204 protein-coding genes, 5 pseudogenes and 1 riboswitch (1 of these 210 cut by a window edge) are annotated in these 230,686 nt (G+C 74.4%); of the genes and pseudogenes, 106 read left to right on the top strand and 103 right to left on the bottom strand.

The genetic code is table 11. The annotated features are described in order from the left end of the window. Positions 1–2,611, top strand: the 3' portion of a protein-coding gene (locus tag IPL61_37885; protein ID MBK9036963.1) for an AAA family ATPase. Its footprint begins 1,127 nt before the window's first position; 2,611 of the gene's 3,738 nt are visible here — the last part of the coding sequence; the start codon falls outside the window, past its left edge; it ends in the stop codon at positions 2,609–2,611. A 203-nt stretch (positions 2,612–2,814) separates the two neighbouring features. Here the strand turns inward: IPL61_37885 and IPL61_37880 are convergent, their stop codons facing one another. The 3 genes from IPL61_37880 to IPL61_37870 form a co-directional block, all read right to left on the bottom strand. Continuing rightward, positions 2,815–3,402 (bottom strand): hypothetical protein, encoded by a 588-nt coding sequence (locus IPL61_37880; protein ID MBK9036962.1) that lies wholly within the window; start codon positions 3,400–3,402, stop codon positions 2,815–2,817. Positions 3,403–3,556: 154 nt separating this feature from the next. Beyond that, on the bottom strand, positions 3,557–5,839 hold the full coding sequence (locus IPL61_37875; GenBank protein MBK9036961.1) for a S46 family peptidase: 2,283 nt from the start codon (positions 5,837–5,839) through the stop codon (positions 3,557–3,559). A 106-nt stretch (positions 5,840–5,945) separates the two neighbouring features. Continuing rightward, positions 5,946–7,076, bottom strand: a complete 1,131-nt coding sequence (locus IPL61_37870) for a hypothetical protein (GenBank protein MBK9036960.1) — start codon at positions 7,074–7,076, stop codon at positions 5,946–5,948. Between IPL61_37870 and IPL61_37865 the strand changes: the two genes are divergently transcribed. The 4 genes and pseudogenes from IPL61_37865 (at position 7,071) to IPL61_37850 (ending at position 16,417) form a co-directional block, all read left to right on the top strand. Continuing rightward, positions 7,071–8,453 carry a phenylacetate--CoA ligase family protein gene (locus tag IPL61_37865; GenBank protein MBK9036959.1) on the top strand — a complete coding sequence of 461 codons (1,383 nt, stop codon included), beginning with the start codon at positions 7,071–7,073 and terminating at the stop codon, positions 8,451–8,453. The genes IPL61_37870 and IPL61_37865 overlap by 6 nt on opposite strands. Before the next feature lie 65 nt (positions 8,454–8,518). After that, positions 8,519–10,066 (top strand): annotated as a pseudogene (locus IPL61_37860) (DUF11 domain-containing protein). Positions 10,067–10,355: 289 nt separating this feature from the next. Beyond that, entirely contained in the window at positions 10,356–11,243 is an 888-nt protein-coding gene (locus IPL61_37855; protein MBK9036958.1) for a tandem-95 repeat protein, read from the top strand. Next, the gene (locus IPL61_37850) at positions 11,240–16,417 is read left to right on the top strand and encodes a tandem-95 repeat protein (GenBank protein ID MBK9036957.1); all 5,178 of its coding nucleotides are present in this window, start codon (positions 11,240–11,242) and stop codon (positions 16,415–16,417) included. Before IPL61_37855 ends, IPL61_37850 begins: the two co-directional genes overlap by 4 nt. A gap of 183 nt (positions 16,418–16,600) precedes the next feature. Here IPL61_37850 and IPL61_37845 read toward each other — a convergent pair whose 3' ends face one another. The 6 genes and pseudogenes from IPL61_37845 to IPL61_37820 all read right to left on the bottom strand — a co-directional run bounded on the left by IPL61_37845 (position 16,601) and on the right by IPL61_37820 (position 25,542). Then, positions 16,601–17,965: a hypothetical protein gene (locus IPL61_37845; GenBank protein ID MBK9036956.1), complete on the bottom strand. Its 1,365-nt coding sequence runs from the start codon at positions 17,963–17,965 to the stop codon at positions 16,601–16,603. Then, positions 17,962–18,582 (bottom strand): class I SAM-dependent methyltransferase, encoded by a 621-nt coding sequence (locus IPL61_37840; GenBank protein ID MBK9036955.1) that lies wholly within the window; start codon positions 18,580–18,582, stop codon positions 17,962–17,964. Before IPL61_37840 ends, IPL61_37845 begins: the two co-directional genes overlap by 4 nt. A 32-nt stretch (positions 18,583–18,614) precedes the next feature. Next, positions 18,615–21,029, bottom strand: coding sequence for an MMPL family transporter (locus tag IPL61_37835; GenBank protein ID MBK9036954.1), 2,415 nt, complete (start codon positions 21,027–21,029; stop codon positions 18,615–18,617). 158 nt (positions 21,030–21,187) lie between these two features. Beyond that, complete coding sequence (locus IPL61_37830; protein MBK9036953.1) at positions 21,188–23,299, bottom strand: hypothetical protein; 2,112 nt, start codon at positions 23,297–23,299, stop codon at positions 21,188–21,190. A 445-nt stretch (positions 23,300–23,744) separates the two neighbouring features. Next, entirely contained in the window at positions 23,745–24,002 is a 258-nt protein-coding gene (locus IPL61_37825) for a hypothetical protein (protein MBK9036952.1), read from the bottom strand. Positions 24,003–24,227: 225 nt separating this feature from the next. Beyond that, positions 24,228–25,542 (bottom strand): annotated as a pseudogene (locus IPL61_37820) (NAD(P)/FAD-dependent oxidoreductase). Positions 25,543–25,682: 140 nt separating this feature from the next. Between IPL61_37820 and IPL61_37815 the strand changes: the two are divergent. After that, positions 25,683–26,714 (top strand): hypothetical protein, encoded by a 1,032-nt coding sequence (locus tag IPL61_37815; protein MBK9036951.1) that lies wholly within the window; start codon positions 25,683–25,685, stop codon positions 26,712–26,714. 148 nt (positions 26,715–26,862) lie between these two features. Next, positions 26,863–27,666 carry a hypothetical protein gene (locus IPL61_37810; GenBank protein ID MBK9036950.1) on the top strand — a complete coding sequence of 268 codons (804 nt, stop codon included), beginning with the start codon at positions 26,863–26,865 and terminating at the stop codon, positions 27,664–27,666. A gap of 16 nt (positions 27,667–27,682) precedes the next feature. On the opposite strand, the gene IPL61_37805 is transcribed toward IPL61_37810, so the two are convergent. After that, a complete protein-coding gene (locus IPL61_37805) occupies positions 27,683–29,191 on the bottom strand; it encodes an alkaline phosphatase D family protein (GenBank protein MBK9036949.1) in 1,509 nt (502 codons plus the stop codon). A gap of 273 nt (positions 29,192–29,464) precedes the next feature. Here IPL61_37805 and IPL61_37800 point away from each other — a divergent pair, with 273 nt between their 5' ends. Continuing rightward, positions 29,465–30,088, top strand: coding sequence for a TetR family transcriptional regulator (locus IPL61_37800; GenBank protein ID MBK9036948.1), 624 nt, complete (start codon positions 29,465–29,467; stop codon positions 30,086–30,088). 38 nt (positions 30,089–30,126) lie between these two features. Next, on the top strand, positions 30,127–31,557 hold the full coding sequence (locus tag IPL61_37795; GenBank protein MBK9036947.1) for a 2OG-Fe(II) oxygenase: 1,431 nt from the start codon (positions 30,127–30,129) through the stop codon (positions 31,555–31,557). Here IPL61_37795 and IPL61_37790 read toward each other — a convergent pair. Further along, on the bottom strand, positions 31,547–33,412 hold the full coding sequence (locus IPL61_37790) for a flotillin family protein (protein ID MBK9036946.1): 1,866 nt from the start codon (positions 33,410–33,412) through the stop codon (positions 31,547–31,549). The genes IPL61_37795 and IPL61_37790 overlap by 11 nt on opposite strands. A 147-nt stretch (positions 33,413–33,559) precedes the next feature. On the opposite strand from IPL61_37790, the gene IPL61_37785 reads away from it, so the two are divergent. Then, positions 33,560–34,945, top strand: coding sequence for a sigma-54-dependent Fis family transcriptional regulator (locus tag IPL61_37785; protein ID MBK9036945.1), 1,386 nt, complete (start codon positions 33,560–33,562; stop codon positions 34,943–34,945). Here IPL61_37785 and IPL61_37780 read toward each other — a convergent pair. Further along, entirely contained in the window at positions 34,890–35,558 is a 669-nt protein-coding gene (locus IPL61_37780; protein ID MBK9036944.1) for a sigma-70 family RNA polymerase sigma factor, read from the bottom strand. The genes IPL61_37785 and IPL61_37780 overlap by 56 nt on opposite strands. Positions 35,559–36,455: 897 nt before the next feature. On the opposite strand from IPL61_37780, the gene IPL61_37775 reads away from it, so the two are divergent. Beyond that, complete coding sequence (locus IPL61_37775) at positions 36,456–36,872, top strand: TonB family protein (protein MBK9036943.1); 417 nt, start codon at positions 36,456–36,458, stop codon at positions 36,870–36,872. A 16-nt stretch (positions 36,873–36,888) separates the two neighbouring features. Here the strand turns inward: IPL61_37775 and IPL61_37770 are convergent, their stop codons facing one another. The 8 genes from IPL61_37770 to IPL61_37735 form a co-directional block, all read right to left on the bottom strand. After that, positions 36,889–38,697, bottom strand: coding sequence for a cyclic nucleotide-binding domain-containing protein (locus IPL61_37770; GenBank protein ID MBK9036942.1), 1,809 nt, complete (start codon positions 38,695–38,697; stop codon positions 36,889–36,891). Continuing rightward, a complete protein-coding gene (locus IPL61_37765; protein ID MBK9036941.1) occupies positions 38,667–38,987 on the bottom strand; it encodes a hypothetical protein in 321 nt (106 codons plus the stop codon). Before IPL61_37765 ends, IPL61_37770 begins: the two co-directional genes overlap by 31 nt. A 349-nt stretch (positions 38,988–39,336) precedes the next feature. Continuing rightward, positions 39,337–39,768 carry a 23S rRNA (pseudouridine(1915)-N(3))-methyltransferase RlmH gene (locus tag IPL61_37760; GenBank protein ID MBK9036940.1) on the bottom strand — a complete coding sequence of 144 codons (432 nt, stop codon included), beginning with the start codon at positions 39,766–39,768 and terminating at the stop codon, positions 39,337–39,339. Positions 39,769–39,775: 7 nt separating this feature from the next. After that, on the bottom strand, positions 39,776–40,261 hold the full coding sequence (gene rsfS / locus IPL61_37755; GenBank protein ID MBK9036939.1) for a ribosome silencing factor: 486 nt from the start codon (positions 40,259–40,261) through the stop codon (positions 39,776–39,778). Between the two features lie 41 nt (positions 40,262–40,302). Beyond that, entirely contained in the window at positions 40,303–41,556 is a 1,254-nt protein-coding gene (locus IPL61_37750) for a glutamate-5-semialdehyde dehydrogenase (GenBank protein MBK9036938.1), read from the bottom strand. A gap of 84 nt (positions 41,557–41,640) precedes the next feature. Next, on the bottom strand, positions 41,641–42,759 hold the full coding sequence (proB, locus tag IPL61_37745) for a glutamate 5-kinase (protein ID MBK9036937.1): 1,119 nt from the start codon (positions 42,757–42,759) through the stop codon (positions 41,641–41,643). Beyond that, positions 42,756–43,535, bottom strand: coding sequence for a hypothetical protein (locus IPL61_37740; GenBank protein ID MBK9036936.1), 780 nt, complete (start codon positions 43,533–43,535; stop codon positions 42,756–42,758). The genes proB and IPL61_37740 overlap by 4 nt, the downstream gene beginning before the upstream one ends. Then, entirely contained in the window at positions 43,532–44,506 is a 975-nt protein-coding gene (locus IPL61_37735; protein ID MBK9036935.1) for a hypothetical protein, read from the bottom strand. Before IPL61_37735 ends, IPL61_37740 begins: the two co-directional genes overlap by 4 nt. Before the next feature lie 69 nt (positions 44,507–44,575). Here IPL61_37735 and IPL61_37730 point away from each other — a divergent pair, with 69 nt between their 5' ends. Then, positions 44,576–45,520, top strand: coding sequence for a prepilin peptidase (locus IPL61_37730; GenBank protein ID MBK9036934.1), 945 nt, complete (start codon positions 44,576–44,578; stop codon positions 45,518–45,520). On the opposite strand, the gene IPL61_37725 is transcribed toward IPL61_37730, so the two are convergent. The 3 genes from IPL61_37725 to IPL61_37715 form a co-directional block, all read right to left on the bottom strand. Then, positions 45,507–46,475 carry a phosphoesterase gene (locus IPL61_37725; protein MBK9036933.1) on the bottom strand — a complete coding sequence of 323 codons (969 nt, stop codon included), beginning with the start codon at positions 46,473–46,475 and terminating at the stop codon, positions 45,507–45,509. The two genes, IPL61_37730 and IPL61_37725, sit on opposite strands and share 14 nt — an antisense overlap. Next, entirely contained in the window at positions 46,472–48,631 is a 2,160-nt protein-coding gene (locus IPL61_37720; GenBank protein MBK9036932.1) for a hypothetical protein, read from the bottom strand. Before IPL61_37720 ends, IPL61_37725 begins: the two co-directional genes overlap by 4 nt. Positions 48,632–48,771: 140 nt before the next feature. After that, positions 48,772–49,236, bottom strand: a complete 465-nt coding sequence (locus tag IPL61_37715; GenBank protein MBK9036931.1) for a hypothetical protein — start codon at positions 49,234–49,236, stop codon at positions 48,772–48,774. A gap of 196 nt (positions 49,237–49,432) precedes the next feature. On the opposite strand from IPL61_37715, the gene IPL61_37710 reads away from it, so the two are divergent. From IPL61_37710 to IPL61_37680, 7 genes and pseudogenes are all read left to right on the top strand, one after another. Beyond that, positions 49,433–49,867, top strand: a complete 435-nt coding sequence (locus IPL61_37710; GenBank protein MBK9036930.1) for a CopD family protein — start codon at positions 49,433–49,435, stop codon at positions 49,865–49,867. A gap of 36 nt (positions 49,868–49,903) precedes the next feature. Then, a pseudogene (gene dinB / locus IPL61_37705) lies at positions 49,904–51,183 on the top strand (DNA polymerase IV). A gap of 25 nt (positions 51,184–51,208) precedes the next feature. Then, complete coding sequence (locus IPL61_37700; protein ID MBK9036929.1) at positions 51,209–52,837, top strand: caspase family protein; 1,629 nt, start codon at positions 51,209–51,211, stop codon at positions 52,835–52,837. A 19-nt stretch (positions 52,838–52,856) separates the two neighbouring features. Continuing rightward, positions 52,857–53,954: a hypothetical protein gene (locus IPL61_37695; GenBank protein ID MBK9036928.1), complete on the top strand. Its 1,098-nt coding sequence runs from the start codon at positions 52,857–52,859 to the stop codon at positions 53,952–53,954. Further along, positions 53,938–54,423 carry a sigma-70 family RNA polymerase sigma factor gene (locus IPL61_37690; protein MBK9036927.1) on the top strand — a complete coding sequence of 162 codons (486 nt, stop codon included), beginning with the start codon at positions 53,938–53,940 and terminating at the stop codon, positions 54,421–54,423. The genes IPL61_37695 and IPL61_37690 overlap by 17 nt, the downstream gene beginning before the upstream one ends. Continuing rightward, on the top strand, positions 54,420–55,100 hold the full coding sequence (locus IPL61_37685; protein ID MBK9036926.1) for a zf-HC2 domain-containing protein: 681 nt from the start codon (positions 54,420–54,422) through the stop codon (positions 55,098–55,100). The genes IPL61_37690 and IPL61_37685 overlap by 4 nt, the downstream gene beginning before the upstream one ends. Positions 55,101–55,208: 108 nt before the next feature. Further along, positions 55,209–55,964: a hypothetical protein gene (locus IPL61_37680; protein ID MBK9036925.1), complete on the top strand. Its 756-nt coding sequence runs from the start codon at positions 55,209–55,211 to the stop codon at positions 55,962–55,964. A 47-nt stretch (positions 55,965–56,011) separates the two neighbouring features. Here IPL61_37680 and IPL61_37675 read toward each other — a convergent pair whose 3' ends face one another. After that, positions 56,012–56,554 (bottom strand): hypothetical protein, encoded by a 543-nt coding sequence (locus IPL61_37675; GenBank protein MBK9036924.1) that lies wholly within the window; start codon positions 56,552–56,554, stop codon positions 56,012–56,014. Continuing rightward, positions 56,551–56,859, bottom strand: coding sequence for a hypothetical protein (locus IPL61_37670; protein ID MBK9036923.1), 309 nt, complete (start codon positions 56,857–56,859; stop codon positions 56,551–56,553). Before IPL61_37670 ends, IPL61_37675 begins: the two co-directional genes overlap by 4 nt. A 6-nt stretch (positions 56,860–56,865) precedes the next feature. Between IPL61_37670 and IPL61_37665 the strand changes: the two genes are divergently transcribed. Continuing rightward, positions 56,866–57,801, top strand: a complete 936-nt coding sequence (locus IPL61_37665; protein ID MBK9036922.1) for a site-specific DNA-methyltransferase — start codon at positions 56,866–56,868, stop codon at positions 57,799–57,801. 118 nt (positions 57,802–57,919) lie between these two features. Here IPL61_37665 and IPL61_37660 read toward each other — a convergent pair whose 3' ends face one another. From IPL61_37660 to IPL61_37645, 4 genes are all read right to left on the bottom strand, one after another. Further along, positions 57,920–58,858: a cation diffusion facilitator family transporter gene (locus tag IPL61_37660; GenBank protein ID MBK9036921.1), complete on the bottom strand. Its 939-nt coding sequence runs from the start codon at positions 58,856–58,858 to the stop codon at positions 57,920–57,922. 15 nt (positions 58,859–58,873) lie between these two features. Next, entirely contained in the window at positions 58,874–60,481 is a 1,608-nt protein-coding gene (locus IPL61_37655) for a TRAP transporter large permease (protein ID MBK9036920.1), read from the bottom strand. Next, positions 60,478–61,200 (bottom strand): TRAP transporter small permease, encoded by a 723-nt coding sequence (locus IPL61_37650; GenBank protein MBK9036919.1) that lies wholly within the window; start codon positions 61,198–61,200, stop codon positions 60,478–60,480. Before IPL61_37650 ends, IPL61_37655 begins: the two co-directional genes overlap by 4 nt. 85 nt (positions 61,201–61,285) lie before the next feature. After that, a complete protein-coding gene (locus tag IPL61_37645; GenBank protein ID MBK9036918.1) occupies positions 61,286–62,317 on the bottom strand; it encodes a TRAP transporter substrate-binding protein in 1,032 nt (343 codons plus the stop codon). 238 nt (positions 62,318–62,555) lie between these two features. Between IPL61_37645 and IPL61_37640 the strand changes: the two genes are divergently transcribed. Both IPL61_37640 and IPL61_37635 read left to right on the top strand, forming a co-directional pair. Further along, positions 62,556–63,776, top strand: a complete 1,221-nt coding sequence (locus tag IPL61_37640; GenBank protein MBK9036917.1) for a serine/threonine-protein phosphatase — start codon at positions 62,556–62,558, stop codon at positions 63,774–63,776. Beyond that, positions 63,773–64,300, top strand: coding sequence for a GNAT family N-acetyltransferase (locus tag IPL61_37635; protein MBK9036916.1), 528 nt, complete (start codon positions 63,773–63,775; stop codon positions 64,298–64,300). The genes IPL61_37640 and IPL61_37635 overlap by 4 nt, the downstream gene beginning before the upstream one ends. Positions 64,301–64,586: 286 nt before the next feature. Here IPL61_37635 and IPL61_37630 read toward each other — a convergent pair whose 3' ends face one another. Further along, positions 64,587–65,330, bottom strand: coding sequence for a hypothetical protein (locus IPL61_37630; protein MBK9036915.1), 744 nt, complete (start codon positions 65,328–65,330; stop codon positions 64,587–64,589). Positions 65,331–65,417: 87 nt separating this feature from the next. On the opposite strand from IPL61_37630, the gene IPL61_37625 reads away from it, so the two are divergent. Continuing rightward, the gene (locus tag IPL61_37625; protein ID MBK9036914.1) at positions 65,418–66,140 is read left to right on the top strand and encodes a hypothetical protein; all 723 of its coding nucleotides are present in this window, start codon (positions 65,418–65,420) and stop codon (positions 66,138–66,140) included. Here IPL61_37625 and IPL61_37620 read toward each other — a convergent pair. The 3 genes from IPL61_37620 to IPL61_37610 form a co-directional block, all read right to left on the bottom strand. Beyond that, positions 66,056–67,090 carry a VWA domain-containing protein gene (locus IPL61_37620; protein MBK9036913.1) on the bottom strand — a complete coding sequence of 345 codons (1,035 nt, stop codon included), beginning with the start codon at positions 67,088–67,090 and terminating at the stop codon, positions 66,056–66,058. The genes IPL61_37625 and IPL61_37620 overlap by 85 nt on opposite strands. Before the next feature lie 344 nt (positions 67,091–67,434). Continuing rightward, the gene (locus IPL61_37615) at positions 67,435–68,721 is read right to left on the bottom strand and encodes an iron-containing alcohol dehydrogenase (protein ID MBK9036912.1); all 1,287 of its coding nucleotides are present in this window, start codon (positions 68,719–68,721) and stop codon (positions 67,435–67,437) included. After that, positions 68,708–69,373 carry a hypothetical protein gene (locus IPL61_37610; protein ID MBK9036911.1) on the bottom strand — a complete coding sequence of 222 codons (666 nt, stop codon included), beginning with the start codon at positions 69,371–69,373 and terminating at the stop codon, positions 68,708–68,710. The genes IPL61_37615 and IPL61_37610 overlap by 14 nt, the downstream gene beginning before the upstream one ends. A 288-nt stretch (positions 69,374–69,661) precedes the next feature. Here IPL61_37610 and IPL61_37605 point away from each other — a divergent pair, with 288 nt between their 5' ends. Beyond that, a complete protein-coding gene (locus IPL61_37605) occupies positions 69,662–69,874 on the top strand; it encodes a hypothetical protein (GenBank protein ID MBK9036910.1) in 213 nt (70 codons plus the stop codon). 216 nt (positions 69,875–70,090) lie between these two features. Here the strand turns inward: IPL61_37605 and IPL61_37600 are convergent, their stop codons facing one another. Continuing rightward, positions 70,091–70,252: a hypothetical protein gene (locus tag IPL61_37600; protein MBK9036909.1), complete on the bottom strand. Its 162-nt coding sequence runs from the start codon at positions 70,250–70,252 to the stop codon at positions 70,091–70,093. 14 nt (positions 70,253–70,266) lie between these two features. On the opposite strand from IPL61_37600, the gene IPL61_37595 reads away from it, so the two are divergent. Both IPL61_37595 and IPL61_37590 read left to right on the top strand, forming a co-directional pair. Further along, entirely contained in the window at positions 70,267–70,728 is a 462-nt protein-coding gene (locus IPL61_37595) for a hypothetical protein (protein ID MBK9036908.1), read from the top strand. Beyond that, a complete protein-coding gene (locus IPL61_37590) occupies positions 70,725–70,937 on the top strand; it encodes a hypothetical protein (protein MBK9036907.1) in 213 nt (70 codons plus the stop codon). The genes IPL61_37595 and IPL61_37590 overlap by 4 nt, the downstream gene beginning before the upstream one ends. Here the strand turns inward: IPL61_37590 and IPL61_37585 are convergent. Next, positions 70,934–71,320, bottom strand: coding sequence for a hypothetical protein (locus tag IPL61_37585; protein ID MBK9036906.1), 387 nt, complete (start codon positions 71,318–71,320; stop codon positions 70,934–70,936). The genes IPL61_37590 and IPL61_37585 overlap by 4 nt on opposite strands. A 128-nt stretch (positions 71,321–71,448) precedes the next feature. Here IPL61_37585 and IPL61_37580 point away from each other — a divergent pair, with 128 nt between their 5' ends. After that, the gene (locus IPL61_37580; GenBank protein ID MBK9036905.1) at positions 71,449–72,021 is read left to right on the top strand and encodes a Uma2 family endonuclease; all 573 of its coding nucleotides are present in this window, start codon (positions 71,449–71,451) and stop codon (positions 72,019–72,021) included. Here IPL61_37580 and IPL61_37575 read toward each other — a convergent pair. Beyond that, positions 71,984–74,410: a 2OG-Fe(II) oxygenase gene (locus tag IPL61_37575; GenBank protein MBK9036904.1), complete on the bottom strand. Its 2,427-nt coding sequence runs from the start codon at positions 74,408–74,410 to the stop codon at positions 71,984–71,986. The genes IPL61_37580 and IPL61_37575 overlap by 38 nt on opposite strands. Before the next feature lie 102 nt (positions 74,411–74,512). Between IPL61_37575 and IPL61_37570 the strand changes: the two genes are divergently transcribed. The 8 genes from IPL61_37570 (at position 74,513) to IPL61_37535 (ending at position 81,692) form a co-directional block, all read left to right on the top strand. Beyond that, entirely contained in the window at positions 74,513–74,731 is a 219-nt protein-coding gene (locus tag IPL61_37570; GenBank protein ID MBK9036903.1) for a hypothetical protein, read from the top strand. 352 nt (positions 74,732–75,083) lie between these two features. Further along, on the top strand, positions 75,084–76,124 hold the full coding sequence (locus IPL61_37565) for a hypothetical protein (protein MBK9036902.1): 1,041 nt from the start codon (positions 75,084–75,086) through the stop codon (positions 76,122–76,124). 64 nt (positions 76,125–76,188) lie between these two features. Further along, positions 76,189–76,917 (top strand): hypothetical protein, encoded by a 729-nt coding sequence (locus IPL61_37560; GenBank protein MBK9036901.1) that lies wholly within the window; start codon positions 76,189–76,191, stop codon positions 76,915–76,917. Between the two features lie 87 nt (positions 76,918–77,004). Then, positions 77,005–77,424 carry a hypothetical protein gene (locus tag IPL61_37555; protein ID MBK9036900.1) on the top strand — a complete coding sequence of 140 codons (420 nt, stop codon included), beginning with the start codon at positions 77,005–77,007 and terminating at the stop codon, positions 77,422–77,424. Positions 77,425–77,883: 459 nt separating this feature from the next. Continuing rightward, positions 77,884–79,746 carry a hypothetical protein gene (locus tag IPL61_37550; protein MBK9036899.1) on the top strand — a complete coding sequence of 621 codons (1,863 nt, stop codon included), beginning with the start codon at positions 77,884–77,886 and terminating at the stop codon, positions 79,744–79,746. A gap of 29 nt (positions 79,747–79,775) precedes the next feature. After that, positions 79,776–80,057 (top strand): hypothetical protein, encoded by a 282-nt coding sequence (locus tag IPL61_37545; protein ID MBK9036898.1) that lies wholly within the window; start codon positions 79,776–79,778, stop codon positions 80,055–80,057. Positions 80,058–80,566: 509 nt separating this feature from the next. Then, entirely contained in the window at positions 80,567–80,992 is a 426-nt protein-coding gene (locus IPL61_37540; protein ID MBK9036897.1) for a hypothetical protein, read from the top strand. Positions 80,993–81,182: 190 nt separating this feature from the next. Continuing rightward, positions 81,183–81,692: an acyl-CoA thioesterase gene (locus IPL61_37535; GenBank protein ID MBK9036896.1), complete on the top strand. Its 510-nt coding sequence runs from the start codon at positions 81,183–81,185 to the stop codon at positions 81,690–81,692. A 39-nt stretch (positions 81,693–81,731) separates the two neighbouring features. Here IPL61_37535 and IPL61_37530 read toward each other — a convergent pair whose 3' ends face one another. From IPL61_37530 to IPL61_37500, 7 genes are all read right to left on the bottom strand, one after another. Continuing rightward, complete coding sequence (locus IPL61_37530) at positions 81,732–82,250, bottom strand: ACT domain-containing protein (GenBank protein MBK9036895.1); 519 nt, start codon at positions 82,248–82,250, stop codon at positions 81,732–81,734. 80 nt (positions 82,251–82,330) lie between these two features. Then, complete coding sequence (locus IPL61_37525; GenBank protein MBK9036894.1) at positions 82,331–84,241, bottom strand: serine/threonine protein kinase; 1,911 nt, start codon at positions 84,239–84,241, stop codon at positions 82,331–82,333. 43 nt (positions 84,242–84,284) lie between these two features. After that, a complete protein-coding gene (locus IPL61_37520) occupies positions 84,285–85,247 on the bottom strand; it encodes a hypothetical protein (GenBank protein MBK9036893.1) in 963 nt (320 codons plus the stop codon). A 314-nt stretch (positions 85,248–85,561) separates the two neighbouring features. After that, positions 85,562–85,933, bottom strand: a complete 372-nt coding sequence (locus tag IPL61_37515; protein MBK9036892.1) for a hypothetical protein — start codon at positions 85,931–85,933, stop codon at positions 85,562–85,564. A gap of 53 nt (positions 85,934–85,986) precedes the next feature. Then, positions 85,987–86,298 (bottom strand): TerB family tellurite resistance protein, encoded by a 312-nt coding sequence (locus IPL61_37510; GenBank protein MBK9036891.1) that lies wholly within the window; start codon positions 86,296–86,298, stop codon positions 85,987–85,989. Between the two features lie 44 nt (positions 86,299–86,342). Then, complete coding sequence (locus tag IPL61_37505; GenBank protein ID MBK9036890.1) at positions 86,343–88,139, bottom strand: M4 family metallopeptidase; 1,797 nt, start codon at positions 88,137–88,139, stop codon at positions 86,343–86,345. 706 nt (positions 88,140–88,845) lie between these two features. Beyond that, positions 88,846–89,658 carry a hypothetical protein gene (locus tag IPL61_37500; GenBank protein ID MBK9036889.1) on the bottom strand — a complete coding sequence of 271 codons (813 nt, stop codon included), beginning with the start codon at positions 89,656–89,658 and terminating at the stop codon, positions 88,846–88,848. A 230-nt stretch (positions 89,659–89,888) separates the two neighbouring features. On the opposite strand from IPL61_37500, the gene IPL61_37495 reads away from it, so the two are divergent. Then, positions 89,889–90,740, top strand: a complete 852-nt coding sequence (locus IPL61_37495; GenBank protein MBK9036888.1) for a hypothetical protein — start codon at positions 89,889–89,891, stop codon at positions 90,738–90,740. A 308-nt stretch (positions 90,741–91,048) separates the two neighbouring features. Here IPL61_37495 and IPL61_37490 read toward each other — a convergent pair whose 3' ends face one another. After that, entirely contained in the window at positions 91,049–92,473 is a 1,425-nt protein-coding gene (locus tag IPL61_37490; protein ID MBK9036887.1) for an anion permease, read from the bottom strand. Between IPL61_37490 and IPL61_37485 the strand changes: the two genes are divergently transcribed. After that, positions 92,450–93,358, top strand: coding sequence for a helix-turn-helix transcriptional regulator (locus tag IPL61_37485; protein MBK9036886.1), 909 nt, complete (start codon positions 92,450–92,452; stop codon positions 93,356–93,358). The two genes, IPL61_37490 and IPL61_37485, sit on opposite strands and share 24 nt — an antisense overlap. 102 nt (positions 93,359–93,460) lie before the next feature. Here IPL61_37485 and IPL61_37480 read toward each other — a convergent pair whose 3' ends face one another. The 4 genes from IPL61_37480 to IPL61_37465 all read right to left on the bottom strand — a co-directional run bounded on the left by IPL61_37480 (position 93,461) and on the right by IPL61_37465 (position 98,550). Further along, positions 93,461–94,813 (bottom strand): Ig domain-containing protein, encoded by a 1,353-nt coding sequence (locus tag IPL61_37480; protein MBK9036885.1) that lies wholly within the window; start codon positions 94,811–94,813, stop codon positions 93,461–93,463. 8 nt (positions 94,814–94,821) lie between these two features. After that, entirely contained in the window at positions 94,822–95,658 is an 837-nt protein-coding gene (locus IPL61_37475) for a hypothetical protein (protein MBK9036884.1), read from the bottom strand. A gap of 308 nt (positions 95,659–95,966) precedes the next feature. Continuing rightward, a complete protein-coding gene (locus IPL61_37470) occupies positions 95,967–96,416 on the bottom strand; it encodes a hypothetical protein (protein MBK9036883.1) in 450 nt (149 codons plus the stop codon). Between the two features lie 241 nt (positions 96,417–96,657). Then, the gene (locus tag IPL61_37465; GenBank protein ID MBK9036882.1) at positions 96,658–98,550 is read right to left on the bottom strand and encodes a potassium transporter Kup; all 1,893 of its coding nucleotides are present in this window, start codon (positions 98,548–98,550) and stop codon (positions 96,658–96,660) included. 211 nt (positions 98,551–98,761) lie between these two features. On the opposite strand from IPL61_37465, the gene IPL61_37460 reads away from it, so the two are divergent. The 6 genes from IPL61_37460 (at position 98,762) to IPL61_37435 (ending at position 105,550) form a co-directional block, all read left to right on the top strand. Then, positions 98,762–99,970: an ABC transporter substrate-binding protein gene (locus tag IPL61_37460; GenBank protein ID MBK9036881.1), complete on the top strand. Its 1,209-nt coding sequence runs from the start codon at positions 98,762–98,764 to the stop codon at positions 99,968–99,970. 128 nt (positions 99,971–100,098) lie between these two features. Further along, positions 100,099–101,019 carry a branched-chain amino acid ABC transporter permease gene (locus tag IPL61_37455; GenBank protein MBK9036880.1) on the top strand — a complete coding sequence of 307 codons (921 nt, stop codon included), beginning with the start codon at positions 100,099–100,101 and terminating at the stop codon, positions 101,017–101,019. Further along, positions 101,016–102,200 (top strand): branched-chain amino acid ABC transporter permease, encoded by a 1,185-nt coding sequence (locus IPL61_37450; protein MBK9036879.1) that lies wholly within the window; start codon positions 101,016–101,018, stop codon positions 102,198–102,200. The genes IPL61_37455 and IPL61_37450 overlap by 4 nt, the downstream gene beginning before the upstream one ends. Positions 102,201–102,229: 29 nt before the next feature. After that, a complete protein-coding gene (locus IPL61_37445) occupies positions 102,230–103,018 on the top strand; it encodes an ABC transporter ATP-binding protein (protein MBK9036878.1) in 789 nt (262 codons plus the stop codon). A gap of 5 nt (positions 103,019–103,023) precedes the next feature. Beyond that, the gene (locus IPL61_37440; protein ID MBK9036877.1) at positions 103,024–103,731 is read left to right on the top strand and encodes an ABC transporter ATP-binding protein; all 708 of its coding nucleotides are present in this window, start codon (positions 103,024–103,026) and stop codon (positions 103,729–103,731) included. 148 nt (positions 103,732–103,879) lie between these two features. After that, positions 103,880–105,550: a hypothetical protein gene (locus IPL61_37435; protein ID MBK9036876.1), complete on the top strand. Its 1,671-nt coding sequence runs from the start codon at positions 103,880–103,882 to the stop codon at positions 105,548–105,550. Here IPL61_37435 and IPL61_37430 read toward each other — a convergent pair. The 3 genes from IPL61_37430 to IPL61_37420 all read right to left on the bottom strand — a co-directional run bounded on the left by IPL61_37430 (position 105,525) and on the right by IPL61_37420 (position 107,547). Then, on the bottom strand, positions 105,525–106,058 hold the full coding sequence (locus tag IPL61_37430) for a sigma-70 family RNA polymerase sigma factor (GenBank protein ID MBK9036875.1): 534 nt from the start codon (positions 106,056–106,058) through the stop codon (positions 105,525–105,527). The two genes, IPL61_37435 and IPL61_37430, sit on opposite strands and share 26 nt — an antisense overlap. Before the next feature lie 92 nt (positions 106,059–106,150). After that, positions 106,151–106,960 carry an anti-sigma factor gene (locus IPL61_37425; GenBank protein MBK9036874.1) on the bottom strand — a complete coding sequence of 270 codons (810 nt, stop codon included), beginning with the start codon at positions 106,958–106,960 and terminating at the stop codon, positions 106,151–106,153. Next, a complete protein-coding gene (locus IPL61_37420) occupies positions 106,957–107,547 on the bottom strand; it encodes a sigma-70 family RNA polymerase sigma factor (GenBank protein MBK9036873.1) in 591 nt (196 codons plus the stop codon). Before IPL61_37420 ends, IPL61_37425 begins: the two co-directional genes overlap by 4 nt. Positions 107,548–107,831: 284 nt before the next feature. Between IPL61_37420 and IPL61_37415 the strand changes: the two genes are divergently transcribed. Further along, positions 107,832–108,809 carry a fasciclin domain-containing protein gene (locus IPL61_37415; GenBank protein ID MBK9036872.1) on the top strand — a complete coding sequence of 326 codons (978 nt, stop codon included), beginning with the start codon at positions 107,832–107,834 and terminating at the stop codon, positions 108,807–108,809. Positions 108,810–108,821: 12 nt separating this feature from the next. Here IPL61_37415 and IPL61_37410 read toward each other — a convergent pair whose 3' ends face one another. Further along, positions 108,822–109,283 (bottom strand): aminoacyl-tRNA deacylase, encoded by a 462-nt coding sequence (locus IPL61_37410; GenBank protein ID MBK9036871.1) that lies wholly within the window; start codon positions 109,281–109,283, stop codon positions 108,822–108,824. A 110-nt stretch (positions 109,284–109,393) separates the two neighbouring features. Between IPL61_37410 and dmeF the strand changes: the two genes are divergently transcribed. From dmeF to IPL61_37385, 5 genes are all read left to right on the top strand, one after another. After that, entirely contained in the window at positions 109,394–110,470 is a 1,077-nt protein-coding gene (gene dmeF / locus IPL61_37405; protein MBK9036870.1) for a CDF family Co(II)/Ni(II) efflux transporter DmeF, read from the top strand. 200 nt (positions 110,471–110,670) lie between these two features. Next, a complete protein-coding gene (locus tag IPL61_37400; protein MBK9036869.1) occupies positions 110,671–112,023 on the top strand; it encodes a hypothetical protein in 1,353 nt (450 codons plus the stop codon). A gap of 53 nt (positions 112,024–112,076) precedes the next feature. Next, entirely contained in the window at positions 112,077–113,072 is a 996-nt protein-coding gene (locus IPL61_37395) for a magnesium transporter CorA family protein (protein ID MBK9036868.1), read from the top strand. Between the two features lie 28 nt (positions 113,073–113,100). Continuing rightward, complete coding sequence (locus IPL61_37390) at positions 113,101–113,565, top strand: hypothetical protein (protein MBK9036867.1); 465 nt, start codon at positions 113,101–113,103, stop codon at positions 113,563–113,565. Continuing rightward, positions 113,562–114,287, top strand: coding sequence for an HAD family hydrolase (locus IPL61_37385; GenBank protein ID MBK9036866.1), 726 nt, complete (start codon positions 113,562–113,564; stop codon positions 114,285–114,287). The genes IPL61_37390 and IPL61_37385 overlap by 4 nt, the downstream gene beginning before the upstream one ends. On the opposite strand, the gene IPL61_37380 is transcribed toward IPL61_37385, so the two are convergent. Beyond that, the gene (locus IPL61_37380) at positions 114,262–115,824 is read right to left on the bottom strand and encodes a HEAT repeat domain-containing protein (protein ID MBK9036865.1); all 1,563 of its coding nucleotides are present in this window, start codon (positions 115,822–115,824) and stop codon (positions 114,262–114,264) included. The genes IPL61_37385 and IPL61_37380 overlap by 26 nt on opposite strands. 63 nt (positions 115,825–115,887) lie before the next feature. On the opposite strand from IPL61_37380, the gene IPL61_37375 reads away from it, so the two are divergent. From IPL61_37375 to IPL61_37345, 7 genes are all read left to right on the top strand, one after another. After that, the gene (locus tag IPL61_37375) at positions 115,888–116,421 is read left to right on the top strand and encodes a CAP domain-containing protein (protein MBK9036864.1); all 534 of its coding nucleotides are present in this window, start codon (positions 115,888–115,890) and stop codon (positions 116,419–116,421) included. Between the two features lie 11 nt (positions 116,422–116,432). Then, a complete protein-coding gene (locus IPL61_37370) occupies positions 116,433–117,134 on the top strand; it encodes an esterase (protein ID MBK9036863.1) in 702 nt (233 codons plus the stop codon). A gap of 253 nt (positions 117,135–117,387) precedes the next feature. Then, positions 117,388–119,625, top strand: coding sequence for a protein kinase (locus IPL61_37365; protein MBK9036862.1), 2,238 nt, complete (start codon positions 117,388–117,390; stop codon positions 119,623–119,625). 26 nt (positions 119,626–119,651) lie between these two features. After that, positions 119,652–121,883 (top strand): protein kinase, encoded by a 2,232-nt coding sequence (locus IPL61_37360; GenBank protein ID MBK9036861.1) that lies wholly within the window; start codon positions 119,652–119,654, stop codon positions 121,881–121,883. Between the two features lie 165 nt (positions 121,884–122,048). Further along, positions 122,049–124,304 carry a TonB-dependent receptor plug domain-containing protein gene (locus IPL61_37355; protein MBK9036860.1) on the top strand — a complete coding sequence of 752 codons (2,256 nt, stop codon included), beginning with the start codon at positions 122,049–122,051 and terminating at the stop codon, positions 124,302–124,304. Beyond that, positions 124,301–125,116 carry a hypothetical protein gene (locus IPL61_37350; protein MBK9036859.1) on the top strand — a complete coding sequence of 272 codons (816 nt, stop codon included), beginning with the start codon at positions 124,301–124,303 and terminating at the stop codon, positions 125,114–125,116. The genes IPL61_37355 and IPL61_37350 overlap by 4 nt, the downstream gene beginning before the upstream one ends. 22 nt (positions 125,117–125,138) lie before the next feature. Next, a complete protein-coding gene (locus tag IPL61_37345) occupies positions 125,139–125,543 on the top strand; it encodes a hypothetical protein (protein ID MBK9036858.1) in 405 nt (134 codons plus the stop codon). A 132-nt stretch (positions 125,544–125,675) separates the two neighbouring features. On the opposite strand, the gene IPL61_37340 is transcribed toward IPL61_37345, so the two are convergent. Beyond that, positions 125,676–126,395 (bottom strand): hypothetical protein, encoded by a 720-nt coding sequence (locus IPL61_37340; GenBank protein MBK9036857.1) that lies wholly within the window; start codon positions 126,393–126,395, stop codon positions 125,676–125,678. A 180-nt stretch (positions 126,396–126,575) separates the two neighbouring features. Here IPL61_37340 and IPL61_37335 point away from each other — a divergent pair, with 180 nt between their 5' ends. The 7 genes from IPL61_37335 to IPL61_37305 are packed head-to-tail and all read left to right on the top strand — an operon-like array spanning position 126,576 to position 136,599. After that, the gene (locus IPL61_37335) at positions 126,576–127,559 is read left to right on the top strand and encodes an AAA family ATPase (GenBank protein MBK9036856.1); all 984 of its coding nucleotides are present in this window, start codon (positions 126,576–126,578) and stop codon (positions 127,557–127,559) included. Positions 127,560–127,568: 9 nt separating this feature from the next. Beyond that, positions 127,569–128,549, top strand: coding sequence for a DUF58 domain-containing protein (locus tag IPL61_37330; GenBank protein MBK9036855.1), 981 nt, complete (start codon positions 127,569–127,571; stop codon positions 128,547–128,549). Beyond that, positions 128,546–129,562, top strand: a complete 1,017-nt coding sequence (locus IPL61_37325) for a hypothetical protein (protein MBK9036854.1) — start codon at positions 128,546–128,548, stop codon at positions 129,560–129,562. The genes IPL61_37330 and IPL61_37325 overlap by 4 nt, the downstream gene beginning before the upstream one ends. Next, positions 129,559–130,587 carry a VWA domain-containing protein gene (locus tag IPL61_37320; protein ID MBK9036853.1) on the top strand — a complete coding sequence of 343 codons (1,029 nt, stop codon included), beginning with the start codon at positions 129,559–129,561 and terminating at the stop codon, positions 130,585–130,587. The genes IPL61_37325 and IPL61_37320 overlap by 4 nt, the downstream gene beginning before the upstream one ends. Then, positions 130,584–131,609, top strand: a complete 1,026-nt coding sequence (locus IPL61_37315; protein ID MBK9036852.1) for a VWA domain-containing protein — start codon at positions 130,584–130,586, stop codon at positions 131,607–131,609. The genes IPL61_37320 and IPL61_37315 overlap by 4 nt, the downstream gene beginning before the upstream one ends. Further along, positions 131,606–133,876, top strand: coding sequence for a hypothetical protein (locus tag IPL61_37310; protein MBK9036851.1), 2,271 nt, complete (start codon positions 131,606–131,608; stop codon positions 133,874–133,876). Before IPL61_37315 ends, IPL61_37310 begins: the two co-directional genes overlap by 4 nt. Continuing rightward, complete coding sequence (locus IPL61_37305; GenBank protein MBK9036850.1) at positions 133,876–136,599, top strand: BatD family protein; 2,724 nt, start codon at positions 133,876–133,878, stop codon at positions 136,597–136,599. Before IPL61_37310 ends, IPL61_37305 begins: the two co-directional genes overlap by 1 nt. Positions 136,600–136,668: 69 nt before the next feature. On the opposite strand, the gene IPL61_37300 is transcribed toward IPL61_37305, so the two are convergent. From IPL61_37300 to IPL61_37290, 3 genes are all read right to left on the bottom strand, one after another. After that, entirely contained in the window at positions 136,669–137,043 is a 375-nt protein-coding gene (locus tag IPL61_37300) for a c-type cytochrome (GenBank protein MBK9036849.1), read from the bottom strand. Positions 137,044–137,159: 116 nt separating this feature from the next. Next, positions 137,160–138,251, bottom strand: coding sequence for a hypothetical protein (locus tag IPL61_37295; protein ID MBK9036848.1), 1,092 nt, complete (start codon positions 138,249–138,251; stop codon positions 137,160–137,162). Further along, positions 138,251–138,616, bottom strand: coding sequence for a hypothetical protein (locus IPL61_37290; protein ID MBK9036847.1), 366 nt, complete (start codon positions 138,614–138,616; stop codon positions 138,251–138,253). The genes IPL61_37295 and IPL61_37290 overlap by 1 nt, the downstream gene beginning before the upstream one ends. A gap of 166 nt (positions 138,617–138,782) precedes the next feature. After that, a riboswitch (cobalamin riboswitch) is annotated at positions 138,783–138,949 on the top strand. A 93-nt stretch (positions 138,950–139,042) separates the two neighbouring features. Between IPL61_37290 and IPL61_37285 the strand changes: the two genes are divergently transcribed. Beyond that, complete coding sequence (locus IPL61_37285) at positions 139,043–140,134, top strand: hypothetical protein (protein MBK9036846.1); 1,092 nt, start codon at positions 139,043–139,045, stop codon at positions 140,132–140,134. A gap of 194 nt (positions 140,135–140,328) precedes the next feature. Here the strand turns inward: IPL61_37285 and IPL61_37280 are convergent, their stop codons facing one another. Together IPL61_37280 and IPL61_37275 are read right to left on the bottom strand one after the other, a co-directional pair. Then, entirely contained in the window at positions 140,329–142,320 is a 1,992-nt protein-coding gene (locus IPL61_37280; GenBank protein ID MBK9036845.1) for a hypothetical protein, read from the bottom strand. After that, a complete protein-coding gene (locus IPL61_37275) occupies positions 142,317–142,898 on the bottom strand; it encodes a lamin tail domain-containing protein (protein MBK9036844.1) in 582 nt (193 codons plus the stop codon). Before IPL61_37275 ends, IPL61_37280 begins: the two co-directional genes overlap by 4 nt. Positions 142,899–143,076: 178 nt before the next feature. Between IPL61_37275 and IPL61_37270 the strand changes: the two genes are divergently transcribed. The 3 genes from IPL61_37270 to IPL61_37260 all read left to right on the top strand — a co-directional run bounded on the left by IPL61_37270 (position 143,077) and on the right by IPL61_37260 (position 146,503). Continuing rightward, positions 143,077–144,111: an aldo/keto reductase gene (locus IPL61_37270; GenBank protein MBK9036843.1), complete on the top strand. Its 1,035-nt coding sequence runs from the start codon at positions 143,077–143,079 to the stop codon at positions 144,109–144,111. Between the two features lie 144 nt (positions 144,112–144,255). After that, positions 144,256–144,933 (top strand): recombinase A, encoded by a 678-nt coding sequence (locus tag IPL61_37265; protein ID MBK9036842.1) that lies wholly within the window; start codon positions 144,256–144,258, stop codon positions 144,931–144,933. A 4-nt stretch (positions 144,934–144,937) separates the two neighbouring features. Continuing rightward, positions 144,938–146,503, top strand: coding sequence for a DNA polymerase Y family protein (locus IPL61_37260; GenBank protein ID MBK9036841.1), 1,566 nt, complete (start codon positions 144,938–144,940; stop codon positions 146,501–146,503). Between the two features lie 202 nt (positions 146,504–146,705). Here the strand turns inward: IPL61_37260 and IPL61_37255 are convergent, their stop codons facing one another. The 5 genes from IPL61_37255 to IPL61_37235 form a co-directional block, all read right to left on the bottom strand. Next, complete coding sequence (locus IPL61_37255; protein MBK9036840.1) at positions 146,706–147,935, bottom strand: right-handed parallel beta-helix repeat-containing protein; 1,230 nt, start codon at positions 147,933–147,935, stop codon at positions 146,706–146,708. Positions 147,936–148,048: 113 nt separating this feature from the next. After that, positions 148,049–148,351 (bottom strand): hypothetical protein, encoded by a 303-nt coding sequence (locus IPL61_37250; GenBank protein MBK9036839.1) that lies wholly within the window; start codon positions 148,349–148,351, stop codon positions 148,049–148,051. Between the two features lie 44 nt (positions 148,352–148,395). Then, a complete protein-coding gene (locus IPL61_37245; protein ID MBK9036838.1) occupies positions 148,396–148,851 on the bottom strand; it encodes a hypothetical protein in 456 nt (151 codons plus the stop codon). Positions 148,852–148,973: 122 nt separating this feature from the next. Then, a complete protein-coding gene (locus tag IPL61_37240) occupies positions 148,974–149,564 on the bottom strand; it encodes a DUF1579 family protein (protein ID MBK9036837.1) in 591 nt (196 codons plus the stop codon). Between the two features lie 284 nt (positions 149,565–149,848). Continuing rightward, positions 149,849–150,586: a hypothetical protein gene (locus IPL61_37235; GenBank protein ID MBK9036836.1), complete on the bottom strand. Its 738-nt coding sequence runs from the start codon at positions 150,584–150,586 to the stop codon at positions 149,849–149,851. A 201-nt stretch (positions 150,587–150,787) separates the two neighbouring features. Here IPL61_37235 and IPL61_37230 point away from each other — a divergent pair, with 201 nt between their 5' ends. The 4 genes from IPL61_37230 to IPL61_37215 all read left to right on the top strand — a co-directional run bounded on the left by IPL61_37230 (position 150,788) and on the right by IPL61_37215 (position 155,069). Further along, on the top strand, positions 150,788–151,762 hold the full coding sequence (locus tag IPL61_37230) for a DUF2785 domain-containing protein (protein MBK9036835.1): 975 nt from the start codon (positions 150,788–150,790) through the stop codon (positions 151,760–151,762). Between the two features lie 43 nt (positions 151,763–151,805). Continuing rightward, on the top strand, positions 151,806–152,468 hold the full coding sequence (locus tag IPL61_37225) for a GNAT family N-acetyltransferase (protein MBK9036834.1): 663 nt from the start codon (positions 151,806–151,808) through the stop codon (positions 152,466–152,468). A 790-nt stretch (positions 152,469–153,258) separates the two neighbouring features. Beyond that, positions 153,259–153,522 carry a hypothetical protein gene (locus tag IPL61_37220; protein ID MBK9036833.1) on the top strand — a complete coding sequence of 88 codons (264 nt, stop codon included), beginning with the start codon at positions 153,259–153,261 and terminating at the stop codon, positions 153,520–153,522. A gap of 263 nt (positions 153,523–153,785) precedes the next feature. Next, the gene (locus tag IPL61_37215) at positions 153,786–155,069 is read left to right on the top strand and encodes a hypothetical protein (protein MBK9036832.1); all 1,284 of its coding nucleotides are present in this window, start codon (positions 153,786–153,788) and stop codon (positions 155,067–155,069) included. 14 nt (positions 155,070–155,083) lie between these two features. Here the strand turns inward: IPL61_37215 and IPL61_37210 are convergent, their stop codons facing one another. From IPL61_37210 to IPL61_37200, 3 genes are read right to left on the bottom strand one after another with little or no spacing between them, the layout of a single operon-like run. Then, positions 155,084–155,587, bottom strand: coding sequence for a hypothetical protein (locus IPL61_37210; GenBank protein ID MBK9036831.1), 504 nt, complete (start codon positions 155,585–155,587; stop codon positions 155,084–155,086). Continuing rightward, the gene (locus IPL61_37205) at positions 155,584–156,093 is read right to left on the bottom strand and encodes a hypothetical protein (protein ID MBK9036830.1); all 510 of its coding nucleotides are present in this window, start codon (positions 156,091–156,093) and stop codon (positions 155,584–155,586) included. Before IPL61_37205 ends, IPL61_37210 begins: the two co-directional genes overlap by 4 nt. Then, entirely contained in the window at positions 156,090–156,791 is a 702-nt protein-coding gene (locus tag IPL61_37200; protein ID MBK9036829.1) for a hypothetical protein, read from the bottom strand. Before IPL61_37200 ends, IPL61_37205 begins: the two co-directional genes overlap by 4 nt. A gap of 281 nt (positions 156,792–157,072) precedes the next feature. Between IPL61_37200 and IPL61_37195 the strand changes: the two genes are divergently transcribed. Next, the gene (locus IPL61_37195; protein ID MBK9036828.1) at positions 157,073–159,052 is read left to right on the top strand and encodes a HAMP domain-containing protein; all 1,980 of its coding nucleotides are present in this window, start codon (positions 157,073–157,075) and stop codon (positions 159,050–159,052) included. An 83-nt stretch (positions 159,053–159,135) separates the two neighbouring features. Here the strand turns inward: IPL61_37195 and IPL61_37190 are convergent. Then, positions 159,136–161,486, bottom strand: a pseudogene (locus IPL61_37190) (ribonuclease H-like domain-containing protein). A 179-nt stretch (positions 161,487–161,665) separates the two neighbouring features. Here IPL61_37190 and IPL61_37185 point away from each other — a divergent pair. Beyond that, on the top strand, positions 161,666–163,180 hold the full coding sequence (locus IPL61_37185) for a hypothetical protein (protein ID MBK9036827.1): 1,515 nt from the start codon (positions 161,666–161,668) through the stop codon (positions 163,178–163,180). A gap of 17 nt (positions 163,181–163,197) precedes the next feature. Here the strand turns inward: IPL61_37185 and IPL61_37180 are convergent, their stop codons facing one another. Beyond that, the gene (locus IPL61_37180; GenBank protein ID MBK9036826.1) at positions 163,198–164,202 is read right to left on the bottom strand and encodes a hypothetical protein; all 1,005 of its coding nucleotides are present in this window, start codon (positions 164,200–164,202) and stop codon (positions 163,198–163,200) included. A 361-nt stretch (positions 164,203–164,563) separates the two neighbouring features. On the opposite strand from IPL61_37180, the gene IPL61_37175 reads away from it, so the two are divergent. Next, the gene (locus IPL61_37175; GenBank protein MBK9036825.1) at positions 164,564–165,547 is read left to right on the top strand and encodes a hypothetical protein; all 984 of its coding nucleotides are present in this window, start codon (positions 164,564–164,566) and stop codon (positions 165,545–165,547) included. Between the two features lie 204 nt (positions 165,548–165,751). On the opposite strand, the gene IPL61_37170 is transcribed toward IPL61_37175, so the two are convergent. After that, positions 165,752–166,027, bottom strand: a complete 276-nt coding sequence (locus tag IPL61_37170) for a hypothetical protein (GenBank protein MBK9036824.1) — start codon at positions 166,025–166,027, stop codon at positions 165,752–165,754. A 404-nt stretch (positions 166,028–166,431) separates the two neighbouring features. On the opposite strand from IPL61_37170, the gene IPL61_37165 reads away from it, so the two are divergent. From IPL61_37165 to IPL61_37130, 8 genes are all read left to right on the top strand, one after another. Continuing rightward, entirely contained in the window at positions 166,432–166,884 is a 453-nt protein-coding gene (locus IPL61_37165) for a PEGA domain-containing protein (protein ID MBK9036823.1), read from the top strand. Further along, on the top strand, positions 166,805–167,290 hold the full coding sequence (locus IPL61_37160; GenBank protein ID MBK9036822.1) for a membrane protein insertion efficiency factor YidD: 486 nt from the start codon (positions 166,805–166,807) through the stop codon (positions 167,288–167,290). The genes IPL61_37165 and IPL61_37160 overlap by 80 nt, the downstream gene beginning before the upstream one ends. A 13-nt stretch (positions 167,291–167,303) precedes the next feature. Then, positions 167,304–168,218, top strand: a complete 915-nt coding sequence (locus IPL61_37155) for a hypothetical protein (GenBank protein ID MBK9036821.1) — start codon at positions 167,304–167,306, stop codon at positions 168,216–168,218. A 108-nt stretch (positions 168,219–168,326) separates the two neighbouring features. After that, the gene (locus tag IPL61_37150; GenBank protein MBK9036820.1) at positions 168,327–171,653 is read left to right on the top strand and encodes an error-prone DNA polymerase; all 3,327 of its coding nucleotides are present in this window, start codon (positions 168,327–168,329) and stop codon (positions 171,651–171,653) included. A gap of 197 nt (positions 171,654–171,850) precedes the next feature. Continuing rightward, positions 171,851–173,371: a DUF2254 domain-containing protein gene (locus IPL61_37145; protein MBK9036819.1), complete on the top strand. Its 1,521-nt coding sequence runs from the start codon at positions 171,851–171,853 to the stop codon at positions 173,369–173,371. A gap of 8 nt (positions 173,372–173,379) precedes the next feature. Then, a complete protein-coding gene (locus IPL61_37140) occupies positions 173,380–174,648 on the top strand; it encodes an adenylate/guanylate cyclase domain-containing protein (GenBank protein ID MBK9036818.1) in 1,269 nt (422 codons plus the stop codon). 26 nt (positions 174,649–174,674) lie between these two features. Next, positions 174,675–175,253, top strand: a complete 579-nt coding sequence (locus IPL61_37135) for a TetR/AcrR family transcriptional regulator (protein ID MBK9036817.1) — start codon at positions 174,675–174,677, stop codon at positions 175,251–175,253. A 26-nt stretch (positions 175,254–175,279) separates the two neighbouring features. Next, the gene (locus tag IPL61_37130) at positions 175,280–176,185 is read left to right on the top strand and encodes an alpha/beta fold hydrolase (GenBank protein MBK9036816.1); all 906 of its coding nucleotides are present in this window, start codon (positions 175,280–175,282) and stop codon (positions 176,183–176,185) included. Here the strand turns inward: IPL61_37130 and IPL61_37125 are convergent. Further along, the gene (locus IPL61_37125) at positions 176,160–176,609 is read right to left on the bottom strand and encodes a hypothetical protein (GenBank protein MBK9036815.1); all 450 of its coding nucleotides are present in this window, start codon (positions 176,607–176,609) and stop codon (positions 176,160–176,162) included. The genes IPL61_37130 and IPL61_37125 overlap by 26 nt on opposite strands. Positions 176,610–176,687: 78 nt before the next feature. Here IPL61_37125 and IPL61_37120 point away from each other — a divergent pair, with 78 nt between their 5' ends. Then, a complete protein-coding gene (locus IPL61_37120; GenBank protein ID MBK9036814.1) occupies positions 176,688–177,035 on the top strand; it encodes an AgmX/PglI C-terminal domain-containing protein in 348 nt (115 codons plus the stop codon). A 36-nt stretch (positions 177,036–177,071) separates the two neighbouring features. On the opposite strand, the gene IPL61_37115 is transcribed toward IPL61_37120, so the two are convergent. Next, positions 177,072–177,809: a redoxin domain-containing protein gene (locus IPL61_37115; protein MBK9036813.1), complete on the bottom strand. Its 738-nt coding sequence runs from the start codon at positions 177,807–177,809 to the stop codon at positions 177,072–177,074. Positions 177,810–178,066: 257 nt separating this feature from the next. On the opposite strand from IPL61_37115, the gene IPL61_37110 reads away from it, so the two are divergent. Beyond that, complete coding sequence (locus tag IPL61_37110; GenBank protein MBK9036812.1) at positions 178,067–178,366, top strand: heavy-metal-associated domain-containing protein; 300 nt, start codon at positions 178,067–178,069, stop codon at positions 178,364–178,366. Further along, on the top strand, positions 178,366–178,707 hold the full coding sequence (locus IPL61_37105; GenBank protein ID MBK9036811.1) for a hypothetical protein: 342 nt from the start codon (positions 178,366–178,368) through the stop codon (positions 178,705–178,707). The genes IPL61_37110 and IPL61_37105 overlap by 1 nt, the downstream gene beginning before the upstream one ends. Here IPL61_37105 and IPL61_37100 read toward each other — a convergent pair. From IPL61_37100 to IPL61_37090, 3 genes are all read right to left on the bottom strand, one after another. Next, positions 178,670–179,356, bottom strand: coding sequence for a hypothetical protein (locus IPL61_37100; GenBank protein ID MBK9036810.1), 687 nt, complete (start codon positions 179,354–179,356; stop codon positions 178,670–178,672). The genes IPL61_37105 and IPL61_37100 overlap by 38 nt on opposite strands. An 18-nt stretch (positions 179,357–179,374) precedes the next feature. Beyond that, positions 179,375–179,584, bottom strand: a complete 210-nt coding sequence (locus IPL61_37095) for a DUF2892 domain-containing protein (GenBank protein MBK9036809.1) — start codon at positions 179,582–179,584, stop codon at positions 179,375–179,377. Between the two features lie 615 nt (positions 179,585–180,199). Beyond that, the gene (locus tag IPL61_37090) at positions 180,200–181,279 is read right to left on the bottom strand and encodes a hypothetical protein (protein MBK9036808.1); all 1,080 of its coding nucleotides are present in this window, start codon (positions 181,277–181,279) and stop codon (positions 180,200–180,202) included. Between the two features lie 383 nt (positions 181,280–181,662). On the opposite strand from IPL61_37090, the gene IPL61_37085 reads away from it, so the two are divergent. Together IPL61_37085 and IPL61_37080 are read left to right on the top strand one after the other, a co-directional pair. Further along, positions 181,663–181,878, top strand: a complete 216-nt coding sequence (locus tag IPL61_37085; protein ID MBK9036807.1) for a hypothetical protein — start codon at positions 181,663–181,665, stop codon at positions 181,876–181,878. Further along, a complete protein-coding gene (locus IPL61_37080; protein MBK9036806.1) occupies positions 181,863–182,069 on the top strand; it encodes a hypothetical protein in 207 nt (68 codons plus the stop codon). Before IPL61_37085 ends, IPL61_37080 begins: the two co-directional genes overlap by 16 nt. Here the strand turns inward: IPL61_37080 and IPL61_37075 are convergent. The 4 genes from IPL61_37075 to IPL61_37060 all read right to left on the bottom strand — a co-directional run bounded on the left by IPL61_37075 (position 182,055) and on the right by IPL61_37060 (position 184,121). Continuing rightward, complete coding sequence (locus tag IPL61_37075) at positions 182,055–182,264, bottom strand: hypothetical protein (GenBank protein ID MBK9036805.1); 210 nt, start codon at positions 182,262–182,264, stop codon at positions 182,055–182,057. The two genes, IPL61_37080 and IPL61_37075, sit on opposite strands and share 15 nt — an antisense overlap. Before the next feature lie 80 nt (positions 182,265–182,344). After that, positions 182,345–183,454: a hypothetical protein gene (locus IPL61_37070; protein ID MBK9036804.1), complete on the bottom strand. Its 1,110-nt coding sequence runs from the start codon at positions 183,452–183,454 to the stop codon at positions 182,345–182,347. A 166-nt stretch (positions 183,455–183,620) separates the two neighbouring features. After that, positions 183,621–183,893, bottom strand: coding sequence for a hypothetical protein (locus IPL61_37065; GenBank protein MBK9036803.1), 273 nt, complete (start codon positions 183,891–183,893; stop codon positions 183,621–183,623). 18 nt (positions 183,894–183,911) lie between these two features. Beyond that, positions 183,912–184,121: a DUF2892 domain-containing protein gene (locus IPL61_37060; GenBank protein MBK9036802.1), complete on the bottom strand. Its 210-nt coding sequence runs from the start codon at positions 184,119–184,121 to the stop codon at positions 183,912–183,914. 359 nt (positions 184,122–184,480) lie between these two features. Here IPL61_37060 and IPL61_37055 point away from each other — a divergent pair, with 359 nt between their 5' ends. The 3 genes from IPL61_37055 (at position 184,481) to IPL61_37045 (ending at position 186,019) form a co-directional block, all read left to right on the top strand. Further along, positions 184,481–184,756, top strand: a complete 276-nt coding sequence (locus IPL61_37055; GenBank protein MBK9036801.1) for a hypothetical protein — start codon at positions 184,481–184,483, stop codon at positions 184,754–184,756. Then, on the top strand, positions 184,753–185,715 hold the full coding sequence (locus IPL61_37050; protein ID MBK9036800.1) for a hypothetical protein: 963 nt from the start codon (positions 184,753–184,755) through the stop codon (positions 185,713–185,715). Before IPL61_37055 ends, IPL61_37050 begins: the two co-directional genes overlap by 4 nt. 88 nt (positions 185,716–185,803) lie before the next feature. Continuing rightward, entirely contained in the window at positions 185,804–186,019 is a 216-nt protein-coding gene (locus IPL61_37045) for a hypothetical protein (GenBank protein ID MBK9036799.1), read from the top strand. 496 nt (positions 186,020–186,515) lie between these two features. On the opposite strand, the gene IPL61_37040 is transcribed toward IPL61_37045, so the two are convergent. From IPL61_37040 to IPL61_37030, 3 genes and pseudogenes are all read right to left on the bottom strand, one after another. Then, complete coding sequence (locus tag IPL61_37040; GenBank protein ID MBK9036798.1) at positions 186,516–186,767, bottom strand: hypothetical protein; 252 nt, start codon at positions 186,765–186,767, stop codon at positions 186,516–186,518. Between the two features lie 943 nt (positions 186,768–187,710). Beyond that, positions 187,711–188,766, bottom strand: a complete 1,056-nt coding sequence (locus tag IPL61_37035) for an SDR family oxidoreductase (GenBank protein MBK9036797.1) — start codon at positions 188,764–188,766, stop codon at positions 187,711–187,713. Then, positions 188,766–190,540: pseudogene (locus IPL61_37030) on the bottom strand (thiamine pyrophosphate-binding protein). Before IPL61_37030 ends, IPL61_37035 begins: the two are co-directional and overlap by 1 nt. A gap of 106 nt (positions 190,541–190,646) precedes the next feature. Here IPL61_37030 and IPL61_37025 point away from each other — a divergent pair. Next, a complete protein-coding gene (locus IPL61_37025) occupies positions 190,647–191,282 on the top strand; it encodes a TetR/AcrR family transcriptional regulator (protein MBK9036796.1) in 636 nt (211 codons plus the stop codon). Between the two features lie 61 nt (positions 191,283–191,343). Here the strand turns inward: IPL61_37025 and IPL61_37020 are convergent, their stop codons facing one another. The 4 genes from IPL61_37020 to IPL61_37005 all read right to left on the bottom strand — a co-directional run bounded on the left by IPL61_37020 (position 191,344) and on the right by IPL61_37005 (position 195,126). Further along, a complete protein-coding gene (locus IPL61_37020; protein ID MBK9036795.1) occupies positions 191,344–191,538 on the bottom strand; it encodes a hypothetical protein in 195 nt (64 codons plus the stop codon). Between the two features lie 18 nt (positions 191,539–191,556). Then, positions 191,557–192,474: a hypothetical protein gene (locus IPL61_37015; GenBank protein ID MBK9036794.1), complete on the bottom strand. Its 918-nt coding sequence runs from the start codon at positions 192,472–192,474 to the stop codon at positions 191,557–191,559. 277 nt (positions 192,475–192,751) lie between these two features. Beyond that, entirely contained in the window at positions 192,752–193,918 is a 1,167-nt protein-coding gene (nspC, locus tag IPL61_37010; protein ID MBK9036793.1) for a carboxynorspermidine decarboxylase, read from the bottom strand. 14 nt (positions 193,919–193,932) lie between these two features. Then, positions 193,933–195,126, bottom strand: a complete 1,194-nt coding sequence (locus IPL61_37005; GenBank protein MBK9036792.1) for a saccharopine dehydrogenase family protein — start codon at positions 195,124–195,126, stop codon at positions 193,933–193,935. A gap of 110 nt (positions 195,127–195,236) precedes the next feature. Between IPL61_37005 and IPL61_37000 the strand changes: the two genes are divergently transcribed. Then, complete coding sequence (locus IPL61_37000) at positions 195,237–195,611, top strand: hypothetical protein (protein ID MBK9036791.1); 375 nt, start codon at positions 195,237–195,239, stop codon at positions 195,609–195,611. Positions 195,612–195,760: 149 nt separating this feature from the next. After that, entirely contained in the window at positions 195,761–196,480 is a 720-nt protein-coding gene (locus tag IPL61_36995; GenBank protein ID MBK9036790.1) for a YkgJ family cysteine cluster protein, read from the top strand. A 1-nt stretch (position 196,481) separates the two neighbouring features. Here the strand turns inward: IPL61_36995 and IPL61_36990 are convergent, their stop codons facing one another. Beyond that, positions 196,482–197,423, bottom strand: coding sequence for a CHAD domain-containing protein (locus tag IPL61_36990; protein ID MBK9036789.1), 942 nt, complete (start codon positions 197,421–197,423; stop codon positions 196,482–196,484). Between the two features lie 58 nt (positions 197,424–197,481). Here IPL61_36990 and IPL61_36985 point away from each other — a divergent pair, with 58 nt between their 5' ends. Further along, the gene (locus IPL61_36985; GenBank protein MBK9036788.1) at positions 197,482–198,372 is read left to right on the top strand and encodes a polyphosphate kinase 2 family protein; all 891 of its coding nucleotides are present in this window, start codon (positions 197,482–197,484) and stop codon (positions 198,370–198,372) included. A 9-nt stretch (positions 198,373–198,381) separates the two neighbouring features. Here the strand turns inward: IPL61_36985 and IPL61_36980 are convergent, their stop codons facing one another. From IPL61_36980 to IPL61_36940, 9 genes are all read right to left on the bottom strand, one after another. Continuing rightward, complete coding sequence (locus IPL61_36980) at positions 198,382–199,686, bottom strand: cation:proton antiporter (protein ID MBK9036787.1); 1,305 nt, start codon at positions 199,684–199,686, stop codon at positions 198,382–198,384. Then, a complete protein-coding gene (locus IPL61_36975) occupies positions 199,683–201,458 on the bottom strand; it encodes a hypothetical protein (GenBank protein MBK9036786.1) in 1,776 nt (591 codons plus the stop codon). Before IPL61_36975 ends, IPL61_36980 begins: the two co-directional genes overlap by 4 nt. A gap of 24 nt (positions 201,459–201,482) precedes the next feature. Next, entirely contained in the window at positions 201,483–202,055 is a 573-nt protein-coding gene (locus tag IPL61_36970; protein ID MBK9036785.1) for a hypothetical protein, read from the bottom strand. Positions 202,056–202,136: 81 nt separating this feature from the next. Further along, positions 202,137–202,601 (bottom strand): hypothetical protein, encoded by a 465-nt coding sequence (locus IPL61_36965; GenBank protein ID MBK9036784.1) that lies wholly within the window; start codon positions 202,599–202,601, stop codon positions 202,137–202,139. Positions 202,602–202,661: 60 nt separating this feature from the next. Beyond that, positions 202,662–203,129: a hypothetical protein gene (locus IPL61_36960; GenBank protein ID MBK9036783.1), complete on the bottom strand. Its 468-nt coding sequence runs from the start codon at positions 203,127–203,129 to the stop codon at positions 202,662–202,664. Between the two features lie 118 nt (positions 203,130–203,247). Continuing rightward, positions 203,248–203,748 carry a hypothetical protein gene (locus IPL61_36955; GenBank protein ID MBK9036782.1) on the bottom strand — a complete coding sequence of 167 codons (501 nt, stop codon included), beginning with the start codon at positions 203,746–203,748 and terminating at the stop codon, positions 203,248–203,250. 205 nt (positions 203,749–203,953) lie between these two features. Next, positions 203,954–204,529 (bottom strand): hypothetical protein, encoded by a 576-nt coding sequence (locus IPL61_36950; protein MBK9036781.1) that lies wholly within the window; start codon positions 204,527–204,529, stop codon positions 203,954–203,956. Between the two features lie 109 nt (positions 204,530–204,638). Beyond that, on the bottom strand, positions 204,639–205,076 hold the full coding sequence (locus IPL61_36945) for a hypothetical protein (GenBank protein ID MBK9036780.1): 438 nt from the start codon (positions 205,074–205,076) through the stop codon (positions 204,639–204,641). Further along, complete coding sequence (locus IPL61_36940; GenBank protein MBK9036779.1) at positions 205,073–206,938, bottom strand: hypothetical protein; 1,866 nt, start codon at positions 206,936–206,938, stop codon at positions 205,073–205,075. The genes IPL61_36945 and IPL61_36940 overlap by 4 nt, the downstream gene beginning before the upstream one ends. A 73-nt stretch (positions 206,939–207,011) precedes the next feature. Here IPL61_36940 and IPL61_36935 point away from each other — a divergent pair, with 73 nt between their 5' ends. Both IPL61_36935 and IPL61_36930 read left to right on the top strand, forming a co-directional pair. Next, complete coding sequence (locus IPL61_36935) at positions 207,012–208,361, top strand: sigma 54-dependent Fis family transcriptional regulator (GenBank protein MBK9036778.1); 1,350 nt, start codon at positions 207,012–207,014, stop codon at positions 208,359–208,361. 17 nt (positions 208,362–208,378) lie between these two features. Continuing rightward, on the top strand, positions 208,379–210,046 hold the full coding sequence (locus IPL61_36930; GenBank protein ID MBK9036777.1) for a serine/threonine protein kinase: 1,668 nt from the start codon (positions 208,379–208,381) through the stop codon (positions 210,044–210,046). 261 nt (positions 210,047–210,307) lie between these two features. Here the strand turns inward: IPL61_36930 and IPL61_36925 are convergent, their stop codons facing one another. From IPL61_36925 to IPL61_36915, 3 genes are all read right to left on the bottom strand, one after another. Beyond that, positions 210,308–210,646 (bottom strand): hypothetical protein, encoded by a 339-nt coding sequence (locus IPL61_36925; protein ID MBK9036776.1) that lies wholly within the window; start codon positions 210,644–210,646, stop codon positions 210,308–210,310. Between the two features lie 90 nt (positions 210,647–210,736). After that, the gene (locus tag IPL61_36920; GenBank protein ID MBK9036775.1) at positions 210,737–212,719 is read right to left on the bottom strand and encodes a hypothetical protein; all 1,983 of its coding nucleotides are present in this window, start codon (positions 212,717–212,719) and stop codon (positions 210,737–210,739) included. Positions 212,720–212,729: 10 nt separating this feature from the next. Further along, positions 212,730–213,341: a hypothetical protein gene (locus IPL61_36915; protein MBK9036774.1), complete on the bottom strand. Its 612-nt coding sequence runs from the start codon at positions 213,339–213,341 to the stop codon at positions 212,730–212,732. Positions 213,342–213,418: 77 nt separating this feature from the next. On the opposite strand from IPL61_36915, the gene IPL61_36910 reads away from it, so the two are divergent. The 5 genes from IPL61_36910 to IPL61_36890 all read left to right on the top strand — a co-directional run bounded on the left by IPL61_36910 (position 213,419) and on the right by IPL61_36890 (position 216,918). Then, positions 213,419–213,928 (top strand): hypothetical protein, encoded by a 510-nt coding sequence (locus IPL61_36910; protein ID MBK9036773.1) that lies wholly within the window; start codon positions 213,419–213,421, stop codon positions 213,926–213,928. A 38-nt stretch (positions 213,929–213,966) separates the two neighbouring features. Beyond that, entirely contained in the window at positions 213,967–215,268 is a 1,302-nt protein-coding gene (locus IPL61_36905) for a L,D-transpeptidase (GenBank protein MBK9036772.1), read from the top strand. Continuing rightward, positions 215,265–216,221 carry a hypothetical protein gene (locus IPL61_36900; GenBank protein ID MBK9036771.1) on the top strand — a complete coding sequence of 319 codons (957 nt, stop codon included), beginning with the start codon at positions 215,265–215,267 and terminating at the stop codon, positions 216,219–216,221. Before IPL61_36905 ends, IPL61_36900 begins: the two co-directional genes overlap by 4 nt. Positions 216,222–216,365: 144 nt before the next feature. Next, positions 216,366–216,665 (top strand): hypothetical protein, encoded by a 300-nt coding sequence (locus tag IPL61_36895; GenBank protein MBK9036770.1) that lies wholly within the window; start codon positions 216,366–216,368, stop codon positions 216,663–216,665. A 34-nt stretch (positions 216,666–216,699) separates the two neighbouring features. Further along, entirely contained in the window at positions 216,700–216,918 is a 219-nt protein-coding gene (locus IPL61_36890) for a hypothetical protein (protein ID MBK9036769.1), read from the top strand. A 112-nt stretch (positions 216,919–217,030) separates the two neighbouring features. On the opposite strand, the gene IPL61_36885 is transcribed toward IPL61_36890, so the two are convergent. Genes IPL61_36885 through IPL61_36875 form a run of 3 tightly spaced genes read right to left on the bottom strand, consistent with a single transcriptional unit; the run spans position 217,031 to position 220,439 of the window. After that, positions 217,031–217,897, bottom strand: coding sequence for a hypothetical protein (locus tag IPL61_36885; protein MBK9036768.1), 867 nt, complete (start codon positions 217,895–217,897; stop codon positions 217,031–217,033). A 23-nt stretch (positions 217,898–217,920) separates the two neighbouring features. Further along, positions 217,921–218,940, bottom strand: coding sequence for a flippase-like domain-containing protein (locus IPL61_36880; GenBank protein MBK9036767.1), 1,020 nt, complete (start codon positions 218,938–218,940; stop codon positions 217,921–217,923). Beyond that, on the bottom strand, positions 218,937–220,439 hold the full coding sequence (locus tag IPL61_36875) for a hypothetical protein (GenBank protein ID MBK9036766.1): 1,503 nt from the start codon (positions 220,437–220,439) through the stop codon (positions 218,937–218,939). The genes IPL61_36880 and IPL61_36875 overlap by 4 nt, the downstream gene beginning before the upstream one ends. A gap of 59 nt (positions 220,440–220,498) precedes the next feature. On the opposite strand from IPL61_36875, the gene IPL61_36870 reads away from it, so the two are divergent. Further along, the gene (locus IPL61_36870; GenBank protein MBK9036765.1) at positions 220,499–221,380 is read left to right on the top strand and encodes a pseudouridine synthase; all 882 of its coding nucleotides are present in this window, start codon (positions 220,499–220,501) and stop codon (positions 221,378–221,380) included. A 109-nt stretch (positions 221,381–221,489) separates the two neighbouring features. Here the strand turns inward: IPL61_36870 and IPL61_36865 are convergent, their stop codons facing one another. Continuing rightward, positions 221,490–221,717, bottom strand: coding sequence for a hypothetical protein (locus IPL61_36865; GenBank protein MBK9036764.1), 228 nt, complete (start codon positions 221,715–221,717; stop codon positions 221,490–221,492). Between IPL61_36865 and IPL61_36860 the strand changes: the two genes are divergently transcribed. From IPL61_36860 to IPL61_36845, 4 genes are all read left to right on the top strand, one after another. Further along, complete coding sequence (locus tag IPL61_36860; protein ID MBK9036763.1) at positions 221,716–221,988, top strand: hypothetical protein; 273 nt, start codon at positions 221,716–221,718, stop codon at positions 221,986–221,988. The two genes, IPL61_36865 and IPL61_36860, sit on opposite strands and share 2 nt — an antisense overlap. Positions 221,989–222,029: 41 nt before the next feature. Next, positions 222,030–222,770 (top strand): hypothetical protein, encoded by a 741-nt coding sequence (locus tag IPL61_36855; GenBank protein MBK9036762.1) that lies wholly within the window; start codon positions 222,030–222,032, stop codon positions 222,768–222,770. Positions 222,771–222,815: 45 nt separating this feature from the next. After that, positions 222,816–223,478 (top strand): nitroreductase family protein, encoded by a 663-nt coding sequence (locus IPL61_36850; protein ID MBK9036761.1) that lies wholly within the window; start codon positions 222,816–222,818, stop codon positions 223,476–223,478. 90 nt (positions 223,479–223,568) lie between these two features. Continuing rightward, a partial coding sequence (locus tag IPL61_36845; protein MBK9036760.1) for a hypothetical protein occupies positions 223,569–230,686 on the top strand: 7,118 nt, incomplete at its 3' end.

Genomic DNA, 230,686 nt, shown 5'->3' with positions numbered 1-230,686 from the left:
CGATGACGCCGTGGTCGCCGCGGCGCGCCGGGCTGACGACGCCATCGCCGCGGCGACGGCCGCCGCCGATCGGGCCGCGGCCCAGGCGGCCCGCCAGGCCGAGCTGGCCGCGGGGCTGGCCACCGCGACCACCGCGCGCGCCGCCGCGGCGGCGATCGTCGCCGCCGAGGTCGCCGCTGGCGCCGTCGCGCCCGAGTGGCCGCGGCTGCGCGACGCGCTCGACCAGCTGGCGCGCGGTGGCGCCGAGCTGACGGCCGCGCGCGCGGCGCTCGATCGGATCGCCCCGGCGCTGCACGACGCCGAGCGCGCGCTGGCCGAGATCGAGCTGGCCCGGACCGCGAGCGCGCGCGCCGTCGAGGAGGCCCGGGCCCGCCACGCGAGCGCTGACGCCGCCGCCCAGGACGCGCCGCTGGCCCCGGCGCAGGCGCGGCTCGAGGCGTGCGCGCAGCGCGCCGCCACCGTCGACGCGCTCGCGGCGCTGGCCGGGCGGGCGCGCCAGCTGGCCGCGGCGTGGCAGGCGTGCGTCGACGAGGCCGCCGGCGCCGAGCGCGCCGCCGTCGCGCTGGCGGCGGACGAGGCCCGCGCGCGCGCGGCGCTGGTGGCGGCCCGCGCCGCCTGGGCCGAGGCCGACGCCACCGCGGCCCGGCTGCGCCACGCGCTCGGGCTCGATGAGCTGCGCGCCGAGCTGGTCGAGGGTGAGCCGTGCGCCCTGTGCGGCGCCACCGCGCACCCGTGGCAGGCGCCCGCCGTCGTCGACGCGCTGGTCGCGGGGCAGGCGGCGCGGACCGCCGAGCTGGCGGCGGTCGTGGCCCAGGCCGACGCCGCTGTCGCCGCGGCCGCGGGCGCCGCCGGGGTCGAGCGCGGGCGCGCGGCCGCGCTCGCCGCCGAGGCCGATCGCCTCGCGGCCCAGCGCGTCGAGCTGGCGACGACGTGGGCCGCGCGCGTGCGCGCCGCCGGCGAGCTGCTGCTGGCGGCGGCCCCGGACTCGACGGCCGCGACCGCGTGGGTCGCCGAGGCCGCCGCGGCGTCGACGGCGGCCGTGACCGCGGCCCGCGCCGCGCGCGATCGCGCCGCCGCGCTCGCCAACGTCGCCGGGACCGCCCACGCGCAGGTGCTGGCCGCGGTGCACGAGCACGAGCTGGCGCGCGCGCAGCACGATCGCGCGCGGGCGACGGCCGAGGCGCTGGTCGCCGAGCGCGTCGCCGCCGAGCGCGCCCGCGACCTCGCCGGCCAGGCCCGCGCGGCGGCGCACGCCGTGGCCGCCGCGATCGTGCCGTCGGGGCTGACCGCGCGCCTCACGGCGCCGGCCGCCCTGGCGATCGAGCTCGGCGCTGCGGTGGATCGCTGGCGCGCGGCGTCGGCCGCCGCCGCCGCCGCCGCCGGTGCGATCGCCGAGCTGACCGCCGCGCACACCGCCGGGGCGGCCGCGGCGACCGCGCTCGCGCACGCCGAGGTCGAGGCCGCGGCGGCGCGCGCGCACGCTGCGGCCGAGCACGCCGCGGCCCGGGCCCGGCGCGCGGCGCTGCTCGGCGGCGAGGCCACCGCGGTCCGGGCCGAGGCGCTCGCGCGCGCGGTCGCCGAAACTGCCGCCGCCGCGCGCGCCGCCGAGGTCGCCGCCGCCGCCACCGCCGCCGCGCTCGCCGCCGCCGAGGCGCGCACCGCCGACGCCGACGCTGCCGTGGCCGCCGCGGCCGCCGAGCTGATCGTCGCCGAGGCCGCGGTCGCCAGCGCGGTCGCGGGCGCCGGCGTCGACGTCGCCACCGCCGAGCGCGCGTTCGCGGTCTCGCTCGAGCAGGTCGGGCGCGATCGCGCCCGGGTGGCCGCCGTCACCCACGCCGCCGTGGCGGCGACCGCGCGGGTCGAGCAGCTGGCGCACCAGGCCGCGGCGCTGGCCGCCGAGCGCCCCGCGCACCCGGGCCTCGACGACGACGATCCGACCTGGGCCGCGCGGCTCGCGGCGCTGGCCGCCACCACCGCCGCCACCGCCGAGCGCGCCAGCGCCGCCGCCGCGCGCCGGCGCGCTGACGACGCCGCCCGGGCGCACCGGGTCGCGGCGGCCACCGCGCTCGCCGCCTTCGATCTGCGCGCGGCGCCGTTCGAGCAGCTCGACGCGCTGTGCGGCTCGGCCGACGGCAAGCGCCTGCGCGACTTCGCGCAGAGCCTCACGCTCGAGGCGCTCCTGCGCGCCGCCAACCGCCACCTCGACGAGCTGGCCCCGCGCTACCAGCTCGAGCGGGTGCCGCGCCAGGATCTCGAGCTGCAGGTGATCGATCGCGAGATGGGCGACGAGATCCGCTCGATCGCGAGCCTGTCCGGCGGCGAGAGCTTCCTGGCGTCGCTGGCGCTGGCGCTGGGGCTGTCGTCGCTGTCCGCCGGCGGCGCCACCGTCCACACGTTGCTGGTCGACGAGGGCTTCGGCACGCTCGACGCGAGCACGCTCGACACCGCGCTGGCCGCGCTCGACGCGCTGCGCGCCAGCGGCCGCCAGGTCGGGATCGTCTCGCACGTGCCTGGCCTCGAGGAGCGGGTCGGCGCCACCGTCGAGGTCCGCCCGGTCGGCGGCGGCCGCAGCGTGGTCGCGGTCCACGGCGGCGGCCTGCGCGTCGCCTGACCGGCGCGGCCGCGGCGAGGCCCCCGCTGAACTCACAGCCTGTCACTTCTTCGGTCGAGCGCAGGCCTCCGCGTCGGGAGTCTCGCGTCGTGGGTGGGCCCTGTCGGGGCTTGCCCGAGCTACGACGTGGTCCGGCGTGACCTCGGACCTTCGGGTACCCCCTCACCTGCCTGGCGAGGGCCTGGCGACAGACCCGCTGGAACTCAGCGGTGATCGCCGAGGAGGCGGGCCCGGGCGAGCCGGCGCGCCTGCCACACCCGCGACTGGATCGACGACTGCTGCTCGTCGCTGGCCCGCAGCTTGAGGCGCCCCACCACCGCCGCGGTCTCGACCGTGATCGCGGCGCTCAGCCGCGGCGGCATGCGGTTCGCCGCCAGCGTGAACGCCTGGCTCGACGACGGCGCGTGGCGGCTCTCGTCGATGCAGTAGACGTCGAAGCGCATCTTGCGGGTCGTCCCGGCCGCGACCGCGATCGCGTCCGATGGCGCGTCCTCGCTGCCGGCGCGGATGCCGCCGACGATCGTCAGCCGCTGCGGCGCCTCGCCGCCGTCGTCGTCGGGCAGGAAGTACAGCCCGCTGGCCACGAACGTCGCGGCGTCGGCGCCGCCGTTTCTGACCTCGACCGTCATCTCGCCGTGGACGCCGTGGCCGTAGCCCACGACCCGCAGCGCCAGGTCGCCGCGCTGGCCGGGCGCGGCCGGCACGGGGTGGAACTGATCGTCGGCGACCGCGACCGTGGCGGCGGTCATCAGCCCGAGCAAGGTGACAGCGACCAGCGCGGATGCACGCATGCGAACCTCCCGGTGAGGAACGCGCGCGCGTGCCCACCTATTGCAGCATCCGACACCAGCACCCCGCACCCCGTTGCAACAATGCGCTAACCAGCGGCGATCACAGCGCGCGCAAGCCGTCGGTCGGGCACCGGCCCGGACCTCGCCGGCCGCGTCACATGCTGGGCGTGACGCCCATCTCGGTCAGCAGGTGATCGGCGCCGTCGATCGAGTCCATGATCCACAGCGCGTAGCGGATGTCGGCGTGGATCGATCGGGTGATCGCCGGGTCGAACACGACGTCGGACGACACGCTCTCGGCGGTGCCGTCGAACAGCAGGCCGATCAGCTCGCCCCGCGCGTTGAACGTCGGCGACCCCGAGTTGCCGCCGGTGGTGTCGACGTCGGACAGGAAGTCGACCGGCACCTCGCCCAGGGTCGGGTCGGCGTAGGGGCCCCAGGCCTTGGCCTTGATCGCCGCGAGCAGCGCCGGCGGGGCGTCGAACGGCTCCTCGCCCTTGTCCTTGGCCAGGATCTCGCTGGCCTTGGTGAACGGCGCGCCGGGGCCGCGCCGCTTGACCGTGCCGTAGGTGACACGCAGCGTCGAGTTGGCGTCGGGCGCGAGCGCGCCGTCGAGCGCCTCGCGCATCGCGATCGCGTACTTCGGCGCCAGCAGCAGGCGCGCGCCGGCGCGGGCCTCGCGCTCCTCCTCGAACGCCTTGAGCAGCGGCCGCATCGCCACCGCCACGCGCACGATCGGGTCCTTGGACTTCGCCAGCTCCTTGGTGGTGCCCTTGGTCAGCAGCCTCAGCCGGACCTTCTCGTCGGTGAGCGTCGTGCCCTTGTACCACTCGGCGATCCGGGCATCGACCAGCGCCGCGTCGAGCGCCTGGCCCTTGGCCGGCCGCAGCATCGTCGCGAGCCACGGCCGGTCGGCCTCGGGCAGCGCCAGCGCGCGCACCAGCGCCAGCTTGAGCAGCGTGCGGTCGATGTCGGGATCGAACTGCGACGCCATCTGCTTCTGCTGGTTGATCAGGTCGGGCAGGTCGCGGGCCTGGAACCCGGCCTTGCGGTCGGCGTCCTTCTTGGGCCGCTCCTCGGCCATGCGCACGAGCAGGTTGGCGACGTTCAGCATCGTCGAGCCGCTGGCCGCCCGCGCGAACACGCTGTCGACGTTGGCGGTCTTGCGGGCCTCGGTGAACGTGTCCTCGAGCGCGGCGATCGCCTGGGCGTAGTCCTCGTGACCGGGCTGGGCCGCCCACGCGCGGACCTTGTCGTCGAGCCGCTGCTTGGTCGCGAGGGTGTCGCCGCGCTGGAGGCCGGCCAGGGTGCTCTGCTGGTTCTCGAGCGCGTTCTGGACGAACTGCTTGAACATGTTGGCCTTGATCGCGGTCATGCCGCCCTTGGCCGCCAGCTGGGTGAGCGCGTCGTAGAACTCCTGGATCTGCGCGATGCGCTGCGGGTACGAGAAGTCGACGTCGAACTTCACCTCCGAGTAGGTGGTGATGCGCTCGGTCCGGCCCGGGTAGCCCGCGACCATGACGAAGTCGCTCTCGACCAGCGGCGTCGTCGCGACCTTCAGGAAGTGCGCCGGGTGGTACGGGACGTTGTCGGCGGCGAAGTCCGCGGCCTTGCCATCCTTACCGACGTACGCGCGAAAGAACGAGTAGTCGCCGGTGTGGCGCGGCCACGCCCAGTTGTCGATCTCGCCGCCGTAGTTGCCGATCGCGCGCGCCGGCGCGTGGACCAGACGGATGTCGCGCAGCTCGAGCTGCTCGATCAGCTGGAACTCGGCGCCGCGGTAGAAGCTGGCGACCTCGCACTTGATCGCGGGGCGGCCCTGCTCGCACGCGGCCACCAGCGCCTTCTCGCGCCGCTCGACGTCCTTGGTGCGCTTGCCGGGATCGGCGATGTCCGCGAGGCCGTCGGTCATCTCCTTGGTCACGTCGCGCGACGCCTGGGTGATGTAGACGTGCTGGGTCGGGCCCGCCGACAGCTCGTCGGCGCGGGTCTTGGCCAGGAAGCCGTGCTCGACGAGGTTGCGCTCGGGCGTCGAGTTGACCTGCAGCGCCTGCTGGACGCAGTGGTGGTTGGTGATGATCAGGCCGTCGGGCGAGACGAACGAGCCGGTGCAGCCGCCGAGCGACACCACCGCGGCCAGCGGCTCCTTGGTCGGATCGGCGAGATCGGCGGCGGCGATCGGCACGCCCATCGCGGTCAGGTTGGTAGCGTGGATCGGCAGCGTCATCTGCCGCGGCATCCACATGCCGCCGGGATCGACGTAGGCGCGGCGCGCCGCGAGGGCGGGATCGACCGGCGTCGTCTCGACGACGCCACCGCCGCCACCGCCGCCGCCGCCCCCACCGCCACCGCCGCCGCCGCTACGTTGTGTACGCGTGCCGCCGCCGCAGGCGACCGCGGCAGCGACGAGGACAGACACCAGGATGCGCAGCTTCACGGGCCGGTCGTACCACGGTGCCGCGTCGACGGTGGCTCACCAGCGCTCACCGCGCTGCGTGCGACAACCTGCGACCGGTGCGACCGGTGCGACGGTGGGCGCGCGCTCACGTTGCGATCGGCGGCGGCGGCACGACGTAGTCACGCCACGGGCTGGGATCGCCGGCCTTGCCGTCCATCGCGGCGCGCGCGAGGTTGTACATCTCGCGCGCGGTCACGTAGTGCAGCTTCCAGCGGACGCCGTCGTTGTAGCGCTCGGTCAGGTGCGCGTGCATGGCCCGGCCCTCGTCGCCCAGCAGCGACGCCGTGGTCTTCTCGAGCGCGCCGTGGGTGTGGACCTTGACGAACACCCAGTCGGGGCGGCCGGCGACGTGGATGCCCTGGGCGATCCACGAGTCGACGCGGTCCGGCGTCGGCGGATCGTCGCCGGTCACCGCGCCGTTCTCGATGCGCGCGCCGAACCGCCCCTTGCGCACCAGCGCCAGCGGGCCGGTGATCATCAGCAGGCGATCGTCGTAGGCGTGGCCCAGGCGCGCGCGCTCGCCGGCGTCGTAGCTGCGGCGCCGGCGCAGATCGCCGGTCGGCCAGTAGATCGCGTTGACCATGTCGGACTGGCACGGGTCGGGCGCCGACGGGAACGTGTAGTCGGCGTAGCAGCCGAGCTTCCACAGGAGCGGCAGCTCGGCGTCGACGCCGCACCAGCGCCGATCGGGGCGGCCGTTGGCCAGGCTCCAGTTGCCGTGGATGAACGCCCACGCGAACGCCTCGCCCTGGCGCGACAGGTGGCCGTGGCCGGCGAACTTCGCGAGCGTGTCCTCGAGCTTCGCCGTGAGCGACGCCTCGGTGTCGCCGTCGTGGTGCAGGTGGACCTCGACCTCCCCGAGGCCGGCCCGGGCCAGCGTCGCCAGATCGTCGAGGAACTCGGGCCGGTACTCCTCGCCCGGGAAGAAGAACGAGTGGCGCGGCGGGTGGCCGTCGGCGTCGCGGAACTCGCCCAGGCGCGGGTAGTCGTCGCGCCAGGCCCGCACCCGAGCCAGGCCGGTGGCGTCGTCGGCCCCGGCCCACAGCGGCTCGTAGTGATCGCACATCGCGAACAGCACGTGGCGGGGGCCGTCGACGCGCGGGGTCAGGGCGGCGCGCACCAGGTGGCGGCCGTAGCCACGCAGCCAGGTGTGCAGGTTCTTCTTGCGCAAGCGGGACAGCACGCGGGCCGCGATGCTACTACGACGCCGATGGATCTGTACGGTCGCCTCCTCGGCAACGTGCTCTATCCGGGCTGGGAGCGCCTGCGCGGCCGCGATCCCCACACCGTCGGGCGCATGCTCGAGCGCACGCAGTACGCGAGCGCCGCCGAGCTGGCGGACCTCCAGTCCGGCTACCTGCGCCGCCTGGTCCGCCACGCCTACCGCCACACGCCGTACTACCGCGCGCTGTGGGCCGCCGCGGGGCTCGGGCCCGAGGACATCAAGGACGTGCGCGACCTGGCGCGCCTGCCGGTGCTCGACAAGGCCGCGGCCCGCAGCAGCGTCGACGCGCGCATGGCCGACGCCCCGCCCCACGCGGTCGTGGTCAAGACCACCAGCGGCACCACCGGGGCGCCGCTGACCGTGCGCTACAACGCCGAGTCGCGGATCTGGCGCGACGCGACCCGCTGGCGCGGCTACGGCTGGGCCGGGTACCGCCCCGGCAACAAGGCGTTCCACTACTGGGGCGTGCTGGCGACCCCGGCGACCGGCTGGAAGAAGTGGAAGGTCGAGCTCGACCACACGCTGCGCCGCGATCACTACGTCGACTGCGGGCGCCGGGGCCCGGCCGAGCTCGACGACGCGATCGCGCAGCTGCGCCGGGTCCGGCCCGACGTGATGCTCGCGTACACCCAGGGCGCCGCGGCGCTGGCCCGCCACGTCAACCGCACCGGCGCCCGCACCTGGGACGATCTGCCGGTCATCTGCGGCGCCGAGCGCCTGTGGCCCAGCGACCGCGACGACATGGTCAAGGCGTTCGGGCCCGGCATCTTCGAGAGCTATGGCTGCCGCGAGGTCATGCTGATCGGCCACGAGTGCGATCGCCACGACGGCCTGCACGTGTCAGCCGAGACCATGATCGTCGAGGTGATCGTGCGCGAGGGCACCTCGGTCCGCGCGGCGCGACCTGGTGAAATCGGTGAGGTCGCCGTTACCGACCTGCACAACCTGTCGCAGCCGCTGATCCGCTACCTCGGCGGCGACCGGGCGATGATGCGGGGGCCCGAGCCGTGTGGGTGTGGACGCACCTTGCCGCGGATCGGTCCCATCGACGGACGCGTCACCGACACGCTGCGGGACGGCGCCGGCCAGCCGGTCAACGGGCTCTTGTTCAGCATCCTGTTCGTGTCGCTCAATGACGAGGCCCGGGAGTTCCAGATCGTCCAGCGCGCCAGCGGCGACCTGACGATCCGGGTCGTGATGACCGAGGCGGGCGCGCGCATCTCGCCGCACCTCGATCGGATCGCCGCCGAGTTCATCGGCAAGTACCTGCCGGGTGTCCGCTGGGCCTGGGAGTACCTCGACCAGATCCCCACGAGCGCCGCCGGCAAGCACCACATCGTGGTGGTCGAGCCGCGCGCGGTGGGGTAGCCGCGCCCCGAGCGTTACCCGCGGGGCGCTGGAGTGCCGGCGCCGCCTGGAGGATCCTGGGGGGCATGAGGAAGTGCTTCGCCTTGTTGCTGGCGGTGGTTGTCGGCGCGTGCGCCGCGACCGATGACGGTCGTCTTGACGACGACGCGGTCACCACGGCGCCGCAGGCGCTGGTGACGCCGTTCGGTGCCGGATCGCTCATCATCCCGATGGACACGACCTTCCAGGACACCGGCACGCTCCGCGCGTTCGGCCTCGTCTACCGCCTGCTGCAGAGCAACGTGCCGGTGCAGTGGGTGGCGTTGACCGGCAAGGCCGATCAGGGCATCGACTTCACGATCACGGCGCCCGCCACGGTCGTCAACCGCGAGACCGGCGCCGCCATCGCGCTGCCGGCGAGCTATCGCGGCGGGCCGTTCGTCATCGCCGCGGCCGACCGCGCCGCCGCCTTGCCGATCATCACCGCGTGGCTCGCGAGCGACACGGTCACCGTGGTCCACGACGTCACCGCCGGCACCTTCGCGGCCGACGTGCGTCGGACCCTGACCGCGGCGCCGAAGATCGGCGTGTTCCAGGATGGCAACGAGGCCATCGCGTACACCGACCTCAACGCGGCCGGCATCCCCGACTCGACCGGCGCGGCCTGGGCCCCGGGCTCGGTCGACGAGCTGTCCGAGGCCGCGCTGGCCGGGCCCACCGGCGACGGCAACACCGGCGGCAGCGGCGGCGACGGCGTCCTCAACGCCGGCGGGGTCCAGAACTACTGCCACGTCACGTCGATGCACTACGCGGGGAACGCCAACGCGGCGATCACCAACGAGGTGGTGCGCGAGGTGCGGACCTGGCTCGACTCCACGCCCAACACCCACGCGTTCATGCAGTGCCTCGCCGTGCAGACGTTCGAGAACAGCCCGCGCGGCTCGTACATCACCACCGGGGGCGGCATCGTCGAGGACACCAACACCACGCTGCCCGAGGCGGGCCGGACCCTGGTCAACCGGCAGCCGGACGACCTGCTGACGCAGTACCACGGCCCGATCGCCGGCGACTCGGGCTCGGTCGGCTCGATCGGGCTCAACGGCGGCGCCGCCGACTTCCGCCCCAACACCCAGATCCTGATCAACCAGAGCAACGGCTCGACGGCCCTGACCAACGCCTCGCGCGTGATGTGGGTGTCGGGGTACCTCGACGGCGACGCCACCAACGGCCGCGTCACCTACCTGGCGGGCCACAACTTCTCGGTCGCCACGCCGATCTCGACCAACGCCATGACCAACGGCGTGCGCCTGCTGCTCAACAGCATCTTCGAGTCGCCGTGCGCGCTGGCCACTGGCCAGCCGATCATGGCGATCACGAAGGCCGCGCCGGCGACGACCGTCGGCAACACGATCACGTTCACGCTCAGCTACGCCAACACCGGGACCTCGCCGGCCTACGACGTCACGATCACCGACCCGCTGCCCACCGGCACCTCGTTCGCCAGCGCGACCGGCGGCGGCGTGCTCGCGGGCAGCACGGTCACCTGGAACCTGGGCACCGTCGCCATCGGCGGCGCCGGGTCGGTGACCTTCACCGTCAACGTCGCGGCCGACGGCACGTACGCCAACACCGCCACGCTCAGCTATCGGGCCGGCACGACCACCCGGACCGCCACCAGCAACACCACGTCCACGGTCCGCAACGCCAACGTGCCGGTCGCGAACCCCGACGCCTTCTCGGTGCCGGAGGACAGCAGCACCGCGTTGAACGGTCCAGGCCAACGACACCGGCCTGGGCGACACGCCGATCGTCACGACCATCGCGATCGCGCCGACCCACGGCACCGCGACCGTCAACGGCGACGGGACGATCCAGTACACGCCGGCGCCGGACTACAACGGGCCCGACTCGTTCAGCTACACGGTGACCGACTCGACCGGCGAGAGCGCCACCGCGATCGTCACGGTCACGGTGACGCCGGTCAACGACACGCCGGTGGCGGTGGCGGACGCGGCGACGACGGCCGAGGACAGCGCCGTGACGATCGCGGTCCGGGCCAACGACACCGGCCTGGGCGACGGGCCGATCACGACGACGGCGGTGAGCGATCCGCCCAACGGCACCGCGACGATCACCGCCGCGGGCGCGGTCCTCTACACGCCCGACCCGAACTTCAGCGGGACCGACACGTTCACGTACACGATCCGCGACGCCGACGGCCAGACCTCGACGGCGACGGTCACGGTCACGGTGACGCCGGTCAACGACACGCCGGTGGCGGTGGCGGACGCGGCGACCGTGGCCGAGGACAGCGCCGCGACGATCGCGGTGCGGGCCAACGACACCGGCCTGGGCGACGGGCCGATCACGACGACGGCGGTGAGCGATCCGCCCAACGGCACCGCGACGATCACCGCGGCGGGCGCGGTCGTCTACACGCCCGACCCGAACTTCAACGGGACCGACACGTTCACGTACACGATCCGCGACGCCGACGGCCAGACCTCGACGGCGACGGTCACGGTCACGGTGACGCCGGTCAACGACACGCCGGTGGCCGTGGCCGACACCGCGACCACGGCTGAGGACACGGCCGTGACGATCGCGGTCCGGGCCAACGACACCGGCCTGGGCGACGGGCCGATCACGACCACGGCGGTGAGCGATCCGCCCAACGGCACCGCGACGATCAACGCCAGCGGCACGGTCACGTACGTGCCGAACCCGGACTTCAACGGCACCGACACGTTCACGTACACCGATCCGACGCCGACGGCCAGACCTCGACGGCGACGGTCACGGTCACGGTGACGCCGGTCAACGACACGCCGGTGGCGGTGGCCGACACCGCGACCACGGCTGAGGACACGGCCGTGACGATCGCGGTCCGGGCCAACGACACCGGCCTGGGCGACGGGCCGATCACGACCACGGCGGTGAGCGATCCGCCCAACGGCACCGCGACGATCACCGCGGCGGGCGCGGTCGTCTACACGCCCGACCCGAACTTCAACGGCACCGACACGTTCAGCTACACCGTGACCGACGCCGACGGCCAGACCTCGACGGCGACGGTCACGGTCACGGTGACGCCGGTCAACGACACGCCGGTGGCCGTGGCCGACACCGCGACCACGGCTGAGGACACGGCCGTGACGATCGCGGTCCGGGCCAACGACACCGGCCTGGGCGACGGGCCGATCACGACGACGGCGGTGAGCGATCCGCCCAACGGCACCGCGACGATCACCGCGGCGGGCGCGGTCGTCTACACGCCCGACCCGAACTTCAACGGCACCGACACGTTCACGTACACGATCCGCGACGCCGACGGCCAGACCTCGACGGCGACGGTCACGGTCACGGTGACGCCGGTCAACGACACGCCGGTGGCCGTGGCGGACGCGGCGACGACGGCTGAGGACACGGCCGCGACGATCGCGGTCCGGGCCAACGACACCGGCCTGGGCGACGGGCCGATCACGACGACGGCCACCGACCCGCCCAGCGGCACCGCGACGGTCAACGCCGACGGGACCATCACGTACACGCCGGATCCGAACTTCGTCGGCACCGACACGTTCAGCTACACCGTGACCGACGCCGACGGGCAGAGCTCGACCGCGACCGTGACCGTCACGGTCACGGCGGTCAACGACACGCCGGTGGCGGTGGCGGACGCGGCGACCGTGCCCGAGGACACGACGGCGGGCGTGACGGTCGCGGTCCAGGCCAACGACACCGGCCTCGGCGACGGGCCGATCACGACGACCGCGGTGAGCGCCCCGGCCAACGGCACCGCGACGATCAACGCCGACGGCACGGTCACGTACGTGCCCGGCCCGGACTTCAACGGCACCGACACGTTCACGTACACGATCCGCGACGCCGACGGCCAGACCTCGACGGCGACGGTCACGGTCACGGTGACGCCGGTCAACGACACGCCGGTCGCCAACCCCGACACGGCCACGGTCAGCGCGCCCGGCAGCACCACGATCGTCGTGCTCGGCAATGACACCGGCCTCGGCGATCGGCCGATCACCGTGACCGCGACCGACCCGCCCAACGGCACGGCCACGGTCAACGCCGACGGCACCGTCACCTACACGCCCGACGCCGGGTTCATGGGCACCGACACGTTCAGCTACACGATCACCGACGCCGACGGCCAGACGGCGACCGCGACCGTGACGGTGACCGTGCGGTCCGATCGCGACGGCGACGGCCTGACCGACGCCGAGGAGGAGCTGATCGGGACCGACCCCGACGACGCCGACAGCGACGATGACGGCGTGATCGACGGCGACGAGCCCAGCTACGACCTCGACAGCGACGGCGACGGGCTGATCAACGCGCTCGACCCTGACAGCGACAACGACGGGATCTTCGACGGCACCGAGCTGGGCGTGACCACGCCCGGCCCCGACACCGACGTCGGCGCCGGCCACTTCATCCCCGACGGCGACGCCGGCGACACGACCACCGACCCGCTCGACCCCGACACCGACGACGGCGGCGTGCCCGACGGCGCCGAGGACACCGATCACGACGGCATGGTCGATCCTGGCGAGCTCGACCCCAACGACCCGGCGGACGACGCCACGCCGCCGCCGGACCGTGACGGCGACGGCATCCCCGACGCGGTCGAGGAGCTGATCGGGACCGACCCCGACGACGCCGACAGCGACGACGACGGTGTGCTCGACGGCGCCGAGGCCAACTACACCGACGACACCGACGGCGACGGGCTGATCAACCCGCTCGACCCCGACAGCGACAACGACGGGATCTTCGATGGCACCGAGGTCGGCGTGACCACGCCCCACCCCGACACCGACGTCAGCGCCGGCCACTTCATCCCCGACCACGACCCGACCACCCACACCAGCATGGTCGACCGCGACACCGACCACGGCGGCGTGCCGGACGGCGCCGAGGACACCGACAAGGACGGCCAGGTCGATCCCGGCGAGCGCGACCCGCTCGATCCGGCCGACGACGTGACCCCGCCGTCGGATCGCGACGGCGACGGCCTGACCGACGCCGAGGAGGAGCTGATCGGGACCGATCCGGACGACGCCGACAGCGACGACGACGGCGTGCTCGACGGCGCCGAGGCCAACTACACCGACGACACCGACGGCGACGGGCTGATCAACCCGCTCGACCCCGACAGCGACAACGACGGCCTCTTCGACGGCACCGAGGTCGGCGTGACCACGCCCCACCCCGACACCGACGTCAGCGCCGGCCACTTCATCCCCGACCACGACCCGACCACCCACACCAGCATGGTCGACACCGACACCGACCACGGCGGCGTGCCCGACGGCGCCGAGGACACCGACAAGGACGGCCAGGTCGACGCCGGCGAGCGCGACCCGCTCGATCCGGCCGACGACGTGACCCCGCCGTCCGATCGCGACGGCGACGGCCTGACCGACGCTGAGGAGGAGCTGATCGGGACCGATCCCGACGACGCCGACAGCGACGACGACGGCGTGCTCGACGGCGCCGAGGCCAACTACACCGACGACACCGACGGGGACGGGCTCATCAACCCGCTCGACCCCGACAGCGACGGTGACGGCCTGTTCGACGGCACCGAGGTCGGCGTGACCACGGCGCACCCCGACACCGACGTCGGCGCCGGCCACTTCGTCCCCGACGCCGACCCGTCGACCCACACCAGCATGGTCGATCGCGACACCGATCATGGCGGCGTGCCCGACGGCGCCGAGGACACCGATCACGACGGCCAGGTCGATCCCGGCGAGCGCGACCCCAACGACCCGAGCGACGATCAGCCCGGCGACCGCGACAGCGACGGCGTGCTCGACCCGCTCGACAACTGCCCCGACGTGCCCAACGCCGACCAGGCCGATCTGGATCGCGACGGCCTCGGCGACGCCTGCGATGACGACGCCGACGGCGACGGCTTCATCGACGGCTACGGCGTCTCGGGCGGCGGCTGCGCCACCGCCGGCGCCGGCGGCGGCCTCGGCACCATGGCGCTCCTGACGCTGGCGCTCGGCGCGGTGCTGACGCGCCGGCGGCGGCGCCTGGCCGCCGCGGCCGTCGGCGTGCTCGGCCTGGGCGCGGCGGCCTCGACCGCGGCCGCGCAGGTCGCGACCGAGAAGCGCGACTTCTCGGTCGAGCGGTTCGAGCTGGCCAGCGACGCCGACGGGATCCTCGGCGTCGAGAGCGCCGCGCTGGGGCACCGCTGGGACTGGGACCTGCACCTGTGGCTCGGCTCGGCCGACGACCCGCTGGTGGTCTACATGGACGCCGACGGGCGCGAGCGCGTGGGCGCGCTGGTGGCCCAGCGCACCGGCGGCGAGCTCGGCGGCAGCGTCGTCCTGCACGAGCGCCTCGGCGTCGCGATCGACGCGCCGCTGATCCTGGCGCAGGACCGCGCGGCCATGGTCCCGGGCGTGGTCGGCATGCTGTCGGACGTCGGCGGGGTCGGCCTGGGCGACGTGCGCGTCAGCCCCAAGCTCCGGATCCTGCGCCAGGCGCACGAGCGCGTCGACCTGGCGCTGATCCCGACGCTGGTGCTCCCGACCGCCGCCGGCGTGGACTACCGCGGCGACGACGGGGCGATCTTCGCGCCGTCGCTGGCGGTGTCGCAGCGCCGCGACCGCGTGCGCTGGGCGGTCGACCTCGGCTACGCGTTCCGGCACAAGACCAGCGTCGGCAACCTGGTCGTCGACGACGAGCTGCGGGTCAAGGCCGGCGTCGGCGTGCGCGTGGCCCGTCGGCTCGAGCTGGCGGCGACGGTGTCGGCCGCGACCGCGGCCACCTCGCCGTTCACCGACTTCGCCCGCAACTACCTGGAGCTGGTCGGCGGTCCCACGGCGCAGGTCGGCGGGCGCTGGCAGGTGTTCGCGGCGGGCGGCGTCGGCCTGCGCGACGGCTACGGCACGCCCGACTGGCGCGCGCTGGCCGGCGTGCGGATCGGCGTCGGGGAGCACGGCGGGCCGATCGACTGGGACGGCGACGGCCTGATCGCGACCGATCAGTGCCCGCGCGATCCCGAGGACGTTGACGCCTTCCAGGACGAGGACGGCTGCAGCGACCCCGACAACGACGACGACGGCGTGCTCGACGTCGCCGACGGCGCGCCGCTCGACCCCGAGGACCAGGACGGCTTCGAGGACGGCGACGGCGTGCCCGATCCCGACAACGACGGCGACACGATCCTCGACGCGGTCGACGAGTGTCCGCTGGTGGCCGAGAACGTCAACGGCTACCAGGACGAGGACGGCTGCCCCGACGTCAAGGACACGGACGGCGACGGCATCCCCGACGACACCGACCAGTGCCCGGCCGAGGCCGAGGACGTCGATCGCTTCCAGGACGAGGACGGGTGCCCCGAGGACAACGACGGCGACGGCGTGCCCGACGCCAGCGATCGCTGCCCGTCCGAGCCGGGCCCAGCCGACAACCAGGGCTGCCCCGACACCGACCGCGACGGTGACACCGTGGTCGACCGGCTCGACAACTGCCCGGATGAGCGCGGCACGGTCGCCAACCACGGCTGCAAGGACAAGCAGCTCGCGGTGCTCGGCGCCGGCGGGATCGAGATCCTCGACGTGGTCTACTTCAAGACCAACAAGGACATCATCCAGAGCCGCTCGTTCAAGCTGCTCAACAGCGTCGCGGCGATCATCCGCAACCACCCCGAGCTGGCGTCGATCACGGTCGAAGGCCACACCGACGACCGCGGCGACGACGCCTACAACCTCGACCTGTCGCAGCGGCGCGCCGAGTCGGTCCGCCGCTACCTGATCGGCAAGGGCATCGACGGCGCGCGGCTCGAGGCCAAGGGCTACGGTGAGACCCGGCCGATCGGGCCCAACGACACCAACGCCCACCGGTCGGCCAACCGCCGCGTCGAGTTCAAGGTCGGGACCGTGGCCTCGGCCAACACCGGGCCGACCACCGACACGATGGATCCGGGCGACGAGGCGCTGCCGTGATCGCCGGCTGAGCGGGGAGCGACGGGCATCGGCGGCGAGGTCCGTCGATGGCCCGTGGCTCGACGTCGCGACTGGGCCCGACGCGGCCGGGGGGGCGGGACCGCGTCGGCGCGTCCCACGGTGTCGGTCAGCGGTCGCAGCGTGGACGCGGGCGCTTCGTGACCGTGCGGCCGCCGCCCCGCGCTAGCGGCGCTGGCCGACGCCCGCGAGCAACTCGTCGAGCAGCGCCGCGGCGCCGGCCGCGCCGCCGGTCAGGCCCGAGCCGCACGCGGTGATCGCGACCCGGGCGCCGTCGTCGACGATGGTGATCACGCAGGCGCCGAGCGGGTCAGCGGCGGTGGCGAGCCGCGGCGGCGGCGACACGGCGCAGGTCGGGGCGATCGGCACGTCGACGCGGATCCGCGACAGGCTCGCGCGGCCGCCGAGCACCTCGGCGAAGCGATCGAGCGCGGGGGACCGGCTCGCGCCGATGCTCTTGCGCTTCCAGGCGACCGGCACCGGGACCGCGCGCGCCGCCGCGAGCATGCGCGACACCAGGCCGGCGCCGTCGGCCTCGCGGGCCAGCGTCGCGCGGGCGCGAGCCTCGAACGCCGCGTAGGGCTCGGGGATGCCGCGCTCGCACCGCACGCTGACCGCGGCCGAGACCACGCGGTGGCGCCGGCGGTTGGGATCGCCGAACCGGCCCGGGGCCACCGGCACCTGCAGCGTCGGCGAGAACCGCGCGTCGATCCGCCCCACCCGTCGGTGCAAGATCACCCCGAGCGCGTACGTCAGCGGCAGCACCCGGGGCGCCGGCAGCGGCAGCTCGCGCCAGGCCACGTCGAGCGGCACCGGATCGGCGACCGGCGCCAGGCGCGGCAGGGGCGCCAGCGCGGTGGTCGCGGCGCCGGGCGGCGCCAGCTCGTTGATCCGCGCGGTGATCCGGGTGTGGCCGTAGCCGTCGATCACCAGGTGGCAGGTCGTGCAGGTCGCGAGGGCGCCGGCCCGGCCGAGCCCGAGCCAGGGCCCGCGGCCGCCGCGCCACCCGCGGCGATGGCCGTGGCGCGCGACCTCGATGGGATCGTCGCCGAGCGAGACGCACACGAACGGGATCGCGGCGACCGGCGGGGGCGGCGCGGCCCCCGCGATCAGCGCGGCGAGCTGGGCCGGCAGCTCCGGCGCGTCGAGCTCGGCCACGAGCACGCGCTCGCCGACGGCGAACGCCGCGGCCGTGAGCGCGCTGGGCTCGAGCACCGTGACGTCGCCCTTGCGCAGCGTCACCGCCAGCGGCTGATCGGGCAGCGCGCCGTCGAGCTCGCGGATCGCGGTGCGGGCCGCGCGGGCGCGGGCGATCGCGTCGGCGATCGGATCGGCCGGCGCCGGCGTCACGTGGGCGAGCAGCGCGTCGGCGTCGGGGTCGGCGTCGCGCTTGACGTACCCGGCCCGGGCCGGCGCGGCCTCGGCCACCGCCACCGCGCCGGCGATCGGCCACCACCGCCAGTCGAGCTCGGCGATCGCCCCGAGCTCGTCGTGGAGCGACGCCGCGCGGCCCGCCCACGCGCGGATCACGCCAGCTCCAGCAGGTAGAACGGCTGGATCGGATCGGGCGCGAGGTCGCGCACGGTGAACCCGGCGGCCTCGGCCAGCCGCGCGATCTCGGCGGCGGGCGGGGCCGTACGCACGACCAGCGGGCCGAACACCCGCCGGAGCCGCGCCGAGCCGAGGCGATCGGCGTGGGCCGCGATCCGCGCGCGGTCGGCGGCCGGATCGATCTCGGCGATCACCACGCGATCGGTGACGACGCGGCGGAGCTCGCGCAGCGCCGCGGCGCGGTCGCGGACATGCCGGATCGCGGTCACGCACACCGCCACGTCGAACGCGCCATCGCCGAACGGCAGCGCCTCGCCGCGCGCGCGCACCACGCCGGCGCGCGCGAAGTCGCGGCTGGGATCGACGCCGACCGCCGCCAGGTGCGGATGGCGCGCGGCCGCGGCCGCGATGAAGGTGCCGGGGCCGCAGCCGAGGTCGAGCAGCCGGCGCGCGGTCGCGAGCCGCCGCGCCAGGCGGTCGAGCAGGCGCTGGTCGAAGTCGCCGAACGCCTGGCGCTCGTGGCGCGCGTAACGCCGGGCGCTGCTGCCCTCGAACGGGTGGCGGTAGAGCAGGCGGTCGAGGAGCGGCCGGAGCACGAGGATCGGGCCAGTATTCGCCGGCCCCGCGGTCACGGCAAGCGCGTGGGCGGCGGTCGTCGCCCTTCGAGCAGGATCAGCGTCGCTGGCAGGACGATCGTCGACGCGACGAACGTGGCGGTCACGCCGATCACCGCGGTCAGGCCCATCGCGCGCAGGCCGCCCTGGCGCGCGATGATGCTGGTGCCGAAGCCGACGAGCGTCGTGGCCGAGGCCAGCAGCGCCGCGACCCCGGTGGTCGCGAACACGGACCGCATCGAGCCCGGGCCGGCGCGGCCGTAGGCGTGCTGGATGTGGATGCCGTTGTCGATGCCGATGCCGACGATGCACGGCAGCAGCACCGCGTTGTAGCCGTTGAGCTGGATGCCGGTCACGACCAGGGCCGCGAGCGTCAGCGCGATCGCGAGCACCATCGTGGCCGCGACCAGCAGCACCGTCGTCGCGCGGCGGAAGTGGACCACCAGGGTCAAGAGCACCAGCAGCGACGCCAGCGCGAACGCGGTCGGCAGATCGCGTCGCACCAGGTCGGCCACCTCGAGCGGAAGGCGGCGCTCGTCGAGGAGCTGGATCGCGCCGGCGGCGCCGCCGGGCGCGGCCGCGGCCCGCGCGAGCAGGCGATCGAGCACGCCCTGCCAGGCCCGCATGACCCGGTCGCGGTACAGGCGGTTGTTGGGCCAGACGAACACGAACAGGCGGGCGCCGTCGACGGCGATCAGGCGGCGCCGCAGCGACGGCGGCAGCTCGTCGAGCGTCCACGGCCGGGCCTGGCCCAGCCGCGCGAGCAGGTCGATGGTCCGGCGCTGGCCGTCGGTCAGCGGGCCCGCGCCCTGCGCGCGCGCCAGCGTCGCGCGCAGCTCGGTCAGCAAGGCCGCGCGCTCGGGCAGCTGGTCCGGCATGAACCGGGCGACCGACAGCGCCGCGCGGATCGCGACCGGCTCGACCTCGAGGCCGGTGGTCGGCTCGCCGGCCTCGCGCTGTAGGGCCTCGGCGGCCTGCTCGACCCGGCGCGCGCTCGCGAGGTCGTCGACCATGATCACCGCCGGCGACAAGATCAGCCCGCGCTCGGCCTCGAGCCGCTCGGTGCGCTCGATCTCGGCGGCCGTCCCCTTGAGCTTGGCGAAGTCGTTCTCGAACGCGACCCGCGGCACCTGGGCCAGGCTCCACACCCCGGCCGCGAGCGCGACCCCGACGACGGCCGCGGCCACGGCGCGGGCCGCGCGGCTCGGGCCCGCCGCCGCGTGATCGCGGCGCTGGTCGGGATCGTCGACCGCGGCGCCGCCCGCGCCCGCGCCGCCGCGCGTGACGATCGGCGCCAGCGCCGGCACGACGACGTAGGTCGTGACGAACGTGACCAGCACGCCGGTGCCGCCGAGCAGCCCGAGCTCGCGGAAGCCGCGGAAGTCGACGACGGTCAGCGCGAAGAACGCCCCGGCGGTGGTGACCGCCGACGCCGCCGACGCGCCGATCGTCGCCCGCACCGCCACGTCCATCGCGTCGACGCGGGTGCGGCCGCCGCGCAGCTCGACCAGGAACCGGTAGTAGAGGTGGATGCCGAAATCGATCCCGAGCCCGACCAGCGCGGGGATCATGAAGGCCGACAGCAGGTTCAGCTTCGCGACCAGGAAGGTCGAGGCCACCAGCGTCAGCACGAGCGACAGCACGAGCGGGACCGCGATCACCAGCGGCCCCGCCAGGCGCCGGAACACCAGCGCCGTGATGAGCACGACCAGCACCAGCGCGATCGTGGTCGCGCGCGACAGGTCCTCCTTGGTCGCGCGCTGCTCGGCCAGGTGGATCGCCAGCCGCCCCGAGTAGCGCACGTCGACGCCGCGCGCGCGCGGGTCGATCCGCGCGAGCGCGGCGGTGACCGCGGCCACGCACTCGCGCAGCTGCGCCAGCTGGGCCGCGGGGATCCGCGGGCGGATCAGCACGAACAGCGCGTCGTCCGCCGAGGGCCGGAACCGCGCGCGCTCGGCCAGCGCCCGGGCCGCGATGGCGTCGCCGAGGGTCCGCACCGTGGCCCACCCGTCGAGCCCGGTCGGCGCCGCCGCGGTCGCGGCCTGCGCCGCCGCGACCAGGGCCGCGAGGTCGGCCAGCGGGATCAGGTACAGGCTGCGCTCGAGGAAGAACGCGTCGTCGACGCCGAGGTCGACCCAGGCGAATCGGGGATCGTCGGCCAGCGCCGCGGCCAGCGCGCGCCCGACCGCGGCCCGCGCCGGCGCCGGGCCGCGCAGCTCGACGACGAGGTCGGTGGTGCCGCCGCCCAGCTGGTCGCGCACCGCCTCGAACGCGCGCACCGTCGGCGAGTCGCGCGGCAGGAGCGCGCTGTAGTTGGCGTCGAAGCCGACCCGGGACATCAGCGCGCCGGCGACGATCGCGACGACCGCGGTCGCGGCCAGGATCCGCCACGGATGCCGGAGGATCCCCTGGAGCGCGGCGCGGAGCACGGCCCAGTCTAGAGCACCGCGCGTGCGCCGTGCGCGACCTGACCCGGCGGGCCCGGGTGTGACCCGGCCGCCGTCCCGGCGGGCCCGGCGGCGACGCGCCGGGGCGTCGCGCCGATCCCCGCGGCGCACCCCGCCTCACCCGCCCGCGCGTCGTCGCGCTACGGGCAGGTCGTGGTCGCGAACGCCGAGCCGGTGTCGTTGGTCACCTGGCCGCGGGGCACCAGGGGGACGTTCGGCGTCGTGATCGTGTACGTGTACGTGCCGCTGGCGCCCGCCGACGAGCCCCAGTCGCGCCCGATCGCGAACAGGTGCCCGCCCGCCGGCAGGGCCGCCGAGGTCGCGGTGTCGTTGGCGTTCTGGGCCGCGCACTTGCGATCGGTCAGCATGCCGTTGAGCTGGTTGGTGGTCGTGACGGTGGTGCCGTTGAAGACGGCCTGCCGCACGACCGAGTTGCCGGTGATCGCGGTCGCGGCCACGGTCGCGGTGGTGGAGGCCAGCGAGTCGAAGGAGTACGTGTCCTGGCAGCTCACGCCAGAGGCGCAGGTCCAGCTCGACGAGAACGTCGCGATGTACCCGCAGCGGGACGCGGTCGTGCCCTCGACCACGTCGTTGCCGCTGGCCCCGACGTACGTCATCGTCCCCGTCGACGACACCGTCAGCGTGTACGTGCCGCTGGCGCCGGCCGAGGAGCCCCAGTCGCGTCCGACCGCCAGGCGGTAGGTGCCGGCGCTGACCGCCTTGAACACGACCGTGTCGCTGGTGTTCTGCGCGACGCACTTGCGGTCCGAGGCGATGCCGGTGAGCAGGTTGGCGCCGGTGTACGGGACGCCCGGGTTGAAGGCGCCGAGGCGCAACACCGACGCGCCGGTCACCGCGGTGACCGCGAAGGTGACGTTGCTGTCGGCGGAGAACGTGATGTCGTACAGGTCGGTGCAGGACACCCCGCCGGCGCAGTTCCAGCTGGCGGTGACCACGACCGCGGTCAGCGTGAAGGTCGCGGTGACCGCGGTCGCGGCGGTCATCGTGACCACGCAGGTCCCGGTGCCGCTGCAGCCGCCGCCGCTCCACCCGGCGAAGGTCGAGCCGGCGGCCGCGGTCGCGGTCAGCGTGACGGAGGTGCCGTGGTTGTACGGCTCGGTGCAGTCGGCGCCGCAGCTGATGCCGGCCGGGCTCGACGTGACCGTGCCGGTGCCGGTGCCGGCCTTGGCGACGGTCAGGGTCCGCTGGACCAGGTTGAACGTCGCCGTGACGGTGGTCGCGGCCGTGACCGTCACCGTGCAGGTGCCGGTGCCGGTGCAGCCACCGCCGGTCCAGCCCGCGAACGTCGCGTTGGCGCCCGCGGTCGCGGTCAGGGTCACGGACGAGCCGTGGTTCATCTGCTCGGTGCAGTCGGCGCCGCAGTTGATGCCGGTGCCGGTGACCGTGCCGGTGGCGGTGCCGTTCTTCGTGACCGTCAACGTGTACTGGTTGAGGGTGAAGGTCGCCGTGACCATCTGCGCGGCGTTGAGCGTGATCGTGCAGACGCCGGTGCCGGTGCAGCCGGCGCCCGACCAGCCGGTGAACGTCGAGCCGACGGCCGGCGTGGCCGTCAGCGTGACGATCGTCCCGGGCGTGTACGCCTCGGAGCAATCGACGCCGCAGTTGATGCCGGCGGGCGCCGACGTCACCGTGCCGCTGCCGTTGCCGGCCTTGGTGACGACCAGCGAGCTGTTGAGCGCGAACGAGGCGGTCAGGGTCGTGTCGGCCGTCACCGTCACGGCGCACGCGCCGGTGCCCACGCACGAGCCGGCCCAGCCGACGAAGGTCGACCCGCCGGCCGCGGTGGCCGTGAGCGAGAGCGACGTGCCGTGGTCGACGGTCATCGTGCAGGTGCCGGGACACGAGATGCCGGCCGGGGTCGACGACACCGAGCCGGTGCCGTTGCCCATCAGGTTGACGGTGACCGTGTAGCGGGCCGTGTTGAAGGTCGCGGTCACGGTCGTCGCTGCGGCGAGCGTGACGACGCACGTGGTCGCGGTGCCGGTGCAGCCGCCGCCCGAGAAGCCGGCGAACGCTGCGCCCGCGTCGGGGGCGGCGGTGAGCGTCACCATCGTGCCGATCGCGGCCGAGAGCGAGCAGGTCGTGCCGCAGTCGATGCCGGCCGGGTTCGAGGTCACCGTGCCGGTCGACGTGCCGGCCAGGGCGATCGTCAGGGTCGCGGTGCCCGGCGCGTCGATCTCTGGCGCGTCGATCGGGATGGCGGCGTCGACCGCGGCGTCGACATCGGCCATCGGAGCGTCGACACCCTGAGACACCTCACCGCACGCGGCGAGGGTCCCGACGAACAGGACTGTGAAGGCTAGACGGACCATCGACATGGAGACTCCTTATGTTGAGCACGACGGTGCCCACCCCTCGCTGCAGGATACGATGCCGGCGGCCCACAGGGAACGCTCGTGGCCACGTCCGAGCGGCACGATCGGGCAGCGGTCGTCCCGCCGAGGCGGCGTCGCGGCGCACCTGTGCCGCCGGCCACCGGCGCGGCGGTGCCGCGACCGGAGGTCCGGGTCATCGCGGCGCGCCGATGGGGCGCGAGCTGGCGAGGCGCCGTCGACCGAGTCGCGCTGAGTCGGCGGTGCGCGGAGGGCCGCGCGCGCTGCTCAGGCTGGCGCAGTGGCAGCGAGCGGCGGGCGGCCGCTCACGTGCGTGGGCTGGGCCCGTCCTGCGCCGGGGAGTTCACGGCGAATCGTCCGACGGGACCGCGTTCTCGGCGGGCTCGGTGACGGCGAACGTGCCGTCGTCCTCCTCGCGCGGCTGCGGGCCCGGGACGATGCCGGCGAGGTCGGGGTCGACGTCGGGGTCGGCGTTGGGGTCGTCCGGGCTCGAGGCGGAGCGGGCCTTGCGCTCCGACTTACGCTGTAGCCGCTGCGCGGCCCGTTGTTTCTGCTCGAGCTCGCGCTGGCGCTTGGCAAAGGTAGCTTTACGATCAGTCATGCGGCGGGGAGTGTAGGACGTCAGCGGCGGTCCGACGAGTGCAGAGGCACCCTCATCGGCACCAGATCGGCGTTGCGCCGCTGATTTTGGGCCTTTGCGCGGCCATTCGGGGGCGTGCGGGGCCGTTCGCGGCCGCGGGAGGCTCAGGGGGCGCCGCCCGCGGGGTCGCACGGGGCCGCTCGGGAGCGCCCATGCCCAGCTCGAGACCTCCCCAGGCCTCCGTGATCAACCGGGCCGGACGGTCTCGGCCGCGGGAGGCAGGGCGCGGACGCCGTCGGCGCCGATGCCCTGGATCGCCGGCAGCGCCCCGACCTCGCCGGTGATCAGCCGGGCGCCGCGCTGGAACGTCAGCCACGACCACGCCCACGACAGCATCACGAAGAAGCGGTTCTTGAAGCCGATCAGATAGAAGATGTGGATCACCCACCACAGGAGCCACGCCAGGAAGCCGTGGTGGGTGCGCTTGCCGATCATCGCCACCGCCGAGGCCCGGCCGATCGTCGCGAGCGAGCCCTTGTCCTTGTAGCGGAACGGCGCGCGCGCGCGCTGCCGGAGGTCGGCCTTGATCATCGCCGCGGCGTGGCGGCCGCCCTGGATCGCGCCCTGGCACACGCCCGGGACCGGCGTGCCGTCGCACGCGCACGCCGCCAGATCGCCGACCACGAACACCTCGCGGTGGCCCGGGATCGAGAGATCGGGCTCGACCTTGACCCGGCCGGCGCCGTCGAGCGGCACCGCCAGCGACGCGGCCAGCGGCGACGCCTTGACCCCGGCGGCCCACAGCACGGTGTGGGCCGCGATGCGCTCGCGGCCGCCGTCGGCGCGCTGGACCAGGACGCCGTCGGCGTCGACCGCGACCACGCGGGTGTCGCAGCGGACGGTCACGTGCCGGCGGCCAAGCGAGCGAGCGGCGGCGTCGCCGAGATCGGCGGGGAAGGCGCCGAGCACGCGCGGGTTGCCCTCGACCAGCAGCACCTCGACCCGGGTCGGATCGATCGTCCGGAAGTCCTTGGCGAGCGTGTGGAGGCCGATCTCCCCCAGCGCGCCGGCCAGCTCGACACCGGTCGGACCCGCGCCGACCACGACGAACCGCAGCCACGCCGCCTGGGCCACGGGGTCGCTCTCGCGCTCGGCCGCCTCGTAGGCCAGGAACACGCGCCGGCGGATCTCGAGCGCGTCCTCGATCGACTTGAGGCCGGGCGCGTGGCGCGGCCCAGTCGGCGTGGCCGAAGTACGAGTGGGTCGCGCCGGTCGCGACGATCAGGTAGTCGTAGGTGAGCTCGCCGTCGTCGAGCACCACCGCCCGCCGCGTCGGGTCGATCGTGCGCGCGTCGGCCAGGAGCACCCGGGCGTTGGCCTGCTTCGCCAGCACCGCGCGGATCGGGTACGCGATGTCGCTGGGGTTCAGCGCCGCGGTGGCGACCTGGTACAGCAGCGGCTGGAACAGGTGGTGGTTGCGGCGATCCAGCAGCGTGATCGTGACCGGCGCCTTGGCCAGCGCCCGGGCCGCCGTGAGGCCGCCGAAGCCGCCGCCCAGGATCACCACGTGCGGTTGTGTCATGTCCCTTGGATGCGTCGGATCCCTGGTCCGGCGCAAGGCGCAAATAGGCGGTCGCGTGCGCGCCGGGGCCAGCGCGGCTGTGCCACCCTCGCAGCCACTCAATCTCCGGGGAGCATCCGATGGGTTTTCTCGACAAGCTGAAGGGCATGTTCGGTGGCGCCAAGGCCAAGGCCGAGCAGGCGATGGGCGGCGGTCAGCCCGCCGCCGGCCACGGTCACGATCATGGCCACGACCACGGCCACGACCACGACCACGACCACGACCACGACCACGACCACGGCGATGGCCACGCCACCGACGCGGCCGAGCAGTTCGACCTCGCCGGGTTCGATCCCGACGACGAGGAGGTCTTCTTCAACGCCGTCCAGCAGATGGAGAGCGAGGGCATGTTCGGCGGCACCGACGAGAGCCGCGCCGAGATCATGAGCCGCTACGGCATCCGCGACCGCATGCACTGGCAGGGCGTGCGCGACTCGGTGTACTCGGTGCTCGCGCGCAAGCACGGGTCGATCGAGGAGGTGTCGCAGCGCGAGATGAACTGGCGCTCGGGTCAGATGCAGCGCCAGCAGCAGGCCAACACCGCCGGCGCCGCCGCCAAGGGCGAGCTCAACCCGGTCGAGGGGATCACCCTCGAGAAGTGGGCCGCGATGAACGCCGCGATCGTCAGCGGCGCCAGCGTCGAGGACCTGCTCAAGGCCAACGGCATCGACCAGGGCAAGTGGGAGCGGGCCTCGGCCGAGTGGAACGCCCGGATGTCCCGCGACACCACGTTCGCGATCACGACCGTCTACGGCAACGCCTTCCAGGCCGCGTCGCAGGGCAAGTTCGGCGACTTCGCGCGCGAGGCCAACGCCGCGCGCGCCGCCAACCGCGAGATGACCATGGAGCCGCCCATGACCATCGAGCAGTACTGGGAGATCCTGTACGAGCAGGACTACGGCTCGAAGCAGGGCGGCGATCCGATCGCGGTGCTCAAGGCCTCGGGCCTGACCGTGGTCGACTGGACCGATCTGTCGTCGTACATGGGCTACTACATCAACCGCACCGTCGTGCGGAACTGGCAGCAGTTCAACGACATGCACGAGCGGGTCAAGGCCAAGTTCGCGGCCAAGTACCCCGGCGTGACGAGCGACGTCGACATCAAGTTCTGAGTCGCCGGTCGCGGGCGAGCCCGCGCGACGTCGGTGCCCGCTCGCACACGGCCGGAACGGGGGGCGTCGCCCGCCCGCCTCGAGGGGCGCGGCGCGCGCACCACCGGCGACGCGCGGCGTCGGCGCCGAACCCACGCTGGAGGTCATCATGTCCGCACTCGCGCGCTGGGACGGGTTCCTGGCACAGATCAAGGGCCGCCACGAGCAGGTCCGGGCCGAGGCCGAGGCCGAGGGCCAGGCGTTCATCGCGTCGGTCGCCGGCGGCGGCGACTACCTGCCGCTGGCGCACAAGCTCGGGGCGGTCAAGCACCGGCTGTCCGAGCTCGAGCAGAAGATCATGGACGTCTGGCACGCCCAGGTCGACGACGCGATCCTCGAGGAGGGCAACCCGGTCGCGGTCCGCGACGAGGCGTGCGCCAAGGGCGTCGCGGTCGGGCACGCGCTCGCGGACGCCCGCGAGGAGTTCGAGATCGGGCTCCTGGCCGAGCTGGCGCGCGCGCGCTACGCCGCGGCCCAGGCCCAGCTGCGGCCGGTGGTGTGCGCCGGCTGTGGCGCGTCGTACGCGGCGCCGCACTCGTTCCGCATGATCGAGCAGGCGTGCGCGTGCGGCGCGACGGTCCGCTACGATCCCGACGAGCTGATGCGCTCGGCCGGGGCGATCGGCACGCACCCGATCCCGCACCAGGCCGCGGTGGTCGAGTGGCGGGCGATGGTCGCGGCCGATCGGGCGCGGCGCGCGGCGCGGTCGCCGGCGCCGCTGCACCTGATCCAGGCCGACGAGGCCGCGCAGATCGCGTACTGGTACCGCTACCTCGCGGCCCGCGCGTGGTTCGAGCCCGAGCTCGGCCGCGATCCGGCGATGGAGGTCCGCAAGCGCATGGAGCAGTGGTACCAGTACACGGCCGATCACGAGCCAGCCTGGCGCGAGGCCGGCCGGCCGCGCGCGGTCTGATTCTGACGCCGCGCCGCTACAGCTTGATCAGCCGCGGCGTGCCCAGGCGCACCTCGACCTGGGCGGCCTCGGTCAGGGTCGCGACCTCGGGGGAGATCAGGTGGGCGTCGTCGAGGTGGTGGAACGTCCCGTGCACGCGCTGCCGATCGACGTCGAGCACGAGGAAGCCGCGGCGCGAGACCTCGACGAACTTGAGGTGGCGGTTCTCCGCGAGGCGCGCGGCGATCCCGTCGGCGAACGACTCGGGCAGCCCGGGCGAGGAGATCGCCGGCGTCACCAGCTCGACCGCGAGGGCGCCGCGGCCGGTCAGCGGGTCGTAGGCGACCAGATCGGTCGGATCGCGGGTCAGGTCCATCGCCCAGGTCGAGTGGATGTCGCCGGTGAGGACGACCACGTCGCGGACGCCCTCGCGCTCGATCAGGTCGAAGAACCGGTCCCGCGCCGCCGGGTAGCCATCCCACGCGTCCAGGTTCAGGAACTGCGGCAGCTGCCCCATCATCACCTGCTGGCCGACCAGCCGCCAGGTCGCCGTCGACGCCGGCAGCTCGGTCGCGAGCCACGCCTCCTGGGCGGCGCCGAGGAGCGTGCGGGTCGGATCCTCGAGCGGCGGCCCGCCGACGTCGCTCTGGGGATCGCGCCCGAGCAGGCGCGTGTCGAGCATGAACAGGTCGACGAGGTCGCCGAACGCGACCTTCCGGTAGATGTGGCCGTCGGCGGTGTCGCGGATCGGCATCCACTCGCGGTAGGCCTGCAGCGCCGCGGCGCGCCGATCCGCGAACGGGCCCTCGGTCTCGGGCTGGTGGTTGTTGGCGCCGTCGCTCCAGCTGTTGTCGGCGACCTCGTGGTCGTCCCACACGGCGATGAACGCGTGCGCCGCGTGGACCAGCTGCAGATCGGGATCGCGGCGGTACTGCGCGTACCGTGCCCGGTAGTCCGCGAGGCTCACGAGCTCGTGGCTGGGCTCGTAGGGCCGGACCTCGCCGTACTCGTTGGTGCCGTACTCGTAGATGTAGTCGCCGAGGTGGACGACCGCGTCGAGCGCCTGCGCGGCGAGCGCGCGGTAGGCGTGGAAGTAGCCGTGGGCCAGGCTCGCGCACGACGCGACCCCGAGCCGGAGCCGGTCGAGGGCGCCCGCGCTCGGCGTCCGGGCCCAGCCGACCGGCGAGGTCTCGTCGAACGCGGTGAAGCGGTAGGCGTACCGCGCGCCGGGGGTCAGGTCGCCGACGTCGACCTTGACGGTGAAGTCGCGGCGGTCGTCCGTCGTCGCCGTGCCGGTCGCGGCGATCGTCGCGAAGTCGTCGAGCGACAGCTCCCAGACCACCTCGACGGGCGTGCCGGCCGGCGCGGTCGACACCCGGGTCCAGATGATCAGCGACGACGGCGTCGGGTCGCCGCTGGCGACGCCGTGGACGAACACCACCGCCGGGTCGTCGCCGCCGTCGGTGCAACCCGACGCCAGCGGCAGCATCGCGGCGACCGGGACGAGCGCGCTGCCCTGGAGGAACCACCGACGAGAGAACGTCATCGCGGCACCCTACGCGCCGACGCGCACGATCTCGTCGCAGGTTCGTCACCGTCCTGGCTCAGACCGTGGGCGGGACGGTGACGCGCCGTGATCGCCCGCGCGGTTGGGGCGGCCACGCTCGCCGGCCGCCGGCGGGGGCGGCGGTGGGCTTGCGCCGGGGCCGTCCGCCGTCCGACGGCGCGCCGGCGGGGCCGGCGGGCGGGGCGGGGCTTGCGGGGCTTGCGCCGGGGCGCGGGCCGTGCCAATCTTGGTTGGTCACCCAACCAATATAAGATGGCCCGCCGCTCCAACACCGCCGCCCGCCGCGCGCAGATCGTCGACGCGCTGGTCGAGGTCATGGCCACGCAGGGGTACGCCGGCGCCTCGATCGCCGACGTCGGCCGCGCGGCCGGGCTCGCGCCCGGGCTCATCCACTACCACTTCGCCGACAAGGTCGAGATCCTGGTCGAGGCGGTGCGCGCCATCGCCGCCGCGCACACCCAGGCCCTCGACGCCGCCGTGGCCGGCGCCGGCGCCCCGGCGGCGCAGCTGGTGGCGTTCATCGACGTCCACCTCGGCCTCGGCGCCCACGCCGCGCCCGCGGCGCTGGCGTGCTGGGTCACGGCGATGGCCGAGGCGCTGCGCGAGCCCCGGGTGCGGGCCGAGGTCGAGCGCACGCTGGCGGCGCTGGTGGCGCGGGCCACCGCGATCATCGCGGCCGGCCGGCGCGCCAAGGTGTTCACCTGCACCGACGCCGACGCGGCCGCCGCCGCGCTGGTCGCGACGATCCAGGGCTACTTCACCGTCGCGGTGACCGCGCGCGGCCTGATCCCCGCCGGCAGCGCCGCGCCGTCGACGCTGCGCATGGCCGCCGGCCTCGTCGGCGCCAAGGCGCCGCTCGCGCGGAGGCGGCGATGACCCGCGGCACGGTCCACCCCGATGCGGGTCGTGGCGTCGTGACCGCGCGCTTCCTGCCGCCGGGGCCGCTGGTCGGCGTGCTCATCCCGCGGGCGATCGACGCCGCGCGCTGCGCGGGGCTTCGGGCCGAGCTCGAGCGACGCGGCTTCGCGGCCACGGGCGAGCGCTACCCGGCCGACTACCGCGACAACGACCGGCTGGTGTTCGACGACGACGCCCTGGCCGCCGCGCTGTTCGCCGAGCTGGGCGCGCACGTGCCGGCCGAGCTGGTCGTCGACGGTGAGCGCTGGACGCTGGTCGGGTTCAACCCGCGCTTCCGCGCGTGCCGCTACCGCGACGGCCAGGCGTTCTGCGTCCACCGCGACGGCGCCCACGTGCCCAGCGACGAGCTGCGCTCGCACCTGACCGTGCAGCTCTACCTCGACGACGCGCCCGATCGGGTCGGCGGCCACACGCGGTTCTACGCCGACGCCCGCGGCGAGACGCGGTGGGCGTCGATCGCGCCGAGCCTGGGCGCCGCGATCGTGTTCGATCACCGGCTGTGGCACGACGGCGAGGCGGTCACGGCCGGGATCAAGCACGTGCTGCGCACCGACGCGATGTACCGCCGGGCCGCGGCCGCGGCGCCGAGCCCGGATCGCCGCGACGTCGTGGGGCGGCACCGCGGCTACGCGTGGACCGCGATCGCGTGCGCCGATGGCGCGATCGCCAGCGCGGGCCGCGACGGCACCGTGCGGCGCTGGGGCCCGGGCGCCGCCACGATCGCGCTGGGCGCCGGCTCGGTCACGACCCTGGTCGAGGATGCCGAGCGCCGGCTGTGGGCCGGCACCCGCTCGGGGGCGATCATCGTCGTCGAGCCGACCGGCGCGCACCGCGCGGTCGCGTCGGGGCTCGGGGCGATCCTGGCGCTCGCCGCGCACGGCCATCACGTCGTGGCCGCGACCGCGCGCGGCACGCTGGCCGCCTTCACCATCGACGGCGCGCCGGCGTGGACCGCGCCGGCGCACACCGGCTGGGCGTGGCGCGTCGCGGCGCACCCGCGCGGCTTCGTCTCGGTCGGCCACGACGGCCGGGTCGTCGTCACGGATCCGCACGGGCGGGGCGACGCCGTCGTCGAGCTGGACGCGCCGCTGCGGGCGGTCGCGGCCCTGGCGACCGGCGGGCTCGTGGTCGGCGACACCCGCGGGTGGTGGACCCAGCTCGCGCCCGACGGTCGGGTCGTCGCGGCGACGCGCGCGCACGGCGCCGCGATCACCGCGGTCGCGGTCGCGCGCGACGGCACCTGGGTGACCAGCTCGGAGGACGGCGCCGTCAAGCGGTGGCGGGGCCCGTGCGAGCTCGCGGCGGCGAGCACCCCCGACTTCGTCACCAGCGTCGCGCTGACCGCCACCGACGACGTCGTGTGCGCGGGCTACGACGGCGTGGTCTGGCGCGCGCGGCTGGCGGCCCCGGTCCCGCTCACGCCTTGAGCAGCGTGCCGCCCGCGAGCATGCGGGCGACCAGCGCGTCGGCCAGGCCGGTGGTGCCGGCGGCGCCGCCGACCGCGACGTCGGGGACGAGCTTGACGCCGGCGTTCGCGAGCACGGTCGCGATCTCGACCGCGGCGAAGGTCTCGCCCAGCGCGGTGCGCCCGCCGGTGAACGCGTCGGCTCGGGCCGCGCCGATCGCCCGCTGCGACGCGGCCTCGGCCTGACCGCGGGCGGCGCGCGCCGAGGCCCGGGCCTGGCCGTCCAGCTCGGTGGCGGCGGCCTCGGCCGCGGCCTGCAGCCGGCGCGCGGTCGCGGCGGCCTCGGCCCGGGCGATCTCCGCCGACGCCGCGCCGCGCGCCGCCTCGACCGCGGCCGCGGCGTGGGTCTGCGCGATCCGGACCAGCTGCTCGGACCTCACCACCTCGGCCTGCATGCTCGCGACCGCGCTCTCGCGCGCCAGGGCCTGCCGCTTCATCTCGGCGTCGCGCTGCGCGTCGTAGGTCACCTGCAGCTCGTCGGCGATCTTGCGATCGGTCTGGGTCTTCATCAGCTCCGCCGGCGCCTGGATGTCGCCGATCAGCGCGTCGATGCACTCGACGTCGTACTCGCCGAGCGCCGCGCTGATGTGGGTGTACGCCTCGCGCTGCCGGTCGGTGCGCGCCGACAGGAACTCGAGCACGCTGACCTGCTGGGCCGAGTTGCGGAAGTAGTTGCCGACCACCGGCTGTAGCACGTGGTCGACCAGGTTCTGCATCGAGCCGACCCGCGAGATCACGCGCGGCGCGTCGTGCATGCCGATGTGGATGATCGCCGACACGTCGAGCGGGAACGAGAACCCGTCCTTGCTGCGCACGGTGATCGGGGCCAGCCGGTCGTCGTAGTGGTGGGCCTCGGTGCGGCCGGCCCAGTTGAGGACGATGTTGGTGGTCGGCACCCGCTCGACCTTCATGACCTGGGGGTTGAGCGGGTGCTTGCCCGGCAGGAGCGGGTCGACCCACACGCCCTTGCGGCCGCGCTCGACCAGGTCGCCGTGGGTGAAGTCGGTGCCGGTGACGTCGAGGTGCTCCTCGCCGACGTACGACACGACCACGCCGACGTAGCCGATCGGGATCTCGGTGAGATCGTGCAGCTGGATCCGCGCGAACCACGGGTTCACGTTCCACGCGCCCGACAGCAGCACCTCCTCCTGCAGGCCGCGGCGGCCGCCGGCGTCGATGAACGCCTGGGCCCGCTGGTAGCCGTCGTGGCCGGGCACCGGCGGCCCGGCCAGGTCGCCGGTGGTGATCGGGCGGCCGTCGAGGACGGTGACCACGCCGACGGCGTCGGACGGCACGGTGAGCACGTGCAGGTCGCGCGCGGCCAGGCCGTCGTGGCCGGCCTTGTCGGCGGTGATGACCTTGAACGCCGCCGGGTTGATCCGGTACGTGCCCGCCGTGAGCACGGCGAGCTGACGGCCGCGCTCGCCGGCGCCATCGAGGAACGCGCGCGCGTCCTGGAAGCGGTCGCACGGGACCTCGCGGCCGAGCACGCGCTCCGACGGGATCGGCCGCCCGTCGTTGGCCACGACGCACGCGATCTGCCCGGGCGGCACGATCACCAGCGGGATGCGCTCGACCTTGTACTGCCAGCGCCAGAGCCGGACGTGCCAGCCCGGCGGCAGCAGATCGGCCTGGTAGCCGGCCTCGCCGCGCGTCGCGATCAGCCGGCCGGGCGGGAGGCGCCGGCCGAGGCGCTTGATGACCAGACCGGCCTCGTGCTCGTCGATCACGTGCAGGCCGAGCAGCGCGAGCCCGACGACGATCGCGGCGGCGAGCGCGCACAGGATCACGGGTTGATGGAACAGGACGCTGAGCATGACGAACTCCTGGAAGGGGAGGGACTCCCCGGCCTCCCAGACAGCACGCGCCGTGCCGGCGGCCGGCCCGGGCAAGTGCGCGGAGGCGGGCCTCGACGCCTGTGCGAAACAGCAACCAAATATTGTTAATAGAAATACAATGACGAGATGACCATCACCGTCCGCTGGCTGGGCCGCCCGGCACCAGCGCCGGCGCTGACGCGCGGCCTGCGCGCCGCCGGCGCGGCGCTGACGTCCGCGCCCGACGCCGCGATCACGGTCGTGGCGACGTCGGCGCCGCGCACGCCGCTGGCCCCGTCCGCCGCGCCGTGGCTGTGGGCGTGCGCCGGGCCGGTGCCGCCGGCGCTGGTGATCGCCGCGGTCAAGGCCGGCGCGTACGACGTGATCGAGCTCGGCGATCTGGCGGCGGCCGCGCGGCTGGTGGCGCGGGTGACCGAGCTGGCGCAGCCGAGCCCGCGGCTCGCGGTCGACGGCGTCATCGCCGCGTCGGCCGCGATGCAGGCGGCGCTGGGCGAGGTGGCGCGGGCGGCCGCGACCTCGATGCCGGTCCTGCTCACCGGCGAGACCGGCACCGGCAAGGACGTCATGGCCCGCCTGCTCCACGCCGCGTCGGCGCGGGCCAAGGCGCGCCTGGTCGCGATCAACTGCGCGGCGGTGCCCAACGAGCTGATCGAGTCCGAGCTGTTCGGGCACGTCCGCGGCGCGTTCTCGGGCGCGGTCGGCGACTACGACGGTCAGCTCGCGGCCGCGGCCGGCGGCACGGTCTTCCTCGACGAGATCGACGACACGCCGCTGACGCTGCAGGCCAAGCTGCTGCGCGTCCTCGAGGATCGCGTGATCAGCCGCCTCGGCGAGAACGTCTGGCGCGCGGTCGACTTCCGCATCATCGCCGCCACCAACCGCGATCCGGCGATGCTGCTCGAGCGCGGCGTCCTCGCCGACGACCTGTACCAGCGCCTGGCGATCATCCAGATCCACCTGCCGCCGCTGCGCGCCCGCGCCGCCGATCTGCCGGGCCTGGTCGATCACCTCATCGCGCGGTACTACGCCGAGGAGCCCGGCCCGCACCGCCACGCGGTGACCCAGGTCGGCGCCGCGACCCTGGCGGCGCTGGCGGCCTACCGCTGGCCCGGCAACGTGCGCGAGCTGCGCAACGTCGTCTACCAGGCGCTGGTCGGCAAGCGCGGCGGCGACGAGCTGCTCGTGGCCGACCTGCCCGCACGGATCGTCCGCGCCGACGAGCGCGGGTCGGCGGCGCTGACCGATCGCGCGGCGCTCGAGCGCGAGCTGGCCGCCGGGGCGTTCGATCTGCGCGCGGCGATCGACGCGCTCGAGCGGACCGCGCTCGAGCTGGCGCTGGCCCGCTCGGGCGGGCGCGCGGCCGAGGCGGCGCGGCTGCTCGGGACGGTCGGTCGGGGTCGGGCGCGCGATCCTGGCGCGACGGTGCGGGCGATGATGCGGCGGCTGGCGCGGGCGCCTACGCCATCGCCAGCTCGGCCTGGGCGAGGTCGGCGATCGCCGACAGCTCGGTGAGCCGCTCGACGCAGCGCCGCAGGTGGGTGCGGATCTTGTGGTTCTTCGAGTACACGGTCTTCAGGCTGATCTGCATCTGGGCGGCGACCTCCTCGGCCTCCATCCCGCGCGCGTAGAACAGATCGAGGAACTGGCGGTCCTTCTCGCTGAACTCGTCGAGGATCGAGTTCAGGTGGGCCCACCGCTCCTTGTCGAGCAGCATGTCGAGCGGGGTGCGGTCGTACGGCGCGTGCGGGTCGTACGACGCGTCGAGCCGGTCACCCGCCGGGCGGCGGAACGAGCCGCGCAGGAAGTCGTAGGCGGTGTTGACCGCGATGATGCCGATCCACGAGCCGAGCTTGGTGCCGCGGCTCGGGTCGTACATGTGGAGCTTGTGCATGTCGTCGCGGAGCAGCCCGATCAGCACCTCGGCGAAGATCTCGTCCGTGTCAGCGTTCGACGCGAACGGGGCGCACTTGTTGGTGACCTTGGTGATGCACCGGAAGATCAGCCCGCGGTAGCGGCGGACCAGCTCGTTCCAGCCCCGCTCCTCGCGTCGCAACACCGACGCGAGCAGCTCGCGGTCCGTCCAGTCAGAGGCGTTCGGGCTCTGGCGAATGGCGAGGATGGGCATCGTGCGAGGTCTTATGAGCAAGCACCGGGCCATATTCAAGTATCTGAAATCTCTGGGTCAAATCCGGACCCGGAGGCTCCCGCCACCATCGGTAGGTCTATTTCACCAGCGCGGGGGAAGGTTTTGCCAAGGAGTACCGTAATAGGGTGTCGAGAGTAGGGCGTGGTGTGCGCACACGGACGCACCTGGCGGCGGACGGCGGCAGGAAGGGCACGACGCGGCGCGTTGCGGTCCCTTCTCCGGAGCGGTCCCTTCGTTGGACCGTTGCCGCGGGTCGGTGCCGTCGGAGCGCGGGCGGATGACCCACCCGCACGTACGTGGCGCCTGCTCGCGAGGATGCTTCGGACTGGCAGCGGTGCGGCACGGCGTCGCCTCCGATCTCCGCCGCGTCCCGCGGTGCACGTCGATCCGCCCATCCCGCGGCGCGCGCCGATCTCCGTCGCGTCCCGCGGCGCGCGCCGATCTCCGCCGCGTCCCGCGGCGCGCGTGGATCCGCCCATCCCGCGGCGCGCGCCGATCTCCGTCGCGTCCCGCGGCGCGCGCCGATCTCCGCCGCGTCCCGCGGTGCACGTCGATCCGCCCATCCCGCGGCGCGCGTCGATCCCGCGGCGCGCGTGGATCTCCGCCGCGACCCGCGGCGCGCGTCGATCTCTGCCGCGTCTGTCGGTGGGCGCCGATCCGACCGACCCGCGGCGCGCGCCCGCGCGGCGCGGCCGTGGGCGGTGCGGAGCGCGTGCGCCGCGCGAAACGAGCCGTGCCGGCGGTGCCTGCGATCCAGCGACGCGACCGCGACGGGCTCGCGACTGTCGCACCCGCGTGCGCGGGACGTCGTCGGTGCGCGAACCCGTGCAATTGGCGGCGCGCGGCGCTGGCACGTGCATCGCAATGGTCGGTCACATGCCGACCTCTCCCAAGCTCGCCGTGCTCGTCCTCGCGCTCGCCCCCATCGCTGGCTGTGCCACGACCAAGGCGCGCTCCACCCCTGCGCCGCGCGTCGCCGAGGCGGCGCTCGTCGCCGACGACGGCGTCGCGCCGACGTTCCCGACGCGGCTGACCCGGCCGTCGACGCCGCGCGCGGCCGATCGCCTCGCGCACCGGGTCGCGGCCGAGCTCGGCGGCCGCGCCCGCGCCGACCTGCGCGTGTGCGTCGGCGGCGACGGCGCCGTCACCGACGCCGCGGTCGTCCGCACCAGCGGCATCGCCGCGCTCGATCGCGCGCTGCTCGCCGACGCCCGCACCTGGCGCTACCAGGCCCGCGCCGCCCGCACGGCCCCGGCCTGCCAGCGGGTCGGGATCGACTACAAGCTGCCGTGAGCCGCGCGCGTCGTCGTCAGCTCCCGAAGATGCTCGCGAGCAGGCGCTGGACCAGGCCGGCCGCGGGCAGGTCGTCGCCGACGTGCTGGCGCGCGGTCATGAGCGCGGTCAGCTCGTCGAGGATCCCCGGGCGCTCGCGCACGATCGGCTCGAGGTGACGGGCCGCGATCTCGATCACCGTCGCGGTCTCGAGCGCGCGCACCGTGGCCGTGCGCGGCTGCCCGGTCAGGAACGCGACCTCGCCGACGACCGCGCCGGGCTCGAGCTCCGCGACGACCTGCTCGCCGGCGCCGGTGCGGGCGATCACCTCGAGCGCGCCGTCGTGGAGGACGAACAGCGACGAGCCGGGGTTGCCCTGGACGATGATGCGCTCGGTCGGCCCCAGCGTGATCGTGCGCGCCTGCCGGGCCAGCTGCTCGACCTCGGCGGCGGTGAACAGGCGGAAGATCGGGATGCCCTCGATGCGCGCGCGGACCTCGTCGACCGCGAGCCGGCGCGGCTCCTCGTCGGTCTCGCGCAGCTCGAGCGACGCGTGGTAGCCGTCGCGCCGCTGCAGCTGCGCCAGGCGGGCCCGGTGGCCGGCCAGGTGCGACTCGAGCAGGCTGACCGCGCGCGGCACGCACTCGTCGCCGGTGAACTCCATCAGCCCGCGCTCAGCGGCCCAGGCCGCGACCTGGTTCATCGACGCGCGGTACTGCGCGCACGCCGACGGGAACAGCCCGTCCTGATCGCCGAACGCCGCGGCCAGCGCGGTCGGGATCGACAGCCCGAACGCGCTGCCCTGGCGGTGCCACAGGACGAAGCGGCGGACGCCGTCGCCGAGCGCCTGCAGCTCGGGGAACGCCTCCTGGTTCATGGTCAGGACCGCGCGCTCGGCGTCGCGGAAGACCCGCTGCCAGGTCTCCTGGGCGTTGACGCGGTTGTCGCCGGCCAGCTCGATCGCGTGCTTCAGGTCGTCGTGGTGGGCGTGCAGGAACCCGAGCGTGGCGGCCTTCTTGCGCAGGAGGTTGTGGACGCCGACCGGCAGGTCGACGCCGGGCGTGCGCCAGCGCGCGATCGCGCGCAGGTCCCAGACCTTGGTCCAGGCGGCGGGGTCGATCCGCCGGCGCAGCTCGGCGAACGCGGGCGCCCGCTCGAACAGGGTCCGCTCCTCGGGCGTGAGCAGATCGAGCGTGGACCGCACCGCGGCCGCGATGCCCAGGCAGGTCAAGAGCTCCAGGTACAGCCCCACGCGCAGCAGCCACGCGGGGTCGGTCAGCATCCGGCGCTCGCGCGCGACGTCGCCGCGGATCGCCCGCAGGTACAGGTTGGCCTTGGCGACGCCGATGCACAGCACCGGGAACCATGGGTGGAACGCGACGTCGACCTCGGCCGCGCTGGTGCCGGCGGCGGCGAGCTGCGCGCGCAGGTCGTGGGGCAACAGCCGCTCGGCGATCCGCGCGTACAGCGCGCCGAAACCGCGCTCATCGAAGATCTCGAACTCGAACCCGTCGCTGGCGACGGTGGCGCCGTCGACCTCGAGCGCGAGCTCGATCCGGAACCGCTCGAAGTACAGCGATCCGAACCCGAACGGCGCGGTCGGGCTGCCGGCGGGGTCGGCCAGCGGCCCGAACACAAGGTCGACGTCGAGCTGGAGCGCGGCGGCGCCGGCGACCTCGGGGCCGGCCTCGGCCTCGGCCCCAGCCGGGTCGCCGGTCGGCGCGCCCAGCCGGGCCATCGGCACCGCGCGGCGGTCCCAGCCCGGCACCGTGCGCAGCGCGCGGCCGGCGCGGTCGAGCAGGTGCACGGTCGCGGTCAGCGCGCCGCCGTCGGGCACGGCCGCCACCGACCGACGGCCCGGGTCAGGTGGTACAGGAGCGTCACGTGATCGCGGCTGCTGCCGTGGAGCAGCCCGATCGCTTCGCTCGAGCCCAGCCCTGGCGCCAGGATCTCGTCGCTGGGCCGCCGGCCGGGCACGAACGGCACGAAGGCGACGCGGTGCTCGAGCAGGCCGCGCGCGTCGTCGAGCAGCCCCAGCTGCTGCCGGACGATCGCGCCCCGCTGGTCCGGCGTGACGTCGTCGACCTCGGTCCGCAGCAGGTGTTGCAGCGCGCGCGTGAACTGGTGGCGATCCATGGAGATCGCCCACGCTATCACCGCGGGCGGCGCCGGACGGTGCTCACGGATAGATGTACGGGTCGGTGTTCTCGCCGCCGGTCGGCGCCTGCCGGCGGCGTCGGGCCAGCGCCGGACGCGTCGAAGTAGGCCGGCGGGATATTGCCGAACACCCACTGCGGTGGCTGCGTCGGCTGGCGGCGATCATCGTCGGCCATCGCCTGGCCGGGGTGGAGCTCGAGCGCCTCGAGCGCGAGCGTCGGCGGCTGCCCGCTGGCAGCTCAAGGATCGTTGGTGTGCCCTGTCACAGGTGAGCGCCACTACGGGTGGCTTGCCGCGTCGCAGGGAGGGCCCAGCCGCCCTGCCCCACTCAGTCGCGGTGGTACGGCTCGCCGCGGACGATGCTGAAGCCGCGGTAGAGCTGCTCGAGCACGAGCACCCGCACCAGCCGGTGGGCGATGGTCAGGCGGCCGAACGCTAGCAGCCGGGTGGCGCGGGCCCGGACCGCGTCGCCGAGGCCGTCGGCGCCGCCGATCGCGAACACCAGCGGCGCGCCGCCGCCGTGGCTCTGCTCGCGCGCCAGCACGCCGGTGGCGAACTCGCGCGACGACAGCGCGTCGCCGCGCTCGTCGAACGCGTACAGGTGGGCCGCGGCCGGCACCGCGGCCAGCAGCTCGTCGACGGTCTTGTGCTCGGTCACCGCCAGCGTGCAGTACGTCCGCAGGCGCTTGCGGTACTCGTCCTCGGCCGCCCGCAGGTAGTCCTCCTTCAGGCGGCCGACCGTCGCGACCGTGATCTTCACGCCGCGATCACGCGTAGTCGTCGGCGGCGACCCGGGCGTCCTCGGGCACGTCGAGCGGGATCCGCGGCGCGTCGATCCACAGGCCCTCGAGGTCGTAGTGCTCGCGGGCTGGGTGGTGGAACACGTGGACGATCACGTCGCCGAAGTCGAGCAGCGCCCATTGGCCCGAGCGCTTGCCCTCGGTCGACAGCGGCCGGATGCCGGCCTCCTTCATCCCGATGATGATGCCCTCGCTGATCGCGTCGACCTGACGGTCCGAGCGACCGCTGAGCACGAGCTGGAAGCTGGCGTAGGTGCACAGCCCGCGCACGTCGAGCAGCACCGGCTCGAGCGCCTTCTTGTCGAGCGCGAAGCTGAGCGCCTTGAGCGCGTCGTCGAGGCCGGCGTCGTCGGTGCGCGGCGTCGTCGGCGGCGCGTCGTCACCCTTGGCCCGCTCGGGCCGCGGGTCGGTGGCCACGCGCGTGGTCGGGGTCTTGTCGGGGCTGTCGCTCATGTCGGATCGTGCATCGGTGGGGGTCTCCTCGCTGGGCCGCGTCACCGGATCTGACCGGTGCCGCGGACGATGAACTTGCTGGTCGTGAGGCCCTCGGCGCCCATCGGGCCGTAGGCGTGCAGGCGCGTGGTCGAGATGCCGATCTCCGCGCCGAGCCCGAGCTCGCCGCCGTCGGCGAACCGGGTCGAGGCGTTGTGCATGACGGTCGAGCTGCCGACCTCGGCCAGGAACCGCGCCGCGGCCGCGTCGTCGCGGGTGACGATGGTCTCGGTGTGGTCCGAGCCGTGGCGCTCGATGTGGGCGATCGCCGCGTCGAGATCGTCGACGACCGCCATCGCGACCTTGAGCTCGAGGTACTCGGCGTCCCAGTCCTCGGCGGTCGCGGCCCGCACGCCGGCGCCGCCCAGGCGCACGACCTCGGCGTCGCCGCGGATCTCGACGCCCTTGCTGCCCAGGTGCGCGCACAGCCGCGGCACCAGCGTCGGCGCCACCGCGCGATCGATCAGGATCGTCTCGAGCGCGTTGCACACGCCCGGCCGCGACACCTTGCCGTTGTCCGCGATCGCGACGGCCATGTCGAGGTCGGCGTCGGCGTGGACGTACAGGTGGCAGACGCCCTTGTAGTGCTTGATCACCGGCACCCGGGCGTGCTCGGCGACGAACCGGATCAGGCCCTCGCCGCCGCGCGGGATGACCAGATCGACCAGCCCCTCGAGGCCGACCAGCGCGCGGATCGCGTCGCGATCGGTCGACGGCACGACCGTCACCGCCGCCGCGGGCAGCCCGGCCGCCGCCAGCCCGGCCGCGACCGCCGCGCCCAGGGCCTGGTTCGAGTGGAACGCCTCGGACCCGCCCCGCAGGATGCAGGCGTTGCCGGCCTTGAGGCACAGCGCCGCGGCGTCGACGGTGACGTTGGGGCGGGCCTCGTAGACGATCGCGATCACCCCCAGCGGGATGCGCATGCGCGCGATCCGCAGGCCGTTGGGGCGGACCTCCTCGCGCTCGAGCCGACCGATCAGCTCGGGCTGCCCGGCGATCTCGTCGACGGCGCGGGCGATGGCCTCGAGGCGGCCCGGATCGAGGCGCAGGCGGTCGATCATCGCGGGCGCCAGGCCGCGGGCGGCGGCGCCGTCGAGGTCGGCCCGGTTGGCGGCCAGGATCGCGTCGGCCTGGGCGCGCACCGCGCCGGCGATCGCCACCAGCGCGGCCTGGCGCTGGGCGGCCGGCGCCTTGGCGACCGCGCGGCTGGCGGCGCGGGCCGCGGTGGCGAGGGCGTGCAGGTCGAGGTCGGTCACGTAGTCACGCGCGCGGCGCCGGACGAGGGCTCTGGGGGCGCGCACAGGAGCGCACGCAGGGCGTCGGGCCCGACCCAGGAGACATCACAGGAGCACCAGATCATCACGGTGGATCGCTTCGTCGAGCGTCCTGTATCCGAGGGTCGCCTCGATGTCGGTCGAATGCAAGCCCCGGATTCGAGCCAGGTCGGCGGCGGGGTAGGCGGCCAGCCCCCGGGCGACCTCGCGGCCGTCGGAGGTCACGACGCTGACGGTGTCGCCGGCGCCGAAGTCGCCCTCGAGCGCGACCACGCCGGCCGGCAGCAGGCTCTTGCCCAGCTCGCACAGCGCCCGCCGGGCGCCGTCGTCGATCACGACCCGGCCCGTGGGCTTGGCGCCGTAGGCGATCCAGTGCTTGCGGCGGCTGACCGGGGCGCCGGGCACGAACAGCGTGCCGACGTCGGCGCCGTCGAGGACATCGAGCAGCACCCGGGGCAGGCGCCCGGGCGCGATCACGCACGGCACGCCCAGCCGGGTCACCATCCGCGCCGACTTGACCTTCGACGCCATGCCGCCCGAGCCGACGCCGTCGCCCGCGCTGGCGCCCGCCACCGGCGCGGCCTCGCGCTCGGCGTCGCGGACGATCGGCATGCGCACGCCGCGCTCGTCCCAGACCCCGTCGACGTCGGTCAGGATGATCAGCGCGTCGGCCGAGGCCAGGCTCATGACCAGCGCCGACAGCTCGTCGTTGTCGCCGAACTTGATCTCCTCGACCGCGACCGTGTCGTTCTCGTTGATGATCGGCACGACCCCGCGGTCGAGCAGCGCGCGGATGGTGTTGCGGGCCGACAGGAACCGGCCGCGATCGTCGACGTCGTCGTGGGTCAAGAGCACCTGGCCGATCAGGCGATCGTGGGGCGCGAACGCGTGCTCCCAGTGCTGCATCAGCCGGCTCTGGCCGACCGCGGCCGCCGCCTGCAGGCCGGGCAGATCGGCCGGGCGGGTCGCCAGCCGCAGCGCCTTGACGCCCAGGGCGATCGCGCCCGACGACACCAGGATCACCTCGACGCCGCGGGCCAGGAGCGCGGCGACCTGATCGGCGACCGTGGCCGGGCGCCCGGCCGGGCTCTCGGCCAGGAGCCGGCTGCCGATCTTCACGACCACGCGGCGGACCTCGCGCAGGGCCGCGCGCTCGCGCGCGGCGACCGCGACCGGCGCGGTCAACTGCGGCCCCGCCACGCCGCCTCGAACCGGTCGATCGCGGCCTCGAGGAACGGGTTGACGTCGGCGGTGAGCTGCAGCTCGATCGCGGCGACCGCCTTCGAGAACCAGCCGTCGCGATCGGCCAGCTCGCGATCGACGAGGGCGTCGATCTCGTCGACGGCCTCGGCCGCGGCCACGTCGTCGGCGCCGCGGGTCAGGAGCTTGCGCAGGCGGCCGCCCGAGGCCAGATCGGCCAGCGCCAGCGGCGCCTTGGCGGCGGTGCGGGCCGCGGCCAGCGCGCCCTTGCGGAACGGCTCGAACGACAGCCCGCCGGGCGTGGTCGCCAGCGCGGCGCCGATCGCGTCGGCCACCTCGAGCGCGCGCGGCCCGTCGAGGCCGAGCCCGGTGTGGACCCGCGCGCAGTAGTGATCGAACAGGGTCAGGCTGGCGAACGTGCGCGACGCCGCCTGGGCCCGGCGCATCGCGGTGACCGCCAACATGACCCGCCGGACGCTCTGGGTCGCCATGCGCACCGCCAGCGCGCTCGACGTGAGATCGACCCACGACGCCGGCTTGGCCCGGCCGTGGACGAGGTTCTTGACCGCGATCGGATCGAGGTCGATCTGGTAGGCGACGGCGATGCGCTTGTAGGCGCCGCCGAGGATGGCCTCGCGCAGCCAGTCGTCGAGGAACGGCACCGGCACCAGGCTGGCGGCGGTGGTCGCCAGCGCGCGCGCGACCGCGAGCCGGCGGTGGCGCTGGAGGTACTCGCGGCGCAGGGTCAGCGACGAGGTCATGGCGCGCCCTTGGTCGGCGCGGTGGGCTCGGCCGGCGCGGGCGTCGGCTCGACCGCCGGCTCCTCGACCGCGGCCTTGCCCTGGGGCGGGGCGATGCCCTTGAGCAGCGCGTTGCGATCGTCGACCTCGCGCGCGCGGGTCGGGGTGGCGACGACCTGGTCGGGCGCGGGCGGCGCCACCGTCGGCGCGGCGATGGTCGCGACCGCGTGGGTCACGGTCACCGCCATCGTCAGGGCCTTGCCGGCGCGCTGGAACTGGACCTCGGCGGTGAGCGAGCCGGTCAGCGCGACGCCGAGCTCGTCGTCGAGGATCACCTCGCCGCCGAGCGCGGTGACGACGACGGTGTCGCGCCACGCCCGCTGGACCACGGGCTGGGGCGGCACCGCGCGCGGCGCCGGCGCCAGCTTGAGCTCGACGCGGCGACCGCTGCGGCCGGCGGCCTGGGCCGCGCCCTTGTCGCTGACCTCGAGGCCGCGCGCGCACAGGTCGAGGTAGTCCCCCAGGACCTCGGCGATCTGATCGCGGATGGCCGCCGGCTCGTCGTCGGTCTCGGGGCCGCGCTCGTGCCAGAGCGCGTAGCGCGGTCGCAGGTACAGCCGCCCGCCGACCCAGATGACCTCGCGGCCGTAGTCGGCGGTGTTGTCGGCGGTGGCGTGGTACGGGCCGGCCGCGGCCGACTCGATCACGACGTGCTCGCCGAGCTGCTCGAGCTCGGTGGCGCCGTCCTTGACGATGACCGTGCTGTCGATCGTGAGGCGGTGGTCGCCGAGCGCCGCCGCGGCGACCCGCCACGGCTGCGCCAGCGCGCGGGCCAGCTCGCCGCCGTCGCGCGCGGCCGCGTCGACGTCGATCGGGCGCGGCGCGGTCGTGGTCGCGGTCACCAGGCCCGGCGGCTCGCGATCACCCCCGCGGCCGCCCCCACAGGCGGTCGCCACGACGGCGGCGAGCATCCAGGCCCGGGCGGACTTCATCGCCAGTAGATAGCGTCGCCGTCCCCGGGGGTCAACCCGTCGCCACGCCGGGGTGTTACGGTGGCGGGGATGGAGCCGTCGCCGCTCGAGGACCTGGCCCGCAGCCCGGCCGCGCTGGTGGCCGCGTTCCTGTTCGGCAGCCTCTGGGGCAGCTTCGCCAACGTCTGCGTCTACCGGTGGCCGCCGACCGACGCTCACCCCGACGGGCGCTCGGTGGTCCACCCGGGCTCGCACTGCGGCGCCTGCGGCCACGCGGTGCGCTGGTACGACAACGTGCCGATCCTGAGCTGGCTGTGGCTGCGCGGCCGCTGCCGCGACTGCGGCGTGACGTTCTCGGCCCGGTACTTGCTGGTCGAGGCGGTCACCGGCGTGCTGTTCATGGCCGCGTGGTGGTTCGCGATGGACGCCCGGGCCGCGCTCGAGTCGATGGACCTGCGGCTGGTGCGGTTCGGCATCGGCGCGGCGTTCGCGTGGACGATGGTCGTGATCCTGTTCACCGATCTCGATCACAAGCTGGTCTTGCCGCTGCCGTCGTACCCGGCGATCCCGCTGTTCTACGGCCTGGGGCTGCTCTTGCCCGAGCGGCGCTGGCCCGACGGGCTGATCGGCATCGCGGTCGGCTACGGCCTGGTGCGGCTGATCGCCGACGGCTACTACTTCATCACCAAGCGCGAGGGCATGGGCTACGGCGACGGCGTGATCCTGGCGGTGGTCGGCGCGCTGCTGGGCTGGCGCGGCGTCGTGGTCAGCCTGTTCGCCGGCGCCACGCTGGGCACGATCATCTCGGTGCCGGCGCTGCTCCTGGCCCGGCGCGGCGCGGCGGCGGCGCCCGACGGGGCCGCCGGGGCCGCCGGGGCCGACCACGACGGCGACGCCGACGGCGAGGACGGCGAGGATGCCGCCGACCCGGGCCTGGCGCGGGTCGAGGTGCCGTTCGGCCCGTTCCTCGCGACCGCGGCGCTGTTCTGGTGGTACGCCGAGCCGTACCTGACCATCCGCTTCATGGGTCAGTGACCGGGTCGGCGGTGAGCGCCGCGACCAGCGTCGCCGCCACCGCGCGGCCGTGCGCGATCTCCCCGGCCGGCAGCGTGACGCCGCCGACGACCGGGTGGCCGCCGCCGCCGTGGGCCGCGCACAGCTCGCCGAGGTCGTGGCGGCGCGGGCCGCCCCACGGGTTCCAGCCGACCCCGACCTTGACCGCGCCGTCGGTGGCCATCACCGCGACCGTGTAGGTGCAGCTCGGGAACAGGTCGTACGCGGTCAGGCCGGGCGAGCCGACGCCGCGGCCGATCAGATCGAACATCACCACCGGCCCGCGCACGTCGCCCATCGCCAGCCACCGATCGCGATCGGCCGCGCGCCGGGCCAGGATCGGCTCGAGGCCGGCCCGCACCCACGGCGCGCGATCGATCGCCTCGAGCGGCTCGAGCTCGAGCGTCGCGATGTACCGCCGCACCAGCGCGGGGTCGCGCACCGACGCGACCCAGACCGCGAGGCGCGTGGCCGGCGTGGCCAGGGCCGTGGCGGTGCGGGCGTCGGGGTAGGCGGCGGCGTCGACGATGTCGGCCCACGCGGTCAGCTCGACCAGGTGCGGCGGCGGCGTCCAGCCGTAGCGCTCGGCCAGGACCCGGGTCACGACGCCGGCGCACGACGGCGCGGTCGGATCGAACGCCATGTGCTCGTCGGCGCGGCCCTCGAAGTGCGCGCGCAGCTCGGTCGGCTGGAACGCGGTCGCGTGGTGATCGAACCACCAGCGCATCGCCGGGTGCGGCGAGTAGCGGAAGTCGACGCAGGCGTTGTCGTCGCCGTCGATCGCCACGGCGGCGAACGCGTCGCCGAGGCGGTGGTGGACGCCGATCGGCACCAGCGCCGCGCCCGGGACGTGGGTCCGGTAGAACGCGGAGAACAGCGCCGCCGACGCGGTCCCGTCGAAGCACGCGTCGTGGAAGAAGACCTTACAGGTGGTCACTGGGGCGGCGCGTCGTCACAGCTCCACTGGACGTTGTAGCCGTGGACGATCGGGGTGCTCTCGCGATCGTCGGAGATGAGGCGGATCGTGAGCAGGAGGTAGCGGCCGTCGGGCACCGGGCCCGGCGGCAGCTGCAGCTCGGCCGGCGACATCGACCACGGGCCGAACTGCGGCCGGGTGTTGAGCGTCAGCAGATCGTCGCCGGAGCGGACGTAGACCTCGACCCGGGTGCCGGGCGGCGCGGTCTCGGTCCAGGTCACGCGCACCCAGTGGGCCGGGCGGTTGTTCTGGCAGCCCTGGATCGGCACGACGTAGTCGCCCTGCGAGCGCGTCACCGTGCGCAGGCCGAGGCCGGTGAAGTCGGAGTACGTGTACGGGTTCTGGCCGACCGGGAAGGTGTCGACGGTGTTGCCGGTGCTCGGGTGCGCGGCCGGCTCGCCGGTGGTCTGGTCGATGTGCAGCCGCGACGCGGTCGACGAGCTCTGGTTGACGGCCCAGACGTCGCCGTCGAAGTCGACGCCGGCGCCGACCGGCACGTTCTGGCCGGGCATGTCCCACATGCCGGTCGCGGTCGCGGTGCTGGCGTCGATGCGCACCAGCCGCGAGCCGGTGAAGCCCGGGCTGGTGTGGAGCGCGCCCCAGACGTTGCCGCGGGTGTCGATGCCGATGCCGCGGATGCCCCAGCCGGGCGCGGCCGGGATCGACGCGGTGGTCCAGGTGTTGGTCGCGGGGTCGTAGCGGAACGCCGAGTTGTTGGGCCAGCCGCCCAGCCAGACCCGGTTCATCAGGTCGACGGTGATGCCGTACGAGCCGCCGGCCGACTGCTGCATCACGTACGACAGCGGCGCCGGGTTCATCGTCGTGTTGATCTGCGCCAGGTAGACCGCGCCGCAGCAGTTGCTCGGCGCCCACAGCCGGCCCATGCCGTCGATGGCCGCGCCGTACGGGTTGACGTTGACGCCCAGCGCGGTGTTGAAGCCGCCGGTCTGGGGCACCCGCTGCATCAGCGCGCCGGTGGTGCCGTCGATCTGATAGAAGGCCTGCTCGCTGAACATGCCGACCCAGACGTTGCCGGGGTTGCGCTGGCCCTCGACCGTCATGCCGGCGTCGATCGCGATCGCCCGGGCCTGCCAGTAGTTGGCGTCGCCCTGGTTGCCGACGACGACGGTCATCAGGATGCACTCGTCGGCCTCGCCGAGGAACTCGGCCGGGTTGGCCGGGTCGATCTGGTTGTTGCCGTCGACGTCGCGCGACGTGTCGATCACGCCGTTGCCGTTGGCGTCGATGCAGTCGGTGGGGTCGTTGGCGATCTTGGTGATCGACGGCTGGAAGCCGGGCGCGCGGTTCGCGACCCAGACGTCGCCGTAGAAGTCGACCGCGGTGCGCGACGGCCGGTTGCTGGCGTAGCCGCCGCCGGCGGTGCCGTCGTTGTAGAGCGGGAAGTTGCGGCCGGTGTGGTCGACGACGCGGGCGTGGGTCACCGTCGGGTAGCGGCCGACCTCGGCGCCGGTCCGGGTGTCGAGCTTGGTGACCGTGCCGTCGTGGTCGTTGGCGATCCACAGGTAGTGGTTCTCGATGGTCGAGCTGTCGAGGACGATGTCGCCCATCGGGTCGACGCCGACGCCGTCGCACTCGATCGCCGGGTTCTGCTCGGTGCACGGGAACGGATCGACGTCGACGCCGGCGCCGTCACAGCCGGGCAGGCAGTTGCCGCACGCCGACATCACGCCCTCATCGGTGGCGCCGTCGCAGTTGTCGTCGATGGCGTTGCAGACCTCGCCGGTCGGCAGCACCTGGCCCAGGCACAGGTTCCAGGTGCCGGTCGTGACGTTGCAGGTGCGGGTGCCCTTCTCGCACGCGCCGGTCCCGGGCAGCCCGGGCGGGCCGTCGAAGCACGGCACCGGCGCGGTGTCGATCAGCGGATCGCACGGGCAGCCCTCGTAGACGCCCGCCGCGCAGCAGTTGTCGTGGATCGCCGGATCGTTGTCGTTGCAGTCCGGGCCGCCGGGGCAGCTCGGCCCGTAGTGATCGCCGTCGAGGTCGGTGCCGCCGAGGCACTCGGGCGCGTCGCCGGGGGTGCTGCCGCACGAGCAGGCCGGCACGAAGGCCGAGCCGAGGATGAGGGCGAGCGCCGCGAGGGCGTCGGTGATGCGCATGGGGCCTCCCGGGCGCGCTGCCACAGCGGGCCCGAGGGGCATTGTAGTGAGATCGCGCGCGCGACCGCTAGGGCGCATCGCCGCACGATCGGCCCGTGGCTGGTCGAACCACGGGCGCGCGGGCGCGACCGATCAGCCGATCAGCTCGGCGTCCACTGGCCGCCCTGGCACATCGCCTGGCCGGTCTCGGCGGTGAGCGGCGGGTAGAACACCGTGACGGTGTGCTGGGGCGTGCCGACGTCGCGGGCGCAGCGCCCGACCGCACCCTCGGCGGGACACGCCGGCACCATCGGCACCTTCATGGCGTCGCACTCGCCCTTGATCCAGGCCGGCTTGGCCATCGCGCCGTGGTACTCGCCGCACAGGTGCTCGCGCTCGCGGCGATCGCACGCGCCGGCGGGCCCGGCGCTGGCCTTGGCGGCGGCGCCGGCGCTGGCCTTGGCGGCGGGCGCGTCCTTGTCCTTCGACGAACAGGCGGCGGTCGCGGCGAGCGCGACGAGGGCGGCGACGGCGAGCGGGCCGGGGCGGGCACGGGACGACCGGGACGACCGGGACGACCGGGACGGCGGGGACGACAGGGACGACGGGATCGCGCTGGGATGCATGGACCCGATCGATTGCAACCGCGGCGCCAGGCCGCGCGCCCGTCGGAGTAGCGCGGTGGCCGACGACGTGGGCAGCGCCTGCTCAACCGGGTGGGCGTGGGCAAGGTTGGCGCAGCACGGACGGTGGTCGCGCCGCGCGCCACGGACGGTGGTCGCGCGGGCTGGCGGTCGCGCGGGCCAGGGTATAAGGGGGGCCATGAACGATTCGGATATCTGGCTGCGCATCGGGCACATCGTCGGGTTCGTCCTGTGGATCTCGGGCATGCTGTCGACGCTGTACCTGCTGCGGGTCCACGCGATGGTCGAGGGCCCGGCCCGCGACGTGGTCGCGCGCCAGGAGGGGCGCACCGCCATGATCATGGACCTCGGCGCGACCCTGGCCATCACGTGCGGGTTCGTGACCGCGTTCACGAGGGTGCCGAGCTCGTTCAAGACCGGCGGCTGGCTCCACATCAAGCTGACGATCATCGCGCTGACCCTGTTCGCGATCCACGGCTTCACCCGGGCCCAGGTCAAGCGGTACCGCAACGGCCAGATCAAGCCGCTGCCCCGGGCGCTGCCCTACGTCGTGATGGCGGCCGCGACCGTGGTGATCATCCTCGGCGCCCACCCGACGCTCTTGCGCAAGTAGCCGCGGCGCGCGCGCGGCGCGGTACGCTCGGTCGCGGTGACGCCGCCGACGATCCTCCACGTCGACCTCGACGCGTTCTTCGCGGCGGTCGAGCAGCGCGACGATCCGGCGCTGCGCGGCAAGCCGGTGCTGGTCGGCGGCTCGCGCCGGCGCGGCGTGGTGGCGGCGGCCAGCTACGAGGCCCGCACCTTCGGCGTGTTCTCGGCCATGCCGATGGCCGAGGCGCTGCGCCGCTGCCCGCACGCGATCGTCGTGCCGCACCGAATGGAGCGCTACGCCGAGGCGTCGCGCGGGTTCTTCGCGATCCTCGACGACTTCTCGCCCGCGGTCGAGGGCCTGTCGTTCGACGAGGCGTTCGTCGACCTGACCGGGTCCGAGCGGCTGCTCGGGCCGCCGCGCGCGGTCGGCGAGGCGATCAAGGCCCGGGTCCGGGCCGAGCTGGCGCTGGTCGCGTCGGTCGGGATCGCGCCGACCAAGATGGCGGCGAAGATCGCGTCGGACATCGACAAGCCCGACGGCCTGCGCGTGGTCATGCCGGGCGAGGTCGCCCGGTTCCTGGCGCCGCTGCCGATGGGGCGCCTGTTCGGCGTCGGCGCGGTCACCGCCGAGGCGCTGCGCAACCTCGGGCTGGCGACGATCGGCGACATCGCCGGCTACCCCGAGGCGGCGCTGGTGGCGCGGCTCGGGCCCACCACCGGCGCGTTGATCGCGGCGCTGGCCCGGGGCGAGGACGCGCGCGTGGTCGAGGACGAGGCCGCGCCGGTGACGATCGGCCACCAGGAGACCTTCGACGACGACCGCTGGGAGCGCGCCGACCTCGAGGTGGTCCTGCTGCACCAGGTCGACCGCGTGGCCGAGCGCCTGCGCCGCGCCCACCTGCGCGCGACGGTCGTGGGCGTGATCGTCAAGTACGACGACTTCCGCCAGATCACGCGGCGGGTGACGTTAGCCGACCCCACCACCGACGCGGCGGTGATCGCCCGGGCCGCGTTCCAGCTCCTGGCCGCGGTCGAGATCGACGACCGCCCGCGGCGGCGGGTCCGGCTGCTGGGCGGGTTCGTGGCCGGGCTCGAGGATCGCGATCGCCCGCGCCAGCTCGCGCTCGACGAGGCCAGCCGGGCCCGGGGCGAGCGCCTGGGCGAGACCCTCGACAAGCTCAAGGATCGCTTCGGCGGCGCGGTCGTGCAGCGGGCGGTCCACCTCGACGACGACCGCGGCCCCCGCCGCAAGAGCTGAGCGTTCTCGGCCGCTTGGCTGGCGTCGCGGGCGGCCCGGACGATCGCGGTTCCCATCTTCGCCTGCTCGCGTGTCAATGAGCAGAACCTCCCCCGCGAGCCCCCCATGCGCGCCCTCCTGGCCACGATCGCCGCCCTCTTCCTCGCCACCGCTGGCGTCACCGCCGGCGCGGCCCACGCCGATGACGTCGTCAGCTACGCGCTGGTGGTCGGCTCCAACCGTCCGGGTCCCGGACAGACCGCGCTGGCGTTCGCCGAGGACGACGCCCGCGAGGTCGCGGACGTCCTGCGCGATCTGGGCGGCTACGATCGCGCCCGGGTCCAGGTCGTGACCAACCCCTCGGCGGCGACGTTGCTCGCGGCGATCGCCACCCTCGAGCGCGCGGTCGCCGCCGACGTCGCGGCCGGCCGCACCGCCCGGGTGTTCTTCTACTACTCGGGCCACGCCCGGGCCTCGGGCCTGTCGCTCGGCGCCGACGAGCTGGCGCTCGACACGTTGCGGGCGCGGCTGTTCGCGACCCGCGCGGCGCTGACCGTGGTCGTGCTCGACGCGTGCCAGAGCGGCGCGTTCTCGCGGGTCAAGGGCGCCGAGCCGGCCGCGGACTTCTCGTACAACTCGCGGGCGCGGCTCGACGCCAGCGGCGTGGCGGTGCTGGCGTCGTCGACCGGCAGCGAGCTGTCCCAGGAGTCCGACTACCTGCGGTCGTCGTACTTCACGCACAACCTCCTGGTCGGCCTGCGCGGCGCCGCCGACGACAACCACGACGGGCGGGTCTCGCTCGACGAGGCCTACCGCTACACCTACCACCAGACCTTGCTCGCCACCGCCGCGACCGCGGTCGGCACGCAGCACGTCTCGGTCGAGGTCGATCTCAAGGGCGCCGGCGAGATCCCGCTGTCGTTCCCCGAGCGCGCCAGCGCGACCCTGACCCTGCCGGCCGCCGGCGCGGGCCAGGTGCTGGTGGTCAAGATGCCGGCGCGCGCGGTCGTGGCCGAGCTGCAGAAGCGCGCGGGCGCCGCGGTGCAGGTCGCGGTGGCGCCGGGCCGCTACCAGGTGCTGTTCCGCACCGACGCGCGCATCCTGCGCTGCCCGGTCACCGCCGGGCCGGGCGCGGCGCCGCTGGCCCTCGACGGGTGCGCGGTCGAGGCCCCGACCGTCGGCGCCAGCAAGGGCGGCGGCGGCCCGGCGGGGCCGCGGTGGCTGGCGGCGACGACGTTCGGGCTCGGCGCCAGCCGCGCCGACGGGTACACGCAGCGGCTCGAGGACTTCGGCTACCACAAGCAGCTCGGCGTCGGCGCGCGCCTCGGCGTCGACGTGCTGCGCCGGGTCCACCCCCACGTGCTCGTCGGGGGCTCGGCCGCGCTGGTCGGCGGCGACGAGTGGCGGCGCGACACCGATCTCGAGCCGCTGACGATCCAGTGGAACACCGCGACGGTCGGCCCGCTCGGGCGGGTCGAGCTGCGGACCGGGCCGGTGGCCGGCTTCGCGCAGCTCGGCGCCGGCCTCGCGATCACCGGCGCGACGTTCCGCGACCAGCAGGGCCAGGCCGCCGACGAGCTCCACGCCGGGCCCTACGCCGGCGCCGCGCTGGGCGTCGAGTGGATGCCGTGGGCCACGGTCGGGTTCACCGGCCGGGTCGAGGGCAGCTACGCGCCGTCGCTCCCCAACCTCCTCGGCGATCGCCACGACACCGGCCTGCTCGGGCTGGCGCTCGGCGTCGTCGTCACCCGCTAGCTCCCGCCAGGACCCGACCATGCGCACCCTCCCCACGCTGCTCCTGCTCACCGCGATCGCCGCCACCAGCGGCGGCGCCACCGACTGCGGCACGATCATCGACGACGCCGGCTTCGATCTGTGGTGCGGCGATCGCCTGTGCCGCTGGACCCTCGAGAAGGGCCAGGTGGCCCAGGCGCCGACCTGGCACGACGGCGATCACGGCGTCGAGCTGGTCGGGGCCGAGGTCGCGATCGCGCAGCTCACCGAGGTCGACTCGAGCGACGGCGCCTGCATCGCGTTCGACCTGGTCGCCGACGTCGCGGCCGACGCCGAGGTCCACCTCGAGGTCGACGTGTTCGGCGACGGCCGGATCGAGACCACCGAGCGGGTGCCGACCAGCGCCTGGCGCCCGGTCGAGTTCCGCCTGCGCATGCCGCCGTTCTACCAGGGCGTGCGCTTCCGGCTGACCAAGCGCGGCGGCCACGCGGTGCTCGCCAACATCGGCGCGCGGATCGTCGACGACGGCGAGTGCGCGGGCGCGGCGCTGGTGGCCGGGGCCCGCCCCGACGGCGTCGCGTGCACCGCCGACGTCGACTGCGCCAGCGGCCGCTGCTGGCCCGGGCCGATCGGGTCGGTGTGCGGCGGCTGCACCACCGACGCCGACTGCGCCGGCGGCGACGTGTGCGGCATCGTCTCGACCGCCGAGGCTCACCTGGGCCTGTGGAGCACGTGCCTGCCGCCGGCCACCACCGCGACCGGGCTGGCCTGCATCCGCGACGAGCAGTGCGCCACCGGCACCTGCGCCGGCGGGTTCTGCAGCACCTGCCGCGACGACAGCGCCTGCGGCGGCGGCACGTGCGCGCCGCTGCGCTACACCGTGACCCACGTCGACGCGCCGCCGACCGAGATCGTCGGCGGGCTGCACTGCACCGGCGGCGCTGGCGTCGCCAGCGGCGGCGCGTGCCTCGCCGACGGCGACTGCGCGTCGGGCGCGTGCGTCGGCGCCCCGCTGGCGATGTGCACGACCTCGTTCTTCCCGCGCGCGTGCGCCAGCGACATGGAATGTCCGGGCTACGCCTTCGGCGGTGAGCCGGCGTGTGTCAACGTCGGGACCCGCGGTGGCACCTGCCAGTGATCACGAGGTCGCTTACCAGCGCTGGGGCCCGGCGCTCGTGCGCAAGGCCGAGCGCATCCTGCGCAACCGCGAGGACGCGGTCGACGTCGTCCAGAGCCTGTTCACCGATCTGATCGCCCGTCGCGAGGATGCCGTGGACCTCCCGTACCTCTACCGAGCCATCACCAACCGCGCGCTCAACGTCGTCCGCGACGCGCGGAGCCGGGCGCGGCTGCTCGAGCGGCAGCAGGGCGCGCTGGCGCCGACCGCGCGCGCGCCGGTCGCGGCCCGGGTGATCGGGCTCGATCTGCTGGCGCGGCTGTGCGACGCCCTCGACGGCGTCCACCGCGAGGTGCTGGTGGCGCGCTACCTCGACGAGCTGACCCAGGACGAGATCGCCGAGCTCTACGGGGTGTCGCGCAAGACCGTCGGCAAGCGCCTGGCCCGGGTCGACGCCGCGGCCGCCGCGCTGGCGGGGGCGGGCGCATGACCGCGCCGACCTGCATCGGCGAGCCGGTGTCGTGGCTGCGGCTCGAGCGCCTGGCCCTGGCCGAGCTCGACGGCGCGACCGCCGCGACCGTGCGCGCCCACCTCGCCGCCTGCGCCGCGTGCGCCGGCGCGTTCGCGCGCATCATCGACGACGCGCGGCCGCTGCCGCGGCTGGTGGCGGCGGCGACGGCCCCGGCGCCGTGGTGGCGGCGCGGGCCCTGGCTCGGCGGCGGCCTGGCGCTGGTGACCGCCGCGGCGGTGGCGGTGCTGGCGCTGCGGGTGCGGTCGAGCGCGCCGGACGCGCCGCCCGCGAACGGCGCGCGGGTCAAGGGCGTCGGCGTGGTCGTGGTCACGCTCGTGCGCGAGCGCGGCGGCGTCGTCGCGTTCGATCCCGACGACGTGCGCGACGACGATCGCTGGAAGGTGCAGCTCACCTGCGCGCCCGGCGCCACGACCTGGGTCGACGTCGCCGTGGTCCAGGGCGCCGCGGTCGCCTTCCCGCTGCCGGCGCAGCCGATCGCCTGCGGCAACACCGTCGCGGTGCCCGGCGCGTTCCGGATCACCGATGGCGACGCTGACGTGTGCGTGGTCGTGGCCGCCGCGCCTCCGGATCGCGCCCGGCTCGGCGCCGGCGATCGCGCGGGCGCGGTGTGCCGCACCGTGCGCGCCGCGCGGTGATCGCCCGGCCGGCTGATCCGGACATCGATGTCGCGATCGAGGGCGCGCGCCGGTCGGCGCCGCCGTAGGTGCGCGGATCGCGGTCGGCCCGGCGGTTGCAGTGTCGGGGTGCGCATGCGCGCGATCACGATCTTCCTGGCGCTGGCCGCGACCGCGGGCGCCGCGGCCGGCGAGCGCGCGCCGATGCCGACCCACGTCACGCCCTGGGCTCCGACCGGCGAGGTGGTCGAGCCCGGGCGGGTCCGTCTCGAGTACACCGTCGTCGCGCACGTCGGCGCGGCGGTCGGCCTCGCGGACGGGCTCGAGCTGCGCCTGTCCGCGGGCGCGCCGCAGCCGCCGGTGCAGCTGTTCGAGGCCGATCTCGCGCTGCGCGGTCAGCTCGTGCGCGCCGGTCCGGTCCGGGTCGCGGTCGGCGCCATCGGCGCCGCCGCGTGGCTGGGCGACAGCCACGACGCCAGCCGGTCCAGCGGCCGGTGGCTGCACGGCGGCGAGGCGACCGTCGGGCTGCTCGACCCGCGCGGCCACGTCGCCTGGTCCCACCGTCGGCTGCGCGACCCCGACGGCACCACCGCGGTCGACGTCGACGTCGTGACCGCGTCCTGGGTCATCGCCCACGTCCGGGTCGTCGGCGCGGTCGGCCGGGTCCGCGACGCGCGCGCGGGCCGGTGCGGCGTCACCGCGGCGCGCGCCACCGCGCCGGCCCTACCGTGCGCGCCTGGCGAGCACGCGGACGTCGCGGCCCTGGGCGTGTCGTTCCGCGGCGGCCGGATCACCGGCACCGCCGGCCTGGCCGCGGCGCTGTTCGACGACTACCCGCCGGTGCCGCTGCCGTACCTGACGATCTCGGTCCCGCTCGAGCTGTGACGGCGCGATGTCGCGGGCTGACTGGTCACCGCGCCGTTCGGCGCAGCTCACTTGCCGCGCACGAGCGGGAGCCAGGTCGCGACGGTGGCCGTGGGCCCGACGGCGACGCAGGTCCACGGGCCGTGGCGCCAGGCCTCGACCCGCGCCTCGCCGTCGTCCTTGTGCAGCGAGCGGCTCTGCAGATCGCGGGCGCGCTGGAGCACCACCGTTACCTGATCGGCGCCGATCTGGTAGCGGATGACGGCGGCGGGACGGCGCAGGATCGAGATCTTGCGCACGCCGACCACGACCAGCCCGGGACCGGTCGGCAGCGGCGGGTCGCGGCCGACCGCACCGCGGGCCCACGCGGCCAGCACGACCGGGTCGGGCGCGTCGAGGTCCCAGGCGTCGGTGGCGCGATGGGCGGCCAGCGCGCTGTCGGCGACCTGGTTGTGGCGCGAGGGGAACAGCGTGAACACCGCGACGACGCTGCCGACCAGCACGGTGATCGTGAACAGGAACGACACCGACACCCGGCGCTTGTCGAGCCGACGCGGCGGCGGCGGCGGCGCGACGACCGGATCCTCAGCGTCGGCGTCGACCAGCCTCATGGCGGCCCCGGCGCGCGCCCGAACCGGGCGGTGAAGTCGCGCACCAGCTTGGTCGCGAGCGTGGCGGCGGCGGCCGGGTCAGCCAGATCGACGAGGTGGCGGCACAGCCAGTCGGCGTCGGGGTGCGCGGCGGCGAGGTCCCGCGCCGCGGCGCGCACGTCGGGCGCGGCGGCGTAGTGGACCATCGCGCTCTTGCCGCGCGGGTAGTCGATCAGCCCGTCGCGGACCCGCACCTGGAACACGCCAGGTCCTGGTGGGGCGTGCGCGGCCGCGGCCGTGAGCGGATACCACCGCCCGAACTCCATGCCGGCATGGTAGCACCACCGCCGATCGCCGTGACCAACCTGACCCTCCCGTTCGCCGCGCCGACCGCGCCCGCCGTCGAGCCCGACGTGGTCGTCCACGGCGACAGCGCGCCGGTAGCCGCGGCCCACGCCGGCGCCGACCTGGCGCTGATCTACGTCGATCCGCCGTTCGGGACCGATCGGATCCAGCGCGGTCGCGCCGGCCGCTACGCCGACGACGGCGGCGATCCCGACGCCCACGTCGCGTGGCTGAGCCCGTGGCTGGCCGCCAGCCGTGACGCGCTGGCCGCGACCGGGTCGCTGGTGGTGCACCTGGACTGGCGCGCGGTCCACTACGCCAAGGTCGCGCTCGACCGGCTGTTCGGCGCCGACTGCTTCGCGGGTGAGATCGTCTGGTGCTACGCGATCGGCGGCAAGAGCCGGCGCGGCTTCGGGCGCAAGCACGACACGCTCCTGTGGTACGGGCGCACGCCGCGGTGGGCGTTCTATCCCGACCAGGTGCGGGTGCCCCGGCGCGGCGGCTCGCACATGAAGGTCGAGCACGACGAGGACGGGCGGCCGGTCCAGATCAAGCGCGATCGCAAGACCGGGCGCGTCTATCGCTATCCGGTCGCGGACGGCAAGGTGCCCGAGGACTGGTGGACCGACATCGAGACGCTCAACCGGGCGGATCGCGAGCGCACCGGCTGGCCGTCGCAGAAGCCGCAGCGCCTGCTCGAGCGCCTGGTCAGCGCCACCACCGTGCCGGGCGATCGCGTCGCCGACTGGTTCGCGGGCGCCGGCACCACCGCCGCCGCGGCCCAGCGCCTGGGCCGGCGGTTCGTCGTCGCCGAGGCCGCCGCCGACGCGGTCGCGCACATCCGCGCGCGCCTGACCGCGCAGGCCGAGGCGCTGGCCGCCGTCGGCACGCCGCCGCCGCCGGTCGACTTTCGCGTCGCCTGAGCGCCGAGCGCTGCGGCGGGCGCGCCCGCGAGGTCGGTCGTGGTGCCGACCGGACGCGCACGGCCGGCGCCGCCCGGGCCGACCCCGCGGCGCGCGCGCAGGCGATCGCGCGGCGCGCTCAGATCGTCGTCGCGGGCAGCGCGCGGGCGTCGTCGGGCGCGGCCAGCTCGACGTAGATCCGGCGCAGGATCGGCAGCGCCGCCCGCAGCCGGACCTCGATCGCGTCGACCAGCGCCGCCGACGCCTCGGCCGTGGTGTCGGGCGCCACCGCGATCTTCATCCCGACCAGCACCTCCTCGGGGCCGAGGTGCATGGTGCGCAGGTGGATCAGCTTGATCACGCCTGGCGTGGCGGCGACCAGCTCGATCATCGTCGCGCGCTGGCTCGTCGTCACCGACTGGCCGATCAGCAGGTGCTTGGTCTTGCGGGCCAGGAACGCGGCGACGCCGAACAGCGTGACGCCGACGATGATCGACCCGACGCCGTCCCAGACCGCGTTGCCGGTGAGCTGGGTCAGGAGCAGGCCGCCGAAGGCCGCGACCAGGCCGACCAGCGCGGCGACGTCCTCGAACAGCACGACGATCACGACCGCGTCGCGGGCCTCGTCGATCGTCTGCTTGAGCGAGCGGCCGGCCTTGATCGCGCGGAACTCGGCCAGCGCGGCCGACAGCGAGTACAGCTCGAGCCCGATCGAGACGCCCAGCACGATGTACGCGACCGTGCGGCTGCCCATCGCGCCGCCCGGGTGCAGCACCTTGTGGATGCCCTCGTACATCGAGAACGTCGCGCCGATCGTGAACAGCGACACCGCGACGATGAACGCCCAGAAGTAGCGCTCGGCGGCGTAGCCGAACTCATGGATCGCGTCCTCCTGCCGCTGGGACTTGCGCATGCCCAGGAGCAGGAACACCTGGTTGCCGGAGTCGGCCAGCGAGTGCACCGCCTCGGCCAGCATCGACGCCGAGCGCGAGATGAACGCCGCGACGAACTTGGCGATCGCGATGCCGAGGTTGGCGACGAGCGCCTTGACGACGACTGACTGGGAGCCGCTGGCCATGGGCGGGGGACCCTACTACAGCTGCACGCCGCCGTAGTCGTCGTCGTCGTCAGCTTCCGCGTCGGGCGCGCCGACGCCGGCGTCCCCGTCGGAGGCCGGCGCGACCCCGCCGTCGCCGTCGTCGTCCTCCGTCGGCAGCGCGCCGGGGTCGTCCTGGCCGCCGAAGTAGTACTCGTCGCCCATCTTGTTGAGCTCGGCCTTGGCCTTGTCGGCCTCGGCCTTGGCCTCGTCGGACAGCGCGCCGAGGTCGACCCGGTTGCCGCCGGTGGCGGCGGCGTGGGTCGGGGTGCCGTCCCACGGGAACGACTCGTAGAACCCGGTGCCGCGGCTGAGGTTGACCAGGCCCTTCGAGAAGGTCGGCACGAACATGAACACGAACAGGGCCGCGGTCGTGAGCGCCAGCCCGGGCAGGATCGCGCGCGACACCTGCCCGAACGGCTTCTTGAACAAGGCCGACGCCACGAACAGGTTGGTCGCCACCGGCGGCGCCAGGTACCCGATCTCCATGTTCACGACGAACACCACGCCGAAGTGGATCGGGTCGATGCCGTAGGTCTTGACCGCGATCGGCGCCAGGATCGGCGCGAACACCAGCGTCGCCGACACCGAGTCCATCAGCGCGCCCAGCACGATCAAGAGGACGTTGACGATCAGCATGAAGCCGATCGGGCCGATGTCGTTGTCGGTCAGGGCCTTGGTCAGCGACTCCTCGACGCCGATCTCGGGGATGAGCTTGTTGATGCCGAACGTGAACGCGATGATCAGGATCAGCATGCCCATCAGCCGCCCGGCGTTGGCCAGGGCCGCGACGACCTTGGGGAAGTCGAGCTCGCGGTGGATGACGGTCGTGACCACGAGCGCGTAGACGAACGCGACGGCGCCGGCCTTGAACGGCGGGAACTTGCCGGTGTAGATGCCGGCGACGATGATGATCGGCAGGAGCAGCGCCCAGACGCCCTCGCGGCCGGTCGTCGCGAGCCGCTGCCACGAGAACGCCTCGCGCGCCTCGACCTTGAGGCCGACCACCACCGAGTAGCCCGACAGCGCGAGCATCAGCGCGACCGCCGGCAGCGCCGACGCCAGGAACATGTCGGAGCTGTCGACCGCGGCCACGCCGGCGCCCATGACGGCCAGCGAGTAGATCATCAGGATCAGCGACGGCATGACCAGGCAGCCGAGCGAGCCGGCGGTCATGACCAGGCCGAGCGAGAAGTTCTCGGGGTAGCCGGCCCGGACCATCGCCGGGAACATGATCGAGCCGACCGCGATCAGCGTGACCGGCGAGCTGCCGGTGATCGCGGCGAAGATCATGCACGCGAACACCGCCGTGATGCCGAGGCCGCCCGGCAGCCAGCCGAGCGCCGCGCGCGCGAAGTCGACCAGGCGTCGGGCCATGCCGCCCTCGGTCATGACCGCGCCCGAGGCGATGAACAGCGGGATCGCCAGGAACTGATCGCGGCCCATGAGCGACTCGAACGGGTCGATCATCCAGCCGCCGAGGTCGGTGAAGTTGTGGATCAGATCGGTCATGGTCGCGAACGCCGCCGCGGTGGCCGCGCCGACGATCACGAACAGCGGCGCGCCGATCAGCGCCAGGACGATGATGACGAGCAGGACGGTCATGACGGCAGCCGCTCCTCGACCGGCTCGGCCTTGCCGGTCGCGGTGGTCGTCGCCTGCGCCAGCAGCCGGATGGCCATCGCGCCGAAGGCGTACGGGACGATCACGAACGCGGCCCAGGTCGGCAGCCACCGGTTGGCGTCGACGCGCAGGCCCTCGTGGCGCTGGTGGGTGACGAGATCGACCGCGAGCAGGAGCGCGGCGGCGCAGAACGCCGAGGCCACGGCCAGCGCCAGGGCCTGGATGTACGGCCGCACGCGCGCGGGCCAGATCTTCTCGCCGAACTCGAGCGCGAGGTGCGAGCGGTCGTAGGTGGCCATCGACGCGCCCAGCAGCGCGACCCAGATCATCATCACCAGCGCCAGCTTCTGGGCCCAGATGAAGCCGCCGGCGAACCGCTCGGTGTAGAGGTAGACCGAGCCGGCGATGACGACGGTGGCGATCGCCGCGATCCCCAACGACGCCGGCCACGACCAGGGCGTCTCACCCTCCTTGACGGCCCGGGTGCGGACCGCCATCAGGCACAGCCCGGCCAGGATGACCACGTCGGAGACGTGGCGCCGGTTGCCGAAGGTCTCGGTCACGACCGACGCGAACACCATCAGCGCCATGACCAGGAAGATCATCCCGCACAGGAGCCGCTCGCCCTGGTGCCAGAGCGCGTCGATCCGCCGGACGATCGGAAAGGTCGGCGCCCACGCCGAGGTCGGCTCGTCTGCCATCGGCGCATCGTACCGGAGTCCCGCGCCGAAAACGCCAAGCCCCGGCCAGGACCGGGGCAGGCGGGGCGGTCGGGTGGCGGCGACGCTACTTGCGCTTGCCGCCCTTGGCCTTGAAGTCGGCGATGCCGGCCTCGATGGTCTCGACGACCGCCTTGGTCGAGGCGCTCGAGTCCTTGACCTTCTGGCGCACCCCGGCGGTCGCGGCGACGAACGCCTTGCGCTGCGCCGGCGTGAGCGTGTGGATCTTGACGCCGGCCTTCTCGATGATCTTGACCAGCTTCGGGTTCATCTTGCGGATCGCGGTGCGGCCCGGGCGCACGATCGCGCGGCCCTCGTCGATGACGATCTTCTGCAGATCGGGCGGCAGCTTGTCGAACCAGGCCTTGTTGAAGGTGATCACCGCCGGCTGGTAGATGTGCGCCGACAGCGTCAGGTGCTTGATCGACGTGTGCCAGGCGCCGGCGACCATATAGAGGAGCGCCTGATCGAAGCCGGACACCGAGCCGGTCTTGAGCGCGGTCGTCACCTCGGTGGTCGGGATCGCCTGGGCGGCGGCCTGGAGCTGCTTCCACATCTCGATGTGGACGTAGGACTCCTGCGACCGCATCTTCTTGTTCTTGAGGTCGCCGGGCTCGAGAATCGGCGTGTCGCTGCCGAAGTGGCGGAAGCCGTTCTCGCTCCAGAAGCCGAGCACCAGGCCCTTGGCCTTGAACTTCTCCTCCATCGGCGCCATCAGGAACTTGTCGAGGACGTAGTCGGCCTCGTTGGCGTTGGCGAACAGGAACGGGATCTCGATGGCCGACAGCTCCTCGACGATCGACGCCACCGCGCCGGTCGAGGCGCCCACGCCCGAGAGCTGGCCGCGGGAGGTCATGCGGACGGTCTCGTTCTCGTCCCCCATCGTGCCGCCGAGGAAGACGCGCACCTTGATGCGGCCGCCGGACTTGGTCTCGACCGCCTTCTTGTAGCCCTTGAGCAGGTCAGCCCAGGGGGTCCGGTCGGGCGCCACCGTGGCGATCTTCATGACGATCGGGTCGTCGGCGGCGGCGGGGCCGGCGGCCAGGGCCAGGCAGGCCAGGACGGCGACGACGGTACGGCGGCTGAGGGTCGGGGGCATCGGTTCTCCAGGGCGTGGGCGCTCACCGGGGCGCGAGCGTTCCGCGGACCGTAGACAAAGCGCCCGCGCCGGTCAATCTCCGGCATTCGACGGCCCGGCCCGGCCGCGCATTCAGCCCATTCGGGCCGGCGGCGGCCAATCGAGCCCCCCGGCCTTGCGGTCCCGGCGGGATCCAGGGAAAATCTCCAGAAGTTGCGCATCTGCCGGCTCGGAGCGACGCCATGACGAAGGACCACGCGTGAAGCTCGAGGCGGTGATGCTCACCGACGTTGGGGTCGTGCGCGACCACAACGAGGACGCGCTGTTCGTCGACCCCGGCGGCCGGTTCTTCATCGTGGCCGACGGCATGGGCGGCCACGCCGCGGGCGAGGTCGCCAGCGCGATGGCGGTCGAGACCGTGCGCAAGACCCTCGAGGCCGCGGTCAGCTTGGTCGAGGCGTTCGTGCAGCGGCCGACCGACAACGCCCGCAAGGCGCTGGTGCAGCTGCTGCAGAGCGCGGTCCTGGCGGCCCACCAGGCGGTGTTCCAGCGCGGCGCCAAGGAGGCCGACAAGGCCGGCATGGGCACCACGCTCGACGTGGTCCTGGTGGCCGGGCGCGAGGCGTTCGTCGCCCACGTCGGCGACAGCCGCACCTACCTGGTCCGCGACGGCAAGGCGGCGCAGCTCACGACCGACCACACCGTCGCCGAGGTGCTGGTGATCGAGGGCAAGTTGACGATCGAGGAGGCGCTGGTGTCGCCTTATCGGACGGTGCTGGTCAACGCCATCGGCGTCGCCGCGGACGTCGGGGTCGAGATGGCGCACCTGCAGCTGCGCGAGCAGGATCAGCTGCTCCTGTGCTCGGACGGGCTCCACGACTACTTCCTGGTCGAGCAGGAGATCGCCGACATGCTCGGGGCCGATCCGGCCGAGGCCGCGATCGCCAAGATGATCGACGCGGCCAAGGAGCGCGGCGGTCACGACAACATCACCGGCATCATCGTCACCGTCGTCGATCTGACCGACGCGGTGCCGATGGCCGTGGTCGACGACAGCACCCAGCCGGTCGATGTCGGCAGCGTCGGTGGGGCCACCTGGAGCGAGGACGAGTCGACCGAGAACATCTCGCCGCGCGAGCTCGATCGCCTGGGCTCGGCGTTCCACAAGAGCGGCGGCCCCGCCAGCATCGCCGGGGGCAAGAAGAAGGCCGCGAGCGAGGCGGCCACGCGCCCGACCGCGCCGATGCTCGCGCCGGTGCCGCCGCCGCCGGATCTGCCCGGCAGCGAGGTCGGCGCGCTCGACGCGACCGATCCCGCGATCCCGGCGCCGGCGCTGGTGGTCGGCGACGACGCCGTCGACGAGGACGGTCCGACCGCGATCGCGAACGCGGCGACGCTGCCGCCGCCGGTGCGGGCCAGCTTGGCCCACGACGACACCGGCCCGGTGCCCAAGACCGACGGCGACAAGTCCGGCGCGTGACGGCGGGCGAGGTCGCGAGCGAGGCCGCGCGCGCGCCCACGCGTGAGCCTGGAAGCGAGCCCGCGGGCGACGTCGCGCTCCTGACCACGGTCCGGGCCGCGACCGCGGCGGATCTGGACGCGCTCCTGCCGCGCACGCGCGCGCTCAACGACCACGAGGGCATCGCGATCAGCGACGCGACGCTCGCGGCCGCGCTCGCGCGCCTGCTGGCCGAGCCGGCCCTCGGCAACGCGTGGCTGATCGAGCGCGGCGCCGCGACCGTCGGCTACGCGATCGTCACGTTCGGCTACGACCTCGAGTTCGGCGGCCGCGACGCGGTCCTCACCGAGCTGTGGATCGATCCCGAGGTCCGCGGCGGTGGCGCCGGCGCGGCCGCGCTCGAGGCCCTGGTCCCGGTGCTGCGCGAGCTCGGCGTGGGCGCGCTCCACCTCCAGGTGCGCCCCGAGAACCCGGCCCGGCATCTGTACGAGCGGACCGGCTTCGTGGCGTCGCCGCGGACCGTGATGACCCGCAAGCTGACGTGAGCGTCGCCGCGGGGCGTGATGACCCGCGAGCTGACGTGCGCGGCGCCGCGGAGCGGGCTGACCCGCGAGCTGCCGTGCGCGGCGCCGCGGAGCGGGCTGACCCGCGAGGATGACCCGCGAGCTGCCGTGCGCGTCGCCGCGAGCGGGCTGACCCGCGAGGATGACCCGCGAGCTGACGTGCGCGGCGCCGCGGAGCGGGCTGACCCGCGAGCTGACCCGCGAGCTGCCGTGCGCGTCGCCGCGAGCGGGCTGACCCGCGAGCTGCCGTGCGCGTCGCCGCGGGCGGCTACTTCACGATGATCGGCGCCGAGCGCGGCGAGCGCTGGCCGAAGCCGTCGACCCAGGTCAGGGCGATCGTGTCGCCCGGCGCCGGCGCGCGGAGCCCGTCGGGCTCGCTGCCGCAGCGGCCGGGGCTGTCGTAGATCTCGATCGCCGTCGCGCCAGCGGCGACCCGGCCCCAGGCGATCGGCGCCGACTGCGCGCCGCCGGCGTACGCGATCAGCGCGACCGCGCCGGCCGGCGCCGCGGCGGCGAGGGTCACCGTCACCGTCGTCAGCGTGCGGGTGTCGCGGCCGCGGTTGCTCTGGCTCGACACCGACGTGATCGTGGCGCCGGTCGGGGCCGTCGCGAGGCCGGGCGTGGGGCGCGTGCTGGCGGTGAACCCGGCCAGCTTCCGGCCGGCGCCGTCGCGGAGCGCCAGCGTGGCCAGGCGGGCGCCGCGGATCACCCCCGGCCGGTAGACCGCCAGGCCCGGGGCCAGCACCTCGATGCGCGGCCGCAGCTTGCGCTTGCCGACGACCAGCACCCAGTCGTCGTTGACGGCGGGGTCGTGGCCCTCGAACTGCTCGGCGCCGTCGTCGGTGGTGCTGGTGTAGCCGACCAGCACGCCGCCGCCGCGCGGGATCGGATCGGCGGCGTGGGTGAGCACCTGCGGCGCCAGCAGCACCCGGGCGCACTTGGCGTTGGCCGGGGCGGTCGGACCGAGCGCGCACAGCGCAGCGACGAGCGAGACGGCGACGAACCTGGACATGGGCCGAGGTTGGCACGGGCGCCACGCCGTCGCCACGCTCACCGTTTGCGGCTGGCGTCGGGCGCCAGTTCCTGATGCAATGCCGAGATGCGCCGTACCGCCGCCCTCGCCGCCGCCACGCTGTCATTGCTCGTCGCCGGCACCGCCGCGGCCCACGTCCGGATCATGTCGCCGACGCCGCGCTCGAGCGTCGATCTCAAGGCGCGCCACTGCGGCGTCACGGGCTCGCCCCGCGCCAACGTCCAGACCTATCGCCCCGGCGCGGTGCTGCACCTGGTGTGGAACGAGTACGTCCCGCACCCGGGCTGGCTGCGGATCTCGTTCAACGCCAACAGCGACACGTTCCGCATCCCGCCCGGCGTCGCCGCCGGCACGCCGGCTGGCTACCCGACCGAGAACCTGACCGGGATGATGGATCCCGGCGGGTCCGGCAGCCTGATCATCGAGGATCGGATCCCGAACGGGTCGGCGACGACGCGCGACATCACGCTGCCGATGACCGAGTGCACCAACTGCACGCTGCAGCTGATCCAGATGATGACCGACAAGCCGCCGTACACGATCGACGAGCTGTCGAACGACATCTACTTCGCGTGCGTCGATCTGGTGATCTCGGCCACGGACCCGCTCGTCGACGCCGGCCCGGGCGATCCCGACGGCGGCGCCAACCCCGGCGATCCCGACGGCGGCACCGCCCCGGCCGAGCTGACCTCGGGCTGTGGTTGTCAGGGCAGCGGCGGGGCGCCGGCCGGGCTGGCGCTGGTGGTCGGCGTCGGCCTGATGCTGCCGCGGCGTCGTCGGCGGGCCTGAGCCCAGGCCACGACCAGCGCGAGGCCCAGCCCGGCGTCACCGGCGCCGGCGCTGGCGCAGCCGCACCCGCCGGCCGGCGCGCCGTCGTCGAGCCCCGCGTCGGCGCCAGCCACGCCCGCGTCGGGCCCGGGCGCGGGCAGGTCGACGCACGCGCCGTCGGTGCAGCGCTGCCCGGCCGCGCACGGCGCGCCGTCGTCGACCACGCCGTCGCAGTCGTTGTCGCGGCCATCGCACGACTCGCTCGACGCGTGCGCGGCGATCGCCATCAGCGCGTCGGCCAGCGCGGCGGCGTCGTCGGCCTGGTGGTAGCATCGGGGCCGGGCTGGATCGGCCCCGGTCGGATCGCAGTCCAGCGGCGCGGTGCCGCCGAGCTGCGCCATCGCCGCCAGCGCGTCCTCGTCGACGCCGCCCCCGAACCCGACCACGAACGTGCGGATGCCGTGATCGCGCAGCCGCTTGACCGCGGCCCGCGGCAGCTCCCGCTGCGCGGGATCGTACGGATCGCACCACTGGAAGCCGTCGGTGATCACGACGACGTAGTCGGGGTGGTAGCCGCCGATCTGGGCCGGCTCGGCTACCGCCATGAGCGTCTCGCCCAGCGGCGTCCAGTTGCCGAGCGCCGGCGGCGGCGCGGTCAGCGCCATGCCGATGGCGCCGCGCTGGCCCAGCCCCGGGGGCACCTCGAGCCGTCCGGCGCCGCACGCGTCCGGGTACGGGAACGTCACCAGGCCGAACGCGATCGCCTGATCGTACGCGCTGAGCATCTGGTCGAGCGCGGCCCGCGCCGCGGACCACTTGCTGTCGCCGCCGGGCGTGACCGCCCCGGTCATCGAGCTCGACCGGTCCAGCACGACCAGCGCGGTCGGCGGCTCGCACACCGACGGATCGGCCGCCACCGCGCGGCTCATCGCCGCGATCACCATCGCCACACCCATCACCGAGGTTCGCATGGCGCCGACTACAGCAAGGCCCGCGCCAGCCGGGGCGCGCCCGTCGTTCTCGCTACTTGTCGACGTCGCCCGGACACCTTGTCCGGTTACCGGACACGCCCGTCCGGCATCCGTCCGGCCACCGGCCACGGCGGTCGCCAGCCGCGCGCCCCGGCGTCACCAGGCGCGCCAGCGACCGGGCGGGGCGGCGTCACCAGGCGCGCCCGCGACCGGGCGGGGCGGCGTCACCAGGCGCGCCCGCGACCGGGCGGGGCGGCGTCACCAGGCGCGCCCGCGACCGGGCGGGGCGGCGTCACCAGGCGCGCCCGCGACCGGGCCCCCGGCGTCGCCCCGGCGCCCCGGCGTCACCAGGTGAAGGCCGCGTCGGCCGCGAGGTCCAGGAACGTGTAGCGGTCGCGGATCGCGCGCGCGTGCCGGCGGGCGTCGGCGTAGAGCCCCGCCGACCACCCCAGCGCGGCCGGCGTGACCGGCGCGCCGGCGGCCTCGAGGACCGCGCGCAGCCGCTCCGGTCCGAGCGCGACGGCGGCGAGGCGGTCGTGGACGCTCGCCCAGGTCTGCGCGAGCCGGGCGTTGGCGGCGTCGGCGCCGGCGCGATCGAGCAGCTTGGGCGCCAGCTCGCGCCAGCAGGCCGCGCCCACCGCCGGGCCGAAGTGCGCGACCACGTCGGCCTCGGTGACCGCGCTGGGGTAGATCGTCGGCGGCGCGTCGCGCGCGAGCATGGCGCCCTGCAGCTCGGCCATCGCCACCGCGCACACGCCGACCTCCTCGCCGTGCAGGGTCGTCGCCCGCGGGCCCTTCATCTCGACGTAGTGCGCGAGCAGGTGCTCGCCCTGGCTGGCGGGGTAGCTGCCGCCGCAGATCGTCATGCCGAAGCCCGACAGCACCAGCGTGCGGACCAGGTGCCGCAGCGCCGCGACGTCGCCGGCCACGAGCGCGCCGGGCTCGGCCAGGAGCGCGGCCTCGTCGGTGGCGAGCAGCGCGAACGGCGCCGCGCGGTAGGGGCGGTCGCGCACCAGGTGCGCCAGCAGCCAGTCGACCTGCGCGGTCGAGCGACAGGCGCTGTCGCCGAGGCCGGCCTGGATCAGGCGCGGCGGCGCGGCCGCGAGCACGCGGAGATCGAAGAACGCGCCGCGTGGGGTCGCGGTCCGGACCGAGCGCTTGATCCCGCCCTGGAGCACCGACGCGCTCACCGAGGTGAACCCGTTCATCGACGGCGCGGTCGCGAACACCGCCTGCGGGAGCCCGCGCGCGTGGGCGACCAGCTTGGCGAGGTCGTTGATCGTGCCGGCGCCGACCGCGACGATCGCGTCGACCCGCGGCTCGACCATGGCCAGCAGGCGCGCGACGGTCTCGGCGTCGGTGCGGGGCGCGCGGTCCAGGACGATCGATTGCACCGTGAACCGCGCCGCCAGGGCGCGCGCGACCCGCTGGCCCAGCGCGGCGGCGGTGTCGACGTCCGCGAGCACGAGCAGGCGCGGGCCGAACCCGAGCCCGGCCACCAGCTCGGCCTCGGCGCCGTCGAGGCGCTCGGCGATCTCGACCGCCGCCGCCTCGGCCCGCAGCAGCGCGCCGGTGTCGGGATCGGGATACTGGCCGGCGAGCAAGCGCGCGAGCGGGTCAGCGGGCGGCATCGAGCACGGCCCCGAGCTGCGAGCGCAGCGATCCGGCCTGGGGCGCGAACGAGCCGTCGAACACCGCCGAGCCGACGGTGAACGCGTCGACGCCGGCCGCGGCGAGCGCGGCGATCTGGTCGGGGCGCCCGATGCCGCCGGCCACGAGCAGCACGCCGTCGGTGGCGCGGCGCGCGGCGCGGACCAGCGCCAGCGGATCGGCCTCGGTCGCGCGGTAGGCCAGGAGGTCGACGCCGGCGCAGCCGAGCGCGCGAAACCGGGCGCAGTCGCGCGCGACGTCGTCGGGCCCGCCGCCCAGGCGGGTGGGGTGGCCGGTCGGGCGGCCCGGGAACGGCAGGTACGCGACGTCGCTCCCGGCCAGGATGGCCAGCACCGCCTCGACGTCGGTGCCGCCGAGCAGGCGATCGACGCCGATCGCCCGCGCCGCCCGCGCCGACGCCAGGCACGCCTCGGGCGTCGTGCTGACCACCTCGAGGTAGCTGGTCGCGCCCAGGTCCTTGATCCGACGGTGGAGCGCGTCGAGCACCGCGGGCTCGACGCCCACGTCCTTGAACCCGATGTGCGTCAGGCCGACGTCGCGGACGTCGTCGAGGACCGCGAGGCCGTCGGCGACCGTCTGATCCGCCCGCGTCAGCATGAACACGAAGTCCATGGCCCGATTGTGCCGCGGTGGGGCGCCGGACACCATCGGCTTCGGGACCGCGCTCCCGCTGCTCGCGAGGGGACGGGCGCAGCGGGCCGGCGATCTGCGGGCACGCGTCGCAGGCGTCGCGGACACCGTCGCGTGCCACGGCGCATCGGACCCCGCATACACCGGGCCGCGCGTGGTCGCGGCCGGGCGCCGGCGGGCGCGATCGCAGATCGCACGCAACCGCGGCCCGCGCTGGTCGATAGACCGGGCAACCAACCACGCAGGTGTGTCCAGATGCGTTCGCTCGTCGTGCTGTTATCCCTGTCCCTGTCGTCGGTGCTCGCGTGCACCGAGCCGACGCCCATCCCCGGCCCGCTGTGCGGCGACCCCGCCCGCCCCGAGTTCTGCAAGACCACCTGCGGCGCCGACGCGCTGTGCCCGGGCGGCAACCAGGAGCGGTGCGAGCTCGACTGCCGGGCCTGCGTGGTCGACCGCGACTACTGCCCGATGGAGGAGCCGTAGCGCCGGTCGATCGACTGACAATCGCCGACGACCACGCCGGAGCGCTTCGAGTGGCGCTACGACGCCACGACCCCGACCGCGCCGGGGGTGCGCCCCGACGAGGTCCCGCCGCAGATCCCGGCCGGCCCCTGGTGGTGGTGGGCTCCGGACGCGGCGCCGGGCGACGCGACCCGCGCGTGAGCCGCCGACCTGGTCGGCGGTCCGACGCGGCGCTGGTCAGTCTTCGTCGTGGTTGTCGTCGTCGTGGCCGTGGTCGTCGTGGCCCTCGTGGTAGTTGATGAACAGGCGCTCGCCGCTCGGAACCGGCACCAGGACCGGCGCCGACCGGGCCTCGTCGCCGACGACGGTGCGGCGTCCGTCGCCGGTCGCCGGTCGCACGCGGTGCTACGATCATGTCCGTGGAAGCCCTCGCCCGCGACTTCCAGGAGCTGCTCCGGCTCCTCGCCGAGCACGACGTCAGGTTCCTGATCGTCGGTGGCTACGCCGTGGCGGCCCACGGGCACCCTCGCTACACCAAGGACCTGGACATCTGGGTCGAGCCGACCCCGGACAACGCCGCCCGACTCGTCGCGGCCCTCGAGGCGTTCGGCTTCGCCAGCCTCGGGCTGACCGCGGCCGACTTCGAGGCGCTCGGCGTCGTCGTGCAGCTCGGCCGCGAGCCCGGGCGGGTCGACCTGCTGACCAGCGTCACCGGGCTCACCTTCGTCGACGCGTATCCCGCCCGCATCATCGCGACCTTCGGTGGCACGCCGGTGCCGATCCTCGATCGCGCGTCGCTCATCGCCAACAAGCGCGCCTCGGGCCGGCCCCAGGACCTCGCCGACGTCGCGAAGCTCGAGCGAGGTCCGCGGTGACGGTCCGCACGATCGCGCCGGTCGTCCAGCGCAAGCGCCTCGACGACGATGACGACAGCGACTCGCTGGCGTACTGGCTGGCCCAGCCGCTCGAGGCGCGGATCTTGGAAGTGGAGGCGCTGCGGCGCATGTGGATCGAGCGCCTCGGCGATCCCGATCGACCGATGGAGCGCGTGGTGGTGCGACGGCGCCTGGGCGATGAAGGCTAGGCGTCCGCCCGGGACACGACCGGCCCGTGATCCGGGCGAGGAAGCTCCGCCGCCTGTACCCGGTCACGATCGTCCTGCCCGCCGTCGCCGGGGTCGTTGCCGGCCTCCGCCGCCTCGTCGTCCGCCAGCTCCGGCTCGTCGTCATCGTCGTCGTCGGGCTCGCCCTTCACCCGCGGCACCAGGAAGCCGTACAGGTAGCGCTTCGACGGCGCCAGGTCCCAGACCTCCAGCGCCGCCGGATCGTCGGGGAAGAACGGCCCGATCAGATCGGCGCGCAGCGCCTCCACCAGGTGTCGCCGCACCGCCGCGCTGGTGCCGAACCTCGCCGTCTCCGTCGATGCGCTCATCGTCGTCGCCGGTAGTATCGCGAAATCTGGGCCCACGGGGCGGCCGGGCGCCGCGGGATCGCGCGATCAGGCGTGCCAGGACCTCCTGCTCGCCGACGTCGCAGCGCCGTGGGGCGCTGACGATCGGCCGGCGGCCGCGCGTCAGCGCGTGCTAGCCTGACCGCATGGTCGCGCCGGTTCGACGCCGAGCCAGCTACGACGATCTGCAGGCGGTGCCGCCGCATCAGGTCGGCGAGCTCATCGATGGCGAGCTGCACGTCTCGCCGCGGCCGGCCAAGCCGCATGCCGCGGCGATCGCCGCGCTCAACGACGAGCTCGGCCCGCCGTTTCGCCGCGGTCGCGGTGGCCCCGGTGGCTGGATCATCCTCGACGAGCCCGAGCTGCACGTCGGCGGCGACGTCCTGGTGCCCGATCTGGCCGGGTGGCGCCGGGCCCGCCTGCCGGTGCTGGCGAACGACGCGCCGTACTTCACGCTCGCCCCGGACTGGGTGTGCGAGGTGCTGTCGCCGTCCACCGCCGCGACCGACCGGGCGCAGAAGCTGCCGATCTACGCCCGCGAAGGTGTGCCGCACGTCTGGCTGGTCGATCCGCTCCAGCGCACGCTCGAGGTGCTGCGCCGCGAGGGCGCGCAGTGGCTGATCGTCGCCGTCCACCGCGGCGACGCGACGGTCCGCGCCGAGCCGTTCGACGCCATCGAGCTCACGCTCGCGAGCCTGTGGGCCGACGTCGTGCTGTGACGCCGGTGGGGCGCTTGCGCGGCGCCGCCGCGTCCTCGAGCCACGCGAGCTCGGCGCGCCAGCGCTCGCGGAGCGCGTGCTCGGCGGTGAACAGCGCCCGGGTCTTGGCCAGCTCCAGCGTGTAGGGGCTGCCGACGCGCCGGACCGTCGCGCGGATCGGCAGCTCGTGGCTGGCGATGGTGTGCGCGACGTGCGATCGCCCGGCCTCGGCCAGGGGCCAGGCGCGCGTGGTCTGGTCGCGCGCGGCGGCGAACCCGCGCAGCGTCGGGCACAGCGCGCACGCGCAGCGGATCGGCGCGGTGATCGACCAGTCGTCGCTGGGCCGCGCGGGCGCCGCGAGCCGACGCCGCAGCTCGTCGGCGCACGCCACCGCGAGCGCGGCCAGCCCGGGATCGCGGCGTAGCCCGGCGGGCTTCGCCTGGCCGGCGCGCACGACCGCGACCGCCGCGGTGATCGGGTAGCCGGTGTCGGGCGCGAGGTCCGCGAGCAGCGCGGCCGCCAGCGCCGCGTCGTCGCCCAGCCGGGCGGCCGCGAGCAGCGCCGCGATCGTCGGCGCCAGCTCCTCGAGCGCCGCGGCGATCACCCGCGGTGTCGGGCCCGCCTGGATCCGCGCGAGGTGCTCGCGCAGCCGCGACCACTCGTCGCGGGCGAGCGCGCCGACCCACGCGCCGCCGACGGGCCCGGCCGTCGCGGCGACCCGGGCCAAGAGCGGCGGCGCCTGCGCCAGGACCGCGGTCCGCGCCTCGATCCGATCGCGCGCCGCCCAGCGCGCGACCTGCGCGGCCAGCCACGCCGCGCCGTGGCGCGCGACGATCTCGCCGATCGCCGGCGCGCTGGCCAGCCGGAGACACCCGTGCTCGAGCGGGGCCACGAGCGCCGCCGCGCGGTCGGCGTCGTCGAGCCGCGCCGCCACGGCGAGGGCGCGCTCGCCGATCCGCCGCGTCTCGTTGCTGGTGGTGGTCCCCGCCGCCGTCCGCGCGCTGTTCGCGACCGACCGCACGGTGTGGTCCCAGAACGGCCGCAGCTCGTCGATCCGCGCGCACGCCTCGGCCTGCTTGCCGCGGCGCACCAGCGCGCCGATCGCGGCCAGCGCCGCCGCTGGCCGCGCCCTGGCCAGCAGCACGAACTCTCGGCTGCGCGGCCAGACGACGATCGCGGCGCGGTGGTACCAGCGCTCGACCGAGTTGCCGGCGTTGCCGGTGTAGCCCTCGTGCTCCGATCGATACGGGGTCAGCTCGAGCGACGGCCGGGTCTCGCACAGCTCGTCACCCTCGACCGCGGCCGCGACGCCGCGGACCGGCCGACCGTCGCCGTCGATCGCGTGGTGCAGCTCGAGGTCCGAGCTGCACAGGTCGACCAGCGTGTGGCCGTCGACCCGCAGCTGGTCGTCGGCGGGCGCCTCGTCGTCGAGGTCGACGTCGTCCCAGCGCCGCGATCGCGACCGCCAGTACTCGTCCTCGCACGACCACACCTCGTGGACGTCGGCCAGCCCCAGCGCGATCGCGCAGTCGCGCCGCGTCGCGACCGCGCGCAGGAGCGCCGCGCGCCGGGCGTCGGCGGCCTTGAGATCGGCCCAGGCGAGCCCGGCAGCGGTGTACTGGTGGTCGAGCAGGTAGACCAGCCGATCCGGCGGGCCGAGGCTGGCCGCGCCCCACCGCGCGGGCCGCGGGGTCGCGAAGTGCGCGGCGAGCGCGGCGTCGAGGCGTGCGATCACGTCGCCGACGTCGGCGGCGTCGGCCTCGCCGACGGCGATCAGGTTGAACGTCAGCGCGGCGCGATAGCCGGCGGTCACCGGCCGCACCTCGTGGTGGCAGTCGGCGTAGAACGCCACGAACGTCGGCGCGCTCGGCGAGCCGCGGTAGCGCCGGGTCTCGCCGCCGTGGCGGATGACCAGGCCGCCGCCGCGCGACTCGGACGGCAACAGCACCACCAGCGTGCCGATCATCCGCGGCGCCTTCTCCGAGTCCTGGTGGACCGCGAAGTGCTGTCCGGGCTCGTAGACCAGCAGGTTGTGCAGCTCGGCCGCGAGCGCCAGGCCCGGCGCCAGGTCCAGCTCGCGCGCGACTTTCGCGAGCTGCGCGGCCAGCGCCGGCTGCCAGCGCTCGGGGGCGATCGTGATCGCGCTGGCGGGCAGCTCCCAGGTGTCGCGCACCGCCGGGTCGAGCAGCGTCTGCTCGCGGCGCCCGTAGCGCGCCGGCGTCGCCGCGGCGATCAGCCGCCGCGCGGCCGCCGCGGTGAGCGGCAGCGCCACCGGCCCGACGCCAGCGACGGTGATGTGCAGGTCGGCCGCGGCGCCGGTCCGCCGGGCCGCGAACGCCCCGGGGCGCGCGACGGAGCCGAGCACGTCGGCGATCTGATGCAGCGGCGGGGCGGCGGGCGTGGCGGTCATGACGGGGAGGCGATCGACGCTGCCACGAGGGGGTGACGGAGGGGAGCGGAGGGCTACCCAGGAACCCGTTGGCGCCCCCCGGCCCGCCGGTACGCTCAGACGATGAAGGCCCTGCGCGTGCGCGTCGAGTACGGACGGATCGTCGGCGAGGCACCGGCCGGGATGCCCGACGGCGAGTTCGAGGTGTGTCTCGCCGACGACGACGACGAGATGAGCGACGCGGAGGCCCTGAACGAGGCGCTACGGCGCGGCTTCGCGGCCATCAGCGCCGGCCGCTTTCGTCCTGCCGCCGACGTGATCGCGGAGCTGCGCGCCCGGTGAGATGATGACGGTGGTGGTGGTGGTGGTGGTGAACGCGGAGCACGGGCGCGCACCGGCGACGCCTCGATAGGCGCCGAGTTCGGGCAGCCAGCGCCGCCAGTCGTCGCGCGGGCCGCGCGGCGGCCCGGGCGGCAACGGCGTCCGGATCGGCCCGCCGTCCTCGCTGCGCTTCGACGCCGGCCGCGACGCGACCTCGCGGCCGTGCGCCGAATAGCCGTCACCGTCCGGCATCGCACGTCTGCTTTCATGGACACGCGGCCGCCCGCGATCCAGCCGACTGGACGCGAGGCTCGCCGCGCCACCAGCAGGGGCGCGCCGGTCGCCGGTCCGCGAGTTGCAGTCGCGACCCGGCATGCGAACGCCCCCCGCGTGGCTCGATCGACGCACGCACATCTGCGCCATCGGGCACGGCTGGCGTCTCGCGCTGCTGTTCGCGCTGTCCGCCTGGGCGTGCAGCGGCCACAAGGACCAGGACGAGCCACCGCCGCCCTGCGTCCCGTCGTGCTTCGGCTGCGGCACCGGCGATGGCTGCGGCGGCATCTGCGGCTGTCCCGGCGGCCAGGAGTGCGTCGGGTTCTCCTGTCAGCCGCGCTGCCCGGCTGGGCGTTGCGGCAGCGTCTGCTCGCCGTGCGCGGACGGCGCGTGCCCCGCGCGCGATGATCGGATGCACTGCGGGGCCTTGGGCAGCGGCGTCAACATCACTGTCAACGGCGTCCCGATCGTGACCGCCGGGTACGGCACTTGCGACACCTGCGGCGCAGCCGAGGTCTGCGCGAACGGCGGCTGCACCGGCTGTCCCGCCGGGACGAATGTCTGTGGCAACGCCTGCGCGCCCCCGTCGAACGAGCAGTGCGGCGCGGGCTGCCGGGGCTGTCCGCCCGACGCGGAGTGCGTCGACAACCAGTGCACGTGCGATGACCCAGCGAAGATCGACTGCGGACAATGCGTCGTCCCCAACACCGTCGACCACTGCGGCCCTGCATGCACGACGTGCCGCCGCCCGGGGGAGGCGTGCATCGACGGCGCCTGCGCGTGCCCGCCTGGGACGATCCCGTGCGGCGACGCGTGCGTGACGCCCGACACGAACGAGCACTGTGGCTCGTGCGCCAAGACGTGCCCGGCGGACACGACGTGCGACCTCGACGTCGCGACGCTGTGCGTTTGTACGAAGGCGGGCTACTCGTTCTGCGACGGCCGCTGCGCCGACATCCGCACGGACAACCAGAACTGCGGCGCCTGCGGGACCGAGTGCGAGAGCGGCACGACCTGCCGGCGCGGCCGGTGCGTGAACGATCCCCCTGGATGCGCGGGCACCTGCACGGCGGACAAGCCGTGCTGCCGCAAGACCGGCATGTGCATGCGACGCGCCGACTGCGACCGCGCACCGGATTGACGAGTCGGGCGGCGCTCGCCGCTGCCCCCAGCCAGCCCGCTCCCACGCGGCGCCAAGGAGAGACATGCTGCCCCCCTCACGCTCGTCGAACGTTGTCGAACATCTCGAGCTCGCCGACCTCGGCCTGCTGGCAACCGCCGCGCCCGAGCTGGCCGGTTGCATCGCCGCGCTGCGCTCGCTGGGCGACCTGACGTTCCCGGTCCGCACACGCGGGGTGCTGTGCGCCGCGCTGTTTCGCGACGCCCACGGAGACGACGCCATCTTCGCGGGGCACGGCCTCCGCTTCACGCGCGCGGAGCTCGAGGCCGTGCTGCCAGACGAGCTGTTCCCGATGGAGACGCTGCACGACCTCGCCCTGCGCGCGTTCACGGGCGTCGCGGCGGCCCACGCGCGACACCGCGCCGAACGGTGGGCCGCGCTGGCGGTCCCGACCGAGGGCCACACGGTCGGGGCCGCGCCGCCGCCGGCAGGTCCGCCATCGGCCAACGCCGCCATCGGCGGCGCGTACTGCCCGGCGCATACCTGGACGAAGGTGCTCTACGCCTCCGCGCTGCTGGGCAGCTACGTCGCATGGTTCTCGTTCCCGGGCGTCAGCGTGCGATGGCGCCGCTACTCGGTCTTCCCGCCTTGGTACACGGAGGGGACCTACACGACGGGCGACCCGTTCCAGTTCAAGGCGCAGCTGGTCTGCGATCCGTACGTCGACTTCTGGTTCAACGCCGATCGCAACGTCGGCGTCTCGTGGGTTCCCGACGGCGAGATCAAGACGTGCGTCCCGAAGCAACGCCTCTGATCTGAGGCGCTCACCACCAAAGGAGATCTCCGTGTTTCATCAAGCTAGCGGTTCCCCTCTCTCGTCGACGGCGGCGGATGGATCATCGTGCCCGGGCTCGGCCCCGTCTGGGTGCCGCCGTGGCGCCCGGACCAGTTCGGCGCAGCAGGGCGCCTCACCCAGCTGCTCGCGGCGGTCGGCGCGGCGCTCGATCGCATGCCGTCCGAGCTGGCGATCATCCAGCAGCACGCGCGCGACCTCATCAAGGAGTCGGGGACGGCGAAGCGCGGCGCCGACGCGCACCTCGGGCTGACGCAAGGTCTGCTGCAGCGCACCGAGGCCCGCCGGGCGATCGAGCGGGTGGCGTCCCAGGTTCTGCCGCCGACCGCCGCGGGCGTGTCCCCCTGGCGGATGGACCCGAACCCGGACGAGGAGAACGAGGGGGGCGGCGCGAATCCAGCGGCGACGATCGGCTCGATCGTCGCGTTCGTGGTCATCGCGATCATCCTCGGCGGCATCTTCGGGTAGGTGGCTGCCGTCGCGGCGCGCTGAGCCCGCCCCCGAGCGCGCGCTCTCGACCTACCGCGCCGAGGGCGTCGACGTCGAGGCGCGTGGAGCGGACGGCAGCGCGGCCAGGCGGGCGAGCGTGTCGGGCTCGGCGAAGGTGTCCAGTGGGCGGGACACGCGCGCCGTCGCCGTCGTCCCGAGTGGACACCGGACCCGCGCCAGCACGGCGCCGGGAACGTCGGGATCATGGCGCACAGGTTCCAGCGTAAGTGCGCCATGGACGTCGATCGCGCACGCCGCCCCCGCCCGACGCGAGCCCGGAGTCACCGGAGTCACCCGATTGGGGTGATTGCGGGAAGTCGCGCAGTCGGGCAGCGTGAAGGCGTCGAGTCGCAGCGCATCGGGGGGTGCCTGCGCGCAGGGTCGCGTCTCGAAACACGGGCGACGGTGCCTTGGGCGCGTCGCTGATGGAGAAGGCACATGAAGACTCTCGCGGCCATCGCACTCGTGACGTTGTGCGGCTGCTGGCAGCCGGCGGCAACCCAGTACGCACTGCACGTCCATCCACAGGACCCGGCGCGCAACGAGCTCTGCTATCGCCAGGTCAGCGACGAGGCGGTCCCTGCCACCGTCGCGAAGAAGCCCACGCAGGACACGCAGGACACGCAGGCCAAGCAGGACAAGCCAGCGGACGCGACCGCCGACGACCGCGCCCCCGGGACGGGGGCGACCAACGACTGGTCCTGTGGCGCCGCCGCCGCGCAGCCGCTCCACGTACCGTCGACGATGACCGTCTACCTCCACGACGTGAAGAGCGGCGACGAGTACGATCTCCGAGTCTCGGAGTTCTCCCGTGAGGCCTCGCCCGAGCAGGTCAAGGCGCTGTTCGCGCAGGTCCTCACGCGCGCCGCGAACCTGGCCAAGCTCAGCGCCTCGGGCAAGGCCGGCTCGGCGTTCGCGGACATCCTGGACACCGCCGCCACGCAGGTGGGCGAGCGCGCCCCCGAGATCGCGGCGGCGCTCGCCGATCGCCTGGTCCCTGCGGCGGACGCGCCGGCGCGCCCCGGCAACGACGTCCTCTTCGCGCGACACCTCAGGCCCGGCGGGGGCCTGGTGGCGGCCTCGTCGTTCACGACCGATCTGACGCCGACGCGCGAGCCGAGCATCGGACGCCCGCCGCCGCGCCTGATCGAGTTCACGCCCAGCGTGCTCGACTACCTGCGCGCCAAGGCGGCGGACGACGCGGCGATCGCGCGGCACGTCGTCGACTGGTGCGACGGCGCCTCGTTCGACAACGCGCCGATCGCCTCGAAGAAGTGGGCCGAGGCGTTCGCGCCGGCGAACCTCGACATGCCGAAGCTCATGGCGAGGCTCGACGTCACCTCGACCGACATCGCGACGTACCTGCTCGGCAAGAAGGAGAAGACGCTCTTCCAGGAGCGTACCGGCGCGCTGCTCGATGAGATCACCAAGAAGGGATTCGCGACCGCGTCGCTCGAGGCGCGCACGTTCTACGCCATGGTCTGGGCGCACAACATCCGCAAGGACGCGACGCGGTGCCAGCGCAACCTGCAGATCGCCACCGAGCTCGTCACCGACGCGACGCTGCGCGCGTCGCTCGAGGCCGCGCGCGCCAGCCTCACCAAGCTCACCGACGCGGCGCGCCCGTTCGACGAGGGCTTCGCCCAGTTCGCGCCCGCCTTCGAAGCAGCGTTGACGACCGTCAACACGCGGACGCTCCTGGACGGCAGCTTCAGCTTCGGCGTGATGACGCTGCACCCCGGCACCATCGACCTCGGGGTCGGGACGGTCGCCAAGGGGGGGAGCCGCAACGAGGTCGCGTCCTACAAGTTCCCGATCAAGGGCATCGAGCGGCTCGCGGTGTTCGTCGGGCCGGTCGCCACCGGCTGCCTCTGGGGCTGCATGGATCGCGTGGTCGAGTCGACGACGCCGGCCGCCGGGACGACGCCGGCGTCGCGCAAGCTGGTGGGCGAGTCGACCTCGTACGACTTCGGGCTGGGGACCGCGCTGCACATCACGGCGAACTCGTGGATCGACTGGGGCCTCGGGGCGGTGGTGGGCTATCCGTTCAGCGCCCCGGCGGGCTCGTCGAACAACATCCTGACCGGGCTGGGCCTGCGCCACTCGTCGGGGCTGGAGCTGGTGGCGGGGCTCCACTGGTTCCAGATCGGCGTGCCGAAGATCCCGGAGGGGCAGTCGAAGTTCCAGCCGATCGACCTCGGGCTCCCCAGCAACGCCGCGCTGACGGTCGACGACGTGTCGACCCAGAAGGTCCAGGTCGGCGCGTTCCTGATGCTCGGCTTCGCGCCGGGCGTGCTCTGATCGTTCGACCGCTCGCGCAGGAGGCTCCGATGGTGAAGTGCCCTGGTGTCGTGATGGGAAAGCACGCGGTCGTCCCGCAGCCGCCGGCCGACGTGCAGGTCGGCGAGCAGGGGACCTGCAATCGCTGCGGGTGCCGGTACGCGGTGGTCGCGGTGAATCCGACGGTGCTCGGCCCGGGCTACGACGAGTACGTGCGGCAGCTGCAGGAGCAGCTGGAGTCGTTGCGGCGAGGGCTGCGGGATGTGGTCGAGCAGCATGCGGTCGAGCAGGACGCGGCCGAGCAGGACGGGGAGGCGGAGGCGGACGAGTGATGCAGCGGCCGTGCACGACAAGCACCGCCTTCAAATGACGCTGAACACGGAGGAGATGAGCGCGACATCTTGCGACATCGACAGCCCTAGCAATGCTCTGCCTGACTGCGCCACGCGCGCACGCACAATGCCCTGCACTCCCCTGGCACTCCCGCGTCACCAGGCGCGCCCGGCGCGCCCGGCGGACAGGTGTGCGTTGCCTGGGTGGTCGTATTGGCTGGAGAAACCCGTCTGACGCTTCTTAGCGGCGCCGCACCGCCGCCAAGAATCCAGTAGAGGTTAGTACTCCGCCCGCCTGCGCCAGCGCCGCCTGCCCCGCCCTGAAGCGTGACGGTCAGCTTGGTGAGATCGGGCAAAGCGGGATCGCCGCGGCGTGGGCGGGGCCGAGGACGACCGGCGCTGGACGGGGCCGGGCGGCGCTGCTACACGGTGCGTGGGCGTGCGGCGGCGGCGGGGTGGTCTCGACCGATCGCGACGCGCGTGCGGGTGAGGAGACGAGGGAGGGTGCGATGAGCGCGAAGTGGATGCTGGTGGCGGCGATGGTGGTGAGCGGGTGCGGCGGCGACGGCGACTCGCCGGTCGAGCAGTGCGACGCGCTGCTGGAGGTCGTGTGCGACCGCGCGGCCGAGTGTGTCAGCGGCGTGGTCGCGGACGAGTGCGTGCAGGAGCTGCAGGCGCAGATCCCGTGCGGCGCGGTCGAGCGGGTGGGGCCGCGCTACGGGCGGTGCATGCAGCAGCTCCGCGAGTTCAGCTGCGCGGTGCTGTTCCCGGTCGATCTGGGCACCGGCGCCGACGCGCTGGAGTCGCCGGTCGAGTGCGACGACGTATTCCAGGCGGGCTCGGGCGGGCACGGCGGGACCGCGGTGCCGTCGGGCGGAGCCGCCCGCGCGCCGCTGGCGAGCGCGGCGGCGACGGTGGGCGAACCGGAGCGGTGACGCCGTGCCGTCGCCCCGCGCGGCGCCGTGACCGCGCACCCGATCGGGTCGGCCGAGGCCCTGACGCCGCCACGCTCGGCCCCGAGCCGCGGCGCCCGGCTCCGATCCGCGCGATGCTCGCGTCATGTCCGAGCGCCCTGGCGTGGAGTTCCGGCCGGTCAGCCGATCGTGCACGACGATGGCCGAGATGATGATCCCGGCCTACGCCAACTTCGGCGGCAAGATCCACGGCGGCATCATCCTGGGGTTGATGGACAAGGTCGCGTACGCCTGCGCGGCCAAGCACGCCGGGCGCTACTGCGTGACGGTCAGCGTCGACGGCGTCGACTTCCGGGCGCCGGTCGAGGTCGGCGAGCTGGTGTCCTTGCGCGCGTCGGTCAACTACGTCGGGCGGACCTCGATGGTGATCGGCATCCACGTCGACGCCGAGGACGTCGCGACCGGCGTCATCCGTCACACCAACACCTCGTACTTCACGATGGTGGCGAAGGACGGCGACGGCCGGCCGGCGGAGGTGCCGGGGCTCGAGCTCGAGACCCGCGACGATCTGCGCCGGTTCCTCGAGGCCATCAAGCGCCGCGAGCTGCGCGCGCGCTACCTCGACGAGCTCGACAACACCCGCATGGCGCTGACGGTCGCGGCCGAGCTGCCACGCCTGGCCACCGAGCGCTGCCGCCTGGTCGACGGCCTGGCGCCGTAGCGGCGCGCCCCCACGCTGGACGACCGCGGCCGCGCCGGGTCACGCGGGCGCGAGGTCGACCATCAGCTCGCTGGCGAGGGCCTCGAGCTGCGCGCGCAGGTCGCTCAGGCCGAGCTGGGAGGGCACCCACAGCCGGGCGTTGGCGACGAACATCGCCTCGCCCGACATCGGCGCGCTCGCGACGCCGGACTCGATCTGCTCGACGTTGACCCCGAGGCCGGCCAGGATCCGCGAGACGTCGCGGACGATGCCGGGCCGATCGGTGCCGGTGAGCTCGAGGTGGACGCGGGTGCCGTCGGGCACGGCGCTGGCGGCGTCGTCGGCCGCGGCGACGGTCACCTGCAGGCCGACCTGGTCGAGCGCCCGCAGCGCGGCGACGAGCTCGTCGGTGCGATCGGGCTCGATCGAGACCTGGAGGATGCCCGCGAACTGGCCGGCGAGCCGGGCCATCCGGCTGTCCTCCCAGTTGCCGCCGGCGGTCGCGATGGCCGCGGCCAGGGACTCGACCAGGCCCGTGCGGTCGGGGCCGAGCGCGGTCAGGACGAAGGTCTTGCGCATGCCCGGACCTTCGCACGCGTCGCCGCCGATGACCACGGCTGGCGGTGCGGCGGACGGTCACCCGTTCGGGTGACCCACGGTCAGGCCGCGCGCGGCCGCCACAGCGCGACGGCGTTGACGGTGAACGCGATCGTGGTGACGGCCATCGCCACGTAGCGGGCGCCGGGCCAGATCAGCGCGGCGACGAACGCGAGCGCGCTCACCGCCAGGGTCGGCCAGATGCCGGCGTCGATGCCGATCACCACCGAGGTCAGGGTCAGGGCCCAGACCAGCAGCATCAGCACCTCGACCGCGCCCAGCGGGATGCCGAGGCGTTCGCCGGCCGCGAACAGCCCGATCTGGGCCACGAACATGCACAGGGTCGTCGCGACCACGCGCTGGTTCACCCGGGTCTTCATCGTCGACTCGCGCGCCCACAACGCGAGCGCGGCGACCAGCACGAGGATGCCCGCCGAGTAGAGCGCGCCACCGCGGTGCGTGTGCATCGGCACGTCGCCGTCGGCCACGGCCATGGCCACGGTGGCCGAGATGAACACCACGCCCAGCACCCCGCTGATGAACATGCGCGTGCGCGTGCCGATGGCGCGATCGTGCAGGCGGCTGAACTCCTCGAGCGCGGCCTGGCGGCGCTCGGCCTCGGCCAGCGCGGCCCGGGCCCGGGCGAGCAGCTCGACCGGCGGCGCGGGCAGCTCGGCCAGGAGCGCCAGCGCCGCGCGTGGATCGCCGGCGGCCAGCTCGAACTCGGCGACCGCCGCGGTGGCGCGCTCGACGCCGTCGGTCGCCTCGGCGTTGTCGGGCCAGGCGACGAGCGCCTCGTGGAACCCGAACCGGCACGCGCCGAGCAGGCGGTGGACCCGCTCGCGCTGCCCGGCCAGGTCGCCGGCGGTGCGGCCGACCTCGTCGGTCAGCTCGTCGAGCTGGCGGTGGGCCAGCGCGGTCAGCCGGGCGGCGCCGCGGTGGCGCAGGAACGCGATCAGCGCGCGCTGCAGCTCGTCGATGCTGGGGTAGCGATCGGCCGGATCGGGGGCCATCGCGCGGGCGCAGATCTGGGCCAGCGCGGTCGGCGCGTCGTCGGGCAGGGTCGGCCGCGACGACAGCACGCTGGCGATCACCTCGGCCGCGGAGTCGCCCGCGTGGGGCGGCGCGCCGGTGACCAGCTCGAACAGCACCGCGCCCGCCAGGTAGACGTCGGTGCGCTCGGTCAGCGGCCCGCCGTGCTCGGGGCCGAGCATCTCGGGCGCCATGTAGCACGGGGTCCCGGCCAGCGCGGTGGCGTCGGCGGCGCGCGGCAGCCGACCGCCCCGGTCGTCGCCGACGGTGACCGCCAGGCCCCAGTCGAGCAGGTACACCTCGCCGAACTCGCCGATCATCACGTTCGACGGCTTCAGGTCGCGGTGGACGATCCCGCGGCTGTGCGCGAACCGGAGCGCGTGCAGCACCGCGATCAAGATCTCGAGGTTCCACTGCAGCAGATCGGTGGCGCCGAACCGCGCGGCCACCGCGTCGGCGTCGTCGCACAGCTCGCTCCAGTCGACACCCTCGATGCGCTTCATCACGATCGCGGGCAGGCCGTCGTCGTCGCGATGGATCGTGTGGACCGGGACGATGCTGGGGTGCTCGAGCGCGCCGGTCACCCAGGCCTCGCGCAGCAGATCGAGCGCGGCGGTCGGATCGCGGCGGCCGGGCTTGAGGGTCTTGACCGCGACCGTCCGGCCCAGCGCCAGCTGCTCGGCCACGCGCACGACGCCCATCCCGCCCTCGCCGATCGTCGTGCCGTGGCCGAGGAGGCCGTCGGTGGCGGCGTCGCCGGCGAGCTGGGTCAGGAGCGCCTCGGCGGTCGCGGCGCTGCCGGTCGTGCGCACCAGCGTCGGCAGGATCGTCGAGCGCGGGTCGGCGGCGACGGTGTCGTCCTGGCCGCGGGCCGCGGGCTCGAGCCACGCGGCGAGCTCACGCACCAACGTGGGATCGAGGGGCCGGTCCGGATCGCTCACCGCGGCGAGTGTAGCGGAACCGGTGCGGGCGTCGCGGGCCCGGTCACGGCTCGGTGCCACCCCAGAGCTGGTCCGGCGGTGTCAGCGGCAGCGACGCGTCCCAGTCGGTGACCGCGGCGTCGCACGCGCGCTTGATCGTGGCGAGATCGAGCGGCTGCTGCTTGGCTCGCCGCGAGGTCACCAGCTCGACGCCGGCGTGGGCGAGCCGCGCGCGATCGACGCGGGTGCCGTGGTGCATGACGCTCTTGAACTTGAGATCGGCGTAGGCCTGGAGCGCGCCGACGACGCCCTTGTGGACCTGCTCCATGATCCACCCGCTGGGCTGGGTCATCGCGACGAAGGCCGAGCCCATGCAGTCGGCCGCCAGCTCGGTCCGCCGCATGCTCTTGTCGCCCTCGAACGGGTTGCCGTACCAGTACTGGAGCTGGTGCGCGAACTCGTGCGCGAACACGACGACGACGCTGTACATGCTGCGCTCGGCGTCGGGCACGAGCTCGTTGATCTGGATGATCGCCGCCGGCTCGAACGCGATGAAGCCGTTGGACGTCGACAGCGCGACCCCGACCCCGGTCGCGGGCACGACGCAGACGTGGTGGCCGTCGATGTCGCTGCCGCCGGCGTCCCGCAGCGCGGTCATGATCGGCGTGAGATCGCCGACGACGCCGTCGGCCATGGCGCCGACCGTGACGTCGGTGTCGTCGATCGTGAGGTCGCGATCGAGCACGCGCGCGCTCCCGAGGCCGAGCGCCGCCGCGGTCGCGTCCCAGCTCGCGAGGTCGCAGCGCGCGGCGTCGTGGATGGTGTAGGCGCCGAACACGAGGTCGCCGGCGGCGAACTTCTCGGCCGGGGACGTGCCGGGCGTCGTCGGCGGCGGCGCGGCCGGGTCCGGCGTCGGCTCGGCGCGGGTGACCAGCGCGGTCCGGACCGGCGCGGGCGGCGGGGCTGGGGGCCCGGGACACCCCACGCTCACGGCGGCGAGCACGAACGCGAAGCGCGGTAGCTGCATCGCCCCAGCGTAGACCGCCGCTGCGGCCGCCGCCTAGTACCTCGCCGCAGTGGATCTGACCGGTTGCGGGCGTCGAGGCGCGCCGAGCGCAAGGCGAACCGACGACGGGCTCCTCGCTGGAACTCGAGGAGGTTCAACGCAGCGATCGGCGATGGATCGGCGTCCTCAACCGGTCAAATTCATTGCGGCGAGGTACTAGGACCCCGACCGGTTTGAGTGGCGTCGCAGCAGGCACGTCAAAGCGGTCGGTGTCCTGGGCGCGCCCGGCCGGTTCGGTCCGGGGGCGCGCGCGAAGCGGTGACCGCGCGGGCCCGTCACGGTGCGGGCCGGAACCTCTGCTCGAGCAGCGCCTCGAGCGCGCGGGTCGCGGCGCGCACGACCAGGACCTGGCGCGTGCCGGCGGCGGTGACGACCGTGATCGCGCCGTCGCCCTTGATCCGCGCGGGCGCGTGGTGCGCGCGATCGGCCACGGCCGCGTCGACCGCGCGCCACAGCGCCGCGAGCCGGAGGTCGTCCGCGCGCAGGCGCTCCTGGCGCGGCGCGCCGCCGCTGTAGCGCCCGGTCGAGCTCTCGGTTGGCGTGACCGGCTCGTACGCGAACTCGACCTCGTCGGCGGTCGCCTCGAACCGATAGACGTTGGCGGCGCCGTCGGCGTAGACCAGGGACCACGGCGGCGGCGGAGGCACGCCGCGACAGTTTCACGGACCCGCGGCCGGCGCCACGCCGGCGTGCGGCGCGCTCAGGCGTGGAGCCGCAGGGCCGCCGTCAGCCGGGCGACGGTCGCGTGCTCGAGCGCCGCGAGCGTGCCGTCGGCGCCGGCCGCGTCGACCAGGAGCTCGATGATCGCCTGGCGCTCCTCGCGCGGCATCGCCGCGACGATCGCGTCGGCCTCGTCCCAGCCGTCGAGGTCGATCACGCCCTGGCGCTCGGCGTCGGTGAGCTCGAGGCGGGTCATCAGGTCGGCGAGGAAGCCGCGCTCGGCGTCGGTCACCATCCCGTCGGCGACCAGCACCTTCGAGACCAGCAGGCACGTCGCGACGTTGGGGTGCATCGGCGGACGATAGCGCGCCCGCCGTCGAGGTGCGACGCGCCGGCTCAGGTCGCGCGCCGGCGGCGGCCCAGGGCGCACAGGCCGAGCAGCGCGAGCGTCGCGAGGCCGCCGGGCGCGCCGCCGGTGCTGCAGCCGCCGGTGATGACGTCGGGTCGGTCGGTCGGGTCGGTCGGGTCGGTCGGGTCGGTCGGGTCGGGGCCGGGCTGGGTCGGGTCGGTCGGGTCGGGGCCGGGCTGGGCCGCCGGGTTGGGATCGCCGATGCCGGTCGGCAGGTTGGCGATGGCCGCGCCGACGCCGACCGCGTACCAGGCCAGCTCGACCGCGGCCAGGGTGCCGGGCTCGTCGGGGTAGAGCTCGAGCGCGGCCTGCTTGAACGCGGCCCGGGCGCCCACGAAGTTGGTGGTCTGGTTGAAGTACGTGGTCCACGCCCGGTACAGCACCGCCTGGGCGCGATCGATCCCCAGCGCCGGCACCTGCACCGTCGTCGGGATGCCGGCCATGCCGGCGCGCGGGTGCGTGCCGCCGGTGACGAGCAGCTTGAACGCCAGGTTGGGCAGGCCCGAGTTGCCGTGGACGTAGCAGTAGTCGTTGTCCTCGGTCGGCGTCGTGCACGCGGTCATCACGCGGGTGTGGTCCTTCGAGTACTGATCCTGGGCCGGGTTGGCCATGTAGCGGAGCGCGTCGCCGGGGGTCGCCGGCGTCCACACCGACTCGCCGATCAGCCACGCCGTGGTGGTCACCGCGCCGGTCTCGCGGATGTCGCAGATCGACGAGAAGACGTCGCTCATCGCCTCGTTGAGCGCGCCCGACTCGCGCTCGTAGACCAGCCCCGAGGTGTGCTCGGTGATCGCGTGGGCGAACTCGTGGGCGACGATGTCCGACGCCACCAGCGGCGCCGAGAGCTGGCCGTCGCCGTCACCGAACGACAGCTGCGCGCCGTCCCAGAACGCGTTGACCAGCGCGGTGTCGTAGTGGCCCGAGCTGGTGATCGTGGCGCCGGCGCCGTCGAAGCCGTCGCGCCCGAACTGGGTCATCGCGCACCGGTAGGCCTTGGCGACGTTGGCGTGGAGCGTGTCGAGGGTCGTGTCGCCGCTGGTGGTCTGGTTCTCGGACAGCCGGAGCGTGCCGGGGAGGACCTGGGTGTTGCCGGCCGAGAACGTGCGGCGGCTCTGGGCGGTGTGGATCTGCGGGTGGACCGCGATCACCTCGCCGGTGGCGGCGTCGACGAACACCTGATCGACCACCGGCTGGCGCGGCGCCTGGCCGCGGACCCAGATCACCCGGGCGCGGCGCGCGACGCCGGCGCGGTCGACCACGTACGCGAGGCCGTCGGCGGCGGCGCTGCGCTGGCGCAGGGTCGGGTAGCCGGCGGCGGCGACGGCCTCGGCCGCGTCCTCGGCGACCGCGATCGGCGCCGCCCGCGCGACCTCGCGCAGGGTCGACACCGCGGCGACCACCTGGCCGCGGCGGTCGTGGTGCAGCGACAGCTCGGCGCCGATCACCGGCAGGCCGTCGTGGAACTGCTGGAAGCGCTGGTGGCGCATCCCCAGCGCGTCGTCCTGGGTCGACGTCAGCGCCAGCTCGTCGGCGGAGACGCCGAACAGCGGCGCGACGGTCGCGAGCGCCAGGTCACCCGCGGGCCCGCCGGCGAAGCGCACCAGCAGCGGCCGCTGGTCGCTGCCCAGCTCGACCTCGGTCGCGCCGGCCGCGGCGAACGCCGCGCGGGTGGCGTCGGGCAGCGCGGCCAGGCCAGCGGCGCGGGTCGCGGCCGGGGGCTCGGCGTCGACGCAGCCGGCGAGCAGGGCGGAGGCGAGCAGCGGGACGACGGTCGATCGGCGCATGGACCGTCCCAACTTCAAGAGCCGAGCCAGCCGGAAGTTGCATGCGATCTTCGAGGACTCAGCAGGTTCCGCCGGCCCGTGAACCGACGTTCTCCGTCGGCGCGCCCAGGTTGACGACCGTGGGCAGCACCCCTGGGGGGCCCGCGCCCAGGCCAGGGCGCGGCGGAGCAAGCGGTCGGAGCGCTGGCGCCAGCGTCGCTCGCCGTCGAGCACGTCCAGCGCTCGCCGCGACCGTGACCGGGCGAGGTCGAGCTGGGCGGCTCGCTCGGCGAGGCGAGCCTCGGTCGCGCCGAGCTCGTCAGACGCCGCCTCGGCATCGGCGCGGTCGAGGTCGAGCGTCTCCATCGCGGCCCGGGCGTGAGCCGCCGCGTCACGGCCCGCCGCGCCGCGGCCCGCCAGCCGCTCCATCCACGCGGCGACGTGCTCGCGATAGGCGTCCAGCACCCGGGTCGCGTCGCGCCGTTCCGCATCGGACGCCGGCGTCTCGCGCAGCAGCGTCTCGATGCCTTCGGCCACGAACCCTTCGAGCGTGCCTTGCCCCGTCACGTTGCCTTCCTCGTCACACCGGAGCAACCGCGCCCCGGCCGCGTTCCAGACCAGGAAGATCGTCGCCCAGTCCAGGCTGCCGAACGTGAGCAGGTCGGGCGTGGGCCGACGGTGCCGTGCGATCGAGCGGAGCGGTCGTGTGCTGCGCCGCGCCGTTCAGCTACCGGGCCCGCTCCACCCAAGGGATCCGGCCGCCGCCCTCGTCCACCACCGGGACCCACGCCGGCCAGGCCGCCGCGCTCGCGCCGGTCCGGGGCCGCTGCGCCAGGACTCGACCGTCGAGCCCGACGATCATCAACTCGGGATCGTCGTCGGGGTGGTAGGTCGTGCCGTCGTCCCCGAACCAGGGGGCGGCCGTGGTCTCGAACGCGAGCTGGCCGTCGACGGTCACGCCCAGCTGGCTGGCCGAGCGACCGGGGCCCGGGCCCGCGCCCCATCGCACCGCGCCGTCCCGGTCGAGGGCGTGCACCGTCCCGCCCGCGAGCACGTAGATGGTGCCATCCGGACCGATCACGGGCCCGCCCACCGACGTGTCGCCGCCCGGCCAGCGCTGCCAGCGCCGGCTTCCGTCCGGCGCGAAGGCGAGCATCGAGTAGCCGCACGCCAGCGCCACCGCGCCGTCGTACCCGACCGCGAGGCCCGCCGGCGCGCCGCACGTCGCCCCGTCGTCGCCGGCGTACGACACCCGCCACACCTCCCGGCCGCGGCCGTCGACGCGACGCAGGTCGTGGTGGGCCCAGTCGAGCACGACCAGGCCGCCGTCGACGGTCCGGGCCGCCAGACAGCGCACGCCGGCGCGCCAGTGCCACGGCGCCTGGCCCTCGTCGCCGGGCGTGACCCGACAGGCCTCGGGGAACGCGGGCGCGACCGCGCGCGGACTGCGCGCCGGGACCGGCGGCGCGGTGGCCTGGCAAGCCGCACCCACGACGGCGACGCCGAGCGCGCACGTCCACGGGGCGGGGGCAGACCTCACCCCGTCATGATAGCCGAGGGCCGCACGCGCGCGGTGGTCCGCGTGACGCTCGCGTGGGCGGTCTGGAAAGGGCCCGTCCGGAATTGTCCGGCTTCCGGACAGACGGCCGGACGTCGGACGCGGCCGGACGGTGGGTCGCTGTCGGATCGCGGGGATAGCGCTGGCAAGCGGCTTGCTCTTGCGCGGTCCCGATGTCGCTGCCGCGCCCGGTCCGGCCCGGACGGTTCCTGATGGTGAACCGGCGCTGCGTGCAGCGTCAGTTCCTGTTGCGGCCGAGCCCCGGGACCAACCAGACGTACCTGTACTGCCTGGCGGTCGCGGTCGAGCGCTTCGGCCTCGAGATGATCTTGCCGTCGGTGATGTCGAACCATCACCACGACATCACGTACGACCGCCACGGCCGCGAGGTCGAGTTCCGCGCGTACTTCCACATGCTGATGGCGCGGGCGATGAACGCGCTGCTGGGTCGGGCGGAGAACTTCTGGTCGGCCGAGGCGCCGTGCACCGTCGAGCTGGTCGACCCCGCCGACGTCATGGACAAGCTGGTCTACGCCGCGACCAACCCCGTCAAGGACGGCCTGGTCGAGCGGGTCCACCAGTGGCCCGGCGTCAACGGCCTGGGCGCGCTGTTGAGCGGGCGCACGCTCACGGTCCACCGGCCGCGGCACTTCTTCAGCGCCGACGGCGACCTGCCCGAGGTCGTGACGCTCACGCTCACGATCCCGCCCGAGCTCGGCGACCCCGACGTGGTCCGGCGCGAGCTGCGCGAGCGCGTCGCCGCCGTCGAGGAGGCGGCCGCCGCCGAGCGCCGGCGCACCGGCGCCCGCGTCCTCGGCCGCCGCGCCATCCTCCGCCAGTCGTGGCACGACAGCCCCGACACCCCCGCGCCGCGCCACCGCCTGCGCCCCCTGGTCGCCGCCCGCGACACCGCGCGCCGCGTCGCCGCGCTGAAGGCCATCCGCGCCTTCCGCGAGGCCTACCGCGACGCCCGCCTCCGCTGGCTCGCCGGCCGCCCCGCCATCTTCCCCGCCGGCACCTACTGGCTCGCCCGCTTCGCGTCGATCAGCGTCGCCGCCGCCTGACGCCAGCCCCGAGCCGTCCCCCAGCGCGTGCACGCCGCACGCGCCGTCGCGGCGTGGCCGAAAACGCCCCCGATCGCGCCCGCACCGCACCCGGCGCCGCGCGCGCCGCGCCGTCCGCCACCGCCGTCGGCGGTGCCACGCCGCCGTATCGCCGCCGTACCCCCGGTCCGGTCAGCAGCGGTCCGGTCAGCACCCGGTCCGGTCAGCCCCCTGGGGGGCCCGCGCCCAGGCCAGGGCGCGGGCTCGGCCCGCGGCTCGCCGCGCCCCGAGCGCTGGGGCCCTGCGCCCGCGTCGCGCGGCCCGCGCGGCTACAGCGCCCACAGCAGCAGCAGCGAGAGCGCCAGCGTCGGGATCAAGACGACGGTGCCGAGGCGGAGGAAGCGCCCGATGCCGATCTGGACGCCGCTCCGGCGCAGCAGATCGAGCCACAGCAAGCCCGCGAGCGAGCCGATCGGGAGCAGCCGGGGGCCGATGTCGCCGCCGACCAGGGCCGCGAGCAGCGGCTTCGGGCCCGCGGCCTGGTCGATCGCCATCATGTTCAGGATCGACATCGGGTGGTTGTCGATGAGCGCGGAGCCGACCGCGGAGACCGCGCCGATCGTCGCGAGGTGCGCGCCGCTGCCCGTGGGCGTGCCGCCATAGATCGTCTGGAGCCACGCCACCGCGCCGACGTGGCGGAGCCCCTGGACGACGAGGAAGATGCCCCAGAGGAAGGCGAGGATGTCGAGCGACACGTGGCCCGCGACCTTGCGCACCGGCGCGACGCGGTACACGCGCGCGAGGACGAGCGACCCGCACGCGCCCGCGACCGCGACGAACCAGATCTCGCCGCCCAGCGCCGCGCCGATCGGGTACGCGAGGAACACCGCCACCAGCAGGGCGACGGCGGGGCGCTCGGCCCCGTGCCGGTGGATCGTCGTCACGATCCCCGCGGCGGCCGGCTGCGTGGAGCGCAGCAGGTTCCGGAACACCAGCCGCAGGACCAGGTACGTCAGCACGGCGCCGGCGATCGACAGCGGCAGCATCACGGCCGCGTACGAGTTGAAGTCGAGGCCCGAGAACTCGGCCACGATCATGTTCATCGGGTTCGACACGATGAAGGGGGCGACCCCCGGCGCGAGGAACACCGCGAACGCGAAGGCGATCGTGACGCGGGGCTGGCCCGGGTAGAGCCGGCGGGTCAGCGCCACGACGAGCGGCGTGAGGATCAGGATGGCGGCGTCGTTGTTGAGCAGCGACGGCGTGATGACGCTGACGACGAACACGACCGTGAACGTGTGGACGGCGCTGCGCGATCGCGCGCGCCGTTCGATCGCCGCGGCGAGCCGCTCGAACGCGCCGACCTCCTGGACCACGCCGGTCATGACCATGATGCAGGTCAGCGCGAGCAACGGGCGCCACTGGAGCTTGGCCGCCGTGACCAGGTCGGTCGGGCTCAGCAGGCGGGCCGCGAGCAGGATCACCACGCCCAGGACGGCGGCGCGCCCCGGCGAGAACTGGACCGCCCGGACCGTCGGGCGGAACACCGCGAGCCCGACCGTCAAGCCGAGCGTGGCGCACGCGATCAGCAGGGAGCCGTCCACCGAGCCAGCATCGACCGCCGGCCGCGGCGGCGTACATCCGCGCCCAGGAAATGTTCCTTCCAAGCACTTCTGGTAACTTTCAGTTACCTTCGCCAGGTGCCGGGCGACATGCTGACGAGCCGCGAGGTGGCCGCCTACCTCGGGATCCACGAGAAGCAGGTGTACCGGCTGCTCCGACAGGGCCGCCTCCCCGGCACGCGCATCACCGGCCGCTGGGTGTTCTCGCGCCGCCTGGTCCGGGACTGGATCGAGGCGTCGTCGCGCGCGGTGCTCAAGCAGGGACAGGCCGGGGCCGAGGTCACGATCCGCACCGCCGAGCCGAACCACCTGATCATCGTCGGCGCCGATGACCTGCTGCTCCAGGTCATCCAGCGCGAGTTCAATCGCCGCCACCCGGCCTTGCTCGTGACCTCCGCCGCGATGAACTCGGTCGCCGGCATCGCCGCCGTGCGCGAGCGGCGCGCCCACGTCGCCGGGGTCCACCTGCTCGACCCGGCCAGCGGCGAGTACAACCGCCCGCAGGTCGCGGCGGCGTTCGATGGCGCCCGGGCGTTGCTGGTGACCCTGGCCTACCGCCACGTGGGCTTGATGGTGCCGCGTGGCAATCCTCGCCGGGTCGCGGGGCTCGCGGACGTGGTCCGGCTCCGCCTGCGGCTCGCGAGCCGCGAGGTCGGCTCGGGCGTGCGCCTGTTGCAGGACCACCTGCTCCGCGAGCTCAAGCTCGGCAAGCGGCGCCTGGCCGGCAGCGAGATGGCGCTCGCGACGCACCTCGAGGTCGCGACCGCCGTGGCGGAGGGGCGCGCCGACGCGGGCATCGGCACGCTCGCGCCGTCGCTCAGCTTCGGCCTCGACTTCATCCCGCTGGCCTGGGAGCGCTACGACCTCGTCACCACCGACGAGGCGTTCTACCACCGAGCGACGCAGGCCTTCTTCGAGATGGTCAAGTCCGACTGGCTCCGCCAGCTCGTCGCGACCTTGCCCGGCTACGAGGCGCGCGAGACCGGCCTGCTCACCGTCGTGCAGCCGGAGGAGTGAGGCCTCGCCACCGCCGATCGGTCGGCGCGCGCCGTCGACGTCAGCGTCGGGGCCCGCGCCGCGAGCCGCGCCCCAGGGGATCGGCAGATCGCCCGCCGCTGATCACGGACACGGGCCGCCGTAGTGGAGGGCGGCGGTGACCGCCGGCGGCGCGCCGGTGACGAAGCGGGTGCGGAAGTCGTTGGCCGCGGCGACGTGGGCGGCGAGGTAGGGCGTGGCGGTCGCCGGCGGGGCGCAGCCGAGGCCGATGTGGAGCGAGCCCGTCGCCCAGCCAGCGTTGAGCCAGTACTGGACGCCGTACGAGCCGAGGTAGGCGAGGTCGTAGGTCGCGTCGCAGCCGGGCGGATCGGTCGGCGCCGGGAACGCCGGGCAGCCGGTGACGTGGCCGGGCCCGTCGGTGTGGCGGATCTCGTGGAGGAAGAAGTCGAGGCTCGACGCCAGGCCGGGCCAGGCGCGCTTCTGGTTGCGCTGGAAGTCGTCGAGTCGCGACATCGAGAAGTAGCGCTCGCCGTCGATCAGATCGCAGCAGTAGAGCTGGCCGGGCGCGGTCTTGAGGTTGATGCCGCCGATGCTCGCCTTCATCCAGTCGTAGAGCGCGCGCGTCGTCCACGGCAGCCGACCCTCGGTGCCGCGGCTCATGTAGTACGCGATCCGCAGGACCTGGTACGCGATGAGCTCGTCGGTGAGCTCGGCGATCGGCACCGCCGAGAACGGCTCGCGGCAGGCGATCGGGGCGGTCAAGCGCACGCCGTTCTCGCGCAGCTGGAAGTCGGCCTGGATCGTGGCGAAGGCCGGATCGCTGGTCGGGCAGCCCTCGAGGAAGCCGCGGATGTCCGCGATGCCGGTGATGATGCCGGCGACGGTGGTGACGCTGACCTCGCCGCGGTGGCCATCGGCGGTCGCGGTGATCGTCACCGGTCCGCCGACCGCCTGTGCGGTCATCACGCCGTCCGCCGCCACCGCCGCGATCGCAGGGTCGCTGGCGGCCCAGGTGATCGGGCGGCCCAGGACCAGCGCGCCGGCCGCGTCGCGCAGCTCGGCGGTGAGCTGCGCCGACGCCCCGACGATGACCGGCGCCAGCGCCGGGCCCACCGTCACGGTCGCGACCGGGCCGGTCACGACCACCGTCGCCACGCCGGCCTGCCCCTCGCTGGTGGCGGTGATCGTCGCCGCCGCGCCGGGCGCCACCGCCACGACCAGCCCGGTCGCCGAGACCGTGGCGACGCCCGGATCGCTGGTCGCCCAGGTGACCGCGCGATCGGTCACGACGACGTCGCCGTCGACGCGGAGCTCGGCGACGAGCTGCGCCGTCTCGCCGGGGATGAGGTGCGCGCTCGCCGGGGCGACGGCGACGGCGGTCACCGGCGGCGCGACCAGCTCGCCGCAGCTGGCCACGGCGAGCGCGATCGCCACGCCGAGCATCCGCGGCGGCGTGGTTCGCGACGCGCGGGCCATGGCGATCCTCAGGGCAGGACGCAGCTGGTGCCGCTCCAGGTGCCGCGCACGACGTAGGTGCACTGATCGGCCGGCGAGAAGACCTGGTTGTAGATGCGCACGTCGTCCAGGCTGGCGTTGGTCAGGCCGAGGTACAGGCGATCCGGCGTGCCGGTGGTGTTGAACACCGGGTTGTTCGCCGTGTCGTTGGCGCGGGTGTGGACGAGCACGTCGTCGATGTAGATCTGGGTCGGGCCACCCTGGCCGGCGGCCGTGCCGACGCCGTCGTAGCGCAGGAGCCAGTGGTGCCAGGTGTTGGCGCTCGGCGCGGTGAAGCCGGCGCAGCCGCCGCTCAGGTACGAGTTGCTCGTGGTCGAGACGCACAGGCTGACGTCCGGGCCGGTCAGGCCCAGCTGCACGCCGCCGTAGGGCGACGTCGCGCGGTTGTTGCAGTCGAGGAAGGCCGAGCCCTGCGCGGTGCCGGGCTCGCGCAGCCAGAAGCCGATCGTGACCTTGGCGTAGGTGTCGAGCGACGTGCGCATGCCGTCGACGTACGAGTACTGGCCCGCGCCGAACGCGGCGGCCTGGCCGAACTTGCCGGCGCCGTAGCCGATGCCGGCCGGCGTCGTCAGCGCGTAGCCGGCGAGGGCGCCGGTGTTGTCGACGTTGTTGTCGAGCGACCAGTAGAGCACCGGCATCGGGCCCGCGGGCGCGTCGATGAGCGGCGCGTCGATGAGCGGCGCGTCGATGGCGCCGCCGTCGTCGGACGGGGCGTCGATCGGGCCGGGCGGCGCGTCGACCGAGCTCTCCACCGCGCCGCACGCCGCCAGGACACCGATCATCAGGAACCCGAGCTGGCTGCGCATGCCGCGAGTCTACACCCGTCGCTAGAACACCGACCGGTTTGAAGTGCCTGCTGCGAGGCGACCTTGCGGGCACCTCCGGGCGTACGTCCGATGCGCGCTCGTCACGTAGGTCCCTACGCTCCCCGCTGCGCTTCGGGCGTGCGCCCGGATCTGCCTCGCACGTCCGCGTCTCGCGACGGCATTCAAGCCGGTCGGTGTGCTTGGGTACGCTGCCGCGCCCGCCGCCGCCGTGCCTTCGTCACGCTCCCACCGTCGGCCGCGTGCGAGGCCCGCCGGGCGATCGCTGGCCGAACCTGCCGGCGTTCAGGTCACGGCACGCACCGCAGGCACAGATCGCGCCAGAGCTGGCCAGCGGAGCACGGGCTGACGCTGGTCAGCCGGACGCAGGCGGTCCAGGTGACGTCGAACTCGTCGGGCACGAACGGGATCTGCGACACCGTCCAGTCGACGTCGAGCCGGACGAAGCCGGGCGCGGCCGTGGCCCAGCCGACGGCGTGGCCGCCATCGGCCGACATGGGCGAGGTCACCACCTGGAACGCGCGGCCCTCGGCGATCATCACGTCGACGCACAGCCGCGCGACGACCGGGTCGCCCTCGAGCCCGGCGGTGTCGCCGCAGTCGTGGGCGCCGGGCGCGGCGCGCTCGGCCAGCAGCACCGCCGGCTCGGTCCAGTCGTCGAGACACCCGCCGCCCGCGAGCGCCAGCGCGAGCGCCGCGCCGACCGCGGCACGGGACGTCGGGGCGGGGCGTCGGGTCACCTGACCAGCGTAGCCGTCGCCGCTGGCGGCGCCGCGCGCAGCTGATGACAACCGCGCCGCCGCCGCGCCTCAGCGATCGTCGAGCACACCTGCCCGGGGGCTCCCGACGGCCCGCCGGAACTCGATCGAGTCCGCGCGGGCGGGCGTCTCGCCGCGTGGGCGGTCGTCGCCGTGGCGCTCGGGGCTTGCCCGGGGAGGCCCGGCGACCCGGCGACGGGCCCGCTCGAACTCCGCGCCCGCGCTACAGCTCGATCTGCAGGCCCAGCTCGACGACGCGGTTGGGCGGCAGGCCGAAGAAGTCGGTCGGCGGGCGGGCGTTGCGGGACAGGAACGAGAACAAGATCTTCCGCCAGCGGGCCATCCTGGTGCGGCCGGTGGTGATCAGGCTCTGGCGGCCCAGGTAGAAGGTGGTGATCGCCGGGTTGGTCGTGAGCCCCTGCTTGGCGCAGCGCGCGAGCATGGCGGGCACGTTGGGCGACTGCATGAACCCGACCCGGGCCATGACCCGGAAGAAGCCCTGGCCGAGGTCCTTCACCTGCAACGACGCGCTGCCCGCGACCCAGGGCACGCTCTCGGTGCGGATCGACAGCAGCACGACCTGCTTGTGCAGGACCTGGTTGTGCTTGACGTGGTGCATCAGCACGTTGGGGATGCCGTCGGGGTTCGAGGTCATGAACACCGCGGTGCCCTTGACCCGGTGCAGCGCCTGGGTCTCGACGTCGCCGAGGAACAGCTCGTCGGGCAGGTTGCCCTGGTCCATGACCCGCGACAGCTCGGTGCGGCCGCGCCACCAGGTGGTCAGCATCACGAACACCACCGCGCCGAACGTCAGCGGCAGCCAGCCGCCGTGGTGGATCTTGGCCATCGTCGACGAGAAGAACGTCAGGTCGATGCCCAGGAACACCACCAGCATGAGCGCGCTCGACCACACCGGCAGGTGCCACAGCTTGGTGCGCACCAGGAAGTAGAGGATCGAGGTGATCGCCATCGTGCCGGTGACCGCCACGCCGTAGGCGCCGGCCAGCTTGGTCGACGAGCCGAAGCCGAGCACCACCGCCAGGCACGCGGCCATGAGCAGGTAGTTGACCTCGGGGATGTAGATCTGGCCCTCGGCCTTCTCGGAGGTGTGGACGATCGTCACGCGCGGCGCGTACCCGAGCTGCACGGCCTGGTTGGTCAGCGAGAACGCGCCCGAGATCAGCGCCTGCGACGCGATGATCGCGGCCATCGTCGCGAGCCCCACCATCGGGTAGAGCATCGGGCCCTCGACCATCTGGAAGAACGGGTTGTGGATCGAGCCCTCGGGCGAGGTCAGGAACAGCGCGCCCTGGCCGAAGTAGTTGAGCAGGAGGCCCGGGAACACGACGCAGTACCAGGCGACCCGGATCGGCACCCGGCCGAAGTGCCCCATGTCGGCGTAGAGCGCCTCGCCGCCGGTGATGACCAGCACGACCGAGCCCAGCAGCAAGAAGCCGCGGCTGCCGTTGTGGAGCAAGAACTTGAGCCCGTAGAGCGGGTTCAGCGCGTGGAGCACCTCGGGCGCCTTGACGATCCAGCTCACGCCGGCGACGCCGATCGAGATGAACCACATCAGCATGATGTAGCCGAACACCGTGCCGATCTTGTGGGTGCCGAACCGCTGCACCATGAACAGCGCGACCAGGATGCCCATCGTGATCGGGACGACGAGGTGCTCGACCGAGGTGGTCGCGACGTTGAGCCCCTCGACCGCCGACAGGACCGAGATCGCAGGGGTCAGGACGCCCTCGCCGTAGAGCAGGCCGGTGCCGAACAGCGCCATCAGCACCGGGATCGCGAGCTTGCCGGCCGCGCGGTTGGTCGTGCCCGAAACCAGCGCGGCCAGGGCCTGGATGCCGCCCTCGCCCTTGTTGTCGGCGCGCAGCACGAACGTCAGGTACTTGACGACGATCACCAGCGTCAGCGCCCAGACCACCAGCGACAGCACGCCGTAGACGTTGGCGGGCGTGGGCGCGGCGCCGTGCTCGCCGGTCAGGCACTCCTTCATCGCGTACAGCGGCGAGGTGCCGATGTCGCCGTAGACGACGCCGAGCGCGCCGAGCGAGACCAGCGCCAGCTCCTTCTTGCCGTGATAGTGGTGCCCCTGGGCGGGCATCGACGTGGACTGACGGGCGTGGGGAGTGGTCATTAGAGGGCGGGGCTGCGCGAGGGCGCGGGGGAACGGGGGTATCACGCACGGCGCGACCGGTCCATCGCCCCCGCCGCCAACGCAGCCGGTGCCGCCGCGGGGTTGACTTGCCGGCGGCCGGCACGCTATCGCATCTGCCTACTCGAGGAGAATGGCCGTGAATCTCAACGGTTGGCGAATTCGGAGTCTGGCTACCATCGGCTTGTCGGTCCTGCTCGCGGTCACCGCGGGCTGCGAGCGCAAGCGCAACCAGACCGGCGGTGGCGGCGGCTCCGGCGAGTCGGGATCGGGCGGCGCCGGCGGGGGCGTGCCTGACAACCGGCCGGTCATGATCGGCCACTTCGCGTCGATGACCGGCTCGGAGGCGACCTTCGGGCAGTCGACCGACCGCGGCATCCGCCTGGCGATCGCGGAGCGCAACGCGGCGATCGACGCCGGCACGCTCAAGGGCCGGAAGATCGATCTGACGACCGAGGACGACGCCGGCAAGCCTCAGGAGGCCGGCACCGCGGTCACCAAGCTGATCACCCGCACCAAGGTCGTCGCGATCCTGGGCGAGGTGGCGTCGGGCCTGTCGATGGCTGGCGGCCAGGTCGCGCAGCAGTACGGCGTGCCGATGATCTCGCCGTCGTCGACCAACCCCGCGGTCACCCAGATCGGCGACATGATCTTCCGGGTCTGCTTCCTCGACGAGTTCCAGGGCAAGGTCGTCGCCAAGTTCGCGGTCGAGGAGCTCAAGGCCAAGAAGGTCGCGATCCTGTTCGATCAGGGCCAGCCGTACTCCAAGGGCCTGGCCGACTTCTTCGAGAAGGCGCTCAAGGCCGCGGGCGGCGAGGTCGCGACCCGCCAGGCCTACGACACCAACAACCCCGACGTCGGCGCGCAGCTGGCCTCGATCAAGGACGCGAACCCCGACGCGGTGTTCCTGCCCGGCTACTACACCCAGGCCGCGAACATCGCGCGCCAGGCGCGCAAGCTCGGCATCACCGTGCCGTTCCTGGGCGGCGACGGCTGGGACTCGGCCAAGCTCGAGGAGATCGGCGGCGACGCGGTGCAGGGCTCGTTCTTCTCGAACCACTACTCGCCCGAGGAGGAGACCCCGGCGGTCCAGAACTTCGTCGCGAAGTACAAGGCCAAGCACGGCGCCGCGCCCGACGCCCTGGCCGCGCTCGGCTACGACGCCGCCAACCTGCTGTTCGCGGCCATCGATCGGTCACCGTCGCTCAGCGGCAAGGACCTGGCGGCGACGATCGCCGCGACCAAGGGCTTCGCCGGCGTCACCGGCGAGATCACGATCAACGGCGATCGCGACGCGTCGAAGTCGGCGGTGGTCGTGAAGATCGACCACGGCAAGCGCCCCGCGGTGAAGCGCTACCCGGCCGAGTAGGCCCGTCGGGGCGGCCGGCCCCGGACTGCCGGCGGGCGTCGTGGCGGGGCGAGGGGAGGTCGGCGGCGCGCCCGGCCACGAGTCCACGATCCGACGCCACTCGACTCAACCAGGAACCCCCACCGCCTATGACCAAGTTCGTCCAGGTCTTCTTCCAGACCCTGACGCTCGGCAGCCTCTACGCGCTGATCGCGCTGGGCTACACGCTGGTCTACGGGATCCTGCGGTTCATCAACTTCGCGCACTCGGACGTGGTCACGTTCGGCGCGTGGATCGCCTTCACGATCGCGGGCGTGCTGGGCTGGGCCGGGACCGGCTCGCCGGTGTTCGCGATGCCGATCGTGATGATCGCGGCGATGGCGGCGTCGGCCGCGCTCGGCTTCACGATCGAGCGGCTGGCCTACCGGCCGCTGCGCAAGGCCCCGCGCCTGAACGTGCTGATCACCGCGATCGGCGTGTCGTTGTTCCTCCAGAACACCGGCCAGCTCCAGGCGGTGTTCGGCAAGGACCCGGTCAAGATGCCGCGGCTGCTGTCGGAGGAGCCGCTGTTCCGGCTGGCTGGCGTGCAGGTGCCGCTGGTCGACGTGGCGCTGGTGCTCCTCGCGGTGGCGCTGGTGATCGTCCTGCAGTGGCTGGTGTACCGGAGCAAGCTCGGGCAGGCGATGCGCGCGGTGTCGTGGAACGATCAGATCGCCTCGCTGATGGGCGTGCCGGTCGATCGCGTCATCTCGATCACGTTCGTGATCGGCTCGGCGCTGGCCGCCGCTGGCGGCGTGCTCTACGGCCTCAAGTACGGCCAGCTCAACCAGACCGCCGACGCGCTCTGGGTGCTGCTCGGGCTCAAGGCGTTCGTGGCCGCGGTCGTCGGCGGCATCGGCAACGTCCGCGGCGCGGTCGTCGGCGCGCTCTTGATCGCGACGATCGAGATGTTCGGCGCCGCCTACCTGTCGCCGCAGCTGGCCGATCTGTACGTGTTCGGCGTGCTGATCTTGATGCTGCTCTTGCGGCCGGCCGGCCTGCTCGGCTCGGACACGGTGGAGAAGGTATGACCGCGCGCCCGACGCCCGGCCTGGTCGGCGCCGTGGTCCGGTCGGCCTATCCGATCCTGATCGGCTTCGCGCTCGCGTACGTCATGCAGACCGTGGTCGCGGTCTCGATCGGCGACTACTACAGCAAGATCTTCATCGACGTCGGCATCGCGATCGTGCTGGGCGTGTCGCTCGGCATCGTCAACGGCTACGCCGGCCAGTTCTCGCTCGGCCACGCCGGGTTCATGGCGGTCGGCGGCTACACCGCCGCGGCGATCGTCTACTACGGCTCGATCAAGCTGTTCGGCACCAAGGCGATCTACGGCGGGTCGCTGGGGCCGGGCGAGCTGCTGCTGTGCGCCGGGTGCATCGCCGGCGGCGTCATGGCGGCGCTGACCGGGTGGCTGGTCGGCCTGCCCAGCCTGCGCCTGCGCGGCGACTACCTGGCGATCGTCACGCTCGGGTTCGGCGAGATCATCCGGGTCCTGATCAAGCAGACCGACGACGTCGTCTTGTCGCAGAAGCAGGTCGAGGCCGCCGACTGGTGGACCCTGCTCGACAACCTCGGCGGCGGGTTCGGGTTCATCGGCGGGCCGCGCTACATCGACGCGCGCAACCCGTTCTGGGTGTGGCTGTTCGTCGTGATCGTGTGCCTGGTGGCGTACCGGCTCAAGTACTCCAACCGCGGCCGGCAGCTCCTCGCGGTGCGCGAGAACGAGATCGCGGCCGAGGCGATGGGCATCCGCACGACCAAGGCCAAGGTGTCGGCGTTCATGACCTCGGCGTTCTTCGCCGGCATCGGCGGCGGGCTCTACGCCCACGAGCTCGGCAACAGCCTGCGGCCGGCCGACCTCGGCTTCCAGAAGTCGATCGACATCGTCATCATCGTCGTGCTCGGCGGCATGGGCTCGATCTCGGGCGCGGTGATCGCCGCGATCGCCGTGACGATCCTGCCCGAGGTGTTCCGGTCGTTCTCCGAGTACCGGATGATCGCCTACGCGCTGGCGCTGATCATCGTGATGATCCTGCGGCCGCAGGGCCTGCTCGGCCTCAAGGAGCTGTGGGAGGTCGACTGGCGCGCGATCGGGCGCGGCCTGGTCACCGCGCCCGGGCGGTTCGCGCGCTGGCTGCCGGGCCTGCCGGGGCGCCTGCGCTCGGCGCTGCGCGAGGCCATCGACCGGCGCCAGGAGGACCGGTCGTGACGTCGCTGGCGCAGCGACCCCCGCCGGCGCTGTCCGCGGACCGGCTGTCGAAGTCGTTCGGCGGGCTCAAGGCGGTCAGCGAGCTGTCGTTCACCGTGCCGCCGGGCGCGCTCCACGGCCTGATCGGCCCCAACGGCGCCGGCAAGACCACGGTGTTCAACCTGCTGACCGGCGTGTACCGGCCCGACGCCGGGCAGGTCCAGGTCGGCGGCGTGCCGATGACCAACAAGAAGCCGTCGGAGATCGCCGACGCCGGCATGGTGCGGACGTTCCAGAACATCCGCCTGTTCGGCGACCTGAGCGTGCTCGACAACGTCCGCATCGCCGCCGGCGTGCGCGCGCGCTCGGGCCTGTGGCGCAGCCTCCTGCGCACGCCGCTGTGGCTGCGCGAGGAGGCCGACATCCGGGCGCGGTCGCTGGCGCTCCTCGACGTGCTGGGCATCGGCCACCGCGCCGACGAGATCGCCAAGAGCCTGCCCTACGGCGATCAGCGCAAGCTCGAGATCGCGCGCGCGCTGGCGACCAAGCCCAAGGTGCTCCTGCTCGACGAGCCGGTCGCCGGGATGAACACCGCCGAGAAGATCGAGATGCGCGGCCTGATCCAGTCGCTGCGCGCGCAGTTCGACGTGGCGATCCTGCTGATCGAGCACGACATGGGCCTGGTCATGGACATCTGCGAGCACATCACCGTGATCGATCACGGCGAGACGATCGCGGTCGGCGCGCCGGCGAAGATCCAGTCGGATCCGGCGGTGATCGAGGCGTACCTGGGCGTCCCCGACGAGCCGGCGCCGGTGGCCGGGGAGGTCGAGGCGTGACCGCGCTGCTCGAGGTCGACGATCTGCACGTCGCCTACGGCGGCATCCAGGCGCTGCGCGGCCTGTCGTTCGCCGTCGAGGCCGGGCAGATCGTGACGCTGATCGGGGCCAACGGCGCCGGCAAGACCACGACCCTGCGCGCGATCAGCGGCCTGGTGAAGCCGACCCAGGGCGGGATCCGGTTCGCCGGCAAGAACATCGTCGGCAAGGCCCCGCACCTGATCGTCGCGCGCGGCCTGTCGCACGCGCCCGAGGGCCGCGGCATCTTCGCGAACCTGTCGGTGTCCGAGAACCTCGACATCGGCGCGTACCTGCGGACCGACAAGGCCGGCATCGCCAAGGATCGCGCGCACGCGCTGACGCTGTTCCCGCGCCTGCGCGAGCGCCTCACGCAGAGCGCCGGGACGCTGTCGGGCGGCGAGCAGCAGATGCTCGCGATCGCCCGCGCGCTCCTGGCCCGGCCCAAGCTGCTCTTGCTCGACGAGCCGTCGCTGGGCCTGGCGCCGCAGATCGTCGCGCTGATCTTCCAGATCGTGAAGCAGATCGCGAGCGAGGGCACGACGATCCTGCTGGTCGAGCAGAACGCGCACATGGCGCTCAAGGTCGCCGACGTCGGCTACGTGCTCGAGGTCGGCACGCTGGTCGCGTCGGGCCCGGCCGCACAGCTCGCGGCCGACGACGCGATCCGCAAGGCCTACCTCGGCGTGCACTGACGCGGGCGTCGCGCGGCGGGCTGGCCGCCCCCGGCCGGCGATGACGACGCCGGCGGCGACCGGCGCGGACGGGCCGCCGAGGACGGCGGCGCCGGTGTGCGACCGGCGCGGCTTGACGGCGCGACGCCCGCGGGGCGAGATCGTCCCCATGCGCGTCGTCGCCACGCTCGTGCTGCTCGGGGCGGTCGCGGCGTGTGGGCGCAAGGCCGCGCGCGAGGGCGCGCCGGTGGCGCCGCCCCCAGACGGCGGCGCGCTCGACGCGCGGCCGGCGCCGATCCCGCCCGACGCGACGCCCGCGGTCGACGGCGCGGTCGTGGGCGCGGTCGTGGGCGCGGCGCCGCCGCTCGATCCGACGCTGGTGACGCTCGGGCCGGCGGTCCGCCTGGCGTCGCGGCCGGTCCGGACCCGGAAGATCGCGGGCGCGGCCGTGCCGGTCGTGGCGCTGACCAACCGCAAGGCGCAGGCGGCGATCGACGCCGCGCTGGCGGCGGCCGCGCGCGACGGCAGCGCGTGTCGGGTCATGCTCGCGACCGACGAGCTGGTGACGATGCGGTGCCTGGTCGACGACGGGATGTCGGCCGGGACGCTCGCCGACGACGACGCGCTCCACCTCGCGATCGCCGGCGCGACCGTGACGCCGATCGAGCCGAGCGCGCTGTTCCACCCCGGCACCGATCTGCCGCGGGTCCTGGCGGCGTCGGTGGGCGACGCGACGCCGGCCGGGGGACGGCTGGTGATCGGCGCGCTCGGCGTGGTCGAGCACCGCGCCGGCGACGGCGTCGACGTGGTGTACCCGTGGCGGGCGCTGGCGCCGCACGTGCGCGCGGACGGCCCGCTGGGGCCCGCGCTGGTGGCGGCCGGCCTGCCGCTGGCGCCGCCTGGCACCGCCGCGCTGCCCTTGCCCCCGGCGACGATCGCCCTGGCGCCGCACGCCCGGGGCGAGGCGATCGCGGCGTGGTGGCGTCTCGACGACGCTGGCCGGGGCGCGGTGCGCTTGCTCGCGCCGGCTGGCGACGACTTCGGGCCGCGGCTCTTGTTCCCGCCCGGCACCGATCGCGGCGCCGCGGCCGCCGTCGGCGCGGGCGCGCCCATCGTCGACGCGGTCCTGGTCGCCGCGGCCGCGACCCTGGCGCTGGCGCGGACGAGCGAGGCGACCGAGCTGCGGGCCGCGATCGGGACGCGTGCGCCGATCGTGCGGCTGGTGCCGCGCGGCGCGATCGTGGCCGCCGCGGCTGGGGCCATCGACGGGACCGCCTCGCAGCTCGGGCGCGGCTGGGCGCTGGCGGGGCTGGCCAGCGGCGACGCCGGCTGGGTCCCCGGCCGCGTGGTGGCGTCGACGAGCTGCGCGCCGGCCGCGCCCGCCGACGTGCCGGCGACGCTGACCGGCACCGGCGCGCTGACGATCGCCGACGCGGTGACGCCGGTCGCTTGGTTCGCCGGCGCTGCGCTGGGCGGGGGCGGCGGCACGGCGATCGCGATCCACGCGCTGGCCGGCTGCGTCGTCGGCGCGCAGGTGCGCCGGCTGGTCGTGGCGGGCGAGCTGCGCGACCTGTGGTTCGTGCGCGCCGACGGCGATCGCGGGCCGGCGCTGATCGTCGTGGTCACCGCGCCGGTCGCCAACGCGCCGGCGCGCACGGTCACCGTGTTCGGCGACGGCGACGCGCCGGTCTTCCAGCGCGCGCTCGAGCGCGGCGAGGTGACCGGCCCCGACCCGCGCGGACCCGCAGGCCGCGCCGGCTACTACCCGGTGGTGCTCGACGGGCGCGCGTGGCTGCGCTGGGACGGCGCCACGCTCAGCGATCAGCCCGCGGCCCCGTGACCGTCGGCGTCAGGCGCGCGCGCAGGGCGCGCTTGGCGCGGTGGGTGCGCAGCTTGATCGCCGCCTCGGACACGCCCAGCGTGGTCGCGGCCTCGCGCTCGGTGCAGTCGTCGTAGAAGCGCAGCGCCAGGATCTCGCGGTACGGGCCCGCGAGCGCGCCGACGTGATCGGCGACGACCCGCGCGGTCTCGGCCTCGGTCAACGCCTCGATCGGCGTCGCTGGTGGCGTCGCCAGCGGCGCGGCGGCGGCGTGGCCCGCGGCCCGACGGGCCAGCGAGCGCTCGCGGCGCAGGTGGCTGAACGCGGCGGTGGTGGCGATGCGGTACAGCCACGTCCGGTAGCGCGCGTCGCCGCGGAAGCTGGCGCGGTGGCGGAACGCCTGGAGCATCGCGTCCTGCGCGACGTCGCTGGCGGCCTCGCGGTCGCCGACGATGCGGCGCGCGACGGCGTAGACGAACCGGTGGTCATCATCGAGCTGCGCGGCGGCGCGGTCAGGGCGAGCGTCCATGCCACCCATTCGCGGCGACCGGCCCGATCGGATGACCGCGGCGCGCAGAAAGTGCGATCGCCCGTCGACGATTCGTCCCGGCTGACCGTCGCTCAGATCCGGATCTGGCTCTCGAGCACGATCTCGCCGGACGCCAGCGCGAGCTGGAAGGTCTCGGGCACGCCATCGTCGAGCGTCAGCGTCGGGATCGACACGATGGCCCGACCGCGATCAGGCACGAGCGTCCCGGCCGCGACCCGCTGGCCGCCTCGCACCAGCCACACCTGATAACCGTCGACCGGCGCATCGGCCGGGATGTTGGCCGCGACGACGTACGCGCGCTTGACGCCGCGGTGATAGATCGCGTTGGCGGCGAGGTCGCGGGCGGCCGGGCCGCGGCGATCGAGCGGGATGAGCTGGGTGCCGGGCAGCTCGAGCAGCGCCACGGCCTCGTCGGCGAGCAGATCGCGCGCGCGCAGCTCGGTCAGATCGCGGCGACAGGCGTCGAGGTCGGACCGGGTCGAGGTCGCCGCCGCCAGCGCGGTGTCGCGCGCGCGGACCTGACCTATCAGGCCGGCCTCGCGCTCGGCGCGGCGGTCGCGATCGAGCCACAGCAGCACCGCGGCGGCGACCGCGACGGTCGCGACCGCCCAGCCGAGCCACGGCGGCACCCGCGTCGGCGCGGCGCGGCGCGGCGCCGGCGGCAGCGCGCGCTCGATCCGCGCCCAGACCTCGGGCGCCGGCGCGGCGGGCGGCAGCGCCGCGGCCAGGAGCGCCGTCGTCGCGAACGCGCGCGCGTGCGCGGCCTGGCACGCCGGGGTCGGCGCGTCGGCGAGGTAGCGCTCCATCGCGGCGCGCTCGAGGTCGGTCAGGCCACCGAGGGCCCAGGTCTCGACCCGGTCGAGGAACTCGGCCTCGGTCATGGCCGCGCCTCCGGCGCCAGCTCGTCGAGCAAGGTCCCCAGCCGGGTCATGGCGGCGCGCACCCGGCTCTTGAACGTGCCGAGCGCCGCGCCGAGGTGATCGGCGGCCTCGCTCTGGGACATGCCCTGGAAGTACATGAGCTCGATCGCCTGGCGCTGATCGTCGGGCAGCGCCGTCAGGGCCTGGGCGATGCGGTCCCGGGCCTGGCGCTGGGCCGCGTCCTCGTGGGGCGACGAGGCCGAGGATAGCTCGACGTCGGCGCCGGCGACCGCGGCGGTCGGCCGCGTGCCGCGCCGGCGCAGGCGGTCGATCGCGCGGCGGTGGGCCAGCATCGTCACCCAGGATACGAGCGAGCCGCGCGCTGGATCGAACCCGCGCGCGCGGTGCCAGATCTCGACGAAGGTCTCCTGGACCACGTCGTCGGCGTCGCTGGGGTTGCCCAGCACCTTGGCCGCGACGGCGCGGACCCGCGGGCCCAGGCGATCGTAGAGCTGCCGCAGCGCCGCGGCGTCACCCGCGGCGATCCGTTCGATCAGCGACGGATCGACGTCGAACAGGCTCGCGATCCAGGCCAGCACGATCGACACGGGAGTTGGGTAGCCTGTCGGCCGCCGCGGCGCAAGCGCGCGGCCGATCCGCGCGGAAGACAGCGTCGTGGACACGGCAGCTCCTGGGTGGGACGTCCGGCGCGCCGCGGAGGTTTCGCGCGACCGACGCGCGCGCGGCGCGGCGACGATCGCGACCCGATCGCGGCCGATCGCGCGTAACGACCGCGGGGCCGGCGCGCTCATAGGTCCCGTTCGTGTCCGGTGTGCGGACCGCACCGCCGCGCGGCGGCGACGCACGCCCCCACCTCGCCTAGGAGACCCTCATGAAGACGTTCGCCCTGACCGCCCTCGCTGTGTGCTCGCTCGCCGCCTGCGGTGACTCCGATGATCCCGTGATCGATCCGCCCGGCCCGGTGTCGATCGTCGAGACCGCCCAGGCGACGCCGTCACTGTCGACCCTGGTCGCCGCGGTGCAGTTCGCCTCCGACGACGGCGACCTCGTCGATCTGCTCGCCGCGCCCGGCGCGCTGACGGTGTTCGCGCCCACCAACGCCGCGTTCGACGCGCTCGCGGTCGAGCTGACCGGGAACGCCGGCGCCACCGGCGCGGACCTGCTGACCGAGGCCAACAAGCCGCTGTTGCGGACGGTGCTGACCTACCACGTGTTGACGGCCGAGGTCGGCTCGGCCGCGATCCCGTTCGGCATGCCGATCACCACCGCCGAGGGCAGCATCTTCAAGATCGAGCCCGGCCCGCCGCCGACCATCACCGATGGCCGCAACCGGACCGCCGCGATCACCGCGGTCGACATCGACGCGACCAACGGCGTGGTCCACCTGATCGATCGGGTGATCCTGCCGGCGGATCAGAACATCGTCGAGCGGGCCCAGGGGCTCGCGGCCGGTGACCCGGCCGAGTTCACGATCCTGGTCGAGGCGGTGGTCGCCGCCGGGCTGGTCGACACGCTGTCGGGCCCAGGGCCGTTCACGGTGTTCGCGCCGACCGACGCGGCCTTCGCCGCGCTGCTGACGGAGCTCGGGGTCACCAAGGAGGCGCTGCTCGCGGACACCGCGCTCTTGACCCGGGTGCTGACCTACCACGTCGTGGCCGCCCAGGTCCTCGAGGCCCAGGTGCCGGTCAACATGGCGATCACGACCGTCGAGACCGGGACGTTCACCGTCGACGGCGACCTGCGCATCACCGACGGCCGCGACCGCGTGGCCAACATCGTCGGCACCGACGTGTTCGCGACCAACGGCGTCATCCACGTCCTCGACCGCGTGATCCTGCCGGCGCCGTGACCGCGGCTCCGGCTACCCGCCGGCGGCGACGTCGACCAGCGTCGGGGCCAGCACCCGGACCAGGTCGACGCCGGTGAGCGCGACCAGGAAGCCGCGCTGACCGCCGTTGACGTACAGGCACGGCAGCGCGGCGACGGTGCGCTCGCAGTAGATCGGCATCCGGGCGCGCAGCCCGAACGGAGATGTGCCGCCGACCTGGTATCCCGAGTGCTTGTCGGCGACCGCGGGCGCGCACGGCGCGGTGGTCTTGACCCCGAGCGTGCGCGCCAGGTTCTTGGCCGAGACCTCGCGGTCGCCGTGCATGAGCACGCACATCGGTCGCCGTCGGTCGTCCTCGAAGATCAGCGTCTTCACGACCAGGTGCTCGTCGACCCCGAGGTGCGCGGCCGAAGCGGCCGTGCCGCCGTGCGGCGCCCAGGTGTAGAGGTGCGGCGTGAAGGCCACGCCGGCCGCGCGCAACGCCCGGACGGCCATGGTGACAGGGTGCGCGGGCGCCACGGCGGGATCATAGCGCCGCTCGACGCGCCGGCCCCGCGGTGGCGCCGCGCTGCTACACTGCGGCGGTGACCTCCCCAGACGCCGCGGTGCACGCGCCGGCCGAGCACGCCCACCACGGCGATCTGGCGGTGGCCGCGACCCACGGCGAGCGTCGCACCGCCTGGGTCGTCGTGATCACGTTCCTGACCATGGTCGCCGAGCTGATCGCGGGCCATGTCACGGGTTCGCTGGCGCTGACCGCTGACGGCTGGCACATGGCCTCGCACGCCGGCGCGCTGGGCCTGGCGCTGGGCGCGTACTGGTTCGCGCGCACGCGCGCGGCCTCGAGCCACTTCACGTTCGGGACCGGTAAGGTCTACGCGCTGGCCGGGTTCACCAGCGGCGTGCTGCTGGTGGTCGTGGCCGGCTGGATGGGGATCGAGGCGGTCCTGCGGCTGCGCGAGCACGCGGTGGTGGCCTACGGCGAGGCGATCCCGATCGCGGTCGGCGGGCTGGTCGTCAACCTCGCGTGCGCGCTGATCCTCGGCGCCGATCATGGCCACGACCACGGCCACGGCGGGCACGCCCATGAGCACGGCGCCGACGTGCACGGCGATCACGATCACGGCGATCACGAACATGGCGATCACGAACATGGCGATCACGATCATGGCGATCACGATCATGGCGGCCACGATCACGACCACGGCCACGGCGCGCGGACGGCCGAGGCGCCGCCGGCGACCGATCACAACCTGCGCGCGGCGTACGTCCACGTGCTGGCCGACGCGCTCACCAGCGTGCTGGCGATCGGCGCGCTGGTCGCCGGTAAGTACGCGGGCCTGTGGTACCTCGACGCTGCGGTCGGCCTGCTCGGCGGCCTGGTGATCGGGCGCTGGGCCATCGGCCTGTGCCGGACCGCGGCGCTGCCGCTGCTCGACGTGGTGCCCTCGCACCAGGTGGCCCACACGATCGAGACACGGCTCGAGCAGATCGACGACGTCCGGGTCGCCGACCTGCACCTGTGGGACATGGCGCCGGGGCGGCGCGGGTGCATCGTCACGCTCGTGACCGCGGCGCCGCGCGACGTGCAGTACTACCGGGCCGCGATCCTGGCGACGGCGCCGATCGCCCACCTCACCGTCGAGATTCACCGCTGCTCGCGCGGCCACGCCCCGGCATGATCGGCGACGATGTAGGCAGGTGGCGGGGGTGGCCCTACGTCTCCATGCTCGTGACGTAGCGTCGGTTACAGCTTGTCCGCGACCGAGACGCCGGCGTCACGCTCGCGTGAGGAAAGGCGAGGTAACCGTTCACCAGTAGCGGGTGTCGCCAGTGATACACGAGGCTCCGGTCCGGGGGGACCTCGCCCAGGAGACACCGAATGCCCAGCGGCACGGACAACACTGCGGTCAACCGCCTCATCGATCTCGCGCAGCAGCGCCCCGTCGAAACCGACGACGAGCTGTTCGCGTCCCCGCGCCCGGCGCCGGCGACCCGCACGGCGCTGCCACCGCCGTTCCCGGCCCGGGGCGCGGTCTCGGCCATGCCGCCGCCGCTGCCGCGCAACCGCGCGCCCGCGGCCACCCGCACCGACCTGGTCGCGGCGCCGCGCGTGCCGGCGCCGGTCGGCGCGCCCCGCACCGAGACCTCGCCGATCGCGGCCGCGCCGCCGCCCGCGCCGGTGATCGCGGCCGCGCCGCCGCCCGCGCCGGTGATCGCGGCGTCCGCGTCGAACGAGCACGACGTCCCGACCCGGCCGTTCGACCTGGTCGAGCCCGAGCTGGTCGACGAGGAGATCGATCCCCACGCCGTGGCCGCGCTCGCCGCGCTGGCGGTCAGCGAGCTCGATCGGACCCCCAGCGTCGAGGCCAGGTTCTGGCACGACAGCGAGGACGATCACGACGCCGACCGCGACGCCGACAGCGTCGACGTCTCGTTCGACGAACCGGCGCCGGTGCAGGTCCGCACCAGCCGGCGCTACGCGCCGCGCGCCGCCCGGGTCGAGGCGACGGAGATCGGGCGCATGCCGCGCGCGCCGAGCGGCGGTCGCTCGTGGATCTGGATCGGCGGCGCGTTCATCCTCGGCGTCGCCGCGACCGCGGTCATCGCGTGGCCGCGCGGCGCGGCGGTCGCGCCGCCAGCGGCGGTCGCCACGGCGCCGATCGCGGCGCCGGCCCCGATCGCGGCGCCGATCGTCACGCCGACGGCGGCGCCGATCCCGGCGCCACCCGTCGCGGTGGTCGCCGCGGCGCCCGAGGTCGCGGCCGAGCCGGTGGCGGCGGCCGAGGTCGCGGCCGAGCCCGAGGCCGCCGCCGAGCCTGAGGTCGCGGCCGAGCCCGAGGTCGCGGCGGCGCCCGAGGTCGCGGCGGCGCCGGTGGTCGCCGCGCCGGCGCGCCCGCGGCCCGCGCGTCCTCGTCCGGTCGAGGCGGCCCCGGCGCGGTCCGCGCCAGCCCGCACCGGGTCTCCGCGCGTCGCGCCTCCGCGCGTCGCCGCGGCGGCTCCGACCGGCGCCGCGGTGCTGATGATCGGCGCGAAGCCGCCGTGCGAGATCGTCGTCGACGGCAAGCGCACCGGCCTCACCACCCCGCAGCGTGCGCTCAAGCTGAAGCCGGGCCCGCACCGCGTGACGCTGGTGAATCGCCAGTACGGGATCTCCGAGTCGTTCTCGATCACCGCGACCGCGGGCACGCCGGTCAAGGTCGTGAAGGATCTCACGGCCAAGATGCGCCGCTGACCGCGGCGGACCCGGCGCAGCGGCCGCGCCGCGACGGGTATACAATGGGGCCGATGACCGAGGGATCCGCCGAAGCGCGCGCGCCGCAGGTCACGGTGGTCGCGTTCGACTTCGCCGGCAAGCAGGATCCGACGATCCCGCTGGCCGAGGCGCCGGCCGCGATGGCCGCCGGCCGGTTCGTCTGGATCGACGTCGACATCACCCACACGGCCGAGGCCCGCCGCCTGCTCACCGAGCTGGCGATGTTCGCGCCGGAGATCGTCGACGACGCGCTGTCGCTCGAGCCGGCCACGCAGATCGCCCGCTACGACGACTACGTGCACCTGGTCATGTCGGGCTGCCGCCTGGTCGGCCCCAAGTTCGACCTCGAGCGCGTCGACGCGATCATGGGCGCCGAGTTCCTGGTGACGTTGCACCGCGGGCCGACGGTGTTCCTCGACGCCGTGCGCAAGAGCTTCCACGCCGACTTCGTGCGCTTCGCGCAGAGCCCGAGCTTCATGCTCTACGAGCTCTGGGATCACCTGATCGACAACTACCTCTCGGTCCACAAGGTGTTCGAGGAGCGGGTCGAGCAGGTCCAGCACGCGCTGATCGCCACGGTCGACGAGTCGGTGTTCCCGCTCGCGTCGGAGCTGACCTCCGACCTGCTGCACCTGCGCAAGGTCGTGCTCCCGGCCCGCGCGGTGCTGACCGATCTGTCGACCCGCAAGTCGCCGTTCGTCAGCGAGGCGACCCAGCCGTTCCTCGGCAACATGGTCGGCACCGTCGAGCGCGTGCTGCAGGACGTGCTGGTCGATCGCGACATCCTGTCGGGCGCGCTCAACAACTACATGTCCATGGTCGCGCACCAGACCAACAAGGTCATGAGCAAGCTGACCGTCGTCAGCGTGATCTTCCTGCCGCTGACGTTCCTGTGCGGCGTCTACGGCATGAACTTCAAGGTCCTGCCCGAGGCCGAGTGGCACTACGGCTACCTGTACTTCTGGGGCCTGGCGCTGGTGATCGTGGGCGGGCTCCTCTACCTCATGCGCCGCAACAAGCTCTTGTGACCGGGCGGCGTGCGCTATGGTCGAGGCCATGGCGCACGATCTTCGCGACGTCGGCGGCACCCGCGGCGGCCTCGGCATGTTCGTCATCGGGCTGGCGATGGCCATCGGCGGCCTGTACCTGCTGTTCCAGCAGGTCGACGTCCACGGCGGCTACTGGCGCTGGGGCGCCGGCGACGATCGGACTTTCGGGCTGACGCTCCTGCCGCTGCTGGCCGGGGTCGGGGTGCTGTTCTGGGACGGCTCGTCGAAGGTCGGCTGGCTCCTGGCCGGCGGCGGCTTGCTGATCATCGTGCTCGGGATCATCGCCAACATGCGCATCCACCTGCGGTCGATGACGCTCTACGACACGCTGATCATCCTGGTGCTGATCGCCGGCGGCCTCGGCGTGATCGCGCGGTCGCTGCGACCGAGCGGCGGCGGTGGCGGCGGCGGTGGCGGCGGTGGTGGTGGCGGCGGTGGCGGCGGTGACGGCCCGAGCCCGCCCGCGCCATGATCACCACGGTCTCGTTCGACGCCGGCCAGACGCTGATCGAGCTCGACACCGCGATGCTGGCCGCGCGCCTGGCCGAGCGCGGCGTCGTCGCGCACCCGGCGGCGCTCGCGGCGGCGCAGCCGGCGGCGTGGCAGCACTACGAGCGGGTCGTCCGCGCCGGCGGGCACGCGCAGCCGTGGCAGGGGTTCATGGCCCAGCTGATCGCGACCGCGGCGGGCGTCGACGGCGCGCGCGCCGACGCGCTGGCGGCGTGGCTGTGGACCGAGCAGCCGGCGCGCAACCTGTGGCGGCGGCCGGTGCCGGGGATGCGCGCGCTCGTGCGCGATCTGCGCGCGGCCGGCGTCGCGGTCGGGGTGCTGTCGAACTCCGAGGGCCGCCTGGCCGAGCTGTTCGCCGAGATCGGCTGGGCTGACGAGTTCGCGGCGGTGATCGACTCGGGCAAGGTCGGCGTCGACAAGCCCGACCCCCGGATCTTCGCGCTGACCTTGGCCGCGCTCGGGGGCGCGCCGGCGACGGCGGTCCACGTCGGCGACTCGCGCTCGGCCGACGTCGACGGGGCGCGCGCGGCCGGCTGGCGCGCGATCTGGTTCGGGCCGACCGCGGCGGCGACGCCGAGCGCGGCCGCCGCCGACGTGGCGATCGCCGCCGACGCCGCCGGCGTGCGCGCGGCGCTGACCGCGTGGGGCGTGGCCGGGGTCAGCGATCCCAGCGCTCGAGCATGACCTCGTGGCCGCCGAGGTCGACCGGGCGCGCGTAGGTGCGGCGCAGGCCGGCGCGGGCCAGGGGCGGGCCGGTGCGGCTCGCCGCCGGCGTCAGCCACACCAGCCGCCCGCGCGCGGTCAGGCGCGCCGGCACCCGCGCCGCGAACTCGGCCAGGAGCGCGCCGACGTCGCCGCGCAGGCGCATGCCCATCGGCGGGTTGGTGACGATCACGTCGACCGGCGGCGGCGCGTGGGTCAGGGCGTCGGCCAGGGTCAGGGTCGCGCGCGCCGCGACGCCGGCGGCGGTGAGGTTGGCGGTCGCCGCCGCCAGCGACCGCTCGTCGAGATCGCTGCCGTGGAGCGCGCCGTCGGTGAGCCGGGCCAGCTCGCACAGCTCGCCGCCGGATCCGACGAACGGATCCCACGCGGTGGTGTCGGCGGTCGGCGCGGCGACCCGGGCCAGGGCCGCGGCGATCGTCGGGTGCGACGCCGCCGGGATGTCGGTGACCCGCCACGCGAAGCGCGCGTCGCCGAGCGCGCGCGGGCGGAGCTCGAGGTGGTGCTCGTCGGCGCCGATCACCACGTCCCAGGTCGCGTCGCGCGGCTGGTTCTGCAGCGCCGGCGTCCGGGCCCGCACCGCCGCCGCCGTCGCCCACACCAGCGCCCGGCGGTGGCCGCCGCGCGCGAAGTCGAGGCGCCAGCGGATCGCGCCCTCGGTCCACGCCGCCAGCAGCGCGCCGACCTCGTCGGCGGCGAGGGCGTCGGCGATCGCCTCGGCGGTGGCCTTGGCCAGCGGGCGCAGGATCCCGATCGCCAGCGCGATCCGCACCTCGGCTACCTGCGCGAGCGGTCCGCCGAGCAGCGCCATCACCCGGCCCGGGCCGAGGCGCAGCGGTAGGACGCCGGCCTCGTCGAGCTCGGCGGCCAGCAGCGGCTCGAGCCCGGCCCGGCAGTGGCCCACGACGATGACCGGCGTCGCCGGGGCCCGATCGAGCACCAGCGTCGAGGCGCGCGCGTCGGCGTCGCGCTCGCTGATCAGGAGCGCGCGGGCGCGCCGGCGGACCAGCTCGGGATCGCCGTCGTCGGCCGCGGCCGCCAGCCGAGCGCGGGCGTCGTCGCCGCCGACCTTGCCGAGCGCGTCGGCGACGGCCCGGCGCAGCGGCGGCGCCAGCTCGGGGCGGTCCCACAGCGCGCACAGCGCGGCGCGGGCGTCGTCGCCGCCGACCTTGCCGAGCCCGACGACCGCCGCCCGCTGCGTGCGCGGGCGCGGGTCGGCGAGGGTGGCGATCAGCGCGGCGCGGGCGTCGGGATCTCGGGCCGCGGCGTCGGCCAGCACCGTGGCCAGCGCCGCGCCGGTGGCGTCGGCGGCGCCGGCGAGCGCGGCCGCGATCGCGCGCGTCACCACCTCGGCCGGCGCCCGGGCCAGCGCCCGGCGCAAGGTCGGCGCCAGCTCGCCGTCGTCGATCAGCGCCACCAGCGGCGCGACGTCGCGGCGGCCGGGCGTGTAGCCGGCCTCGGCCAGGCGCGCCCGCAGGCGATCGCGATCGGGGTCGGTCACCGACGGCACTTTGCCCGGCGATGATCGTCGACGCAACCGATCGGCGACGGGTACACTAGCCCGATGCGGATTCGCGCGCGGCACGTCGTGACCCTCGGGCTGGTGGCGGCGTGCGGCGGCGACGACGCCGCAGCGATCGACCCGTCGGTGCCCGACACGCCCTACTGCAGCCCGGTCGCCGGCTTCACCTCGACCGCGCTCGAGGACGAGATCCTGGTGATCGTCAACCAGCACCGCGCCGCGGGCGCCACCTGCGGCGGCCAGGCCCAGCCGGCGGTGCCGCCGCTGACGATGGCGCCGGCGCTGCGGTGCGCGGCCCGGGTCCACACCAAGGACATGTTCGACCGCAGCTACTTCGATCACACCAACCCCGAGGGCCAGGCGCCGTGGGATCGGATGGAGCTGGCCGGCTACGCCTGGCGCGCGGCCGGCGAGAACATCGCCGGCGGTAACAGCACCGCGGCCGCGACGATGGGGCAGTGGATGAACAGCACCGGCCACTGCATGAACATCATGAACGGCGACTTCGTCGACATCGGCGTCGGCCACGTCGAGGCCGGCGCGCTGTGGACCCAGGTGTTCGGAGCGCCGCGATGATCCGCCAGCGCGTGGGGCCCCTCGACTGCGTGATCACTGGTGGCACCGACGATCGCGGCGGCGGCGACGGCCCGATGGTCGTGCTGCTGCACGGCTTCGGCGCGCCCGGCGAGGATCTGGTCGACCTCGCGAGCTACGTCGAGGCGCCGCCCGGGACCCGCTGGGTGTTCCCGGCCGCGCCGCTGGCGCTCGGCGGCCCCTACGGCGACGGGCGGGCCTGGTGGATGATCGATCTGGCGCGGCTCGAGCGCGAGGTGGCGGCCGGCCGCCCGGTCGATCGCGCGATCGAGGTGCCCGACGGGCTGGCCGACGCCCGGGCCGCGATGCTCGAGGTGCTCGCGGCGCTGGCGCGCGACCTCGGGCGCCGCGACGAGCGCACCGTGCTGGGCGGCTTCTCCCAGGGCGCGATGCTCACCGTCGACGTCGCCCTCCACGCGCCAGCGCCGGTGGCCGGCCTGGCGCTGATGTCGGGCACGCTCCTGGCCGAGGCGGTGTGGGCCCCGCGCGCGGCCGCGCTCGCCGGCGTGACCGTGTTCCAGAGCCACGGCACCCGCGATCCGCTGCTGGCGTTCGCGGGCGCCGAGCGGCTGCGCGACTTCATGCTCGCGGCCGGCGCCGAGGTCGGCTTCATGCCGTTCCCGGGCGGGCACGAGCTGCCACCGCCGGTGCTCGCCGGCGTCGGCGAGTTGCTGGCGCGCACGCTCGCCGCGTAGGCCGGCGAGCGCGACCGTCGCGGCGTCGGCGCGCGGGTGATCGCCCCGGCGGCGCCCGACCAGATCCTCGCGGGCGAGTCCGGCATCGGCACGTACATCGAGAACGCGTGGATCGAGGTCCGGCGGCGGGCGGTGCGCCCGACCGAGCGCGGTTGCGCGGCGATCGACGCGTCCGCCGAGCACTTCCTGCAGGTCGAGACGTCCGGGCGCCGTGCGCCGGCGCCGGCCCGGCCGGCTCGCGTACACTGGGCCCGTGGATCTCGGGTTGATCGGCGCCACCATCGCCAACCGGTACGAGCTGATCCAGCGGATCGGCCACGGCGGCATGGGCGACGTCTACCGCGCGCACGATCGCGAGCTCGACGAGGCCATCGCGCTCAAGGTCGTGCGCGACGAGGTGGCCCGGGTGCCGGGCGTGCTCGAGCGGTTCCGGGCCGAGGTCAAGCTGGCGCGGCGGGTGACCCACCGGAACGTGGCGCGGACCTACGAGCTCGGCGTCACCGACGAGCTGGCGTACTTCACGATGGAGCTGGTCGAGGGCGAGTCGCTCGAGGAGCGGCTCGGGGCCGGACCGCTGACCCCGGCTGGGGCGATCGCGGGCGCGGCCGAGCTGTGCGACGCGCTGGCGGCGGCCCACGCGGCCGGCGTGATCCACCGCGACCTCAAGCCGGCCAACGTGATGCTGGCGCCCGACGGCCGCGTGGTGCTGACCGATTTCGGCGTGGCCGCGCTCGCGACCGCGGCCGAGGACGGCTCGAGCGGCACGCCGCTGTACATGGCGCCGGAGCAGGCCCGCGGCGAGCCGCCGACGCCGCTGGTCGACGTCTACGCGCTCGGGCTGGTGCTGTACGAGATGGTGATCGGCGCGCCCGCCTTCGCCGGTGATCTCGGCACCACCCTCGACGCCAAGCAGGACCCCGACCACCGCCCGCCGGCGCTGTCCGCGATCGAGCCGGGGCTGGCGGCGATCATCGCGCGCGCCGTCGCGTTCGATCCGCGCGCGCGCTGGCCCGGCGTCGACGCGCTGCGGGCGGCGCTGGTCCCGGCCCGCGCGGCGGCCTCGGCGCCGATGCCGGCGAGCGCGCCCGACGATCTGGGCCTGCCGACGGTGCTGGTCGCGCCGCCGGCGGCGCCCGCGGCGGTCGCGCATCGGGTCAGCGGGTTCCACCTCGAGCTGCTGCGGCGGCTGTCGCGGCGCGGGCACATGCGCCTCGCGCGCCGCACCCACGGCGACGTCGGCGGCCGCGGCGCCCGGGTCGTCGTCACCGGCGGCGACCACGCGATCGTGACGATCGCGCTGACCGGTCGGCGCGAGGCGGTGACGCTGTCGATCCCGCTCGACGTCGACGCGCTGGTCGAGGGCGCCGAGCTGACCAGCCGGCTGATCGCGGCGGCGGTCGGCGCCGGGCCGGAGCGCGGCGACGACGAGCCGCCGATCACGGCGACGGCGCGCGAGCTGTTGTGGCGGGCCCAGGCCGGGCTGCGGCGCGAGGGCGACGCGCGCGCCCTGGTCCGCGCCGACTTCGCCGCGGCCCTGGCGGCGGCGCCGGGCGACGCGCGCATCATGGCCGGCCTGGCGATGTGCGAGGTCCGCGCGGCGTTCTTCGCCGCGACCCCGCAGCCGGGCGCGCTGGGCGTGGCCGCGGCCCGCGCGACCGCGGCGGCGGCGGCGGCGCCGCACCTGGCCGAGACCCAGATCGCCAGCGGCCACCTGCGGCTGCACCAGGGCGACGCGACCGCGGCCGCGGTCCACTTCCGCGCCGCGATCGCGCGGGCGCCGTACCTGCCCGAGGCCCACGAGTGGCTGGGGCGGATGCTGCTCGAGGCCGGCTACCTGGTCGACGGCATGGCCCGGCTCGCCGACGTGCTCGAGATGGAGCCCGGCCTCGAGGCGCCGCGCTGGGATCTGGCCCGGGCCTACGCGCTCGAGCAGCGCTGGGGCGAGCACGACCGGGTCATGGACGAGCTGCGCGCCGTCACCGGCGATCCGGTCGGGCGCGTGGGCGTGCGCCTGCGCTTCGCCGGCTGGCGCGGGCGCCCCGACGAGGTCGCGGCGATCCGGCGCGAGATGGGCGGGGCGACGCTGCCGCCGATGTTCGAGCGCGCGCTGGCCGACGCCATCGGTGACGCCGTCGCGGGCGGGCCGTGGGCCCCGGTCCGCGCCCAGGTCCTGGCGAGCCTGTCGGCGAACGGCGGCGACAGCGCTCGGCGGCGCGCGCTGATCGCGCAGCTCGTCGCCGAGTTCGCCGGCGGCGTCGGCGAGCTCGCCACCGCGGTCGCGATGGTCGAGCTCGCGATCGACCACGGCCTGTTCGATCGCCACTGGCTCGAGCGGTGCCCGCCGCTGGCCGGGCTCCGGGCCCACCCGGCGTACCCGGCGCTGCACGCGCGCGTGGCCGCGCGCGCCGACGCGGTGCTCGACGCGCTCTACGGGGATCACGGTCACCGCGCGACCGCCGACACGCTGCTGGTCAGCGCCGCGTCGCGCTGACCGGCGCGGTCGCGTATGCTGCGCGGGTGTCCGGCCTGGTCGGCGCCACGGTGGCGCAGCGCTACGAGCTGATCGAGGCGATCGGGCGCGGCGGCATGGGCGACGTCTACCGCGCGCTCGATCGCGAGCTCGACGAGGAGATCGCGCTCAAGGTCGTCCACGACGCGCTGGTCGCGGTGCCGGGCGTGCTCGAGCGGTTCCGGGCCGAGGTCAAGCTGGCGCGGCGCGTGACCCACAAGAACGTCGCGCGGACCTACGAGCTCGGGCGCGCCGACGGCCTGACCTACTTCACGATGGAGCTGGTCACCGGCGAGTCGTTGACCGAGCGGCTGCGGCCCGGGCCGCTGGCGCCGCCGCTGGCGATCGCGATCGCGGTCGAGCTGTGCGACGCGCTGGCGGCCGCGCACGCGGTCGGCGTGATCCACCGCGACCTCAAGCCCGACAACGTCATGCTGGCCCGCGACGGCCGGGTCGTGCTGACCGACTTCGGCGTGGCCGCGCTGTCGGTCGGCGGCGACGCCAGCTCGAGCGGCACGCCGCGGTACATGGCGCCCGAGCAGGTGCGCGGCGAGCCGCCGTCGCCGCTGGTCGACGTCTACGCGCTCGGGCTGGTGCTCTACGAGATGGTGACCGGGCGGCCCGGGTTCGCCGGCACGGTCGCGACCGTGCTCGACGCCAAGCAGGCGACGACGCCAATCGATCTCGCCGGGGTCGAGCCGTCGCTGGCCGCGGTCATCGCCCGCGCGATGGCGCACGAGCCGACCCTGCGCTGGCCCGGCGTCGCCGCGCTGCGCGCCGCCCTGGCGCCCGAGCGCGGCCCCGGCGCGGCGCTGCCGATGGCGCCGGCGCGGCGCGGCGCGCTGGCCCTGCCGACGGTGCTGGTCGTGCCGCCCCAGGCGCGCTCGGCCGACGCCCACCGCGTCGTCGGCTTCCACCACGAGCTGGTCGGCCGGCTGGCGCGGCGCAGCCACCTGCGCTTGCTGCGGCGCCCCGGCGGCGAGGTCGACGGCGGCGGCGCGCGGGTCGCGGTGATCGCGCGCGACCAGGTGGTCGTCGAGATCGACGTCGGCGGGCGCGTCGATCGGCTCGCGCTGACCATCCCCAGCGAGCCGGCGGCGCTCGTCGCCGGGGCCGAGCTGGCCAGCCGGGTGATCGCCGCGGTGGTCGGCGCCGGCCCCGAGCGCGATCACGGCGAGGTGCCGATCGCGGCGCCGGCGCTCGAGCACCTGTGGCGCGCACAGGCGCTGTCGCGCCGGACCGAGGTCGATCGCGCCGCCGCCCACCACGAGTTCGCGGCCGCGGCCGCGCTGGCGCCGGGCGATCCGCGGATCCTCGCCGGGCTGGCGATGTGCGAGGTGCGGGCCGCGTTCTTCCGCGATCGGCCCGAGCCCGAGGCGCTGCGGGTCGCGGCCGATCACGCCACGTCGGCGGTGCTGGCGGCGCCGCAGCTGGCCGAGGCCCAGATCGCCGTCGGCCACGTCCGCCTGCACCAGGGCGACCCGACCGCCGCCGCCGTCCACTTCCGCGCGGCGATCGCGCGGGCGCCGTACCTGCCCGAGGCCCACGAGTGGCTCGGCCGGATGCTGCTCGAGGCCGGCTACCTGGTCGACGGCGAGGCCCGGGTCGCCGACGTGCTGGCGATGGCGCCCGATCTCGAGGCGCCGCGCTGGGACCTGGCCCGGGCCTACGCCCTCGAGGAGCGCTGGCCCGAGCACGACCGGGTCGTGGCGGAGCTGGCCGCGCTGACCGGCGTGCTGCCGGGGCGGTTCGGCTGGCAGATCCGCCTGGCCGGCTGGCGCGGCGACCGCGCGACGATCGCCGCGATCCGCGCCGAGGTCGAGGCCGCGCCGCTGGTGTCGATGTTCGAGCGCACGCTCGTGACCGCGGTGTGTGACGCGCTCCTGGGCGCGCCGTGGGCGCCGGTGCGCGATCAGATCGTCGCGACCGTGGCCGCGCCGGATTTCGGCAGCGCCCGGCGGCGCGCGTTCATCGGCCAGATCGTCGCCGAGGCCGCCGGCGCGCTCGGCGACGTCGCCACCGCCGTCGCGATGCTGCGGCTGGCGGTCGAGCACGGGCTGTTCGATCGGCACTGGCTCGCGCGGTGCCCGCACCTCGACGGCGTCCGCGCCGATCCGGCCTACCCGGCGCTCGCGGCCCAGGTCGCGGCGCGGGCCGAGGCGGTCCAGGACGCGCTGTTCGGCGATCACGGCGGCCGCGCGGTCGCCGACACGATGCTCAACGCCGGCGCGACCCGGTAGCCGCACGGCGCGACCTCGCTGGCGATTCCGGTCGAGCCGGGCGCGCCGTGGCTCGCCAAGCGCTGGGGTCTCAGGGCGGCCCGACCGGACCGCGGGGCGGCGTGGGGCGTGATCGCTCGCGGCGACGGCGCGTAACCATAACGGGCCGAGCGCGCTCGAACCTGGGTGCGCCGCCTCTCCTCCCTGATCGTCGCCGCCGTCGTGGCCGCGCCCGCGCTGGCGCTGGCGGCGCCGGTGCGCGGGATCGTGGTCGACGAAGCCGGCGCGCCGGTCGCCGAGGCCGTGGTGGTGGTGGCCGGGGTGGAGGTCGCGACCGATGCCGCCGGCCAGTTCGCGGTCGACGACGCCGGCACCGGCCCCCAGGACGTGCTGGTGGTCGCCGACGGGTTCGAGCCGTTGCTCACCCGCGCCGCGCCCGGCCGCGCGGCCCGGCTGGTGCTGGTGCGCGGCGGCCTGGTCAACGACCTCGAGCTGGTCACGCTCGAGGGCGAGGCGCCGTTCGTCGATGAGCCGGCGGCGTACGATCTCGATCCCGCCACCGTCGGAACGGTGGCCGGCGCCGGCAACGACGCGCTCAAGGCGGTGCAGAGCCTGCCCGGCGTGGCCCGGATCCCGTTCGGGCTCGGCGGCCTGGTGCTGCGCGGCCAGAGCCCGCGCAACTCGAGTGTGTTCCTCGACGGCATCGAGGTGCCGCTGCTCTACCACTTCGGCGGCCTGGCGTCGTTCTTCCCGACCGCGCTGCTCGACGGGCTCGAGGTCATGCCCGGCACGTTCGGCGCGCGCTGGGGGCGGACCCAGGGCGGCGTGGTCGAGGTCCGGTCGCGGGCCGCGCGCACCGATCGCTGGCGCGGTGCCACCGAGGTCAGCCTGACCGACGCCCAGGCCCGCGGCGAGGGCCCGCTCTACGGTGGCGGCCTGATGTTCGGCCTGCGCCGCTCGTACATCGACGGCATCCTGGCCGCGGCCGCGCCCGATCTGACCCTGGCGCCGCGCTACCTCGACGGGCAGCTGCGCTGGGATCGCGGCAGCGAGCACGCGCGCACCGGCCGCGTGACCGCGCAGGTGTTCGGCTCCGATGATCTGCTGACCTTCGCCAACCCCGGCGACGCGATGGACGACGGCACGTCGCTCAACTACCGGTCGCGGTTCGTGCGCGCGGCGGTGACCTGGCGGCGCGTCGACGGCCCGTGGGCGGCCACGATCACGCCGTCGGTCGGCGCCGACGAGGTGTCGCTCCGGATCGACGGGCAGGGCATCACCCGCCGCAACATCCCGGTGGCGCTGCGCGCCGACCTCGAGCGCACCTGGCGCGACGGCCGGGTCGCCGGCGGCCTCGACCTGGTCGGCACCCGCTACGGCTACGACATCCTCAACGAGGCGCCGCCGATGCCGGGCATGCCCGAGTCGAACCAGGTCACCCAGCGCGACGGCGCGCTGTGGGCCGGCGATCTCGGCGCGTGGGTCGAGGGCTTCTACCGGATCGCCGACGGGCGGGTCGGCGTGAAGCCGGGCCTGCGGATCGATCGGTTCGGGCTGTCGAACCAGTGGGTGGCAGATCCGCGCCTGGCGATCACCCACGAGCTGCCGGGCGGCTGGACCATGGCCACCGCGATCGGTCGCTACCACCAGCCGCCGGCCGCGGTCGATCTGGATCCCGCGTGGGGCAACCAGGACCTCGAGGCCTCGGTCAGCACCCAGGCGTCGTTCGGCGTGACCGCGCCGCTGCCGCGGGCGTCGTCGGTGGCGGTGACCGCGTACTGGGAGCAGTCGCGCGGGCTCGCGGTCGACGCGGTGAGCTCCGCCACCGCCCAGGTCGCGGGCGGGCCCCAGGGCGGCGGCGCCGGCGCGGCCAGCCGCGAGCTCACCGACGAGCAGTTCGGCTCGTACAGCTACCGCGAGAACACCGGCCGCGGCCGCGGCGCCGGGCTCGAGGTGATGCTGCGCAAGCGCACCGGCGCCTGGGCCGGCTGGGTCGCGTACACCTACGCTCGGGCTGAGCGCAAAGGCGATCCCCGGCTCGATCCGACGTGGCGGCCGTACGTGCTCGATCAGCCGCACGTGCTGACCGCGGTGGCGGCGGCGCCGGTCGGGGCGTGGCAGCTCGGCGCGCGCCTGCGGTTCGCCAGCGGCAACCCGATCACCCCGGTCGCGGGCGCGTACTTCGACGTCGACGCCCAGGACTTCCGTCCGGTCGACGGGCCGATCCTGTCCGAGCGGCTCCCGGCGTTCGTGCAGCTCGACCTGCGGATCGACCGTACCTGGAAGCGTCCGTGGGGCGTGACCAAGCTCTTCCTCGACGTGCAGAACGTCAGCAACCGGCTGAACCCCGAGGGCGTGTCCTACAACTTCGACTACAGCCGGCGCTCGTACACCCGGGGCCTGCCGGTGTTCCCGTCGCTGGGCGTGGAGTTCACGCCGTGAGGGCCGCGGCGCTCGCGCTGGCGGCGGCGGCCTGCAGCGGCGACGGCCTGGCGCCGTCGACGCTGATCACCGAGGCCCGGCTGCTGGCGGTCGCGGCCGAGCCGCCGGTGACCACGGTCGACGGCACGGTCGCGCTGGCCGCGCTGGTGGTCGACGCCGACGGCGCGCCGGCCGCGACCCCGGTCAGCTGGCGCGCGTGCTCGCCGTGGCGCCTGGTGCGCGATCCCGATCTCGACTGCGGGCCCGGCGACGCGCTGCCGCTGGTGGTCGACGCCGCCGGCCTGGCGCGGCTCGACGTGGCGGCGGTGCGGGCGCGGTTCGGCGAGCCCGGCGGGCCGCTGCCGCCGGCCGGCGCGTGCCCCGGCCCGATGATCGCGGTGCCGGTGATCGCCACCGTCACCATCGACGGCGTGCGCCTGGTCGCGCGCAAGGACGTCGGCGTCGCCGCGGTCGCGCGCCGCGGCCCGGTGATCGCGGCGATCACGATCGACGATGGCCCGGCCGACGGCTTCGTGCCCGGCGCCACGCACCGCGTCGCGGCGGTCCCGGCGGTCGACGCGCTCGACCTGACCTGCACCGACGACCCGACCCCGGCGCCGGTGCGCGAGGGCGTCCGCACCTACTTCTACGTCTCGGCCGGCGGCCTGGCCGACACCTCGGCCGAGGTCCGCTACCAGCCCGACGGCACCGCCGCGATCGGCTCGGTCGAGCTGACCGCGCCCACCGAGGTCGAGCGCGTGCGGCTGTGGGCGGTGATGATCGACGGCGACGGCGGCGCGGCCTGGGCGCTGCGCGAGCTGCGCGCGCGCTGACCGGCGGTGCTAGCCTGATCGGGTGATCGCGGCGACCGCGCACCTCGAGGCCGGCGCGCGGCGCCGACGCGGGCGCCCGCCGGCCGAGGCGCCGGTCGCGGACGACGCCGACGCCCGGTCCGGCGACCTGGTGTGCGCGACCTGCGGTCGGCGGATCACTCACGACGATCACCGCGTCGCGATCGCCGGCGCCCACGAGCACACCTTCGTCAACCCCGGCGGCTTCGTCCACGTGCTCGGCTGCTTCGCGCTGGCCACCGGCCTGTCGTACGTCGGCGATCCCGAGACCGCGTGGTCGTGGTTCCCTGGCTACGCCTGGCAGATCTCCGCGTGTATGAGCTGCGGGGCGCACCTCGGCTGGATCTACCGCGGCGCCGAGGGGCAGTTCCACGGCCTCTTGCGGGCGCAGCTCGCGCGCCGCGGCTGAGCGCGCTTCCCCGTCGAGGGCGAGCCCCGACCGGGCCCGCACCCACGACGCGCGCCGCGCGCCGCGCGACCCACTGCTCGACGGAAGACGTCGCGAGCGCTGACAGGTCCGCGCGCTCGGGACCTCGGCGGGCTACTGGCCCGAGCCGCCGCAGCGCCGCCTCGGCACCTTGATCTTCGCCGGCGTCTGCGTGACCACGCGGATCAGCGTGCCGCCGTTGCACACGTCGACCAGGCGCAGCTCGTACAGGACCGTGCCCGAGGCCAGCGTGTGGACCGCCGCGACCTCGGCCTTCCACTTGTCCCAGTGCTCGTCGCGCAGGCACGAGCCGACGCACCACACCGGCATCGGCATCGTCGTCGTGGTGGCGCCAGCGGTGATCGCCAGGTCGTGGGCGGCGTAGCGCTTGGCGCCGGTGAACGCCGCGGTCGGCGTCGGCGCGGCGGCGGCCGGGGCCACCTCGGCGGTGCCGAACTTCATCGCCTTGACGGTCTTGAGCCCGCGCAAGGACGCGTCGGTCAGCTTGCCGCGCTTGCGCTCGACCACGGGCGCGTCCTCCTCATCGCCGAACGACGCGCACTGGCCGACCTTGACCTTGGTGACGATGATCGCGCCGGCCTCGTCGGGGGTGATCACGTAGACCGAGCCCTGGTACGAGGTCGGCAGGATCTCGGCGTGGTCGATTGCGCCGTGATCGTCGACCAGCGCCAGCAGCGCGTACGTGCCGTCGGCCGACCAGCCCAGCAGGCGGTTGGCCTCGCTCGCGCGCACGCACGCGTCGGCGGGCGCGGCGCGGACGGCGAGGGCCGCGGTCGCGATCGTGGCCAGGGCGATGAGGACGGGGCGGCGCATGACCTGAGCGTACGCGCACGGTCGGGCCGACGCATGAGCGGCGATGTCGCAGCGGTGTCGCACGGCCGGGAATAGCGGCGCGGGTGCGCCAGTTGACAGGGCGCGGCGCGAGGTACTACACCCCGTGCGCGCCACGTACCGCATCTGAATCCCTACGCTTTCCTGGCAAGTCGAGGAGTCATGTCCGATCGTCTCAGCGAAGAGGTCGCGCGTTTCCAGAGCCGGTTCACGGCGCTCAAGGCCGAGGTCAGCAAGGTGCTGGTGGGGCAGGACGACATGCTGCAGCGCCTGCTCCTGGGGCTGCTCGCCGGCGGTCACGTGTTGCTCGAGGGCGTGCCCGGCCTGGCCAAGACCCTGGTCGTGCGCACCCTGGCCGAGGCCCTCGACGGCACCTTCTCCCGCATCCAGTTCACGCCCGACATGCTGCCGGGCGACGTCGTCGGCACCCAGATCTACAACCCGCGCGAGGGCACGTACTCGGTCAAGAAGGGGCCGGTGTTCGGCAACTTCGTCCTGGCCGACGAGATCAACCGCGCGCCGGCCAAGGTCCAGTCGGCCTTGCTCGAGGCGATGCAGGAGCGCCAGGTCACGCTGGGCGAGCACACCTTCAAGCTGGCCGAGCCGTTCCTGGTGCTCGCGACGCAGAACCCGATCGAGCAGGAGGGCACGTACCCGCTGCCCGAGGCCCAGCTCGATCGCTTCATGCTCAAGGTCAAGGTCGGCTATCCGACCAAGGACGACGAGGTCAAGATCCTCGACCGCTACGCCGGCGCCGGCGGCGAGCCGACCGTCGGCAAGGTCATGACCTGCGACGAGATCCTCGCCGCCCGCGACGTGGCCCGGCAGGTGTTCGTCGACGACAAGGTCAAGCGCTACGCGGTCGAGCTGACCGCGGCCACGCGCGATCCGCGCGGCGCCAACCTGCCGCACCTGGCGCCGCTGCTCGACAACGGCGCGTCGGTGCGCGGGTCGATCGCGCTGATCAAGGTCGCCAAGGCCGCGGCGCTGCTCGGCGGCCGCACCTACGTCAGCCCCCACGACGTCAAGTCGATCGCCGTCGACGTCCTGCGCCACCGCATCCTGCCCAGCTACGAGGCCGAGGCCCAGGGCAAGACCGCCGATCACCTGATCGCGCAGATCCTCGAGAACGTCGCCGTCCCGTGACCGCCGCCCATGTTGCCTGCTGAGCTCGCCCGCGAGGTCAAGCGCATCCAGTTCGTGACCGGCCGCCAGGTCGCGAACGTCATGGCCGGGGCCTATCTCTCGGTCTTCAAGGGCCGCGGCATGGACTTCGAGGAGGTGCGCGAGTACGTGCCCGGCGACGAGGTGCGCGCGATCGACTGGAACGTCACCGCGCGCACCGGCGAGCCCCACGTCAAGCGCTACGTCGAGGAGCGCGAGCTGACGGTCATGCTCCTGTGCGACGTCAGCCACTCGCAGGACTTCGGCTCGGGCGCGCGCTCGAAGCTCGAGGCCGCGGTCGAGCTGTGCGCGCTGCTGGCGCTGTCGGCGGTCGAGAGCGGCGACAAGGTCGGCCTGCTCCTGTTCCACGGCGGCGCCGACGTGTTCATCCCGCCGCGCAAGGGCGACAAGCACGCGCTGCGGATCATCCGCGAGGTGTTCGCGCGCGGCCGCGAGGTGCCGGGCTCGGCGTCGCCGCGCTGGCGCCCGACCGAGCTGCCGCGCCGGGTCTGGGGCTGGTTCCGCGGGCTGCGCGACGTCACCGCCCGCTCGCCGCGGCGGTCGACCTCGATCGGCGCCGCGCTGGAGTTCTGCCGCAAGGTGCTGCCGCGGCGCGCGGTGGTGTTCCTGGTGTCGGACTTCCTCGACGACGGCTACCTCGACGTGCTCCGCCACGCCAACCGCAAGCACGACGTGGTCGCGGCGCTGGTGACCGATCCGCGCGAGCAGGCGTTCGTGCCGGCCGGGCTGGTCACGCTCGAGGACGCCGAGACGGGCGCGACCCGGCTGGTCGACACCCGGTCCGACGCCTACCGGCGGCAGGTCGCCGACGTGGCCCGGTCGCGGCGGGCCCGGCTCGAGGACACCCTCCGCGCCAGCGGCGTCGATCTGCTGCACATCGACGCCGGCGGCTCGGTCGTCGATCCGCTGCTGCGGTTCTTCCGCGAGCGCCAGCGGAGGCTCGGGCGATGACCGCGCGCGTCGTCGCCGTCGCGCTGTGCGTGGCGCTGGCCGTCGGCGGGTGCGGGCGTCGCCACGCCCAGCCGGGCGAGGCCCGGCCGCGGCCCACGCCCGAGGCCACCGTCAAGATCAGCGAGAACGGCCCGGTCAAGGCCACGGTCAAGGTGTGGCCGCCGGCGCCGCAGCTCGGCGATCCGCTCTACCTCGAGCTGACGATCGAGGCGGCGCCGGGCGTGACCGTCGCGGCGCCGTTCGAGGACGAGGGCCTCGGCCGCTTCGCCGCGGTCGGCTGGGTCCACGACACCCAGCGCCGCGACGACGGCGGCACCGTCGAGGTCCAGACCTACACGCTCGAGCCGCCCGGCAGCGGCAAGCACCGCATCCCGCCGTTCCGGCTGCTGGTCACCGACGCGCGCGCCAGCGCCGCCGCCGCCGGCGCGACCAGCAGCGCCGCCACCGAGCTCTTGACCGAGGAGATCCCGATCGCGGTCGCCCCGGTCGATCCGGCCCGCGCCGCCGAGGCCCTGGCGCCGGCCCGCGGCCGCCTGGCGATCGTCGTCGGCGGCCTGGCGTGGTGGCTGATCGCCGGGCTGATCGCGGCCGGGCTGATCGCGCTCGGCGCGATCGTCTGGGGCGTGCGCGCGTACCGACGCCAGGCGATCGTCCGCACCCGGATCTCGGCCTACGAGATCGCGGTGCGGCGGCTGGCGGCGCTCGAGCGCGGCGGCGCGCCCGACGACGTCGGCATCGACGACTGGTTCGTGGAGCTGTCGGCGGTCGTGCGCCACTACCTCGAGGATCGCTTCGCGCTGCGCGCGCCCGAGCTCACGACCGAGGAGTTCCTGCAGGTGGCGCGGCGCGCCGCCGGGCTGTCGAGCGCGCACCGCGAGCTGCTGTCGGCGTTCCTCGAGACCTGCGATCGGGTGAAGTTCGCCGGCTACCGCCCGACCGCCGACGAGTCGCTGGCGAGCCTGGCCGCGGCCCGGGCCTTCATCGAGGACACCCGCCACAAGGAGGCGGCATGACGCTGTTCGGCATCGAGCTCGCGCACCCCTGGTACCTGCTGGCCGCGCTGGCGATCGCGCCGGTGGTGCTGCTGTCCCGCCACGCCGCCGGGCGCGTCCAGTTCTCGTCGCTGGCGGCGCTGCCCCACGGCGCGACCTGGCGCACCAGCCTGGCGTGGCTGCCCGACGCGCTCTACGGCCTCGCGGTGCTGGCGCTGGCGCTGGCGCTGGCCGGGCCGCAGCGCTACGACGGCCAGCACCGGATCAAGCGGCGCGGCATCGCGGTGATGATGGTCGTCGATCACTCGGGCTCGATGCAGGCGCTCGACCTGTCCGACCAGGACCACGAGCAGACCCGGCTCGACGCGGTCAAGCGGGTGTTCGAGCAGTTCGTGCTCGGCGGCGGCGGCCTCGGCGGCCGGCCCGACGACGCGATCGGGCTGATCGCGTTCGCGCGCTACGCCGACACGCTGTCGCCCCTGACGCTCGATCACGCCAACCTCGCGACCGCCGCGCGCCAGGTCGAGATCGTGACCGAGCAGCGCGAGGACGGCACCGCGGTCGGTGACGGGCTGGCCCAGGCGGTCGAGCGGCTGCGGGCCGCGCCCCAGGCGAGCAAGGTCGCGATCGTCTTGACCGACGGCGTGTCCAACGTCGGCGAGGTCGCGCCGCTGGCGGCCGCCAGCCTGGCGCGCGACGCGAGCATCAAGGTCTACACCGTCGGCGCCGGCACCAACGGCCGGGCGCCGGTGCGGGTGCCGAGCCGGTTCGGCGGCGGCACCGAGCTGGTGTCGATGCAGGTGCAGATCGACGAGGACACGCTGCGCAAGATCGCCGAGGCCACCGGCGGCCGCTACTTCCGGGCCACCGACCTCGACGGCCTGCGCCAGGTCTACAAGGAGATCGACCGGCTCGAGCGGACCGAGATCGACGAGACCCAGGGCGCCGAGCCGAACCAGCTCTACGGCTACCTGGTGGCGCTGGCGATGCTGGCGATCGCCGGCGCGGTCACGCTGCGCGCGACGCTCCTGCGGAGGCTGCCATGATCCCCGACTGGACCAACGCCCACGGCGGCTGGATCCACCTGGTCTGGGCGGTGGCGGCGGCGGTCGCGGCGTGGGTCGTCCTCGAGCTGCGCGGCCGCGACGCGCTGGCGCGGTTCCTGTCGCCGGTCATGCAGGCGCGCCTGGTCGTGCGCGCGTCGATGACCCGCACGATCGTCCGGCTCGGGCTGGTCGGCGTCGCGCTCCTGGCGTGCGTGTGGGCGCTGATGCGGCCGCAGACCCGCGGCCAGGACCAGGCGGTGCTGGCGTCGCAGTTCTCGGCCGACGTGATGATCGTGCTCGACGTGTCGAGGAGCATGCTGGCCGAGGACGTCGCGCCCAACCGGCTGGCCCGCGCCAAGGCCGAGATCAGCGAGATGGTGCGGCAGCTGCCGGGCCACCGGGTCGGGCTGGTGGCGTTCGCCGGCCGCGCCGCGCTCCTGTGCCCGCTGACCCCGGACCACAGCTACTTCAACCTCGTGCTGCGCGGCGTCGACGTCAACAGCGTCGCGCGCGGCGGCACCCGCATCGGCGAGGCGCTGCGCGCGGCCACCGCCGGCTTCCCGGCCGGCGCCGGCGCCAAGCTGGTCGTGCTGATCACCGACGGCGAGGATCACGACAGCTACCCGCTCGAGGCGGCCAAGGTCGCCAAGGGCGAGGGCGTGCGGATCATCGCGGTCGGCCTCGGCAGCGAGACCGGCAGCCCGATCGTGCTGACCGATCCCCAGACCGGCGCCAAGACCCAGCTGAGCCACGACGGCCAGCCGGTGATCTCGCGGCTCGACGGCGACACCCTGCGTCAGATGGCGACCGAGACCGGCGGCGCCTACGTGCCGGCCGGCACCTCAGCCCTCGACCTCGAGTCGATCGTCCGTCAGAACGTGACGCCGATCCTGCGGGCCGAGGCCGATCGCATGTCGCTGCGCCGGGTCCACGGCGAGCGGTTCGTGTGGCCCATCGTGCTGGCGCTGGTCGCGCTGTTCGCGGCGGTCGCGGTCGGCGCGCGCGCCCGGAGGTCGTCGTGAAGACGTTGGTCGCGATCTGGATCGCGCTGACCCTGGTGGCGTGCGGCAGCGACCGCGGCCGGGCCGCGCGCGAGGAGTACAACCGGGGCGTCGCGGCGCTGGGGGCGGGCGAGCTCGATGAGGCCGAGCAGCGCCTGCTGGCCGCGCGCGACCAGGCCGGGTTCGACGACGAGGTCCGGTTCCGGGCGGCGTTCGATCTGGCGGCGGTGGCGGTGGCCCGGGCCGAGGCCGCGATGGCCGCGCAGCCGCCCACGCCCGACGTGGCCATGGCCGCGTACGAGCGCGCGCGCACCTGGCTGGCCGACGCGGTGCGCCGCCGACCCGGCGACGCCGACGCCCGCGCCAACCTCGAGCGGGTCGAGGCCCGGCTGCTGGCGCTGGTCGATCAGGCCGGTCAGGGCGAGAACGCGCTGGCCAAGCGCCTCGATCGCGCGATCGCGGCCCAGCGCGGGCTGCGCGACGCGGCCCGGGCGCTGTGGATCGGCCAGGCCGCGAGCGGCGGCGATCCGCTGGCCGCGCGCGACGAGTTCGAGGCCGCGGCCACCCGCCAGCGCACGCTCACGGCCGAGGTCGGCACGATCGCCGACCTGGCCGGCGACGAGATCACCGCGATCGGCGGCAAGGCCGAGGCCGAGCGCAGCCAGGAGGAGCAGGTCCGCCTGGTCCAGCTGCAGAACCTCGATCTGTACGTGCAGGACGCGCGCAAGGCCATGACCGACGCGCGCCGCAACCTGCACGAGCTCGCCGGCGAGCTGGCCCACGGCCGCACCGGCGCCGCGCTCGAGTCGCTCAAGCGCGCGCGCGAGCAGCTGCTCGATCCGATCACCGTGCTGCAGGGGGTCGCCGCCGACGAGCTGCAGCTGGCGCGGTACCTGACGGCGCTGGCCGCGCACAGCGGCACGCACGATCCGCTGCCGGCGTGGCTGACCGCGCGCGGGCTCGGCGGCGACCAGATCGATCTGCGGGCGCGGCTCGAGGAGGTCAAGGCCCGGCTCGAGGCGGCGCTGGCGGCGCCGGCCTCGGGCGGCGACGACGCGGCCGATCCCAAGGCGGCCGAGGCCGCGCAGGTCAAGGCCCAGATCGCGGCGGCGATGCCGGCGATCGAGGAGGCCTCGACCGAGATGAAGCACGCGTCCGACGCGCTGGCGGCCGAGGACGTCGGCGTCGGCGCGGCCGGGGCCCAGGCGGCGATCGTCGCGCTGGCCCGCGCGATCGAGCAGTTCCTGGCGCTGCGCCAGCTCATCGACGTGACGCTGGGCGAGCAGCGCGGCGTGGTCGCGGCGATCACGCCGCCGGAGGCAGGCGCCGAGGCGCTGCCGGCGGCCGAGCGGGCGCGCCGGGTCGCCGAGGGCGTCAGCAAGAACCGCGCGCGCCTGGCGCGCATGCAGGCGATGATCGCCGAGGAGCTCGCCAAGGCGACCGCGCCCCAGTCGCAGGATCCCGGCGCGGCGGCGGCGCCCGCGCCCGACCCGCAGCAGCTCGAGCAGACCAAGGCCATGTTCGCCCAAGCCGAGGCGCTGCGGCTCGAGGCCGACGGCGCGCTGGCGGCGCTGGCGGTCGTGGCGGCCGGCGGCAAGGGCGCGCCCGCCCTCGACTCCGCGAAGCTGGCCGAGGCCAAGCTGGTCGAGCTGCAGAAGCTGTTCTTCTCGGTGATCGAGCATCTCCAGGAGCTGATCCGCACCCAGGGCGAGACCCGCGACGACACCACCGCGGCCCAGGCCGAGGACGACACCGGCCGGGCCGCGCGCCTGCCCGGGCTGATCGAGCGCGAGCGCGGCCACGGCCAGATGGCCGACGCCATCGCCCAGGCCCTGGCCGGGCAAGCCGACGCCGCCGCGCAGCAGGGCGCGGGCGCCGCGCACGGGGGCGGGCCGTCGCCCCAGACGCTCGGTCAGGCCGCTGGCGAGGTGCGCAGCGCCCTCACCTCGATGCAAGATGCCACCACCACCTTGACCCAGGCCCGCGACCAGGCAGCGCAGATGAGCTTCGATATCGGCCCCGCGATCGACGCGCAGCAGACCGCGCTCGAGCACCTCGAGAACGCGCTGCGCTTGCTGCAGCCGCCCAAGCAGGACCAGCAGCAAGACCCGAAGCAACAGGATCAGCAGGACGAGCAAGATCAACAAGATCAGAAGCAGCAGGATCAGCAGCAGAGCGCCGAGCAGCAGCTCCAGCAGGTGCGCGAGCGCGAGGCCCAGCGCGAGCGCGAGAAGCGTGAGCGCGAGCGCCAGGCCGCCGGCAACGATCCGGTGGACAAGGACTGGTGATGGGCGGCTCGAGGCTCACCGCGCGGCTCGCCCTCGCCGCCGTGGTCGCGCTGGCGATCGTCGTGGGCGCCCACGCGACGGCGCGCGCGCAGGGCGCCCAGGGTCGCTACCAGCTCGGGTCGAAGGCCTTCGTCGGCGCGCCGTTCGTGCTGGCGATCGTCGTCGACGGCCTCGAGCAGGATCCGGCGCCGAAGCTGCCGTCGCTGACGGTGCCGGGGCTGGCGATCACGCCCGGCGACGCCGACTTCCGCGGCGGCTTCCAGGTCACCGTCAACGGCCGGCGCATGCAGCAAGGCGGCGGCACCTGGGTGCTCACCTACCGCGTCACCGCGGACCGGGCCGGCGTGTTCAACCTGCCGTCGACCACCGTCACGCAGGGCACCACCGAGGTCGCGGTGCGCGGCGGCAACCTCGAGGTCGTGGACCTACCGACCACCTCCGACATGCAGTTCGGCATCACGCTGCCCGGTCGGCCGGTCTACATCGGCGAGACCTTCCCGGCCGAGATCGAGTGGCTCCTGCGCAAGAGCCCGCAGGAGCCGCAGTTCGGCGTGCCGCTCCTGAACATGGACGGGGTCCTGTCGGTGCAGGTGCCGCCGCCCGCGAACCCGCGCCAGGTGCTCGACTTCGTGACCGACAAGGGCGCGCAGAAGATCGGCTACGTCCAGGATCGCGTGACCCGCAACGGCGTCGCGTTCGATCGGTTCCGGTTCCCGGTGCTGGTCACGCCCCGGCGCTCGGGCCCGATCGCGATCGAGCCGGCGTCGGTGGTGGTCGAGCTCGAGGTCGGCCAGGGCCGCGACGCGTTCGGCTTCCCGGTCGCGCGCACCGACACGTTCCGCGCCTCGGACGTCGCGCGCACGCTCGACGTCCGGCCGGTGCCCGAGACCGACAAGCCGCCGAGCTTCGCCGGCGCGGTCGGCGGCTCGTTCTCGATCGCCGCGCGGGCGTCGCGCTCGGTGGTCCAGCTGGGCGAGCCGCTCGAGCTCGAGCTCACCGTCAAGAGCGACCAGCGCCTCGACAGCGTCGGCCTGCCGCCGCTCGACGGCCCCGGCGGCCTGCCCAAGGCCAGGTTCGCGGTGCCGCTCGACGCGCCGATCGGCGAGCTCGCCGACGACGGCCTGTCCAAGACCTGGAAGGTCGCGGTCCAGGTCACGGCCGGCGACACCACCGAGATCCCGGCGATCGCCTTCTCGTACTTCGATCCGGCCAACACCACCTACCAGACCATCCACAGCGAGCCGATCGCGCTGTCGGTCAAGGGCGGCGCGGTGGTCGGCGCGGCCCAGGTGGTCGGCGCGCCGACCGCCACCGGTGGCAGCGCGGCGCCCGCGGCCGAGCCGTCGACGACGATGGCGCTGACCGGCGTCGACCTGGCGCTGTCACCGCCCGGCGGCGGCGGCGGCCCGCTCGGGCGCGGCGTCCTGTGGGGCATCGTCGCGACGCTGTACCTGGCGCCGCTCGCGCTCCTGGGCCTGGCGCTAGCGCGGCGGCGCGGCGCGGCGCGGCGCGAGGTGGTCGGCGAGGTCAAGGTCGCGCTGCGTGCGCTCGCGGCCGAGATCGAGCGCGCGCGCCAGGCGCCGGCCAAGGACGCCGCGCTGGGGCTGTCGCGGACGCTGACCGCGACCGCGCGCGCGCTGGGGCGCTCGGTCGACGAGCGGCTGATCGCGCGCATCGAGAACGCCGGGTTCGCCCCCGACGCCGGCGGCGAGCCGCTGTCGTCGGAGCTGCGGGCCGAGCTGGCCGAGCTGCTCGAGGCCTGGACCCGCGACGCGCGCACCGGCGCCCGCGGCCGCGGCGTCGCCGCCGCGCTGATCGTCCTGGCCGTGCTGGGCGCGCCGGGCCGGGCCTGGGCCGACGAGACCCTGACCGCCGCCCGCGGCGCCTACCAGGACGCGCTCGCCGCGACCGATCCCGCGGTCAAGCAGCGCGGCTTCGCCGCCGCGGCGTCGGCGTTCGCGCGCGCGGTCAAGACCCATCCGACCGCCGCGGTCTACACCGATCTCGGCAACGCCGCGCTCGGCGGCGGCGACGTCGGCGCCGCGGTCCTGGCCTACCGCCGGGCGCTGACGCTCGACGGCAGCGACGGCCGCGCGCGCCGCAACCTGGCGTGGGTGCGCAGCCGGCTGCCGGCCGAGCTGCGGCCGCCGGCGACGTCGGCGACCGCGACCCTGTTCTTCTTCCACGCCAGCTGGTCGCGCGATCGCCGCCTGCTCGTGGGCGCGTTCGCGTTCGCCGTGATGATCCTGGTGCTGGTGCCGTGGCGCGGCGCGCGCCGGCGCGGGCTCACGCCGGTCGCGATCGGCGCCGGGCTGGTGTGGGCGGCGATGACGGTGTCGCTGCTCATCGAGGATCGCCGGGCCGACGACGCCGTCGTGATGCAGGCGATGGTGCTGCGCACCGCCGACAGCGCGGTGGCGCCGGCCGCGCGCGCGACGCCGCTGCCGGCCGGGACCGAGCTGGCGATCGGGGAGCGGCGCGGCGAGTGGGTCCGGGTCCGGATCAGCGACGCGCTCGCGGGCTGGCTGCCGGCCGGCGCCGTCGAGCCGGTCGCGCGCGACCCCCCGGCCGCCCAGGCCCCCCCCCCCCCCCCCCCCCCCCCCCCCCCCCCCCCCCCCCCCCCCCCCCCCCCCCCCCGCCCCCCCCCCCCCCCGGCCCCCCCCCCCCCCCCCCCGCCTCGGCCGCGCCGCAGCGAGGGCGCCGCGCGTAGCGCAGCTGGCTGAGGGCGCGCTGACGCGGTGGGAGCCGGCCTGCGGTCCGGCAGGCGTCGCCGAGGTAGGCGCCGGGTAGGATCACGGCGCGCCGCAGGCCAGCCACTCGCCGAGCTGCCGGCGCTCGGCCTCGGTCGGCCGGGGATCGTCCGCGGGCATGAGCGTGTTGACCGCGTCGGGGCCGGCGGCGGCGTTCTCGTCGACGTGGTCGATCGTGTTGCGCACGCCCTCGACGGTGTCGTAGTCGTGGAACGCGGGCGCGCCGTGGCGCGCGGCGCCGGTCTTGGCGCTCGAGTGGCAGTCGGTGCAGTACGTGTCCATGAACGACTTGCCGAAGTTCTGGTACGTGAGCGTCGAACCCTGGGGGCACACCGAGCCGGTGGGCTCGCCGTGGGATCCGCAGCCGGCCAGGGCCGCGGCGGCGAGCACGAGGGCGATCGTGAGCGTGGACTTCATCGGGTACTCCTTGCGTGAGCCCCGACTATACCGATCTCGGCGGCGGCGGCGGCGCGGCCGCGGCGGTCCTGCCGTCCTGACCCGGACCAACCCGCGGGCAGCGGTCGTGGCGCGGCTCACAGTCGGTAGTGGAACTGCAGCAGGCCGTAGCCCGAGCCGGGGCCGCCGCCGCCCAGGCCGAGCAGCTGGACCCGGCCCATCAGCACCAGCTCCATGTGGGCCTTGGGGAAGAAGTGCAGGTTGACCTCGGCGGTGTCGCGATCGAGCTTGGGCACCTTGACGTCCTCGTCGTAGTGGCCGAGGCCGACGTCGAGCATGTAGCTGCGCGCCGGGAACCAGGACGTCAGCACGTACGCGACCACCTGGTTGCGCGACGAGCCGGCGTCGAACGACTGGTGGACCAGCTGGGCCTCGCCCGACAGCAGCACGGCGGGCCCGTCGAGCCACAGCTTGCCGGTGACGCCGCCCTCGGTGCGGACGTCGGCGTCGCCGTTGGCGTAGCGGGCCTCGGCGCCGACGGCGATCTTGCCGAACCGCTTCTCGGCGTAGAGCGCGGCGCCGTCGGCGTCCTCGACCGACGCCCGCAAACGATCGTGCGCGAACCCGGTGACGTGGACCTCGGCGCCGGGCGTGACCCAGCCGACCGACGCGCCGTAGGTCTCGGCGAACAGGGGCGTGCCGCCGAACCGGCGGGTGTAGGCGGTGTGCTCGGCCAGGCGCAGGCCGTAGGTCGGCATGAACCGACCGACCCGGCCGTACCAGCCCTCATCGCCCTGGCGCCACTGCACGTAGTGCTGACGCGCCAGGATCGCCGTCAGCGGCTCGCCCTCGCGCGGCAACGTCACGCCGAGATCGGCGACCACGCTCAGCGCGCCCTTGTCGGCCTGGGCGTGGGTCTCGAACTGCATCGGGAACGCCGCGCCGCCGAGGCCGGCGCCGCGATCCGAGGCCCCGGCCGCGAACCGGACGTCGCCGCCGAGGTGCAGCCACTCGGGCAGCTCGGTGGCGCCGTGCAGGAACGTCGGATCGCCGCCCCACTTGGCGTCGTCCTCGTCGGTGAGCTCGCCGTTGCCGTTGAGCAGCCCGCCGCCGGTCGGCGACAGGTGGCACGCGCTGCAGGTCTGCTCGCGCGACAGCTGGTACTGGGGGTAGGCGTGGGCGACCGCGGCGGTGGCCGCGAGCGCGATGGCGATGATGGCGGCGCGCATCAGCGTGCGGCTCCGGCGATGATCCAGCGCTCGATCAGGGCGATGTCGGCGTCGGGCATCGGGCTGTCGACCGGCATGCGCTTCTCGCCGCTGGTGGTCAGGATGAACAGCAGCTCCGAGTCGTTCGGGTCCACGGTCTGGGGCGCGAGCGCCCGGCTGTCGAAGGTGTCCTGCGCGGCCGCGAGGCTCGAGAAGTCCAGGCCCTCGGCCGCGGTCTGGGCGCTGTGGCAGGTCGCGGTCGCGCACGACGGCTCGAGGATGGCCTTGACGATGTACGGGAACTCTGCCGGCCGCTCGTCGGTGTCAGCGGCGCACCCGCCGGCCGCGAGCGCGGCGGTGAGCGAGAGAAGAATCGACAGTCGCATGGCGTACTCCTTGGCGCGCTCGCACCTGCGAGCCCCCGAGGTGTAGCAGGGACCACCGGGATCGACAGGGCCGGCGGCGGATCAACCGCGCGCGGCCGGGGCCGTTGACAGCCCGCGCGCGCGCCGGTACAGAGGCGAGGCAAGGAGCGAACAACAGACGACGACGCAGATCAACCACGCGATGGGTGACGGGAAGCCGGTGTGAATCCGGCACAGCCCCCGCTACTGTGACCGAGGACGAACGCGGCACGACTTGCCACCGGGACACCGGGAAGGCGCCGCAAGTAGGACGAATCGGGAGTCAGGAGACCGGCCCTTCGCACAACCTTCGGGGTGCAAGGGCCGTGCTGCGCGGTCGTGTGCCCCCGTCACGCGGGGTGACACATGCGACGACTGAGCACGAGCACCGGGACGATCTCTCTCTTCGTGGGACTGGCGCTGGCGGCCGCAGGGTGCGGCGACAACAACGACCTCGGCGGGCCCGACGCGGGCGCCCCCGACGCGAGCGCCGCCGGCCCCACCGCCTACGCGGTGTCCGGCGACTTCGCGACCACCGGCGTGTTCAGCGCCATCGACGTGGCCGCGGGCACGGTGCGCGCCAACGCGCTGGCCGGCGTCGCCGGCGGCGATCCGTTCCTGCGCCGGATCGGCGACGAGGTCATGATCGTCAACCGCGACCGCGGCGAGAACGTCACCGTGCTCGGCGGCGCGCCGCTGGCGCTGGTCGATCAGTACGGCACCGGCGGCGGCTCGAACCCCCAGGACGTGGCCGCGGCCAACGGCAAGCTGTACGTGCCGGCGCTGGGCGGCGCCGGCGTGGTCGTGATCGACCGCGCGACCCGCGCGCTCACGACGATCGCGATCGCGGGCGATCCCGACGGCAAGCCCGACTGCGTCTCGGCCTACGCGGTCGGCGCGCAGGTGGTCGTGGTGTGCGGGCTGCTCGACGGCACGTTCACCCCCCGCGGCCCCGGCCTGGTCGCGGTGATCGACAGCGCCACTGACACCGTGACCACCACGTTTCCGCTGGCCGACCAGAACCCGGTCGGGCTGCTGGTGCGCGCGCCCGGCGACGGCGACCTGCTGATCGGCACCGCGCCGTCGTTCTCGGACTTCACGACCGGGTGCATCGCGCGGGTGACGCCGGGGCCGACGCCGCACGCCAGCGGCTGCCTGGTGACCAACGCCGCGCTCGGCGGCCTGGCCAACCACCTCGACGTCGCGCCCGACGGCTCGGCGATCTGGGTCGCGGTCACCGGCTTCACGCCCGACTTCTCGAGCCAGTTCGGGCGCCTGCACGCGCTCGATCTCACGACCGGGGCGCCGCGGGCGGTGACCTCGAAGATGACCCAGCGCATCGACGACGTCGCCGCGTGCGCCGACGGCTACGTGATCGGCGCCGACGGCACGATGGGCGCCAGCGGCGTGCGGATCTGGAAGGACGGCGTCGAGACCACGACCGCCGCGCTCGACATCGGCCGGCCGACCGGCTTCGGCAACAACCTGATCTGTCGCTGACGGCCGGCGCGCGCGCGGGTCACGGCGACCGCCGCGCTCGCGCTCGGCCGGCCGACCGGCGTCGGCGACGACCCGTGCCGTCGGTGACGCGGGCGCGCGCGCGGGTCACGGCGTCGGCAGCGGCGCTCGCGCTCGGCCGCTCGACCGGCGTCGGCGACGACCCGTGCCGTCGGTGACGCGGGCGCGCGCGCCGGTCACGGCGTCGGCTTGGCCGGCGCGGTGCGCTGTCGGAACGGCCGCGCCTGCTTGATGATCAGCTGGCGCCCGGGCAAGAGCTTCCACTCGACGTCGGCGACCGAGCCCGGGTAGCGCACCCGGATGCGCGCGCTGATGTCGGTGAGGTAGCCGGCCAGCTCGTCGAGCTCGGCGTCGGTGAGGATCGCGTCAGCGACCGGCCAGTCGACCGCCCACGGCATCAGCGACGAGCGCGTGATCACCTCGTACTCGGGCTCCTCGTACCAGGTGTAGTAGAGGATCTGCTCGGGCGTGGCGGCGCCGGTCGGGTTGGTCACCGACACCTCGCCGAGCTGGCTGTTGATGTAGAACGCCGGGCGCAGGTCGGAGAACTGGTTGAGCGTCAGCGCGACGCCGTTGGCCAGCTCGTCCTCTTGCGCCGGGTGCACCAGGATCGCCATGCGGACCTCGCGCTGATCGACCCGGTAGAACTCGCGCTCGACGAACGCCTGCGGGTTCCAGACCGAGGCCCAGACGGTCTTGATCGCGTTGGCCAGGCCGACGTCGCCGTCGCCGATCTCGGCGCCGACCGAGGTGTAGAGCCCGGCGCCGGTGAACTCGGCCAGATCCTCGACGTTGGTCGACGACCGGAACCGCAGGTGGGTGGTGTCGGTCCAGCGCGCGCGCAAGAGCGGCACCAGCGCGGTCAGGAGGTCGGGATCGATCGGCGCGGTGTAGAGCTGCCAGCGGATCGCGAACAGGCGCTGCTCGAGCTGGGCCTGATCGACCGCGCCGGCGGCGTAGTCGACCAGGAGCGCGTCGATCAGCGGCTGCACGCCGGCGCTGGCCAGGTGCCGGGCGTAGTGCGCGAACGGGATCGCCAGCGGCCGGTCGGGCAGCGGCAGGTCGTGGCCGGTGCCGACCCCGACCGTGTACAGCTCGCCCAGGTTGGCGGCCTTGGCGCCGATCTGGATCACGTTGGCGACGGTGGTGCGGGTGACGTCGAACATCGGCAGGGTCACCGAGTCGTGGCGCGGCAGCTGGGGCGTGCTCGGGCGCAGCGAGTCCCAGTAGGCCTGGGCCGCGACCGGATCGCCGGCGGCGATCGTGAAGTCCTGGGCGCCGACCTCGAGCCGCACCAGCTGATCGGCGAACCCGCGCAGGCGCGGATCGTCCCAGGCGTCGCGCAGGCCCATGTTGGGCGTGCCGCGGGTCTGCGCCAGCACCGCGACGTGGGCCAGCGGGGTCTGGAACTCGGCGGTGATGATGCCGGCGACCATCGCGACGTCGTTGGGCACCCGATCGAGCACGACCAGATCGGTCGGGGCCAGCGGCACGCCGTCGAGCGCGGCGGTCTTGCGGAACCGCAGCACGCCGTAGGCGACGCCGGGGTTGAGCGGCTGGTAGGTCTGGCCGCGGAAGACGTCGTCGGTGGCGACCGTCGGGATGCGGTCGCGCAGCTCGGGCAGGTGGCGCTCCTGCTCGGCCGAGACCGCGCGGTAGCGCAGGTCGTCGCCGTCGAAGATGCCGTCGCGGACGCGCTCGAACGCGGCGATGATCATGGCGGCGTCGGCGGTGTCGCCGGCCGCGAGCTCGTAGGTCAGGAGGTCCTGATCGACGTAGCGCACCAGCTTGCCGAGGATGAAGCGGCGGTTGGCGCGGCGGTAGTTGAGCAGGTTGAAGTCGGCGAGCGACCCGACCGCGGTCTTGCCGGGCAGCTCGAGGTGCGCGGTCGCGTAGTGGTAGTGGAGCGGGTACTTGACGCTGTCGATGAAGTGCAGCGCGTCGCCGTCCTCGCGGTCGATGATGACCAGGATGGTCTCGGTGCGGGCGAACACCGAGTCGTCCTTGGTGGTGGCCTGGGCGGCGAAGTCGGTGGCGCAGCCGATCCGGGGGATGGCGTCGGCCCGGGCCCCGGCCGCGAGCTCGCAGGTCGGCGTGTCGGCGCAGCCGGCGGCGCCGGCGACCGCCGCGGACAGGACCACGGCGAGCAGCGCGCGGGTCGGGCTCACGGCAGCACCGCGGGGTTGGCGGCGCCGGCCGAGGGCGCGACCGCGAAGAACAGGCCGCCGCCGTCGGGCACCCGCGCCAGCGCCACGTCGGCCGGCTCGGCCGGGCCGCGCGGGTACAGGAACAGCACGCCGTCGCCGATGCCGCCGGCGGTCGTGACCAGGTGGACCTGATCGGCGACGCCCAGCTTGAAGGGCGCGTGCAGCGGATCGATCGGGGTGTCGGTCGGCAGCGGCGTGCCGTCGAGCAGGATCACGCGGTACGCGCCGGGCGCGAGCGGCAGCGGCGGGCACGGCGCCGGCGGCAGCACGCCGCCCAGCGGCAGGTAGTGATCGAGGCGATCGGCGGCGTCGGTGAGGAAGTACCCGCACAGATCGATCGGCGTGGCGCCGCGGTTGTGCAGCTCGACCCAGTCGCTGCCGACGCCGCGCGGGGCGACCTCGTTGATCACCAGATCGCCGGTGGGCTCGCTGCCCTGGCCGACCTGGGCGTCGAGGCCCGCGTCGACGCCGGCGTCGACGGCGCCGCCGGGATCGTCGCAGGCGGCGAGCGCGAGGCACAAGGCAGCGAGGCGACGCATGGTTCGACCCGAGGAGTCAGCAACCATCGTGCCACGACTAACTGGGCGCAGCGCCAGGACCGTCCGGCGCGGAGCCTCAGAAATCTGGGATCCGGGTGGGCGCAGGTCGCAGATCGGCGCGGGCCGGGAACACGCGCCGCCGCCTGGAGGTAAGGTCGCGCCCACCAAGGAGGACTCCATGCGCATGCACCGACTCGGCCGCACCGGCCTGTACGTGTCCGAGCTGTGCCTCGGCACCATGACCTACGGCGGCAAGGGCTTCTGGGAGGTGATCGGCAAGCTCGGCCTCGACGCCGTCGCCGGTCAGCTCCGCACGGCGATCGACGCCGGCGTCAACTTCCTCGACACCGCCGACGTCTACCACGAGGGCGAGAGCGAGCGGCTGGTCGGCGAGGCGGTGCGCCGGCTCGGCGTGCGTCGCAGCGACCTGGTGATCGCGACCAAGGTCCGCGGGCGGGTCGGGCCGGGGCCCAACGACGTCGGCCTGTCGCGCGCGCACATCCTCGACGCGATCGACGGCTCGCTCGGGCGGCTGGGCATGGATCACGTCGACCTGTACCAGATCCACGGCGTCGATCCGGTGACGCCGCTCGAGGAGACCATCGGCGCGCTGGCCGACGTCGTGCGCGCCGGCAAGGTCCGCTACGTCGGCTTCTGCAACCTGCCGGCGTGGATGGCGATGAAGGCGCTGGCGATCGCCGACCGCGCCGGGCTGCCGCGGTTCGTGTCGGCCCAGGTCTTCTACACGATCGCCAGCCGCGACATCGAGCGCGAGCTGGTGCCGCTGTGCCGGGCCGAGGGCCTCGGGATCATGCCGTGGTCGCCGCTGGCCGGCGGGCTGCTGACCGGCAAGTTCACCGAGGGCGCGGCCGGCCCCGAGGGCGCGCGCCGGACCGCGTTCGACTTCCCGCTGGTCGACAAGCCGCGCGCGTTCGCGTGCGTCGAGGCGATGCGGCCGATCGCGGCGGCCCACGACGTGTCGATCGCGCAGATCGCGCTGGCCTACCTGCTGCACAAGCCGGCGGTGACCAGCGTGATCATCGGCGCGCGCACCGACGCGCAGCTGGCCGACAACCTGGCCGCGACCAAGGTCCGGCTGGCGGCCGACGAGCTGGCCGCCCTCGACAAGGTCAGCGCGCTGCCGCCCGAGTATCCCGGTTGGATGACCGAGTTCCAAGAGCGCGATCGCTTCCTCGACGGCATGGACCGCTGAGCGCGGCGACCATCCGAGATCGCGTCCGGAGTGAAGGCGCGGCGCGTGGTTGGCGCGGGCGATCGGCGGCGTGGCGGGATCGGCGTTGACAGGGGCGCGTGCGATAGCTGAACGTATGATCAGGCGCACGCGCGCGGACCCGTCATGAGCAGCTATCTAGACGCCAAGGACTTCGTCGACCGCGCGCGCGCGCGCTCGAGCGCGGCCGCCGCCGCGCGGGTGATCTCGCTCGACGACGTGCGCGCGGCCAGCGCGAGCCCGGCCGGCCCGCGCTGGCAGCTCGACGATCTCACCGGGCGGCTCACCGAGCTGTCGGGCGTCGGCGCGGTCGCGTCGCTCACCGCCGCCACCGCGCTCCTGCTCGAGGCCCAGGGCCGCGGCGAGCCGTGCGCGTGGATCGTCCTGCCGGGCGCGTGCTTCTTCCCGCCCGATCTCGCCGACAGCGGCGTCGATCTCGACGCGCTGGTGGTCGTGCGCACGCGCGACACGCTGACCCTGGCGCGCGCGGCCGACACGCTCCTGCGCTCGGGCAGCTTCGGGCTGATCGTCCTCGAGCTGGGCGCCGCCGGCGAGCTGCCGACGGCGACCCAGGGTCGGCTGGTCAGCCTGGCCCAGCGCCACGACGCCGCGCTGATCGCGATCACCGAGCGGTCGCGCGACGCGGCGTCGCTGGGCTCGATCGTGTCGCTGCGCGCCGAGGCGGTGCGCGAGCGCGTGCGCGGCGGCGGCTTCCAGGTGGCGGTGCGCGCGCTCAAGGACAAGCGCCGCGGCCCCGGCTGGAGCCAGGCGGTCGCGGTCGTGCCGCCGGCCGGGCTGCGGTAGCGCCGTGCGGGTCGCGTGCGTCGATCTGCCGGCGCTGCCGCTGCAGCTCCTGTGGCGGCGCGAGCCGACCTGGCGGGCCGAGCCGACCGTGGTCGTCGACGAGGATCGCCCGCAGGGGCTGGTGCGCTGGGCGTGCGAGCGGGCGCGCGCGCACGGCGTGCTGCCGGGCCAGCGCTACGCCCACGCGCTGGCGCTGACCGGCGCGCTGCGGGCCGGCGTGGTGCCGCCCGAGGAGCTGGCCGCGGCGATCGACGCGCTCGCGCGCCGGCTGCACGGGTGCTCGCCCGAGGTCACGCGCGGCGACGACGCCGACGACGCGCTCGGCACGTTCTGGCTCGGCGGCGCCGGGCTCGGCTCGATCTATCCGTCGGCGTCGGCGTGGGGCCGGGCGGTCGCGGCCGAGCTGGCGGCGGTCGAGCTGCTCGGCGTGGTCGTCGTCGGGTTCTCGCGGTTCGCGACCTGCGCGCTGGCGCGGGCGCTGGGCGACGGGCTGGTCGACGGCGGCGGCGCGCGCGCGGTGGTGGTGCGCGTGTTCGCGTGCGACGCCGACGAGCGGGCCGCGGTGCGGGCCGTGCCGCTCGATCGGATCGGCATCGCGCCGCGCCTGCGCGACCAGCTGGCGCGCCTGGGCGTGACCACGCTCGGCCAGATGGTGCGCCTGCCCGGCGGCGGCGTGCTCGAGCGGTTCGGCGCGGCCGCGCACCGGCTGTACGCGCTGGCCGCGGGCGAGGGCTGGGATCCGCTCGCGCCCGAGCCGCCGCCCGAGGCGCTCGACGAGCGGGTCTTCCTCGACGAGCCCGAGGTCGACGCCGAGCGGCTGGTGTTCGCGACCAAGGCCGCGCTCGATCGGCTGCTGGCGCGGCTGGCGAGCCAGCGGCGCGCGCTGACCGCGCTGTCGCTCGAGTGGAACCTCCAGCTCGGGGTCGGGCGCCACGAGCGCCGGGTCGACTGCGTCAAGCCGGCGGCGCCGACGCTCGACGGGCGCGCGCTCCTGGGCCTGGTGCGGCTGCGGCTCGAGCACCAGCCGCCGGTCGCCGGCGTCGTCGCGATCCGGGTGTGGGCCGACGACGTCGCCGCGACCCGCGAGCAGCTGGCGCTGTTCGCCGAGCGGCCGCGCCGCGATCTGCGCGCCGCCGAGACCGCGCTGGCGCGGCTGCGGGCCGAGCTGGGCGACGACGCGGTGGTGCGGCCGGTGCTGCGCGACGCCCACCTGCCCGAGGCCCAGTACGGCTGGGTCCGGATCGATCGCATGATCGCGCCGCGCCCGCGCCGCGATCAGCCGGTGGTGCTGGTGCGGCGGGTGCTGGTGCGGCCGCGGCTGTTGCCGCCGCAGTCGCCGCGCGTGCGCGACGACGGCTGGGTGCTGTCGGGGCTCGAGCACGGCACCGTCACGAACATCGTCGGGCCGTACGTGGTCAGCGGCGGCTGGTGGGCCGGCGGCGGCGACGACGGCGGCGTGACCGGCGTGCACCGCGAGTACCACTTCGCCGAGACCCGCCGCGGCGACTGCCTGTGGCTGTTCCACGACCCCGCGCGCCGGCGTTGGTTCCTGCACGGCGCGATCGGCTGAGCTGCAGCGGGGGCGGTCGCCGAACCCAGGCCGGTGCAGGAGGGCTCCGAGGTCGGCGGTGCTGATCCAGCCAGGTCGGCGTCTCGAGGGGCACGCCTCGATCGGACCACCTGTGACGCGAGACGCCCGGCGCGCGGGCCGGTGCTCGACCGGGACGTGACGAGCGCTGGGCTCGGCGGCGCGCCGGGCGCCGGCCCGCGCGTCACGGCCGGCAGGCCTCGAGGTCGGGGTCGGCCAGGCGCGGGTCGTCGATCAGCACGTTGTCGTGCTCGGTGGTGCGCGCGGACGCGCCGATGGTCAGGTTCTTGTAGTTGCTGTTGAACACCAGGTTGAAGCGGACCTCGGTGTCGCGGATCAGCTCGCCGTTCTCCGACTGCAGCTCGATGCCGTGATCGGCGCGGCCGACGACGTTGTGCTCGATGATCAGGTCGGCGCCGCCGTCGACGTAGATGCCGTCCGACGACTCGTCGCCGACCGGGTACCCGCAGTTGCCGCGGGTGCAGTACGGCCAGTAGTTGGACGCGTCGAGCACGACGTTGTCGGCCACCAGCCCGTTCGAGGTGGTCTCGTCGGGGCGCTGCTCGTAGCCGATGATGTCGATCGCGATGTTGTCGACGTCGTGGACGTAGTTGTTGGTGACCCGGAAGGCCTCGACCAGGCCGTTGACCACCAGGATCTCGCTGGTGCCGGCGTAGACGTCGTGGAGCTCGTTGCCGTCGATCGTCAGGACGCCGATGCGGTGGCCCTGGGACTGGGCGATGATGCCGTGCCCGTCGTACGCGCAGGTCGGCTGCTCGAGGACGCCGGGGCCGATGTCGTGGATCAGGTTGCCGAGCAGCTGCACGTGCGAGATGTCGTCGGTCGTGGTCGCGACCTGGATGCCGTAGGTGTCGGCCAGGCCGGCCCGCTGGTGGTCCGCGATCTCGAGGCCGGCCACCACCACCCAGCTGGCGTCGATGTCGATGACCGCGTCGGCGCTCGGGTCCCCGACCACCCGCGGTCGGGCGCCCGGCATCGCGGCGAACACCACCCAGGCGCCGTCGGCGCCGCCGCGGTCGATCCGGACGCCGCCCTGGTAGTCGCCGCTGGCGTCGAGCCACACCGTCGTGTCGGGCTCGACCACCTCGGCCGCGTGGCGCAGGGTCTGCCACGGCGCCGCGGCCGAGCCGTCGTCGCCGTCGTCGCCGGTGGCCGCCGACACGTAGCGCTGCGCCGTCGTCGCGGGCAGGGCCGGCGGGCGCGCCGCCCGGGCCGCCCCCAGCGCGCGGAACGCGGCGTCGTCCCAGGTGGCGGCGGTCGTCGGATCGATGCGATCGGCCGGCGGTCGATACGGGGCGTCGAAGCTGATCGGGTCGCGGACCGGTCCCGCGTCGCCGCTGCACGCGGCGGTGGCGAGCAGCGCGATCACGGCGGCGCGACGGGTGGGCGACACGGGCGAGGTTGGCGTCATGGGAGTGTACGCCGCAACCGCGGCCGATCGCGATCACGCCTTCGTCGCGAGCCGCGCGCGGCCCGTGATCTCGCCCACCTACGTCGGCCTCGGTCCTACGACGAGAAGATCGCGTGGACCCCGTCGACCGACTCGGGGCCGTAGCCGACCGCGCCCACCGGGACCGCGCCGCCGATCGCGTCGAGCACGCGCGCGGTCCCGATCGGGCCGAACCCGCCGCACACCTCGATGAGCTGCGCGCCATCGGCGACCAGGCCCGGCGCGAGCCGCACCGCGGTCGCGACATCGGGGACGCCGACCAGCACGGTCCGGCACTGCGGGGTCTCGACGACCGAGACCACGCCTTCGGGCGGCGCCCCCGGCGCGGTGTAGAGGAACGCCCAGTGGCGGAGCGGCATGGTGGCGCATCATAGCGCCTGGTCGTGGCGGCGCTCGAGCGCGGTCAGAACGATCCGCCGAACCGGACCAGCGGCACCGCCGCGGCGCCGGCGTCGTCGTAGGCCAGCACCGCCGGGTCGACGATCTGCGCGACCAGCGCGCCGATCGCGAGGCCCACGACCGTGGGGTAGAGGCACCCGCCGCGGCCCTTGCCGTCGGTGCACGTCGCGGATCCCGCCAGCGCCCCGAGGCCGGGGCCGAGCAGCCGCGCGCCGAGGCTGAGCCCGGCGCGGTTCCACTCGTCGTGGGCCATGTGGACGATCGGCCCGCCGGCGATGTAGACGATCACGCCGGCCAGGACCGCGCCGCCGTGGTTGCGGCCGGCGACGATCGCGGCGTCGGCCGCGGCGTCGGCCGGGATGATCTGCCACCCGTACCAGCGCGCGGCGTCGGCGCGGGCCTCGTCGACGCTGGCCGTGAGCATGAACAAGGCCGCGACAGCGGCCAGCGTGCGCATCATCGCGGCAGCCTACCGCATCGGCGAGGCCACCCGCGGCGACCCCGGGACAGATGCACGGGGCGAAGATGTCGGCCGGGCGGCGCGCATGCCCCAGCAACCCACCGATCACCTCGCGGCGCCGATCAGCCCGCGGCCCGCCGCCGGTACTCGATCACCAGCTGCGGGTCCCAGGCGCCGTCGTCGACGCTGCGCTGCCACTCCCAGCGCAGCGCGTCGGCGGTGACGTCGAGGAACACCATCCGCATCTGGACGCGGTGGCCGCCCTGGTCGCGCGGCTCGCCGTAGAGCGTCATCGCGCCGTCCTCGACGGCGCCGGTGAACGCCAGGAAGCCGCCCTGGTCGTCGACCCAGGTCTGGCGCCAGGCGCCGAGCGCGGGCTGCCACATCGAGTAGCTGCGCCCGGCCCACGGCGTGCCGGGGCCGTCGGCCTCGAAGTGCTCGGCGATCACGCAGCCGCCGAGGATGGCCTCGACCCGCTGGGTGGCGTGGGCCTCGGCCCAGGGGCCGTCGGGCGCGGCCCGGGTCTTCACCACCAGCGCCCAGTCACCGATCCAGAAGTCGAGCTGACGGTGCTCGGGGGCCGCGCACGCGACGGCGACGCTGGTCGGCGGCGTCGGCGCCGGCGGCGTGGCGGGTGCGGTGGATGGGACGGGCGCGGCGGCGGTCGCGCACGCCGCCAGCGCGAGCGCGGGCAGGACACGGAGGGCGAGCATGCCGCCACGATACGGCCGAACCGGCCAGGTGCGCGGCGCGCCGGTCGCGCCGTCGCTGGCGCGTTCGATCCGCGCACGGCGGAGGTGCTGCGCGCGGGCATCGAGGTGTCGCGGTCGGTGTCGCGGTCGGGCGCGCGGCGCTCACGGGCAGGCGTCATCGCCGCCGCGGTCGGGCGCGCGGTCGAGCCGCGCCGCCGCGCGGGCCGGGGCCGTGGCCGGACCGGCGTCGGCCCAGGTCGGCCGTCCGGTTTTCGGACCAAGAGCGCCGCGGCCGACGGCGGTCGCTACGGGCAGGGCATGCCGCGGTCGGTGCCCTCGATCTGCCAGCCGACGCAGGTCCCGTTCGAGTGCATCGTCAGGGTGTCGCGGCCCTTGAGCGTGAAGTCCATCGTCTGACGGTTGGTCGTGCGATCGATCGAGACCCGGCCCGACGCCAGCGCGCCGCCGGCGCCGGTGAGCTCGAGCCCGCTGTTGGTGAGCGCGCAGCGCGGGTTGTTGGGGTCGGTGCAGTGGTAGTACAGGTCCGAGCGGATGGTCAGGCCGAACGAGGTCACCGTCAGATCGGCGTCCCACGTGGTCAGGCCGTCGGCCCGGCGCAGGCTGCCGTCGAAGATCTGGGTCGCCTGGGCGTCGCCGAACGACAGCTGCTGGAACGTGTAGAGCGTGTCGTCGCTGTAGCGGTAGTCGAGCTGATCCCAGCCGAGCGGGTTCTCGGCGGTGGCGGTGCCCTCGACGCGCACGCCGTCGGCGCGGGTGCAGCCGCCGGTGATCGTCGCGACCGTGCCGGCGACGGTGATGGCCGGGCACGGATCTGGGTCGAAGGTGTCGCCGAACTGACCGATGACCGACTCGGCCGAGAACATGTCGACGCCGCCGGCGGCGTTGATCAGCCGGGTGATCTCGAGATCGGTGCGATCGGCGAACACCAGCGTCGGCTCGACGTCGGTGCTGCCGCCGTCGCTACCGCCGCAGGCGATGACGACCAGCAGCGGTGCAGCCAGCCACGGACGGGCAGTGATCATCCTCATGCGTCCTCCCAGGACGCGATGGTAGCAGTCGCCGTGCCGGCGCGAGCGCGGCGTCGGTTCGCGGGGTTGGCCGTGTCCCGGCCGCCGAGCGTGACCGCGCGTTCACGCGGCGTCGAGGTGGCACGTGCGACCACCGCACGGTCGCGGCCGGTCGCTGGCTTGCGCGATCGCGGCGACCCTGGGCATCGTCAGGCCATGTCGATCTCCAGGCTGATCCTGGCGGCCGTCGCGTCGGCGCTGCTGGCGCTCGGGTGTCGCCAGCCGCCGCCGGCGTGTCCGGCCGCGGCGGCCACGCCCGCGGGCGCGGTCGCGCCAGCGCCCGCGTCGACCGCACCGACCTCGCCGCTGACGTCCGAGCGGCGCGCGTGGTGGCGGGCGATCCGCGGCGGCGGCGCGCTGCCGGACGGCACGACCGCGGCGTCGCTGGTGCCCGAGCTCGAGGCCCTGCTGGCCGCCAGCGATCCCGAGGTCCGCGACGGCATCGGCTACGAGGTCCTGGCGCGCTGGCTCGGCGCCGACGCCGCCCTCGACGACGCCACCGTGGCCGGCCTGCGCGATCGCCTGGTCGCGCGCACCGCCGCCGCGCCGACGCCCGGCGACGCGGTGTTCGGGCGCTCGTTCGCGGCGCTGGTGTCGTCGGTGATCGTCGCGCGCGAGGTCGCGGCGCCGCGCTGGAGCGACGCCGAGGTGGCCGCGCAGATCGACGCGGCCACCGCCTACGCCGCGCGCGAGGTCGACCTGCGCGGCTACACCGGCGCCACCGGCTGGGCCCACGCCGCGGCCCACGCCGCCGACTGGATGAAGTTCCTGGCTCGGCACCCGCGGCTCCAGGCCGCCCAGGCGACGCAGCTCCTGGGCGGCGTGGCCGCGCTGGTCGCCCGCGGCCACGGCGCGCGGTTCAGCCACGGCGAGGACGAGCGCCTGGCCGCGGCGGTGCGGGCGGTGGCGCGGCGCGACCTCCTCGACGACGCCGCCGCCGACGCGTGGCTGGCGGCGGTCGCGGCGCCGCTCGCGTCCGGCTGGCCCGATCCGTTCGACCCGGTCGTCTACGCGACCCAGCGCAACGCGCGCGACCTGCTGGTCAGCTGCTTCATCGCGCTGTCGTTCGACGACTCCCCCGGCGCGGCCCGGCTGCGCGCGCGCCTCGAGCGCGCGATGCGCGGCGGGTGATCACCCCCGCCCAGCGCGACCGCGGCCGAGCTACAACCACGGCATGGCCGACCTCACGGATCACGCGCGCGCGCAGTTCGCGCAGTCCTTCCAGCCGCTCGGCGACGCCGGCTACACGCTCGAGCGCGTCGCCGACGCCGCCGCGTACTGGCAGCTCCACGACCGCGAGCTCGGCGGCGACTTCCCGCCCGAGGTGTTCTTCGACCTGCACGCGACCCGAACCGCCGAGGCCCGGGCGGGGCTGGCCGGGCTCGAGGCCGACCGCGCGGCGCGCACGTTGACCGACTTCACCGTGGTCCGCGCCGGCGACGAGATCGTGGCGATGTTCTCGGGCGAGCAGCGCGATCGCGGGCTCTACCGGATGTGGCACACCAACGTGCGGCGCAGCCACCGCCGCCGCGGCCTGTACCGCCAGATCCTCGCGGCCACGGTCGCCTACACCCGCGCCCTCGGGTTCGACGCGATCACCAGCGAGCACGCGCCCAGCAACAACCCGGTGATCATCGCCAAGCTGCAGGCCGGGTTCTGCATCTACGGCCTGGAGGTCGATCCGATGGCCGGGCTGTCGGTGATCCTGCGCTACTTCCATCAGCCCGAGGCGCGCGCCGCCTACGAGTTCCGGTGCGGCCTCGCGACGGTGACGCCGGCGCTGCGCGCGGCCGGCTTCGGCGCGTTCGCGACCCTGCGCGACCAGCTCAGCGGCTGAGCTCCGCCCTCCGAGCCGCGCGCCGCCGGGCTCGCCGAGCGGTCTCCGACCGAACAGCGTCACGAGCGCAGGGCAGGGCGAGGTCGCCCCGCCGAGACCTCCGAGCCGCGCGCCGCCGGGCGCGCCCGGAAGGGTCGCGAGGGTCTGACCGGGCGATGTCGCGCCTGCGCGCCGCGGGCCGCACGGGTTCAGTGGTGGTCAGCGGCCCGCGGCCGCGCGGGAAGATCGACGGCGCGGGTCGCGCGTGACTGGCGCGATGCGCGCGCGTCGGTTGTCCGCGGCTGCGACCGGATCGCTCGTGCTGCACGCGGCGCTGGTGGTCGCGGCGGCGCGCGCCGGACGCTGTCACCCGCGGCCGCGACCCGCGTCGACCACGACCGCGGTCGCGCTGGTGACCGTGGCCGCGCCCCGGCCGCCGGTCGCGCTGGCGCCCGCGCCGACCCCGCGCGCAGCCGATGAGCCCGGCGGCGGTCGCCCGAGATCACGCGGGGCGGCGCCGCGACTCCGACGGCCGGCGACGGTCGCGCCGATGGCCGCGCCCGCGAACCCGGCTGAACCAGTGACCGCGCCCGGGCCGGTGACCGATGCCGCGCCGAGGTCCGTCGCACCGACGGCTGAGGCACCGACGGCCGAGGCCGCGCCGAGCCCGCCGGCGTCCTCGTCCACGGCGGCCACCGACCGAGGGGGGCGCGGGGGCGACGGCGGTGGCGCTGGCCACGGCACAGGCACTGGCACTGGCGCGGGCGCGGGCTGGACCGCGGCGCTGCTCGCTCCGTCACCGCCGGGCGCGGTGCGACGGTCGCTGGCGCGCCCGGCCCGGCTGATCTGGCCGACCCGGACCGGCAGCGAGGCGCAGGGCACGCTGTTCACGGTGATCGTCAAGGTCGACGCCGAGGGCTACGTCGCCGGCGTCCGGCTCGAGGGCGGGTCGACCCGGCGGCGCGATCAGCAGGCCGCGGACGCGGTCTGGCGGTTCCGCTACGACCCGGCCCGCGACGCCGCCGGCCGCCCGATCCCGTCGACGCTCGAGCAGGCCTTCATCCTGCGCAAGTGAGCGCGCGCGTCCCCGCCGGCACGTGATCGAGCGCCACCCGCCCGGTCCGATCGCATATCCTCGGCCCATGCTGCCACGCACGATGTTCTGTCTTGGGCTGGTGACGCTCCTGGCCTGCGGCAGCACCCCCGACGACGCCGGCCCTGATCCGACCACCGACGCCGACGGCGACGCCATCACCGACGCCGACGAGGGTGCGGCCTCGGCCACCGACACCGACGGTGACGGCGTCCCCGACTACCAGGACACCGACGCCGACGGCGATGGCATCGACGACTACCGCGAGGCCGGCGACGCCGACCCGGCGACGCCGCCCGATCGACAGCGACCGCGACGGCACGCCCGACTTCCGCGACACCGACTCCGACAACAACGGCCGCGCCGACGGCGTCGACGGCACCGGCGACCTCGACGGCGACGGCCAGCCCGACTTCCAGGACCTCGACGACGACGGCGACGGCATCCTCGACGCGACCGAGCTCGGGGATCCGCTCGCGCCCCGGGACACCGACGGCGACGGCGTGCCCGACTTCCAGGATCTCGACAGCGACGGCGACGGCCTGGCCGACGCCGACGAGGGCACCTCCGACAGCGACGGCGACGGCGTCGGCGACTGGGCGGATCCGCGCAACGACGGGCCGCCGCCGACGGTGTCGTTCACCGCGATCTCGACCACGTTCAACAACCCGATCGGCATCGACTTCCACGAGCCGACCAACTCGGTCGTGATGTCGGTGAACTACGCCGACGGGCTGCCGCTCAACTTCGAGCGGGTCGAGCTCGACGGCACCCACGTGCCGTTCTCGAGCGAGCGCGGCCTGACCGACGAGGTCAAGATCGCGACCGTGCGCTCGGGCAACGTCGGCGGGTTCGTCACCGGCGACCTGTTCGTCGGCAACGGGCTCGACGGCCAGATCACGCGCATCACCGACGACGGCGCCACGATCATGAACCCGTGGGTCGTGCTGCCGGGCACCGGCCACGGCCTCATGCGCGGCTCGCTCTACATCGACCGCACGGGCGTGTTCGGGGGCGATCTGCTCGCCGTGACCACCCTCGGTGCGGTCTGGCGCATCACCTCGGCCGGCGCCCCGACCATGCTGGCGGCGGTCGGCGTCCACCTCGAGGGCATGATCGTGGTGCCGCCGTTCCCGGCCCGGTTCGGGCCGCTGGCGGGCAAGATCATCGCCGGCGCCGAGGGCCAGGGGCTCCTGTACGCGTTCGACACCACCGGCGCGTACACGACGTACACCCTCGGGGTCGCGGTCGAGGACGTCGATCTGGTGATGCCGGGCGAGAACTTCTTCGGCGTCAACTACGGCACCGGCCGGCTCCTCGGCGTGCCCAAGGAGGTGTGGCGGCCGATCGTCGGCGACGTGCTGCTCACCACCGAGACCGTCGTGGCCGGCGCCAGCGGGCTGTTCCGGATCTACTGGGACGGCGTGACGCTGTCGGCGCAGGCGCTGCCGCTCGACCCGGGCTCGGCCACGGTCGGCCAGTGGGAGCACAACACCTTCGCCAACGCGGGCATCGCCGAGATCCCGTGACCACCGGCGGCCCGCTACGCTAGATCGCGGGCCAGCTCGGCGTAGAAGCCCTCGTCGGTCAGGTAGTACGCCCACAGGTCCTGCACCTCGGCCACGCCGCGCTGGCGCTGGAACTCGGTGAGGTCGTCGAACTCGCCGTCGTACCAGCCCCACAAGAACCGGGCCCGCAGCGGGTCGAGGTTGCGGCGCCGCAGCTCGGCCACGACGTCGGGCAGCTCGTCGTCGTCGAACTCGTCGATCAGATCGGTGGCCTCGTCGATCAGGTTCGCGAGGTACGCCAGCCCGGCCTTGGTGAGGTCCCAGCGATCCTTGCGGTTGTTCATCACCACCAGCCCGCGGGTGGCCAGGTCGATCAGGATCTCGTCGAGCGGGGTCAGGTCCGACGGCAGGCCGATCGGGAACACCAGGCAGCCGTCGGCCGGCGTGAGGTCCATCTTCTTGAGCACGTAGATGCCCGCGTAGGTGCGGATGGCGTCGTCGTCGACGACCGCGGTGGGGCGGCGGATGAGCTCGGTCATGGTGGTGCTCCAGGGCGGTGGGCCTGGCGCCAGCCAGCGGCGGCCAGGCGCAGGCGGTCAGCGCCCGGGCGCTGGTCGAGCCACGCGTCGACCGGCCCGAGCCCGTAGTGGACCGGGCGGTCGCCGGCCGCGGCCGGCGCGGTCATGGCGGCGTGGTGGGGGTTGCACAGGGCCAGCACGACGGCCGGCGCCGCGGGCAGCCGCGGCAGCCAGCGGTCCAGGAACGTCGAGAGCCGCGCGGTCACGATCGTGTCGGGCAAGGCGAACTCGAGCACGACGTCGTCGGCGAGCGCCGGGCCATCGTCGGCGGCGTGCACCGCCACGATCAGCGCGTCGTCGACCGCGGTGGTCGCGGTCGGCCCGGCCAGCCACACCCGGTCGACCCGGGCCCAGCCGAACCCGGCGTAGTCGAGATCGATCGTGGCGCGGTCCGTGGTGAGCCCCAGCAGCTCGAGCGGCGGGCGCGGCCCGAACGGCAGCTCGAGCAGCGAGCGCGGCGTGGTCACGCGGCCAGGTGCACGCGCGGGCGAGCGTCCCGACCGCTGCCGCCGAACCGGCCGCCGCCGCGCGATCGCGGCGGGGTGCGCTTGGTGCCCGTGCTGCCGCCGTAGCTGCGCCCGGTCTGCGAGCGCTTCGCGAACCGCTCCGGGTGCTGGGCCCGGTAGCCCGAGCGGCTGGTCCGCAGCTCACCGTGGCGGGCGGCGCTGGTGGTGTACGGCTGCCGGTACATCGGCGCGTAGCCGGGCATCATCATGCTGGACAGCATCGAGCCCATCAGCATGCCCGACATGATGCCGAGCATCGGCGAGTGGTAGCCGGCGTAGTGGCCGTAGCCGTGGGTCTGGTAGTGGCCCTCGCCAGCGCCGGTGATCGAGCGCTGGATCGTGAAGATCTGCTCGGGCTCATCGACCTTGCCGTCGGCGTTCTTGTCGAAGAACCCGGTGACGATCTGGGTGGCGTCGTCGACGTCGTGGACCGCGATGCTGATGATCTCGTCGCCCTCGTAGAGCTCGTTGATCCGTCGCTCGAGATCGGCCGGGCCGTCGGCGGCCTTGTACGCGTCGTTGACCTTGTCCCAGTCGATCTTGACGTTGGTGTTCGCGGTGGTGGTCCACCGATCGGTCGAATCCCGCTCCCGCACGCAGGCCGTCGTGGCGGCAGCGAGGGCGAGGGCGAGGGCGAGGCGGGTGACGCGGGTCAGCACCGGCACAGCGTAGTAGGCGCGAGCCGGATGTCAATTTGCGCCCCCGGCGGTCGCCGGCCCGTCACCGTCGTGACCTGGACGCGCACGATCGGCCCGCGCCGCCACGTCGGGGCGTCCTCGACGGCCGCGCGCGCAGCTCGGCGGCGCGCGTGACCAACGTGCGCGGGGCGCAGGACGCCGGCGGGGCCGGGCGCACGCCGGCGGACGGCTGGTGGCGCGGCGACGGCAGCGGACCGCTGCTTGCTTGTGAGGGCGAGACGGCGTTACCGTCGAGCCGGGGCATGCGGCTGCGACGCAAGATCACGGTCGCGTTCTTCCTGGTCAGCGCGCTGGTCAGCCTGCTCCTGGCGTTGTTCCTGTACCGGTTCGTCGAGCGCCAGCTCCGCACCGAGCTCCGCAGCCGCCTGCGCAACATCGCGACGCTGGGCGCGCGCACCGTCGATCCCAGCGCCTACGCCCGGCTCCGGGCCCAGGTCGCCGAGCTCGAGCCCGACGCCGTGCGCGCGGTCGAGCGCGCGCCCGGCGGCGACTACCAGCGGCTCTCGGACCAGCTCAACGCGATCCGCGCCGCCGAGCCGGGGCTGATCCGCTACGTCTACGTGCTGGTCCCGACCGCCGATCCCGACCAGCCGCGGTTCGTGGTCGACGCCGACGTGCTCGCCGGCGCGCCCGACGACCCCGAGCTGTCGCACTTCGCGCAGCCCTACGACGTGTCCGACGTGCCGCTCCTCAAGCGCGCGCTGCTCGAGTGCACGCCGCAGATGGAGTCGACGTTCGTCTACGACCCGGCGTTCAAGGTCCACTCGGTGTCGGCGTACGTGCCGCTGCCGGGCCCGCGCGACGGGAGCGGCCGCTGCCCGGGCGTCATCGGCGTCGACATCACCGACACCGACATGCGCGCGGCGCTGGGCCGGGCCGGGTCGCTGGCGATCAAGGTGTCGCTGGCGGTGATCGCGCTGGCGCTGGTCGTGTCGATCATCATGGGCACGATGCTGACGCGCTCGGTGATCGCGCTGTCGGACGCGGTCAAGCGCTTCGCCGACAAGGACTTCGCGGTCCGGACCCGGGTCGCCAGCAAGGACGAGATCGGCCAGCTCGGCGCCAGCTTCAACGCCATGGCCGAGACCATCCAGCACCACAGCGACAACCTCGAGAGCCTGGTCCGGCACCGCACCAGCGAGCTCGAGGCCGAGAAGCAGACCTCCGATCGGCTGCTGCTCAACGTGCTGCCGGCGCCGATCGCCACCCGGCTCAAGCAGGGCGAGGGCGTGATCGTCGATCGCTTCGACGACGTCACCGTGCTGTTCGCCGACATCGTCGGGTTCACCGCGCTGTCGGCCCGGACCTCGCCCGAGGTGCTCGTCGCGATGCTCGACGACCTGTTCACCCGCTTCGACGCGCTGGCCGACCGCCACGGCCTCGAGAAGATCAAGACCATCGGCGACGCCTACATGGTCGTGGCCGGCGTGCCCGAGAAGACGCCGGATCACGCCACGCGCATGGCGCGGATGGGCCTCGACATGCTCGCGACCCTCGCCGACTACGCCACGACCAACACGCTCGAGCTGACCATCCGCATCGGCATCCACTCGGGCCCGGTCGTGGCCGGGGTGATCGGCCGCAACAAGTTCATCTACGACCTGTGGGGCGACACGGTCAACACCGCCAGCCGGATGGAGTCGCACGGCCTGCCCAGCCGGGTCCACGTGTCGGGGACGACGGTCGCCGCGCTCGGCGCTCAGTTCGAGGTCGAGGCCCGGGGCGAGATCGACGTCAAGGGCAAGGGGCCGATGGCCACGTTCTTCCTGGTGCGCGAGCGCGACCGCGACGCCGAGGCCGCCCCGACGCCGACCCGGGCCACGCCCACCGACAGCTTCGGCGCGACCGTCGCCCGGGCCAGCGCCGCGCCCGGAGGGGCGCCCGGGACCACCTGGACCGTGACCTTGCCGCACTCGTCGACGGTCGTGGCGTCGTTCACCCGCGAGGGCCTGGGCCACAAGTTCAAGAAGATCGTCAAGAAGGAGCTGCAGACCGGCGACAAGGCGTTCGACGACGCGGTGTTCATCGCCACCGACACAGCCGACGAGACCGCCGCGCTCCTGGCCGCGGCCGACGTGCGCGCCGCGATCGCCGGCCTCGTGATCGCCGGCGGCACCGTCTCGATCGACGCCCGGCGCATGATCATCGACGTGGCCGGCGCCGGCAGCGACGACGATGACGCCCGGGTCGCGACGCTCACCCGGGCGCTGGTCGGCGGCTGAGCCGGCGCCGGCCGCGACGACGACGCCCGGTCGCGACGCTCACCCGGGCGCGGGTCGGCTGGTGCGCTGGCGCCCGGCCGCGATCACGCCGGCGCGTCGTCATCGGTGATCGTCGTGAGGATCGTCCGCACGTCGGTCAGCGTCGGCGCGAACAGCGTCAGCTGATCGGGGTCGGCGAACACCGCGGCGAAGTCGTCGGGGCGAAACGCCCGGGCCAGGCGCGCGGCGAACGTGTCGCGCAGCACGCGCAGGTAGTGCTCGACGTCGTAGTCGCGGCGCGGGTCGGCGCGATCGGGGCGGCCGTCGTCATCGGTGGTCACCAGGGCGCCGCCGCCGCGGGTGCGGTAGACCCGCACGCGCTGGCCCGGGCGCCAGGTGGGGTGGTCGCTCGCGAGGACCGCCTCGTAGGCCAGCTCGCGGCGGCCGTCGCGCACCGCCTGGTACTCGTCGACCGAGCGGGTCAGGCGGACCTGCGACGACACGTCGTACGGGCCCAGGGTGCGCCGGCGCAGCGCGCGACGGTGTCGAGGTAGGCCGCCCGGACGCCGGGGACGTCGCCGCGCAGCAGGCACGCGAGCGCCGCGCGCAGGAACGCCTCGCCGAACGGCTCGGCCCGGCTCGAGCGGAACGCGACGCCGCGCAGGGTCAGCGCGCCGTCGTAGCCGGCCAGCGCGTAGTTCTTGGGCTCGTGCGACAGCATCGCGGCGTAGCGGCCCTCGAACTCGAGCCGCACCAGCGGCGGCAGCAGCGCCGCGACCTCGGCGATCGCGCGCCGCTCGTCGGCCTCGCTCCAGCCCGCGGGCACCGCGCCGTAGACGCCGTCGGTGTCGGCCTCGAGCAGGCGCACCCCGCGCGCCGCGAGCTCGCGACAGATCAGCGCCAGGACCTCGCGGCCGCGGCGCGTGACCTGGTTCGCGGCGTGGACGTCGGCGAAGCGGGTCAGGCCGCCGGCGGCCAGGTAGCCGTAGGCCGAGTTGACGATCAGCTTCATCGCCGCCGACATGGCCTCGTGCTCGGCCCGGGCCCGGGAGCCCGCCGGCGCGGCTCGGCCGCGATCCTTGGCGGCGAGGCGGCGATCGACCAGGCGCTCGACCAGCGCCACCAGCGCGCCGAGGTGATCGCGGGCCGGGCCGATCCGGTAGACCCGCATCAGCGATGGATACAGGCTGGCGACGTCGGCCTTGACCACGCGGTGCGCGACCCCGGCCGCGAACAGGTGCAGGGCCGCGCCGCTGTGCGGCGTGCCGTCGCCCGGCGCGTGGGCCGGCAGCGCGGTGCCCGAGCGCAGGTACGCGCGCACCAGCAGCGGATCGATCACGCCGGTAGCGGCGCCGGCGTCGGCGAGGCGCTCGTACCGGCGCGGGGCCAGGCGCGCCAGCGCGAACGCGGGGCCGCCCAGCACGGCGGCCACGCCCGCGGCCTCGTCGACGTCGGCCCGGGCGTAGCGCCGGACCCGCTCCGGGTCGCGCTGGTAGACGGCGTAGATCTGATCGCCGGGCACGTGGGCGCGGTCGGGCGCGGCCAGGCCCAGGTGGCGGGCCACCGCCTTGAGCCCGTGGCCCGGCAGCTCGCGGGTCGCGAAGTCGTGGCGCAGGGTCGCGTCCATCGTGTCGATCAGCTCGCGGCCCGGCGCCAGGTAGCGGATCCGGCGGTCGCCGTCGCCGTCGGCGGCGGCGCCGCGGCGCGCGCCGCGCTGGCGCAGCCCCGGCGGGCCGATGCGCCCGAGGGACAGCGGCACGCCCAGCCGACGGGCGCGCGCGACCAGGAACGGCAGGTCGAACCCGTGCAGGTTGTGGTTCTCGATCACGTCGGGATCGGCGGCCGCGACCGTCGCGACCAGGCGGGCGATCAGCGCGGCCTCGCCGGCGTCGTCGAGCGCCGCCGCCTCGAGCGTCGCGCTGGCGCCGTCGGGCGTGCGCACCGCGATCAGGAAGATCCGATCGTGGGCGGGATCGAGCCCGGTGGTCTCGAGGTCGAGCTGCAGCCGGCGCAGGTCCGCGAACGCCAGCTCCCGGAAGTAGGTGCGGCCGCTGGCCACGAGGTACTGCTCCTCGGGCGGCAGCACCAGCGCCGCCTCGTCGCCGAGGTCGCGCAGGTGGGTGACCGCGCGGCCGAGCCGGCGGCTGGCGCCGTGCAGGATCGCGCCGGTCAAGGTCGGGAGATCGTCGGCGCGCGCCAGGAACCGCAGCGCGCCCGGGCCCGTCAGCTCGCGCACGGTCACGGTCGCGCCGCGCGCGCCCTCGGCTCCGAGCCGCGCCCCGAGGTGCGTCAGGTCCTCGGTCCGATCGAGCACGACCCACGGCCGGAACCGCACCTGCTCGCGCACCAGCGCGCCGTCGACGCGGCGCCAGACCGTCGCCAGGCCGTCGCCGTCGGCCCACACCGAGACGATGCCGGGGGTCGGATCCCAGCCCTCGAGCCACTCGTCTTCGATCGTGCGGGCCACGCGCCGGGCATTGCACCACGTCGGTGCGACGCTGAGCGCGCGGCGGGCGGCCGGGCCGTGGCGAGGTGCGGGGCGTGCGCGCCGCGGGGAGCGGCGCGCACCGACTGCGCGGATCGCGCCCCACGGTCCCCGGTGGCGCCGGCACGCGGTGTGCTGCGCTCTGGACCATGCGGTCCACGCGCGCGCTGGCGATGCTCGGGCTCGTGCTCCTGGCCGGGTGCCGGGGGCGCGACCACCAGGCGCACGCCGACTCGGGGTCGCCGTTCGATCGCCCGATCGCCCAGAGCTGGCCGGCGGTGAACCAGTGGAGCCCGCGCCTCGAGCAGGAGTACGCCGACTTCGTCGCGACCATCGGCGCCGCGATCGAGGCGCGTCGCTGCCGCCGGCTCGACGCCTGCCTGCGCGACCCGGCGATCAACCTCACCTACGAGCCGGCGGTCGACGCCGACCTGCGCCTGCGCGTCGACTGCGCCGATCTGCCGTACGTGCTGCGCGCGTACTTCTCGTTCAAGCGCCGCCTGCCGTTCGGCTTCGTGTCGCGGACCGCCGGCCAGGGGGCCGATCCGCGCTACGCCCTCGCGATCGAGCCGACCCGGTACGACGCGTGGCTGGCCTACCCGACGCCGCGCGCGCTCCTGGCCGGCATGGTCGGCCGCGTCCACTCCGGCATGTACCGGATCGCGCCGGCGGTCGAGACCAGCGACTTCTACCCGGTCGCGATCGATCGGCGCGCGGTCGCGCCGGGCGCGATCTACTACGACCCCAACGGCCACGTCCTGGTCGTGGCCCAGGTCCGCCCCGACGGCGTGGTCTACCTGATCGACGGGCACCCCGACGGCAGCCTGACCTGGAAGCGCTTCGGCGAGGCCTTCGCGATCGGCACCGCGCGGCTGGGCGGCGGGTTCAAGCGCTTCCGGCCGGTGCGGGTCGAGGCCGAGCGCCTGGTCCAGGCCGCCAACGCCGAGCTGCCGTGGTTCGATCCCGACGCCCAGTACGACCCCGCGCGCCGCCTCGTCGCCGGCGAGCCGGTCGGCTACCACGCCTGGGTCCACGTCACGCTCGCCGAGGACGGCGTCACGATCGATCCGATCGCCGAGGTCCGCGACCAGGTGCGGGCGCTGTGCCGCGACCTCGCCGATCGGGCCGAGGCCGTCGACGTCGCGATCGCGGCCGGGCTCGCGGCGCGCGCGCACCCGGAGGCGATGCCCGACAACATCTACGGCACCGACGGCGACTGGGAGACCTACTCGACGCCGTCGCGCGACGCGCGGTTCAAGGCCGCGGTCCGCGAGCTCGCCGGCTACGTCCGCGGGCTGCCGGTGCTCGCGCGCGCGCTGCTGGCGCCGAGCCTGCGCGCGGTCTGGCGCGAGGAGGCGGCCTGCCAGATCTCGTACCTCGGCTCGACCGGCGTCGCGCACACGCTCACGCTCGATGACGTCCTCGGTCGGCTGTTCGACCTGTCGTTCGATCCGTACCACTGCCCCGAGCTGCGCTGGGGCGCGCCCGCGGGGTCGCCCGAGCGCGCGGCGTGCCCTGACGACGCCGACAAGCTGCGCTGGTACGACGACGAGGCCCGGCTGCGCAACCGGATCGATCGCGACTACGGCGTGCCGACCCCGCTCGACGGCGGGCCCGAGGTGCCGCCGGACGTCGACGTGCGCCGGACGCTAGCCGGCCGCTGAGCGACCGCGCGCGGAGGTCACCCGTCGCCGAGCCAGGCTCGCAGCTCGGCGAGGTCGGGCGCGTCGCCGCGCACGAACGTCCGCACGTCGCCGCGGTAGTTCCGGACCCGGACCTCGGCCTCGCGCAGCTTCGCCAGCGCCGGCGCGCCGAGGCGGCGGGGCAGCTCGGTCGGGGCGTGGACCAGGAACACCGGCGCCGCGCCGGGCCGCTTGACGTACGCCAGGTCGAACACCGGGTGCGGCGTCCGATCCCAGCGCGACCACGGGATCGCGCCGGTGCCGCGGCAGCGCGCCTCGGCGATGGCGACGCTGTCCCGGGCGGTGACCTCGCACGCGAACGCCGGGAACGCGCGGTAGATGCTTCGGCCCAGGGTGTGGTCGGCGATGTTGACGTCGCGACAGGTGGTCGCGTTCTCGACGACCGGCGCCAGCACGACCAGCCGCGTGAAGCGGCCGATCGGCGCCGTGAGTTCGATCGTCCGCACCGGCGTTCGGTCATCGGCGAAGATCGCCGCCCGCTCGAGGGCGAGGACGTCGAGCAGCGCCGTGGCCATCGCCTGGCGCTGGTCCTCGGGCAGCGCGGCGCGCGCGACGCTGCTGCGCAGCGCGACGCCGCGGCGGCGGTCGTCGGACGTGACCAGCCACTCGGCGACCGAGGCGTTGCGGTGCGCGCAGACGTGGGGCCGCCCGGCGACCGGCTGGTAGTCGTGACGGCGGCGACCGGCGGCGTCGAGGTCGGCGTGGAACGCGGCGACGACGTCGGCGGCGAGGTCGAACGCGAGCCCAGGCTCGGCCGCCCCCTCGACGAACCCGCGCCGGAAAAGGTCCTTCACCTTCGCGCGGGCGTGCGCGCGCGCGTCGTCGTCATCGGCGCGGATCGCGGTGTTGCCGCCGCCGCGCCGGTCGGCGCCCCGCCAGCTCTCGTACACCCGGCAGTCGACGACCTGGAGCCAGTACTCGCGCCCGTCGGGGTGCGCGAACACCCGGCGCAGGCCTGGCGGCGAGAACGGTGCTGCGGACACGGCCCCGACCTTCGCACGGATGGCCCGTCCCGGCGCGCGCGGCCCATCGGCCAGGCGCGGCCGATTCCGGGCTACGGTCGGGCCGTGTACTGCTCGCTCGACACGATCGACATCGTCACGGACGGTGACGGTGGGGCCAAGGTGCTGGTGCAGACCGACCATCGGACGCCGACCGAGGTCGGCGCCGATCAGCCGCTGGCGACCGTGTTCGCGTTGACCCGGATGCTGCTGCCGCGCACCGGCGAGTACGCCGGCGCGACCGTCCGCTACGTGTGCTCGGGCGCGGCGCACCCGGTGCTCGTGACCGCGGCCGCGGCGTGTGACGCCGAGCTGACCGGGCGCCGCGGTCGACCTATCGGCGGTGGCGCGGCCGCCGACCGCGGACCTCGCCGACGCCGCGCTGACGACGATCGCGCAGCGCGTGATGGGCGAGCGCGGGCTGGCGCTGGACGAGGACGGGCTCGAGGCGTTGCTGGCGACGCTGCCGGCGGCGCCGGCGCACGACGACGACGAGCTCGGGTACTACACGGCGGTGGTCGAGCTCGCGGCCGTCACCGGCGCGGTGCTGCGGGCGCAGTTCGGCGGACGCTGGGTCGATGATCCGCGGCAGATGAGCGACATCCCGTTCGTGTTCGCGCTGAGCCGCGACGGCGGCTTCACGAACGTGGTCGGCAAGGCGCAGAAGTACTTCCGGTACGGCGACCACGAGTCGCCGGTCCAGCTCCTGCGCGCTGCCGAGGATCTCGGGCGCGACGCTGGGCCGCTCCTGTTCACGCTCAAGCCGTCGGGGTGGGAGCCGGCGACGACGATGATCTGCGCGCCGATCGCGACCGGCCTCGACGCGACCGGCGCCGACGTGCCGCTGATGGTGTTCGGCCACGACCGCCCCAACACCTTCGCGATGATGACGCGCGACGCGCCCGAGGCCGACCCGCCGGCGGCGCTGCGCGAGCGGGCGCTGCGCAACCTGGCCGAGGTCGAGGTCCAGGTCGACACGCTCGAGCTCGGCGCGGTGAGCGTGCGCGTGGTCCACGACAGCTACTTCGCGGCCGAGAAGATCCTCGATCAGGCGTTCCTGCGGCGGCTGCACGCCGAGCTGGCGTGCGAGCTCCTGGCGGTGGCGGTGCCGGCCAAGAGCCGCTTGCTGGTGACCCGCGGCGTCGCCAGCGTCGAGGCCATCGGCGCGTTCATGACGGTGGTGCGGGGCATCTACGACGAGGACGAGGGCGGACGGCAGCTGTCGCCGACGGTGTTCCTGGTGTCGGACGGCGCGATCGTCGGCGTCGCGTCGGCCACCGCGCCCAAGAAGCGTGGCTTCTGGGCGCGGTTGTTCGGGCGGTCGTGACGACCGCGCCGCGCCGCGCCCTCGTCGGGCACCACCACCGGGTGCCCCGGCGCGCTCGGCGCGGCCACCGCCGCCGTCGGCGTCGCCGTCGATGAGGTCGCGGGTGGGGTCGTGGTCGACGCGCTGCTGCAGCCCAAGATCGTCGACAAGATCAGCGCGCGCCGCATGTCACCAGCGTAGCAGCTGCCCCCGGGCGCCGTCGGCCTACCTCGATCGGAGCGCGGCGAGGCCGAGCCCGAGCGCGGCCAGCGCGATCAGGATGGCCGCGAGCCAGCCGACCAGCGACAGCCACGAGCGCCGCAGGCTGGTGCCGCGGTCGGCGCACGTGAGGCACACCGCGAACGTGGACACGCCGCCGTCGGTGAGCACGCAGCAGTCGCCGCACACCGAACGTCGGCACCGCGCGCACGGTCCGGCGGCGGCGCGGCCGCACAGGCGGCACCGCGTGATCGGATCGCTGCCGTGGGTCTGGAGCGACACTGCCGGCGCAGCGTAGCAGCCGCGCCGAGGTCGGCCACGCCGTGCCGGCGTCGGCGCGCGCGTTCTGGGCACGCAGCGCGCCGGCTCGGCACGCCGTGATCGCGGCCATCATCCACCGCAACGGCCTCACCCGCGGTCGTCGTCGTCGTCGGCCGCTTGGTCGTGCCGGTCAGCGCGCCTGCGCGGCCCGCGCGGTCCAGATATCGGCCCCGACGCAGCTGTTCGGTTCTGCTGCTTCGTGACGTCTCGTGGATCGCATGGCCATGTTTCGAGCAAATCGAAGCAAATATGGACTCTTGCGATTCTCCGCACATCCAGTCCAATGCGGCGCTTTGACGCGTCCTTGCTGCCCATCAGAAGAAATTGGCAGAACTCTATTGAATTGGGTCGACCAATGGTCTACATTGCGAATGGTTAAACCACTGTGTTGGGAGGGTTCGATGAAGGTTCGAATGCTAGCGGTACTCGCAGGCATGGTCGCCAGCGCTGGCTGCGCGACGATCATGGCGGGCGGTCCTGATCACGTCAGCGTCAGCGCCAATGTCCCCGGCGCGACGGTGTCCCTGGATGGCCAGGTCGTCGGCCAGGCACCGATGACGGTCACGCTCGATCGTGAGAAGTCCAACGGGCTCATCCGGATCGACGCCCCCGGGTACAACCCGGTCGTCATCCAGCGCACCAAGCACATCCAGGGATGGTTCTGGGCGAACATCTGCCTCGGCGGCGTCGTCGGGATCGTCGTCGACCTGGTCACGGGCGACATCAAGTCGTTCGACGATGCCGCCGTCAACGTCGCGCTGGTGCCTGCGGCGGCGCCGCCGCCTGCGCCGCCGCCGCCGGTCGCGATGGTCCCGTGAGGTGCGTCGGCGCGTGCTCATCGGCCTGGCGGTGACGTCGGCCGCGTGCGCGCGACAGCCGGCGCCGATCGAGTCGCCGGGCGATCCGTGCGCTGCGGCCGCGTTCGAGCCGTGGGACGGACCGGCGTCGTCGGTCGCGGACCCAGCCGGCCCAGACGACGGCGTGGCCGACGGCCTGATCGCGGTGTACCAGCGGTTCCTGCGGCGCCCGGATCTCCCGGGGCAGGGGTGTCCGTACACCCCGAGCTGCTCGGCGTTCGCCCGGCGGGCGGTCACGCGCTACGGCGTGCTCGGGCTCGTGCTGGCGTTCGATCGGTTGTTCGTGCGGGAGCATCCGCTCGCCGGTCGCAACTATCAGACGACGTGCGAGCGTCGACACGTGAAGTGGCATGACCCGGTGCCGTAGCGCCATCGCGTGCATGCTCGTCGCGTTGGCCTCGCCAACGCTCGCGGCAGCGCAGCCGTCGCCGCTCGCTCCCGGCGAGGTCGAGCGACAGATCGCGCTCGCTGATCACCTGCACGCGCGCGGCGAGTTCTACCGCGAGATCGGGGAGCTCGAGCGGCTCGAGGTGCTCGCGCCGACGCCCGCGGTGGCGGGGTGGGCCCGGCTCCGGATCGCCATCGCGTACCACCGGGGTGGGCAGTTCGCCGACGCGGTCGCGGCCTACGATCGCGCGCGCGTCGGCAGCGCGCCGGAGGTCGTGCCGCTCGTGGCGGTGCAGCGCGCGCTGGCCCTGGCCGAGCAGTCGCTGCATGAGCCCGATCGGCCCCGCACCGCCGACGCGCTCGGCGAGCTCGAGCCGCTGCTCGGGTTCCCCGCGGCCGCCGGCTTCCACGCGGCCATCGCGCGAGCTCGGCTGGCCGCGGTGGTCGGCGATCGGGCGCTGGTCGAGCGCTCGCTCGAGCAAGCCCAGGATCGGTGCCGCGCCATCGATGACGCCGCGTGCATCGCCGCCGCCGGGGTCGCGGCCGCGCTGAGGCTGCCGCGGCCTGCACATCGGTCCCCGACGGTCGCGGTCGGGTTGTCGCTGATCGCGCCTGGGGTCGGCTCGGGCTACGCCGGTCACTACGTCGACGGGCTCTACTACCTCGGCTTGACCTCGCTGGCGGCCGCCGGCGCCTACGACGTCTACCAGCCCGAACACGCGCTCGGCGATCAACGCGCGGCGTTCTGGGGGCTGGCCACGCTCGCCGGCACGTTCTATCTCTCGAACCTGGTGAACGCGTACCTGGCCGCGCGGCGCTGGAACCAGGTCGAGGACCATCGGTGGCGCGATCGGATGTGGCGCGCCTCCGAGCTCGGGCTGCCCCTCGAAGCGCTGGCCGCGCCATGAGCGATCGCGCGTGCACGACGACGCGGTGCTGGGGCCGACACGGTTGATCTCGCTCGATACTGTATATGTTCAGTATCGCCCGTGCCCGATCCGTCCGCCTACGTGCCGCTGTGGTGCAAGACCAGCTTCTCGTTCCTCGAGGGCGCCAGCCAGCCCGACGAGCTGATCGAGGAGGCGCACCGGCTGGGGCTGACGGCGCTGGGCGTGGCCGATCGCGACGGGGTCTACGGCATGGTGCGGGCGCACGTGAAGGCGCGCGAGCTGGGCGTGCAGCTGGTGCCGGGCGCGACCTTGACGATCGCCGCGCCGGGCACGGTGCTGACGCCGTCGCCGGTGGGCGCGGCGCGCCCGGCCGGGCTGCACGCCACCGCCGAGGACGACGGCGGCGACGCGGCGATGAGCCTGGCCCGGCGCGGCCGCACCCGCCGGGCGCCGCGCAAGCGGCCGGCGCCGACGCCGACCAGCGGCGAGCTCTACGAGGCCGCGGCCCCGGCGGCGCCGGGCGCGCCGACGACGATCGTCGTGCACGCCGCCGACCACGACGGCTGGCGCAACCTGACCCGGCTCATCACCGCCGGGCGCCGGCGCGCGCCCAAGGGCACCGCGCTGCTGTCGTGGGCCGAGCTCGCCGCGCACGCGCGCGGGCTGATCGCGCTGTGGGGCGGCGACGGCAGCCTGATCACCAGCGGCGACGACGGCGCGTGGCAGGCCAGCGCCGGCGCGATCGGCGGGCTGCGCGACGCGTTCGGCGATCGGCTGTACGCGCTCGTGACCCGGCACCGCCGCGCCGACGAGGTCCCGCGCGAGGTCCGGCAGCGAGCCCGGGCCGCGCACCTCGGGCTGCCGATCGTCGCCGGCGCCGAGGTGCTCTACCACACGCGCGCGCGGCGGCCGCTGCAGGACGTGCTGGCGTGCATCCGCGCCGGCGTCACGCTCGCCACCGCCGGGCGGGTGCTGCGCGGCAACGACCTGCACGATCTCAAGGGGCCGCACGCGTTCGCGCGGCTGTGGGCCGACGAGCCGGCCGCGGTCGCGCGCACGCTCGAGATCGCCGGGCGCTGTCACTTCGACCTCGGCCAGATCCGCTACCGCTACCCGCTCGAGAAGCTGCCCGGCGGCGCCACCACCAGCGATCACCTGCGGGCGCTGACCTGGGCCGGCGCCCGCGGGCGCTACGGCGGCGAGGTCCCGGCCGCGGTCGAGCGCCAGCTCACCGCCGAGCTGGCGCTGATCGACGAGCTCGACTACGGCGGCTACTTCCTGACGATGTACGAGATCGTGCAGTTCTGCCGCCGGTCCGACATCCTGTGCCAGGGTCGCGGCTCGGCCGCGAACTCGGCGGTGTGCTTCTGCCTCGGCATCACCGCGGTCGATCCGGTGCGCATGGGCCTCCTGTTCGAGCGGTTCCTGTCGCGCGAGCGGGCCGAGCCGCCCGACATCGATCTCGACATCGAGCACGAGCGGCGCGAGGAGGTGATCCAGCACGTCTACCGCGCCTACGGCCGCGACCACGCCGCGATGGTGTGCAACATCATCCGCTACCGGCCCAAGAGCGCGGTCCGCGACGTCGGCAAGGTGCTGGGCCTGCCCGAGACCGCGCTCGATCGGGCCGCCAAGCTCCTGTCGTCGTGGGGCGACGTCGAGCCGGCGGCGCTGCGGCACGCGCTCGACGGCGCCGACGCCACCGCGCCCACCGCGATCGCGCACCTGGCGCGGCTGGCCACCGAGATCCTCGAGTTCCCGCGCCACCTGTCGATCCACCCCGGCGGCTTCGTGCTCGGCCACGAGCCGGTCCACGATCTGGTGCCGATCGAGAACGCGACGATGCCCGGGCGCACGGTCATCCAGTGGGACAAGGACGATCTCGAGAGCCTCGGCCTGTTCAAGGTCGACCTCCTGGCGCTGGGCGCGCTGCACCAGCTCCACCGCTGCTTCGATCTGATCCGCGCCCACCGCGGGGTCGAGCTGTCGATGGCGGCGATCCCGGCCGACGACGTCGACACCTACGACATGATCTGCGCCGGCGACACCGTCGGCGTGTTCCAGATCGAGAGCCGGGCCCAGATGGCGATGCTGCCGCGGCTCAAGCCGCGCACGTTCTACGATCTGGTGATCGAGGTCAGCATCGTCCGGCCCGGGCCGATCACCGGCGGCATGGTCCACCCGTACCTGCGCCGCCGCCACGGCCTCGAGGAGGTGGTCTACCCGCACGCGTGCCTCGAGCCGGTGCTGGCCAAGACCCTGGGCGTGCCGCTGTTCCAGGAGCAGGTCATGCGCCTCGCCGTGGTCGCGGCCGACTACACCCCGGGCGAGGCCGATCAGCTCCGGCGCGACATGGCGGCGTGGCGGCGCTCGGGCCGGATCGAGCAGCACCGCGAGCGCTTGATCTCGCGCATGCAGGCCAAGGGCATCGCGGTCGAGTTCGCCGAGCGGGTGTTCGAGCAGATCCGCGGCTTCGGCGAGTACGGCTTCCCCGAGAGCCACGCGGCGAGCTTCGCGCTGATCGCCTACGCCACGTCGTACCTGCGCCGGCACTACCTGGCGGAGTTCACCGCGGGCCTCCTGAACGCGCAGCCGATGGGCTTCTACTCCCCGGCGACGATCGTCGGCGACGCCCAGCGCCACGGCCTCGTCGTGCGGCCGATCGACGTGACGGTCAGCGCCTGGGACTGCACGCTCGAGCCGAGCGCCGCCGGGGACGCGCCCGGCAGCGGCACCGACTGGGCGGTGCGCATGGGCCTGCGGTTCGTGACCGGCCTGACGCTCGGCGACGGCGAGCGCATCGCGCGCGAGGCCCGGGCCCAGCCGTTCGGCGCGCTGCCCGAGTTCGTGCGGCGCCTGCGCCTCGACGATCGCGCCTACGCGGCCCTGGCCGAGGCCGGCGCGCTGGCGGCGCTCACCGGCGCGCGCGGCGATCGGCGCGACGCGCTGTGGCAGGTGCGCGGCTGGGCCCGGCGCCAGGACGACGATCTGACGCTGGCCGCGGCCGAGCCCGACGTGCAGTTCGCGCGGCTGTCGCAGCTCGAGACCATCGCCTGGGACTACCGCGCCAGCGATCACTCGACCCGCGGTCACCCGCTGGCGCCGCTGCGCGCGCACCTGCGGCGGCGGCGCTGGCTCGACGCGCGCACGGTCGCGGCCGGCAAGGACGGCGCCCGGGTCGACCACGTCGGCCTGGTGATCTGCCGCCAGCGCCCGTACACCGCGGCCGGCGTGACGTTCATGACCCTCGAGGACGAGACCGGCTTCGTCAACCTGGTGGTGTGGAGCCAGGTGTTCGAGCAGCACGCGCTGATCGTCAAGACCGCGCACCTGCTCGGCGTCAGCGGCCGCCTGCAGGTGCAGGAGGGCGTCGTCCACCTGATCGCCGAGACGCTGTGGCTGCCCGAGCTGCCGGCGCCGGTCGCGACCGCGCCCAGCCGCGACTTTCACTGAACTCTCTGGGAGGCCCGTCGCCGGGCCTCCCCTCATCGGGGGCAAGCCCCGATGAGCCTCCCCACCGCGACGCGAGACTCCTGGCGCGAAGGTCGGCGCCAGCCCATGGGCGCCAACCCGGTCGCGGTCCAGCGCGCGGCCCGGCGTGGGCCAAGAACTTCGAGCCGACCGCGGGGGTGGGGTACGCTGTCGGCTCGATGCGTCGGGCGTTCGTCACCTCGCTGTTGTTCGCGTTCGTCGGGTTCGCGCTCCTGTTCGGGATCGAGTTCTTGCTCGAGTGGCGCGGCGCCGGCTTCCCCGGCCTGGACGACATGAGCTGGGCCGGCGAGAACAACGGCAAGCTGGCCGACATCCTGTCGCCGATGGCCCGGGCCTACAACAACGTCCTGGCCATGCTCCTGGCCACGATCGGCCTGGCCATCCCGCTGACGGCCAACATGCACACGCCCAAGCTGATCGATCTGTTCTTGCGCGATCGGATCAACCGCGTGGTGCTGTCGTTCATGGCGCTGGGCGCGGCCCACGTGCTGTTCGTGGTCTACATCATCGGCCCACGGTTCGCGCCGGTGTGGGCGATCCGGATCGCGGTGCTGGCGGCGCTGACCGGCTGGGCGATGTTGATCCCGTACTTCTTCTACGTCGTGCGCTTCCTCGATCCGTCGCGGATCGTCCGGCGCCTGTGCGACGAGACCATCCAGCTGGTGACCGACGTCGCCGACAAGAAGCTCGATCCGGTCACGACGCAGGAGCAGGTGGCCGAGCGCATCGATCAGCTCGGCACGATCGTGCTGAAGTCGCTCGACCGCGGCGACCGCGGCATCGCGCGCGAGGGCGTGTGGGCGCTCAAGCAGCTCATCGACCAGCACGCGGCCCACAAGGACCGGCTGCCGCGCGGCTGGTACCGGGTCGACCGGGCCGACTTCGTGGGGTTGTCGGAGGAGGCGCTCGACCTGATCATCGACGAGCGCACCTGGTTCGAGATGAAGTGCGGCCTGCAGCTCAACCTCGCGTACCAGCACGCGCTGCGCAAGGCGTCCGACACGGTCTCGAGCATCTCCGACGCCAACCGCGCGATCGGTCAGCGGGCCGCGGCGCGCGGCGACGACGCGGCGCTGCGGCTGGCGGTGCGGTTCTTCAACAACTACCTGCGCGAGGCGATCAAGGCCAAGGACGTCCACGCGGTCTACGACGTGTTCCACCAGTACCGGCTGCTGGCCAAGGACGTGTGCGACCGGCCCGCGCTGCTGCGGCAGATCGGCCGCCACTTCATCTACTACGCGGCGATGGCCCGGCAGTACGGCCTGGTGTTCGCGCCGCAGCTGGCGCTGTTCGATCTCGGCTACATCGTCCGCCGCGCCTACGAGGCCACGGCCGAGGCCGCGCCCGATCTGCTGGCCAGCCTGCTCGGGTTGCCCCACCGCACCGGCGCCGAGGTCCACTCGCTCGCGGTCAAGGCCAAGCTGATCCTCGGGGCCTTCTTCCTCGGCAACCGCTGCGCCGCCGAGGCCGCGCTGGTCGCGACCAACCTGGCCGACGTCGACGCGCGCGAGGTCGAGCGCGCCGAGGCCGATCTGCTCGCGGCCGAGCGGGTCTTCTTCGAGATCACCGATCACCAGATCAACCTCGAGTTCGTGCCGCCCGAGCGCCGGGCGCCGCTGCAGCAGTTCTGCGCCGGGCTGACCGCGACCGCCCGCGCCGCGGCGGCGGCGACAGCGTAGACTCGGGTGTGCCCCGCTCCGACGAGCCCCAGACCTGGACCCTGGCGTTCGTCGATCGCGCGCGCGAGGCCGCGTTCCTCGACGACTACGCCCGCGACGTCCGCGGCTTCTACCGGATCGCGATGGCCGCGGTCGTGCTCCTGTGGTCCGCCTCGGTCGGGTTCGATCTCCAGGCCACGCCGGCCGACCGGGCGCCGCTCCTGGCGATCCGGTTCGGCGCGGTCACGCCGGTGCTGGTCGCGGCCCTGGTGGTCGGCTTCCTGCCCTGGCCCCGGTTCCTGCGCTGGTGGCGCCTGGCCGCGATCGTCGCCTACGCCGCGGTCCAGGCCGGCGTGGTCGCGCTGGTGGTCTACGCGCCGGGCGAGATGAGCCAGCTCGTGGTCGGCGGGTTCCTGCTGACCGTGCTGATCGGCGCGGCGCTCGATCTGTCGCGCGCGATCCGGATCGTCGCGGTCGCCAGCGGCGGCGCGGTGGCGATGGGCGTCGCGCTGGTGCGCTCGCCGCACCTGACCACGCGGGCGGCCTCGATCGATCTCCTGTGGATCGCGGTGGCCGTGGCCGGCGCCGCGCTGGTGGCGGTGCGGCTCGAGCAGGCGCGGCGCCAGCGCTGGATCGATCGCGGGCTCCTCGAGTACGAGCGCGAGCGGACCGAGACGCTCCTCGCCAACCTGCTGCCGCCGCCGATCGCCGAGCGCCTCAAGGAGGGCCCGCGGGTGATCGCCGATCGCCTGGCCGAGGTGACGGTGCTGTTCGCCGACCTCAAGGGCTTCTCGACCCTGTCGACCCAGATCACGCCCGACGAGCTGGTCGGCCGGCTCGATCGGGTGTTCTCGGCGTTCGACGAGCTGGCCCGGGTCCACGGCCTCGAGAAGATCAAGACCATCGGCGACGCCTACATGGCGGTGGCCGGCGCGCCCGCGGCCCGCGCCGATCACGCGGCGGCGGCGGCGGCGATGAGCCAGGCGATGCTCGCGCGCCTGCGCGAGCTCGAGCCCGACCTCGAGCTGCGCGTCGGCCTGGCGTCGGGACCGGCGGTGGCCGGCGTCATCGGGCGCTCGAAGTACACCTACGACCTGTGGGGCGAGACCGTGAACCTGGCCAGCCGGATGGAGTCGCACGGCGTCGCCGGGCGCGTGCAGATCGCGGCGCGCACGCGCGCGCTCCTGGGCGACGCGGTCGCGGTCGAGGACCGCGGCACGATCGAGGTGAAGGGCCTGGGCCCGACCGCGACGTTCTTGCTCGCGGCGGCGGGCGTCGAGCCCGCGCTTGACAAATAGTACGAGCGTTCTATATTGAGGAGGCCATGAAGAAGGGGGACGCCACCCGCACCGCCATCCTCGACCGCGCGACCGAGCTCGCGCGGACCGTCGGCCTCGAGGGGCTGTCGATCGGCCGGCTGGCCGACGAGCTGGCGCTGTCCAAGAGCGGGCTGTTCGCGCACTTCGGCTCGAAGGACGCGCTCCACCTCGCGGTGGTCGAGCACGCCCGCGTCGAGTTCGTCGCCGACGTGATCGCCCCGGCCCTGCGCGCCGCCCGCGGCGAGCCGCGCCTGCGAGCCATGTACGACCGGTGGTGCGCGTGGGGCGCCCGCGACGGTGGCTGCGTCTTCGTCGCGCTGGCGGCTGAGCTCGACGATCGACCCGGCCCGGCCCGCGACGCGCTGGCCGCGGCCTTGCGCGACTGGCTCGACGCCATCGCGACCGCGGCGCGGATCGCGATCGACGAGGGCCACCTGGCCGCTGGCTGCGATCCCCAGCAGCTCGCGTTCGAGCTGTACGGGATCATGCTCGCCCATCACGACGTCGGGCGGTTGATCCGCGATCCCAAGGCAGCGCTCCGCAGCAAGCGCGCGTTCGACGCGCTGCTCGCGCGCTGCCGCTAACCCCCGCTGACCCAGGAGGACAGACCATGGTCGCCGTCGTTCGCCAGAATAAAAGTACGAACGTTCGTGTTTATGAAGCCCTCGACGACTTCTTGCGCCCGCCGCGCGCCGCGCGGCCGGCGCGCGAGCACGCGCTGCTGGCGGTGGCCGATCAGGCGGCGGTGTTGCCCTCGGGCGTCCGCGCCTGGAGCTGGGGGGCGGGGCCGGTCGTGCTCCTGGCCCACGGCTGGGGCGGCCGCGGCGCGCAGCTCGCGGCGCTGGCCGCGGCGCTGGTCGAGCACGGTCGCCGCGTCGTCACGTTCGACGCGCCGGCGCACGGTGACAGCCCGGGCGAGCGCGCCACGCTCGACGCGTTCGCCGTGACCCTCGCCGAGGTCGCGGCCTGGGCCGCGCCGGTCGACGCGATCGTGGCGCACTCGTTCGGCGCCGCGGCGACGACCATCGCGCTGGCGCGCGGGCTGGCGGTCGCGCGGGTCGCGTTCGTCGCGCCGTTGTTCCAGGTCGCGGCCTCGGTCGAGCGCTTCCTCGCCCACCGCGGCCTCGCCGGCGACGAGCGCGCCCGGTTCCAGGCGGGGCTGGCCGCGGCCAACCACGGCCACGACGCGGCTGGGCTCGACGGCCCCGCGCTCGCGCCGCGCATGGCGGCGCCGCTGCTGGTCGTCCACGATCGCGGTGATCGCGAGGTCGGCCATGACGACGGCGCGGCCGCGGCGCGCCGCTGGCCTGGCGCCGCGCTGGTCACCACGGTCGGGCTCGGCCACCGGCGCATCCTCGACGACGCGCACGTCGTCGCGCTGGTGCGCGACTTCGTCGCGGGCGCGACCGCCACCAGCCTCGTCCTCGACGACGCCGCGCGGATCGAGCGCGAGCTGGCCGATCGCGAGCTGCGCCGGCGCTGCGCGCCGGTCAGCGCGGCTCGAAGTTCCCCGTGACCAGCGCCGCCACCGACACCGCCGCCAGGTAGCAGGCCAGGCCGGCGGCGACGAACACCGCCGCGATCGACACGACGCGCTGCTGGCGGTTGCGGCGCTCGATCACCACCGCCGCGGTCTCGATCAGATCGTCGGCGAGATCCTGGGTGACCCAGCGCAGCTTGGTGATCGTGCGGATGCACACGATCAGGCCGATCATCACCAGGCCGATGCCCGAGACCATCAGCGCGGCCGCGGTCGAGCCCGACCGGATCATGTGCGCGCCGGAGAACCCGGTGACCGTGATGGTCAGGCCGCACAGGCCGACCAGGATCTGGGCGTAGGTCTTGACCGTCGCGATCTGGTTGGCGAGGTACAGCACCAGCTGGGCCGGCTGATCGGCGAACAGCGCGTGCAGGCGGCGAGCTTCTTCGCGGACGTCCATCGCCGGACCACGCTACACGAGCTGGCGTCGGCGCGACAGGAACCGGGAACCCCGGCGCGGCGCCGGTGTCGCACCCACGTGCGCGCCCTGATCGCCGTGGCCCTGATCGCGCTGGCGCCCGCGCCGGCGGCGGCGCACCCCGACGCCGACGTGATCCGCCGGGTCATCCGGGTGCACCGCGGCGAGCTGCAGCGCTGCTACGAAGGGGCGCTGATGCGCCACCGCGGCGCCGATCGCGTCCAGGTCATGATCGCGTTCACGATCGTCGCGCGGGGCGTGGTGGCCGACACCCGGGTGCGGTCGTCGTCGCTGGATGACGCGACCTTCACCACGTGCCTGGTCGACCAGGTCGCGACCTGGCGGTTCCCGGATCCGCCGAAGGGCGGGACGATCTCGGTCAGCTATCCCTTCCGCTTCGCGCGCTGAGCTTGACCTCGTAGGTCCGCGCCGCGGTCTCCGCGGTCATCGCGCGGGCCGGGCCTTGGCGGCGGGCTGCTTGGTCGCGGCGGGCTGCTTGGTCGCGGCGGGCTGCTTGGTCGCGGCGGGCTGCTTGGTCGCGGCGGGCTGCTTGGCGGCGGCGGGCTGCTTGGTCGCGGCGGGCTGCTTGGTCGCGGCGGGCTGCTTGGTCGCGGCGGGCTGCTTGGCGGCGGCGGGCTGCTTGGTCGCGGCGGGCTGCTTGGTCGCGGCGGGCTGCTTGGCGGCGGCGGGCTGCTTGGCGGGCGCCGGCCCCGCGCCGGCCGCGGCGCGCACCGCCGCCAGGACCGCCTCGGCGTGGCCCTTCACCGACACCTTGGGCCAGTGCTGGAGGACGCGGCCGTCGGCGCCGATCAGCACCGTCGAGCGGATGATGCCGAGCATCGCCTTGCCGTACATCACCTTCTGACCCCACGCGCCGTACGCGCTGAGCACCGCGCCGTCGGCGTCGCTGAGCAGCGGGAAGTTGAGCTTGAACTTGTCGCGGAACTTGCAGTGCGAGGCGATCGAGTCCTTGCTGACGCCGAGCACGCGGGCGCCGAGCTTGGCCAGCGCCGGCGCGGCGTCGCGGAACGCCTCGGCCTCGATCGTGCAGCCGGGGGTGTTGTCGCGCGGATAGAAGTACAGCACGACCAGCGAGCCGCGCAGCGCGGCGAGGGACTGGGTGCCGCCGTCCGACGACGGCAGGGTGAACGAGGGAGCGAGCGTGCCGACGGTGAGGGCCATGGCCGCCGACGGTACCACCGGCGCGCGCGGTTGAGCGGCGACCGCGGCGGTGCTACCACTGGGGCATGCGCACCGTGCTCGCCGTCGTGTCTGTGCTGGCGCTCGCCGTCGGCTGTCAGAAGGCCTCGTCGACCACCGAGCGCGCGCCGACCGCGCCGACCGCCGCGGCGACCAGCCCGACCGCGGCGGTCCCCGCGATGGCGGCGGCCGCGCCGGCCGCGGGCGAGCACGCGTCGTGCGGCGGCAGCTGCGGCGGCATGTGCGGCAACCAGGCCTGCGGCGGGAGCTGCGGCGGCGCCGCCGGCGTCGCGGCCGCGCCGGTCGCCGCGACCACCCCCGCCGACGCGCAGTGGACCGCGCTCCACGTCGCCGGCATGCACTGCGGTGGCTGCGCGCGCCGGGTCAAGACCGCGCTCGCCCAGGTCGACGGCGTCCTCGGCGTCGAGGTCGATCTGGCCAAGGCCGAGGTCCGGGTGGCGACCGCGCGCGGCGGCGACGCCCGGGCGCTGGCCAGCGCGCCGATCACCGGCCTCGGCTACCAGGTGCTGGCCAACTGATGCGCTGGCTGGCGCCGCTGGTGCTCGCGCTCGCCGCTTGCGGCGGGTCCGCGCCGTCGGGACCGGCCTGGCCCAAGAGCGCCGGGACGGTCACGCCGACCGACTCGGAAGACGACGGCGGCGAGAGCCTGGCGCCGCGCTCGACCACGCCCGCGGCGCGCGCGATCGAGATCAAGGCCGACCCGACGGTGGCGGTGGCGCCGGTCGAGGAGGCACCCGACGACGCGCCGCCGCCGAGCACGACGCCCGCGGAGCCCGAGCCCACCGGCGAGACGATGGAGATCGAGGTCGAGGAGATCACGATCACGCCGGTCGACGACGACGGCGATCAGGAGCCCTGAGCCGACCCAGGGCCGCGGCGACGCCGGCCTCGTCGAGCGGCGCGGTCAGCGCCTGGGCCAGCGCCTCGACGTCGGCCGACCCCGCGCCCGCGGTGGCGACGTCAGCCAGCGCCGCGGCCGGCGCGACCCCGCGCGCGGCGATCCACGCCACTCGACCGTACGGCACCCGCGCGATCGTCCGCCGCCCGTGCCACCACGCGACCGCCACCGCCGGCAGCACCAGCAGATCGCTGGGGTCGGCGACGATCCGGGCGTCGCGGCCGAGCGTCGCCGCGACCGCCGCCGCCGCCGCCGGTGACAGCTTGGTCGCGACCACCGCCGCCACCGTCGCGCCGATCGCGGCGGCCAGCTTCCACCAGCGCAGCGTCCAGTCGACCGGCGCGCCCAGGCGCGCGGCGCCGCGCAGCACCAGCGCCGTCAGGCCGGTCAGCACCAGCGGCAGCGCGATCACGCCGCCGAGGTCGCTGAGCTTGCCGGTCCACCACGGCGGCAGCGCGCCGCGCGGCTTCCACCACCAGTCGTTCAGCGCCACCAGCGCGACCGCCGCGAGCGGCACCGGCGCCAGCAGCTCCGCGCACGGGACCCCGGGCCGCAGCCCGTCGGCGCCGGCCAGCCAGCCCCACGCGCGGTCGTGCCAGCGACGGATCACCGCCCGGTGATACCGCGATCAGAAGGAGCGATCGATGCCGACCAGCTGGTACAGCGGGCAGTAACCGGTGGCGGCGGTCGCGAGCGGCACGGCCGACACGCCCAGCAGCACGCCGCTGGTCGTGGTGCTCCAGTCGCCCCCGGTCAGGCCGTAGATGCCGGCGCCCGCGAGGCCGAGGCCGACCACGGTGCGCACGATGCGGTCGCCGGTGCCGACGTTCCGGGGCAGGCCGAAGATCGTGGTCGCGCGCTCGGGGCCCGGCTCGGGCATCGGCGCCAGCGCGTGCTCGGGACCCATCGGCTCGGCGGCGATCGCGGCGGTGCGCAGCGGTCGGGACCGCCCGAAATCGACGTGGTCGTCGGCGGCGGCGAGCGGGATCGAGAGCGTGACGGCGAGCGACGCCGCGATCGCGGCGGACAGGATCTTCATCGGGGTGACTCCTTCAGGTTCTGTCCCCAGGAGCCAGCCCGCGCGCCGGCGGTTCGCGCCCGGGCCGCGGTGCAACGTCGCACCCTGCGCATCGTCAGCCTCATTCATGCTGCTCAGGCCAGTCGCCGCCTCGGAGCAGCAGTCTTCCGCGTGCGCGGCCGTGGGGACGTCCTGCCGTCGACCGTCGAGCACCGGTCACCCCGCCGGCTGTCGACGGCCCGCCTGGTCCGAGCGGCCGATCTCTTGGCCGCTGCTAGTGCTCCGACCGCGTGATTGTGATCCGTCCACGGCGTCGAGGCGCTCCAGGGGCAAGGCGCAACGACGACGGGCTACGCTCCGTAACTCGAGGAGTTGCAACGCAGCCCATGGAGATGCATCGGCGGCGTGGCGGTTCAGAATCACGCGGTCGGTGCACTAGTACGATGACGAAGGGCGACCGACCTGCGACTCCCAGTGGTCCTGTCCGACGAGCACGGCCGAGAACGCGGCCAGCGGTGCGAACCTGGGCTGGCCGTCGTCGCCGGTCTCGTCCAGCGCGAGCATGGTGAGTGCGGGCCAGGGGCCGCGGGCCGCCAGGAGCGCGAGCGCGTCGACGCCGGCGTCGGTGAGGCCGGTGTGTACGACATCGAGGCGCTCGAGTTGGGTGAGCCACGGCGCGGAGACGAGCGCGGCCAGCTGGCCGCCTTGGTAGTTCCAGGCGAGGTCGAGCGTGCGCACGGCGCGGAGCTTCATCGAGCGCGCGAGCGCGACCATCCCGCCCCGGCCGAGCGTCTGGTAGGCCTCGCTGTCGGACGACAGGAACACGAGCGTGTCGAGCGCGCGCAGGAATCGCGACGAGACCAGCGCGGATACGGAGCGGGCCGTGCCCTCGGGCGCTTCGACGACGAGCCGCTCGAGGCGGGCGAGCGTGGGCGCGCGGCCGAGGACGGCCATGCCGCTGGCGTCGGTGGTCACGGTCAAGGCGCGGAGCGAGCGCGCGAGCCGGCCGCGGACGAGCGTCCGGAGGACTGGCGTACGGGCGACGACGCGCAGATCGGTCAACGCGGGGAGCCCGCGTGTGGCGGCGAGCGCGTTGGCGGCGGCGCGGCCGAGCCAGACGCATGGTGAGTGCCAGTAGGCCATGCCGTCGGCCGCACACCCGGACACGCTCAGCGTCCGCAACGCGGTGGCATGTCGGGCGCGCGCCAGACGGCGGACGCACGCGTCGCAGTCGACCGATGCGCTGGTCACCGCAGCCAGGAGGCCGCTGTCGTCGAGCCGGCCGACGAGCGTCTCGTCGTCGAGACCCTGCGGCCACGCGAGCGTGACGCCGCGGTCGCGCGCGGTCACCGCGATCGCGCGCAGGTCGGGGGTCGCGAGGCCGCGCAGTTCGACGCCGGTCAGCTCGCCCGTGGCGGCAGCAACTTGATCGGCAAGGCTCGGCGCCGCCGCGCCCGGCCGGGGCATGGCGAGCGTCGCGACGACGACAAGCCAGGCTGCGGTGCGGATCGCCATCTGCGATCAACGCGCACCCTTGGGCGACTATTCGTGCCGCGGCCCGCGGCGGGTGGCCGCACCTGGGCCAGGGCGTTGCTCGACGGTGACGCATGGTCGTGGACGCCAACCAGCGCGAAGGTCCCGCGGAAGCTGGCGCAGCAGCGTGGTGGCGATGTCCCGCCGCTCCTGCGCGCTGGCTGCGGTGCACCGATGCGCCGTCAGGTCCATGTGCCAGTTGGCCCAGCGCGGCCCCGCGGCCCGGCCGCAAGGCGAGCGAGACCTGCCCGCGAGCGTCGGGCGCCTCGACCACCACCGGTCGACCGCGGGCGGCTCGCCGCCGCCGCAGCCGAGTGAGTGGCGCACCACCTGGCCGGCGTGGGCCCTGCTAAGGACGACGCATCATGGCAGCCGCGAGCGAAGCCCCGGCCGATCGGTTGCGCCTGGCCTTCGAGCTCATCGACCTCGCCGAGCGGATGTTGCGGCAGCGCCTGCACCGCGACCACCCCGATCTGACCGACGCGCAGCTCGACGCGCGGATCGACGCCTGGTATCTGCATCGGCCGGGCGCGCGCGACGGCGACGCGGACGGTACGCCGGGGCCATGGCCGCGCCGTTGACCCGCGTGGAGCGTGCGCTGGTCGAGTCCTCGCGTGACCTGCAGGCGGAGGGGGTCGCGCATGCGCTGGTCGGAGGCCGCGCGGTCTCGGCGCGGGCCGAGCCGCGGACCACGCGTGACGTCAAGCTCGCGCAGGCGGTGAACGCTCGATCGGCGGGGCCGGCGCAGCGGTTCGCGTCAGCGAGGGCGTGAGCGGCGGGCCTGGAAGGCGGCGAAGTTGGCGGCTTCCCATTGCTCGCGCTGGGCGTCGGCGTCCGCGAGCGAGCGGTGGCGGTAGACGCCGGGCAGGAAGCGCAAGGGGCAGGTGCGCTCCGCGAAGGCCCAGACCTGGCGGATGGCCGCGTGGAGGGCGGGATCCGCGGGCTCGTACCACGGGCCGTCGTCCATCTCGCTGACGTCGCGGAACTTACGACGAGGTGGTCGAGGAGATGCAGGCCGTCGCGCGCGAGCCCGGCGGTGGTCCTCACCTACTTGCGCTTCTTCTTGCCGGGCTTCGGGTCGGGGAACCCGCTATCGGGCGGCGCGGCGTCCAGCATCTCCTTCAGGCTGTCGTGCTTCGGCCACGGCATGCCGTAGGCCATCGAGCCCTTGATCGCGGACCCGCGGACCCGCAGGTCGAAGGCGTTCTTGGCGGGCAAGCGCACGTCGATCATGACGACCCCAGGGCGCAGCAAGGGCGCGCCGGCGACGCTCTGCGCCGGGTGAGGATCGATCCGGCCCTGGTCGTTGACGTGGAACCGGAAGGTCCGGACCACGGCGCCGTCCTTGCGCAGGTCGCACACCCAGTCTCCCGGATTGTCGCCGAGGAACAGGGTGTCCTTGTAGTCGCCGCCGCTGTCCCGGAACTTGATCACCTCGTCGCGCATGCCGAACATGAACGCGTTGAAGCTCAGGGACATCTGGGTCCACTTGTGGCGGCGATCCTCCCCGCTCGCGTTGTCGAGTGCCTCCACCACGACCTTGCCGGTGTCGGTCGACACGTCGATGTCGCGCAGCTTCACCCCAGCGGCGGTGCAGCGCATCTTGCCGCCGAAGGTCATATCGGTCGCGGTCCCGAAGTATCCGAACAGCGCGTAGTCATCGAAGCGGGCGCCGGTCTGGCGCTGCCAGAAGTACGCGTGCCCGAGCGTGTCGTCCTGCAGGATCTGATAGCCCGTCTTGCCGACGAAGGTGAAGGCCTGCACCTTCAGCTTGAAGTCGCGCAGCAGGTACTCCTGCTCGGCCTGGTCGTCGATGTAGATGAGCTGCGCCGTCAAGTCACCGGTCACGGTCAGCGGCGTCCCGTCGAACACGCACTGCACCCGCGCCCGGTCCTTGGTGAGGCTCCCGAGGGGGCAGCGCTGGCTGACCAGCACCTTGCCCTTCTGCTTCACCTCGAACCGCACCGCGTCGGCGTCGCTGGTCACGCCGTGGACGTAGGTGTTGATGCGCGGTCGGTAGCCGGCGTCGGAGCTGGCGCCATCGACGGCGAGGGCGGTCACGTCGATGAACTTGGGCGGCGACTGCTCGCTGGCGAGCGCCAGCGCCGGGCCGGCGTTCGCCTTGGCTAGAAGCGCAGCGACCAACGAGATCGACACAAGCGAGATGGTGGATACCTTCATCCCCTTCGTCTCAGCAAGCGGCATGCCTCGCCCGCGCCCCAAGCGGATCGGGCACCTGCACGCACGCCGCCCCTGGTGCCTAGGCGCTACGGCTAGCCAAGCGCTCACGACCGATCGCCGGGTTCGGACGTGGGCCTGGCCGCTAGCGAGGCCGAGCCGCGCGACGCGCTGCGAGCTGCTCGAGCACCAGCCGCGAGCTCGGCTCGTCGGGCCTCTTGAGGGCGAGCGAGCGCGGCGTTCGGCGATGCCGGTCGGCCTTGCACTGCACGTCCGCGCCGCGGTCGAGCAGCCAGCGGACCGGGCCTTCATGGCCCCACGCGAGGGCGACGAGCAGCGCCGAGCGACCCTGCGCGTCACACGCCTCGTCGGCGCCGGCCAGCCAGCCCCACGCGCGGTCGTGCCAGCGGCGGATCACCGCCCGGTGATACCGCGATCAGAAGGAGCGATCGATGCCGACCAGCTGGTACAGCGGGCAGTAGCCGGTGGCGGCGGTCGCGAGCGGCACGGCCGACACGCCCAGCAGCACGCCGCTGGTCGTGGTGCTCCAGTCGCCCCCGGTCAGGCCGTAGATGCCGGCGCCCGCGAGGCCGAGGCCGACCACGGTGCGCACGATGCGGTCGCCGGTGCCGACGTTCTGGGGCAAGCCGAAGATCGTGGTGGCGCGCTCGGGGCCGGGTTCGGGCATCGGCGCCAGCGCGTGCTCGGGGCCCATCGGCTCGGCGGCGAGCGCGGCGGTGCGCAGGGGGCGGGCGCGCCCGAAGTCGACGTGGTCGTCGGCGGCGGCGAGCGGGATCGAGAGCGTGACGGTGAGCGACGCCGCGAGCGCGGCGGCGGACCAGGTCTTCATGGGTGACTCCTTCGGGTTCTGTCCCCAGGAGCCAGCCCGCGCGCCAGCGGTTCGCGCCCGGGCCGCGGTCCAACGTCGCACCCTGCGCATCGTCGGCCGCGACGCGGACGGCACCTGTCGGGTAACGCCGGCGCGGCCGCGGTCACTACCCGGACATGCGCACAAGAGCCCGCTCCGTCCTCCTCACCCTGGCGCTCGGCGCCCTCACCACCGCCGGCTGCACGACGTCGCCGCTCAACGGCACCACCGTGAGCGGCAGCGGCGTGTTCAAGTCGTTCACCTTCACCGGGTACTACAACGTCCCCAACACCACGATCCGGCTCGACGTGATGAAGAACCCGACGCTCGACCCGGGGCTGAACTCGAGCTGGGAGGCGTTCGCGGTCGCCCAGACCACCAACATCCCGATCGAGGTCAACTCGCCGGGGTGATCCGCTGTACCAGTGGGAGGTGGTGGCGACGCCGGTCCCGCACCTGTTCCTGGGGGCGCGGTGGCCGCTGGGCGGGCTGGTCCGGCTGCGCGCCGTCCACCAGGAGCGGCCAGGTCCTCGCGACGTTCGACGAGGTCACCTTCGAGGACTGCTTCGCCGCGCAGGTCGCCGCCGGCGCGTCGTGGGCGGACATCGGCAGCGCCTGCAACGGCGTCGGCGGGACCACCACGTTCGTGTCGACGGCCAGCACCCCCAGCGGCGGCTTCCTCAGCAAGACCGGGACGATCTCCGAGACCGAGACCGGCGAGTACTACGCGGCGATCGGCGCGCCCACGAACCTCGACAACTTCAAGGCCGCCTACGGCTTCGGCCCGGGTGACCTGACCGCGACCTACTACAACGACGGCGACCTGGGGCTCGGCCGCGAGATGCACTGCAAGCTGGCCGGCGCGAGCGTGGCCTGCTACGTCGTCAACTACTCGGGCGTCGCCAACGGGGCCCGGTTCGATCAGGATCCGACGCTGGTGCTGGCCGACGCGGTGGCCCACACCAACTCGTTCGCGACCGTGGCCATGGTCGCCGACCCGCCGTTCACCGGCCCCAACTCGATCAAGTTCATGGTCTACGGGGCCAACGGCCGGCTCGCAAAGCGCGCGGCGCTCGACAAGCACCGGCGAGTTCGACGCGGTCCCCAACAACTGCCTGTCGTGCCACGGCATCAACGCCCGCTACGACGCCGCCGCCAACAGCATCACCGGCGCCAAGTTCCTGCCGTTCGATCCGTTCAGCTTCACGTACTCGACCCAGCCCGGCTTCACCGCCGCCGCCCAGGCCAACGCGCTGCGGCAGCTCAACGCGCTGATCACCCTGACCCAGCCGACCCCGGCCACCCTCGAGTACATCACCGGGCTGTACGCGCCCAAGGCGGTCACCGACCCGACCGCGGTCGCCAACCCTGACTTCGTCCCCAGCGGCTGGGCCAGCGCCGGCCTCGACGGCGTCGCGATCTACAACGGCGTCGTCAAGACCGGCTGCCGCACCTGCCACATGTCCTCGAGCAATCCGCTGTACGACTTCGCCCAGGAGGCGGACTTCGCCACCCTGAGCCCGTTGATCCGCTCGGACGTTTGCGGCAGTCCGCACGCGATGCCTCACGCCGAGCGCGTGATGAAGAAGTTCTGGGCCAGCGGCGCCCGCGCGCTGCTGATCAGCGCCTACCCGCCGCCCAGCTACCCCGAGCCGCTGCTGGCCTGCAAGCCCTGACCGCGGCGGGCCTGGCCCCGACGCGACCTGGCGCCGGCCGTGGCCAGGCCGCGCGCGCCAGCACCGACGACGGACGGCGGCACGACCGGTGGCCGCGCCGGTGGCGCCGCGGACCCCGACCCGCCGCGCATGATCGAGGCCGGCGCGCCGCCCACTCGATCGGGACGACGTGGCCGCGCGCGTCGCCGTCGTCCAGGTGCGCGCGCCCGAGACTGAACACGATCTTGAGGGCGCCGCGGCGCGAGCGGCCGCTGTCGTGGCCGTCGCGGACGATGGGAGCGAACGCCACGCGCGCGGTCAGGTCGGGCCGGCCGCGACGGTCGCCGACCGTAGCTCGAGGAGTGCAGCGCAGGCCGTCGAGCTGCACCGACGGCGTGGCGGTTCCGGATCACGCGGTCGGAGCACTGGCTGGGCGGGCACGAGGCTGGTTCGTGGGCGCCATGAGACCGCGCTGCATGGCGCTCGCGCACGTGTCGGACGAGGGCCTGGGCCGCCGCTAGCGATCCGCGCGCCGCGCTGCGAGCTGCTCGAGCACCAGCCGCGAGCTCGGCTCGTCGGGGCTTGCGAGCGCGAGCGACCGTGGCGTCCGGCCATGACGGTCGGCCTTGCACGCCACGTCGGCGCCGCGGTCGAGCAGCCAGCGGACGGGCCCCTCGAAGCCCCACGCCAGGGCGACGACCAGCGCCGTGCGACCCTGCGCGTCACGCGCCTCGAGCGAGGCGCCGCGCGCGAGCAACGCGGCGGCCACGTCGAGTCGCTCCTGGCCGTGGACGTGGCCCAGATGACCGCCACCGCGAGCGGCGAGGCGTCGTCCAGAAACCCGCCGAGCGTCGGGCTCGACGGCGTGGACGCGTCCGGATCCGCGCCGGCGTCGATCAGCGCGTGCACGACCCGCGGCGATCGGGCCAGGCGCAGCCGGCCGCCCGCCGGGGCGAGCGCCGCGCGCGTGAGGAGGTGCTCGAGGACCACGGCCGCGCCGTCGGACCCGTCGAGCGCCTCGATCGCGTAGCTCGTCGCGTCCCAGCCGGACCCTGGCGGCGGCGCGAGCGGCTCACCGCGGCGGATGAGGTCCGCCGCGACGTTCCACGCCGCCACGCCGAGCGCGATCGTCAGGAGCGGCTCGCGCGCATGGTCGACGGTCACGGTCAGCGGGCGCGCGGCCCGACCCTCGGCGGTCCCCATCGCGGCGAGCAGGGCCCGGACGCCCTCGAGGTCGTCGGCGACGACGCGCTCGAGCAGCCGCCGCTCCCTGCACCACGGCAGCGACGCCGGGTCGCGCTCGACCGCCCGCGCGAGCGCATCGAGTTCGTCGGCGGTCATCCGCACCGCCGGTCCGGTCGCGACGATCGCGTCGGTCGTGCAGACGACGCAGCGCTCGATCATGCTGTTGACGTCGGGCTCGCGCCAGCTGAACGCCCAGCCCCCAGCGTCGCGCTCGACCGACACGCTGTCGACGTAGAGAACCTGCTGGGGCGATCGAAGCGGGCGCAGAGCCCCATCTTGGCACGCTCGCCTCCCGCGGCGAGCCCGTGATGAGGACGGTCGCGGATCTCCACGTCATCGACGGCCTCGGCGGTGACGTCGGCGTGCGGGTGACGTCGTCGATCTTCTTGCGGTGATCGCGCCGCGCGCCGCGTGCACGCCGCGGGCCGCGGTCGGGCCCGCGTGATCTCGCGACGTCTGCGTCGCGGCTACTGGCCGACGGCGGTGAGGCCGCGATCGAGCAGGCGGGCGGCGCGGGGCAAGAAGCGGGCGGCGAGGGTGGCGGCCCGCTGGCGCGACGGCGACGCCGACCGCTGCTGGCCGGCGCCGTCACGGTACAGCTCGAGCACCTCGCGCGACGACTTCGACGGCGAGAAGCCGAGCTCGCGGGCCAGGCGCTGGTTCGACATCACCGGCCGGTAGCGCAGGAACGCGACCTGCTCGGGCCCGTACTGCGACCAGCCCTTGTGGTGCAGGACCTCGAGCGCGCGGCCGATCAGGTGGGCGGGCACGGGCACGTAGGCCTTGCCGAGCGCTGCCGCGATCTCGGCCAGGGTCATGACGCCGTCGCCGGCGAGGTTGTAGACGCCGACCGCGGTGCCGCGCACCGCGGCGGCCAGGCACCGGACCACGTCCTGGTCCCAGATGAAGTTGAACGGCGACGCCGCCTCGGCGACACCGACGATGACCGGCTGGTCGAACAGGTCGGTGATCTGGTTGTGGGTGTCGGCGCCGAGCACCGCGCCGAGGCGGAGCACCAGCTGGCCGAGCTCGGGGTGATCGAGCCGCGCCTGGGCCAGCAGCTCCTCGACCTGGCGCTTGTGGTCGGCGTAGGCGAAGTCGGGGTGACCGCGCAGCGGCATGTCCTCGGTCAGGAACGCCGCGTTGTCGGCGTGGTAGCCGTACGCGGCGCCGCTCGAGGTCACGATCAGGCGCCCGACGCCGCTGGCCAGGCACGCGGCCAGCACCCGCTCGGTGCCCTGGACGTCGACCTCGTACTGCTCCGCGCGGGTGCAGCCGCGCGGCGGCGTCACGATCGACGCCAGGTGCACGACGACCTCCGGGCGGTGGGCCGCGATCCGCGCGCCTAGCCCGGGGTCGCGGATGTCGACGGTGTCGTAGGTGACGCCGCCCAGGCGCTCGGTGTCGGGCGTGGCGCGCACGTCCATCGCGATCAGCGCCGCGGGGCGGTCGGGCCCAGTGGCCAGCGCGCGGACCAGGCCGCGCCCGAGGTACCCAGCGGCGCCGGTGACCAGGACCCGCATCACGCCGGCTCCTGGTGCATGTCCTTGAACGTCTTCAGGTTGGGCGCCCACATGTGCTTGACCGGATCGACGTCGACGTGGATGACCGCGCACCGCCCGGTCGCCCGGGCGCGCCGGATCGCGTCGGCCAGCCCGCGCGGATCGGCGACGCGCTCGCCGTACGCGCCCATCGACCGCGCGAGCAGATCGAACTGGGTCTCGCCGAGGTCGGCGTTGATCGTCTCGTCGGGCCCGAGCGACTTCATGATCAGGGTCTTGATCGGCTTGAGCGCGAACTGCTGGTTCATCTTCACCATGCCCCACTGCTTGTCGCAGAGGACCAGGTAGATGACCGGCAGCTTGTTCCGCACCGCGGTCTCGATCTCCTGGGGATGGAAGCCCATCGCGCCGTCGCCGATGACGCAGTAGACCTGCCGGTCTGGGTGCGCGACCTGGGCGCCGAGCGCCTGCGCGATGCCGGCGCCGAGCATGCCCATCTTGGGCGTGCCCAGCATGGTCCCGGGCACGCGGACCTCGTGGAAGAACTGGGCCCAGATCGACGTGTTGCCGCCGTCGACGACGACGATCGCGTCCTCGGCGAAGACCTCCTGACAGATCTGCGCGACGTGGGCGCTGGCCATCGGCAGCCCACGGTGCGCGAGGTGCTCGTCGAGCTTGGCCCGGCGCGCGCGGCACGCGGCGCGCAGCGTGGCCATCGCCCGCGGCGGCCGGCGAGGTCCATCGTCGGGCGGGTCCGCTCGAGCTCGGCGCAGAGCTCGGTCAGGAACACCTTCACGTCGGCCTGGACGGCGAGGTCGACCGGGCGGTTGCAACCGAGCACGTCGGCCTCGAGGTCGACCTGGATCATCTGTTGCGCGGCGGGCGAGCCCCAGTAGGGCGGCTTGCCCCACCAGTCGGTCTCGCCGAGCCGCGAGCCGAGCACCAGCGCGAGGTCGGCGCCGGTGCGGGCCGCCTTGACGGCGTCGACGTAGATCATCGGCACCGCGTGCGGGGTCCGCTCGTCGATCGCGGCGCGGGCGCCCCAGCTGGTGGTGATCGGCGCCTCGAGCAGCGCGGCCAGCTGCTGGACCAGGGCGCCGGCGCCCGCGTGGAGCACGCCCGAGCCGACGTGCAGCATCGGCCGCCTGGCCTCGGCCAGCATGCGCGCCGCGCGCACCACGTGGTCGTGGGCCGGCGGGATCGGCGACGTCGAGCGGGACCTCTCGGGCGCGCGCAGCCAGTCGGGCACCAGCTCGACCTCGGCGTTCATGATGCTCTCGGGGATGTCGAGGTGGACGACGCCGGGCCGCCCGGTCCACGAGATCCGCAGCGCGCGCCGGACCAGCTCGGCGACCCGATCGATCGTCGGCACCGCGCAGCTCCACTTGGTCATCGGCCGCGTGACCTCGACCTGCGGGAAGAACTGGTAGGTGCCGCCGCGATCGGGATCGATGATGCCGGTCCGCCGCGAGCTGGTGATCAGCAGCACCCGGTTGCCCTCGGCCTGCTCGACCGCGACCCCGGGCAAGATGTTCGCGACCCCGGGGCCGTTCGACGCCATGCACACGCCGAGCGTCCCGGTGACGCGGGCGTACGCGCCGGCCATGTGGGCCGCGCTGGTCTCGTGGCGTGGCGTCACCAGCGTGATGCCGTTGGCGGCCATCGTCGCGTAGAAGCCGAAGTAGGTGCCGTCGATGATCCCGAAGACGTGCTTGACGCCCTCGGCGGCGAGCAGGCGCGTGACGATCTCGCCGCCCTTGATGGTGGCCTTCCGTTCCAGCAGTGCGAGCGCCATGGCGGTGTCCTCCGGGTGCGTGCGCGATGTGTGGTTGCGCGGTGAGGCCCACTCTGGCAGAGTGTTGACCGATCGGTCAATCACGAACTGACCGATCGGATAAAATATGCCCAAGCACACGAAAGAAAAAGACAAAGGACGGGGCGAGACCGCCGAGAAGATCCGGGCCGCGGCCGACGAGCTGTTCTGCAGCCAGGGCTACGCCGGGGTCAGCGTGGCCGACGTCGCGCGCCAGGCCGGGGTGCCCAAGGCGCTGGTCTTCTATCACTTCGGCAGCAAGGCCACGCTGTTCGAGCGCGTGCTCGAGACCTACTACCACGCGCACAAGGACGCGCTGGCCGGCGCCTACGAGGGCGGCGGCACGCTCGCCGATCGGCTGCACCGGACGATCGACGCGTACTTCGCGTTCATGGTGCAGCACCGCCGCTACGCGACGCTGATCCAGCAGCAGGTCGGGAGCCCCGAGACCCACCCGTTGATCCAGCGCAACCTCGCGCCGCTGTTCACCTGGATCGAGGAGGCGCTGGGGGCGATCACGCCGACCGTCGGGCCGCTGGCCGCCCGGCACTTCTTCGTGACGTTCTCCGGCATGGTCATCAACTACTTCACGTACGCGCCGGTGCTCGCGTCGCTGTGGCCCGGCGACCCGACGTCGCCGGCCGCCCTCGACGAGCGCCGCCGCCACGTGCAGTGGATGGTCGACACGATCCTCGCGGCGATCACCGCCGCGCCGCCCGCCTGAGCCGTCCCCCCTCGACCTCGCGGCACGCCGGCGCTGCCGCGAACCAGCCGCCGATCGGCGATCACCGGTCGAGCGCTCGCCGGATCAGCGTCGCGGCGATGTGGAGCGCCTTGATCCGGCGCGCCAGCAGCGTGTGCTGCGAGGTCCCGAGCCGCAGCTTCGGCTGGACCTTCTCGCACTTGCTGATCGTCGACGCGATCGCCCGGAGCGCCTCCTCCAGGTCTTCCTTCGAGAACGGCTCGGCCTCGTCTGGCACGACCGCCCCCGCCCCGGATCAGAACGACAGGCTGTTGATGCAGAACTTCGGGCCGGTCGCCGGGAAGAAGTAGCCGACCGCCATGCACATCTCGTCGGTCGCCGCGGACTGGCCCTCGCGCACGGTCGTGGCGCCGGTGTTGTCGTAGTTGCATCGATAGGTCAGCGAGCCCGACGCGAAGGTGTAGAACGGATCGCCGGTCCACTGGCGCGCGCCGGGGTGCTCCCAGTCGTCGGCCTGGAACACCATCGCGGCGCCGTCGGTGACCTCGGTGTGGACCGCGCGCTTGTGGGCGTGGGTCGACATCGTGAAGAACTTGGCGTCCGCGGGCACCGCGCAGGTGCCGCCGGCGGTGCCGGTCGACATCGGCGGGATGTTGATCTGGGTGTTGTAGGTGATGAACGCCGCGGCCGGCGTGTAGGCCTCGCCGGCGGCGTAGGTCTCGCCGTCGATCACGACGTGCGCCGAGATGTCGGCGTCGCCGGTGTTGAGGTAGTGCATCTGCACGTAGGCCTTCTGGCCCGCGGGCACGGTCATGCCGATGCCGGTCGGCATCACCGCCTCGGCCACCGAGTTCTGGGCCGAGTAGGTCCAGTACGGGATGCCGCCGCCGCTGCCGCCGCCGCAGCTCTGGTCGATCGTGCCGTCGGGCTTGCCCGAGTCGCCGAAGTACAGGATCAGGTGGTGGCTGCCCGGGGTCATCGTCGACGACCAGCGCTTGACGCCGAGGGTCTCGGTCGTCGGGATGGTCGTGTAGTAGCAGTACGTCACCTCCTCGCCGGGGTGGATGACGATGTCGGGCGTCGTGATGCGGAAGCTCGAGCCGGGCGGGGCGGCCGCGTCCACGGGGACGTCGTCGCCGCTGGAGCTGTCGGTGCCGCAGGCGGCGAGGGCGAGCGCGATCGGCGCGGCGGTCAGGAAGCGGAGCAGGCGCATGAGGTCTCCCGGTCGAGGTGCGGTGCGGTGGTGCGGGCGGAGCGTAGCAGCACCTGTTGACCGACCGTCAATGGCGAACTGCGCCGACGCCGCGATCGGACGGATCCGGCGCGGCCCGGACTGGAAGCCGGCGCACGCGCGACGGTCGGTCCGACCGCGCCGCGCCGATCGGCCCGCGCCGCGTCGATCGGGTCGGGCAGGTCGACGGTGGCGATCGCGGGGTCGCCCAGACGTGTCAGCCGCCGCGGACGGCGCGCCGCGCCCGCGGCCCCGCGCGTCACGACAGGCGGTCGCGGTAGTCGCGGTAGCCGAACCGGCGCGACACCCGGACCTCACCGGTGGCGGGATCGTGGGTGGCGATCGACGGCAGGCGCACGCCGTTGAACATGGTGTTCTTCACCATCGTGTAGTGCGCCATGTCGAGGAACACGAGCTTGTCGCCGATGGCCAGCGGCGCGTCGAAGCTGTAGTCGCCGATCACGTCGCCGGCCAGGCACGTCAGCCCGCCCAGGCGGTAGGTGATCGCGCGCTCGCCGGGATCGCCGGCGCCGACGACGACCGGCCGGTACGGCATCTCGAGCACGTCGGGCATGTGCGCGGTGGCCGAGGTGTCGAGGATCGCGATCGGCATGCCGTTGTCGAACACGTCGAGCACCGACGCCACCAGCACGCCGGTGCCGAGCGCGACCGCCTCGCCGGGCTCGAGGTAGACCGCGACGCCGTACCGCTCCTTGAACGCCTTGATCAGGCGCACGAGGTGGTCGGTGTCGTAGCCGGGCCGGGTGATGTGGTGCCCGCCGCCGAAGTTGACCCACTTCATCTGCGGGATGAACTCGCCGAACTTGGCCTCGAACGCCGCGAGCGTGCGCTCGAGGGCGTCGGGCCCCAGCTCGCACAGCGTGTGGAAGTGCAGGCCATCGAGCCCGTCGAGATCCGCGGCGGTGACGTTGGCCCGGATGGTCCCCAGGCGCGAGCACGGCGCGGCCGGGTCGTAGAGCGCCACCTCGACCTCGCGGTGCTCGGGGTTGCAGCGCAGGCCGCACGACACCGCGTGGCCGGCGGCGCGCGCGGCCTCGACGATGGGCCGGGCCCGGCGCCACTGCGACGGGCTGTTGAGCACGAGGTGGTCGACCAGCGTCACGACCTCGCGCAGATCGTCGTCGGTCCAGGCCGGGGCGTAGGCGTGGACCTCGCCGCCGAACTCCTCGCGGCCCAGGCGGGCCTCGGCCACCGACGACGCGGTCGTGCCCTTGAGGTAGCGCTTGACCAGCGGGAACGTCGACCACTGCGCGAAGCCCTTGAGCGCGAGGATGATCGTGCAGCCGGCCCGGTCGGCGACCGACGCGAGCAGCCGGAGGTTGTCCTCGAGCGCGCCGAGGTCGGTGACGTAGGCCGGGGTCTCGACCTTGCTCAGGTCGAGGCGGGCGGCGACGTGCGCGCCCAGGGCCGCGCCGGCGCTCAAACCGCGCGCTCCTCGACGTGCCAGGGCAGGCCGCGCTTGGCGACGTCGGCCAGGAACGGATCCGGGTCGAGTTGCTCCATGTTGAACACGCCCGCGCCCTGCCACCGCTTGGTGGCGATCATGACCGCGCCCGACACCGCCGGGACGCCGGTCGTGTACGACACCGCCTGGGCCCGGACCTCCTGGTAGCAGGCCGCGTGGTCGCAGATGTTGTAGATGAACACCTTGCGCGGCTTGCCGTCCTTGGTGCCCTCGACCAGGCAGCCGATCGAGGTCTTGCCGGTGTAGCCGGGCGCCAGCGACGCCGGGTCGGGCAGGAGCTCCTTCAGGAACTTGATCGGGACGACGCCCTTGCCCTCGTAGTTGACCGGATCGATCCGGGTCATGCCGACGTTGCCGAGCACCTCGAGGTGCTTGAGGTAGCTCTCGCCGAAGGTCATCCAGAAGCGGATGCGCTCGAGGCCCTTGAGGTTCTGGGCCAGGGACTCGAGCTCCTCGTGGTAGAGCAGGAAGCTCTTGCGCTCACCGACGCCGGGGTAGTCGAACATCGTCGACACGCTCAGCGGGTCGGTCTCCCTCCACTCGCCCCGCTCCCAGTAGCGCCCGCGCGCGGTGATCTCGCGGATGTTGATCTCGGGGTTGAAGTTGGTGGCGAAGGCCTTGCCGTGCGAGCCGCCGTTGCAGTCGACGATGTCGACGTACTTGATCGAGTCGAACAGGTGCTTCTGCGCGTGGGCGCAGTACATGTTCGTGACGCCGGGGTCGAAGCCCGAGCCGAGCACCGCGATGAGCCCGGCCTGCTCGAACCGCTCGCGGTACGCCCACTGCCACTTGTACTCGAACTTGGCGACGTCGGGCGGCTCGTAGTTCGCGGTGTCGAGGTACGGCGTGCCCGTGGCCAGGCACGCCTCCATCAGCGTCAGGTCCTGGTAGGGCAGGGCCACGTTGATCAGCACCGCCGGCCGCTCGCGCTCGAGCAGGGCCACGGTCGCGGCCACGTCGTCGGCGTCGATCGCCGCGGTCCGGACGGTCTTGCCCTGCAGCTCCTTGATCTCGGCGGCGATCTTGTCGCAGCGCGAGACGGTCCTGCTGGCGAGGAGGATGTCGTCGAAGACATCCGAGGCTTGCGCGCACTTGTGGGCGACGACGCCGCCGACGCCACCCGCACCGATGATGACGACCTTGCTCATGGGGCCGCGAAGCTAGCACACGCCGGCGTCGGCGCGGTCGCGGTGGCCGCCGCCGCTTCGGGGCCCGCGGCCAGGTGCACGGGCGGTCGGCGGTGTGCGACCTTCGCCGCATGAAGCTCCGTAGTTCGCTGATGGGTTCGGGCCTGGCGCTGGCCCTCGCGCTAGCCGCGTGCGGCTCCAAGGGCAAGGACGACGGGGGCGGCGGCGGCGCGGCCAAGGGGGCGGCGTCGTGCGACTCGCCCAAGGTCAAGGAGTGCACGGAGTACGGCCCGGCCAACCGCGCCGCCGCCGGCGACGAGTACCTCGAGAAGCTGTGCGTCGGCCTCGAGGGCGCCTTCGCGAAGACCCCGTGCCCGGCCGCGGCCCGCCTCGGCGCGTGCGCCAAGCGCGAGGGCACCAAGGTCTTCTACCAGGACTACGGCATGACCGCGGCGCAGCTGGCCGAGAGCTGCACGGCCGGCGACGGCACCTGGCGCGCGCCGTAGCCGGGGTGGCGCCGCGCGGCCGGCGTCGATGGTGCGGTCGCGGCGCGGCGCAGCTGGCCCAGCGCTGCACGGCCGGCGACGGCACCTGGCGCGCGCCGTCGCCGGGGTGGCGCCGCGCGGTCGGCGTCGATGTTACGGTCGCCGCACCGATGGCCAAGTCCAAGCAGCGCACGACCTCGTCGCGCATCGAGCCGCCCGCGCTCGGGCCCGAGCACGGCCCGACGTTCGCCGAGGTGATCGAGCGCAGCGGCCTGCTCGAGAAGACCTCGAGCCTGACGCGCGACCTGATCGCCACCACCAACGCCGCCGTCGCCGAGAACGCCCGGATCCACCTGTCGGTCGTGTCCTGTTACACCTGCGACGCGCCCAAGGCGTGCTGCTCGCTGCTCACGAGCGCGTACCTCTACGAGGTGGTGCCGATCGTGGCGCGGCTGATCCGCGAGGGCCGTGACACGCCCGAGCTGCGGGCCACGCTCAAGGCCCGCGCCCACGCGATGGAGACCACGCGCAAGCGCGACTACGCCACGCCGTGCCTGTTCCTCGGGCCGGGCGAGCTGTGCACGATCTACGAGGACCGGCCGAGCGTGTGCGGCACCCACCTGGTGTCGTCGCCGGCCGCGCACTGCAGCGACCCGACGGTCGAGCGCGTCACCAAGCTCGCGAGCGAGACCCAGCGCACGGTCCCGCCCCAGGTCGACGAAGTGTTCCGGCAGGACGCCGGCCTGCGGCCCCTCGGCATGACCTACCGCGGCGCGCTGCCCCGCATGGTGCTCCTGTGCCTCGAGGCCTGGCACCGCCGCGACTACGCCGCGTTCCTCGCCGAGCGAGTGCTGCCGGCGTCGCACCGCTTCGAGTGGGCCGTGCGCTGACTCACGCGTCGGCGTCGCCGGGGTCGTGCTGCCCGGGATCGTCGACCGCGGCCTCGGCCGCGAGCGCCGAGGTCAGCTGATCGCGGAGCTTCTCGGGCCGGGTCTTGAACAGGCCGCGGCTGGCCTTGCGGGCCGCGTCCTTGCTGGCGATCAGGCGATCGTGGACCGCCGTCAGGAGCGCGGTGGCGTCGTCGCTGCCGCCCCCGTACAGGCGGACGTAGTCCTTCGTCATCAGGTGATCGACCACGGGGCTGAGCTGATCGTCGAGGTCGCGCAGCGCGTCGCGCCACGCGCCGGCGCCGGGCAGCGCGTCGACGATCGCGAGCTGGTAGCGCAGCTCCTTGCTGCGCCGACGCCAGCGGTGGACCGCGCGATCCGACTGCTTGGCCCGCTTGCGCGCGGCCCGGGCGCGGCGGTAGGTCCGGGCTAGGCCGCGGGCGACCCGGCGCGGGCGCAGCTCGTCGGGCAGCGCCGCGGTCAGCGCGTCGACGTGGCTCGCGGCCTCGGCCACGGCGCGCTCGATGTCGGCGAGGATCGCCTCGGGCGTGAGGCGATCGGGCTCGGCGACGGCGTGGACCGCGTCGGCGGCGGCGGTCAGCTCGTGGACCGGGGCGATCGTGTCGACGAGCGTCCGCGCGACCGCCTGATCGCGCGCGGGTCCGAGGGTCCGCCGCGCCGCCGCCAGGCCGCGCGCGAGATCGCGGCGATCGCGCTTGGGCAGCGTCCGCGCCACGAGATCGACCAGGGCGCGGAGCTGCCGCAGGGCCTTGCGGACCGCCAGCACCGCCGCCTGCGGATCGAGCGCGGCCTCGGCCTGGGCCGCCCGCGCGTCGGTCAACGCCGCCGCGGCGGCACGGACCACCCGACCCCGGAGGCTGTCGTCGGTGGTCAGCGGGCCCAGGTGCGTGGTGTCGGCGTGGGCGTCGGTCGGCGGGGTGGACATGGCGCCACGATACCAAACCGGGGGCGCCATCTGGACCGATCGGGGTATCGTCACCTCGATGTCACGTGGCCCCACGCAGGAACCGGTCTCCAGTCCCTACCTCGTCCCGTTCGACCGCCCGTTCGACGCGGCCCGGGCCCCGACCCGGCCGCCCAAGGACGGGCCCGAAAAGAAGGACAACCAGGCCGCGCTGGCCGAGGCGATCGAGCGCCTGGCCAAGTTGCAGCAGCTGCTCTACGCCGACGACCGGTTCTCGCTGCTGATGGTGTTCCAGGCCATGGACGCCGCCGGCAAGGACGGGACCGTGCGCGCGGTGATGTCGGGCATCAACCCGGCCGGCTGTCAGGTGTTCGCGTTCAAGGCGCCGACCGCCGAGGAGCTCGAGCACGACTTCCTGTGGCGATGCCACATGGCCATGCCCGAGCGCGGCCGGATCGGGGTGTGGAACCGCAGCCACTACGAGGAGGTGCTGGTGGTGCGCGTCAACCCGAAGTTCCTCGGGAGCCAGCGGCTGCCGCGCGGCACCGACGACCTCGACGCGCTCTGGCAGGAGCGGTACGAGTCGATCCGCTCGTTCGAGCAGCACGCGGCCCGCAACGGCACGGTGATCGTGAAGTTCTGGCTCAACGTCTCCAAGGACGAGCAGCGCGACCGCCTGGTCGAGCGCATCGACGAGCCCGAGTCGAACTGGAAGTTCAATCCGGGCGATCTGGTCGAGCGCGCCAAGTGGGACAAGTACATGGACGCGTACGGCGCCGCGCTGACCGCGACCTCGCGGCCGTGGGCGCCGTGGTACGCGGTGCCGGCCGACTCGAAGTCGTTCATGCGCCGTACGGTCGCCGAGATCCTGGTCGAGACCCTCGAGCGCCTGCCGATGAGCTGGCCCGAGGTCAGCCCGACCACGCGGGCGGAGATGGCGGCGATGCGCGACCAGCTCGCGCGCGAGTAGCGCGGTCGGTCAATGGTCGGTGGTCGCGGGGCCCGCGCGCTTGCCGGCCTCGCCGCTGCCCATGAGCGCGATGCGCAGCGCGACCGGCGCGGTCAGCTCGTTGGTCGCGACCACGCCCAGGACCAGCGCGAACGCGGCGTCGCCGAACGCGGGGAAGGTCCGCCGGACCAGCTCGGCCAGGGCCAGCGCCAGGCCGGCCTGGGGCACCAGGCCGATCCACGCCAGCCGCCGGACCAGCGGGTCGACGCCCGGGGCGCGGGTGCCCAGGCGGCCGCCGACGAAGAAGCTGCCGGCGCGGACCAGCACCAGGACCACGACCGGCACCGCCAGCGCCGCCAGCTTGACCACGTCGAGCTTGGCGCCGGCCAGCGCGAAGAACACCAGGTACACCGGCAGCGACGCCGCGTCGAAGCCGTCGAGCAGCTTGCGCGCGTCGGCCCTCGACACGTTCTCGAGCCACAGGCCGGCGGCGAGCGCGATCACCAGCGGGTCGAGGGTCACGGCGTGGCCGACCTCGGCCACGATGAAGCACAGCATCACCGCGAACAGGCCGACGCCGCGGTCGACGTACAGGATGAACTGGCCCAGCACCGCGCCGATGAAGATGCCGACGCCCATCGAGCCGAGCACGCCCCAGGCGATGCCGCCGATCGCGCGGCCGACGTCGACGCCGCCGCCGATCACCGCGGTCGCGACCGACGACACGATGCCGTACAGGACGATCACCGCCAGGTCCGAGACGATCACCGAGGTCAGGATGGTCTTGGTGAGGACGCCGTCGGCGCGGGTCTCGCCGATCATCGCCATGACCACCGCCGGCGACTTGGCGGTGAGCGCGGTGGCGAGGGTCAGCGACACGACGATGGCGTGGTCGAGGGGCATCTCGTCGAGGAACGGCACCAGCGGGCGGACCGCCATCATCGCCGCGGCGATCGCGAGCATCGACCCGAGCACGACCCAGACCGAGATCTTGCGGACGATGCCCAGGAGCGGGCGGACCTGGCGCAGGTTGAGCTCGGCGCCGGCGGTCAGCGCGAGGATCGCCGTCGCGATCCCGCCGACCAGCTTGAGCTGGATGGTCATGCCCTTGTCGACCAGCCCGAGCGCGTACGGGCCGACCGCGATGCCGGCGGCGATGTAGCCGGTCAGCTTGGGCAGGCCGATCCGGCCCACCAGCTTGCCCGTGAAGTACGCGGTCAGGAGCAAGAAGCCGAACGCCAGCTCGGTGCCGCCGGCGTGGACCGCGGCCGGCGCGAAGCTGCGCGCGGATTGCATCAGGCCGGCCAGGGCCAGGAGCACCAGGAGCGGGATCACGCGGGCTCACCTTCGTCGTCGTGGTCGTCGTGGTCGTCGCGGTCGTCGCGGTAGACCGGGCCGGTCGCCGGCGCGTCGTCGTCGAGCTCGTCGACCGTCGGCGCCGCGAGCGCCGCGGTGGTGTTCGTGATGGCCCGGCCCGCGGGCGGGCTGGTGAGCTGGACCGCGACCTCGGTCAGGACCGCGCCGCCGATCACCACGGTCACGAGCCAGCCGCTGGGCAGGCCGCCGGCCGAGCCCTGCAGCGACACGACGAGGGCGATCGCCAGGGGCGACAGCGGCGACACCAGCACGCGCTGATCGGCGTAGCCGCGCGGCAGCAGCGCGCCGACGGTCGTGCGCGCGGCCGCGATGCCGACCCACTTGCCGACCACGCGCGCCGCGACGAACGCCGGCACGATCACCCACGGCTTGGCCGCGGCCACGTCCCAGGCGGCGCCCGCGACGACCAGGAACAAGAGGTGGATCGGGCGCTCGAGGTGGTTGAGGATGCGGAAGATCGCGTCGCGCTGATCGCACGGGAAGTTGACGACCAGCGCGCCGGCGATGAAGCACACGACGATCGGCGACAGGTACATGAAGCCGGCCAGGCCCGAGCCGAGCGCGACCGAGCCCAGCACGACCGCGAGGAACTCGCCCTCGCTCGACGGCACGCGGACCATCGCGAAGATCAACACGCCGACCGCGACGCCGAGGCCGATCGTCACGAACAGCCAGCCGGTGCCGGGCAACGCCCAGCCGACCGCGGTCTGGGGGCGGAAGTAGGCGGCGACGAACAGCAGGCCGATCACGCCGACGATCTCGTCGAGCTGTGACAGCAGGTGATCGACGCTCTTGCCCTCGCGCCAGGCGCTGTTGGCGAAGCCGCGGAATCGGCGCGGCGCGGTCATGGCGCCGGCGGCGCCGACCACGATCGCGTCGCGCCAGAACTCGGCGGTGCGCCAGTCGGCGATCCCGAGCGCCAGCGCCAGGCCGGCGGTGGTGGCGGCGACCGCGGCGAACGGGCCGAGGGCCTCGACCACGACCAGGTACCCGGTGCCGCGCGGCACGCGATCGAGCAGGCGGATGTCGAGCTGGGCGCCGATGATGAAGCCGAGCCAGCCGAGCCCGAAATGCAGGATCGGCTGCATGCGCTCGAGCACGTCGCCGGTGAGCACGCCGATCGCGGGCTGACGGATGATCACGCCGAGCGCGACGAACGGGAACCCCGCGGCGATGACCCCGGTGATGCCCAGCCGCCGCTCGAGCGCGACCACCCGCCGGTGGCCGCCGAGGTACGCCAGCGCGAACACCGCGGTCAGGCCCAGCACGAGGCGCAGCACCACGCCGGTGCGGTCGCCGCCGCCGGCCGGGGGCGGCGACGGGTCGGTGACCGCGGGGACCGGGGCCGTCGGTCCGCCGTCGAGCGGCCCCGCCGGGCTCGCGCCGGCGTCGAGCCATGCGTCCGCACCGGCGTCGGGCGCGGTCAGCGCGCCGAGCCCGGCGTCGGCGGGGCCCGCGTCGGGCGTGCGCGCGGCGCGGGCGGCGTCGATCGGCGCGGCGTCGATCGCGGCGTCGATGGCCGCGGCGTCGATCGCGGCGTCGATGGCCGCGGCGTCGATCGGGTCGGTCGGTGCGGTGGCGGCGTCGCCAGGCGCGGCGAGCGGGCCGACGCCGGCGTCGACGGGCCCCGCCGGCGGGCCGGCCTCTGGCGCCTGCGCGCGCGCAGCGCCACCCCAGCCGATGGTCAGCGCGATCCCGACCGCGATCGCGAGGCGTGCGAGCCGTGGCACCGCGGCCAGCTTACCCGAACCGCGTCACCAGGCGCAGCGGCCGAGGTCGTCCATCGACGTGGCGGTCACGACGCAGCGCTCGAACGCGCGGGTCGGCACCTCGCCGCGGCAGCGCTCGATCAGGCGGTCGGCGGGCGTGACCAGGTAGGCGTCGACGCCGCTCTTGGCGCGCAGCTCGTCGGCGGCGGCGGTGATCTTCTTGCAGTCGCCGAGCCCGATCGGGTGCGGGCACGCGTTGATGTCCTGGCGGGTCTTGGCCCGGGCCAGGCACTCGCCGTCCTCGCGGGTGAACCCCGCGCCCTCGCACTCGGTCCGCACGTCGGCCGCGAACCGGTCGCGCTCCTCGCGCGGCGTGTAGTTGTCGAGGAAGATCGGCCCGAGCGCCTCGGCCACCTTGGCGCAGTCGGCCGGCGGCGGCCGCACGCACAGGTTTGAGAGGCAGGTCAGGCCGGGATCGCACGAGCGATCGGGCCGACAGTCGCCGCGCTCGGTCCCGGCCGCGAGCGGTGCCGCGGCGGTGGTGCCGCCGCCTCCCTGCTTGCACGCGACCAGACCCGCGACCATCACGACGACCAGCGAACGGCACACGAGCGGCATCACGATCTCCTGTCAGCGAGCCCGCGCGAGGTGTCGCGCTCGGCGGTTGGACGGCCGGCCCCGCGCAGGCCTTGGGTCACGTCACATGTTGTCGAAGCGGGCCATGGCCGCCTGCACCTCGGCGTCGCCCGCGCAGGCCTGCATGCCCGGGCCGACCTTGCCGGCCGCGGCGGCGACCCGGTCCTTGTGCGCGTCCATGTACGCGTCGGCCTTCGCGTCGACCTCCTGGTTGCCCTCGAAGCTCTTGGCCCGCTTCAGCAGGGGCTCGTGCTGGTCGATGACCGCGGTGATCGCCTGGGCCATCGCCGGACATGAGGCCTGGTTGCTGTCGACCGCGGTCGCCAGGTCCTCGAGGAACGTCACGCTCTCGGCGAAGATCGCCTCGAGCTCGGCGTCGGACGGCGTGCTCGCCGGCGGCGCGGCCGGATCGGTGGTCGGGTCGGTGACCGCCGGGCCCGGATCGGGCGGCGGCGTCGTGGTCGCCGGCTTGGACTTGCTACAGGCGATCGTGGCGATCGCGACGACACAGACCGCAAACATGCGCATGGGCCGACGATGGCACGCGGGCTGGACCGCTGCCACCGGGCCGCCGCGGTTTCGCCGGGGCTACTCGAGGTCCTCGAATTGTTGCATCGTCGCCTGGAACTTCGGATCGTCGGCGCAGTTCTGGCCGGCGGCGCCGACCTTCATCATCGGCTCCATGACCTCGTCCATGTGATCCTTCATCCAGGCCTCGGCGCGCTTGTCCATCGCCTCGTCGCCCTTGTACTTCTTCATGCTCTGGATGAACGGCTGGTTGTCGTTCATGACCCGATCGATGCCGTCGGCGAGCTTGCCGCAGTCGCCGCCGGCGGCGTCGGCCGCGCTGCCCATGGCGCCGAACATCGCGAGCGCCTGGGTCATCATCGTCTCGAACTCCGCGTCGGTGAGCTCGGCGGGCGCGACCGGCGTCTCCTCGGGCGGGGGCGCGGGCTCGGCGGTCTCGATCGGGGCGTTGGCCGGCGGCGCCGCCGTCTGCTTGGCCGAGCCACCACACGCGCACGCGAGGACCGCGACAACAGCGACAAGCTTCATCCAAAAATCATCCCACGACCTCGGCCCGAAATCGACGCGGCCGGCGCGGCTCCGGCGGGCCCGGGTCGGCGGCCACCGAGGGCGCCGGCGCCGCCGGCGGTCGGCGCGCCCCGCTCGATCAGTCGAGCTCGTCGAGCCGCTTCATGACCGCCACGAACTTCGCGTTCGACGCGCAGCGCTGGGCGGCGCTGCCGACCTTCATGATCGGCTCCATCACCTCGCTCATGTGCTCCTTCATCCAGGCCTCGGCGCGCTGGTCCATCGCCTTGTCGTCCTTGTACAGCTTGGCCTGGGCCAGGAAGTCCCGGTTGTCGTCCATCACCCGCTGGATGTTGTCGGCGAGCTTGTCGCAGTCGTCGCCCGACGCGTCCACCGCGGCACCCATGCCCCGGAACATCGTCAGCGCCTGACGCATCATCGCCTCGAAGGCGTCGTCCTCGGTCGTCGGCTCGACCGGCGGCGCCGCGGGCACCGCTGGCTCGGGCTCGACGGCGGGCGGATCGGCCACCGGTGCCGGCTCGGCCTCGACGACCGGCTGGTCGGCCGACGGCGGCGCCGTCTTCTTGGCCGAGCCACCACACGCGCAGGCGAGGACCACGACCACCGCGACGAGCTTCATCCGAAAGTCATCCCACGACCTCGGCCGGAAATCGACGCGCCCTCGGCCCGAAGTTGCCGGGGCGGCCGCCACCGGCGGCGGTGGATCCGTTCATCGGGCCGAAACGCACGACGCCCCGGCTCATCACCGGGGCGCTGCGCTCCGCCACCCGTTGGGGTGGGGCTGGCGAATGCCAGGGAGGGTTCGGCGACGAACCCTCAGGAGCTCAGTTGAGCTCCTCGAACTTCTTCATGACCTCGGCGAACTTCGCGTCCGACGAGCACTTCTGGCCGGCGGCGCCGACCTTCATCATCGGCTCCATCACCTCGGACATGTGCCCCTTCATCCACTCCTCGGCCTTCTTGTCCATGTCGGGGTTGTCCTTGTACTTCTTCGCGGTCTCGATGAAGTCCTTGTTGTCGTCCATCACCTTCTGGATGCCGTCGGCGAGCTTGCCGCAGTCGTCGCCCGCGGCGTCGACAGCCTTGCCCATCGCGCCGAACATCGCCAGGGCGTTGCCCATCATCTTCTCGAACTCGGCGTCCGACGGACCCGCGCCGGTCGGCGCCGTGCCGGTCGTGTCGGCCGGCGGGGTGCCGGTCGTGTCGCCAGCCGGCGCCGCGGTGCCCGCGGCCGGAGTCGCGGTGCCCGCGGCCGGAGCCGCCGTGCCGCCAGCCGGCGCCGCGGTGCCCGCGGCCGGCTTGGCCTCGGTGGTCGCGGGCTTGTTGCCCTCATCCTTCTTCTTGCAGCCCGTGAAGGCGATGGCAGCGGCGAGCAGGGCGATGACAGAGAGGCGCTTCATTGATCTTTGGTCCTTCCGCGCGACACGCGCGTTTTTTCGTGGCGGGTCTATCCCATAGACCCACGACGACAGCAACAAGAACAATGTCATCGCGTGCTTACAGGAACCGTTACAAGTTCAAGGTCGGCATCCGCGCCATCGCGTCCTGCACCGTCGCATCCTCCCGACATCGCACGAGCCCCGGCCCCATCGCCTCGATCAGCGGCGCGACCTCGGCCGCGCGGGCCTCCATGGCCGCGACCAGCAGCTTCGACGCCTCGGGATCGCGCGCCAGCGCCCGGGCGTGATCGAACAGCTCCGCGCTGCGGTCGAACAGTCCGCGGAGCTCCTCGCCCATCGCGGGGCAGGACGGCCCGGTGGTGATCTGGGCCATCGTCGCCAGGACCTCGACGAACGCGTCGGCGACCTCGGCCGCGACCTGCGGGTCGACCGCGGGCGCGGGCTCGGCCTCGGCCTCGGGCGGCGTGCTCGAGGGCGCCGCTGGCGCGGGCGCGGAACCTCCGCAGGCACCCGCGAAGCAGAGCGCGAGGATCCAGGTGCGGGTCATGGGGGCTCGAGCTGCGCGGTCGCGGGGGTGGCCATGTCGTAGGCGGCGAGCCCGCTCTTGCCGGCGGTGATGAGCTGGAGGTCTCGGTTCTCGCGCAGGAGCGCGCGCCGGAGCTGGGCCGATCCAGGATCGCCGTCGCTGGGGACGAGGCTGGTGAGCTCGGTCCCGGCCACCGCGGCGCCGAGGGTCACCGACAGCGCCAGGCGTCCCTGGTAGATCGTCAGCGCGAGGACATCTGGCAGGAGGTCGCCGTTGGCGTCGTCCACCAGCAGGTCGCTCGGCACCCCCGGCAGCGGGTAGTCGATCGCGCCGTCGGGGATGAGCTGCGGCTGCATCGACACCGGCACGATCACCTTGTACGACACGACGCGGATGCCGGTGCCGGTCTCGATCGGGCCGACCGGGCGGAGGTCGCCACCGTCCGCCTTCATCGCGGTGATCGCGCCGACGAACGGCAGCGGCATCGCCGGCGCGCCCGCGGCGACGGCGTAGCGCTCGAGGCGCGCCGGCCCCGGCGCGGCCATCACCGCGACGGTCGCGACCGCGCCCCCGATCGTGATGCAGAGCAGGTTCTCGAGCACCGCGCCGGGGCGGGCGTCGGTGAACGCCGTAAGCTGCGCCGCCAAGGTGGCGAGCGGTCCTGTCGCCTGGGTCGCCTCGAGCCCTGCGTACGCCTCCCACGGCCCCGCGCCGCTACGGACCAGCAGGCCCGCGTGGACGCCCGGACCCTGGCAGACCGGCACCGCGTGCAGCTCGTCGGCGGTGGTCGTGGAGAACGGCACGTCCAGCACGAGCGCGCTGCCGCTGGCCCCGATGGTGTACCAGCCATCATCGAGCCGGGTCACGATGTCCCGCTCGGCGCCATCGAACCCGACCAGCGCGCGGGCCTTGTCGACCACGGCCGACGAGATCGTCCCCGCGGCCACGACGGCGTCGCCGACCTCGGTCGCCACGACGATCGCGCGGGCAGCGCCGAGCTGGCGGATCGCCGCGGCCCGGAAGTCGTTGGCGGTCGAGCCCCCCGACACGAAGGCCCAGGACGGAGCGGCCTGGTTGAGCTCCGTCGGCGTGCCCAGCCCGACCACGCCGAGCGGCTTGACCGGCACGAACGCTGGGACCCGCTCGGCGCGTTCGGCCCACGGCGCCCGGATGACGAGTTCGGTGGGGCCGACCACCGGCGCGGACGTCGTCGGGCCGGTCCGGACCTCGGTCAGCTCCGATGGGAGCTGGAACTCGATCACGCCCTCGGCGTCGCCGAGCGCCTCGCCGAGCAAGCGCTCGCCGGCCGCGCTGCGGAGGTAGATCCGCACCGCGTGACCGGCCGGCGCCGGGTGGGGCCGGCGGACCGTCCGGGTCGCGATCGCCAGGGTCGCGGGCGCGGGGTCGCCGGCGAGCCGCGGCAGGATCAGGCTCGGCACCTGTCCCGGGCCGGGGATGACCCGCGCCGCCACCGCCGGCTCGGCGGGGATCGCGAGCTCGAGGTCGTCGTCGATGTCGCCGATCTGCTCGCAGCCGCCGACGATGCGCTGGCCGAGGGCGTCGTAGCCGGACAGCACGAACAGCTTGGGGCCGAGCCGGGGCACGTCGCTCAGGGCGATCCGGGTCGTGCCACCGGGATCCGGCCTGAACGCGACGCTGGTGCGCTCGCCGAGGTCGAGGGCCTCGGCGCTGACCTGGCCGTACTCGATCGCGTCGCACTCGGTGCTGGTGAGCTCCTCGACGGTCAAGCGCATCCGGGTCGTGGCGTCGCGCAGCGCGGTGTCGCCCGCGAAGTCGACCGTGATCGTCAGCGTCGGATCGCTGCACGCGCCCGCGGCCGCGATCAGCAGCCCGATGACCAGCATCACCACACGGCGGCCCATCCCTCGACGGTACCACCGTGCGCGGCGGCACACGGTCGGACGCGGCCGCCGCGGATCGGTTATCCTGCCGCTCGTGATCGATCGCACCACCATGCTGACCACCGGCGTGGCGACCTCGACGACGCGCGGCCGCACCGCGCCGCGGACCTGGCTGGCCCGCCTCGCCACCGGCGGGCAGGTCGCGCTGGGCGCGCGGCCGGTCGTGCTCGGCGCCCACGCCACCTGCGACCTCGTGATCGATCAGCCCAAGGTGTCGCGCCGCCACGCCGAGCTGACCGCGGTCGGCGGCGGCGTGCGGGTCAAGGACCTGGGCTCGACCAACGGCACCTGGTGGCAGGGCTCGCGCATCACCGAGCTGGTGGTGCCGGGCGGCGCGACGATCGAGATCGGCGGCGCGGCGCTGCGGATCGTCGCGGCCGACGCGCTGGTGTTGCCGCCGAGCGCGCGCGAGCGGTTCGGCGCGCTGGTCGGGCACAGCGTCGCGATGCGCGAGCTGTTCGCGGTGCTCGAGCTGGCGGCGCCCAGCGACGCGACCGTGCTGGTCGAGGGCGAGTCGGGGACCGGCAAGGAGCTGGTGGCGCGCGCGCTGCACGAGCACTCGGCCCACGCCAAGGGCCCGTTCGTCGTGGTCGACTGCTCCGCGATCGCCGAGCACCTGATCGACTCGCACCTGTTCGGCCACGTCCGCGGCGCGTTCACCGGGGCCGAGCGCGATCGCAAGGGCGCGTTCGTCGAGGCCTCGGGCGGGACGCTGTTCCTCGATGAGCTGGGCGAGCTGCCGCTGACGGTGCAGGCCAAGCTCCTGCGCGCGCTCGAGGCCCAGACCGTGCAGCCGGTCGGCGCCGATCGGCCGGTCACCGTCGACACGCGCGTCGTGGCCGCGACCCACCGCGACCTGGCGCGGATGGTCGAGGCCAAGGAGTTCCGGTTCGATCTGTTCTACCGGCTGGCGGTCGTGCACGTGGCGTTGCCGCCGCTGCGCGAGCGCCCCGACGATCTGCCGCTGCTGGTCGCGGCGTTCTACGCCGCGCGCGGCGCCGAGGCCGGGCCGGTCGACGGCGACAACCTCGAGCGGCTGCGCCGCCACGCCTGGCCCGGCAACGTGCGCGAGCTGCGCAACGTGCTCGAGCGCGCCTGGGCGCTGTCGGGCGGGCTGGTGCCGTTCCGCGACCTGCGCCTGTGGGTCGAGATCACGACGGCGCCGCCGGCGGCCGACGCGATCGACACGGCGCTGCCGTTCAAGGAGGCCAAGGAGCGGTGGAACGACGTGTTCGAGCGCCGCTACCTGGCGGCGGTCCACGCCGCGGCCGGCGGCAACATCACCCACGCCGCCGAGCACGCCGGCATCAACCGGCGGCACTTCCGCGAGCTCCTGTACAAGCACGGCCTGCTCGAGCGCCCGGCCAGCGGCGACGACGAGTGAGCGCGCGCGGGTAGGCGATGATCGGCACGCGCCTCGGCGACTACGAGATCCTGCACGCGCTCAAGTCGGGAGGGATGGGCGACGTGCTCCTCGCGCGGCGTCGCGGGCCGGCCGGGTTCGAGCAGCTGTGCGCGATCAAGACGGTGCGGGCCGAGCTGGCGACGACGCCGCTGGCGCGGGCGATGTTCCTCGACGAGGCCCGGCTGCTGGCGCGCCTGTCGCACCCGGCGATCGCGCAGATCATCGACTTCGGTGAGGCCGACGGCGGCACCGCGTACATGGTCATGGAGTACGTGGCCGGCATGAGCTTCCGCGCGCTCGGCGAGCGCCAGGCGCCGCCGCCGGTGCTGTGCCAGGCGGTGGCGGCGGCGTGCCGCGGGCTGCACGCCGCCCACGAGCTGCGCGATCTGATCGACGGCCACCTGCTGGGCGTGGTCCACCGCGACATCAGCCCCGACAACCTGATGCTCGGCTACGACGCGCGGGTCAAGGTGCTCGACTTCGGCATCGCGCTGGTGCGCGGGCGGCAGGCGCCGGTCACCGAGTTCGGCACGCTCAAGGGCAAGCCGCCGTACATGTCGCCCGAGCAGCTCAAGAACCAGCCGATCGATCGACGCTCGGACGTGTTCTCGACGGCGGTGGTGCTGTGGGAGCTGGTGACCGGGCGCCGCCTGTTCACGGGCGACTCGATCTACGCGGTCGCGAAGGCGGTCGAGGAGCAGCCGATCGTGGCGCCGTCGCGGCTGGTGCCGGGGCTGCCCGACGGCCTCGACGACGTGATCCTGGCCGGGCTCGCGCGCGATCCCGCGCAGCGGCTGGCGACCGCGGCCGCGATGGCCGAGGTGCTCGAGCGCATCGCCGCGGCCGCGCACCGCGACAGCCTCGAGGTCTGGGCCGAGCAGGCGCTGGCCGACGAGCGCGATCACCACCGCCGCTGGCTCGCCGGCGTGCTCGGGCTCGGCCGCACCGCCGCGGTCGCGGGCCGGCCCAGCGGCGTCTCGACCGCGCTCGACGGCGAGCTCCCGGACGGCGACGCGACCGCCGGGCCGGCGCCGGATCGCGGCCCGACCGCGGTCGGCACCGGCGCTGTCACCGGGCCGGCGCCGCGGGCCGACGCCGACGCGCACGCCGGGCTCGACCTACCGGCCCGGCCTCGGCGGCGCCGCGCGCTGGCGGCGCTGGCCCTGATCGTCGTCGCCGGCAGCGGCGGCGGGCTGTGGCTCGCGACCCGGGGCCACGCCGCGGCCGGGGCGGTCGCCCCCGACGCCGCCGTGGTCGCCGTCGACGCCGCCGAGAGGCTCGACGCCGGGCTGGCGCTCGCCGACGCCGCCGAGGTGCCGGGCGCGCTCGACGCCGCGCCGCCGATCGACGCGCGCGCCCGCGGCCGCGACGGGGGCCGCGGGCCGATCGACGCTGGGCGCCCGCCCGCGGTCGACGCCGCGCCCGCGGCCGCGGTGCCCGTCGACGCCGCGGTCGCCACCGGCTACCTCGCCGTCGGCACCTGGTCCCCCGCGGCGGTGGTCGTCGTCGACGGCGACAGCTGGCGCGAGACCCCGGTGCTGCCGCGGAAGATCGCGGTCGGCGAGCACACGGTCGTCCTGCTGCGCCCGCTCGATCGCGTCGAGATCTTCCGCACCAAGGTCCGGGTCGAGGCCGGCAAGACCGTCCGGGTCCAGCCGCCGTGACCCAGCGACAGGCCGCCCTGGAAGCTCAGACCTTGTCAGTTTTTCGGTCGAGCACCGGTCCGCGCGCCGGGCGTCTCGCGTCTCGGAGGGGCTCGGAGGGGAGGCTCGTCGGGGCTTGCCCCCGCCCTGGCGAAGCTCAGACCGTGTCAGTTTTTCGGTCGAGCACCGGTCTGCGCGCCGGGAGTCTCGCGTCTCGGAGGGGAGGCTCGTCGGGGCTTGCCCCCGACGAGGGGAGGCCTGGCGACAGGCCTCCCTGGAAGCTCAGTTCGGCGGGCGGCAGCGGCCCATGTTGTTGCACTGCCAGCCGGCCGGGCACTCGTTGCCGGTCGGCGTGCACGCCATCGTGCAGCGCATCCCGACCTGCATGAAGTTGTAGCAGACCGAGGTCGCGCACGCGGCCATGCACGGCGTGTCGTCGGTGCAGGCGATCGACGTGGTCGGCAGGACGCACGCGCCGGGCGCGTCGATGCCGGTCGCGCCGTCGGTGTCGGTCGCGCCGTCGTCGCCCGCGGCGTCGATCGGCGGCGTCGAGGTGTCGTCGCCCGTGCAGGCGATCGTCGGGGCCAGGACCACAGCCAGGGCGAACAGGAGGCGCTTCATGGCCGCCATCATCGCCCAGGTCCGGGCCGGCGCCGCGTTACACGCTGGTGACAGCGCGCGGCCCGCCGCCCGGCGACGCGCGGCGGCGGTTCAGTCGCACTGGTGCGCGGCGCACATGCACGCGCCCGCGCACTCGTTGACGATCTCGCCGGTCTCGAAGAAGTGCTTGATCTGGCGGCGGCTGGCGGCCTGGGTCCGGGTCAGGTTGTGCATGCCGGTCTCGGGCGCCGGCTCGTTGGTGAGCGGCACCGCCGGCGCGCCGCCGTCCATGATCACCAGCGCGCTGCCGCCGACGATCGGGCTGTCGGCCGCGGTCATGCCGTACGGCGTGTAGACCGAGGCCGGGGCCAGGACCGGCACGCCCATCGTGCGGGCCTGCCACTCGGTCGCGAGGTTGGGGACCTCGTCGTCGCCGATCGCCATGTGCATGAGGATCTGCTTGGGCGGGGTGCCGGTGGCGGTGCCGGCCAGCACGACGTTGGCGACGCCCGAGGTCTCGGTCTGGTCCCAGCGCTGCTGGAACAGGCTGATCGCCAGCACGACGTCGAACGGATCGGGGTAGGTGCCCGACAGGATGGTCTTGTAGGTCGGCCAGTCGGTCGAGCGCTCGAGCATCGTCGAGTAGTTGCCGCCGCCGACGCCGATCACGGCGCGGCGGATCTTCTTGGTGTAGGCGATGACCGTGGTCCCGAAGATGTGGCCCTGCGACAGGCCGTAGTAGTAGAGCTTGGTCGGGTCGGCGAGCTGGGCGCCGGTGGTGCAGCCGGTGGCGGCGGCGTCCTCGGCCCGGCACACGAACAGCTCCTCGGCCAGGACCGTCTCCATCGCGCGCTCGAGCGCGACGTGGTTGGCGATGCCCTGGACCAACGTCTCGAAGATCTCGTCGCCGTAGTTCAGGTCCGACAGCGCGCGGGCGATGTTGCCGATGTCGCGCTCGCTCATGCCGCGCATGTCGGTGCCGATCGAGATCACGCACGCGGCCGCGGCGGTGTCGCGGATCGCGCCCGACGCGGCCTGCTGGCCCGAGCCGTTGAGGCCGTGGCCGTACATCATGATCCCGACCGGCTCGGCGGCGGTGTACGCGCAGGTCGGGATGACCGCGGTGAACGGGATCTCGTACATGCCCTGGTAGGCGGGCAGGCCGGCGCTGTCGAGCGCCAGGGTCGTGCCGGGCTGGAACGCGCCGCCCTGGGTCAGGAACAGCGGCGCGGTCACGAACGCGTCGATGCGGCGGCGGATGTTGGCGTCGACCATCGAGTCGTCGTCGATGCGGTAGGTCTGGCGGGTCGTCGCGAGGTGCTCGACCACCTGATCGCGGGCCGAGGTCGGCAGGCGCCGGACGAACTCGTCGGACGCGACCGTGAAGTCCCAGGCCAGGACCAGATCGTCAGCGGGCACGCCGGCGGTGGCGAGCGCGTCGCGGAGCGCGCCGAAGCTGGCGCGCGCGCGCGCGAACAGCGGGTGCGCGACGTCGGCGCCGTCGAGCAGCGCCTGGAACCCGGGCGAGATCGGCAGCGCGCCGCCGGCCTTGCTCTTGAGGCTCTTGCGGATCGCGACGCCGTAGCGGTGGCCGGCGGTGAGGCGCGCGGCCGGGCGGATGTAGAGCGCCTGGCTGTCGGGGGTGCTGGCGGCGGTGACGTCGAGCTCGGCGAAGTGGGCGACGCGCTCGCCGGTGGTGAGGTCGAGCAGGACGGTCGGGCTGGCGGCGCCGAGGCTGTCGCCGAAGTGCAGCTGGTCGACCAGGTTGGCGCCGTCGACGCCGCCCGGGAACGCGGTCACGATCGCGGCCGCGGCCGAGAAGCCGTCGGCCTTGTTCCACGGCCCCGGCGCGACCTTGTCGCCGTTGGCGTTGGTGAGGAGGCCGCCGACCGGGATGTCGAGGCGCACGCCGGTGGCGGACGCCGCGTCCGCGAGCTCGTAGACCGACGACGGCCACGGCACCATGCAGTGCCCGGCGCCGAGCGGGTTGCACTCGTCGGCCACGGGGAACGGCGTCGGCGAGCCGCCGTCGTCGCCGCACGCGGCGGGCAGGGCCAGGAGCGAGAGCAAGGCTAGGGACACGAGCGGGCGCATGGCCCGGAACCTACAACGCAGGCGCGGCCGACGGTGAGGCCAAATCGAGCTTCGCGATCGCGCGCGACAGGTTGGACCGCGCGGCGGCGTCGAGCCGCCGGTGCCCGTCGAGGGAGCAGAAGATCCGCGGCGCGGCCGCGAGGCCCGCGAGGAACGCGCGGCGACCAGCCCGGTAGGCGGTGACCGGCACGTGGCCGTACTCGCGGGCGACCGCGGCGTCGTAGGCGTCGAAGCGCGCCGGCTCGGCGCCGAGGATCGCCAGATCGCAGTCGAGCATGCGCGCGGTGTCGTCGTCGAGCGCCTCGCCGGCGATGGCGCCGTGGCGCGCGGTGGCCAGGATCATCGCGCGCACCGCGGCCAGGTCGAGGGCGTCGGTGACGAAGCGCGCGGCCAGCTCGTCGGCCAGGTCCGCGCTCCGGGCCTCGTTGTCCCGGGCCCCGGCGACGTAGATCGCGTCGTGGCAGACCAGCGCCCAGTACACCTCGCGCGGCTGGCGCCAGGGCGCGCGCGCGGCGGCGGCGTGGTACTCGGCGAGCACGGCGTCGAGGTGCGCGAGGTCGTGGTACGCGCGCGGCGGCGTCGACCACGCGGCGCAGACGGCCGCGGCGCACGGCGCGGAGATCGAGAGCGGTGCGTCGGCGAAGCGAGCCACGGCGCCAGGGTGGCATCCCTGAGGCCGGCGCGGTAGCTTCGACCGAGATGGTCCGCGCGCTCGCGTTCGTCGTCGCCCTCACCGCGGTCGCCTGCCCGGGCCCCGGCCCCCGGACCACCACGCCGGGCGGCAAGCCGTCGGGCGGCAGCGGCAGCGGCAGCGGCGGCAGGGTCGGCGGCGGCGCCGGCAGCGGCGCGGTCAAGCCGCCGGCGGGCCCCGACGGCGGCGTGGCCCTCGACATGCGGTGCCTCACGACCGGCTGCGTCTATCACGGTGGCCTGATGGCCGGCGCCTATTATACGTGCCTGTCGTCCGGGGCCGGGAGCTGCTTCCATTTCGGCGGCCGGTGCGCGCCGACCGACGGCTGCATGTACGACGCGGCGGCCCGCCAGTACCGGCGCTGCGACGCGCCGGTCGAGGGTCAGTGCGCGCGCTACGGCGGCCCGTGCGAGCCCGCCTCGGGCTGCGCCTGGAACCCCGCCGACGGTTTGCACCACACGTGCGAGGCGTGGTCGAAGGGCGCGTGCACGCGGTGGGGCGCGCCGTGCGCGCCCTGAGCTCGGCGCCCGCTGCCGTCGACCCGCCGCGCCGCGCTGTGCACCCGTGGTCCCGCCGCGCGCTCGGCGCGGCGGCGGCGATCGCGGTGGCGGCGATCGGCCCGGCCGCGGCCGCAGCCGACCAGCCCGAGGAGCTGGCCGAGCTCGGCTGGCCCGCGACCACCCGCTCGGTCGGGCCGCGGGGCCGCACCGCGACGATCTACGCCGAGCCCGGACGGCGCCGCCCGATCGGGACGCTGGCCCGGGGCGCCCGGGTCGCGTGGACCGCGGTGCACGCCGGCGATCGTCGCTGCCGGGCGTGGCTCGAGCTGACGTCGCGCGGCTACGTCTGCGCGCGCGAGCTGGCGCCGTCGGAGCTCGAGCCCAGCGCGCCCGAGCTGTCGCTGGGCCCGTACGCCGACGTGCGCGGCGCCGAGGCCGAGGTGTTCGCCACCATCGCCGACGTCCGCGCCGGCGTCGCGACCGGCGTCGTGCCGGGCACCACGTTCGTGGCGATCCGCCCGCGCACCGTCACGGTCGACGGCGTCCGCTTCCTCGAGACCGACCAGGGCTACCTGCCGGCGTCGGCGCTGTCGCTGCGCACGCCCAGCGGCTGGGCCGGGTTCGATCCGCGGGTCGAGCCGCCGCCGGCGTGGCCGTTCGCGTGGGTGATGCCGGCGCACAAGGGCGACGCCGTCGACGTGCGCGCGGCGCCGCGACGCCAGGCCGAGCGGGTCGACGCGCTCGCGGCGCGCGCGCGCGTGCCGGTGTTCGAGACGGTCGGCCGGTGGACCCGCGTCGGCGATGAGCGCTGGATCGAGACCGCGCGGCTGCGGGTGGCGCGGGTGACGGCCGCGCCGGTCGGCGTCGCCGCCGACGGGCAGTGGATCGACGTCGATCTCGATCAGCAGGTGCTGATCGCCTACGAGGGCGCGACGCCGGCCTACGCGACGCTGGTGTCGACCGGGCGCAAGGAGTGGCGCACGCCCTACGGCGTGTACCGCATCCGCACCAAGGCCGCGCGCACGCGCATGCGCAGCCCGATCGGCGCGCGGGCCCACTGGGACGTGGCCGAGGTGCCGTGGTCGATGGGCTTCCGCAAGAACTTCGCGCTGCACGGCGCCTACTGGCACGACGGCTTCGGCTCACCGCGCAGCCACGGGTGCGTGAACCTGTCGCCGGCCGACGCCGCGCACGTGTTCGCGTGGGCCGGCCCGAGCCTGCCCGACGGCTGGCGCTCGCTCGCGACCGACGCGACCGACGCCGCCGACCTCGCCACCGGCACGGTCGTGCGCCTGCGCGATCGGCGCCACCCCGATCCGCCGTGGCGCGGCTACCTGGGCGAGCGCGTGGCGCCGTGACGCGCGCGCGCCGCGCCGTGATCGCGCTCGCGGTCGTGGTCGGGGCGTGCGCCGACGACGCCGCGCCGCCCGACGCCGAGACCGGGCCGTGGCGCCGCGGCCCCGATCTGCCGGCCGCGCGCCTCGAGCCGGCGGTGGCGGCGCGGGCCGATCGGCTGGTGGTCGTCGGTGGGTTCGGGCCGGGGCTGACCATCGAGCGCACGGTCGACGAGCTCGATCCGGCGACCGGGCGCTGGACGTCCGGCCCGCTGGTGCCGGTGGCGTGGACCCACGCCCAGCTCGTCGCGGTCGGGCCGCGGCTGTTCCTCCTCGGCGGGCTGGCCGGGCGCGGGTTCGAGGCGCGCGGCGACGTGTTCGTCGACGACGGCGCCGGGTGGCAACCGCGCGCGCCGCTGCCGATCGGCGCCGAGCGCGGCGGCGCGGCCGTGATCGCGTCGGCGACGACGATCTACCTGCTGGGCGGCGCGTCGACCACCGCGGCGGTCGCGTCGGCGTGGGCCTACGACGTCGCCGCCGATCGCTGGGACCCGCTGCCCGACCTGCCGACGCCGCGGTCGCACCCGGTGGCGGGGCTCGCGCCCGACGGCACCGTCGTCGTCGCGGGCGGGCTCCGCACGCTCGACGCGGCCGAGCCGATCGCCGACGTGCTCGCGCTCGCGCCGGGCGCGGCGGGCTGGCAGCCGCGCGCGCCGATGCCGACCGCGCGCGGTGGCTGCGCCGCGGGGGTGGTCGACGGCGAGCTGTGGTGCGCCGGCGGCGAGGCCGGCACGAGCGCGCTCGCGACGGTCGAGGCCTACGCGTTCGCGACCGACACCTGGCGCACGTTGCCGCCGCTGCCCGCGCCGCGCGCCGGCACCCAGGGCGCGGTGATCGCCGGCGCGCTGTACATCCCCGGCGGCGCCGCGCACCTCGCGTACGAGCCCGAGGCCTCGGTGTTCCGCTGGCAACCGTGACGCCGCTTTGAGCGAATCTTCTTGCGTGGATGGGCCGCCGTGGTACTCACGCCCCATACACACGCGTCTTTCTGGGATGTGATCGCTGGCCTCCACGTCGGAGCGCGACCTGCCAACCAGCGATTCCCGTGCGGAACGGCCCCGTTGCCCCGCCACCCCAGCGCCCACCCCCGCCTCACCGACGCTGACCTCGCCGCGCTCGCGGCGACCGCCGGCCGCGACTGGGCCGCCGTCCGGGTGCGCGAGCTGGCCGAGCAAGACCGCCAGGTCGCTGGCGGCTGGCCCGGCACGCTGCGCGAGGCCAAGGCCCAGGTGCTGGCAGCGCTCAGCAAGCGCGGCGCAGCGGCGCCGACCGTCGAGCAGCTCGACGGGCTCGCGCGCGCAGCCACCGCGGCCGCGCGCAGCTGCTGGAGCCACCACGTCGAGCCCGATCCCGAACCTTGAGACGGCGCCCCGCGCGCCCCTGCTCTGGAGCACCATGGCCACCAATCGCAAAGCATCGTTGACCAAGCGCCAGCGCGAGCTCGACCAGAAGGACGGCGTGCGCGACCGTGAAGTGCGCCGCGCCGAGCGCCTGACGCGGCTCGCCGAGCGCGTGGCCGCGGGCGTCGTTGGCGCGCCGATCGAGGCCGAGCCGCCCATCGAAGACCGCCGGACGCCCGAGCCGCCACCGTTCCTGGACGAGATCGCGAGCTGAGCGCGCCGATCCGTTTGATCTCGCGGCGGTGAGCGCACCGCGCGGCCGGGCGCGCGCCCGACCGTGATCCACGAACCCTCCGACCACGGAGGGTTTCGTCGTCGTGGCGGACTCAGCGGTGGTGGGCGGCGAGCCAGGCGGTCAGGTCGTCCGGGAAGGTCGTGGCGAGCTGCGGGATGTGGGTCCCGTCGGGGATCGTCCACAGCTCGGCGGTGCCGCTGGCGGGGCAGCCGCCGGTGATGTCGACGGTCGACTCGGCGCCGGCCTGGAGCGCGTCGACGTCCTTGGTGCCGCTGGCGGTCGGCGCGCCGGTGCAGCCGTTGCGCGTGGCCCAGGCGGCGACGCTGTCGACGGCGCCCGGCGACTGCATGCCGCCGAACAGGCCGGTCTCGTACGGCACGGTCGCGTCGCCGGTGCCGTGGATGTGGAGCACGTGCACCGGCGCGGTCGGCGCGCACGGCGTGGTCGTCGCGTGGCCGGCGAGGCCGACGATCGCGGACACGACGTCGGCGCGGTCGCACGCCATCCGGTAGGCCATGAACGCGCCGTTGGAGTGGCCCAGGATCGCGACGTCGGCGACCGGCCACGCGGCGCTGACGTCGTCGATCAGGCCGCCGATGTAGGCGACGTCGTCGACGCCGCTGGCGCCGAAGTCGCAACACTCGGGACCGGAGTTCCAGAACTGCGAGCCGCCGCTGTCGGTGGTGCCGTCGGGCGCGAGGATGAACATCTGGCGCGCGGTGGCGGCGTCGTTGAGCTTGAAGTACCCCTGCTGCAAGAACGCGTTGGCGCCGTAGCCGTGCAGGATCACCAGCAGCGGGTAGGTCTTGGCCTCGTCGAAGTCGCGCGGCACCTGCAGCGACACCGCGCGGGCTCCACCGAACTCGGTCGGGCGCTCGACCGGCGGCGCGTCATCGCCGCCGCAGGCGAGCAGGGGAGCGAGCGAGAGCGAGGCGAGGACGAGCGAGGCGAGGCGCATGCGCGCAGTCTACTCGACCCCGGTCACGGTGGCGCGCGTCGTCGCCACGGGCGGACCTCGGCCTGGACCAGGAGCGCCAGGCCGAACGCGCTGTACAGGACCATGACCACCCGCCGGGCCACCGCCGTGGTGACCCCGAGGCTGGCCGGCTGGCCCAGCGCGACCATCAGCGCGGCGGTGCCGCCCTCGGTCACGCCCAGGCCCAGCGGGACGATGTTCGCGACGATGTTGACCAGCGTGCCGGCGGTCGCGAGCGCCGCCATCACGTCGAGCGGCGGCGCGTGGCCGTTGGCGTAGAGCACCAGCCACGCCGCGAACCACTGCAACACCTTCGAGACCAGCGCCCACAGCCCCGGGGCCCAGCCGCGCAGGCCGCGGCCGTCGCCGCGCAGCGCGCCGTCGAGCGCGGTGGCCTTGGCGCGCCAGCGCTCGGCCCGCGCCGCCGAGATCAGGCGCGCGCGCGCGAGCCCGTGGACGACCGTGGTCACCATGCCGGCCCGCAGGAGCAGCGCGAGCCCGCCGCCGATCACGACCGCCAGCGCGGTGCCGACCCACAGCGTGCGCGTGAGCCAGCCCGGCAGCGGCAGCGCCAGCGCGCACACCGGCGCGCCGAGCACGATGAAGCCCAGGTTGATCGCGACGTAGACCATCGTGAACCGCGCGATCGCCGCGACCGCGCGGGTGGTCTCGGTGTCGCGCATCAGCAGCGTGACCTTGGTGGCCTCGCCCAGGCTGGCCAGCGGGGTCACCAGGTTGATCGCGCGCCCGGCCACCTGCGCGTGCAGCACCCGCGCGAACGACGACCGCGGCGCGGCCGCGCCGAGGAAGCCGCTGATCGCGAGCGCGTCGCACAGCGCCGACACCACCTCGATCGCCACCAGCGCCACGAACCACGCGCCGATCGCGCGGAGCTGATCGACGACCGTGCCGACCCCGACCTGGCGCAGCGTGAAGACCAGCGCGCCGGCGGCGATCACCGACGCGACGATCGTGAAGATCCGCGCCCACCGCGGCGGCGCGGTCGAGGGCGCGGGCTCGGTCACCGCAGGTACGCCGGCGCCTGCACCGCCGAGCGGCACTGCCAGTTGAACGAGCGCAGCTGCCCGGCCTCGCCGCGCTCGCGCAGGCCGGTCACGAGCGCGTCGGCGGCGGCCCGCAGCGCGCCGTCGCCGCGGCCGGCGTGGTGCCACGCCAGCGCCACCAGGTACGCCGCCTCGCCCCAGTGCTCGTCGTAGTCGTCGACCTCGCCGGCCCGGCCCAGGCCCATCCAGTAGTACGGCTTGCCGGTCGGGTCGCGGCCATCGCGGGCGACGATCCGGCCCAGCCGCACCAGCGCGTCGGTGACCCGCGTGGCCGCGGCGCCGCCGACCCGGCGGGCGTGGCCCGCGAGCGCGTCGGCGAGGATCGCGCTCATCCACGGGCTGCAGCCGTCGTAGCCGTAGGCCTCGCCGTGGGCGGTGGCCGAGTGCGCGAAGCAGCGGGCGTCGCGATCGGTCCAGCTGCTCGGGTAGTCGGCCTGGACCGCGAGGTAGGCGTCGACCGCGGTCGCGGCCCAGCCGGCGAACGTCGCCGCGCGGTCGTCGGACACGATCGCCGCGAACTCGTACGCGAGCAGGCCGAAACCGGCGTGGCGCTCGGTCCAGAAGTCGTCGCCGCCGGCGTAGCCCGGGTCGGTCCACAGATCGTGGGCGCGCACGGCCACGTCCTCGGCCGCCTCGCGGTAGCGCGCGTCGCCGGTGGTGAGGTAGTGCAGCGCCAGGCCCTGGGTGTAGTGGTACTTGAGATCGTCGGCGGCGCCGGGCACGCCGATGCGCGTGGCGCTGCCAGTGCCGGTGAGGCCGCGGCGATAGATGCCGGCCTCGCGGTAGGCCGAGGTCAGCGGGCCGAGGTCGCCGGTGATCGCGTAGCCGCGGTACATCGCGGTCACGCGATCGAACAGCCACACGTCGCGCGCGCTGGCGGCGGCCAGGAACGCGTCGGTGTCCCAGCGGGCGTAGTCGCAGACGTCGCCCCAGGCGTCGAGGGGCGTGCCGGCGATCGCCGCCTGCGGCACGAGCGCGCCGAACGCACCGCTGCCGGCCAGCCACGCCGCCGGCAGCACCGCCCACACCCGCGGCGTCTCGTCGGCGCCGGCCAGGGTGTCGGTCACCGGCACCGGGGCGCGGTCGCCGCCGCCGCGCGCGCCGACCTCGACGTCGAGCGTGGTCTCGCCGGAGATCGCGAGCTCGACCTGGACCAGCACGCTGCGCAGCGAACCGTCGGGGTACGCGGCCAGCGGCACCCGGGCCGCGGCGAGATCGGCGCCGGCGTGGGCGAGCCGCACGCTCGCGGCGTCGGTGAGGAGCCCGGCCGGCAGCGGGATCGCGAAGCTGACCACCTGGGTGCCGGCGACGCCGGCCGCCGGCACCAGGCGCACGGCGAACGCGGGCTCGATCGGCGCGGCGTCGGGGCCGGTGTCATCGCCGGCGGTCTTGCCGCCGCAGGCGACGATCAGCGCGAGCGCGAGGGCCGCGAGCGCGGCGGACGAGCGGGTCGGGACCATGGCCGGATGGTGCGGCGTCGTCGCCACGGCGTCCACCCGGTGTGCGGTATGTTGCGGTCGTGCGGCTGAACAAGTTCATCAGCGAGACCGGCGTGTGCTCGCGGCGCGAGGCCGACGACTGGATCGCGGCGGGACGGATCACCGTCAACGGCGCCCAGGCCGGGCTCGGCACCGTGGTCGAGCCCGGCGACACGGTCGCGGTCGACGGCACGGTCGTGACCGCCAAGGATCGTCCGCCGCCGGTCTACATCGCGCTCAACAAGCCGGTCGGCGTCATCTGCACGACCGAGCGCGCGGTCGAGGGCAACATCGTCGACTTCGTCGACCACGCCGAGCGGATCTTCCCGATCGGCCGCCTCGACAAGGACTCCGAGGGGCTGATCCTGCTGACCAACGACGGCGACATCGTCAACGAGGTGCTGCGGGTCGAGCACGATCACGAGAAGGAGTACGCGGTCACGGTCGATCGCAACCTCACCGACGAGTTCATCGCGGCGATGGCGCGCGGGGTCCGGATCGACGCGGGCCTGACCCGGCCGTGCAAGATCTGGTCGGTGGCGGCGCGCGTGTTCCGGATCGTCCTGACGCAGGGGCTCAACCGCCAGATCCGCAAGATGTGCGAGGCGCTCGGCTACCAGGTGGTCGCGCTGCAGCGCGTGCGGATCATGCACATCGAGCTCGGCCACCTGAAGGTCGGGCGCTGGCGCAACCTGACCGAGGCCGAGATCGCCGGGCTGACCCCGTCGACGCCGCGCTCACCGGCGCCGGCCGCGCGCCCGAACGCGCCGCGCGCGAACCCGCCGCGCCCGAACCCGCCCGCGAAGGCCAAGGCGAAGCCGACCGCGATCCCGTTCGGTCAGCCCGGCGCGCCCGGCGGGCCGCCGCTCGATCGCCGCGGCGGTGGCGGTGGCCGGGGTGGATCCCGGCGCGGCGGGCGCTGAGCCAGGCGCGTGCGCCGCGCTGCGCTCAGTCGCGCTGAGTCGCGCCGCGTCGCGCCGCGTCGCGTCGCGTCGCGCTGAGTCGCGCTGAGTCGCGCTGAGTCGCGCTGAGTCAGCCGGCCAGCCCGACCAGCCCCTTGAAGAATCGGATCGCGCCGAACACCATCGGCCCCCAGGCCACGATGTACGTGCCGCCGCCCGCGGCGCCGTCGTAGGTGACGATCGTGACGAGCGTGCCGACGCCGCACAGGAACGCGCCGAGCACCAGGTTGGTCACGGCCGCGCGTCGGCGCTCCGCGTGATCGTAGGCGATGGGATCCGCAGGGTCCGAGGGCGTCATGCCGGTGCTATCGACCGCGGCGGCCGCCGGTTGCGCGCGGTCGACCGAAAAGCGCGCCTCAGGCCGCCGCGGGCTTGGGCGACGGCTGGCGCCGGTCGCGCCGGTCGCGCTGGCGCACCTGCGCCGCGGCCCGATCGAGCTGCGCCTCTTCACGATGGTGACGACGCTCGGCGCGCCGCTCGATGTGACCGCCGAGGAGCTGCGGATCGAGAGCTGCTCTCCGGCCGACGACGCCAGCGAGCGCGTGCCGCGCGGCTGGGCGCCGGTGTAGCGCCGCGTGAATATCGGCGCGGCGGCGCCCGTCGACGCCCCATGCGCACGCGCGGCTGGGCCCTGGTGATCATGAGCACGCTCACGGCCGCGGCGGGCGGCGCCGCCGCCGACGGCGCGGTCGAGGTCGCGGCGTCGATCGACGTCACGGTCACGGTCGAGGCCACGGCGGCGCCGCCGCCGTCGTTCGTGGTCGACGCCGCGCCGCTGCCGGTCGTGGTCGACGCCGCGCCGCTGCCGTTCGTGGTCGACACCAGCGCGAGCGCCGGCGCCGCGTCGGCGCTGACCTCGTCGACGCCGCTGGTGCGCCCGCACTGGGAGGCTGCGCTGGCGATGGTGCTGCCGCTCGAGCTCGGGGACCCCGGCCTGCACGCCGCGGTCGGTCGCCAGATCGGCAGCTTCCGGCTCGCGGGTGAGTACACGCTGACCGACGCCGCCAGCGACCGTGCGATGCCGGGCGCGCTCGCGGTCGTGTCGGACTGTGGCCAGCGGCAGCGGCTCGGCGTGGCCGCGCGGTACCGCCTCGGCCTGGGCACGCCTGACGTGGGCGTCGGCTTCTACCTCGAGGGCGGCCTCGGCCAGGCCACGACCCGCTGGAGCAAGACCGGCACCAGCCGACGCGACGACGCGCTGATCGGGCTCGGCTTCGAGCTGGCCGGCGGCGGCGCCCGTCTCGCCGGCTTCGAGCTGGGTGGTCGATTCACGATCGCCGACGGCGACGGCCCCGACGCCGCGCGCGAGGTCACCGGGGTGATCACGGTCGGTCTGCTGGTCGGCGGCTGACGCGCGCGCGCGACGGCGCGGTCCGATCGCGGCATCATCGCCGCGATGACGTACCGGCCCGTGCCCCTGGTCTTCGAGCGCCTGCCCCCGACCGAGATGACCGCGCGCGCGCGCACGTACGCCGACGCGATGGTCCGGCGTCGCACCGTGCGCGACTTCTCGACCGAGCCGATCCCCGACGAGGTGCTCCTCGACGCGGTCCGGGCCGCGGCCAGCGCACCGTCGGGCGCGCACCAGCAGCCGTGGACGTTCGTGATCGTCACCGACGCCGAGACCAAGCGCCAGATCCGCGAGGCGGCCGAGGTCGAGGAGCGCAAGAGCTGGGGCGGGCGCATGTCGGAGGAGTGGCGGACCGCGCTGGCGCCGCTCGGCGTCGACGAGCACAAGCCGCACCTGACCGACGCGCCGGCGCTGATCGTCGTGTTCGCGCAGCCGTGGGGCGTCGACGCCGACGGCGCGCGGGTCAAGCACTACTACGTCGACGAGTCGGTCGGCATCGCGGTCGGGATGCTGCTGTCGGCGCTGCACCTCGCCGGCCTGGCCACGCTGACCCACACGCCCAGCCCGATGGGCTTCCTGCGCGAGGTGCTCGGCCGCCCGGCCCACGAGCGCGCCTTCGTCGTGATCCCGGTCGGCTACCCCGCCGCCGGGGCCCAGGTGCCCGACCTGCACCGCAAGCCGCTGGCGGAGGTGCTGGTCCGGAGGTGATCCTTCTGTCGGACCACTGTCTGCGATCATCGTGACGATATGAGCGTCTAAGCCCTGGCTCGCGCTCCACCGCTGGCGTAACGTCAAAGCATGACGAACGCGGAGGGTAAGGTGAGCGTCGCGAAGGTCGAGTACGAGGCGGTCGTCGACGAGCACAGCGGCGGCGTGGCCGTGCGTGTCCCGGTGCCGACGACGCCGGCGCGGGCGCTGACGCCGCGCTTGGTGCTGTCGGGCGGTGGTGGCGGGGCCTCGATCGTGGGGCATGGCTGGACCGTTTCGGGGATCGCGCCGATCACCGTCGACACCAGCGAGCACCTGCCGCGCTGGGACGGGACCGACGGGGTCGCGCTCGGCGGCGTCGCGCTGGTGCCCTGGCTCGCCGGGGGCGCGCCGCGCCGGCGGGTCGACGGCGCGTACCAGGTGACCACGCTGCGACCGCGGTCGGGCTTCGCCCGGGTCCGGGTCGAGCGGTGGGCCCACGCCGTCACCGGGGACGTCCACTACCGCAGCCGCGACGAGGCCGACGTGCTGACGATCTACGGCGCGCGCCCGCAGGCCGCGGCGCGCATCGTCGACGCCGCCGACCCGGCGCGGGTCGCGGCGTGGCTGCCCGAGGTGCAGCTCGACGCTGACGGCAACGCGCTGTGGCTCGAGTACGCGCCCGAGGACACGGTCGGCGTCGATCGCACCCAGCCGTGGGAGCCGTGGCGGCCGGTGCGCACGCAGCGCTACCTGACGGCGATCCGCTACGGCAACGTCACGCCGGTCGCGCTGACCGAGGCGATCGTCGCCGGCACGCCGCCGGCGGGCCGCTGGGCGATGCACCTCGTGATCGATCACGGCGATCATGGTGACGCGGTGCCGACGTTCGCGCCGGACCGGCCGTGGCCGGCGCGCGCCGACGCGTTCTCGTCGGCGCGGGACGGGTTCATCGTGCGCACCTACCGGCGGGTGCGGCGGTTCGTGTGCTTCCACGACCTGCCGGCGCTGGGGGCGGCGCCGGTGCCGGTGTCGGCGCTCGAGCTGGCGTACGACGACGATCCGGCCGGCGCGCGGCTGATCGGGGTGACGCGGGTCGGGTTCGTCGACGGCGCGCGCGCCGAGACCGCGCCGCTGGTGTTCGCGTACGCGGGCGCGGGGCTCGACGAGACGTTCCTGCCGGCGACGACGACGACGGGCCTGACCGCGGCGCGGACGCAGCTGGTCGATCTGTACGGCGAGGGCCTGCCGGGCATCCTCTACCAGGGCGAGCGCGGGTGGCTGTACCAGGCCAACCAGGGCGGCGGACAGTTCGCGGCGCCAGCGGCGGTGGCGGCGCAGCCGAACTTCGAGCGCGGCGTGGCCTTGGCCGACGTCGATCGCGACGGCGACACCGAGCTGGCGGTGACGACCGGGCGCCAGGCCGGGTCGTTCGCGCTCGAGCGCGAGGAGCGGCGGTGGGCGGGGTTCCGGCCGTTCGCGGCGTGGCCCAAGCTCGAGGGCGCGGTCGGGCGCACGTTCTGGGTCGATCTGAACGGCGACGGGCGCAGCGACGCGGTGATCGCGCGGGGCGACGCGCTGGTGTGGTTCCCGTCGGTGACGGGGCCGCTCGACGAGGTCGAGCGCGAGTTCGGCGAGCCGGTGGTGGTGCCGCTGCCGACGGGGGCGGAGGCGGCGCCAGGGTGCGGGCCCAACCCGCAGCTCGATCTGTTCTTCGCGGACATGACCGGCGACGGCATGCAGGACCTGGTGCGGGTGCGGCGGGGGCAGGTCGAGTACTGGCCGGCGCTGGGCAACGGGCGGTTCGGCGATCGGGTGGTGATGGACGGGGCGCCGGCGGTGCCGACGACGGCGGCGTTCGACAGCGCGCGGGTGCGGCTGGTGGATCTGGACGGCAGCGGCACGGCCGACGTGCTCTACCTCGACGACGGGCGGGTGTGGCACTTCCCGAACCTGGGCGGGCGGCGGCTGGGGACGCGGCGCGAGGTCGGGCACCTGCCGGCGTTCGACGGGCGCACCGCGGCGATCGCCGATCTGGCGGGCGACGGGCGGCCGGCGCTGCTGTGGTCGGCGCTGTCGCCGACGCGCACGCGGGCGCTGTCGTACCTGCCGCTCACGCCGGCGACGCCGCCGGGGATGCTGATCGCGGTCGACGACGGCTGCGGTCGGCGCACCGAGCTGACCTGGGGCAACTCGGCGACGCACTACCTGCGCGACGCCGCCCTGGGCGTGCCGTGGGAGACGCGGCTGCCGTCGCACCGGCCGGTGGTCGACGCGCGGGTCGAGCTCGACCTGGTCGGCGGGACCTCGGTGACGACGCGGTACCGCTACCGCGACGGGTACTTCGACGGCGCCGGCGGGGCGTTCCGCGGGTTCGGCCGGGTCGAGACGCTCGACGTGCCGCAGGTGCTCGGCGACGCCGGGCCCGACGGACCGGCGTTCGCGCCGCCGCTCTTGACCCGCACCTGGTTCCACCTGGGCACGGCGATGTGGAACCACCACCGACCGTTCGAGCCGTACACCGGCGATCCGCTGCTGCCGCGGATGGCGCCGCATGTCGAGGCACCGGGCGCGCACCTGCCGGCCGACGCGTCGGCGGCGCTGCGGCTGCTCGCGGGCTCGGTGGTGCGGCGCGAGCGCTGGGCGGTCGACGCCGCCGAGGCGCCGGTGGCAGATCCGTTCGACGTCGAGGAGGCCAGCTACCAGCTGGTGCTGTCGCAGCCGCGGCGCGGGGCGCAGCGGCCGGTGTTCGGCGTGGTGCCGCGGGCGCGGCGGGTCGCGACCTACGACGGCGCCGCCGGCGATCCGCGGGTGACCGAGGAGCTGGTGCTGGCCCACGACGCCTGGGGCGCGCCGACGCGCACCGCAACTGTGGCGTACGCGCGGCGCGGCGCCGTCGACGACGTCGCGCAGACCCGGACCTGGGTGACGATCACCGACGCGACCCGCGCCGACGTCGACACCGACGCGCAGTTCCTGCTCGGGGCCGAGGTCGAGACCACGCAGTGCGAGCTGGTGGGCGTGGCGCCGGTCGCCGGGCAGCTCGCGCCCGAGGCCTTGACCGCGGCGGCGGTCACCGCCGCGCTGGCGACGCCGGCGCCGTTCGAGCAGGCGCTGGATCCAGCGGCGACCGCGCCGGCGGCGAGGCGCCTGGCGTGGCAGCGCACCTATTACTGGGATGCCGCGCGCGCCGCGATGGCGCCGCTGGGGGCGGTGGCGCCGGCGCCGCGGGTGCACCACGCCGAGGTGGCGTGCCTGACGCCTGGGCTGCTGGCGGCGACGCTCGACACCCGCGTCGACGCCGCGGGCGTGGCGGCGCTGGGCTACGTGCTGGCCGACGGTCACTGGTGGCAGCCGGGGCCGGTGCAGGAGGTGAGCGGGCCGTTCGGGCTGGTCACGCGCACGGTGCGCGGCGACGGCGCGAGCGCGCAGGTCGTCTACGACGCCGACCAGCTCGCGGTGGTCGAGACCATCGACGCGCTCGGCTTGTCGACGACGATGACGATCGACTACCGGGTGCTGGCGCCGGCGCAGACCGAGGATCCGAACGGGACGATCGCGCACGCGCGGTTCGATGGGTTCGGGCGGCTGGGCGCGGGCGGCACCGAGGGCCACGTCGGGACCGAGCCGTGGGGCAGCGGCGCGCTGGGCGCGTGGCAGCCGCCGGTGGGCGCGACGACCGCGTCGGTGCTGGCGGATCCGGCGGGGTTCCTGGGGGCGGCGGCGACGGCGACGTGGGTCGATGATCGAGCGTGGGTGCGGGACGGGGCGCCGGTGGCGGAGGTGACGGTGGCGCGGAGCGCGCTGGTGTACGACGGCGCGGGCGGTGGCGACGCGGCGGGGCCGCTGGAGGTGCGGGTGCGGTACCTCGACGGGTTCGGGCGGGTGCTGCAGGAGAAGGTGCGGGTCGAGGCGGGGCCGGCGATCTCGCGGGACGCGGGCGGGCAGGTGATCGTCGACGGGGGCGGGCAGCCGGTGCTGGCGGCGGCGGCGACGCGGTGGCGAGTGTCGGGGCACGTGGTCTACGACGCGAAGGGCCAGCCGGGGCGGGTGTACGAGCCGTACTTCTCGGCGAGCGCGGCGTACGAGAGCGACGCGGTGCTCGAGCGGTTCGGGGTGGCGACGGTGACGAGCTACGACGCGGTGGGGCGGGCGGTGCGGGTCGACCTGCCGAACGGGACGTACGCGACGACGACGCCGGGGGCGTGGGCGACGGTGGCGGCGAGCGCGGGGGACAACGTGCTGGACTCGACGTACCGGCTGGTGCGCGAGGGCCGGCCGGTGGACGACGCGGAGCGCGTGGCCTACGAGCACGCGGCGGCGCACGCGGGGACGCCGACGGTGACGCACGTCGACGCGCGGGGGACGGCGTGCGCGGTGGTGGCGGTGGGCGACGCGAGCGCGGCGACGCGCGTCGAGCGGACGGTGACCGACGCGAGCGGGCAGGTGGTGGCGCAGGTGGATCCGCGGGGCCTCGAGGCGTTCACGTACGCGCGGGACCTGCGGGGACGGCCGCTGGCGCAGAGCAGCGTCGACGCGGGGCCGACGTGGGCCCTGGCGGACGCGTACGATCGACCGGTGTGGACCTGGGACGGGCGCGGGTTTGAGATCGAGCGCAGCTTCGATGCGGCGGACCGACCGGTGGCGACGATCGTGCGCGATGGCGCGGCGCTCGACGCGCAGGTCGAGACCATCGCGTACGGCGATGCCGACGCGGACCTGGCGGCGGCGCGGGCGGGGAACCGGCTGGGGCGGGCGGTGCGGGTGCGCGACGGGGCGGGCGAGGTGCGGACGGTGGCGTATGATCCGGCGGGCGCCGTGCGGACCACCGAGCGACAGCTGCGCGTCGACCTCGACGACACCCCCGACTGGCGCGGGGCGGTGGCGCTCGAGGCCGAGGTGCTGACGGCGGCGGCGCGGACCGACGCGCTGGGGCGCGGGGTGTGGACGCGGCTGGTCGACGGGACCGAGCGGCGCGACGGGTACCATCCGGGCGGCGCGCTCGCGAGCGTGCGGGTGACGACGCCGGACGGGGCGCTGGTCGACGTGCCGATCGTCGACGGGCTGGCGCGCGACGCGCACGGGCGGGTGGCGGCGGCGACGCTGGGCAACGGCGTGGGCCAGACGTGGGCGTACGATCCGGCGAGCGGGCGGCTGGTGGCGCAGGACGCGACGCGCGCGGGCCAGGCGCTGCAGGGCCTGCGGTTCACCTACGACGCCGACGGGCGGGTGACGCGGGCGCTCGACCTGGCGCAGGAGGGCGCGGCGGCGCTGGTGCCGGCGGCGGTGAGCGCGCGGCGCGACTTCCGGTACGACGCGCACGGGCGGCTGGTCGAGGCGACCGGGCGCGTGCACCAGGCGCTCTTGCCGCACGACTACATCCCCGGCACCGCCGGGACCATCGGCGGCGCGCGGCACCTGTCGCTCGACAACGGCGCCGCGCTCGAGCGCTACACGCAGCTGTTCACGTACGACCCGTCGGGCAACCTGACGCGGATGCAGCACGCCGGCGCGACCGCGAGCTGGTCGACCGACTACTGGGTCGCGAGCGGCTCGAACCGCGCGACGGCGGCGCTCGATGTCAATGGAGTGCCGGTGGTGGACCCGGCGGCGATGTTCGACGCCGCGGGCAACATGGTCGCGCTGGCGCACCTGCGCCGGATGGCCTGGAGCTGGCGCGGGTGCCTGACCGAGGCCGTGACCGTCGAGCGCGCCGGCGGGCCCGTCGACGACGGCGAGCGCTACGCGTACGGCGCGGACCGGGTGCGGGTGCGGAAGGTCGCCACGCGGCTGGTGGTCGGCGGGGAGACGCCCGTGGTCGAGACCCGCGAGGTGCTGTACTGCGACGGTGGGCAGGAGCGCGTGCGGGTGCGGCGCGGCGCGACGGTGGTGCTCGAGCGCTGGACCACGCACGTCGCCGACGGCGAGCGCCGGGTCGCGGTCGTCGACCGGCACGTCGTGGACACGCTGGCCGCGGAGGTGGACGCGATCGGCCCCGCCCGCGTGCGGTACCACCTGACGACGCCGCAGGGCTCGACCGCGCTCGAGCTCGACGCCGCCGGCGCGCTGATCTCGTACGAGGAGTACCTGCCCCACGGCGGCAGCGCGTTCATCGCCGGCGACGACGTCCGCGAGGTCGCGCGGCGCGACGTCCGCTACGCCGGCAAGGAGCGCGACCGCGCGACCGGCCTGGACGCGTACCCGCAGCGGTACTACGCGCCGTGGCTGGGCCGGTGGCTGTCGTGCGATCCGATCGGGCCCAAGGACGGGTTGAACCTGTACGCGTTCGTCGGCGGCGATCCGATCGGGATGGTGGATCCGGAGGGGACGGATCGGCGCGAGGCAGACGAGCGCAAGGCCAGGTCATCAGCGGCGCCAGAGGCTGCGACGAGCGGCATGTTCGGCCTGGCCACCCAAGCACGCCACATGGGGCAGGCCGCCGCAGGGCCAACGGAGACAGACTCGGCGCCCTCGAACTTGCGGGACCCGCACGACTACTCGGCCACCCCTGGATCGACGCTGTTCGTCCCCTCTGCGGGCCGCCCCGCCGAATCTGACGGCGTGCACACGGCCGCGAATCCGTTCTCGGACAAGGAGATTTTCAGCGCTCTAGCACCGCAGACTCCGGAAGCCCTTCGAGAAGCGGCGATGCACGCAGTGTTCGACGCGGCCCACGCGGATGTCGCGACCTCGCTACGCCGGAACGTCGAGCTTCACGGTGACGTCGCCGAGCAGACATTCAAGGTCTACCGCGACATCCTGGCGGAACTCGAGACCTCGGCCCGCACCGGTGCGCCCATCGATGTCAAGGGGCTCTGGCGACGCGCGCGCGCGTTCCCGTGGGACTACGACCACATGGGGTGGATGCAGCTCGGGCCGACCCGCAAGGGAGAGAAGCCCAACTCGTTCTCCAACCACGGCGTGTTTCGTGGACGGCTCGTCGCCGGGGTCGATGTCGACGCGGTGTTCAACGTCGTCACCTCCAAAGTGAATCCCAAGCCAACGCTCAAGGAAAAGGTCGTCGCGCAGGCCGTCACGCTGATGGAAGCGGCGTTTATCGTCTACATGTCGTGGCCGCGCGGAGTGCCGGGTGTTGCGTCCCTCGAGGGGGCGGCAGCGCTCCGTGCGGGGCGCACAGCGACCGCGATCGAGGACCTCGTTGCGACGAGCGTCGCGTCCGAGGCGACGGCGCTCGCCCATGTTCGCGTCGGTGAGGTGGACGCGGCCAT

The organism is Myxococcales bacterium (genome assembly GCA_016717005.1).
Taxonomy (GTDB): Bacteria; Myxococcota_A; Polyangia; order Haliangiales; family Haliangiaceae; genus UBA2376.
This window is presented reverse-complemented; position numbering and strand designations above follow the sequence as displayed.

Coding starts and splice junctions, on each gene's coding strand:
- IPL61_37810 (MBK9036950.1), top strand. CDS start 26,863: ATGTCCGCACTCGCGCGCTGGGACGGGTTCCTGGCACAGATCAAGGGC.
- IPL61_36965 (MBK9036784.1), bottom strand. CDS start 202,601: ATGCGCATGTTTGCGGTCTGTGTCGTCGCGATCGCCACGATCGCCTGT.
- IPL61_36920 (MBK9036775.1), bottom strand. CDS start 212,719: ATGCGCCCGCTCGTGTCCCTAGCCTTGCTCTCGCTCCTGGCCCTGCCC.
- IPL61_37575 (MBK9036904.1), bottom strand. CDS start 74,410: ATGACCGCCACGCCCGCCGCCCCGCCGCTGCATCAGATCGCCGACGTG.
- IPL61_36970 (MBK9036785.1), bottom strand. CDS start 202,055: ATGCCGCTCGTGTGCCGTTCGCTGGTCGTCGTGATGGTCGCGGGTCTG.
- IPL61_37330 (MBK9036855.1), top strand. CDS start 127,569: ATGTTGCCTGCTGAGCTCGCCCGCGAGGTCAAGCGCATCCAGTTCGTG.
- IPL61_37195 (MBK9036828.1), top strand. CDS start 157,073: ATGCGGCTGCGACGCAAGATCACGGTCGCGTTCTTCCTGGTCAGCGCG.
- IPL61_37685 (MBK9036926.1), top strand. CDS start 54,420: ATGACCGCGCCGACCTGCATCGGCGAGCCGGTGTCGTGGCTGCGGCTC.
- IPL61_37110 (MBK9036812.1), top strand. CDS start 178,067: ATGTGCGGCAACCAGGCCTGCGGCGGGAGCTGCGGCGGCGCCGCCGGC.
- IPL61_37710 (MBK9036930.1), top strand. CDS start 49,433: ATGAACGATTCGGATATCTGGCTGCGCATCGGGCACATCGTCGGGTTC.
- IPL61_37550 (MBK9036899.1), top strand. CDS start 77,884: ATGAAGACTCTCGCGGCCATCGCACTCGTGACGTTGTGCGGCTGCTGG.
- IPL61_37250 (MBK9036839.1), bottom strand. CDS start 148,351: ATGCCGCTCCGCCACTGGGCGTTCCTCTACACCGCGCCGGGGGCGCCG.
- IPL61_37740 (MBK9036936.1), bottom strand. CDS start 43,535: ATGACCTCGTCGCTGACCCTGCGCCGCGAGTACCTCCAGCGCCACCGC.
- IPL61_37090 (MBK9036808.1), bottom strand. CDS start 181,279: ATGGCGATCCGCACCGCAGCCTGGCTTGTCGTCGTCGCGACGCTCGCC.
- IPL61_37265 (MBK9036842.1), top strand. CDS start 144,256: ATGAGCAGCTATCTAGACGCCAAGGACTTCGTCGACCGCGCGCGCGCG.
- IPL61_37275 (MBK9036844.1), bottom strand. CDS start 142,898: ATGCGTCGCCTCGCTGCCTTGTGCCTCGCGCTCGCCGCCTGCGACGAT.
- IPL61_37025 (MBK9036796.1), top strand. CDS start 190,647: ATGCCCAAGCACACGAAAGAAAAAGACAAAGGACGGGGCGAGACCGCC.
- IPL61_37160 (MBK9036822.1), top strand. CDS start 166,805: ATGCCGCCGTCAACGTCGCGCTGGTGCCTGCGGCGGCGCCGCCGCCTG.
- IPL61_37455 (MBK9036880.1), top strand. CDS start 100,099: ATGACCAAGTTCGTCCAGGTCTTCTTCCAGACCCTGACGCTCGGCAGC.
- IPL61_37225 (MBK9036834.1), top strand. CDS start 151,806: ATGGCCGACCTCACGGATCACGCGCGCGCGCAGTTCGCGCAGTCCTTC.
- IPL61_37270 (MBK9036843.1), top strand. CDS start 143,077: ATGCGCATGCACCGACTCGGCCGCACCGGCCTGTACGTGTCCGAGCTG.
- IPL61_37790 (MBK9036946.1), bottom strand. CDS start 33,412: ATGCTCAGCGTCCTGTTCCATCAACCCGTGATCCTGTGCGCGCTCGCC.
- IPL61_37580 (MBK9036905.1), top strand. CDS start 71,449: ATGGTCGCGCCGGTTCGACGCCGAGCCAGCTACGACGATCTGCAGGCG.
- IPL61_37055 (MBK9036801.1), top strand. CDS start 184,481: ATGCGCACAAGAGCCCGCTCCGTCCTCCTCACCCTGGCGCTCGGCGCC.
- IPL61_37610 (MBK9036911.1), bottom strand. CDS start 69,373: ATGGACTTCGTGTTCATGCTGACGCGGGCGGATCAGACGGTCGCCGAC.
- IPL61_37215 (MBK9036832.1), top strand. CDS start 153,786: ATGGCATCGACGACTACCGCGAGGCCGGCGACGCCGACCCGGCGACGC.
- rsfS (MBK9036939.1), bottom strand. CDS start 40,261: ATGAGCGACAGCCCCGACAAGACCCCGACCACGCGCGTGGCCACCGAC.
- IPL61_37465 (MBK9036882.1), bottom strand. CDS start 98,550: ATGCCCGCCCAGGGGCACCACTATCACGGCAAGAAGGAGCTGGCGCTG.
- IPL61_37005 (MBK9036792.1), bottom strand. CDS start 195,126: ATGAGCAAGGTCGTCATCATCGGTGCGGGTGGCGTCGGCGGCGTCGTC.
- IPL61_37235 (MBK9036836.1), bottom strand. CDS start 150,586: ATGATCACTGCCCGTCCGTGGCTGGCTGCACCGCTGCTGGTCGTCATC.
- IPL61_37390 (MBK9036867.1), top strand. CDS start 113,101: ATGGCGCACGATCTTCGCGACGTCGGCGGCACCCGCGGCGGCCTCGGC.
- IPL61_37435 (MBK9036876.1), top strand. CDS start 103,880: ATGCGCGTCGTCGCCACGCTCGTGCTGCTCGGGGCGGTCGCGGCGTGT.
- IPL61_37700 (MBK9036929.1), top strand. CDS start 51,209: ATGCGCGCCCTCCTGGCCACGATCGCCGCCCTCTTCCTCGCCACCGCT.
- IPL61_37645 (MBK9036918.1), bottom strand. CDS start 62,317: ATGCCCCCGACCCTCAGCCGCCGTACCGTCGTCGCCGTCCTGGCCTGC.
- IPL61_37650 (MBK9036919.1), bottom strand. CDS start 61,200: ATGGCAGACGAGCCGACCTCGGCGTGGGCGCCGACCTTTCCGATCGTC.
- IPL61_37720 (MBK9036932.1), bottom strand. CDS start 48,631: ATGCGCATCACCGACGCCCTCGCGGCGCTCGCCCTCATCCTCGGCTCG.
- IPL61_37520 (MBK9036893.1), bottom strand. CDS start 85,247: ATGCAGCTACCGCGCTTCGCGTTCGTGCTCGCCGCCGTGAGCGTGGGG.
- IPL61_36995 (MBK9036790.1), top strand. CDS start 195,761: ATGGCCAAGTCCAAGCAGCGCACGACCTCGTCGCGCATCGAGCCGCCC.
- IPL61_37675 (MBK9036924.1), bottom strand. CDS start 56,554: ATGAGGCTGGTCGACGCCGACGCTGAGGATCCGGTCGTCGCGCCGCCG.
- IPL61_37000 (MBK9036791.1), top strand. CDS start 195,237: ATGAAGCTCCGTAGTTCGCTGATGGGTTCGGGCCTGGCGCTGGCCCTC.
- IPL61_37240 (MBK9036837.1), bottom strand. CDS start 149,564: ATGCTCGCCCTCCGTGTCCTGCCCGCGCTCGCGCTGGCGGCGTGCGCG.
- IPL61_37785 (MBK9036945.1), top strand. CDS start 33,560: ATGACCATCACCGTCCGCTGGCTGGGCCGCCCGGCACCAGCGCCGGCG.
- IPL61_36985 (MBK9036788.1), top strand. CDS start 197,482: ATGTCACGTGGCCCCACGCAGGAACCGGTCTCCAGTCCCTACCTCGTC.
- IPL61_37425 (MBK9036874.1), bottom strand. CDS start 106,960: ATGACCGAGGCCGAGTTCCTCGACCGGGTCGAGACCTGGGCCCTCGGT.
- IPL61_36865 (MBK9036764.1), bottom strand. CDS start 221,717: ATGACGCCCTCGGACCCTGCGGATCCCATCGCCTACGATCACGCGGAG.
- IPL61_37325 (MBK9036854.1), top strand. CDS start 128,546: ATGACCGCGCGCGTCGTCGCCGTCGCGCTGTGCGTGGCGCTGGCCGTC.
- IPL61_37595 (MBK9036908.1), top strand. CDS start 70,267: ATGTCCGTGGAAGCCCTCGCCCGCGACTTCCAGGAGCTGCTCCGGCTC.
- IPL61_37505 (MBK9036890.1), bottom strand. CDS start 88,139: ATGCGCCGATCGACCGTCGTCCCGCTGCTCGCCTCCGCCCTGCTCGCC.
- IPL61_37295 (MBK9036848.1), bottom strand. CDS start 138,251: ATGCGCGCCGCCATCATCGCCATCGCGCTCGCGGCCACCGCCGCGGTC.
- IPL61_37805 (MBK9036949.1), bottom strand. CDS start 29,191: ATGACGTTCTCTCGTCGGTGGTTCCTCCAGGGCAGCGCGCTCGTCCCG.
- IPL61_37130 (MBK9036816.1), top strand. CDS start 175,280: ATGGTCGCCGTCGTTCGCCAGAATAAAAGTACGAACGTTCGTGTTTAT.
- IPL61_36945 (MBK9036780.1), bottom strand. CDS start 205,076: ATGACCCGCACCTGGATCCTCGCGCTCTGCTTCGCGGGTGCCTGCGGA.
- IPL61_37045 (MBK9036799.1), top strand. CDS start 185,804: ATGTCCTCGAGCAATCCGCTGTACGACTTCGCCCAGGAGGCGGACTTC.
- IPL61_37415 (MBK9036872.1), top strand. CDS start 107,832: ATGAAGACGTTCGCCCTGACCGCCCTCGCTGTGTGCTCGCTCGCCGCC.
- IPL61_37105 (MBK9036811.1), top strand. CDS start 178,366: ATGCGCTGGCTGGCGCCGCTGGTGCTCGCGCTCGCCGCTTGCGGCGGG.
- IPL61_37735 (MBK9036935.1), bottom strand. CDS start 44,506: ATGAAGTCCGCCCGGGCCTGGATGCTCGCCGCCGTCGTGGCGACCGCC.
- IPL61_37185 (MBK9036827.1), top strand. CDS start 161,666: ATGCGGTCCACGCGCGCGCTGGCGATGCTCGGGCTCGTGCTCCTGGCC.
- IPL61_37115 (MBK9036813.1), bottom strand. CDS start 177,809: ATGGCCCTCACCGTCGGCACGCTCGCTCCCTCGTTCACCCTGCCGTCG.
- IPL61_36930 (MBK9036777.1), top strand. CDS start 208,379: ATGATCGGCACGCGCCTCGGCGACTACGAGATCCTGCACGCGCTCAAG.
- IPL61_37315 (MBK9036852.1), top strand. CDS start 130,584: ATGATCCCCGACTGGACCAACGCCCACGGCGGCTGGATCCACCTGGTC.
- IPL61_36860 (MBK9036763.1), top strand. CDS start 221,716: ATGCCGGTGCTATCGACCGCGGCGGCCGCCGGTTGCGCGCGGTCGACC.
- IPL61_37395 (MBK9036868.1), top strand. CDS start 112,077: ATGACCGAGGGATCCGCCGAAGCGCGCGCGCCGCAGGTCACGGTGGTC.
- IPL61_37135 (MBK9036817.1), top strand. CDS start 174,675: ATGAAGAAGGGGGACGCCACCCGCACCGCCATCCTCGACCGCGCGACC.
- IPL61_37825 (MBK9036952.1), bottom strand. CDS start 24,002: ATGACTGATCGTAAAGCTACCTTTGCCAAGCGCCAGCGCGAGCTCGAG.
- IPL61_37075 (MBK9036805.1), bottom strand. CDS start 182,264: ATGGACGACGGCCCGTGGTACGAGCCCGCGGATCCCGCCCTCCACGCG.
- IPL61_36990 (MBK9036789.1), bottom strand. CDS start 197,423: ATGTCCACCCCGCCGACCGACGCCCACGCCGACACCACGCACCTGGGC.
- IPL61_37570 (MBK9036903.1), top strand. CDS start 74,513: ATGAAGGCCCTGCGCGTGCGCGTCGAGTACGGACGGATCGTCGGCGAG.
- IPL61_37865 (MBK9036959.1), top strand. CDS start 7,071: ATGGATCTGTACGGTCGCCTCCTCGGCAACGTGCTCTATCCGGGCTGG.
- IPL61_37300 (MBK9036849.1), bottom strand. CDS start 137,043: ATGAAGTCCACGCTCACGATCGCCCTCGTGCTCGCCGCCGCGGCCCTG.
- IPL61_37780 (MBK9036944.1), bottom strand. CDS start 35,558: ATGCCCATCCTCGCCATTCGCCAGAGCCCGAACGCCTCTGACTGGACG.
- IPL61_37125 (MBK9036815.1), bottom strand. CDS start 176,609: ATGGACGTCCGCGAAGAAGCTCGCCGCCTGCACGCGCTGTTCGCCGAT.
- IPL61_37305 (MBK9036850.1), top strand. CDS start 133,876: ATGGGCGGCTCGAGGCTCACCGCGCGGCTCGCCCTCGCCGCCGTGGTC.
- IPL61_36885 (MBK9036768.1), bottom strand. CDS start 217,897: ATGCGCCTCGCCTCGCTCGTCCTCGCCTCGCTCTCGCTCGCTCCCCTG.
- IPL61_37335 (MBK9036856.1), top strand. CDS start 126,576: ATGTCCGATCGTCTCAGCGAAGAGGTCGCGCGTTTCCAGAGCCGGTTC.
- IPL61_37430 (MBK9036875.1), bottom strand. CDS start 106,058: ATGGACGCTCGCCCTGACCGCGCCGCCGCGCAGCTCGATGATGACCAC.
- IPL61_37625 (MBK9036914.1), top strand. CDS start 65,418: ATGCGCCGTACCGCCGCCCTCGCCGCCGCCACGCTGTCATTGCTCGTC.
- IPL61_37410 (MBK9036871.1), bottom strand. CDS start 109,283: ATGGCCGTCCGGGCGTTGCGCGCGGCCGGCGTGGCCTTCACGCCGCAC.
- IPL61_37560 (MBK9036901.1), top strand. CDS start 76,189: ATGCTGCCCCCCTCACGCTCGTCGAACGTTGTCGAACATCTCGAGCTC.
- IPL61_37535 (MBK9036896.1), top strand. CDS start 81,183: ATGATCCCGGCCTACGCCAACTTCGGCGGCAAGATCCACGGCGGCATC.
- IPL61_37085 (MBK9036807.1), top strand. CDS start 181,663: ATGGCAGCCGCGAGCGAAGCCCCGGCCGATCGGTTGCGCCTGGCCTTC.
- IPL61_37480 (MBK9036885.1), bottom strand. CDS start 94,813: ATGGCCCGCGCGTCGCGAACCACGCCGCCGCGGATGCTCGGCGTGGCG.
- IPL61_37320 (MBK9036853.1), top strand. CDS start 129,559: ATGACGCTGTTCGGCATCGAGCTCGCGCACCCCTGGTACCTGCTGGCC.
- IPL61_37695 (MBK9036928.1), top strand. CDS start 52,857: ATGCGCACCCTCCCCACGCTGCTCCTGCTCACCGCGATCGCCGCCACC.
- IPL61_37765 (MBK9036941.1), bottom strand. CDS start 38,987: ATGGATCGCCACCAGTTCACGCGCGCGCTGCAACACCTGCTGCGGACC.
- IPL61_37510 (MBK9036891.1), bottom strand. CDS start 86,298: ATGCACCCCAACGTCGCGACGTGCCTGCTGGTCTCGAAGGTGCTGGTC.
- IPL61_36960 (MBK9036783.1), bottom strand. CDS start 203,129: ATGAAGCTTGTCGCTGTTGTCGCGGTCCTCGCGTGCGCGTGTGGTGGC.
- IPL61_36955 (MBK9036782.1), bottom strand. CDS start 203,748: ATGAAGCTCGTCGCGGTGGTCGTGGTCCTCGCCTGCGCGTGTGGTGGC.
- IPL61_36910 (MBK9036773.1), top strand. CDS start 213,419: ATGGTCCGCGCGCTCGCGTTCGTCGTCGCCCTCACCGCGGTCGCCTGC.
- IPL61_37830 (MBK9036953.1), bottom strand. CDS start 23,299: ATGGCCGATGTCGACGCCGCGGTCGACGCCGCCATCCCGATCGACGCG.
- IPL61_36890 (MBK9036769.1), top strand. CDS start 216,700: ATGGCCACCAATCGCAAAGCATCGTTGACCAAGCGCCAGCGCGAGCTC.
- IPL61_37630 (MBK9036915.1), bottom strand. CDS start 65,330: ATGTCCAGGTTCGTCGCCGTCTCGCTCGTCGCTGCGCTGTGCGCGCTC.
- IPL61_37815 (MBK9036951.1), top strand. CDS start 25,683: ATGGGTTTTCTCGACAAGCTGAAGGGCATGTTCGGTGGCGCCAAGGCC.
- IPL61_36950 (MBK9036781.1), bottom strand. CDS start 204,529: ATGAAGCGCCTCTCTGTCATCGCCCTGCTCGCCGCTGCCATCGCCTTC.
- IPL61_37655 (MBK9036920.1), bottom strand. CDS start 60,481: ATGACCGTCCTGCTCGTCATCATCGTCCTGGCGCTGATCGGCGCGCCG.
- IPL61_37665 (MBK9036922.1), top strand. CDS start 56,866: ATGGTAGCACCACCGCCGATCGCCGTGACCAACCTGACCCTCCCGTTC.
- IPL61_37730 (MBK9036934.1), top strand. CDS start 44,576: ATGGAGCCGTCGCCGCTCGAGGACCTGGCCCGCAGCCCGGCCGCGCTG.
- IPL61_37210 (MBK9036831.1), bottom strand. CDS start 155,587: ATGACCGAGCTCATCCGCCGCCCCACCGCGGTCGTCGACGACGACGCC.
- IPL61_37495 (MBK9036888.1), top strand. CDS start 89,889: ATGGTGAACCGGCGCTGCGTGCAGCGTCAGTTCCTGTTGCGGCCGAGC.
- IPL61_37450 (MBK9036879.1), top strand. CDS start 101,016: ATGACCGCGCGCCCGACGCCCGGCCTGGTCGGCGCCGTGGTCCGGTCG.
- IPL61_37245 (MBK9036838.1), bottom strand. CDS start 148,851: ATGATGCGCACGCTGGCCGCTGTCGCGGCCTTGTTCATGCTCACGGCC.
- IPL61_37385 (MBK9036866.1), top strand. CDS start 113,562: ATGATCACCACGGTCTCGTTCGACGCCGGCCAGACGCTGATCGAGCTC.
- IPL61_37545 (MBK9036898.1), top strand. CDS start 79,776: ATGGTGAAGTGCCCTGGTGTCGTGATGGGAAAGCACGCGGTCGTCCCG.
- IPL61_36925 (MBK9036776.1), bottom strand. CDS start 210,646: ATGAAGCGCCTCCTGTTCGCCCTGGCTGTGGTCCTGGCCCCGACGATC.
- IPL61_37145 (MBK9036819.1), top strand. CDS start 171,851: ATGCGTCGGGCGTTCGTCACCTCGCTGTTGTTCGCGTTCGTCGGGTTC.
- IPL61_37400 (MBK9036869.1), top strand. CDS start 110,671: ATGCCCAGCGGCACGGACAACACTGCGGTCAACCGCCTCATCGATCTC.
- IPL61_37620 (MBK9036913.1), bottom strand. CDS start 67,090: ATGCGAACCTCGGTGATGGGTGTGGCGATGGTGATCGCGGCGATGAGC.
- IPL61_37775 (MBK9036943.1), top strand. CDS start 36,456: ATGCCGACCTCTCCCAAGCTCGCCGTGCTCGTCCTCGCGCTCGCCCCC.
- IPL61_37475 (MBK9036884.1), bottom strand. CDS start 95,658: ATGCGCAGCCAGCTCGGGTTCCTGATGATCGGTGTCCTGGCGGCGTGC.
- IPL61_37375 (MBK9036864.1), top strand. CDS start 115,888: ATGCGGATTCGCGCGCGGCACGTCGTGACCCTCGGGCTGGTGGCGGCG.
- IPL61_37715 (MBK9036931.1), bottom strand. CDS start 49,236: ATGCATCCCAGCGCGATCCCGTCGTCCCTGTCGTCCCCGCCGTCCCGG.
- IPL61_36855 (MBK9036762.1), top strand. CDS start 222,030: ATGCGCACGCGCGGCTGGGCCCTGGTGATCATGAGCACGCTCACGGCC.
- IPL61_37565 (MBK9036902.1), top strand. CDS start 75,084: ATGCGAACGCCCCCCGCGTGGCTCGATCGACGCACGCACATCTGCGCC.
- IPL61_37670 (MBK9036923.1), bottom strand. CDS start 56,859: ATGGAGTTCGGGCGGTGGTATCCGCTCACGGCCGCGGCCGCGCACGCC.
- IPL61_36850 (MBK9036761.1), top strand. CDS start 222,816: ATGACGTACCGGCCCGTGCCCCTGGTCTTCGAGCGCCTGCCCCCGACC.
- IPL61_37290 (MBK9036847.1), bottom strand. CDS start 138,616: ATGCGACTGTCGATTCTTCTCTCGCTCACCGCCGCGCTCGCGGCCGGC.
- IPL61_37080 (MBK9036806.1), top strand. CDS start 181,863: ATGGCCGCGCCGTTGACCCGCGTGGAGCGTGCGCTGGTCGAGTCCTCG.
- IPL61_37660 (MBK9036921.1), bottom strand. CDS start 58,858: ATGGCCAGCGGCTCCCAGTCAGTCGTCGTCAAGGCGCTCGTCGCCAAC.
- IPL61_36940 (MBK9036779.1), bottom strand. CDS start 206,938: ATGGGCCGCCGTGTGGTGATGCTGGTCATCGGGCTGCTGATCGCGGCC.
- IPL61_37530 (MBK9036895.1), bottom strand. CDS start 82,250: ATGCGCAAGACCTTCGTCCTGACCGCGCTCGGCCCCGACCGCACGGGC.
- IPL61_37230 (MBK9036835.1), top strand. CDS start 150,788: ATGTCGATCTCCAGGCTGATCCTGGCGGCCGTCGCGTCGGCGCTGCTG.
- IPL61_37540 (MBK9036897.1), top strand. CDS start 80,567: ATGAGCGCGAAGTGGATGCTGGTGGCGGCGATGGTGGTGAGCGGGTGC.
- IPL61_36875 (MBK9036766.1), bottom strand. CDS start 220,439: ATGGTCCCGACCCGCTCGTCCGCCGCGCTCGCGGCCCTCGCGCTCGCG.
- IPL61_37615 (MBK9036912.1), bottom strand. CDS start 68,721: ATGCCGCCCGCTGACCCGCTCGCGCGCTTGCTCGCCGGCCAGTATCCC.
- IPL61_37035 (MBK9036797.1), bottom strand. CDS start 188,766: ATGCGGGTCCTGGTCACCGGCGCCGCTGGGTACCTCGGGCGCGGCCTG.
- IPL61_37155 (MBK9036821.1), top strand. CDS start 167,304: ATGCTCGTCGCGTTGGCCTCGCCAACGCTCGCGGCAGCGCAGCCGTCG.
- IPL61_37340 (MBK9036857.1), bottom strand. CDS start 126,395: ATGCGCCGCCCCGTCCTCATCGCCCTGGCCACGATCGCGACCGCGGCC.
- IPL61_37015 (MBK9036794.1), bottom strand. CDS start 192,474: ATGCGCCTGCTCCGCTTCCTGACCGCCGCGCCGATCGCGCTCGCCCTC.
- IPL61_37880 (MBK9036962.1), bottom strand. CDS start 3,402: ATGCGTGCATCCGCGCTGGTCGCTGTCACCTTGCTCGGGCTGATGACC.
- IPL61_37800 (MBK9036948.1), top strand. CDS start 29,465: ATGGCCCGCCGCTCCAACACCGCCGCCCGCCGCGCGCAGATCGTCGAC.